201 protein-coding genes, 2 tRNA genes, 1 other RNA gene, 3 pseudogenes and 1 riboswitch (1 of these 208 cut by a window edge) are annotated in these 227809 nt (G+C 61.9%); of the genes and pseudogenes, 84 read left to right on the top strand and 123 right to left on the bottom strand.

Translation table 11 applies throughout. The features are described from left to right. Window positions 1-361, top strand: partial view of a sarcosine oxidase subunit gamma gene (locus K6N12_RS15040; protein ID WP_097628725.1) — the 3' portion only. 188 nt of this gene lie to the left of the window's left edge; 361 of the gene's 549 nt are visible here — the last part of the coding sequence; its start codon lies beyond the left edge, outside the window; it ends in the stop codon at window positions 359-361. Window positions 362-407: 46 nt separating this feature from the next. Further along, window positions 408-806, top strand: a complete 399-nt coding sequence (locus K6N12_RS15035) for a VOC family protein (RefSeq protein ID WP_097628726.1) — start codon at window positions 408-410, stop codon at window positions 804-806. A 15-nt stretch (window positions 807-821) separates the two neighbouring features. On the opposite strand, the gene K6N12_RS15030 is transcribed toward K6N12_RS15035, so the two are convergent. The 14 genes from K6N12_RS15030 to K6N12_RS14965 all read right to left on the bottom strand — a co-directional run bounded on the left by K6N12_RS15030 (window position 822) and on the right by K6N12_RS14965 (window position 24789). Beyond that, window positions 822-1307 carry a MaoC family dehydratase gene (locus K6N12_RS15030; RefSeq protein WP_097628795.1) on the bottom strand — a complete coding sequence of 162 codons (486 nt, stop codon included), beginning with the start codon at window positions 1305-1307 and terminating at the stop codon, window positions 822-824. A gap of 89 nt (window positions 1308-1396) precedes the next feature. Further along, complete coding sequence (glgX, locus tag K6N12_RS15025; protein WP_097628727.1) at window positions 1397-3376, bottom strand: glycogen debranching protein GlgX; 1980 nt, start codon at window positions 3374-3376, stop codon at window positions 1397-1399. A gap of 12 nt (window positions 3377-3388) precedes the next feature. Further along, a complete protein-coding gene (locus K6N12_RS15020) occupies window positions 3389-5020 on the bottom strand; it encodes an alpha-D-glucose phosphate-specific phosphoglucomutase (RefSeq protein WP_097628728.1) in 1632 nt (543 codons plus the stop codon). A gap of 6 nt (window positions 5021-5026) precedes the next feature. Next, window positions 5027-6469 (bottom strand): glycogen synthase GlgA, encoded by a 1443-nt coding sequence (glgA, locus tag K6N12_RS15015; protein WP_097628729.1) that lies wholly within the window; start codon window positions 6467-6469, stop codon window positions 5027-5029. 3 nt (window positions 6470-6472) lie between these two features. Beyond that, window positions 6473-7735, bottom strand: a complete 1263-nt coding sequence (gene glgC, locus K6N12_RS15010) for a glucose-1-phosphate adenylyltransferase (RefSeq protein ID WP_097628730.1) — start codon at window positions 7733-7735, stop codon at window positions 6473-6475. A gap of 19 nt (window positions 7736-7754) precedes the next feature. Next, a complete protein-coding gene (gene glgB / locus K6N12_RS15005; RefSeq protein ID WP_097628731.1) occupies window positions 7755-9962 on the bottom strand; it encodes a 1,4-alpha-glucan branching protein GlgB in 2208 nt (735 codons plus the stop codon). Further along, window positions 9959-12421 (bottom strand): glycogen/starch/alpha-glucan phosphorylase, encoded by a 2463-nt coding sequence (locus K6N12_RS15000; protein WP_097628732.1) that lies wholly within the window; start codon window positions 12419-12421, stop codon window positions 9959-9961. Before K6N12_RS15000 ends, glgB begins: the two co-directional genes overlap by 4 nt. 277 nt (window positions 12422-12698) lie before the next feature. Beyond that, window positions 12699-13898 (bottom strand): vWA domain-containing protein, encoded by a 1200-nt coding sequence (locus tag K6N12_RS14995; protein ID WP_222148840.1) that lies wholly within the window; start codon window positions 13896-13898, stop codon window positions 12699-12701. Between the two features lie 114 nt (window positions 13899-14012). Next, entirely contained in the window at window positions 14013-14891 is an 879-nt protein-coding gene (locus K6N12_RS14990) for a transglutaminase family protein (protein WP_097628796.1), read from the bottom strand. A 5-nt stretch (window positions 14892-14896) separates the two neighbouring features. Next, on the bottom strand, window positions 14897-17314 hold the full coding sequence (locus K6N12_RS14985) for a circularly permuted type 2 ATP-grasp protein (RefSeq protein WP_097628734.1): 2418 nt from the start codon (window positions 17312-17314) through the stop codon (window positions 14897-14899). Between the two features lie 30 nt (window positions 17315-17344). Further along, window positions 17345-20671, bottom strand: coding sequence for a transglutaminase family protein (locus tag K6N12_RS14980; protein WP_097628735.1), 3327 nt, complete (start codon window positions 20669-20671; stop codon window positions 17345-17347). Between the two features lie 98 nt (window positions 20672-20769). Continuing rightward, window positions 20770-22152 (bottom strand): sensor histidine kinase, encoded by a 1383-nt coding sequence (locus K6N12_RS14975; protein WP_222148837.1) that lies wholly within the window; start codon window positions 22150-22152, stop codon window positions 20770-20772. Then, entirely contained in the window at window positions 22149-22826 is a 678-nt protein-coding gene (locus K6N12_RS14970) for a response regulator (RefSeq protein ID WP_054184216.1), read from the bottom strand. Before K6N12_RS14970 ends, K6N12_RS14975 begins: the two co-directional genes overlap by 4 nt. A 94-nt stretch (window positions 22827-22920) precedes the next feature. Then, window positions 22921-24789: an adenylate/guanylate cyclase domain-containing protein gene (locus K6N12_RS14965; protein WP_222148836.1), complete on the bottom strand. Its 1869-nt coding sequence runs from the start codon at window positions 24787-24789 to the stop codon at window positions 22921-22923. A 418-nt stretch (window positions 24790-25207) separates the two neighbouring features. Between K6N12_RS14965 and K6N12_RS14960 the strand changes: the two genes are divergently transcribed. The 6 genes from K6N12_RS14960 to K6N12_RS14935 all read left to right on the top strand — a co-directional run bounded on the left by K6N12_RS14960 (window position 25208) and on the right by K6N12_RS14935 (window position 30833). Next, window positions 25208-26077 (top strand): ornithine carbamoyltransferase, encoded by an 870-nt coding sequence (locus tag K6N12_RS14960; protein WP_097628738.1) that lies wholly within the window; start codon window positions 25208-25210, stop codon window positions 26075-26077. Window positions 26078-26141: 64 nt separating this feature from the next. Next, the gene (locus tag K6N12_RS14955) at window positions 26142-27188 is read left to right on the top strand and encodes an ABC transporter substrate-binding protein (protein ID WP_097628739.1); all 1047 of its coding nucleotides are present in this window, start codon (window positions 26142-26144) and stop codon (window positions 27186-27188) included. Window positions 27189-27473: 285 nt separating this feature from the next. Further along, window positions 27474-28418 carry a Bug family tripartite tricarboxylate transporter substrate binding protein gene (locus K6N12_RS14950; protein ID WP_097628740.1) on the top strand — a complete coding sequence of 315 codons (945 nt, stop codon included), beginning with the start codon at window positions 27474-27476 and terminating at the stop codon, window positions 28416-28418. Further along, window positions 28415-28906, top strand: a complete 492-nt coding sequence (locus K6N12_RS14945) for a tripartite tricarboxylate transporter TctB family protein (protein ID WP_012558939.1) — start codon at window positions 28415-28417, stop codon at window positions 28904-28906. The genes K6N12_RS14950 and K6N12_RS14945 overlap by 4 nt, the downstream gene beginning before the upstream one ends. An 88-nt stretch (window positions 28907-28994) precedes the next feature. Further along, the gene (locus K6N12_RS14940) at window positions 28995-30512 is read left to right on the top strand and encodes a tripartite tricarboxylate transporter permease (protein ID WP_003585833.1); all 1518 of its coding nucleotides are present in this window, start codon (window positions 28995-28997) and stop codon (window positions 30510-30512) included. 150 nt (window positions 30513-30662) lie between these two features. Next, entirely contained in the window at window positions 30663-30833 is a 171-nt protein-coding gene (locus K6N12_RS14935) for a hypothetical protein (protein WP_097628741.1), read from the top strand. 123 nt (window positions 30834-30956) lie between these two features. Here K6N12_RS14935 and K6N12_RS14930 read toward each other — a convergent pair whose 3' ends face one another. Further along, window positions 30957-32048, bottom strand: a complete 1092-nt coding sequence (locus K6N12_RS14930; protein ID WP_097628742.1) for a DUF475 domain-containing protein — start codon at window positions 32046-32048, stop codon at window positions 30957-30959. 337 nt (window positions 32049-32385) lie between these two features. Here K6N12_RS14930 and K6N12_RS14925 point away from each other — a divergent pair, with 337 nt between their 5' ends. Together K6N12_RS14925 and K6N12_RS14920 are read left to right on the top strand one after the other, a co-directional pair. Continuing rightward, complete coding sequence (locus K6N12_RS14925) at window positions 32386-32616, top strand: hypothetical protein (protein WP_097628743.1); 231 nt, start codon at window positions 32386-32388, stop codon at window positions 32614-32616. A gap of 63 nt (window positions 32617-32679) precedes the next feature. Then, window positions 32680-32856: a hypothetical protein gene (locus tag K6N12_RS14920; protein WP_165503904.1), complete on the top strand. Its 177-nt coding sequence runs from the start codon at window positions 32680-32682 to the stop codon at window positions 32854-32856. 54 nt (window positions 32857-32910) lie between these two features. On the opposite strand, the gene K6N12_RS14915 is transcribed toward K6N12_RS14920, so the two are convergent. Beyond that, window positions 32911-33423 carry an MgtC/SapB family protein gene (locus K6N12_RS14915; protein WP_097628744.1) on the bottom strand — a complete coding sequence of 171 codons (513 nt, stop codon included), beginning with the start codon at window positions 33421-33423 and terminating at the stop codon, window positions 32911-32913. A gap of 218 nt (window positions 33424-33641) precedes the next feature. Here K6N12_RS14915 and K6N12_RS14910 point away from each other — a divergent pair, with 218 nt between their 5' ends. Then, complete coding sequence (locus K6N12_RS14910) at window positions 33642-34367, top strand: hypothetical protein (RefSeq protein WP_097628797.1); 726 nt, start codon at window positions 33642-33644, stop codon at window positions 34365-34367. Window positions 34368-34430: 63 nt separating this feature from the next. Here K6N12_RS14910 and K6N12_RS14905 read toward each other — a convergent pair whose 3' ends face one another. Then, window positions 34431-34943 carry a hypothetical protein gene (locus tag K6N12_RS14905; protein ID WP_097628745.1) on the bottom strand — a complete coding sequence of 171 codons (513 nt, stop codon included), beginning with the start codon at window positions 34941-34943 and terminating at the stop codon, window positions 34431-34433. Between the two features lie 359 nt (window positions 34944-35302). Beyond that, window positions 35303-36346 carry a porin gene (locus K6N12_RS14900; RefSeq protein WP_097628746.1) on the bottom strand — a complete coding sequence of 348 codons (1044 nt, stop codon included), beginning with the start codon at window positions 36344-36346 and terminating at the stop codon, window positions 35303-35305. Window positions 36347-36507: 161 nt separating this feature from the next. Between K6N12_RS14900 and K6N12_RS14895 the strand changes: the two genes are divergently transcribed. Continuing rightward, complete coding sequence (locus tag K6N12_RS14895; protein WP_131711052.1) at window positions 36508-36894, top strand: hypothetical protein; 387 nt, start codon at window positions 36508-36510, stop codon at window positions 36892-36894. On the opposite strand, the gene K6N12_RS14890 is transcribed toward K6N12_RS14895, so the two are convergent. Both K6N12_RS14890 and cpdR1 read right to left on the bottom strand, forming a co-directional pair. Continuing rightward, a tRNA-Val gene (locus K6N12_RS14890) sits at window positions 36883-36957 on the bottom strand. The genes K6N12_RS14895 and K6N12_RS14890 overlap by 12 nt on opposite strands. A gap of 84 nt (window positions 36958-37041) precedes the next feature. After that, complete coding sequence (gene cpdR1 / locus K6N12_RS14885; protein WP_003542883.1) at window positions 37042-37404, bottom strand: response regulator CpdR1; 363 nt, start codon at window positions 37402-37404, stop codon at window positions 37042-37044. 186 nt (window positions 37405-37590) lie between these two features. Between cpdR1 and K6N12_RS14880 the strand changes: the two genes are divergently transcribed. Continuing rightward, the gene (locus K6N12_RS14880) at window positions 37591-38472 is read left to right on the top strand and encodes an N-formylglutamate amidohydrolase (RefSeq protein WP_003585818.1); all 882 of its coding nucleotides are present in this window, start codon (window positions 37591-37593) and stop codon (window positions 38470-38472) included. Window positions 38473-38740: 268 nt separating this feature from the next. After that, window positions 38741-39514, top strand: a complete 774-nt coding sequence (gene hisN / locus K6N12_RS14875) for a histidinol-phosphatase (RefSeq protein WP_097628747.1) — start codon at window positions 38741-38743, stop codon at window positions 39512-39514. Between the two features lie 25 nt (window positions 39515-39539). On the opposite strand, the gene K6N12_RS14870 is transcribed toward hisN, so the two are convergent. Then, entirely contained in the window at window positions 39540-40514 is a 975-nt protein-coding gene (locus K6N12_RS14870; RefSeq protein WP_097628798.1) for an alpha/beta fold hydrolase, read from the bottom strand. A gap of 424 nt (window positions 40515-40938) precedes the next feature. Here K6N12_RS14870 and K6N12_RS14865 point away from each other — a divergent pair, with 424 nt between their 5' ends. Further along, window positions 40939-41409 (top strand): Hsp20 family protein, encoded by a 471-nt coding sequence (locus tag K6N12_RS14865; protein ID WP_037073833.1) that lies wholly within the window; start codon window positions 40939-40941, stop codon window positions 41407-41409. 64 nt (window positions 41410-41473) lie between these two features. Here K6N12_RS14865 and K6N12_RS14860 read toward each other — a convergent pair whose 3' ends face one another. Continuing rightward, complete coding sequence (locus tag K6N12_RS14860; RefSeq protein ID WP_131711051.1) at window positions 41474-42478, bottom strand: bile acid:sodium symporter family protein; 1005 nt, start codon at window positions 42476-42478, stop codon at window positions 41474-41476. A gap of 89 nt (window positions 42479-42567) precedes the next feature. Between K6N12_RS14860 and K6N12_RS14855 the strand changes: the two genes are divergently transcribed. Continuing rightward, window positions 42568-43422: a LysR substrate-binding domain-containing protein gene (locus K6N12_RS14855; RefSeq protein ID WP_097628749.1), complete on the top strand. Its 855-nt coding sequence runs from the start codon at window positions 42568-42570 to the stop codon at window positions 43420-43422. Between the two features lie 46 nt (window positions 43423-43468). Here K6N12_RS14855 and K6N12_RS14850 read toward each other — a convergent pair whose 3' ends face one another. Continuing rightward, window positions 43469-44521 (bottom strand): threonine aldolase family protein, encoded by a 1053-nt coding sequence (locus K6N12_RS14850; protein ID WP_003585809.1) that lies wholly within the window; start codon window positions 44519-44521, stop codon window positions 43469-43471. 537 nt (window positions 44522-45058) lie between these two features. Here K6N12_RS14850 and gltB point away from each other — a divergent pair. Together gltB and K6N12_RS14840 are read left to right on the top strand one after the other, a co-directional pair. Further along, the gene (gene gltB, locus K6N12_RS14845) at window positions 45059-49783 is read left to right on the top strand and encodes a glutamate synthase large subunit (protein ID WP_179867170.1); all 4725 of its coding nucleotides are present in this window, start codon (window positions 45059-45061) and stop codon (window positions 49781-49783) included. A gap of 226 nt (window positions 49784-50009) precedes the next feature. Then, window positions 50010-51464 (top strand): glutamate synthase subunit beta, encoded by a 1455-nt coding sequence (locus K6N12_RS14840; RefSeq protein ID WP_097628750.1) that lies wholly within the window; start codon window positions 50010-50012, stop codon window positions 51462-51464. 189 nt (window positions 51465-51653) lie between these two features. On the opposite strand, the gene K6N12_RS14835 is transcribed toward K6N12_RS14840, so the two are convergent. Both K6N12_RS14835 and K6N12_RS14830 read right to left on the bottom strand, forming a co-directional pair. Then, window positions 51654-52889 carry a DUF459 domain-containing protein gene (locus K6N12_RS14835; RefSeq protein ID WP_179867171.1) on the bottom strand — a complete coding sequence of 412 codons (1236 nt, stop codon included), beginning with the start codon at window positions 52887-52889 and terminating at the stop codon, window positions 51654-51656. 62 nt (window positions 52890-52951) lie between these two features. Then, window positions 52952-54175 carry a lytic murein transglycosylase gene (locus tag K6N12_RS14830; protein WP_097628752.1) on the bottom strand — a complete coding sequence of 408 codons (1224 nt, stop codon included), beginning with the start codon at window positions 54173-54175 and terminating at the stop codon, window positions 52952-52954. Window positions 54176-54379: 204 nt separating this feature from the next. Here K6N12_RS14830 and galU point away from each other — a divergent pair, with 204 nt between their 5' ends. Continuing rightward, window positions 54380-55267, top strand: a complete 888-nt coding sequence (gene galU / locus K6N12_RS14825; RefSeq protein WP_097628753.1) for a UTP--glucose-1-phosphate uridylyltransferase GalU — start codon at window positions 54380-54382, stop codon at window positions 55265-55267. A gap of 115 nt (window positions 55268-55382) precedes the next feature. Here galU and K6N12_RS14820 read toward each other — a convergent pair whose 3' ends face one another. Next, a complete protein-coding gene (locus tag K6N12_RS14820; RefSeq protein ID WP_097628754.1) occupies window positions 55383-56921 on the bottom strand; it encodes an outer membrane beta-barrel protein in 1539 nt (512 codons plus the stop codon). A 143-nt stretch (window positions 56922-57064) separates the two neighbouring features. Between K6N12_RS14820 and K6N12_RS14815 the strand changes: the two genes are divergently transcribed. After that, entirely contained in the window at window positions 57065-58060 is a 996-nt protein-coding gene (locus K6N12_RS14815; protein ID WP_097628755.1) for a KpsF/GutQ family sugar-phosphate isomerase, read from the top strand. A 28-nt stretch (window positions 58061-58088) separates the two neighbouring features. Here K6N12_RS14815 and K6N12_RS14810 read toward each other — a convergent pair whose 3' ends face one another. The 11 genes from K6N12_RS14810 to K6N12_RS14760 form a co-directional block, all read right to left on the bottom strand. Then, window positions 58089-58544 carry an NfeD family protein gene (locus tag K6N12_RS14810; RefSeq protein WP_097628756.1) on the bottom strand — a complete coding sequence of 152 codons (456 nt, stop codon included), beginning with the start codon at window positions 58542-58544 and terminating at the stop codon, window positions 58089-58091. A 3-nt stretch (window positions 58545-58547) separates the two neighbouring features. Then, complete coding sequence (locus K6N12_RS14805) at window positions 58548-59585, bottom strand: SPFH domain-containing protein (protein WP_097628757.1); 1038 nt, start codon at window positions 59583-59585, stop codon at window positions 58548-58550. A 147-nt stretch (window positions 59586-59732) separates the two neighbouring features. After that, window positions 59733-60767: a ferrochelatase gene (gene hemH / locus K6N12_RS14800; RefSeq protein WP_097628758.1), complete on the bottom strand. Its 1035-nt coding sequence runs from the start codon at window positions 60765-60767 to the stop codon at window positions 59733-59735. A gap of 123 nt (window positions 60768-60890) precedes the next feature. Further along, window positions 60891-62858 carry a bifunctional metallophosphatase/5'-nucleotidase gene (locus K6N12_RS14795; protein ID WP_222148835.1) on the bottom strand — a complete coding sequence of 656 codons (1968 nt, stop codon included), beginning with the start codon at window positions 62856-62858 and terminating at the stop codon, window positions 60891-60893. Window positions 62859-63031: 173 nt separating this feature from the next. After that, window positions 63032-63349 (bottom strand): hypothetical protein, encoded by a 318-nt coding sequence (locus K6N12_RS14790; RefSeq protein WP_097628760.1) that lies wholly within the window; start codon window positions 63347-63349, stop codon window positions 63032-63034. 26 nt (window positions 63350-63375) lie between these two features. Further along, the gene (omp10, locus tag K6N12_RS14785; protein WP_071090891.1) at window positions 63376-63744 is read right to left on the bottom strand and encodes an outer membrane lipoprotein Omp10; all 369 of its coding nucleotides are present in this window, start codon (window positions 63742-63744) and stop codon (window positions 63376-63378) included. 171 nt (window positions 63745-63915) lie between these two features. Beyond that, window positions 63916-65367: a homospermidine synthase gene (locus K6N12_RS14780; protein WP_097628761.1), complete on the bottom strand. Its 1452-nt coding sequence runs from the start codon at window positions 65365-65367 to the stop codon at window positions 63916-63918. A 186-nt stretch (window positions 65368-65553) separates the two neighbouring features. After that, window positions 65554-65838 (bottom strand): YciI family protein, encoded by a 285-nt coding sequence (locus K6N12_RS14775; RefSeq protein WP_097628762.1) that lies wholly within the window; start codon window positions 65836-65838, stop codon window positions 65554-65556. Between the two features lie 2 nt (window positions 65839-65840). After that, on the bottom strand, window positions 65841-66470 hold the full coding sequence (locus K6N12_RS14770; protein WP_097628763.1) for an aminotransferase class IV family protein: 630 nt from the start codon (window positions 66468-66470) through the stop codon (window positions 65841-65843). Then, complete coding sequence (locus K6N12_RS14765) at window positions 66467-67621, bottom strand: aminodeoxychorismate synthase component I (RefSeq protein ID WP_097628764.1); 1155 nt, start codon at window positions 67619-67621, stop codon at window positions 66467-66469. The genes K6N12_RS14770 and K6N12_RS14765 overlap by 4 nt, the downstream gene beginning before the upstream one ends. Before the next feature lie 325 nt (window positions 67622-67946). After that, a complete protein-coding gene (locus tag K6N12_RS14760) occupies window positions 67947-69800 on the bottom strand; it encodes a M3 family oligoendopeptidase (RefSeq protein ID WP_097628765.1) in 1854 nt (617 codons plus the stop codon). A gap of 207 nt (window positions 69801-70007) precedes the next feature. Between K6N12_RS14760 and K6N12_RS14755 the strand changes: the two genes are divergently transcribed. Both K6N12_RS14755 and K6N12_RS14750 read left to right on the top strand, forming a co-directional pair. Beyond that, the gene (locus K6N12_RS14755; RefSeq protein WP_097628766.1) at window positions 70008-71552 is read left to right on the top strand and encodes a sigma-54-dependent transcriptional regulator; all 1545 of its coding nucleotides are present in this window, start codon (window positions 70008-70010) and stop codon (window positions 71550-71552) included. A 178-nt stretch (window positions 71553-71730) separates the two neighbouring features. Beyond that, complete coding sequence (locus tag K6N12_RS14750) at window positions 71731-73578, top strand: peptidoglycan L,D-endopeptidase MepK (RefSeq protein ID WP_097628767.1); 1848 nt, start codon at window positions 71731-71733, stop codon at window positions 73576-73578. 268 nt (window positions 73579-73846) lie between these two features. On the opposite strand, the gene K6N12_RS14745 is transcribed toward K6N12_RS14750, so the two are convergent. The 3 genes from K6N12_RS14745 to K6N12_RS14735 form a co-directional block, all read right to left on the bottom strand. Next, window positions 73847-74110: a DUF2312 domain-containing protein gene (locus K6N12_RS14745; RefSeq protein WP_003585771.1), complete on the bottom strand. Its 264-nt coding sequence runs from the start codon at window positions 74108-74110 to the stop codon at window positions 73847-73849. 89 nt (window positions 74111-74199) lie between these two features. Next, complete coding sequence (locus K6N12_RS14740) at window positions 74200-74505, bottom strand: DUF1244 domain-containing protein (RefSeq protein WP_097628768.1); 306 nt, start codon at window positions 74503-74505, stop codon at window positions 74200-74202. A gap of 12 nt (window positions 74506-74517) precedes the next feature. Further along, window positions 74518-75306, bottom strand: a complete 789-nt coding sequence (locus K6N12_RS14735) for an N-formylglutamate amidohydrolase (protein ID WP_097628800.1) — start codon at window positions 75304-75306, stop codon at window positions 74518-74520. Between the two features lie 198 nt (window positions 75307-75504). On the opposite strand from K6N12_RS14735, the gene K6N12_RS14730 reads away from it, so the two are divergent. From K6N12_RS14730 to K6N12_RS14720, 3 genes are all read left to right on the top strand, one after another. Further along, the gene (locus K6N12_RS14730) at window positions 75505-75990 is read left to right on the top strand and encodes a DUF1036 domain-containing protein (protein ID WP_088930282.1); all 486 of its coding nucleotides are present in this window, start codon (window positions 75505-75507) and stop codon (window positions 75988-75990) included. Then, the gene (gene pyk / locus K6N12_RS14725; protein ID WP_003585763.1) at window positions 75990-77429 is read left to right on the top strand and encodes a pyruvate kinase; all 1440 of its coding nucleotides are present in this window, start codon (window positions 75990-75992) and stop codon (window positions 77427-77429) included. The genes K6N12_RS14730 and pyk overlap by 1 nt, the downstream gene beginning before the upstream one ends. A 237-nt stretch (window positions 77430-77666) precedes the next feature. Beyond that, window positions 77667-78302: a LysE family translocator gene (locus tag K6N12_RS14720; RefSeq protein ID WP_097628769.1), complete on the top strand. Its 636-nt coding sequence runs from the start codon at window positions 77667-77669 to the stop codon at window positions 78300-78302. 8 nt (window positions 78303-78310) lie between these two features. On the opposite strand, the gene K6N12_RS14715 is transcribed toward K6N12_RS14720, so the two are convergent. From K6N12_RS14715 to K6N12_RS14705, 3 genes are read right to left on the bottom strand one after another with little or no spacing between them, the layout of a single operon-like run. Continuing rightward, window positions 78311-78859 carry a DUF4865 family protein gene (locus K6N12_RS14715; RefSeq protein WP_097628801.1) on the bottom strand — a complete coding sequence of 183 codons (549 nt, stop codon included), beginning with the start codon at window positions 78857-78859 and terminating at the stop codon, window positions 78311-78313. Then, window positions 78856-79260 carry a cupin domain-containing protein gene (locus K6N12_RS14710; RefSeq protein WP_097628770.1) on the bottom strand — a complete coding sequence of 135 codons (405 nt, stop codon included), beginning with the start codon at window positions 79258-79260 and terminating at the stop codon, window positions 78856-78858. Before K6N12_RS14710 ends, K6N12_RS14715 begins: the two co-directional genes overlap by 4 nt. After that, a complete protein-coding gene (locus K6N12_RS14705; RefSeq protein ID WP_097628771.1) occupies window positions 79257-79676 on the bottom strand; it encodes a tautomerase family protein in 420 nt (139 codons plus the stop codon). Before K6N12_RS14705 ends, K6N12_RS14710 begins: the two co-directional genes overlap by 4 nt. Before the next feature lie 118 nt (window positions 79677-79794). Between K6N12_RS14705 and K6N12_RS14700 the strand changes: the two genes are divergently transcribed. Both K6N12_RS14700 and K6N12_RS14695 read left to right on the top strand, forming a co-directional pair. Beyond that, entirely contained in the window at window positions 79795-80691 is an 897-nt protein-coding gene (locus K6N12_RS14700) for a LysR substrate-binding domain-containing protein (protein ID WP_097628802.1), read from the top strand. 230 nt (window positions 80692-80921) lie between these two features. Further along, window positions 80922-81728: a phytanoyl-CoA dioxygenase family protein gene (locus K6N12_RS14695; protein ID WP_097628772.1), complete on the top strand. Its 807-nt coding sequence runs from the start codon at window positions 80922-80924 to the stop codon at window positions 81726-81728. Window positions 81729-81778: 50 nt separating this feature from the next. Here K6N12_RS14695 and K6N12_RS14690 read toward each other — a convergent pair whose 3' ends face one another. The 3 genes from K6N12_RS14690 to K6N12_RS14680 form a co-directional block, all read right to left on the bottom strand. Further along, window positions 81779-82753, bottom strand: coding sequence for a threonine ammonia-lyase (locus K6N12_RS14690; RefSeq protein ID WP_097628773.1), 975 nt, complete (start codon window positions 82751-82753; stop codon window positions 81779-81781). Window positions 82754-82875: 122 nt separating this feature from the next. After that, window positions 82876-84612 (bottom strand): gamma-glutamyltransferase, encoded by a 1737-nt coding sequence (gene ggt / locus K6N12_RS14685; protein WP_097628774.1) that lies wholly within the window; start codon window positions 84610-84612, stop codon window positions 82876-82878. Window positions 84613-84686: 74 nt separating this feature from the next. Then, entirely contained in the window at window positions 84687-85541 is an 855-nt protein-coding gene (locus K6N12_RS14680) for a helix-turn-helix transcriptional regulator (protein WP_222148834.1), read from the bottom strand. A 228-nt stretch (window positions 85542-85769) separates the two neighbouring features. On the opposite strand from K6N12_RS14680, the gene K6N12_RS14675 reads away from it, so the two are divergent. After that, window positions 85770-86486: an SDR family oxidoreductase gene (locus K6N12_RS14675; RefSeq protein ID WP_131711048.1), complete on the top strand. Its 717-nt coding sequence runs from the start codon at window positions 85770-85772 to the stop codon at window positions 86484-86486. Window positions 86487-86543: 57 nt separating this feature from the next. On the opposite strand, the gene K6N12_RS14670 is transcribed toward K6N12_RS14675, so the two are convergent. The 6 genes from K6N12_RS14670 to K6N12_RS14645 all read right to left on the bottom strand — a co-directional run bounded on the left by K6N12_RS14670 (window position 86544) and on the right by K6N12_RS14645 (window position 90544). After that, window positions 86544-87599 carry an alpha/beta fold hydrolase gene (locus K6N12_RS14670; protein ID WP_097628775.1) on the bottom strand — a complete coding sequence of 352 codons (1056 nt, stop codon included), beginning with the start codon at window positions 87597-87599 and terminating at the stop codon, window positions 86544-86546. 116 nt (window positions 87600-87715) lie between these two features. After that, window positions 87716-88351: a tetratricopeptide repeat protein gene (locus K6N12_RS14665; protein ID WP_097628776.1), complete on the bottom strand. Its 636-nt coding sequence runs from the start codon at window positions 88349-88351 to the stop codon at window positions 87716-87718. A gap of 112 nt (window positions 88352-88463) precedes the next feature. Continuing rightward, entirely contained in the window at window positions 88464-88589 is a 126-nt protein-coding gene (ykgO, locus tag K6N12_RS14660) for a type B 50S ribosomal protein L36 (RefSeq protein ID WP_003566454.1), read from the bottom strand. 165 nt (window positions 88590-88754) lie between these two features. Beyond that, the gene (locus K6N12_RS14655) at window positions 88755-89831 is read right to left on the bottom strand and encodes a 5-(carboxyamino)imidazole ribonucleotide synthase (RefSeq protein ID WP_097628777.1); all 1077 of its coding nucleotides are present in this window, start codon (window positions 89829-89831) and stop codon (window positions 88755-88757) included. After that, the gene (purE, locus tag K6N12_RS14650) at window positions 89828-90322 is read right to left on the bottom strand and encodes a 5-(carboxyamino)imidazole ribonucleotide mutase (RefSeq protein WP_097628778.1); all 495 of its coding nucleotides are present in this window, start codon (window positions 90320-90322) and stop codon (window positions 89828-89830) included. The genes K6N12_RS14655 and purE overlap by 4 nt, the downstream gene beginning before the upstream one ends. An 18-nt stretch (window positions 90323-90340) precedes the next feature. After that, window positions 90341-90544, bottom strand: a complete 204-nt coding sequence (locus K6N12_RS14645; protein ID WP_097628804.1) for a YdcH family protein — start codon at window positions 90542-90544, stop codon at window positions 90341-90343. A gap of 228 nt (window positions 90545-90772) precedes the next feature. Between K6N12_RS14645 and K6N12_RS14640 the strand changes: the two genes are divergently transcribed. Beyond that, on the top strand, window positions 90773-90946 hold the full coding sequence (locus K6N12_RS14640; RefSeq protein WP_003566443.1) for a YdcH family protein: 174 nt from the start codon (window positions 90773-90775) through the stop codon (window positions 90944-90946). 199 nt (window positions 90947-91145) lie between these two features. Here K6N12_RS14640 and K6N12_RS14635 read toward each other — a convergent pair whose 3' ends face one another. Next, a complete protein-coding gene (locus K6N12_RS14635) occupies window positions 91146-91406 on the bottom strand; it encodes an ArsR/SmtB family transcription factor (protein ID WP_097628779.1) in 261 nt (86 codons plus the stop codon). Window positions 91407-91569: 163 nt separating this feature from the next. Then, a complete protein-coding gene (locus K6N12_RS14630; protein ID WP_097628780.1) occupies window positions 91570-92334 on the bottom strand; it encodes a sulfite exporter TauE/SafE family protein in 765 nt (254 codons plus the stop codon). A gap of 108 nt (window positions 92335-92442) precedes the next feature. Here K6N12_RS14630 and K6N12_RS14625 point away from each other — a divergent pair, with 108 nt between their 5' ends. Then, window positions 92443-93096, top strand: a complete 654-nt coding sequence (locus tag K6N12_RS14625) for a thiamine phosphate synthase (RefSeq protein WP_097628781.1) — start codon at window positions 92443-92445, stop codon at window positions 93094-93096. A gap of 10 nt (window positions 93097-93106) precedes the next feature. Further along, window positions 93107-94189 carry a tetratricopeptide repeat protein gene (locus tag K6N12_RS14620; protein WP_097628782.1) on the top strand — a complete coding sequence of 361 codons (1083 nt, stop codon included), beginning with the start codon at window positions 93107-93109 and terminating at the stop codon, window positions 94187-94189. Window positions 94190-94227: 38 nt separating this feature from the next. On the opposite strand, the gene K6N12_RS14615 is transcribed toward K6N12_RS14620, so the two are convergent. Further along, window positions 94228-95970: a chemotaxis protein gene (locus tag K6N12_RS14615; protein WP_179867174.1), complete on the bottom strand. Its 1743-nt coding sequence runs from the start codon at window positions 95968-95970 to the stop codon at window positions 94228-94230. A 342-nt stretch (window positions 95971-96312) separates the two neighbouring features. Here K6N12_RS14615 and K6N12_RS14610 point away from each other — a divergent pair, with 342 nt between their 5' ends. The 10 genes from K6N12_RS14610 to K6N12_RS14565 all read left to right on the top strand — a co-directional run bounded on the left by K6N12_RS14610 (window position 96313) and on the right by K6N12_RS14565 (window position 107935). Beyond that, on the top strand, window positions 96313-96636 hold the full coding sequence (locus K6N12_RS14610) for an STAS domain-containing protein (protein WP_131711047.1): 324 nt from the start codon (window positions 96313-96315) through the stop codon (window positions 96634-96636). A gap of 4 nt (window positions 96637-96640) precedes the next feature. Further along, window positions 96641-97009 (top strand): response regulator, encoded by a 369-nt coding sequence (locus tag K6N12_RS14605; protein WP_003585726.1) that lies wholly within the window; start codon window positions 96641-96643, stop codon window positions 97007-97009. Then, entirely contained in the window at window positions 97006-99033 is a 2028-nt protein-coding gene (locus K6N12_RS14600; RefSeq protein ID WP_097628785.1) for a chemotaxis protein CheA, read from the top strand. The genes K6N12_RS14605 and K6N12_RS14600 overlap by 4 nt, the downstream gene beginning before the upstream one ends. Further along, window positions 99030-99539 (top strand): chemotaxis protein CheW, encoded by a 510-nt coding sequence (locus K6N12_RS14595; protein ID WP_097628786.1) that lies wholly within the window; start codon window positions 99030-99032, stop codon window positions 99537-99539. The genes K6N12_RS14600 and K6N12_RS14595 overlap by 4 nt, the downstream gene beginning before the upstream one ends. Before the next feature lie 31 nt (window positions 99540-99570). Then, window positions 99571-101280, top strand: coding sequence for a methyl-accepting chemotaxis protein (locus K6N12_RS14590; RefSeq protein WP_097628787.1), 1710 nt, complete (start codon window positions 99571-99573; stop codon window positions 101278-101280). 237 nt (window positions 101281-101517) lie between these two features. Beyond that, window positions 101518-103440, top strand: coding sequence for a HAMP domain-containing methyl-accepting chemotaxis protein (locus tag K6N12_RS14585; protein ID WP_131711045.1), 1923 nt, complete (start codon window positions 101518-101520; stop codon window positions 103438-103440). A 215-nt stretch (window positions 103441-103655) separates the two neighbouring features. After that, a complete protein-coding gene (locus tag K6N12_RS14580) occupies window positions 103656-105464 on the top strand; it encodes a methyl-accepting chemotaxis protein (RefSeq protein ID WP_131711044.1) in 1809 nt (602 codons plus the stop codon). 2 nt (window positions 105465-105466) lie between these two features. Then, a complete protein-coding gene (locus K6N12_RS14575) occupies window positions 105467-105943 on the top strand; it encodes a chemotaxis protein CheW (RefSeq protein ID WP_003590275.1) in 477 nt (158 codons plus the stop codon). 29 nt (window positions 105944-105972) lie between these two features. Next, complete coding sequence (locus K6N12_RS14570) at window positions 105973-106830, top strand: CheR family methyltransferase (protein WP_097629202.1); 858 nt, start codon at window positions 105973-105975, stop codon at window positions 106828-106830. A gap of 7 nt (window positions 106831-106837) precedes the next feature. Beyond that, window positions 106838-107935, top strand: coding sequence for a protein-glutamate methylesterase/protein-glutamine glutaminase (locus K6N12_RS14565; RefSeq protein WP_097629203.1), 1098 nt, complete (start codon window positions 106838-106840; stop codon window positions 107933-107935). 82 nt (window positions 107936-108017) lie between these two features. On the opposite strand, the gene K6N12_RS14560 is transcribed toward K6N12_RS14565, so the two are convergent. Both K6N12_RS14560 and K6N12_RS14555 read right to left on the bottom strand, forming a co-directional pair. Further along, window positions 108018-108758, bottom strand: coding sequence for a 3-oxoacyl-ACP reductase family protein (locus K6N12_RS14560; protein ID WP_097629204.1), 741 nt, complete (start codon window positions 108756-108758; stop codon window positions 108018-108020). Window positions 108759-108831: 73 nt separating this feature from the next. After that, on the bottom strand, window positions 108832-109410 hold the full coding sequence (locus K6N12_RS14555; RefSeq protein ID WP_097629205.1) for a TetR/AcrR family transcriptional regulator: 579 nt from the start codon (window positions 109408-109410) through the stop codon (window positions 108832-108834). Window positions 109411-109627: 217 nt separating this feature from the next. Here K6N12_RS14555 and K6N12_RS14550 point away from each other — a divergent pair, with 217 nt between their 5' ends. The 3 genes from K6N12_RS14550 to K6N12_RS14540 all read left to right on the top strand — a co-directional run bounded on the left by K6N12_RS14550 (window position 109628) and on the right by K6N12_RS14540 (window position 112679). Then, a complete protein-coding gene (locus K6N12_RS14550) occupies window positions 109628-110428 on the top strand; it encodes an inositol monophosphatase family protein (RefSeq protein ID WP_097629206.1) in 801 nt (266 codons plus the stop codon). 112 nt (window positions 110429-110540) lie between these two features. Next, a complete protein-coding gene (locus K6N12_RS14545; RefSeq protein ID WP_054185080.1) occupies window positions 110541-111644 on the top strand; it encodes a MotA/TolQ/ExbB proton channel family protein in 1104 nt (367 codons plus the stop codon). Window positions 111645-111647: 3 nt separating this feature from the next. After that, window positions 111648-112679 carry a peptidoglycan -binding protein gene (locus K6N12_RS14540; RefSeq protein WP_003590279.1) on the top strand — a complete coding sequence of 344 codons (1032 nt, stop codon included), beginning with the start codon at window positions 111648-111650 and terminating at the stop codon, window positions 112677-112679. On the opposite strand, the gene K6N12_RS14535 is transcribed toward K6N12_RS14540, so the two are convergent. The 5 genes from K6N12_RS14535 to K6N12_RS14515 form a co-directional block, all read right to left on the bottom strand. Beyond that, window positions 112680-113930 (bottom strand): RNA polymerase sigma factor, encoded by a 1251-nt coding sequence (locus tag K6N12_RS14535; RefSeq protein ID WP_097629207.1) that lies wholly within the window; start codon window positions 113928-113930, stop codon window positions 112680-112682. A 7-nt stretch (window positions 113931-113937) separates the two neighbouring features. Further along, a complete protein-coding gene (locus tag K6N12_RS14530) occupies window positions 113938-114276 on the bottom strand; it encodes a YciI family protein (RefSeq protein WP_097629208.1) in 339 nt (112 codons plus the stop codon). A gap of 266 nt (window positions 114277-114542) precedes the next feature. Then, window positions 114543-114731, bottom strand: a complete 189-nt coding sequence (locus K6N12_RS14525) for a YegP family protein (protein WP_003566419.1) — start codon at window positions 114729-114731, stop codon at window positions 114543-114545. A 155-nt stretch (window positions 114732-114886) separates the two neighbouring features. After that, window positions 114887-115879 carry a Bug family tripartite tricarboxylate transporter substrate binding protein gene (locus K6N12_RS14520; RefSeq protein ID WP_097629209.1) on the bottom strand — a complete coding sequence of 331 codons (993 nt, stop codon included), beginning with the start codon at window positions 115877-115879 and terminating at the stop codon, window positions 114887-114889. Between the two features lie 126 nt (window positions 115880-116005). Continuing rightward, window positions 116006-117808 (bottom strand): ABC transporter transmembrane domain-containing protein, encoded by a 1803-nt coding sequence (locus tag K6N12_RS14515; protein ID WP_097629210.1) that lies wholly within the window; start codon window positions 117806-117808, stop codon window positions 116006-116008. 193 nt (window positions 117809-118001) lie between these two features. Between K6N12_RS14515 and rpmE the strand changes: the two genes are divergently transcribed. Beyond that, window positions 118002-118223, top strand: coding sequence for a 50S ribosomal protein L31 (gene rpmE / locus K6N12_RS14510; RefSeq protein WP_003566413.1), 222 nt, complete (start codon window positions 118002-118004; stop codon window positions 118221-118223). Window positions 118224-118361: 138 nt separating this feature from the next. Here the strand turns inward: rpmE and rcdA are convergent, their stop codons facing one another. The 3 genes from rcdA to K6N12_RS14495 all read right to left on the bottom strand — a co-directional run bounded on the left by rcdA (window position 118362) and on the right by K6N12_RS14495 (window position 120904). After that, the gene (gene rcdA / locus K6N12_RS14505; protein ID WP_003542804.1) at window positions 118362-118877 is read right to left on the bottom strand and encodes a protease adaptor protein RcdA; all 516 of its coding nucleotides are present in this window, start codon (window positions 118875-118877) and stop codon (window positions 118362-118364) included. A gap of 389 nt (window positions 118878-119266) precedes the next feature. Then, entirely contained in the window at window positions 119267-119458 is a 192-nt protein-coding gene (locus K6N12_RS14500; protein ID WP_097629211.1) for a DUF1192 domain-containing protein, read from the bottom strand. 147 nt (window positions 119459-119605) lie between these two features. Continuing rightward, on the bottom strand, window positions 119606-120904 hold the full coding sequence (locus tag K6N12_RS14495; RefSeq protein WP_097629212.1) for an MFS transporter: 1299 nt from the start codon (window positions 120902-120904) through the stop codon (window positions 119606-119608). Window positions 120905-121077: 173 nt separating this feature from the next. On the opposite strand from K6N12_RS14495, the gene K6N12_RS14490 reads away from it, so the two are divergent. Further along, the gene (locus K6N12_RS14490; protein ID WP_097629213.1) at window positions 121078-121242 is read left to right on the top strand and encodes a hypothetical protein; all 165 of its coding nucleotides are present in this window, start codon (window positions 121078-121080) and stop codon (window positions 121240-121242) included. Between the two features lie 22 nt (window positions 121243-121264). On the opposite strand, the gene K6N12_RS14485 is transcribed toward K6N12_RS14490, so the two are convergent. From K6N12_RS14485 to tkt, 8 genes are all read right to left on the bottom strand, one after another. Further along, window positions 121265-122188, bottom strand: coding sequence for a PhzF family phenazine biosynthesis protein (locus K6N12_RS14485; protein WP_097629214.1), 924 nt, complete (start codon window positions 122186-122188; stop codon window positions 121265-121267). 144 nt (window positions 122189-122332) lie between these two features. Further along, on the bottom strand, window positions 122333-123355 hold the full coding sequence (locus K6N12_RS14480; RefSeq protein ID WP_097629215.1) for a class I fructose-bisphosphate aldolase: 1023 nt from the start codon (window positions 123353-123355) through the stop codon (window positions 122333-122335). A 314-nt stretch (window positions 123356-123669) separates the two neighbouring features. Continuing rightward, window positions 123670-124872, bottom strand: coding sequence for a phosphoglycerate kinase (locus K6N12_RS14475; protein ID WP_097629216.1), 1203 nt, complete (start codon window positions 124870-124872; stop codon window positions 123670-123672). 69 nt (window positions 124873-124941) lie between these two features. Beyond that, window positions 124942-126816, bottom strand: coding sequence for a potassium/proton antiporter (locus K6N12_RS14470; RefSeq protein ID WP_097629217.1), 1875 nt, complete (start codon window positions 126814-126816; stop codon window positions 124942-124944). Between the two features lie 299 nt (window positions 126817-127115). Continuing rightward, window positions 127116-127292 (bottom strand): hypothetical protein, encoded by a 177-nt coding sequence (locus K6N12_RS14465; RefSeq protein WP_165503903.1) that lies wholly within the window; start codon window positions 127290-127292, stop codon window positions 127116-127118. Between the two features lie 160 nt (window positions 127293-127452). Further along, on the bottom strand, window positions 127453-127767 hold the full coding sequence (locus tag K6N12_RS14460) for a hypothetical protein (protein ID WP_097629218.1): 315 nt from the start codon (window positions 127765-127767) through the stop codon (window positions 127453-127455). Between the two features lie 242 nt (window positions 127768-128009). Then, on the bottom strand, window positions 128010-129020 hold the full coding sequence (gene gap, locus K6N12_RS14455) for a type I glyceraldehyde-3-phosphate dehydrogenase (protein WP_097629294.1): 1011 nt from the start codon (window positions 129018-129020) through the stop codon (window positions 128010-128012). Window positions 129021-129101: 81 nt separating this feature from the next. Then, entirely contained in the window at window positions 129102-131075 is a 1974-nt protein-coding gene (gene tkt, locus K6N12_RS14450; RefSeq protein WP_097629219.1) for a transketolase, read from the bottom strand. A gap of 334 nt (window positions 131076-131409) precedes the next feature. Between tkt and K6N12_RS14445 the strand changes: the two genes are divergently transcribed. From K6N12_RS14445 to ssrS, 3 genes are all read left to right on the top strand, one after another. Beyond that, window positions 131410-131685 carry a DUF4164 domain-containing protein gene (locus tag K6N12_RS14445; protein ID WP_037091544.1) on the top strand — a complete coding sequence of 92 codons (276 nt, stop codon included), beginning with the start codon at window positions 131410-131412 and terminating at the stop codon, window positions 131683-131685. A gap of 128 nt (window positions 131686-131813) precedes the next feature. After that, window positions 131814-132191, top strand: a complete 378-nt coding sequence (locus K6N12_RS14440) for a cell division protein ZapA (protein ID WP_003590299.1) — start codon at window positions 131814-131816, stop codon at window positions 132189-132191. 70 nt (window positions 132192-132261) lie between these two features. Continuing rightward, a non-coding RNA gene (ssrS, locus tag K6N12_RS14435) (6S RNA) lies at window positions 132262-132420 on the top strand. Window positions 132421-132549: 129 nt separating this feature from the next. On the opposite strand, the gene K6N12_RS14430 is transcribed toward ssrS, so the two are convergent. The 3 genes from K6N12_RS14430 to K6N12_RS14420 form a co-directional block, all read right to left on the bottom strand. Continuing rightward, window positions 132550-134037, bottom strand: a complete 1488-nt coding sequence (locus K6N12_RS14430) for an esterase-like activity of phytase family protein (protein ID WP_097629220.1) — start codon at window positions 134035-134037, stop codon at window positions 132550-132552. 294 nt (window positions 134038-134331) lie between these two features. Next, on the bottom strand, window positions 134332-135327 hold the full coding sequence (locus tag K6N12_RS14425) for an NAD-dependent epimerase/dehydratase family protein (protein ID WP_097629221.1): 996 nt from the start codon (window positions 135325-135327) through the stop codon (window positions 134332-134334). A 102-nt stretch (window positions 135328-135429) separates the two neighbouring features. Further along, window positions 135430-135765 (bottom strand): ArsR/SmtB family transcription factor, encoded by a 336-nt coding sequence (locus tag K6N12_RS14420; protein ID WP_097629222.1) that lies wholly within the window; start codon window positions 135763-135765, stop codon window positions 135430-135432. Between the two features lie 70 nt (window positions 135766-135835). On the opposite strand from K6N12_RS14420, the gene K6N12_RS14415 reads away from it, so the two are divergent. From K6N12_RS14415 to K6N12_RS14405, 3 genes are all read left to right on the top strand, one after another. Beyond that, entirely contained in the window at window positions 135836-136318 is a 483-nt protein-coding gene (locus tag K6N12_RS14415) for an SRPBCC domain-containing protein (RefSeq protein ID WP_097629223.1), read from the top strand. Window positions 136319-136455: 137 nt separating this feature from the next. Then, window positions 136456-137487, top strand: coding sequence for a phosphogluconate dehydrogenase (NAD(+)-dependent, decarboxylating) (gnd, locus tag K6N12_RS14410; protein ID WP_097629224.1), 1032 nt, complete (start codon window positions 136456-136458; stop codon window positions 137485-137487). Between the two features lie 161 nt (window positions 137488-137648). Beyond that, window positions 137649-139763, top strand: coding sequence for a mechanosensitive ion channel family protein (locus K6N12_RS14405; RefSeq protein WP_097629225.1), 2115 nt, complete (start codon window positions 137649-137651; stop codon window positions 139761-139763). Between the two features lie 6 nt (window positions 139764-139769). Here K6N12_RS14405 and K6N12_RS14400 read toward each other — a convergent pair whose 3' ends face one another. Continuing rightward, window positions 139770-140147 (bottom strand): DoxX family protein, encoded by a 378-nt coding sequence (locus K6N12_RS14400; RefSeq protein WP_097629226.1) that lies wholly within the window; start codon window positions 140145-140147, stop codon window positions 139770-139772. Window positions 140148-140382: 235 nt separating this feature from the next. Here K6N12_RS14400 and mprF point away from each other — a divergent pair, with 235 nt between their 5' ends. Together mprF and K6N12_RS14390 are read left to right on the top strand one after the other, a co-directional pair. After that, window positions 140383-142986, top strand: coding sequence for a bifunctional lysylphosphatidylglycerol flippase/synthetase MprF (mprF, locus tag K6N12_RS14395; RefSeq protein WP_097629227.1), 2604 nt, complete (start codon window positions 140383-140385; stop codon window positions 142984-142986). Further along, the gene (locus K6N12_RS14390) at window positions 142983-144365 is read left to right on the top strand and encodes a virulence factor family protein (RefSeq protein WP_097629228.1); all 1383 of its coding nucleotides are present in this window, start codon (window positions 142983-142985) and stop codon (window positions 144363-144365) included. Before mprF ends, K6N12_RS14390 begins: the two co-directional genes overlap by 4 nt. 349 nt (window positions 144366-144714) lie before the next feature. On the opposite strand, the gene K6N12_RS14385 is transcribed toward K6N12_RS14390, so the two are convergent. The 8 genes from K6N12_RS14385 to ruvC form a co-directional block, all read right to left on the bottom strand. Beyond that, window positions 144715-145278, bottom strand: a complete 564-nt coding sequence (locus tag K6N12_RS14385) for a DinB family protein (protein WP_097629229.1) — start codon at window positions 145276-145278, stop codon at window positions 144715-144717. A 40-nt stretch (window positions 145279-145318) separates the two neighbouring features. Beyond that, a complete protein-coding gene (locus tag K6N12_RS14380; RefSeq protein ID WP_097629230.1) occupies window positions 145319-145831 on the bottom strand; it encodes an NUDIX hydrolase in 513 nt (170 codons plus the stop codon). Window positions 145832-145837: 6 nt separating this feature from the next. Further along, window positions 145838-146740, bottom strand: a complete 903-nt coding sequence (locus K6N12_RS14375) for a metallophosphoesterase (RefSeq protein WP_097629231.1) — start codon at window positions 146738-146740, stop codon at window positions 145838-145840. Continuing rightward, entirely contained in the window at window positions 146741-147781 is a 1041-nt protein-coding gene (gene ruvB, locus K6N12_RS14370; protein WP_064840622.1) for a Holliday junction branch migration DNA helicase RuvB, read from the bottom strand. A gap of 82 nt (window positions 147782-147863) precedes the next feature. Further along, window positions 147864-148478, bottom strand: a complete 615-nt coding sequence (gene ruvA / locus K6N12_RS14365; protein WP_097629232.1) for a Holliday junction branch migration protein RuvA — start codon at window positions 148476-148478, stop codon at window positions 147864-147866. 13 nt (window positions 148479-148491) lie between these two features. Beyond that, window positions 148492-148905, bottom strand: a complete 414-nt coding sequence (locus K6N12_RS14360; protein ID WP_097629233.1) for a type II toxin-antitoxin system VapC family toxin — start codon at window positions 148903-148905, stop codon at window positions 148492-148494. Further along, window positions 148905-149156 carry an AbrB/MazE/SpoVT family DNA-binding domain-containing protein gene (locus K6N12_RS14355; protein WP_097629234.1) on the bottom strand — a complete coding sequence of 84 codons (252 nt, stop codon included), beginning with the start codon at window positions 149154-149156 and terminating at the stop codon, window positions 148905-148907. The genes K6N12_RS14360 and K6N12_RS14355 overlap by 1 nt, the downstream gene beginning before the upstream one ends. A 57-nt stretch (window positions 149157-149213) precedes the next feature. After that, window positions 149214-149723 (bottom strand): crossover junction endodeoxyribonuclease RuvC, encoded by a 510-nt coding sequence (gene ruvC, locus K6N12_RS14350; protein ID WP_003590322.1) that lies wholly within the window; start codon window positions 149721-149723, stop codon window positions 149214-149216. Window positions 149724-149960: 237 nt separating this feature from the next. Here ruvC and K6N12_RS14345 point away from each other — a divergent pair, with 237 nt between their 5' ends. Further along, on the top strand, window positions 149961-152276 hold the full coding sequence (locus tag K6N12_RS14345; RefSeq protein ID WP_097629235.1) for a methyl-accepting chemotaxis protein: 2316 nt from the start codon (window positions 149961-149963) through the stop codon (window positions 152274-152276). A 144-nt stretch (window positions 152277-152420) separates the two neighbouring features. Beyond that, window positions 152421-153422: an LLM class flavin-dependent oxidoreductase gene (locus K6N12_RS14340; RefSeq protein ID WP_097629236.1), complete on the top strand. Its 1002-nt coding sequence runs from the start codon at window positions 152421-152423 to the stop codon at window positions 153420-153422. A 75-nt stretch (window positions 153423-153497) separates the two neighbouring features. Here the strand turns inward: K6N12_RS14340 and K6N12_RS14335 are convergent, their stop codons facing one another. Beyond that, the gene (locus tag K6N12_RS14335; protein ID WP_003590326.1) at window positions 153498-154244 is read right to left on the bottom strand and encodes a YebC/PmpR family DNA-binding transcriptional regulator; all 747 of its coding nucleotides are present in this window, start codon (window positions 154242-154244) and stop codon (window positions 153498-153500) included. Between the two features lie 139 nt (window positions 154245-154383). Between K6N12_RS14335 and K6N12_RS14330 the strand changes: the two genes are divergently transcribed. Further along, window positions 154384-154887 carry a pyridoxamine 5'-phosphate oxidase family protein gene (locus K6N12_RS14330; RefSeq protein WP_012558848.1) on the top strand — a complete coding sequence of 168 codons (504 nt, stop codon included), beginning with the start codon at window positions 154384-154386 and terminating at the stop codon, window positions 154885-154887. A 34-nt stretch (window positions 154888-154921) separates the two neighbouring features. On the opposite strand, the gene K6N12_RS14325 is transcribed toward K6N12_RS14330, so the two are convergent. The 7 genes from K6N12_RS14325 to K6N12_RS14295 form a co-directional block, all read right to left on the bottom strand. Continuing rightward, window positions 154922-155767 (bottom strand): MBL fold metallo-hydrolase, encoded by an 846-nt coding sequence (locus K6N12_RS14325; protein WP_097629237.1) that lies wholly within the window; start codon window positions 155765-155767, stop codon window positions 154922-154924. Between the two features lie 113 nt (window positions 155768-155880). Next, on the bottom strand, window positions 155881-156705 hold the full coding sequence (locus K6N12_RS14320; protein WP_097629238.1) for a TIGR00282 family metallophosphoesterase: 825 nt from the start codon (window positions 156703-156705) through the stop codon (window positions 155881-155883). A 3-nt stretch (window positions 156706-156708) separates the two neighbouring features. Beyond that, window positions 156709-157296, bottom strand: a complete 588-nt coding sequence (locus K6N12_RS14315) for a 5-formyltetrahydrofolate cyclo-ligase (protein WP_097629239.1) — start codon at window positions 157294-157296, stop codon at window positions 156709-156711. A gap of 118 nt (window positions 157297-157414) precedes the next feature. Further along, window positions 157415-158122: a hypothetical protein gene (locus K6N12_RS14310; protein WP_097629240.1), complete on the bottom strand. Its 708-nt coding sequence runs from the start codon at window positions 158120-158122 to the stop codon at window positions 157415-157417. Between the two features lie 54 nt (window positions 158123-158176). After that, window positions 158177-159094, bottom strand: a complete 918-nt coding sequence (locus K6N12_RS14305; RefSeq protein WP_097629241.1) for an NAD-dependent epimerase/dehydratase family protein — start codon at window positions 159092-159094, stop codon at window positions 158177-158179. Further along, complete coding sequence (locus tag K6N12_RS14300; RefSeq protein WP_097629242.1) at window positions 159091-159915, bottom strand: glycosyltransferase; 825 nt, start codon at window positions 159913-159915, stop codon at window positions 159091-159093. The genes K6N12_RS14305 and K6N12_RS14300 overlap by 4 nt, the downstream gene beginning before the upstream one ends. 184 nt (window positions 159916-160099) lie before the next feature. Further along, on the bottom strand, window positions 160100-161320 hold the full coding sequence (locus K6N12_RS14295) for an NAD-dependent epimerase/dehydratase family protein (RefSeq protein ID WP_097629243.1): 1221 nt from the start codon (window positions 161318-161320) through the stop codon (window positions 160100-160102). Window positions 161321-161483: 163 nt separating this feature from the next. On the opposite strand from K6N12_RS14295, the gene ybgC reads away from it, so the two are divergent. The 14 genes from ybgC (at window position 161484) to serA (ending at window position 177844) form a co-directional block, all read left to right on the top strand. Then, the gene (gene ybgC, locus K6N12_RS14290; protein ID WP_097629244.1) at window positions 161484-161939 is read left to right on the top strand and encodes a tol-pal system-associated acyl-CoA thioesterase; all 456 of its coding nucleotides are present in this window, start codon (window positions 161484-161486) and stop codon (window positions 161937-161939) included. 375 nt (window positions 161940-162314) lie between these two features. Further along, a complete protein-coding gene (gene tolQ / locus K6N12_RS14285) occupies window positions 162315-163034 on the top strand; it encodes a protein TolQ (RefSeq protein ID WP_003582115.1) in 720 nt (239 codons plus the stop codon). Between the two features lie 18 nt (window positions 163035-163052). Further along, window positions 163053-163508: a protein TolR gene (tolR, locus tag K6N12_RS14280; RefSeq protein ID WP_003542730.1), complete on the top strand. Its 456-nt coding sequence runs from the start codon at window positions 163053-163055 to the stop codon at window positions 163506-163508. 8 nt (window positions 163509-163516) lie between these two features. Next, a complete protein-coding gene (locus K6N12_RS14275) occupies window positions 163517-164656 on the top strand; it encodes a hypothetical protein (RefSeq protein ID WP_097629245.1) in 1140 nt (379 codons plus the stop codon). Next, window positions 164657-165070, top strand: coding sequence for an energy transducer TonB (locus tag K6N12_RS14270; RefSeq protein ID WP_097629246.1), 414 nt, complete (start codon window positions 164657-164659; stop codon window positions 165068-165070). Window positions 165071-165090: 20 nt separating this feature from the next. Continuing rightward, a complete protein-coding gene (gene tolB, locus K6N12_RS14265) occupies window positions 165091-166398 on the top strand; it encodes a Tol-Pal system beta propeller repeat protein TolB (RefSeq protein ID WP_097629247.1) in 1308 nt (435 codons plus the stop codon). Between the two features lie 153 nt (window positions 166399-166551). Next, the gene (gene pal / locus K6N12_RS14260; RefSeq protein ID WP_097629248.1) at window positions 166552-167085 is read left to right on the top strand and encodes a peptidoglycan-associated lipoprotein Pal; all 534 of its coding nucleotides are present in this window, start codon (window positions 166552-166554) and stop codon (window positions 167083-167085) included. A 159-nt stretch (window positions 167086-167244) separates the two neighbouring features. Beyond that, the gene (gene ybgF / locus K6N12_RS14255) at window positions 167245-168234 is read left to right on the top strand and encodes a tol-pal system protein YbgF (RefSeq protein ID WP_097629249.1); all 990 of its coding nucleotides are present in this window, start codon (window positions 167245-167247) and stop codon (window positions 168232-168234) included. 11 nt (window positions 168235-168245) lie between these two features. Further along, window positions 168246-169706, top strand: coding sequence for a tRNA lysidine(34) synthetase TilS (gene tilS / locus K6N12_RS14250; RefSeq protein ID WP_097629250.1), 1461 nt, complete (start codon window positions 168246-168248; stop codon window positions 169704-169706). Between the two features lie 97 nt (window positions 169707-169803). Next, complete coding sequence (gene ftsH, locus K6N12_RS14245) at window positions 169804-171735, top strand: ATP-dependent zinc metalloprotease FtsH (RefSeq protein ID WP_003590353.1); 1932 nt, start codon at window positions 169804-169806, stop codon at window positions 171733-171735. A gap of 244 nt (window positions 171736-171979) precedes the next feature. Next, window positions 171980-173332 carry a phosphoglucosamine mutase gene (gene glmM, locus K6N12_RS14240; RefSeq protein WP_097629251.1) on the top strand — a complete coding sequence of 451 codons (1353 nt, stop codon included), beginning with the start codon at window positions 171980-171982 and terminating at the stop codon, window positions 173330-173332. A 573-nt stretch (window positions 173333-173905) separates the two neighbouring features. Next, window positions 173906-174742 (top strand): outer membrane protein, encoded by an 837-nt coding sequence (locus tag K6N12_RS14235; protein ID WP_097629252.1) that lies wholly within the window; start codon window positions 173906-173908, stop codon window positions 174740-174742. Window positions 174743-174924: 182 nt separating this feature from the next. Beyond that, on the top strand, window positions 174925-176103 hold the full coding sequence (locus tag K6N12_RS14230) for a phosphoserine transaminase (RefSeq protein ID WP_097629254.1): 1179 nt from the start codon (window positions 174925-174927) through the stop codon (window positions 176101-176103). 145 nt (window positions 176104-176248) lie between these two features. Then, window positions 176249-177844: a phosphoglycerate dehydrogenase gene (serA, locus tag K6N12_RS14225; RefSeq protein WP_097629255.1), complete on the top strand. Its 1596-nt coding sequence runs from the start codon at window positions 176249-176251 to the stop codon at window positions 177842-177844. Window positions 177845-178022: 178 nt separating this feature from the next. Here serA and K6N12_RS14220 read toward each other — a convergent pair whose 3' ends face one another. After that, the gene (locus tag K6N12_RS14220; protein ID WP_097629256.1) at window positions 178023-178286 is read right to left on the bottom strand and encodes a hypothetical protein; all 264 of its coding nucleotides are present in this window, start codon (window positions 178284-178286) and stop codon (window positions 178023-178025) included. A gap of 510 nt (window positions 178287-178796) precedes the next feature. On the opposite strand from K6N12_RS14220, the gene mnmA reads away from it, so the two are divergent. Both mnmA and K6N12_RS14210 read left to right on the top strand, forming a co-directional pair. Then, entirely contained in the window at window positions 178797-179996 is a 1200-nt protein-coding gene (gene mnmA / locus K6N12_RS14215) for a tRNA 2-thiouridine(34) synthase MnmA (RefSeq protein ID WP_097629257.1), read from the top strand. 136 nt (window positions 179997-180132) lie between these two features. Beyond that, window positions 180133-180209, top strand: a tRNA-Met gene (locus K6N12_RS14210). Between the two features lie 624 nt (window positions 180210-180833). On the opposite strand, the gene K6N12_RS14205 is transcribed toward K6N12_RS14210, so the two are convergent. The 7 genes from K6N12_RS14205 to pobA all read right to left on the bottom strand — a co-directional run bounded on the left by K6N12_RS14205 (window position 180834) and on the right by pobA (window position 187848). Continuing rightward, entirely contained in the window at window positions 180834-181667 is an 834-nt protein-coding gene (locus K6N12_RS14205; RefSeq protein ID WP_097629258.1) for a VCBS domain-containing protein, read from the bottom strand. 374 nt (window positions 181668-182041) lie between these two features. Beyond that, on the bottom strand, window positions 182042-182758 hold the full coding sequence (locus K6N12_RS14200; RefSeq protein ID WP_097629259.1) for an ABC transporter ATP-binding protein: 717 nt from the start codon (window positions 182756-182758) through the stop codon (window positions 182042-182044). Further along, window positions 182739-183503, bottom strand: coding sequence for an ABC transporter ATP-binding protein (locus K6N12_RS14195; RefSeq protein WP_097629260.1), 765 nt, complete (start codon window positions 183501-183503; stop codon window positions 182739-182741). The genes K6N12_RS14200 and K6N12_RS14195 overlap by 20 nt, the downstream gene beginning before the upstream one ends. Continuing rightward, entirely contained in the window at window positions 183500-184504 is a 1005-nt protein-coding gene (locus tag K6N12_RS14190; RefSeq protein WP_097629261.1) for a branched-chain amino acid ABC transporter permease, read from the bottom strand. The genes K6N12_RS14195 and K6N12_RS14190 overlap by 4 nt, the downstream gene beginning before the upstream one ends. 1 nt (window position 184505) lies before the next feature. Continuing rightward, window positions 184506-185369, bottom strand: coding sequence for a branched-chain amino acid ABC transporter permease (locus K6N12_RS14185; protein ID WP_097629262.1), 864 nt, complete (start codon window positions 185367-185369; stop codon window positions 184506-184508). A 69-nt stretch (window positions 185370-185438) separates the two neighbouring features. After that, complete coding sequence (locus K6N12_RS14180; protein WP_097629263.1) at window positions 185439-186611, bottom strand: ABC transporter substrate-binding protein; 1173 nt, start codon at window positions 186609-186611, stop codon at window positions 185439-185441. Window positions 186612-186675: 64 nt separating this feature from the next. Next, window positions 186676-187848 carry a 4-hydroxybenzoate 3-monooxygenase gene (gene pobA / locus K6N12_RS14175; RefSeq protein ID WP_097629264.1) on the bottom strand — a complete coding sequence of 391 codons (1173 nt, stop codon included), beginning with the start codon at window positions 187846-187848 and terminating at the stop codon, window positions 186676-186678. A 113-nt stretch (window positions 187849-187961) separates the two neighbouring features. Between pobA and K6N12_RS14170 the strand changes: the two genes are divergently transcribed. Further along, complete coding sequence (locus K6N12_RS14170) at window positions 187962-188846, top strand: helix-turn-helix domain-containing protein (RefSeq protein ID WP_097629265.1); 885 nt, start codon at window positions 187962-187964, stop codon at window positions 188844-188846. A gap of 43 nt (window positions 188847-188889) precedes the next feature. On the opposite strand, the gene K6N12_RS14165 is transcribed toward K6N12_RS14170, so the two are convergent. Further along, window positions 188890-191274, bottom strand: coding sequence for a phosphoketolase family protein (locus K6N12_RS14165; protein WP_097629266.1), 2385 nt, complete (start codon window positions 191272-191274; stop codon window positions 188890-188892). 72 nt (window positions 191275-191346) lie between these two features. Then, entirely contained in the window at window positions 191347-192525 is a 1179-nt protein-coding gene (locus K6N12_RS14160; protein WP_097629267.1) for an acetate/propionate family kinase, read from the bottom strand. Window positions 192526-192818: 293 nt separating this feature from the next. Between K6N12_RS14160 and K6N12_RS14155 the strand changes: the two genes are divergently transcribed. After that, window positions 192819-194420, top strand: a complete 1602-nt coding sequence (locus K6N12_RS14155) for an inorganic phosphate transporter (RefSeq protein ID WP_097629268.1) — start codon at window positions 192819-192821, stop codon at window positions 194418-194420. A 9-nt stretch (window positions 194421-194429) separates the two neighbouring features. Here K6N12_RS14155 and K6N12_RS14150 read toward each other — a convergent pair whose 3' ends face one another. Beyond that, the gene (locus tag K6N12_RS14150; RefSeq protein WP_097629269.1) at window positions 194430-196001 is read right to left on the bottom strand and encodes a putative bifunctional diguanylate cyclase/phosphodiesterase; all 1572 of its coding nucleotides are present in this window, start codon (window positions 195999-196001) and stop codon (window positions 194430-194432) included. Between the two features lie 401 nt (window positions 196002-196402). Further along, window positions 196403-196957, bottom strand: a complete 555-nt coding sequence (locus K6N12_RS14145) for a histidine phosphatase family protein (protein WP_097629270.1) — start codon at window positions 196955-196957, stop codon at window positions 196403-196405. A gap of 76 nt (window positions 196958-197033) precedes the next feature. Next, window positions 197034-197176: riboswitch (adenosylcobalamin (AdoCbl) riboswitch) on the top strand. 12 nt (window positions 197177-197188) lie between these two features. On the opposite strand from K6N12_RS14145, the gene K6N12_RS14140 reads away from it, so the two are divergent. The 3 genes and pseudogenes from K6N12_RS14140 (at window position 197189) to K6N12_RS14130 (ending at window position 198836) form a co-directional block, all read left to right on the top strand. Further along, window positions 197189-197398 carry a CbtB domain-containing protein gene (locus K6N12_RS14140; protein ID WP_097629271.1) on the top strand — a complete coding sequence of 70 codons (210 nt, stop codon included), beginning with the start codon at window positions 197189-197191 and terminating at the stop codon, window positions 197396-197398. A 12-nt stretch (window positions 197399-197410) separates the two neighbouring features. Further along, window positions 197411-198157 (top strand): CbtA family protein, encoded by a 747-nt coding sequence (locus tag K6N12_RS14135; protein WP_097629272.1) that lies wholly within the window; start codon window positions 197411-197413, stop codon window positions 198155-198157. A 50-nt stretch (window positions 198158-198207) separates the two neighbouring features. Beyond that, window positions 198208-198836: pseudogene (locus K6N12_RS14130) on the top strand (hypothetical protein). On the opposite strand, the gene K6N12_RS14125 reads toward K6N12_RS14130, so the two are convergent. Beyond that, window positions 198821-199483 (bottom strand): sulfite oxidase-like oxidoreductase, encoded by a 663-nt coding sequence (locus K6N12_RS14125; protein ID WP_131711041.1) that lies wholly within the window; start codon window positions 199481-199483, stop codon window positions 198821-198823. The pseudogene K6N12_RS14130 and the gene K6N12_RS14125 sit on opposite strands and share 16 nt — an antisense overlap. Before the next feature lie 179 nt (window positions 199484-199662). Between K6N12_RS14125 and K6N12_RS14120 the strand changes: the two genes are divergently transcribed. The 6 genes from K6N12_RS14120 to K6N12_RS14095 all read left to right on the top strand — a co-directional run bounded on the left by K6N12_RS14120 (window position 199663) and on the right by K6N12_RS14095 (window position 207458). After that, a complete protein-coding gene (locus tag K6N12_RS14120; RefSeq protein WP_275593019.1) occupies window positions 199663-201459 on the top strand; it encodes a sensor histidine kinase in 1797 nt (598 codons plus the stop codon). Continuing rightward, window positions 201456-202790, top strand: a complete 1335-nt coding sequence (locus K6N12_RS14115) for a sigma-54-dependent transcriptional regulator (RefSeq protein WP_097629275.1) — start codon at window positions 201456-201458, stop codon at window positions 202788-202790. The genes K6N12_RS14120 and K6N12_RS14115 overlap by 4 nt, the downstream gene beginning before the upstream one ends. A gap of 214 nt (window positions 202791-203004) precedes the next feature. Then, a complete protein-coding gene (locus K6N12_RS14110) occupies window positions 203005-203988 on the top strand; it encodes a tripartite tricarboxylate transporter substrate-binding protein (protein WP_097629276.1) in 984 nt (327 codons plus the stop codon). A gap of 226 nt (window positions 203989-204214) precedes the next feature. Next, window positions 204215-204676, top strand: a complete 462-nt coding sequence (locus tag K6N12_RS14105) for a tripartite tricarboxylate transporter TctB family protein (RefSeq protein ID WP_088937727.1) — start codon at window positions 204215-204217, stop codon at window positions 204674-204676. A gap of 9 nt (window positions 204677-204685) precedes the next feature. Then, window positions 204686-206191: a tripartite tricarboxylate transporter permease gene (locus K6N12_RS14100; protein ID WP_097629277.1), complete on the top strand. Its 1506-nt coding sequence runs from the start codon at window positions 204686-204688 to the stop codon at window positions 206189-206191. A gap of 91 nt (window positions 206192-206282) precedes the next feature. Then, window positions 206283-207458: a M20 aminoacylase family protein gene (locus K6N12_RS14095; protein ID WP_097629278.1), complete on the top strand. Its 1176-nt coding sequence runs from the start codon at window positions 206283-206285 to the stop codon at window positions 207456-207458. 170 nt (window positions 207459-207628) lie between these two features. Here K6N12_RS14095 and K6N12_RS14090 read toward each other — a convergent pair whose 3' ends face one another. From K6N12_RS14090 to K6N12_RS14010, 17 genes and pseudogenes are all read right to left on the bottom strand, one after another. Further along, a complete protein-coding gene (locus K6N12_RS14090) occupies window positions 207629-209416 on the bottom strand; it encodes an adenine deaminase (protein ID WP_097629279.1) in 1788 nt (595 codons plus the stop codon). Then, the gene (locus K6N12_RS14085) at window positions 209413-210333 is read right to left on the bottom strand and encodes a nucleoside hydrolase (RefSeq protein ID WP_097629280.1); all 921 of its coding nucleotides are present in this window, start codon (window positions 210331-210333) and stop codon (window positions 209413-209415) included. Before K6N12_RS14085 ends, K6N12_RS14090 begins: the two co-directional genes overlap by 4 nt. A gap of 4 nt (window positions 210334-210337) precedes the next feature. Beyond that, the gene (locus tag K6N12_RS14080) at window positions 210338-211363 is read right to left on the bottom strand and encodes an ABC transporter ATP-binding protein (RefSeq protein ID WP_097629281.1); all 1026 of its coding nucleotides are present in this window, start codon (window positions 211361-211363) and stop codon (window positions 210338-210340) included. Continuing rightward, window positions 211356-212135 carry an ABC transporter permease gene (locus tag K6N12_RS14075; protein ID WP_097629282.1) on the bottom strand — a complete coding sequence of 260 codons (780 nt, stop codon included), beginning with the start codon at window positions 212133-212135 and terminating at the stop codon, window positions 211356-211358. Before K6N12_RS14075 ends, K6N12_RS14080 begins: the two co-directional genes overlap by 8 nt. Next, window positions 212132-212959 carry an ABC transporter permease gene (locus tag K6N12_RS14070; protein WP_097629283.1) on the bottom strand — a complete coding sequence of 276 codons (828 nt, stop codon included), beginning with the start codon at window positions 212957-212959 and terminating at the stop codon, window positions 212132-212134. The genes K6N12_RS14075 and K6N12_RS14070 overlap by 4 nt, the downstream gene beginning before the upstream one ends. Before the next feature lie 66 nt (window positions 212960-213025). Then, window positions 213026-214048, bottom strand: a complete 1023-nt coding sequence (locus K6N12_RS14065) for an ABC transporter substrate-binding protein (RefSeq protein WP_097629284.1) — start codon at window positions 214046-214048, stop codon at window positions 213026-213028. A gap of 1 nt (window position 214049) precedes the next feature. Next, a pseudogene (locus K6N12_RS14060) lies at window positions 214050-215094 on the bottom strand (LacI family DNA-binding transcriptional regulator). Between the two features lie 175 nt (window positions 215095-215269). Beyond that, window positions 215270-216712 (bottom strand): efflux transporter outer membrane subunit, encoded by a 1443-nt coding sequence (locus K6N12_RS14055; RefSeq protein ID WP_097629285.1) that lies wholly within the window; start codon window positions 216710-216712, stop codon window positions 215270-215272. 150 nt (window positions 216713-216862) lie between these two features. Next, window positions 216863-219973 (bottom strand): efflux RND transporter permease subunit, encoded by a 3111-nt coding sequence (locus K6N12_RS14050; RefSeq protein WP_097629286.1) that lies wholly within the window; start codon window positions 219971-219973, stop codon window positions 216863-216865. 47 nt (window positions 219974-220020) lie between these two features. Beyond that, window positions 220021-221226, bottom strand: coding sequence for an efflux RND transporter periplasmic adaptor subunit (locus K6N12_RS14045; protein ID WP_097629287.1), 1206 nt, complete (start codon window positions 221224-221226; stop codon window positions 220021-220023). A 157-nt stretch (window positions 221227-221383) separates the two neighbouring features. Next, complete coding sequence (locus K6N12_RS14040) at window positions 221384-221986, bottom strand: TetR family transcriptional regulator (protein ID WP_097629288.1); 603 nt, start codon at window positions 221984-221986, stop codon at window positions 221384-221386. A 104-nt stretch (window positions 221987-222090) separates the two neighbouring features. After that, window positions 222091-223035, bottom strand: coding sequence for a phosphoribosylaminoimidazolesuccinocarboxamide synthase (locus K6N12_RS14035; protein WP_097629289.1), 945 nt, complete (start codon window positions 223033-223035; stop codon window positions 222091-222093). Between the two features lie 179 nt (window positions 223036-223214). After that, window positions 223215-224957, bottom strand: coding sequence for an SLC13 family permease (locus K6N12_RS14030; protein ID WP_097629290.1), 1743 nt, complete (start codon window positions 224955-224957; stop codon window positions 223215-223217). 102 nt (window positions 224958-225059) lie between these two features. After that, window positions 225060-225742, bottom strand: a pseudogene (locus K6N12_RS14025) (phosphoribosyltransferase). Between the two features lie 14 nt (window positions 225743-225756). Further along, window positions 225757-226563, bottom strand: coding sequence for a pseudouridine synthase (locus tag K6N12_RS14020; RefSeq protein ID WP_097629292.1), 807 nt, complete (start codon window positions 226561-226563; stop codon window positions 225757-225759). A gap of 151 nt (window positions 226564-226714) precedes the next feature. After that, window positions 226715-226921 (bottom strand): hypothetical protein, encoded by a 207-nt coding sequence (locus K6N12_RS14015; protein ID WP_003590425.1) that lies wholly within the window; start codon window positions 226919-226921, stop codon window positions 226715-226717. 142 nt (window positions 226922-227063) lie between these two features. Further along, window positions 227064-227402 (bottom strand): hypothetical protein, encoded by a 339-nt coding sequence (locus K6N12_RS14010; RefSeq protein ID WP_097629293.1) that lies wholly within the window; start codon window positions 227400-227402, stop codon window positions 227064-227066. Window positions 227403-227809: the final 407 nt, after the last annotated feature.

The following is a 227809-nucleotide window of genomic DNA, read 5'->3' as shown; positions in this document are numbered from 1 at the left end:
CGCCCGGTCGGTGCTCTGGATCGGGCCGGACGAATGGCTTGCCATCGACGAGGACGGCGCCGATCTGATGACGGTGCTTTCGGGCGTGGGCGCCGTGCATTCGGCGACCGACGTTTCTCACCGCAATCTGGCGATCATCGTCTCGGGACCGGGTGCGGAAAAGACGCTTGCCGCCGGGTGCCCGCAGGATCTGTCCTTGTCTTCGTTTCCGGTTGGAGCCGCGTCGCGCACGATCCTCGGCAAGGCGGAAATCGTGCTTCTGCGCACCGATAAAGACACGTTCCGGGTGGAGTGCTGGCGGTCGTTTTCCGATTACGTCTTCGGGCTGCTCGACGAGGCGGCTCATGATGCCGGCCATTGAAGCCGGACCAATCCGGCTGCGTAAGTCTCATTCGAGGAATAGGTGAATGCTGCACCATGCCTCCCTCGGCGTTTCCGATATCGAACGATCGGCGGCATTTTACGATGCCGCCCTAGCCGCGCTCGGTTATGTCAGGGTCTGGGATGACATCCGGCCGGGGCAGACGGGACAAGCCGTCGGCTACGGTCTTCCCGGTGGCGGCGACAAGCTGGCGATCAAACATAGACCGGAGGGCCAGCGCCCGGCCGGCCCGGGTTTTCATCTGGCGTTCGCCGCTCCGAGCCGCCAGGCGGTCGATTGGTTTCATGCCGCGGCGATCGCCCACGGCGGCGGTGACAATGGTGGTCCAGGCTTACGCCCACACTATGGCGAACATTATTATGCGGCGTTCGTGATGGATCCGGACGGACACGCACTCGAAGCCGTCTGCAAGTCGGCCGCGTAGCAAGCGGCGTTTTGCTCAAACGTCCTCGGGACGGTCCTTCGGGTCGAATTGGATGATGGTGATCCATTTTGCCGTGAGGGCCGGCTTCTTCTCGTTCTCGATCTCGATCGATACATCATAGGTGGTCATCAGCATGCCGCCGCCGCGGAAGCGGGCGTCCGAGAGCAGGAAGCGGCCGCGGACGCGGGCGCCGCTCTTCACCGGCGTCATGAAGCGGACGCGATCGAAACCGTAATTGATGCCCATGGTCTGCTCGCGCACTTTCGGCAGGCAGTTGTAGTTCATCGTCGACAGCAGAGACAGTGTCAGGAAGCCATGGGCGATGGTGCCGCCGAAGGGGCTTTCGGCCGCGCGCTGGGGATCGACATGAATGAACTGATGGTCGTCGGTCGCCCCTGCAAAGGCGTCGATCATCGTCTGGTCGACGGTGATCCAGTCCGAAAGGCCTGTTTCCATGCCGATCAGTCCCCGCACGTCGGAGAGTGAAATTTCCGTGACCATGAATTCCTCGTGAAATAGGCCGCCGGCCAAAGCCTTATCGTGCATTTATGACGATTGCGACAAGGATTTGCGCAAGCGAGGGGAGGCGGTCACTTTTCTACGAAAAAGGCGACGGAGCGTGGCTCGACGGTGACGCGGGCGCCGGTTTTCTTGGCTCCTTCCGGTGTCAATTGACGCCAGCCCGGTTCGGTTCCGGACGGGAGCGTGAAAATTTGGCGGTCGCCCGAACGGTTGAAGAGCACGGCAAGCCGGGTCTGCCTGCCGCACGCCGAGCGGTCACCGGTGGAAAGCAGCATGCCGAGGGTGGAAAGCGACGGTGTCTCCCATTCGGAAACGGTCATCGGCTCGCCGGAGAGCGAAATCCATTCGACATCGCCGTTGCCTGCCAGGAAGCCGGTTTCGGAAAAGATCGTGAAGCGGCGGCGCAGCTCGGCGACGAAGGCGGTATGGGCGATGAGATCCTCGTTCAGCGCCTTCCAGTCCAGCCAGGTGATCTCATTGTCCTGGCAATAGGCGTTGTTGTTGCCATGCTGGCTACGGCCGCCCTCGTCGCCCGCCGTCAGCATGATGCTGCCGCGGGTGGCAAAGAGTGTCGATATCAACGCCATCACATCCTCACGGCGACGCTTGCGGATCGTCGGATAGACGGTCTCCCCCTCGACGCCGTTGTTCCAGGAGTGGTTCTCATTATGGCCGTCACGATTGTGCTCGCCATTGGCGTCGTTGTGCTTTCCCGCATAGGAGACGAGATCGGTCAGCGTGAAGCCGTCATGGGCGGCGAGGAAATTGACGCTGCGCGTCTCTTTGCCGTCGTTGCGGGAGAAGATGTCGGATGAGCCGGCGAGTGCGGTGGCGAGCGCCCCGGTCTTCCAATCGTCGCCGCGCCAGTAGCAGCGCAGATCGTCACGAAGCCGGTCGTTCCATTCGAGGAAAGGCGGCGGGAAATTGCCGAGCTGATAACCACCCGGGCCGATATCCCAGGGTTCGGCAATCATGATCCGGTCGGTGAGCACATTGTCGGCGAGGATCGCGGCTAGCGTTCCGCCATCGCGCTCGAAGCCTGTCGCGGTGCGGCCGAGCACCGGGGCGAGATCGAAGCGGAAACCGTCGACGCCTGAATTGAGCACGAAATGGCGCAGGCTGTCGATGACGAGACGCCGCACCTCGGGATGATCGCAGGCGAGCGTGTTGCCGGTGCCGGTGTCGTTGACGAGTTCGCCCGGCATATTCCGGGCGTGGCGATAATAATGCAGGTTGTCGAGGCCGCGCAGCGATAGAGTCGTGCCGTAACGGTCGCTCTCGCCGGTATGGTTGAAGACGAGATCGAGGATGACGGCGATGCCTTCGGCATGGAGGGCCGCGACCGTCTGGCGCAGTTCCGTCATGCCGCCCGGCGCCAGCCGCGGATCGAGGGCCATGAAGGCGACCGGATTGTAGCCCCAGCCGTTGGTGAGGCCGAGCGGCGGCAGGTGGCGTTCGTCGATCCAGGCGGTGATCGGCATCAGTTCGACGGCGTCGACACCGATGCGCTTCAGATGCGCGATAACGGAGGGATGGGCAAGGGCGGCGATCGTGCCGCGCTGAACGTCCGGCACGTCGGGATGGAGGATTGTGAAGGGACGGACAGCGACCTCGTAGATGAAGCCGCCCGGTTTGAAGAGCGGCTTGCCGATTTCGGCGCGCGTATCGGTGGTGACAATCGCCTTCGGCATCAGATCCTGGCTGTCCTCGCCATAGATGCCGAGGCGGGGATCGTAGCGGAACGGCCTATCGATCTGCTTGGCGTAGGGATCGATCAGCAGTTTGGAGGGATCGTACCAGAGGCCGCTGTCGGGAGCGTAGATGCCGTCGGCGCGATAACCGTAGCGGGCGCCCGCCTTCAGACCGTCGACAAACAGACGGTGGAAGTGATTGCTGTCGCGCGCCATGGGCAGGCGCGCGAATTCCCTGTTGCCGTCATCCTCGAAAAGGCAGAGTTCGATCTGTGCGGCGTGATGCGACCACACGGCAAATTCGACACCGGTTTCGAAGACGATCGCGCCGCTTTGCGCCGAACTCTCTCCCCGCATGTTCCCCCCGGATCAGGTGATCACGGTTGGCGCATCGCGTCCCGTGCGTTCACGAATGCTGGCAATGCTTTCGGCGGCCGCGATCAGATCGGCGAGCGCTTCCTGCGTTTCGATGTTGTGGCGAGTCGAATCCGGCTCGTAGCGCTCGATATAGACACGCAAGGTTGCGCCAGAAGTGCCGGTGCCGGACAGGCGGAAGACGACGCGGGAGCCGCCCGCAAAGAGCACGCGCACACCCTGATGCTCGCTCACCGATTTGTCGATCGGATCGTGATAGGCGAAGTCGTCGGCCTTTTCGACCTTCAGGCTTCCGAAGCTCTTGCCGAGCAGAGTGGATAGCTGGCTGCGGAGGTTGTCCACCAGGCCGTTCGCCGCATCGGTGTCGAGTCCTTCGTAGTCATGGCGCGAATAATAGTTACGGCCATAGGTCTGCCAGTGCTGGGTGACGATATCGGCGACGCTCTCGCCACGGACGGCAAGGATGTTCAGCCAGAGCAGCACGGCCCACAGGCCGTCCTTTTCGCGGACGTGACTAGAGCCGGTGCCGGAGCTTTCCTCACCGCAGATCGTCGCCATGCCGGCGTCGAGCAGATTGCCGAAGAATTTCCAGCCGGTCGGCGTTTCGTACATGCCGATGCCGCGCTTTTCGGCGACGCGGTCGGCGGCGCCCGATGTCGGCATCGAGCGGGCGATGCCGGCCAGGCCGCCGGAATAACCGGGAGCGAGATTGGCGTTGGCGGCAAGGATCGCCAGGCTGTCGGAAGGGGTGACGAAAATGCCGCGGCCGATGATCAGGTTGCGGTCGCCGTCGCCGTCGGAAGCAGCGCCGAAATCGGGCGCGTCATCGCCCATCATCTCATCGAAGAGTTCCTTGCAGTGAACCGGGTTCGGGTCCGGGTGATGACCGCCGAAATCCGGCAGCGGCATGAAATTGCGCACCGAACCCAGGGGAGCGCCGAGGCGATTTTCGAAAATTTCCTTGGCATAGGGGCCAGTGACGGCGCTCATCCCGTCGAAGGCAATGCGGAAGCCGAGGCTGATCAGATTGCGGATGGCGCCGAAATCAAACAGCTCTTCCATCAGCGCGGCATAGTCCTCGACCGGGTCGATGACCGAGAGGATCATGCCGCCCGGCAGCTCGTCCTTGCCGATGCGGTCGAGATTGACGTCGGCGAAATCGGCGATCTTGTAGCTGTCGATCGTCTTCGAGCGCGCATACATCGCGTCGGTGATCTTTTCCGGCGCCGGGCCGCCATTGTTGATGTTGTATTTGATGCCGAAGTCTTCGGTCGGGCCGCCGGGATTGTGGCTGGCTGAGAGAATGATGCCGCCGAAAGCCTTGTACTTGCGGATGATGTGGGAAGCGGCTGGCGTCGACAGGATGCCGCCCTTGCCGACCATGACCTTGCCGAAGCCGTTGGCGGCGGCCATCTTGATGGCCTTCTGAATGACTTCGCGATTGTAGTAGCGTCCGTCGCCGCCGATGACGAGGCACTTGCCCTGATAACCTTCCAGCGAATCGAAGATCGACTGGATGAAGTTCTCGGCGTAGTTCGGCTGCTGGAAGACCGGAACCTTCTTGCGCAGACCCGACGTGCCGGGTTTCTGGTCCAGATAGGGTGTGGTGGGTACGGACTTGTTCATTTTAGTTCACATGCCTTTCGAGACGAGGCTTGAATAGAGGGCAGCGTAGCGTTCGGCGCTCTTCTCCCAGGAGACATCCGATTTCATGCCCTGCTTTTGCAATTGGGTCCAGAGTTTTCGGTCCGCGTAAAAATGCATCGCACGGCGGATTGCCTGTAGCATGCCCGCTTCCGTCACGGGTGAGAATTGTATGCCGGTTGCCACTTTCGCCGCAAGTGCGGCGTGATTGGCGTCGATCACCGTGTCGTTCAGCCCGCCCGTGCGGGCGACGATCGGCACGCAGCCGTAACGTAGGCCGTAAAGCTGGGTGAGGCCGCAGGGTTCGAAACGCGACGGGATGATGATGGCATCGCAGCCGGCCTGCATCAGGTGCGACATCGGCTCGTTATAGCCGATCGAGACGCCGATGCGGCCGGGATGGCGGCTGGCAGAGGCAAGCAGTGCGCCTTCAAGTGCGGCTTCGCCGGAGCCGAGCACGACGAGCTTGCCGCCCATGGCGACGATTTCGTCGGCGACATTGGCGACGATATCCATGCCCTTCTGCCAGGTCAGGCGGCTGATGACGCAGAAAATCGGGGCGTCGTCATTGTCGAGATGGAAGAATTCGGCGATCGAACGGCGGTTCTCCTCGCGGTTCTTCAGCGTCGTCGGGCCATAATGGGTGTGGACGACGGGATCGGTCGCCGGGTTCCAGATATCCGTATCGATGCCGTTGACGATGCCGTGCAGATTGTCGATGTGGCTGGCGATGACGCCCTCGAGGCCCATGCCGAATTCCGGCGTCAGGATCTCGTCGGCATAGGTCGGGCTGACCGTGGTGATCGCGTGGGCGGTCTGCAGGCCGCCCTTGAGGTAGCCGATGGTGCCGTAATATTCGATGCTGTCGGTGGCGAAGGCATGGGCGGGCAGGCGCAGGCCGGGAAAGATCTCGGGACCGAACTGGCCTTGGAAAGCGATGTTGTGGATGGTCAGCACGCTCGGCAGTTCCGGCGTCGGATAGTAGCGCATATAGACCGAGGTCAGCGCCGCCTGCCAGTCGTGGGTGTGGACGAGATCCGGCCGCCAGCCGGGCAGGAGTCCGGCAGCGATCTCGGAGGCGGCGAGCGACAGCGCGGCGAAGCGCCGCCAATTATCGGGATAGTCCTTGCCGAGCGGATCGACATAGGGGCCGCCCGGCCTGTCGTAATAGGCCGGCGCATCGAGGACGAGCAGATCGAGGCCCTCATGCTGGACCTCAAGCACAGCAGCCGGCTCGCCGAGCAGGTCGGGGAATTCGAGCCTGACGATCGGGTCGCGAATGACCTTCATGACGGCGGGATAGCCAGGCAGAAGGGTCTTGGTCTCGACCCCGAAGGCTTTAAGAGCAATCGGCAGGGCGCCTGACACATCGGCCAGGCCCCCTGTCTTGATCAAAGGGAAGACTTCGGACGAAACCGAAAGAACTTTCATAAGTCAGATATCCAGCTTGTCGATCATCGGTTGGGTGATCAGGCAGATGCCGCTTTCCGTCCGCCGGAAGCGTTTGGCGTCGAGTTTGGGATCCTCTCCGACGACCAGGCCTTCCGGAATGACGACGCCATGGTCGATCACCACATTCTTGAGCTGCGCCCGCCGGCCGATCTTGACGTTCGGCAGGATGACCGCGCCTTCCAGTTTGGAGAAGGAGTTGGCCCTGACGCCGGTAAAGAGCAGGCTGTTGTTGAGGCTGGCGCCGGAGATGATGCAATCGCCGGAGACAACGGAGGAGGTGGCCGAGCCGCGGCGATCCTCGTCGTCATGGACGAATTTCGCCGGCGGGGTGATCTCGGCATAGGTCCAGATCGGCCAGGACTTGTCGTAGATGTCGAGTTCGGGAACGATCGCCGTCAGGTCGATATTGGCCTGCCAATAGGCATCGATCGTGCCGACGTCGCGCCAGTAGGGCTCGTGCTCGAAATCGGAGCGGACGCAGGATTTGGCGAAGCGGTGGGCGACCGCCTTACCATTCTTGACGATATAGGGGATGATGTCCTTGCCGAAGTCGCGGCTGGAGTTCGGATCGGCAGCGTCGCGGCGCAGCGCGTCGAGCAGGAACTTGGTGTGGAAGACGTAGATGCCCATCGAGGCGAGAGCGAAATCCGGCTTGTCGGGAATGGGCGGCGGATCGGCCGGCTTCTCGACGAAGGCGATGATCTCGTCCTTGTCGTTGACATGCATGACGCCGAAGCCCACCGCCTCCATGCGCGGCACTTCCAGGCAGCCGATGGTGACATCGGCGCCGGAATCGACATGCTGCTGCAGCATCCACTCATAGTCCATCTTGTAGACATGGTCGCCGGCGAGAATGACCATGTATTCGACACCGTAATCCTCGATGATGTCGATGTTCTGGTAGACGGCGTCGGCGGTGCCTTCATACCACTGCGTTTCCGAGACGCGCTGGCTGGCAGGCAGGATGTCGAAGCTCTCGTTACGCTCTGGGCGGAAGAAGTTCCAGCCGCGCTGCATATGGCGGATCAGCGAATGCGCCTTGTATTGCGTGGCAACGCCGATGCGTCGGATGCCTGAGTTCAGGGCGTTCGACAGGGCGAAATCGATAATGCGGGCCTTGCCGCCGAAATAGACGGCAGGCTTGGCACGCCGGTCGGTCAGTTCCTTGAGACGGCTCCCCCTGCCGCCGGCCAGAACATAAGCCATTGCATCGCGGGCAAGTGGCTGAACACGCTTTTCTACCATTTTCTCCTCCCACCAGTCACTAATTTTCAGGTTCAAGCATGATTGTCGCCAAGGGCGGCAAGGTGATCGAGCAGGTGATGTTGCCGCCGGCATCGACGGCCTGCACGCGCCCGCCATTGCCCTTGCCGCTGCCGCCGTAGATGTCGGCATCGGTGTTCAGGATTTCCCGCCAGCGGCCTGCGGACGGCAGGCGGATCGTATAGTTCTCGCGATAGACGGGGGTGAAATTGGTGATGACGGCGACCGGTTTCTGGCCCGGCGCCTTGCGCAGCCAGGCAAAGACGGAATTCTGGTGGTCGTCGGCGACCAGCCATTCAAATCCCTCGCCCTCGCAGTCACGCTCATGCAGCGCCGGCTTGCTGCGGTAGGTGAAGTTGAGGTCGCGCACCAGGCGCCGCATGCCCTCATGCATGCGGTATTGCAGCAGGTTCCAGTCGAGCGATTTCGCCTCGCTCCACTCGCTCCACTGGGCGAATTCCTGGCCCATGAACAGCAGCTTCTTGCCGGGATAGCCCCACATATAGGCGTAGTAGGCGCGCAGATTGGCGAATTTCTGCCAGTCGTCGCCCGGCATCTTGGCGATCAGCGAGCCCTTGCCATGGACAACCTCATCATGCGAGAGCGGCAGGACGAAATTTTCCGAATAGGCGTAGAGCAGGCCGAAGGTGAGTTCGTTGTGATGGTGTCCGCGGTATATCGGATCGCGGCTCATATAGCTCAGCGTGTCATGCATGAAGCCCATGTTCCACTTGAAGCCGAAGCCGAGACCGCCTTCATGCACGGGCTGGGAGACCTTCGGCCAGGAGGTCGATTCCTCGGCGATGGTCATAACATTGGAATGATTGCCGTAGATGCGGGTGTTGAGGTCCTGCAGGAAGCGGACCGCTTCGAGGTTCTCGTTGCCGCCATATTCGTTCGGGATCCATTCGCCGTGCTTGCGGGAGTAATCGAGGTAGAGCATCGAGGCGACGGCGTCGACGCGCAGACCGTCGAGATGGAATTTCTCGGCCCAGTAAAGCGCGTTGTTGACGAGATAGGAAACGACTTCGGTCCGGCCGAAATTGTAGATCGCCGTGCTCCAGTCCGGGTGGAAGCCCTTGCGCGGATCTTCGTGCTCGTAGAGCGCCGTGCCGTCGAACCAGCCGAGGCCGTGCTCGTCGGTCGGGAAATGCGCCGGCACCCAGTCGAGGATGACGCCGATGCCGACCTTGTGGCAGCCGTTGACGAAACGGGCGAAACCTTCCGGCTCGCCGAACCGGGCGGTCGGCGCGTAGAGGCCTGTCGTCTGATAACCCCAGGAGGGGTCATAGGGGTACTCGGTGATCGGCAGGAATTCGATATGGGTGAAGCCCATGTCGGCGCAATAGGGGATGAGGCTAGAGGCGAGCTCGTCCCAGGACAGCATCGTGCCATCGTCGCGGCGCCGCCATGAGCCGGCATGCACCTCGTAGATCGAGATCGGCTGGCGGCGTTTGTCGGTTTCGCGCCAGTGCTTCAGATGGGCTTCGTCTTCCCACTTCTGTTCCAGATCGGCGGCGGCGATCGAAGCGGTTTTTGGTCGGAGCTCGCTGCGGCGGGCGAAGGGATCGGCCTTCAGCGGCAGCAGCACGCCGTCCTGGCCACGGATCTCGAATTTGTAGGCAACGCCGATCGGCACGTCAGGGGCAAAGATTTCCCAGATGCCGCTGTCGGAGCGGAAGCGCATGACGTGGCGGCGGCCGTCCCAATTGTTGAAATCGCCGACGACGGAAACGCGCTGCGCATTCGGGGCCCAGACGGCGAAGTGGATGCCCTGGGCGCCGTCATGCTTGATGAGGTGGGCGCCCATCTTGTCGAACAGGCGCAGGTGCGAGCCCTGGCGGGCGAAATAATCGTCCATCGGCCCGAGCACCGGACCGAAGCTGTAGGGGTCCGTGACAGCCCATTCGGCATCGCCGCGCCGGGCGCGGTAACGCACCGGCTGGAGCTTGGTGAGGGAAACCGGGCCGGCGAAGAAGCCGTCGGCATGGAGCTGTTTCAATTCGCCGATGACGCTGCCGTCGAGCGTCATGGCGGTGACTTCCTCCGCGCCCGGGATGAAACAGCGAGCGACGAAGGCGTCGCCTGCCTGGTGCACTCCTAGGACGGCAAAGGGATTGGAATGCGAGCCGGCAAGGATCGCCGCGATTTCATCTGCCGAAATTTCCCAGGAAAGCTTTACTTCAGGGACGTTTTTCGGCGTTTTCATCCGGCTCTCCAGATTTCGTCTGCATATTGCCTGATCGTACGGTCGGACGAGAACCAGCCCATCCGCGCCGTGTTGTTGATCGTCTTGGTGTACCAGGCGGACTGGTTGGTCCAGATCTGATCGACCTCGCGCTGGGCCTGGGCGTAGGCGTCGAAATCGGCCGCGACCATGAACCAGTCGTGCGAATAGATGCCGTCGATCAGCGAGGTGTAACGGTTGCGGTCATCGGGCGAGAAAACGCCGGAGCCGATGGCGGCGAGCGCCTGGGCGAGTTCGCGCGAGCCCTCGATGATGGCGCGGGGATTGTGGCCGTCGCTGCGGACCTTGGCGACCTCGTCGGCCTTGAGGCCGAAGATGACGATGTTGTCCTCGCCGACATTGTCGCGCATCTCGACATTGGCGCCATCGAGCGTGCCGATGGTGAGCGCACCGTTGAGGCCGAACTTCATGTTGCCGGTACCGGATGCTTCCATGCCGGCGGTCGAGATCTGTTCGGAGAGGTCGGCGGCGGGCACCATGACTTCGGCGAGCGAGACATTGTAATTCGGCACGAAGACGACCTTCAGCAGGCCGCGCACCGACGGATCGTTGTTGATCGTGCGGGCGACGTCGTTGATCAGCTTGATGATCAGTTTGGCGTTGTAATAACTCGGCGCCGCCTTGCCGGCGAAGAGTTTCACGCGCGGCACCCAGTCGAGTTCGGGATGCGAGCGGATCTGGTCGTAGAGCGCGACGGCCTCGATGATGTTCAAAAGCTGGCGCTTGTATTCGTGGATGCGCTTGATCTGGATGTCGAACATCGCCGATGGATCCAGCTTGACGCCCATGCGGCTGGCGACGAGGTTGGACAGCGCCACCTTGTTGGCGCGCTTCACCGCTGCAAACTTCTGCTGGAAGCTCGGATCCGAAGCATGCGCCTCGAGCGGCCTTAGCTTCTCGGCATCGTCGAGGAATTCGTCGCCGATCGCCTCGCGGATCAGGCCGGTGAGACCTGGATTGCACTGCTGCAGCCAGCGACGCGGGGTGATGCCATTGGTCTTGTTGTTGATGCGGTCGGGATACAGCTTGTGCAGGTCGGCAAAGACCGTGACCTTCATCAGGTCGGTGTGAAGGGCGGAGACGCCGTTGATCGAATGCGAGCCGACGAAAGCAAGGTTGCCCATGCGCACGCGGCGGTCGCCACTTTCATCGATCAGCGAGATCGAGCGGATTTCCCCATCGGAGAAGTTCTTGCCCTTGCGCGCGTCGATCAGAATCTTGGCGTTGATTGCATAGATGATTTGCATGTGGCGAGGCAGTAGACGCTCGAACAGCGGTACCGCCCAGCTTTCCAGCGCTTCCGGCAGAAGCGTGTGGTTGGTGTAGGAGAAGGTATGGCGGGTGATTTCCCAGGCCTGGTCGAAATCCATGCCGTGCACGTCGCAGAGCAGACGTACGAGTTCGGCCACCGAGACGGCCGGATGGGTATCGTTCAGCTGGATCGCCACCTTGTCCGGCAGCGAGGTGAAATCGTCATATTGCTGCAGATGGCGGCGCAGGATGTCCTGCAGCGAGGCCGACGAGAAGAAGAACTCCTGGCGCAGGCGCAGTTCCTGGCCGGCCGGGGTCGCGTCGGCGGGATAGAGAACCCGGGTCAGGCTTTCGGCCTTGTTGCTTTCGCGCAGCGCTCCGATGTGGTCGCCGGCGTTGAAGGCATCGAGCAGGATCGGATCGATCGGCTGCGCCGACCAGAGACGCAGCGTGTTGACGCGCTTGCCGCGCCAGCCGACGGCCGGCGTGTCGAAGGCGGCGGCGATGACGCGCTCGGCCGGTTTCCAGACGTAGCGCGGCTGGTCGTCATGGGTAGTGATGAATTCGACGGCGCCGCCGAAACCAATTTCATAGGCGCTTTCGCGGCGCTCGAACTCCCAGGGATTGCCGTGGGCGAGCCAGTTTTCTGGCAGCTCCACCTGCCAGCCGTCGGCCAGCTGCTGGCGGAACAGCCCGTGCACATAGCGGATGCCGTAGCCGTAAGCGGGTACGTCGACCGTTGCCATGCTCTCCATGAAACAGGCAGCCAGGCGGCCGAGGCCGCCATTGCCGAGGGCGGCATCGGGTTCCAGGCCGGCAATGACGTTGACGTCGACGCCGAGCGAGGAAAGCGCATCGCGCACCTCCTCCATCAGGCCGAGGTTCGAGACGGCGTCTCGCATCAGGCGGCCGATCAGGAATTCCAGGGAAAGATAATAGACGCGCTTGGCGCCGGTCGCATACACCTCGCGGGTAGAGGCCATCCATCTGTCGATAATGCGGTCGCGCACCACCAGGATCGTCGCCGTCAGCCAGTCGTGCGGCTTTGCCACCTTGGCATCCTTGCCGATGCGATAGGTCAGGCGCTCGATGATTTCTTCGGCGAGAATTTCCGGCTTCGAGCTGCGCGGTGCGGGGGAGGGGATAATCGGCTTGGAAACGGTGTTCATTGTCAGGTCTCGCCAATTTTAATTTGCTTTCAGGATGTTATCCCTGATTCAATCAATTTGTCGCTTGTGCCGACGACAGTTTATGCATCGTTACTAAGCACTTGCAACAAGGGATTTGGACAAACGAAAAATTTGCGAAACCTTCATTTTCACGGGGCTTAAGGGGATTGATTTCAATGGGTTTTACCGATCAAATGGGTGAGACAGCGATAACGAAAAACCGCCCCGGTTTGTTCCGAGGCGGCTTTTTGCTGCGATGGGCTTTGGAACTGGGCGATCAGTTCGTCAGCAGTGTGAGAGCTTTGGTCGCCTCTTTTGCAATGCTGGTAAAGGAAGCGACTAGTTTCTCCATTGTTTCGGCTTCATAATAGTTGCCGCCTGGGGAGGCGCAGTATTGGAGCAACTGCTTACCTTTGTCCGGGGCCATGAAGGCAACGGTGAAGATTTTGATGCCGGCTGTTTTGGTTGCGTCGCATTGGTCGCGAACATTCTGGTCAAATGATTGTTGCCATACACCCGTGTTGCCCGTCATTTCGCCGTCGGTCATCAGGATGATATAGCGAGACACATTGTTGTTGCCTTTGGCCGCGTGTGCTTGGGTCTCAACATCCGAACCGTCCAATGCTTTCGTGACCGAAAGAGTCGCTTGTCTCATAGGTTCGGTAGCATCTGTGCCCCCATTTGCCGTAATTCCGCTCACATAAGTTGCAGTCGTCGCTGTGCCCCAGGACATACCGCTCATGCTCTTGATCTGGGTCTTCTGTGCATCCTTATAGATGAGACCGTTGTTGTAAGAATAGGCACCGGTGCGTACGAGGCTGTGATCCGGATCGGCGGTGTCCAATGCAGCAAAGAGGGCATTGGCCGCCTTCTTGAGCGCGTCGATTTTCGTGACGTAGGTTTTGCAATTTTTGCCGTTATAGGTTGCGCAGGTGGTCGTATTTTCGCCCATCGAACCGGATTGGTCGAGCACCAGTTCCATCGATAAGGCGGTTTTCGTATCACTCGTGCCGCTTGAAGTTGAAGTCGAGGCGCCGATATTAAGCGTCTTGTAGCCAAGAACGCTCAAGAATGGTGTAGTGGCGACGGGGTAAGAGGTGTCGATGGCAACCTTATAGCTCTTGCTTGTTGCCGTGGTGCTGACATTGACGGTGACGCTCGTTCCAACTTTGATGCTGTTCAAGGCGTCGGAGCCGACATAATTGGCCATTTGGCCGCTTACGAAATTTCTTGCGATCATCTCGGCGTCAGCCGTAGTCGAAGCCGTTCCATTCGCAAGCGCAGTCGCGGCGGCAAGAGCACCGGCATCCGTTGCTTCCTGCAACTGGCGCTTCGACAGCATCGCGTTCGAGTAGTCGAGCGCCATGCCGACAACGCCGAGAAGAACCGGCGCCATAATCGCCGTCGTGATTCCGAAGTTACCGCCTCGATCGCTGAACATGCGACGCAGGCAGGGATGCAAAAAGGAGGTGCTCATCATGTTCACCCAATTGGAAACCCTGTGAGGTGATTAACGCACACTGCTTCTTTACGCCTGACTTACCACCTCAATAAAATTCTAATAAATCGGCGGATTTTTCCAGTTTTGGGATTATTTCAGCGGGATGACGTCGACGGCCTGGACGGCGCGCTGGCCGCCATAACTCTTCAACACGCCGATGACGGGAACGACGTCGGAATAGTCGCGGCCATAGGCGACGACGATGTGGTCGGTGCCGGCGGGGATGTTGTTGGTCGGGTCGAGTTCGATCCAGCCGATCGTCTGGCCGCACCAGATCCTGACCCAGGCATGCATGGCATCCGCCCCTTCGAGGCGTTCCTTGCCGGGCGGCGGGATGGTGCGCAGGAAACCCGAGACATAGCCGGCCGGAATGCCGAGGCTTCGCAGCCCCAGGATCATGATGTGGGTGAAATCCTGGCAGACGCCGCGCTTCAACCTAAATGCCTCAAGCGGCGTCGTGTCGACTGTCGTCGCGTCGGCGTCGTAGGTGAAATCCTTGTGGATGCGGGCACAGATCGCGTAGGCGATTTGCATCGCCGTCAGATCGGGCATGGCGCAGCTTCGGGCAAAGTCGCTGATCTCGCGCGCCTGGGTCAGGCGCGGGCTTTCGCCGAGAAAGTGGTGCGGCGAATCCGCCGCCAGCGACCAGACGCCTGACAGTTCGTCCGGCAAGTCGGCCAGCAGCGGCGAAAAATCGGCGGCGATCGGCTGGCTTTCCACCTGCACGCGGGCCTGCATGCGAATGTCGAGCGTCTCGTGCGGCGCTCGCAGCATGAAGGCGGTGGCGGGATGATCGAAGAAATCGACGAAATGCGACTGCTCGTCCGGCGTCGGCGAAATTGTGATCGAGCCGGCGACCAGGCGCTGCCTGTTGGTCAGCGACAGCGGCATCAGGCGCATGATGTGGCGAGCGCCGGAGGCCGGCACGTCGTAGCTGTAACCCATGCGCAGCGAAAGATCGTAAAGCATCGCCGTCACCCGAGATAGGTTTGAGCGAGCAGATCGGAAAGCTGCTCCAATTCGCGTTCGAGCCGCTGATAGACCTCTGGCCCCATGCCCTCCGGCGTCATCACCGCCAGGCCCGAATGAAGCCGCATCGCCTCACGGTAGAAGGGCGACATCTGGCCGTTGATCAAGGCGTTCGGCAGTTGCTCGACCTCGTGGTGGATCTCGTTGACCTGGAAGAGGACCGAGCGGGGGTTGAGGGGATCGAGCGCCAGCAGGTCGGTGACGGTCAGCCGCGCCGTGTTGACGTTGTAGCGGCGGCGGTGGGTCATGACGCTGTCGCCGATTTCGAGCAGCATGTCGAGCGCGCCGTCGGGCGCTTCCGGGCCGGACATGTGGCCGAGCAGCCGGGTCATGTGCAGGCCGCGCTCGATATAGCGGCCGAGCGAGAGGAAGCGCCAGCCCATGAAACGGTACATGTTCTCGTGCACAAGGCCGGCAAAGCCCGCAAGCTTGCGCAGAAGGATCGTCATCGCGTGGCTGGCGTCGTCGCCGGCTGCGACGGTGACATGGAAGCGGCGGGCGGTCTTGGCGAGATCGTTGAGCGCCAGCCAGCCATCCGGCGAAAAACGGTCGCGAATATTGCTGGCCGAATAAACGGCGCTGTCGATGTTGCGCAGCAGCGTTTCCGGCACGGGTTCGGCGGTGTCGATATCGACGGCTGAGAGATAGGCGGAGACGTCGGCGAGCAGCGGCTGGCTCGGATCGGCAGCTTCGGCGTAACGCGCATGCCAGGCGCGCAGGATGCGCAGCGCCCCTTCGGCGCGCTCGATGTAGCGGCCGAGCCAGAACAGATTGTCGGCCGCCCGGCTCGGCAGGCTGCCCGGCATGTTGCGGGTGAAACTGCCTTCGGCCGGGAGCAGCGTGTGGCGCTCGACCGGCTTGTCGCTGACGATCCAGACGTCGGCGGCCGCTCCGCCCGACTGCATGGCGATCGCCGCGACATCGGCGCCGGAGCCGATCCGGGCAAAGCCGCCGGGCATGATCTGCCAGCCGTTCGCCGTGCGGGCGGCGAAGACGCGCAGCGACATCGGCCGCGGCACCAGCTTGCCGTCCACCCAGGCGGGCGTCGTCGAGAGCGTCACCACCTCCTGTCCCACCAGTTTCGGGCCGTCCGAACTCAGCCAGTCGGTGATGGAATCCTTGGCGGTCGCCCGCAGCGACGATCCGAGCACGGATTCGCCGTCATCGTCGAAGAAGGGGGCGCGGGAATAGGCCGGGCCGATCACCATCTTCTCGATATTCTTGGCGACGTGCTCGCGCTCTTCCTCCTGGCCGCACCACCAGGTGGCGATCGAGGGCAGCTGCAGATCCTGCCCCAGCAGACGGCGACAGATGGTCGGCATGAAGGCCAGCAGCGCCCTTGTCTCGAGAACGCCGGTACCGAGCGCATTGACGATGGTGACGCTTTCGGCGCGCAGCGCTTCGACGAGGCCGGGCGTGCCGATATGCGAATTCTGGTTCAGCTCGAGCGGGTCGGCAAAGGCCGAATCGAGACGGCGCCAGAGCACGCCGATCGGCTTCAGGCCGGCGACGGTGCGCACCATGACGCGGCCCTTGACGACGGTGAGATCCTCACCCTCGAGCAGCATGAAGCCGAGATAGCGGGCGATATAGGCGTGTTCGTAATAGGTCTCGTTGGCGGGGCCGGGCGTCAGCACGGCGATGCGGTCGTCGCCGGAATGTTTCATTCCCTGCAGCGCATCGCGGAAGGCGCCGAAGAACGAGGCGAGGCGGTGGACCGGGGTTTCGGCATAGATATCCGAGAAGGCACGGGTGGTCGCGACGCGGCTTTCCAGCGCGAAGCCGGCGCCTGATGGCGCCTGCGTCCTGTCGGCCAGCACCCACCAATTGCCATCCGGCCCGCGGCCGATCTCGAAGGCGCAGAAGTGCAGATAATGACCGGAGGCCGGCCGGATGCCGGCAAGCGGACGTTGGAATTCGGGATTGGCGGCCATCAGCGCCGGCGGCAGGACGCCTTCCTCCACCAGCCGGTTGTCGCCGTAGATGTCGGCGACGATCGCCTCCAGCAGGTCGGCGCGCTGGACGAGGCCGGCCGACAGCGTCTGCCATTCTCGCTCGTCGATCAGTACCGGGATATGGGAGATCGGCCAGGCGCGTTCGCCGGTGCCCTTGCTGCCATAGGCACGGTAGAAGACACCGGCGTCTCTGAGGTAGCGGTCGGCGCGAGCAAATCGCTCGGCAAGATCCTTTTCCGGCATTGCGCTCAGATGCGAGAGGAAATGCTGCCAGACCGGGCGGACCCTGCCTTTGTTGTCAACCATCTCGTCGGCGGTGCCGGGAAGCGGCGCATAGTCAAAGGCCGCACGTTTGCCGGTGCGGTCCTCTGTCTCTTCCCTGCGCTCTATTGCCGGCCTCTTACCCATCAAAACCCAAGCTATCCCCCAACCCCGGCATCAAATTCCAGCGGGCCGCCGCAGATCCAGCGTCAGCGGGAATTCCAGCGAGCCCGTCTCGGCGCGCGGGATATAACCGCCCGCCGTATGTCCCCACGGCTCGAAGCGGGCGAGCCGCCTTGCTTCCGCCTCGTTGCCGTTGACCGGGAAGGTGTCATAGGTCCGGCCGCCCGGATGGGCAACATGATAGATGCAGCCGCCGATCGAACGCTCCGACCATGTATCATAAATGTCAAAAGTCAAAGGCGTGTTGATCGGCAGCACAGGATGCAGACCGGAGGCCGGCTGCCAGGCCTTGTAACGGACGCCGGCGACCGACACGCCCGCCGTGCCGGTCGGCGTCAGCGGCAGCGTGCGGCCGTTGCAGGTGACGGTATAGCGCGCCGTATTGCTGGTTTCGAGCCGCACTTGAAGTCGCTCGACGGACGAGTCGACGTAGCGGACGGTGCCGCCCGGCGCGCCTTCTTCGCCCATGACGTGCCAAGGCTCCAGTGCCTGGCGCAGTTCCAGTTTCGAGCCCTCGTATTCGACTTCGCCGCAGAAGGGGAAGCGGAATTCGAGCTGGGCCTTGAACCATTCCGGGCTGACGTCGAAGCCGTTTTCGCGAAGGTCGGCAAGCACGTCGAGGAAATCGGCCCAGACGAAGTGCGGCAGCATGAAGCGGTCGTGCAGGGTCGTGCCCCAGCGGACGAACTTGCCGTCGACCGGGTTGATCCAGAAGCGGGCGATCAGCGCGCGCACCAGCAACTGCTGGGCAAGCGACATGCGAGCGTTCGGCGGCATCTCGAAGCCGCGGAACTCGATGAGGCCGAGCCTTCCGGTCGGGCCGTCGGGCGAAAACAGCTTGTCGATGCAGATCTCGGCGCGGTGGGTGTTGCCGGTGACATCGGTCAAAAGGTTGCGGAACAGCCGGTCGACCAGCCAGGGAAGCGGCTGCTGGCCGCGACCGGGGGCAGCGATCTGCGCCATGGCGATCTCCAGCTCGTACAAGCTGTCGTGACGGGCCTCGTCGATGCGCGGCGCCTGGCTGGTCGGGCCGATGAACATGCCGGAGAAGAGGTAGGACAGCGAAGGGTGGCGCTGCCAGTGGAGGACGACGCTCTTCAAGAGGTCGGGACGGCGGAGGAACGGGCTGTTGTTCGGATTGGCGCTGCCGACGACGACATGGTTGCCGCCGCCGGTGCCGGTATGACGGCCGTCGATCATGAACTTGTCAGCGCCGAGCCGGGTGGCCCGCGCCTCCTCATAGACCGCCGTGGTGATGTCGACGCATTCCTTCCAATTCGAGGCCGGATGAATGTTGACCTCGATGACGCCGGGATCCGGAGCGACGCGGATGACGTTGATACGCTCGTCCGGCGGCGGCGGGTAGCCTTCGATATGAACGGGAAGCTTAAGTTCGGCCGCGGCGTTTTCGGCCGCGGCGATCAACTCCAGATAATCCTCGATGCGCTCGACCGGTGGCATGAAGACGCAGAGCCTGCCGTCGCGCGGCTCGACCGACATGGCGGTGCGCACGGCGCCGCCGATCTCACCGAGCGTCTGTTCGATCCGGCCGCGATTGCTCTCGCCAGCCTGGAAGGAGGCTTCCGGCATGGCGCGGCCAGCCGGCACGAAGACATCGGGCAGCGGTCCGCGCGGGATCGTCGGATCGGCAGGGTGGATATAGGGATAACGTGCCGGGGGAACATAAGGCAGGGTGCCGAGCGGTAGGCGGTAACCGATCGGGCTGTCGCCCGGGACGAGGAAGATCCGGCCGCGGCGGCTGCGCCATTTCTCGCTGATCCAGACGCGGCTTTCGGCCGCCTTGGCGTTCCATGCCTGAACCGGGAGGACGTAACCTGTGGCGACGGTAAGGCCGCGGGCAAAGACCCGGGCGATGCGGTTACGCTCTTCGGGATCCTTCAGCTTCGAATTCGCCGGATCGACGTTTTCGGGAAGATTGCCTTCCTTGATGATCCAGTCGGCTGGATCCTCGTAGGCCGGCTGCACCATGTCGGGCTTGATCGCCAGTTCTCTTGCGATTGCCGTCAGCAGCTTCTCGGCATCCTCGGCGGTAACGCCGGTATCCTTGCCTTCGGCCGCGACCAGATCGAGGTTCTGCCAGACCGGCTTGCCGTCGCGACGCCAGTAGAGCGAGAATGTCCAGCGCGGCAGGCTTTCGCCCGGATACCATTTGCCCTGGCCGTAATGCAGGAAGCCGCCGGGGGCGAAGCGTTCCTGCAGCCTGCGGATCAGGCTGTCGGCCTTTTCGCGCTTGGTCGGGCCAACGGCGGCGGTGTTCCATTCTTCGGACTGGAAATCATCGATCGAAACAAAGGTCGGCTCGCCGCCCATCGTCAGGTGCACGTCCTCGGCCTCGAGGACACGGTCGACCGTCTCGCCGAGTTCGTTGAGCCCCTCCCAGCTTTCGTCGGAGAAAGGCTTGGTGATGCGCGGATGTTCGGCGACGCGCGACACCTTCATGTCGAAGGCGAATTCGGTTTCGGCCTCGCCGAAATAACCGCCGGAGATCGGAGCGGCATTGCGGTAATGCGGGGTGGCGGCAAGCGGGATGTGGCTTTCGCCGGTCAACAGGCCGGAGGTCGGATCGAGGCCGACCCAGCCGGCGCCGGGCAGATAGACCTCGGCCCAGGCATGCAGGTCGGTGAAATCGACTTCGGTGCCGGAGGGGCCGTCGAGCGCCTTCAGATCTGGCGTCAGCTGGATGAGATAGCCGGAGACGAAGCGGGCGGCCAGGCCGAGATGACGAAGGATCTGGACGAGCAGCCAGCTGGTGTCGCGGCAGGAGCCCTTGGCACTTTCCAGGGTTTCCTCTGGCGTCTGCACGCCGGTTTCCATGCGGATGACATAGCCGATCTGCCGCTGCAGGCGGGCATTCAACCCGACGATCATATCGACCGTCGGCTGTCCGGGCGACCAGTCGAGCGTCGGCAGCAGCGCCTTCAGCCGCGGGCCGGCCGGTTCCGGCGTCATATAGATCGACAGATCTTCTTGGATCGTTTCCGGATAGCCGAAGGGCCATTTGGTCGCCTCTTCCTCGACGAAGAAGTCGAAGGGATTATAGACCGTCATGTCGGCGACGAGATCGACCTCGATCTTGAACTCGGTCACCGGGTCCGGGAAAACGTAGCGGGCGAGGTAATTGCCGTAGGGGTCCTGCTGCAGGTTCACGAAGTGGTTTGAAGGCGTGACCTTCAGCGAGTGGCTGAGCACCCTCGTCTTCGAATGCGAGGCAGGTTTCAGCCGGATGATCTGGGGGCCGAGGCGGACCGGCTTGTCATAAGTGTAATGCGTCCGATGATAGATACTGGCTTTGATCGACATATTTCTCTTTTTATCCGGCTCGCATCGTCGTGCGGCGTGCTGTTCCCGAAATCAGTGTGTGCAATGCAGCGAAATAAAGCAAGGAGGGACGAAGGCTTTTAAGCCGCCTTGGCAAAGGTGACGACCGCCTTCAGACCCTTTCCGTTCAGGCCTGGCTCCAGCGTCAGGTCGGCGTTGAAAAGATTGGCGATTTCCTCAACGATCGGCAGGCCGAGGCCAGTGCCTTGCGCACCAGTTTGATTGCCGCGCGAAAAACGCCCGCGCACTGCCTCCAGTTTATTGCGGGGAATGCCGGGGCCGTTGTCCTCGACTTCGAGGCGGATCGTCTCCGTGGCTGCGATGATGCGGACGGTGACCTCCGCCCCTTTGCCGGCATAGGCGATGGCATTTCCGGCAAGGTTGCGGAGCATTTCGCCGATCAGCAGCGGCTCGGCGCGGATCATTGCCGGGCTTTCGCCCTCGAAGCCGAGATCAATGCCGGCGACGGCTGCCGTCGGGATCTGCTCGCCGGTGATTTCCTGGGCGATGGCGGCAAGATCGATGGCGGAGGCGGTCAGCGCCTCCTTGGCGGTAGCGGCGTCGATCTTTGCCATCAGCAGAAGCTGCGCGAGGATGCGTTCGGCATGCGCCACGGCCTGATCCCCCTTGAGCGCTGCCGCCTGGGCCTCCGTAAGCGAGCCGGCGCGGGCGGAAAGGGCGAGCTGAGTGCGGATGATCGCCAGGGGCGTGCGCAGCTGATGGCTGGCATTGCCGGTGAAATGGCGCAGCGCATCGAGCGCCGATTGCAGGCGGACCATGAAGCTGCTCACCGTATCGACCAGCGGCTCGACCTCGCTCGGCACGGTCTGCTCGATCGGGTGCAGGTCATCGGGGCTGCGTTCGCCGATGGCATCGCCGAGTTTGTAGAGCGGGCGCAGAGCCACAGTGACCGAGATCCAGACGATGACGGCGGCACCGGCGATCATGAAGGCGAGGCGCAGTGCCGAGCGCACGAGGATCGCTTGCGCCAGCTGCCGGCGAGCGATGGTGGTTTCGGCGACCGTCACCACGAAGGGCACGGAGCGGATGCCTGTCGAGGCGGAGCGTTCGAGCGTGGCGACGCGGATCGGCTCGCCGCGGAAGGTGTCGTCGGCGAAAGCGGCAGCATTGGCCGGCGTTTTCTTTAGGACCGGCAGCGACTGGTAGCCGGTGATGAATTTGCCCGGCGGACCGTCGACGCGGTAGAAGACGCGGTCCTGCGCGGCCGAGGTCAGCATTTCAAGCGCGACATAGGGGATATCGACCTGCAGCGAGCCGTCCTCGGCAACGACGACACGTTCGGCGATCGCCAGCGCCGAGCCGGCGAGAACACGGTCGGAGACGATGTTCGAGGTCTGCACAGCCTCGCGATAGGTATCGGCAAGCGCCAGCGTGCCGATGACGGCCGTGGAGACGAGCAGCCAGAAGAGCAGCCGGCGCCTGAGGGAATAGGCTGATCTCATGAGGCCTCAGGGAGCTTGTCGAGATAATAGCCGATGCCGCGGGCGGTCTTGACCGTCAGGCCGTGCGGCGAGAGACGTTTCCTCAGGCGGCTGACATATTGCTCGATGGCGTTCGAGGAAATGTCGTCGTCGAAGGCCGTCAACGACTGAATGATCGCCTCCTTGGCGACGACCTTGCCGGCCCGCATGAAAAGAATTTCGAGCAGCCCGAGCTCGCGGGCGGGAATATCGAGCGGTGTGGCGCCGGCCGAAAAAGCGCGGGAATTGAGATCGAAGGAGATGCCGCCAAAACTGACGGTCGCCGAGCGCAGGCCCGCCTGGCGGCGCAGAAGCACGCGCACGCGGGCCTCGAATTCAGCTATGTCGAAAGGTTTGATCAGATAGTCGTCGGCGCCGAGATCGAGGCCCTTCACCCGTTCTTCCGGCGTGCCGCGCGCGGTCAGGATAAGGACGGCCGCCTGGTTCTGCCGGGCGCGCATGGCACGCAACACGTCGAGCCCGTCCATCTCGGGCAGGTTGAGGTCGAGAATGACAAGATCGAAATTTTCCGCGGCGATGACCGCATTGGCGGATGCGCCGTCATGGACGACATCGACGGCATGGCCCGTGCCGCGCAAGATCGCCGACAGGCCGTCGGCCAGCGCGATATTGTCTTCGGTAAGCAGGATGCGCACGGATGTCCCCTGTTTTTCAAGGGAGATTACAGAGGTGAGGGAGCGATGTCACAGCGATTTTGAAGATTGGTGAACGGCCGTGGGAAAGCCGATTTCAGCTCCCGGTCCTTTCGATCCGTTCGCGCTGCATCATTGCGGCGGCCAGCAGTCTCCGGAAGCGGGGATCGTCGCGGATGTTGTCGAGATCGGAATCATTGTTGAACCATTTGATATGGTAGACGGAGCTGTGCGGCAGCAGCCTCTCAAGGAGATCGATCGCCTGGTCGACATCGCCGAGGACGGAATAGACGCAGGCGAGATTATACTGCGCGACGATGTCGTCGGGATCGATGGCGATGGCGCGGGCGGCCCAGTCGCGCGCTCTCTTGGTATCGCCCATATGCGCAAGCGCCAGCGCGCCGCGATGGGCCGGGCCGGAATTTTCCGGATTGAGGTTCAGCGCGCGTTCGGCGCGCAGCAGACCGAGACGCGCCCAGTTTTCCGTATCCAACACACGGCCGAGCGATCGGTAGGCCGACATCAGATGGATCGGCGAGACGTAGTCGTCAGGGCGGATCGCGGCGGCGCGGGTGAAATATTGAACCGATTCGGCAAAGTTGCCGTGCATGAAGAAGAACCGGGCATAATGGAAATTCGCCTCGAACAGGTTCGGGTCGAGCGCCAGGGCACGTTCGAAGGCCGCCGCCGCTCTGTCATCAAAGCCGCTCTGATGCAGGGCCAGACCGTGAGAGGCATGGGCCTCGGGAAGGTCGGGATCAAGTGCCAGCGCGCGGGCGCTCATCTCGAGGATGCGCCGCAGCGGCACGTCGTCAGGAGCCCAGTCGCGGATCGCCGCGTCACAATCGGCGATGCCGGCATAGGCGCGGGCATAATCCGGGTCGAGCTCGACCGCCTTGCAGAACATCCGCCTTGCGAGCTGGAGATAGGATTTGGTCCAGGTGTGGGAGAGCTGGCGGCCGCGGAGATAATAAGTATAGGCCTCGACATTGGCGGTCGGCTCATTGGCGATCGCCTTCTTCTCCTCCGGCAGCAGACGCACCTTCAACTGGCCGACGATCGCATGGGTGATCTCATCCTGGATGGCGAAGATGTCGGTCAGGTCGCGGTCGTAACGTTCGGCCCAGAGGTGATCGCCATTGGCGGTGTCGATCAGCTGGCCGGAAATGCGAACGCGATTGCCGAAAATGCGCACACTTCCCTCGAGCACGTAGCGCACGCCAAGTTCCTGGGCGAGCCGTTTCACCTTCACCGATATGCCCTTGTAGGTGAAGATGGTATTGCGCGGCACCACGTGCAGGCTGGAGATCTTGGAGAGATCGGTGATGATGTCTTCGGTGATGCCGTCGGAGAAATAGTCCTGGTCGGCATCGCCGCTCATATTGGTAAAGGGCAGCACGGCGATGAAGCAGGTATTGCGGTTCTGCGCGACCAATTTCGCCGAGGAGGGCGGCGCCAGGGTGACGGTATAGACCTGAACCGGCTGCCGGATGTTCTTGAGCATATGCTCGCCGATGAACTCGAAGCCGAGATTGAGGCGCGCGCCGACCTGATCGCGTACCGAGGCCGAGACGGCGATGCCGCCCGGCGCTGCGATACGCTCAAGCCTGGCGGCAAGATTGACGCCGTCTCCGAAGATATCGCCGTCCTCGACCACGACATCACCGAGATTGATGCCGATACGAAATTCGACGCGTTCGTCCTTGGGCACGTTCTCGTTGCGGGCCGCCATGCTGCGCTGGATTTCGGCAGCACAGGCGACGGCATTCACAACGCTCTGGAATTCGGCAAGGATGCCGTCGCCGGTAAGTTTGACGATCCGGCCCTTGTAGTCCGAAATCCGAATGTCGACCAGTTCGCAGCGGTGGCGGTTCAGCGCCTGCAGCGTGCCGGCCACATCAATGCCCATCAGTCGGCTATAGCCAACGACATCCGCAGCGAGAATAGCGCTCAGTCGTCGTTCCATGACCCCTCCCATGGATCTTCCCAGAATAGTCCTAGCTTTTTATAGAGTTTTTGTCGCGTAGAGTCGTCCCACGAATAACAAAATTCGGGCGGTTTCGACGGTTTGACACGGCAGCGCGACCATATAGCGTCGCCGATCTTCATCAATACTCTGAATGGGTGAAGGATGGCGTTCGACGCTAATCCTTTGTGGTGAAATGGCGATCATGATCGGAGAAAGCGGAGTGATGTGCTTTGGACGATGCTTCGGGGTCGGTATTCGATCGAGTGGCCCTTGATCGGTTTGGAGGCGTGAACCATGTGCACGGCCGGGAGGAAGATGGCCAGGGTATGCAACACCGTCGACAATGTGATTCGCGGTTGCTGCGAGACCGGCGCCGGCTATTGTGGGCGGCGTTTGTGCGCGACGGAGATTTTGAATGACAGGTTCGGCCCGGCATTTTCTGGAGTTTCATGATATTCCGGAGGCCGGGCTTCGATCGATTGTCGCTCGCGCGGGCAAGCTCGCCGAAGCCTGGGATGAGCGTGCAATGCCGCAGAGCCTTACGGGAAAACGCGTCGCGCTGATTGTCGACGACGGCGGCTGGCGCAATACGAGTGCCTTCGATCTCGGCGTCCAGGCGATGGGCGGTATCTGCGTGCATGTGCCGATCGGCTTCAATACCAGGGAGGAAACCGGCGATCTTGCGGGTTATCTCGGCAACTGGTTCGACATGCTGGTGATCCGCACGAAGGAGCTTAATACATTGAAGGCGGTGGCGATAGCCGCGCCGGTGCCTGTCATCAATGCACGCACACGCTCCAACCATCCTTGCGAGACGCTCGGTGATCTTGCCTATATTATGAGCCGGCGCGGCTCGATCGACGGGTTGAAGGTCGTTGGCGTGGCGGCGGACGCAAATATCCTCCGCTCCTGGGTCGAGGCGTCGATCGCATTGCCGATCAAGGTGGTGCAGGTCTATCCCGAACGCTGGCACATAAGTGATGCGGCCCTGCTCAACGAGCGGTTTCGCGCGAGCACCGATATGGGCGAGCTATCGGATGCAGGCGTCGTCATCACCGATTCATGGCCGGGGGATTCCGTCTCGGAGGCGCTCGCCGGCTACCGGATCGGGACCGATATTCTCGACCGCTTGCCAGAGGATGCGATCTTCCTGCCGTGTCCACCGGTGACACGCGGCCAGGAGGTGACGGCGGAGGCGATGGAGCATTCGCTTTGCCAAAGTCGCGCCGCCAAGGCCTTCCTGCTGCACGCACAAAATGCGCTGATGGAATGGGTCGTCGCCTAGCTCCACCGCCCTTGCTCCCCTCGGCATGCTGAGGCATTGTTGCGGCATGAGGAGAGTTTTCATCTTGCTGCTGGCGTTCTGGCCGGGCTTTGCGCTGGCCGATCAGGCTTTCTATGCGGCGAAATCCGGCAATGCGGATGCGCCGGTATTGACGGTTTATTCCTCGCTCGACGAGCCGTTGGCGCAGCCGATGATCCGGGGTTTCCAGGAAGCCAATCCCGACGTCGCGGTCAAATACGAGGACATGCTGACCGGCGATATCTACGACCGGATCGTCCGTGAGACGGATGCCGGCAAGAAGACGGCGGACTTTGCCTTTTCCTCGGCGATGGACTTGCAGGTGAAGCTGTCCAATGACGGATATGCGCAGGTCAGCAACCTGCCGATGAGTGCTGCATGGCCGAAATGGGCGAACTGGCGCAACACCGCCTATGCGCTGACCTTCGAGCCGGCGGTGTTCGTCTATCACAAGCCGAGTTTTGTGCATGAGCCGGTGCCGAGCTCGCGGGCGGAATTCGTCGGTTACCTGACCCGCAAGGGCAACGAGGTCTATGGGCGGATCGGCACCTACGATATCGAGCGCTCCGGCGTCGGTTTTCTGTTCATGGCGCGTGACCAGGAGCAGTTCGGCGATATCTGGTCGGTGATCGGAGCGATGGGGGCTGCCGGCGTCAAGCTCTATTCGACGAGTTCGGCGATCCTGGAGCGTGTTGCCGACGGGCGCTTCGTGCTCGGCTACAATATTCTCGGCTCCTACGCGGCCGACTGGGCCTCGCGCTATCCGGATGTCGGCATCGTACTGCCGAAGGACTATACCGTGGTAATGTCGCGGATCGGGCTGGTGCCGCAGGCGGCGGCCGAGCCGGAGCTCGGCCGGCGCTATCTCACCTTCTTCATGTCGAGGGAAGGGCAGACGATCATGGCGCGCGAGCTGCAGATCCCAGCCGTCAGCCCCGAGGTGGCTGGCGAAAATACCGCCAATACGCTGCAGGAACTGCTCGGCGCCCAACTGCGGCCGGTGCCGGTCAGCCCCGGGCTGATGGTCTATCTCGACCAGGTGAAACGGGCGCGGCTGATCGCACACTGGAACGAGGTGTTGCGGGCGCAGTGAAGCGTTTCAGGGGTCGGCCGCTCCACACAGAGGACCCCAGTTTAGACCGGCGCCCGGCAATTACGGCAAAAAAGTGGCCCCTTCTCCTGGATATCTCACCGATGTCAGCTAAATGACAGCTTGTTGTGGTGGCTTTGGCTACTTCTTCTCCGTGGAGGCGGAGAGCTGAAGCCTTGGGAGGTATTCTGCTCGTCATTCAGGACGCTTGCGTCCGCTGGCCAGCCGTTCCTCCCGATTCCTAAAGAATAACAGGCGGTTTGCTCAGCCGCCCACGGAGGACACATCGTGAAGCACACATTCATCGCAACCCTTCTTGCCGCGACCATCGCGCTGCCGGCCTATGCGGCCGACTACACCATCATCGCGCCGGCTGCGCCCGGCGGCGGCTGGGACCAGACGGCCCGTTCGCTGCAGACGGCGCTGCAGCAGGAGAAGATCGCCGGCAACGTGCAGGTCCAGAATGTTCCGGGCGCCGGTGGCACCATCGGTCTGGCACAGTTCAGCAGCCAGGCTGCCGGCAATCCGAATTCGCTGATCGTCGGCGGCTATGTCATGGTCGGCGCGATCCTCACCAACAAGTCGCCGGTGACGCTCAAGGACGTCACGCCGATCGCGCGTCTGACCGGTGAATATGAAGCCGTCGTCGTTCCTGCCTCTTCCGAGATCAAGACGATGGCCGATCTGGTTGCGGCGCTGAAGAAGGATCCGGGCGCGGTTTCCTGGGGCGGCGGTTCGGCCGGCGGCACCGACCACATCACGGTCGGCCTGATCGCCAAGGCTTCCGGCGTCGATCCGACGAAGATCAACTACGTTGCCTTCTCCGGCGGCGGTGAAGCGCTCGCCGCCATTCTCGGCGGCCAGGTCACAGCCGGCGTCTCGAGCTACAGCGAGTTCGAATCGCAGGTGAAATCCGGCACGCTCCGTCTTCTCGCCGTCTCCAGCGACAAGCGCATCGACGGCGTCGATGCCCCGACGCTGAAGGAAGCCGGCACCGACGTCACCATCCAGAACTGGCGCATGGTTGCCGCAGCCCCGGGCTTGTCGGCAGAGCAGGTGGCAGGCGTCACCGCCGATTTCGAGAAGCTGCATAGCTCGGCCACTTGGCAGGAAACTCTGAAGACCAAGGGCTGGGCCGACACCTATCTGTCAGGCGACGCCTTCAAGGCGCAGCTCGAAAAGGATGTCTCCGCCACCGAAGGCATTCTCAAAGATATCGGACTTGTTCAATGAGCGAGGATAACACCTCCTCGGCAACCACACGCCGCCCTGATTGGGCGGCGTTCATCATTGCCGTTTTCCTCTTCGTCGTCGCCGGCGTAATGGCCTGGGATGCCTCGCATCTGAAGACGATCGCGCAATACGACCGCATCGGCCCGGCGACGGTGCCTCAAGTGGTGGCGTTCGGCCTCTTCTGTCTCGGGGTCTGGACCGTCGCCGAAGCCTGGCGCGGCGAGTTTCCGGAGCGCGACCGGCAGGAAGTGGCGCCCGTCATCTGGATCGTCGCTGGTCTTGCCGGCCAGATGCTGCTGCTGCGTGTCGCCGGTTTCTCGATTGCCACCGGCATCCTCTTCGCACTGACGGCTCGCGGTTTCGGCAAACGCAAGCTCTGGTTCTCGCTGCCGCTTGGCATCGTCCTCAGCTTCGTCGTCTGGGCGATTTTCTCGCAGCTGCTGCAGTTGACGCTGCCGGCCGGCCCGCTCGAACATCTGTTCTTCTGATCGCGCGGACGCGCTGTCAGCTCTTTTGATTTTACGCGGCGCCTGACCTCGAAATTACATGGTCGGGAACGCTGCTTGGGACACCAAGATGAGCACATTCGAATTCCTATGGCAGGGTATCCTGGTTGCGATGCAGCCGATGAACCTGGTTTATGCGCTGGTCGGCGTGACGCTCGGCACCGCCGTCGGCGTGCTGCCCGGCATCGGCCCGGCACTCACCGTGGCGCTGCTGTTGCCCGTCACCTACAAGCTCGATCCCGGCGGCTCGCTGATCATGTTCGCCGGCATCTATTATGGTGGCATGTATGGCGGCTCGACGACCTCGATCCTGCTCAACACGCCGGGTGAAAGCGCCTCGATCGTCACGGCGCTCGAGGGCAACAAGATGGCGCGCGCCGGGCGCGGCGGACCGGCGCTGGCGACAGCGGCGATCGGCTCCTTCGTCGCCGGCCTGATTGCGACGCTGGGGCTCGCCTTCATTGCTCCTTATATTGTCAAGCTGGCGCTGGTCTTCGGGCCGCGCGAATATTTCGCGCTGATGGTGCTTGCCTTCGTCACCGTCTCCTCGGCCTTCGGCGATTCAGCCCTTAGGGGTTTGACGGCGCTGTTCATCGGCTTCGCGCTCGCCATGGTCGGCATCGACCAGCAGACGGGGCAGGCGCGGCTTTCCTTCGGCATTCCCGACCTGCTCGACGGTGTCGAGGTGACGACGCTTGCGGTGGCGATGTTTGCGATCGGCGAGACGCTTTATATCGCCGCGCAGGGCAACCGCATCGCCGAGAAGGTCGAGGCGGTCAAGGGTTCGTTGTGGATGACGGCTGAGGACTGGGCGCGGTCCTGGAAGCCCTGGCTGCGCGGCACCTTGATCGGCTTTCCGATCGGCGCGATGCCGGCGGGCGGCGCTGAAATCGGCACTTTCCTCTCCTATGCCACCGAAAAGCGGCTGGCGAAGAACCCGGAGGAGTTCGGCCATGGCGCGATCGAAGGCGTGGCCGGTCCAGAGGCTGCCAACAACGCGTCGGCCGCTGGCACGCTGGTGCCGCTTCTGACCCTCGGCCTGCCGACGACGGCAACCGCGGCCATCATGCTTGCCGGCTTCCAGCAATACGGCTTGCAGCCGGGGCCGCTGCTGTTTGCCACCAATCCGCAGCTCGTCTGGGGGCTGATTGCCAGCCTGCTCATCGCCAATGCGATGCTGCTGGTCTTGAACCTGCCGATGATCGGGCTCTGGGTAAAGCTGCTGACGATTCCGAAGCCTTGGCTTTACGCGGGCATCCTGCTGTTTGCGACACTTGGGACGATCGGCGCCAATCCGTCGGTGTTCGAACTCGGCATGCTGCTCGCCTTCGGCTTGCTCGGCTATCTCATGCGGCTCTTCGGCTATCCGATTGCGCCTGCCGTCGTCGGCCTGATCCTCGGGCCGCTGGCCGAGCAGCAGCTGCGCCGTGCGCTGGCGATCAGCCAAGGCGACGTCACGACGCTGGTGATGTCGCCGATCGCCGCCGGACTGCTGATCGTTGCGGCGGCCGCCTTTCTCATCCCGCTGATCCTGCGGATTCGCGGTCGCGGCCAGGTGCTGTCGCAGCTGGCTGCAAACGAAGACTAAAAAGACGACATTACCCCTCCCTCAAGGCTGGCCATGGAAACATGCGCCGGCCTTCTGTTTTTGCATGGCTGCGGTGATTTTCTGAGCATTGTGGGGCGACCTGCGCGATATCATCTATAAGGGGTCAATCAAAACAAGAGGAAATGGACAATGTCCGCCATCCGCAATTCAGTCCGCACAGGTTTCTTCGGTCGCGCATTTGCAGTGCTTGGCGCCGCAAATGCTGTCAGCGCCGCCGTTGAAGCCGGCCGCCGGCCGCGTGCCAGCGACCTGAGGGAACTCGGCATCAACCCGGTCTCCTTCGGTCATGTTTCCCGCTAACAAGCTGGAAGCGATGCATGAATGAATTAGCCCGCAACCGATTGGTCGCGGGCTTTATTTTTGTCCAAAGGGAAGGCCGCAACGCCAAGCGCTGCGACTCTGTTTCTAAATGCATTGCAATCGTCAGGCGTGAAGCTCTTTCTGCCGGTTGGCATGATCCTCCACCCGCTCGCGCCTGTTGTGGCGAATGGAAGACCAGAGCGACAGACCGATCAGCGTCGCGCCGCCGAGCCCGGTGATAACCTCGGGGATGTGCACCAGGGTCTGCGCATACATGATTACCGAGAGGATCAGGATGGCGTAGAAGGCGCCGTGCTCGAGATAGCGGTATTCGGCAAGTGTCCCCTTCTCCACCAGCATGATCGTCATCGAGCGCACATACATGGCGCCGATACCGAGGCCGATCGCAATGACGAAGAGGTTCTGCGTCAATGCAAAGGCGCCGATGACGCCGTCGAAGGAGAAGCTGGCATCCAGCACCTCGAGGTAGATGAAGGCGCCGAGGCCGCCCTTGGCGGCAGCACTCATCGTCTGTTGCGAGGCATCGAGCAGTTCACCCACCACCTCGACCGCCAGGAATGTGAGCAGCCCGTAGATGGCGCAATGGACAAAGACGCTCGCCTGCTCGCCGCCGATCAGCCAGGAGAAAACCAGCATCAGCGCCAGAACGAAAGCGATCTCGATGCCCCTGATGGTGGCTGAGCGCGCCATCACTTTTTCCAGGCCTCGGAACCAATGGATTTTCTTCTCGTGGTCGAAGAAGTAGCTGAGGCCGACCATCATCAGGAAGGTGCCGCCGAAGGCTGCGATCGGCAGATGCGCGTCATTCATGATGCGGGCATATTCTTCCGGCTCACGGGCCGCAAGCACAAGCGCATCCCAGGGGCCGATCCGTGCCGCGATCGCAACGATCGCCAGCGGAAAGACAATGCGCATGCCGAAGACGGCGATGATGATGCCCCAGGTGAGGAATCGCTTCTGCCAGGCCGGTGTCATCTCCTTCAGCTTGTTGGCGTTGACGATGGCATTGTCAAATGAGAGCGAGATCTCAAGGACCGCAAGCACGGTGCAGATGAAGAAGACGGTCGCCATGCCGCCGATCGTGCCTGTCGTCTGCCAGCCGAGCACGGCGCCGAGAAGTAGGCCGAGGGCAGTGACGATGAAGGCCCAGCGGAAATAGCTGAGCGAGGAGTGGTGGGTCGCGGGCTGGTTCATGGCCGCACCTCGCGGCCGCAAATCATGGTGGAGAGGGAGGAGCGCGGCATGCCACAACGGGCATGCGGATAAGGCATGGTGATCTTGTTCATCGATGAAAAATCCGCCGGCTAAGCTGCAGGCGGTACCGACATCACGAGAGCGCCGTAAAAACTCTCGCCAGAGGGGCCCGGCACCAAAATTACCCGCAGCCGATGTCTGGAAGGCTGGGGACAGGCCATAGGTAATCAACTTCGCGAGGCAGTCAAGGCCGGCGGCCGCACGGAGACGAAGTGTTTTTTTGGAACCATCCCGGTGCCTGCTCGTTAGACACTGGTTGAGCTTAAAAAGGAGGCCGATGATGCACACTTCGACCCATGTTCCCGACAAACGCACGGAGGCGTCCGACCGCATGAAGCGGGCGAAGCCGAACCGCATGCAGAAGGCGCAGGTGCTGCCGCCGCATCATGTCGACCTGACTCTGACCCCGGGCGTCTACCACGACATTCACGTGCCAGCCCACGTTACCGGTGCGGATCTTTCCAAGGGTGGTCCCGACATCAAGGGTAATGCAGAAAGCAAGAAATAACCGGCATTGCGCAAGCCTGCTTGGCGCGGCTTACCGCAGAATTGAAACAGGGTGAGAAACAATATGACGATCAACTTTGTGCCCCGCGAGATTTTTATCAGGCACGAAAACGAATGGCAGGCCGTGCGCGAGGCGGCGGAAGAGCGCATTGATATCGGCAAACGCCAGAAGCCGCTTACCGCCTCCGGCGGCCCGGCGCCGGTTGGGACAAGCGATGCTCCGGCCGCACGCTCCGAATGACGAAACAGACAGGCGCAATGATATACGCCCGGCATATGCCGGGCGTTTCGTTTTCTACTGCTCTTTGTCCCGATCGGCGCGCCGGGCGGAATTGTAGCCGAATCGGTGTTCGAGCTTGCCGAAGGCGAAGAGCACGCAAATGGCAGCCAACGTCGTGAAGAAGGCGATCGGCCAATATCCGAAACCCATGGCAAGGCCGATCGCGCCGGAAAGCCACATGCCGGCCCCCGTCGTCAGCCCGTGCACCCGGCCCCTGGCAAAGACGATCATGCCGGCGGCAAGGAAGGCGACGCCGGCGGTCACGGCTTCGATGACGCGCAGCGGGTCGATCCGCACCTGCTCGTCATCGGCAAACCCCGGCATGTGCACCGCCTCGATCGAAATGATGGCGAAGAGGGCAGCGGCAAGACTGATCAGAATATGGGTGCGGAAGCCTGCCGGGCGGTCGCGTGCCTCACGCTCGAAGCCTATCAACCCGCCGAAGACGATGGCACCGAGCAGGCGGGCAAAGATGATGGGATAGTGGATACGCGACGCCGGTATCATGTCGGCGATGATCAGATCCATGGATTTTCCTACAACGGATGAATTTTTCGCTGGCTAACGTCTGAGCGCTAGATTTGTTCGGCTTTTTTCACTCATTCGCGTGGATTCCACGCAGCGCTTCTCCCAAGCCGGCTGGTATTCGCATGAAAGATCGGCGAACCCGGCATCGTCGTGCCGCGGCGCCAACCTTTCAGAAAGGATTGGGCGGCGATAATCCCGGCCTCACGGGATTCGGACAGATGGCCAAGACAGCGACACGCGGCCGCCGCAAGGCGCCGGCGAGAGGAAAGAGCAAAGCGCGCAGCAGCGGTGGCGGATTGCTGCCCTGGGCGGTGATCGGCATTGCCGCGATCGGCGGCATCGTCGCCCATGACCATTGGAGGAGCATCCAGCCGATGTTTGCCCGGCAATCGGCGCCGGTGGCGCGCGAAACGGCGGAGCGTAGACCTGCCGCCAGGAAGGACGTGCCGCCGAAGCAGGTGGCGCTTGCCACACCCACGCCGAAAGCCGTACCGCCGGCGCCGCAATCGCAGCTGCTGCCGCCGGCGACCATCCCGACGCCAGCCGTCCAGCCGGGCAAGGCGGTGCCGTCTCCACTTACCCCCGCCAATCCGGAAACCGGGACAATCGCTTTTGGTTATTGCGGGCAAGGCGCCCATATCAACTGCGTCGGCGATGGCGGCGTCTTCTGGTACAAGGGGGAGAAGATCGTGATCGCCGATATGGCAAGCCCGGTCGTCTACCAGGCGCGATGTGACGGCGAACGTAGGGTGGCCTTTGCCGCAAAGTCTCGGCTGCTGGCCCTTCTGAACGCCGGTCCCTTCACCATAAATGCTGCGGGCAAGGCTGAGCCATCCGGAGCGCCGCGTGTTGTCTCGCGCGACGGGCGCTCGTTCGGCGCGCAGCTGATCAATGAAGGGCTGGCGCGCAAGCCAGGCGCTGCCGGCGGTGCGTGGTGCGCCTGACGGCTAGAACATTTTCACACAATCCCGGACGCTAAACCGCTGCGCCCTTTTGCCGGGATTGCTCTACTTTCCCTTTTTCACCAGCTTGCCGCCGGTGCGGAAGCTGCCGGTAAACGAGGAATCCTTGCTTTCGGCCGTACATTCGATCGCAATCGGCTTGCCGGCATAGGGATTGCCGAAGGTGCAGAAGCCAGCGACCTTAACCTCCCCGGTCATCTTATTGCCGACGCCTGTGGTGACGAGGCTGAGCGGCAGGCGGGCATTGCCGTTGGAAGCGGGCTTGATGCCGCTGCCATCGCCCTGAAAGCCGAGCGCCTTGCCGTCCGACGTGAAGATGAAGGTCACCAGGCCATTGACCAGCGTGACGCTGGCGAGTTCGTTCTTGCAGCCCTTGGTGGCGTCGAACTTGGCGACGACAAGCTTGGCGCATTTGCCGGAGAGCGTGATGACGCCGGGCGCGCCTGGAAACGTCTCGGCAGGAGACGCTGGCGCTGCAGCGGCCGGCAAGGCGAGGGCGGCGGAAAAAATTGCGGCGGCAACAGGCGCGGATAATTTCATTTCGATCTCAAACCCCATGTGCTGGCGAGGCGAATCACCACCTCATCCTCGGTTCGGCCATGGCACGGCTCTGTGTCCGAAATTTGGTTCTGTTGTTCCCCGAGGCGGAAAGTTTCCATCGGCGGCCGGGCTGGCTCGGGAAGCGGTCACAAGGGTCGGCGATGGGTTGGGATGCGGAGCATCGACAACGAACAGATGCGGCATGGCGGTGGCAAGGCGCTGATAGAGCGCCTGCCGTCTTGGACACATTCTGGTCAAGGGGAATGGGCCTAGGCAGGGAAGTCCAGGCCCATTCTTTCCCGATCGGAGGTCAGTCGGATCAGGAATTTGTAGCTGCCGGCACACAGCGCCGTAGCAAGTCGCCAGCAGCCCTTTTATTAGAACGCGCGCTGCAGGCGGAAGTAGCCCGAGGTTACGTCAGCAGCATTGTCCGGATCGAGGTACTGAACCGAGACCTTGGCTGCGAGGTTGTCGACGATCTGGTAGTCGATCGTTACGCCGGCCTTCCAGGCGCTGACGTCGTCGTTGAACTCGCCGGCAGTGACACCGTAGTTGTCGTAGTACTGAACAGCCGGGGTGATCTTCAGCTTGTCAGTCGCCTTGATGGCGTATTCGGCAGCGATTGCCCATTCAGCCTTGTTGTAATAGGCGTTCGGGTTCGTTGCGTAGACAACTGCGAGGCCGAGCGTGCCCGGGCCGACAGCAACCGTACCCATGGCCCGGATGGCGCCTTCTTCGTTGTCGGTGTCGTAACCGGCAGTGATCTGGTAGCTGAAGGCACCGGCCTTGCCGCCGAGACCGACGGCAACGCCGACGTTGTTTGCGGTTTCGCCGTTGTAGAACGGGCTGTCTTCCAGCTCGTCGACGCTGATGCCGGCGTAGAAGGCGTCGGTTTCGTACTGATAACGGATGGAGTTATGCAGCGTGACCGGCGAGCCGATGTCGTCGGTTTCGCCGGAGAGGCCGTCGTCCCACCAGCTGTAGAACAGACCAGCGCGGAAGCCGGCGATGTCGAGGTAAGCGGAGTCGAGCTGAGCCTTCTGGGCAGAGGCGTTGTCAGCATTGAACTGCATGACGATGACGCCGGTCAGCGGACCGTATTCGGTGTCGCTCTTGGCGGTGAACTGAACCTGGCCGCGCGTACGGGCGTCCCAATCCGAGTCGTTGGCGACAGAACCGCCGCCGCTGGCGCCGATCGAGCTGGCGTTCGGAGCGACGTCAACCTGGAAACGGATATAGCCGTTGATCTTGAGGCAGGTTTCGGTGCCCGGGATGTAGAAATAGCCGGTGCCGTAAGCGTCGCAGACGCGAACATATTCAACCGGTTCCGGCTCGGCAGCAACGATAGCGTCAGCAGCCTGGGCGCCGGATACTGCTGCGAGAGCAGCAGCGGAGCCGAGAAGAAGGCTCTTGATGTTCATGGAATAACCTCCAGTTCAGATGCAAGAGGATGAAGACCGTTGCCATCGGCAGTCCCTACGGATCTTCACCCCGTGTGAGCGAAGCGGCGCCTTTTGGCTTGGCGCCTGCCTCGCCGCGGAACTTACATAGGGGATGCTGCGCCGCAACAACGATATCAATCATGACAGCAGGCCGGCATGGTTATGTTGCTGAAATAACACGCGTTTTGTCACAAACTCGTCATCTGTCCGTCACAAACAACGAAGGGCTGAGGGCTCGTGAGTGGTATGCAATTGATGCTCGAATGAGCGCGTTCTCATATGCGAGCGCAGATAATCGCAATCTGCGTGAATCGGCTCAACCTGACCAGCGCGCTTTGTGCGGACGTGCGGATGTCGGGCTCAAAGTCTCACTGGCAGCGGACCAGCGATCGACGCTATGTCGCATGCGCCAGAAGCGACGAAGATCCGGCATCGGCAGTGGTAAAGAAGATAACCGGGAACAATTCACCAATCAGCGGTTTGGCGAAAACCCCTCGTGGGGCAAGGAGATCGGATGGTGGGCGTGACAGGGATTGAACCTGTGACCCCTACGATGTCAACGTAGTGCTCTCCCGCTGAGCTACACGCCCATCCGATGGCGGCGCATAGATCACAAAACCTTCGGAGCCGTCAATAGGCTTTTTTCAGTTTTGTGACACGCCACCCGGCAAGCCTTATGCGGCAAGCATTTTGTTGACCTCGTCGACGAGATCGCGCAGGTGGAAAGGCTTAGAAAGGACCTTGGCATCCTTCGGCGCCTTCGAATCAGGGTTCAGCGCCACGGCCGCAAAGCCGGTGATGAACATCACCTTCAGGTCGGGGTCGAGTTCGGTGGCGCGGCGCGCCAGCTCGATGCCGTCCATCTCGGGCATGACGATATCGGTCAGCAGCAGGGAAAACGGCTCCTCGCGCAGCCGGTCGTAGGCGCTGGCGCCATTGTCATAGGAAAGGACCTTGTAACCGGCCTTTTCGAGCGCTTTCACCAGGAAGCGGCGCATGTCGTTGTCGTCTTCTGCGAGAAGTATCTTCTGAGTCATCAATCCAGACCGCTGATCAATAAGTTTTGGTGGGCTGCCAAGCGTTTACACTAGTCTTGACCCGGTAAACAACCGGTGAATTGCCTGTGCGCGGCCGCATCCCTCCTACATAGTATGGACTTGGGGCCGGGCAACTGGCAACATGGGCACAGCAGCCAGTTCATGACATGGTAAAGAGGGCCGAAAGTGCCGGAGATACGCGAATACGAGCTTTTTGAGGTTCATGAGCCCGTGTCGCAGACCATTCCCTTCGTCTACAACTCCCCGCATAGCGGCCGTATTTATCCACCGGAATTTATCGCCCAGTCCAGGCTCGAGGGCATCGCCATCCGCCGTTCCGAGGATCATTATGTCGACGAGCTCTTCGGCTCGGCCGTGGCACTCGGCGCACCGCTTCTCGCCGCCAACTTTCCGCGCGCCTATCTCGACGTCAATCGCGAGCCCTACGAGCTCGACCCGCGGATGTTCGACGGGCTACTGCCGCCCTATGCCAATGTCAATTCGCTGCGGGTCGCCGGCGGGCTCGGCACCATTCCGCGTATCGTCGCCGAGAACATGGAGATCTATGCGCGGCGGCTGCCGGTGCAGGAGGGGCTCGACCGGGTCGAAGCGGTCTACAAGCCCTATCATGCGACGCTACGGCGGCTGATCGCGCGGACGCATGTGCAGTTCGGCTTCGGCGTGCTGATCGACTGCCACTCGATGCCCGGCAATGTGCGTGTCGCCGGCTATACCGCACGGCCCGATTTCATCATCGGCGATCGCTACGGCACCAGTGCATCGGCTGAACTTTCGCGCGCCGCCATCGCCATCCTCGAGGAAATGGGTTTCGCGGCAATCCGCAACAAGCCCTATGCCGGCGGCTTCATCACCGAACATTACGGCCGGCCCTCGCGCGGGCTGCATGCGCTGCAGATCGAAGTGAACCGGGCGATCTATGTCGACGAGGTGACGCTGGAAAAACGCGCTGACTTCGCCGCGGTGGCCGAGGCGGTCACGGGTTTCATGCAGCAGATGGCGGATTATGTCGAGAAATTCGCCGGCGATCGGGCGCTGGCCGCCGAATAGCTCAGTCGATTTCACCGACATTATCCGGCCGGTCTTCGCCGCCAAAAAAAACCGCGCTTGTAAGCGCGGCTAAGTCTAGGGAGGAAACACCCAAGGAGGGTATTTACAGTCATAAGACTGTACGAAGGAGGCTACTATTGCGTTGCACAAATGTCAAGCAATATATTGCGCTGCGATATCTTTGGGCAGTTCGGCCGAACGGCTCCCGTTTGCATTCCCGCTGCTTTTCGCTATGAAAGCACCACGCCCGCCAGCAAACGGATCGACCATGCTTCCTGACCGCTCGTTCTTCAACCGTCTGGCGGAGGCCGCCAAGGCCGAGACGCTGCCGCGTTTCCGCTCGGGCCTCGACGTCACCAACAAGCTTTCCTCCGGATTCGATCCGGTGACGGAGGGTGACCGGGCGGCCGAACTTGCCATCCGGGCCCTGATCGAAGAGAGTTTTCCCGACCATGGCATTCTCGGCGAGGAGCACGGTAATATCGGGCTCGACCGCGACTATGTCTGGGTGATCGATCCGATCGACGGCACGCGCGCCTTCATATCAGGCCTGCCGGTGTGGGGGACGCTGATCGGTCTGCAGAAAGAGGGCCGAGCGATCATGGGCATGATCGAACAGCCCTTTACCGGCGAGCGTTATTTCGCCGATCAGAATGGTTCGATCTATAGCGGGCCGGAGGGCGAACGGCGGCTGACGACGCGCCAGTGCGAGACGCTTTCGAACGCCATCCTGTTCACCACCTCGCCGCATCTCTTCGCCGGCACGGAGATGGAAAAATACCGGGAGATCGAGGGCCAGGTGCGGCTCTTCCGCTATGGATGCGACTGCTATGCCTATGCGCTGCTTGCCGCCGGCCATATCGATCTCGTCATCGAAAACAGTCTGAAGCCCTATGACGTCGGCGGTATCATTCCGGTCATCGAAGGGGCGGGCGGCATCATCACCACCTGGGACGGCGGGCGGCCTGAGAACGGCGGCTCGATCATCGCCGCCGGCAGCCGGGCCGTCTACGAGCAGGCGATCGCCATCCTGCAGCGTTGATCCGGATCCGCAGGGCTAAACCCATTCATGTGCCGAGGGCGGCGACATCCTGGTTTTCCTCGGCGTCACTGCCGGGAATGAAGGCGTGGAAGGCGGCAAGGGCGGCCGCGCGGTAGGTATCCCGTTCCTGGAGAATCTCGTGGCGGGCGCCGTTGATCGGGATCAGCTGGCCGGCGCGGAAATAACGCGAGAGCCGCTCCTGCGCTGTGTAGGGCACGACACCGTCACGCGTCGGAGCGATGACGATGGTCGGGATGGTGATGGAGAAGAGATGGTAGGGCGAGGTGACCCGGTCCATCGTGCGGAAAGCCTCGGTCAGCCAGCGGGCCGTCGGCGGCCCGAGCGTCAGCTCGGGATGCGCCTTCATCATCGCGACATTGCGCTCAAAGCGGGTTTCGTCCGAGGTCAGCGGGTTGTCGCGGAAATCCGGTTCCTTCAGCTTCGAGGTCAGCGGCAAGGAACCAAGACCGATTGCCGTCAACGCGCCGGCCAGGGCGCGGATGACGCGGGGCGAGGCCGACTGGCCGGTCAGGCCGATAAAGGGCGCCGACAGCACCATGCGATCGATACGGGTGTTGAGATAGGGCGCGGCCGAGAGCGCGATCAACCCGCCTGTGGAATGAGCGAGCAGGTAGAAGGGCAGGCGGGTATCCGGCAGCACCACCTTTTCGAGGAAGGTGTCGAGATCACGTTCGTAATCGCCGAAGCGGCGGATGTGGCCGTGGTTGCGCCGCTTCAGGAGCCGTCCAGAACCGCCCTGGCCGCGCATATCGAAGGTGGCGACCCAGAGACCTTTGGCCGTCAGGTCGCGGATCGTCTCGAAATATTTCTCAATATATTCGTTGCGGCCGTGCAGGATGACGACCGTGCCCTTGGCGACCTGGGCGCCGGAGCGAAAAACGGCATAACGCAGCCGGTGGCCGTCATGGGTTTCGAAGAACCCTTCCGTGCGGTTTTCCGGGGCGGGATTGTCGGGCGTCGAATAGAGAACCTGATCCATGACTTTGCCAATGCGCCGCTGCTGAGTGCTTCGCATCAGGGATAACGCATGGCACCCGGCTTGGAAAGCGGCGGCGTCCGCAAGTCTGCAAAGCGCGAAAAGGGCCGGCAGGAGCATGAGGGTGCTCACAGCCGGCCGAGTTTGAGGCTGAAGAAGAAGGGACGATGCACTTCAGCCATCGGGACCAGATTCACCCGACGCTGCGATCTCTAGGCGCCGGCGCCTGAATGCGCTCCGAACCGGCCGTTCATGCGGGGTTCACGGGCCGGCCGGGCAATTTCGGGAGGGTCTTGAACTCGTCAAATCCCATCACCATCTCCTTTTTGCGGGTGCCGAAGAGGGCCCGCGCAACCGTCCCGAGACCGCCAAAGATGGGGTTTCAGGGGCATTTTATCGCAACACGTCGCTTCCACAGGAGGACATCATGCGTCACGTAGACTTCTCTCCGCTCTATCGCTCGACCGTCGGTTTCGACCGGCTCTTCACCATGCTCGACAGCCTCGCCCAGCCGGAGCAGGCCCAGACCTATCCGCCCTATAATATCGAGCGCACCGGTGAAAACACCTATCGGATCACCATGGCGGTTGCCGGTTTCGACGAGACCGAACTTTCGATCGAAGCCCACGCCCATGTGCTGTCCGTGAAGGGTGAAAAGGCCGAGGAACCTGCCGAAAATGGCGAATTCCTCTATCGCGGCATCGCCAAGCGCGCCTTCGAGCGCCGCTTCCAGCTTGCCGACCATGTCGAGGTGACTGCCGCTTCGCTGAAGAACGGCCTGCTGCATATCGACCTTCTGCGCAACATTCCCGAGGCCATGAAGCCCCGCAAGATTGCGATTGCCGCAGAGCCGGTCGAGGCTCCGAAGGCCATCGAAGCGCAAGTCATCAACGGCTAATCACATCCGTTAAGAAAAAAACGGCGCTCCGATCGGGGCGCCGTTTTTTATTGCGGCAATAGGTTCAGGCCGGACTGGCGGCTTCGTCTATTTCCTTTTCCGTTGCGCGGCGGGCCGCGGCGGCGGCGTATTTCTGGGCGATGAGGGCGCAGACCATCAGTTGGATCTGATGGAAGAGCATCAGTGGCAGCACGATCGCGCCGATCGACTGGCCTGAAAAGATGACGTTTGCCATCGGCACACCGCTTGCAAGGCTCTTCTTCGAGCCGCAGAAGGTGATGGTGATCTCGTCGGCCTTGTTGAAGCCGAGCCGGCGGCTGCTGAACATTGTCAGCACCAGCACGATTCCGAGGAGAACCATATCGGCGATAATGACGACGGCGATGTCGGTGATCGAGAAGGTGTGCCACAGGCCCTCCACCACCGCCGTCGAGAAGGCGAGATAGACCACCATCAGGATCGAGCCGCGGTCGACGGGCATCAAAATCTTCTTCTTGGCGCGAATCCAGTCGCCGATCCAGGGCTGCAGGATTTGACCGACGATGAAGGGGGCAAGCAGCTGCAACAGGATCTGCTGCAATGCGTCGAAGGAAAAGCCGCCATGGCCGCCGACGGAAAAGAGCAGGCCGACCAGCAGCGGCGTCAGGAACATGCCGAAAATGTTGGAGGCCGAGGCGGAGCAGATGGCAGCAGGCACATTGCCGCCAGCCATCGAGGTGAAGGCGATCGACGACTGCACCGTCGACGGCAGCACGCAGAGGAAGAGAATGCCGAGGTAGAGCGGCTGCGGCAGGATCGTGTCGGGGATGAAGCCGAGGCCGAGACCAAGCAAGGGGAAGATGCCGAAGGTGGTCAGCAGGATGACGAGATGCAGGCGCCAGTGCAACAGGCCTGCTATGACGACATCACGCGAAAGGCGGGCGCCGTGCAGAAAGAACAGGGCGGCGATGGCAAGATCGGTGGCGATGCCGAAATAACCTGCGAATGTGCCGCTCGCCGGAAATAGCGAGGCGAGAATGACGGTGCAGACCAGCAGGGTCGTAAACGTATCAGGCAAAAAGCGGCGCATGGCGGTCTCGCGGCGTGACAGATAGTCATTGTTTTGTCGTCCATTATGATCCACGATGCAAGAAATAACAGTTATCAAGAAGCTGGATCATGCTGGACCTTTCGCAACTGCGCAGTTTCGTCGCCGTCGAACAGATGAGCAGCTTCACGCTGGCTGCGGAAAGGCTCGGTCTCGGCCAGTCTACGGTCAGCCAGCACATCCAGCGCCTGGAGGCGGCACTCGGCCGCAAGCTCCTGGCACGTGACACGCATAAGGTCATTTTAACAGGCGATGGCGAGGCACTGCTGTCGCATGCGCGCAGCATGCTTTCGATCGAAGGGCAGGTGCAGTCGCTGTTTCGGGGCAACAGCCTGCGCGGCCGCCTGCGGCTCGGCGTGTCGGAGGATTTCGTCACCAGCCAGCTGCCGGCCGTGCTGGAGGATTTCGTTCGGTCGCATCCCTCCGTCGATCTGGAACTGACGGTGGCGCTATCCGGCGTCCTCTACGAGATGCAGGACAATGGCGAAATCGATCTGGTGCTCGCCAAGCGCCGGCTCGGCGATGCCCGTGGAAAACTGGTCTATCGCGAACCGCTCGTCTGGCTGGCGCGCGATCCTGAACGTGTGCTGGCCTCCGGCCCTTTGCCGCTGATCGCCTTTCCGCCGCCGAGCGTCACACGGGCGATCGCGCTGGAAGCGCTGGCGCGAAACGGCGTGGCGTGGCGGATCGTCTGCACCTGTGGGAGCCTCAGCGGGCTGACGGCGGCGGCGCGGGCCGGGATGGGCGTGCTGGTGCAGCCGCGCAGCATGGCGCCTTCGGGGCTGAAAGAGATCGCTGCGGCAAAGCTTCCGCTGCTGGAGGGCGTGGAATTCGTGCTGGTGCCGCGCAAGGGGGCGGATCAGGCGCTGGTCGCCGCCCTTTCGGACGATATTCTGCAGAAAGTGAGAGGGCTGAGGTCGGCGTGAGCCACTGCGTCGCCGAAAGGCCTGCGGCAGGCAGGCTCGGAGGCGGTCAGGCGGCCAGGCACTTCAGAAAGCCATCCACGTCCGCTTCCGTCGTCGCGAAGCTGGTGACGAGGCGGATCAGGGTTTCGTTCTCGGAAACCAGTTCGGGCGTTGCCGCCGGGACCGGCCACTCGTAGAATTTTGCGCCCTTTTCCTCGGCGGTTTTTGCCGCATGTTTGCTGACGACGGCGAAGACTTCGTTGGAAGCGGTCGGCCAGGCAAGGCGGGCGGCGTTGCTGGCGCCGATACCGGCGCGCAGGCGGCTGGCCATGCCGTTCGAATGACGGGCGAGATCAAGCCAGAGGCCGTTTTCGAAATAGGCATCGAACTGGGCGGCGATGAAACGCGACTTGGAAAAGAGCTGGGCGGCGCGCTTGCGGATGAAGGGCATTTCCCGGGCGCGATCCGGATCGAAGAAGACGATCGCTTCCGCACACCAGCAGCCATTCTTGGTGCCGCCGAAGGACAGCATGTCGACGCCGCGCTTCCAGGTCATTTCGGCCGGCGTCGCGCCAAGGGCGATCAGCGCGTTGGCAAAACGGGCGCCGTCCATGTGGAGCGGCAGGTTACGTTTCCTTGCTATGGCGGCGATCTCGCCGATCTCGGGAAGGGAATAGACGGTGCCGATCTCGGTTGCCTGGGTGATGGTCACGGCGCTGGCGCGTCCTTGACGGAGGGCGTCCTCCGGAAAGTGTGCGATTTTTGCGGAAAGCTTGGCCGGATCGATCTTGCCGGCCTCGCCGTCGACGGCGGCGAGGCGGGCGGAGCCGGAGAAAAATTCCGGCGCGCCGCATTCATCCTCGATCACATGCGCCTCCGAATGGCAGAAGGTGATACCGCCGGGGCGCTGGACGCTTGCCAGCGACAGTGAGTTGGCGGCGGTGCCGGTGGCGACGAAGAATACCGAAACCTCGCGCTCGAAGACTTCGGAGAAACGAGCCTCGACCTTCTTGTCGAGATCGCCGGCGCCATAGGCGGCGGCAAAACCGGCCGATTCCGCCAGCAGACGTTCGGCAATGGATCTATGGGCGCCGGCCCAGTTATCGGAAGCAAAGAACATGAGGGGAACCGATGCAAAGGAAGGGTTTGACAGGGCCGAGGCGGAGATTACGCCAAAGCTTCACAGGATCAAGGCTGTTGCCCATGACACATCACAGAAATTGAACTACGCAATCAATAAACAAAATGATCATCTTTTTCGTAATTTTATTTCGCGGTGGCGACCGATCCGGTAATCTTCCGTCGCAAAATGACGTTTTTTGAGGACGCGCTCTTGCGGACCCGAATGCTTTCTGGCATAGAGCAGATGAATTAGGACAGTGTTGCTGTCCTATTTTGGCCCGAACGGCCGAAGAGGCGCCGAAAGCCCTGGAACGGACGGCTTTTCACGCTATAGTTCTTCCGAGCGTCAAGCCTCAAGGGCGTTGCGCGGAGGGCGAATGGCAGGCGCGGAACGCGACGGTTTGCTTTCCTTGATAAGCAGATGTCTGCGGCCGATCTTCACCATGCAACAGCGCTGTCATGCGCCGGACCTATTTTGGTTGCGGCACAGGACGAAAAGCCGCCCGCGGCTCCGCGGGCTTCGACAGGAGGAAAGATGATGACGAAGACGCCATCCATGGAATTTGACCGGTTCGCTGCTGCCAATGTGCGCGCCACGGCCAATATGTCCAAATCCGCCTCCGGCCTGCCGAAGAAACAAGGTCTTTACGACCCGCGCAACGAACATGATGCCTGCGGCGTCGGCTTCGTCGCCCATATGAAGGGCCAGAAGTCGCACCAGATCGTCAAGGACGGCTTGTTCATCCTCGAGAACCTGACGCATCGCGGCGCCGTCGGGGCCGATCCGCTGATGGGCGACGGCGCCGGCATCCTGGTGCAGATCCCCGACCGGTTCTTCCGCGAGGAAATGGCCGCGCAGGGCATCACCCTGCCGCCGGCCGGCGAATATGGCGTCGGCCACATCTTCATGCCGCGCGATGAAAAGCAGATCGAGCACTTCAAGAAGGTGATCAAGGATGTCGTCACCGAGGAAGGCCAGGTCCTTATCGGCTTTCGTGACGTGCCGGTCGACAATTCCTCGCTGTCCAAGGCGCCGGCGATTGCCGCCACCGAGCCGCATCACGTGCAGGTCTTCATCGGCGCCGGCGAGGATGCCGAAAACAACGACGAGTTCGAGCGTCGGCTGTTCACCCTGCGCAAGGTGATCTCCAATCGCATCTATGACGAGTTCGACGGCGAAGAGAGCAATTTCTATCCGGTGTCGCTGTCGTCGGGGACGGTGGTCTACAAGGGCATGTTCCTGGCCTATCAGGTCGGCGCCTATTACAAGGATCTGACGGACCCGCGTTTCGAAAGCGCGGTCGCCCTGGTGCACCAGCGTTTCTCGACCAACACCTTCCCGTCGTGGAAGCTCGCGCATCCCTACCGCATGGTCGCCCACAACGGCGAAATCAACACGCTGCGCGGCAACGTCAACTGGATGGCGGCGCGCCAGGCCTCGGTCTCCTCGCCGCTATTCGGCGAGGATATCTCCAAGCTCTGGCCGATCTCCTATGAAGGACAGTCCGACACGGCCTGTTTCGACAATGCGCTCGAATTCCTCGTGCGCGGCGGTTATTCGATGGCGCATGCCGTGATGATGCTGATCCCGGAGGCCTGGGCCGGCAATCAGTCGATGGCTCCAGAACGCAAGGCCTTCTACGAATATCACGCCGCGCTGATGGAGCCCTGGGACGGACCGGCTGCCGTTGCCTTCACCGACGGCAAGCAGATCGGCGCGACGCTCGACCGCAACGGCCTGCGGCCGGCGCGCTACCTCGTCACCGATGACGACCGTGTCATCATGGCGTCGGAAGCCGGGGTCTTGCCGGTTCCGGAGGAGAAGATCATCCAGAAGTGGCGTCTGCAGCCCGGCAAGATGCTGCTGATCGATATGGAAGAAGGCCGCATCATCTCCGACGACGAGGTGAAGTCGAAGCTTGCGACGGCGCATCCCTATCGCAGCTGGCTCGGCCGCACCCAGCTGATCCTCGAAGAACTGAAGCCGGTGGAGCCGCGGGCGCTGCGCCGCGACGTGTCGCTGCTCGACCGTCAGCAGGCCTTCGGCTACACGCTCGAAGATACCCGCATCCTGATGTCGCCAATGGCGACGACGGGCCAGGAGGCGATCGGCTCGATGGGCACGGACACGCCGATCTCGGCGATGTCGGAAAAGCCGAAGCTGCTCTACACCTATTTCAAGCAGAACTTCGCGCAGGTGACGAACCCGCCGATCGACCCGATCCGCGAGGAACTGGTCATGAGCCTCGTCTCCTTCATCGGCCCGCGGCCGAATATTCTCGACCACGAAGGCATGGCGAACGCCAAGCGGCTCGAAGTGCGTCAGCCGATTCTGACCAATGGCGACCTCGAAAAGATTCGCTCGATCGGCCATACCGAGGACCGTTTCGACACCAAGACGCTCGATTTCACCTATGACATCGAGCGCGGCGCGGCGGGCATGCCTGAGATGCTCGACCGGCTCTGCGAGCGCGCGGAAGCGGCCGTCAAGGGCGGCTACAACATCATCGTGCTCTCCGACCGCCAGATCGGGCCAGATCGGATTGCCATTCCGGCGCTGCTGGCAACGGCGGCCGTGCACCATCACCTGATCCGAAAGGGGCTTCGCACCTCGGTCGGTCTCGTCGTCGAGACCGGCGAACCGCGTGAAGTGCATCATTTCTGCCTGCTCGCCGGCTACGGCGCCGAAGCGATCAACCCCTATCTTGCCTTCGACACGCTGCTCGATATGCATGCCAAGGGTGAGTTCCCGAAGGAAGTGGATGCTTCCGAGGTCGTCTACCGCTACATCAAGGCGGTCGGCAAAGGCATCCTCAAGGTCATGTCGAAGATGGGCATTTCGACCTATCAGTCCTATTGCGGCGCGCAAATCTTCGATGCGATCGGCCTGTCGTCGGAACTTGTCGACAAGTATTTCTTCGGCACCGCGACGATGATCGAAGGCATCGGCCTTGAGGCGATCGCCGAAGAGACCGTCGCGCGCCATAACGCAGCCTTCGGCACCGATCCGCTGCTGGCGACGACGCTCGATATCGGCGGCGAATACGCCTACCGCATGCGCGGCGAAAGCCATGCCTGGACGCCGGATGCGGTTGCCGCCCTGCAGCATGCCGTGCGCGGCAATGCCGAGGACCGCTACCGCGAATTCTCCGAGATGGTCAACGATTCGGCGCTGCGGATGAACACGATCCGCGGGCTATTCAACATCAAGAGCGCCGAGGCGCTCGGCCGCAAGCCGGTGTCGATCGACGAGGTCGAGCCGGCGGCCGATATCGTCAAGCGCTTCTCGACCGGGGCGATGTCCTTCGGCTCGATCTCCCGCGAGGCGCATACGACGCTGGCGATTGCCATGAACCGGATCGGCGGCAAGTCGAACACCGGCGAGGGCGGCGAGGAATCCGACCGCTACATGCCGCTCTCCGATGGTTCGAGCAACCCGGAACGATCGGCAATCAAGCAGATCGCGTCGGGCCGCTTCGGCGTCACGACCGAATACCTGGTCAACGCCGACGTGCTGCAGATCAAGGTGGCGCAGGGCGCCAAGCCCGGCGAAGGCGGCCAGCTGCCCGGTCACAAGGTCGATGCGACGGTCGCCAAGACCCGTCACTCGACGCCGGGCGTCGGCCTGATCTCGCCGCCGCCGCACCACGATATCTATTCGATCGAGGATCTGGCGCAGCTGATCTACGATCTGAAGAACGTCAACCCGACCTCCGATGTCTCGGTCAAGCTGGTCTCCGAAGTCGGCGTCGGCACGGTTGCCGCCGGCGTCGCCAAGGCGCGCGCAGACCATATTACGGTCGCCGGCTTCGACGGCGGCACGGGTGCGTCGCCGCTGACCTCGCTCAAGCATGCCGGCAGCCCCTGGGAGATCGGCCTTGCCGAAACCCAGCAGACGCTGGTGCTGAACGGCCTGCGGTCGCGTATTGCACTGCAGGTGGACGGCGGCCTGAAGACCGGCCGCGATGTCATCATCGGGGCGCTGCTCGGCGCCGACGAATTCGGCTTCGCCACCGCGCCGCTGATCGCCGCCGGCTGCATCATGATGCGCAAGTGCCATCTCAACACCTGTCCGGTCGGCGTGGCGACCCAGGATCCGGTGCTGCGCAAGCGCTTCAAGGGCACGCCGGAGCATGTCATCAACTACTTCTTCTTCGTTGCCAACGAAGTGCGCGAAATTCTCGCCTCGCTCGGGGTCACCCGGCTCGACGAGATCATCGGTGCCTCGGAGCTGCTGGAGAAGGACGAGATGCTGGCGCATTGGAAGGCCAAGGGGCTAGACTTCAGCCGCATCTTCCACAAGGTCGATGCCGCCAAGGAAGAGACTTTCTGGACGAGCCGGCAGCAGCACCCGATCGACGATATTCTCGACCGCGCGCTGATTGCGCAGGCTGAGCCGGCGCTGACCGACAAGACGCCCGTCGCCTTCGAGGTCGGCATCAAGAACGTCGACCGTTCGGCAGGTGCGATGCTGTCCGGCGAGGTCGCCAAGCGTTACCGCCATCGCGGGCTGAAGGAAGACACGATCAATGTGACGCTGCGCGGCACGGCGGGTCAGAGCTTCGGCGCCTTCCTGGCGCGCGGCATCACCTTCAACCTGATCGGCGATGGCAACGACTATGTCGGCAAGGGGCTTTCGGGCGGCAAGATCATCATCCGGCCGCCGGAAAATTCGCGGATCGTCGCCGAGAACTCGATCATCGTCGGCAACACCGTGCTTTACGGCGCGACCGAGGGCGAATGCTACTTCCGCGGCGTGGCGGGCGAACGGTTCGCCGTCCGCAACTCGGGAGCGATCGCCATTGTCGAAGGTGTCGGCGACCATGGCTGCGAATACATGACCGGCGGCGTCGTCGTTGTGCTCGGCGCGACCGGCCGCAACTTCGCAGCCGGCATGTCCGGCGGTGTCGCCTATGTGCTCGACGAAACCGGCGATTTCGCCAGCCGCTGCAATATGGCGATGGTCGAACTCGAGCCGGTGCCGGAGGAGGACGACATGCTGGAGAAGCTGCATCATCACGGCGGCGATCTCATGCACAAGGGACGCGTCGACGTCTCGGGCGACATGACCCGCCATGACGAGGAGCGCCTTTACCAGCTGATCTCCAACCATCTGCACTATACGGGCTCCACCCGCGCCAAGCAGATCCTCGACAGCTGGGCCGACTACCGCCCGAAGTTCCGTAAGGTCATGCCGGTCGAATACCGTCGTGCGCTCGAGGAAATGGAGCGCAGCCGGATGGGCATCGCTGCCGAGTGAATTGCACCGGGATATTCGCCACGTGCTGATTGCAGGTGGCGAATATCGGAAACGTCTCGATGATCCGTGACGATCACGCCGATGGCCGATGGCCGTCGAGATCGCCCGGAAGTTTCAGGGGATATGTTCCAATGACGGTCAAGAGAAGCAACCCGCCCGGAATGCCGGGACTGACGACAGACAATTGGCCGCGGATGAGGCGGTCATGAGGGTAAGGGACGAAGATATGGGTAAGGTAACAGGGTTTCTGGAAATCGACCGGCAAGTGGCGAAGTACCAGCCGGCGTCGGATCGTATCCGCCATTTCCGTGAGTTCACGATCCCGATGTCGGACCCGGAAGTGCAGAAACAGGCCGCGCGCTGCATGGACTGTGGCATCCCCTATTGTCACGGCCCGACGGGCTGCCCTGTGCACAACCAGATCCCCGACTGGAACGACCTTGTCTACAACAACAACTGGGAAGCGGCGATCCAGAACCTGCATTCGACCAACAACTTCCCGGAGTTCACCGGCCGCGTCTGCCCGGCGCCCTGCGAGGAAGCCTGCACTTTGAACCTCGAAGATGCGCCTGTTGCCATCAAGACGGTCGAACAGGCGATCGCCGACAAGGCCTATGAGCTCGGCTTCATCCGGCCGCAGCCGGCCACGGTTCATACCGGCAAGAAGGTTGCGGTGATCGGCTCCGGCCCCGCCGGCATGGCGGCTGCCCAGCAACTCGGCCGCGCCGGCCACGAGGTGCATGTCTATGAGCGCGAGACCAAGCCGGGCGGCCTGCTGCGCTATGGCATTCCCGACTTCAAGATGGAGAAGAACTTCATCGACCGCCGCGTCGAGCAGATGAAGGGCGAGGGGGTCACCTTCCATTGCGGCGCCAATGTCGGCGTCGACGTCATGGTCGAGCAACTGCTCGCCGATCACGACGCCGTCCTTTATTGCGGCGGCTCCGAGACACCGCGCGAAGCGGGCATTCCGGGCACGGATCTTGCCGGTGTGCATGATGCCATGCCCTATCTGGTGCAGCAGAACCGCCGTGTCGGGCGCGAGAACATCGACAGCGTCGGCTGGCCGTCGGACCCGATCCTTGCAGGCGCCAAACATATCGTCGTCGTCGGCGGTGGCGACACGGCTTCGGACTGCGTCGGCACGGCGTTTCGCCAGGGCGCCGTCAAGGTCACCCAGCTCGACATCCGGCCGCAGCCGCCTGAGAAGGAAGACAAGCTCGCCGTCTGGCCCTTCTGGGCGACGAAGATGCGCACCTCTTCCTCGCAAGCCGAAGGCGCCGTGCGCGAGTTCCAAGTGGCAACACTCGAATTCGTCGGCGAAGACGGCGTGCTGACCGGGGTCAAGTGTTGCGAGGTCGACGAGCGCCGGCGGCCGGTTCCGGGCACGGAATTCATCATCCGCGCCGATCTGGCCTTCATCGCCATCGGTTTCCGCGGCCCGTTCACAACAAGCGTGCTGAAGGAACTCGCAGGAAAGCTGACGCTCAACACCGACAAACGCGGCTCGACCAATGTCGTCGCCAACGACCGCGACTACAAGACGTCGGTCGACAAGTTCTGGACGGCGGGCGACGTGCGCCGCGGCCAGTCGCTGGTGGTCTGGGCAATCCGCGAAGGCCGCCAGGCGGCGCGGGCCATCGACGAGGCCTTGATGGGCTCAACTGTTCTGCCGAACTGACTGCAGGCCGCATAGAGATCCCGAGAGAAAACTCCGCCCTTCCGGCGGAGTTTTTTATTGGGAAAAGGCTCTGGGTGCCACCGCTTGACGCGCCGGTATCCGACGCAAGCCTCTAAGCAATGCTGGGAAGCTGGCCGCAGGTGGCGGTGACGCAAACGGAACGGTGCGGAAGGCTGCCGCGCCGACTTTTCATTTCACCGAGACTTCAGCCGGCGTCTTTGCCGCAGGCAGGCGGTAATCGTCGACGCGGCCGGGCGGCGCGGGCGTCATTTCGCCCTGCTCGACCAGGAGGTCGCGGGGCGACCTGGTCAAAGTAATTGGCGGGGGCCTCGCGCCGAGAAGCTCGGCGCCGCCGTCGAGATTGGGATCCGAGAGGCTGATCGGCACGGTGTGTTCGACCGGATTGGTGGGAAGGCCGAGGCCCGGCAGATTGCTTTCGTCCAGGCGGACCAAATCCGGGCTTGCCTGGGTGCCGAGAATGCGGCGGGCAGGCTTTTCGACATAGAAGGCGAGCTTGCGCCGGCCGGCCTGCGTCAGGTTGATGCCATCGGAGGTGCGCAGGCGCACCTGCTGGCCGTTCACATCCGAGCCGGTGACGATGAAGTTGCTGTTTTCATCGACGAAACCATCCCAGATATCGACGAATTCGCCACCGATGCTTTCGACCTGGTTGCGGTAAAGCTGGTTCATCTGGACGGCATCGGCCGTCATCTGATCGGATTCGAAGGCGGGAAGACCGACCCAGAGCAGCGGGATCTTGCGGTCGGTAACTTCTTTGCCGAAGGAAAGGACGCGGCGGCGGTATTCGCTAAACCAGCCGTCGGTGCGGAACTTCTCCTTGGCGGTATCGGTCACCATCTGTTGGCGGTCGTTGGCGCCGATCATGACGACGACCATGGCTGGCTTCAGCTCGTCGATCATCGCCGGCAGCTGTTCCGGCCAGTCGTAATAATCGTCGCGGACAAGACCGGATGAGACGTTGCCGCGGGCTTCGACGACGACCCCCGGCGAAGTCTCGAAGGCCGCAGTCAGGCCGTCGCCGAGGCCGCTGGCCAGGAAATCGCCGACGATCAGGATCTTCTTGGCGTCGCTGAGCTTTTGCACGACCGGCTCCTCCTGCACGGGCGCGCGGATCGGCGGCGCGGTGCGGGTGTTGACGATGGCTTTCTGCGGCGGCGGGCGCTTGCGTTGCTGGCGCCTCGGCTGCGGGACATCAGGCGCCTGCGGCCCGTCGTCGAGGTAGCGCCGGCCGAGGAAGAAATCGAGGATCGAGCGGCGCTGGTAGCGCTGCTCCTGGGCTTCCGCCATATGCACTGGCGCAAGCGCGCCAAGGCATAGCGAAACCGCCGCCAGGGCGAGCGCGATCCAACGGATTGGGGTCCGGTCAGTTTTCTTCGTCATGGGCAGTTCCGCATCTGCCGGCATCTTGCACGCAGGACAGGCCAGCGTCCACACCCGCTCTTATCTAGGTCACGATTCCGCCGCTTCTAGCGACGAAGGGCGTTCAGAAGCGGCAATGAGGGCTCGCCGTCCGGCTGCATGCCGATGCGAGACTGCACCGCCGATATCGCCGCTTTCGAACCCGAGCCGAAATTGCCGTCGACCTCGCCATTGTAATAACCGAGCGTCTTCAGACGGGTCTGCAGCTCGAATTTCTCTGTGATGTCGAGGGCGCCGTCCGGGCGCGGCCAGCGCTGTTGCATGCCGCCGTAGCCGGCGATCTGATCGGCAAGCAGGCCGACGGCAAGTGCATAGCTGTCCGACGCATTGTAGTTCTTGATGGTGAAGAAGTTGGCGGTCATCAGGAAGCCCGGGCCACTGGGCCCAGCCGGCATTTTCAGCACCGCCTTGGTACCGCTCTCACGGAAGGCCTTGCCGTTCGGGCGGGTCAGGCCGAGGGCTGCCCATTGGGCGAGCGTATGGGTCTTGCCGATCTGCTTGGCGGCTGCAGCGGGAACGACAACCTCGTAGCCCCAGGTCTTACCGGTGTCCCAGCCGTTCTTCATCAGCAGATTGGCCGAGGTGGCCAGCGCATCGGGCACCGAGTTCCAGATGTCGCGATGGCCATTGCCGTCGGCATCGACGGCATACAGCAGGTAGCTTGTCGGAATGAACTGGGTGTGGCCCATGGCGCCGGCCCAGGAGCCGGTCATCTCGCGTGCCGGCACGTCGCCGTTCTGCAGGATTTTCAGCGCAGCGATCAGCTGCTTCTTGGCGAATTTGGCGCGGCTCGGATCGGCGTAACCGAGCGTTGCCAGAGCGCGCGGCACGTAATGCAGCCGGTCGTCCTTATCAAGGATGGCGCCGTAATTCGATTCCATCGACCAGATGGCAAGCAGAATGGTCTTGTCGACGCCGAATCGCTGTTCGATCGCAGCCAGCGTCCTGGCGTGCTTGGCGGCCATCTCGCGGCCGATCTTGACCGTATAGGGATTGACGCGGGAATCGACGTAGTCCCAGATTTTCGAAGTGAATTCCGGCTGGTAGGCCGCCTTCTCGAGCACGGTCGGATCGGGCTCGCTCACCCCGGAAAAGGCCTTTTGATAAGTTGCCTTACTGATGCCACTCTGAGCGGCTGTTTGGTAAAAATCCGCGATCCATTTCTGGAACCGGGAATCGGCTTTCGCGTTGTCGGGGACCAGCCCCACCTGGGCGGCGACAATGAAGGCGAGAGCAAGACCACGAAGGGAGTATTTGTGATTCTGGGTCATCGACAGTCGTATCCGTCATCTTCAGTTTCTGGCGCAACGGGGCATCATGTCCGCCCAGACCCGAGACTACAGGAACGGAGTCAACAAATTCTTTACCATGGCGATCCGCTGCGGTCACCATTTGCAAAACAGTAGCAATTCTATACTAGTTAAAGCTAAAAAGCTCCATTTCCAAAGCGATATGATCGAAGCAGGAGGCCGGGTGTGGCTCAACACAACAAAGTTCGTAAAGCAGTATTTCCGGTTGCCGGGTTGGGAACGCGATTCCTGCCTGCAACCAAGGCTGTTCCGAAGGAAATGTTGACCGTCGTCGACAAGCCAATCATTCAATATGTCGTCGATGAGGCGATCGAGGCCGGGATCGAACATCTGGTTTTCGTCACCGGGCGCAACAAGCACGTCATCGAAGATTATTTCGACATCCATTTCGAGCTGGAGCAGACGCTCAAGGAGCGTGCCAAGAAGGCCGAGATCACTCTTCTAGCCCAGCAATTGCCGAAGGCCGGCACGGTGAGCTTCACCCGCCAGCAGGAGCCGCTCGGCCTCGGCCACGCGGTCTGGTGCGCCCGCGAGATCGTCGGCGACGAGCCGTTCGCGCTGCTGCTGCCCGATATGATCATGAAGGGCGACAAGGGTTGCATGAAGGGCATGATCGACCTTTACGGCCAGAGCGGCGGCAATATCATCGCCGTCGAAGAATGTGCGCCCGACCAGGCCCATAAATATGGCATCGTCGGTGTCGGCGAAGCGATCGGCGAGGGCTTCCGAATCACCGGCATGGTGGAAAAGCCCGCCAAGGGAACGGCGCCTTCCAACTTCTTCATCAACGGCCGCTACATCCTGCAGCCGGAGATTTTTCGGATCCTCGAAACCCAGGAGCGCGGCGCCGGCAATGAGATCCAGCTCACCGACGGCATGCTGAAGCTGCTGAAGGAACAGGATTTCGCCGGTTATCACTTCCGCGGCACGACCTATGACTGCGGCGCCAAGGACGGCTTCATTCTGGCCAACGTCGCCTACGCTCTTGAACGCGCCGATATCCGCCCGACCGTCGAAGGCGGCTTCAAGGAATTGCTTGCCGGCCTGAGGTAAGTTTTCCGCACATTATATCAATGTTAGAGCGCCGCGCCTCCCATCGGATGCGCGGCGCTTTTTATCAAGTGTTGTACCCTGATGCCGAAACCGCTGACACTTTTCGGCGTCAGGCTTAGCGTTTCAGCTTGAGACCAACGCCGGCGCGCCATTGCTGCGAATCGGTGCCTTCCTTGCGCGCGGTCAGCTCGTAGCCGAGCGTGCTGGTCAAATCGAGATAGCGGTTGATGTTCCAGGTCAGCCCGGTCGCCGCGGTATAGACGAGTTCGTCGTTGATGGTGCTGTCGGTGGGATAGTCGCGCCACGTCACGCCGCCGATCATGGTGCCAACCAGATTGTCGCGCAGCTGGTGGGTGACCGTCGTCGTCAGCGCGTGCGAGACGTAGCCGCTTTCGCCCGCCGTGGTCGAGGGCTGGATGCTCGTCTGCAGGTCGAGATTGACATCGGTACCGCGGATCGGGGACCAGAGCAGGCTCGCATCGAGTGTCGCGGTATCGATCGACGACAGGCGGCTGTCTTCGAAATCAGCCATTTCGTAGCCGACGCCGACTTCACCTTTCAGCTTTTCGCCGAGGTCGACCTCGACGCCTGCCTTGGCGCCGTAGCTGTGGCCCGAACGCTCGTAACCGGCCGAATCGCGCGTCTCGTCATAGAGGGTCCGGCCGATCGTCGCCTCGATGAAGGGGATGAGTGCGGGGGACAGCTCGTAACCGACGCGGCCGCGCAGCGTGCCGGTCGTCTGATTGCGGTCGCTGAGCTCAACGGTCGTGCCATTGGCAAGCGTGGCGTCGGAATAGATCGAGCGGGTCAGTGCCAGCGCCGTCGTGCCGCGCAGGACGCCGAAATCGCGTTGGACGGAAGCGCCAGCCGAAAATTCCTGCACGTCTGACTGCTGCGTGGCGTCGGCGATCGCATCGGGGTCGTCCGTATCCTCGCGATAAAAATTGTAACCGGCGGTGAGATGCGCGACCGTATCGTCGGGAAGATCCAGCCGGAGGTCACCGTTGACCTTGAAGGACGGCTGCTCCTCACCCTCGCCGCTGATATTCCGCTGCCAGGCGCCCTCCGAGGTGACGCTCAGCTGATGCCGGCCCCAGCCGGAGGTGAGCGTCGCGGCTGCATCGGTTTCGAGGAAGGCGCGCCGTTGCGTGGTGCTGCCGTCCTTGGTGGTCTCGGTGTTGATGCTCTGGGTGACGCTCGGGCGGAGCACGAAGGTGCCGATCGGAATGCCCGGCGTTTCGGCCGTCGAGGCGCTTTCGGCAGCCCGCCGCCGCGGCAGTGTTTCGTCGATCGGTGCTTCGCGGGTGTTCAGCCGGCGGATATCCTCATCGAGGATGGAGCCGGTCACGTCGTCGCCGGCCTGCGCATCCGGTATGGCCGGCCTCTGGCCGGTATCATCCGGGTTTGCGGTCGTGCCGTTTGCCGCCGTCGTGGCGCTATCGTCGGTGCCGTCATCGAAAGCGGCGGCGGCGTTCGTGGTGCTGTCCTGAGAGACCGTAGAGCGGCTATTTGCCGTCGTTGACGGCTGTTGCGAAGCGGACTCCGCCAGGGCTGCCGTCTGGCTGAGAAGCAGGCCACTGAACGCAGCAAAAGAGACGGCACGGCTTATGGCGCGGAGCGGCGTCACTCTGCTCGTCTGTTTTGGCTGGCCCATGCAATTCGCGCCTGACATGCTTTCGGTTCTTACCCAAAGGTAAAGCCTCGTGGTTAATCATTCGTTGCCGACGGCGGGCGCCGTTCACATTTCGGAAAGAGTGCGGGGTGGACTTGGAAAGTGAAAAGGTCTAACGCAGCTTCATGAACAGAAGAGCGATAAACCTCGTTGAAAACAGCGTGCTCGAATCGGCAAAACGCACGATAGAGACCGAAAGACGCGGCCTTGAAGCGCTCGAACAGGCCTTCGACAATGGATTGGCCGGTCCTTTCACCCGCGCCGTCGAAACCATCGGAGATATCTCCGGGCGTGTCATCGTCACCGGCGTCGGCAAAAGCGGGCATATCGGCGCCAAGCTCGCGGCGACGTTCGCTTCAACGGGGACTCCTGCCTTTTTCGTGCATGCGGCGGAGGCCAATCATGGCGATCTGGGTATGATCGCGACCGACGACGTCGTGTTGGCGATTTCCAAAGGCGGCGAGAGCGCCGAGCTTAAGAGCATCATTTCCTTCACGCGGCGGTTCTCCATTCCGCTGATCGCGATCACTTGCAGCGACCGTTCCTCGCTTGCAACAGCCGCCGATATCGTCCTTCTCGTGCCGAACGAGCAGGAGGCCTGCCCGAATGGACTGGCGCCGACGACCTCGACACTGATGCAGCTTGCGATCGGTGATGCGCTGGCCGTGGCGCTGTTGGAGGCGCGCGGCTTTACCGCCACGGATTTCCACGTTTTCCATCCCGGCGGCAAGCTGGGTGCGAGCCTGATGCATGTCGCGGATATCATGCATACCGGCGAGCGGCTGCCGCTCGTGGCCAAGGGCACGGCGATGCCGGAGGCGATCACGGTGCTGTCGCGCAAGCATTTCGGCTGCGTCGGCGTGCTCGACGGGGATGGGCGGCTCTGTGGCATCGTCACCGAAGGCGACATGGCGCGCAACCTGACCCGCAATCTTTCAGAGCTTGCCGTCGACGACATCATGACGCGGACGCCGAAGACGGTGAAGCCGACGATGCTGGCGACCGCTGCGCTGGCGCTGCTCAACCAGCATCACATCGGCGCGCTGATCGTCATCGACGACGACCACAGGCCGGTCGGACTGGTGCATTTCCACGATCTGCTGCGGATCGGCGTCGCCTGATCAGGGTCATCTGATCAGAGCTGATCCATCAGACGGGCTCGACTGTCAGGTCGCGGCCGTTGCTCGACACCACCTTCACCTGCGTTCCCGCCGGCAGGTCGGGTCCCATCACCTGCCATAGCGTATCGTCGAGGCGGATGCGGCCGCGGCCCTCGCGGATCGGTTCGTGCAGCGTCGCCGTGCGGCCGACGAGGCTCGCGCCGCGCTGATTGAGGAAGGGCTCGTCGGTCGTCGAATTGCGCAGCGTCAGCCGGCGGCCGGCGAAGGTCGTGGCGACGGCAAGCAGCGCAAAAAGGATCGCCTGCAGTTCCCAGACCCAGAAAGCGCTGTCCCAGAAGATGAGCGACAGCGCGCCGACGATCAAGGCGGCAAGGCCGATCCAGACCAGGAAGAAGCCTGGCACGATCATTTCCGCGGCGAGCAGCACCAAGCCTGCGACCCACCAACTCCATGCACCAAGTTCGGCGACGATCTTCGCCAGCATGGCTTAGCGCTCCTGATCGGGATTGAAAGGATTGGGGGTCGACGGGTTGATCGGCGGCGTCGAGCGCACCGGCGCCGGGCGGGGACGCGGCACGGGTGGCGGCGTTGCCGGGCTGTTGCCGGCATCGCCGAACACTTCGCGGGCGATGGCGCCGATGCCGCCGAGCGAGCTCAGGATGGAAGAGGCTTCCATCGGCATCATCACGATCTTGGAATTGGATGCCGAACCGATCGAGGTGAGTGCCTCGGTGTATTTTTGCGCGACGAAATAGTTGATTGCCTGAATGTCGCCGGCGGCAATCGCTTCGGAAACCATCTTCGTCGCCTTGGCTTCGGCCTCGGCCAGGCGCTCCCGGGCCTCAGCATTGCGGAAGGCGGCCTCGCGCTGGCCTTCGGCCTGGAGAATGGCGGATTGCTTGGCGCCTTCGGCCCTGAGGATCTGTGCGTTGCGTGAGCCTTCGGCTTCCAGTACCTGCGCGCGTTTTTCGCGCTCGGCCTTCATCTGCCGGGCCATCGCATCGACGAGGTCTCGCGGCGGCTGGATGTCCTTGATTTCGACGCGGGTGACCTTGATGCCCCAGGGCTGCACGGCCTCGTCGACGACGCGCAGCAACCGGTCGTTGATCGCATCGCGGTTGGAAAGCAGTTCGTCGAGATCCATCGAGCCCATGACCGAGCGAATATTGGTCATGGTCAGATTGAGAATGGCGTTTTCAAGATTGGCGACCTGATAGGCGGATTGGGCAGCGTTCAACACTTGATAGAAGGCGACGGCATCGGCCGAAACCGAGGCATTGTCCTTGGTGATCACCTCCTGGGTCGGCACGTTCAGCACCTGCTCCATCACGTTCATCCGGGCGCCGACACGCTCGATGAAGGGGGTGATGAGGTTGAGGCCCGGCTCCAGTGTGCGGGTGTAGCGGCCGAAGCGCTCGATCGTATAGCGATAGCCCTGCGGCACGGTCTTGATCCCGGCAAAGAGTACCAGGATGACGAAGATGACCAGCACGATCACGACGATGTCGAAGCCGCCGAACAGCATGAATTCCTCCTATCGGCGCATGCATGCGCGCCTCACAACTGATGTGGTGAGGTAGCATGTTCTTTGCGAGGAAGAAATGACCCACGAAGGTCCCGTCTCCAAGGAAAAGAAGGATGAGTCAGGGCGGATTTTTCAGGGTGGGATCTCTCAGATCCAGCCCTGCAATTCGCGGCGGACGACCTTTTCCAGCACCTTCATGCCGTCCTCGCCGTCGTTGAGGCAGGGGATATGTGCGAACTTCTCGCCGCCATTCTCGTGGAAGGAATGGGCCGCCTGTTCGGCGATCTCTTCCAGCGTTTCCAGACAGTCGGAGACGAAGCCCGGATTGATGACGGCGATGCGCTTGACGCCGTCCTGGGCGAGCTTCTCTACCGTCTTGTCGGTATAGGGTTGCAGCCATTCCTCCGGCCCGAAGCGGGACTGGAAGGTAACCATGAAATTTTCCTTCGTCAGCCCCAGCCGCTCGCGCAGCAGCCGGCCGGTCTTCTGGCATTGACAGTAATAGGGATCGCCCTGCTTGAAATAGGACATCGGAATGCCGTGGAAGGAAGCAAGCAACATGTCCGGTTTCCAGTCGAGCGTCGCAAGATGCCTTTCGACGGAGTTTGCGAGCGCTTCGATATAGGTCTCGTCGTCATGATAGTCGGGCACGGTGCGCAATGCCGGCTGCCAGCGCATTGAAAGCAGCTTCTGGAACGCCTTGTCGTTGACGGTGGCGGTCGTTGCCGCCGCATATTGCGGATAAAGCGGGAAGAGCACGATACGGTCGCAGCCTTCCTGCTTCAGCGCCTCGATGCGCGAGGCGATCGACGGCGTGCCGTAGCGCATCGCCCAATCCACTTTGACCGTCGCCAGGTCCTTCAGGCGCTCGGCCATCAGCTCGGACTGGTTGCGCGTATAGGTGCGGAGATAACTTTCGTTCTTCTCCTTGTTCCAGATCAGCTCATAGGCCTTGCCGACCTTCTGCGGGCGGGTGTTGAGCACGATGCCGAATAGGATCGGATACCACTTCCAGGGCGACCATTCGATGACGCGGCGATCGGTCAGGAACTCCCGGAGATAGCGGCGCATCGACGTGTAATCGGTGCCATCGGGCGTGCCGAGATTCACCAGCAGGACGCCGACCTTGCCTGACTTGACGGCCGGATGGTCTGCCGGGCGGAGTGAAGTATCTGCTGTCATTCTGGTCCCAACGCTCTTTTGTCTCGTCGGCTCATACGCAGCCCCGAAATCGTGGTTCACCCTATAGAAAGAAAAACCGGCCCGGGAAAGCCCGGGCCGGCCGTGGAAATCGGGACAAATCGTCTACTTGGCGGGAACCTCGATCTCTTTGCCGACCGCCAAGTGACGCGGGTTCGGACTGCCGTTGGCCTCCGAAAGCTTCCGCCACAGCGTGCCGTCGCCATAGAAGGTCACGGCCAGACCCCAGAAGGTGTCGCCCGCGGCGATGACATGGGTCGAAGGCGTCGTTTCGGCAGGCGCGGAGGCTGCCGGTGCGGGTTCCGCAGCGGGCGCGGGTGTTGCTGGCGTTGCTGGGGCAGGCTCGGTGGCTGGTGCCGGTGCTGCAGGTGCAGCGGGGGCGGGAGCAGGTTCGGTGGTCGGTGCGGGGGCTGCCGGCGTTGCCGGTGCTGGAGCGGCCGGTTCGGCAGCCGGTGCCTGCGCAACAGCCGCACCGTTTTCGGTGACGCGGCCGTCGGTATAGGGCTTATACGGCGAGTGGGCTGCCAGATATTCGGCAGTCACGTCGGCAAGATCCGGACCGAAATCATAGGCGTTCTTGCCTTCCTTGAAGATCGAATAGCCGTCGCCGCCGGCCCGCATGAAGTTGTTGGTGGCGACTTTGTAAGTCTTGGCTTGGTCGATCGGAGCGAAGTTGTCGCCCTCCTTCACCTGGACATCGCTAACGCGGCTGCCGACAGGCTTGGACTGGTCGAAGGAGAATTTCAGGCCGGCGACCTGCGGGAAGCGGCCGGCGCCCTGATCGATTTGGCTGACGCCGTTTTCGAGCGCCTTGACGATATCCGCGCCGGTGGCCTCGAAAGTGGCGAGCGTATTCTGGAAGGGCAGGACGGTGATGACTTCACCCTGGGTGACCTCACCGCCGTCGATCGACGCGCGCAGGCCGCCACCGTTCTGGAAAGCGATAGCAACACCCTGGTTCTTCGTGCGGTCGAGCATGGCATCGGCCACCAGATTGCCCATCGAGCATTCCTTGACGCGGCAGACCTTGCGGTCGCCGTCGATCGGGGCTTCGGAGGAGCCGATGACCTTCTTGCGCAGTTCCTCGATCGGTTTGGCGAGTTCCGCGATGCGGGCAACGACGGCGGGATCGGGCGTGAAGCTGGAATCGATCAGGATCGGATCGCCCTTGGCATCCTTGACGACGCCGCTATCGTCGAAATTGACGACGAGATCGCCGAGATACTTGCTGTAGGAAGCTGCCTGGACGACCGGCACCTTGTAGCCGCCCGGATTGTCGACCATCGTCGGATAGGGGCCCTCGGCTTTGGGGTCGGTGTTCGAAAGCAGACTATGGGAGTGGCCGCCGACAACGACGTCGACATCCGGGATCTTGGCGATCAAGGCGAGATCGCGGGGGTAGCCGACATGGGTCAGCGCGATGATCTTGTTGACGCCCTGGCCCTTCAGATCCTGAACGGCCGAGGTGATCGCCTGGACGTCGTCGGCGATGGTGACGTTCGGGCCGGGGGATGACAGTTCGGCCGTGTCATTGGTGACGGCGCCGACGATGCCGATCTTCTGGCTGCCGACATCGAGCACCAGCGAGGGCTTGATGCGGTCGCCGAGCTTGGAGGCGGCGGCCGCCTTGACGTTCGCGGTGACGACAGGGAACTGCACCTTGTCGAGGAAGGTCGCAAGCCCGTCCTCGCTGTCGTCGAATTCATGGTTGCCGACGGTCATGGCGTCGAACTTCATCAGGTTGAGGAATTCGGCTTCGGCCGCGCCTTTATAGGTCGTGTAGAACAGCGAGCCCTGGAAATTGTCGCCGGCATTCAGCAGGAGGACATTCTTGCCGGAGAGCGCCTGGCGGCGCTGGTCGATCGCGGTCTTCAGGCGGGCAGCACCCCCGAAGCATTCCTTCTTGCCTTCTTCCTCGGCTGAGCAGGTGGAGTCGAACTTGTTGATCGATTCGATGCGCGAATGGAAATCGTTGATATGAAGAATATTGAGTTCGTAATCCGCAAAAGCGGCGCCCGTGCCAAGCGCCAGCATGGACGCGGTCAAAAGACCGAAGCTGAAAGACTTCGTCATCCCTGTTCTCCTGATTGAGGCGAGAGATCCCCCTGATCCTCGCCGATCCCTTCCTAATCCGCCGGGGCGGTTCCCGGCCTGCGGATGTTCCATCAGACGATGGACGACCGCAAGAGAAAGCTGGGCCAGGCCGGGCGCTTTCCAAGGGGGCGGGGCAAAAAAGCGGCTGGCTACTACAGGCATTCGCCGTCGGCGGCGTTTCGATAGAGTTCGTGCACGGCCTCCGCGATATTCAGAACGGTGGCGAGGGCGATGACCAGACAAAGAAGAAAAACGAGGCGGTGAAAGCGCCGACCAGCCCGATAGGCAAAGAGCGCGCCGGCGCCATAGATCAATATTGTCGGCACGGCCAACATCAGCACCTGGCCCGGTCCGTCGCAATCGAGAGCGGCGATGCCCTGGGCACGATAGACGTTGGCCGGAAAAAGGATGGCAAGCGTCGCAAGCGGCAGCGCGAGCAGCAGGGCGAGGTAAACGGCGAGGGCGCGCATGGTGTGCTTAGCCTATCGCCTTATCTTCAGCCTCGGCGGGAAAGTGTGAACTGCGCGCCGGAATCGGAGGTGCAATTGAGCTGGCTTGGGTTGACGAGGGCGCAATTGACCTTGGACTGGGTCTTGCGCACTAGCGAGGTCATGTTGATCTCGACCAAGGTCGGCGAGGTATTGATATAGGTGCCCGAGGCAAGAAGCTGGTTACTGTCGGTCGTGCGGGTGGTGAAGCTACCGCCCTGGAAGGTGGAGACGATGCCGTTCGGATCGCTCCAGTTGCCTTCGACGCCGGTGGCGGCCGGTGCTGTTGCAACCGGCAGGCTGCGCGGCTCTGGCGAAACGCAGGCGGCAAGCGCGGCGGCGGCACCGACAAGAACGAGACCAGTTCTGATTTTCATAAGGCTTCTCCCGGCGATTCGGCGTGGCGGTCACCCGCCAAGTTCGGGCAAAACATGGCGCGCGCCCGCCGCGAAGGCAAGCCTTGGCGGGGTGCTGGGCGGCATTTAGACAGCAGGCGTTACAAAAATGCCCGCCTTGCGGCGGGCATCTTCAAACTCGCGCGAGCGATCTCAGCGAACGAGAATGTTCCTGAACTGCCACGGATCCTTGGTGTCGATATCCTCAGGGAAGAGGCCCGGGCGGCCATCGAGCGGGGTCCAGTCGGTGTAATGCCCCTCGACCGGGCCGAGATAAGGCATCTGCACTTCGAGGCAGCGCTTGTAGTCGATCTCGTCGGCTTCGACGATGCCGGCCTTCGGGTTTTCCAGAGCCCAGACCATGCCGGCGAGAACGGCTGATGTGACCTGCAGGCCGGTGGCGTTCTGATAAGGTGCGATGCGGCGCGTTTCCTCAAGCGACAGACGCGAGCCAAACCAGTAGGCGTTCTTCTCGTGGCCGTAGAGCAGGACGCCGAGTTCGTCGATGCCGTCCTCCAGCTCGTCTTCATCGAGAACGTGATGGACCGGCTGCGGCGTGCCGCCATTGCCGAACATTTCATGCAGCGAGAGCACGGCGTCGTTGGCCGGATGGTAGGCATAATGGCAGGTCGGGCGGAAGGTCACTTCGCCGTCCTTGTCGCGAACCGTGAAGTAGTCGGCGATCGAGATCGACTCGTTATGGGTAACGAGGAAGCCATATTGCGGGCCGGGTGTCGGGCACCAGGTGCGCACGCGGGTGTTGGCGCCCGGCTGCTCCAGATAGATCGCCGCCTTGTTGCCCTTCTTGTGCTTCTTGGCGTTCTTCGGCATCCACTCTTCATGCGTGCCCCAGCCAAGTTCGGCCGGCTGCATGCCTTCGGAGATGAAGCCTTCGACCGACCAGGTGTTCCAGAAGACGTTGAGCGGCTTCGGGTGCTTGGTGCGCTGGGTGTCGCGCTCGGCGATGTGGACGCCCTTGACGCCGAGCTTCTTCATCAGCTTGGCCCAGCCTTCGCGATCGTGCTGGTCCGGTTCGTCGAACTTTAGGCCGGTGTCGTTGGCGAGGTTGACGAGCGCCTGCTTGACGAACCAGGAGACCATGCCCGGATTGGCGCCGCAGGTGGAAACGGCGGTGGCGCCGCCCGGGTTCTTTGCCTTTTCCTTGCGCACGGTTTCGCGCAGCGCATAGTTAGTGCGGTCGGCATTGCTCATGCCCTTATCGAAATAGAAGCCGAGCCAGGGTTCGACGACGGTGTCGACGTAGAGCACGTCATGCTTGCGGCAGAGCTTGATAAGGTCGAGCGAGGAGGTGTCGACCGAGAGGTTGACGCAGAAACCCTGGCCTTCGCCTTCGGTCAAGAGCGGCTTCAGCAGCTCCTTGTAATTGTCCTTGGTGACATATTCCTTGATATGACGAACGCCGTGCTTCTTGAGGATTTCCATGTCGGAGGGCTCTTCGCGCGGGTCGATGACGACCATCCGGCTCTTGTCGAATTTGAAGTGGCGCTCGATCAGGGGCAGGGTGCCGCGGCCGATGGAGCCAAAGCCGATCATCACGATCGGACCGGTAATTTCGGCATATACCGGATAGTTCTGTTCCGTCATTCTTTTCTCCTGTGGAAGAGGACGAAGGCGTTCAGCCTGAAGAATTCTTTTGAAATTGCCGCAGAAATTGCGAGGTGACCGGCTCTAACCACAAATCGGCGTCACAATAAAGAGTGTTGAGGGGGAAAGCTCAAATATCGGGCGGGCGAGAGGTCGGCGAGGTCATCTGACCGGCCTCCTGCAAAATCAGCGTTTGAGGATTTCCAGTCCTGCGACCGTCGTCGTCACGGCAAGCTCGGTGATGTCGTATTCGGCGACGCCGTGGAGGGTGAAGGGATCGGCGGCGACATAGGCCTCGATTGCGGCGCGGTCGCCGATTGCGAGGATCGCGCCGCCGGTGCGCGGCACCTTGCGGCCAGAGGCGAGGAACCAGCCCTTGGCATAACCCTCCTTCACCCAGGCCATATGCGGCTCCATGTGCTTGTCGGCTTCGTCGTTGGATTTGAGATAGGTGAGGGAGAGAATGAACATGGTCAGTTCCTCAGAAGGTCGGCGCGGATCAGGCCGCGCAGCGAGTTGCCGGTATAAAGCGTGCCTGCATCGAGATCGGCAAGGGTGAGGCGGCCGACACGAGCCTTGCGCGCGCAGATGAGTTCGGTGCGCAGCACGCCGGCGAGCAGGCCGCAAGAAGTCGGCGGGGTGCGCAGCATGCCGTTCCCGTCGTCGAGGAAGATGGAGGTGATGGTACCCTCGCAGACTTCGCCGCGTTCGTTCAAGAGGATGACGTCATCGGCCTCGGCAGAGGTATATTCGGCGCGCGCGGCCTCGTAGACGGCGCGTCGCGTCGTCTTGAAACGCAGCAGCTTGTCGGTGGAGTCGAGACGGGTCTCGGCGATGCGGACGGTCCAGTTGGTGTCGGGCGCCAGCGGGACGAAAGCCGCGCTTGTCACCTCGATGCGGCCTTGGGCGTCGAAGGTCAGGCGGACGCGCAGCGGACCCGCGGCATTTGCAACGGCTGCGTCAAGCCTGGCCACCGCATCGATCGGTTGCTGGAAGCCGAGGCGACGGGCGGAGCGGGAAAGCCGGGCGAGATGCAGCCGCAGGCGGATGAAGCCGTCGCCGGGCTGCCAGCGCAGCGTTTCGATCAGCGAAAAATCGATCATCGCGCAATCCACTGGTCGCCGACGGCGAAGCGGGCCTTGAGCAGGCATTCCTCATATTCGGCCTCGGCTGTGGAATCAAAGACGATGCCGCCGCCGACGTTGAAGACGGCCCTGCCGCCGTCAAAAAGCGTGATGGTGCGGATGGCGACGGAAAAGCGCATGACGCCGCTTGGCGAGATCATGCCGATCGCACCGCAATAGGCGTCGCGGGGAGCATTCTCGAGCGCGTGCAGGATTTCCATCGCCCGCATCTTCGGCGCGCCGGTGATCGAGCCGCAGGGAAAGAGGGCTGCAAAGATGTCGCGGATCGAAAGGCCGGGGCGCAGCCTTGCCTGCACATGGCTGACCATCTGGTGGACGGTCGGATAGGTCTCGATGTCGAAGAGCTTCGGCACATCGAGCGTGCCGACTTCGGTGATACGGGAGATATCGTTGCGCAAGAGATCGACGATCATGCGGTTTTCCGCCTGCGTCTTGATATCGCGGCGCATGGCTTCGACGATTTCGGCATCTTCGGCGGCAGTGGCGCCGCGTTTCGCCGTGCCCTTCATCGGATGGGTCTCGATCCAGCCCTCCTCATCTGTGCGGAAGAAGAGTTCCGGTGAACGCGACAGGATGAGCGGACCGCCGAGATCGACCAGCGCGCCGTATTTGACCGGCTGGCGTTCGATCAGCGACCAGAAGGCGGCACGGGGATCGCCGTTCCAGCGGGCCTCGACCGGCATGGTGAGGTTCGCTTGATAGGCGTCGCCGAGCCGCAGATGCTCATGCAGGCGGTCGAAGCGCTCTTTATATAGAGGGAAATCCCAGGCGGCCTTCGGGGCGGTGAGGAATTCCTCGTTCTCAAGGCGCTGTTTCGCTTGGGCAAGCGGGTGTGTGTCCGGCTTCGGAGCATCGAAGACGCCGAAGGAGAGGAGCGGGGTTTCGCGGTTCTCGTTGGCGAAGGAGGCGAGTTTCTCCTCGAACAGATATCCGGCCTCGTAGGCCATGTAGCCGGCAAGCCATTTGCCCTCGGCCTTGGCCTCTTCCATCCTGAGAAGGCCGGCAAAGAATTCGTCGCGCGTTCGCGCGACGATGATCTCTGCCGGTTCGGTGAAAAGCATCACCTGGCCTGATGTGTCGTCGCGGAAGAGAATATAGGGGTCAGACATGATTGCGCCGCATCTTGCTTGGTTATCCGATGCTTGCGACGGTTCTGGGCTTTGACATGGGTGGCGATGCGAAGACTGCAGCAACACCCACTTCCCTCATTCCTGTGCTTTTCACAGGAATCCAGCCACGGCGCGTCTGCGCCGTGAATGACTCACTTCCGACAGACAAAGAGCCTCCCGCGCCCAATGACTTGGGCGCGCTGGATTCCTGTGACAAGCACAGGAATGAGGCAGAGGGGGCTGCTGTCATGGTTCCTCGTGGACGTTGCAGAATGCGGCCTGATAACTCACAACGACACTCGTTCGTTTCAAGTCTGGCCGAGCCTTACGCCCTATCCAAAGCCTCCAACTCATCGATTAGCCCCTCGATCATCGACAGGCCCTGGCTCCAGAACGACGGATCGGTGGCGTCCAGGCCGAAGGGCTTCAAAAGTTCCGAATGATGCTTGGTGCCGCCGGCCCTCAGCAGTTCGAAATACTTCTCCTGGAAGCCGGTCTCGGCCTTCTGGTAGACGGCGTAGAGCGAATTCACCAGGCAATCGCCGAAGGCATAGGCATAGACATAGAAGGGCGAGTGGATGAAGTGGGGGATATAGGCCCAATAGGTCTCATAGCCTTCCGAAATGCTGATCGCCGGCCCGAGGCTTTCCGACTGGACGGAGATCCAGAGTTCGCCGATGTCGTCGGCTGTGAGTTCCCCTGCCTTGCGGGCGGTGTGCAGCTTGCGCTCGAACTCATAGAAGGCGATCTGGCGGACGACCGTATTGATCATGTCCTCGACCTTCTGGGCGAGCATCGCCTTGCGCTCGCGCTTGTCGCTGGTCTTTTCCAGAAGCGCGCGGAAGGTCAGCATCTCGCCGAAGACCGACGCCGTTTCGGCAAGTGTCAGCGGCGTCTGGCACATCAGCGCCCCTTGCGCGCCGGCGAGAACCTGGTGCACGCCGTGCCCGAGTTCATGGGCAAGCGTCATCACGTCGCGCGGCTTGCCCATATAGTTGACGAGCACATAGGGGTGGGCCGAGGGAACCGTCGGATGGGCGAAGGCGCCGGGCGCCTTGCCGGGGCGGACGGGTGCATCGATCCATTGTTCGTCGAAGAAGCGCCTGGCGATATCAGCCATCTCGGGGGCGAAATTGCCATAGGCCGAAAGCACCGTGTCCTTCGCCTCGGGCCAGGGAATAACGGCGCTGGAGGTTTCCGGCAGCGGCGCGTTGCGGTCCCAGAAATTCATCTGCTCCATGCCGAGCCATTTCGCCTTCATCTTGTAATAGCGGTGCGAAAGGCGGGGATAGGCTTCGCGGACGGCCGCGGCCAGCGCATCGACGACCTCGCGCTCGACACGGTTTGCGAGATGCCGGGCGTCGGCGATATCCTCGAAGCCGCGCCAGCGGTCGGAAATATCCTTGTCCTTGGCAAGCGTATTGGTGATCAGCGTGAAGATGCGGATATTGGCCTTGAAGGTTGCCGCAAGCGCCATGGCCGCCTTGCGGCGGACGTCCGGATCCTTCTCCTGCAGCATGTTCAGCGCCACTTCGAGCGGCACTTTTTCGCCATCGATCTCATAGCGCAGTTCGGCCATGGTTTCGTCGAAGAGGCGATTGAAGGCGGCGGCCGATGTCATCGACTTTTCGAGGAAGAGCTGTTCCAGCCGGTCGTCGAGCTGGTAAGGCTTGTCTTTCCTGAGGTCGACCAACCAGGGGCGATAGTGGCCGGCGGCGGGGTCGTTTGCCATGCTCGCATCGATCACCGCGTCATCGATGCGGTTGAGTTCGAGTGCGAAAAACAGCAGGTGCCCGGAAAATTCGGTGATCTTGGTCTGCACGTCGCCGTAGAGCTTGCCGTTTGCCGGATCGGTGGTGTCGGAGAAATAGGTAAGGCCGGCGAAGGAACCGAGGCGGCCCATGATATCGTCCAGCGCCTCATATTCCTTCAGCGCCGCGCCGATGCCCTCAGTGCCGGTCTTCGTCGCGGCCTCGGCGAGTTTGCCCTTCCACTTCTCCTCAAAGGCGATAGCAGCCTTGCCGGCCTTTTCCATGTCGGCGACAAAGGCGGTCGAGGTGGCGGAGGGATAAAGATCCTGCAGCTTCCAGACCGGCAGATCGCCGAGCGCCGGATTGGCTGCCCCGGCTGGCGCTGCTGCCGACAAAAGAAGGCGGGCGTGCGGGAGCTCGATTTTCATGGGGCAATTCCTCTCCACTTTCATAACAGGTCTGTTTGAATAAGCGTGAGAAGGCGCCGCATCAAGGGCCTTTCGGCGCATGAAAGGCCTCGCTTCGGTACGAAAACGACCCGTTCCAATCGTTAAAATGCAATTATTTCTCAAAACAGGATGTTCAAGCCTTTCTGTCAGAGTGCGCTTCATGGTTTCGCATGAAGTGAGGCGACAATGACCGGTTACAATGAGCTCAAGGGAGCAGGGCAAATTCTCGTGGTCGAGGACGACCCCGTGCAGCGCCGCCTGCTCAAGAACGCAATCGAGCGTCACGGCCATGTCGTGCACCAGGCGGAAAACGGCCGCATCGGCCTGGAAATGGTCAAACGCGACAGCGGCCTTTTCAACGTCATCGTGCTCGACCTGATGATGCCGGAGATGACCGGCCTCGAATTCCTCGACGCACTTCATGAATTCGGCACACAGATCCCGGTCATCGTTCAGACCGGCCAGGGCGGCATCGAGACCGTGGTGCAGGCGATGCGCGCCGGCGCCTTCGATTTCGTCGTCAAGCCGGTTTCTCCCGAACGCATCGCCACATCGATCTCGAATGCGATGAAGCTCGATCAGCGCGAGGTGAAGGCGCGGGCCGGACGCCGGTCGCGGTCGGGCTCGGTCGGCTTCGACGACATCGTCTCGGCAAGCCCGGCGATGATCCGCGTCATCGATCTCGCCCAGCGGGCGGCGCAGTCCAACATTCCGGTCGTGCTCGAAGGTGAATCCGGCGTCGGCAAGGAACTGGTGGCGCGTGCCATCCAGTCCGGCGGCGACCGCGCGAACAAACCCTTCGTCACGGTCAATTGCGGAGCGATCCCGCACAATCTCGTCGAGAGCATTCTGTTCGGCCACGAGAAGGGCGCGTTCACAGGCGCGACCGAGCGCCATATCGGCAAATTCATGGAAGCCGACGGCGGCACCATCTTCCTCGACGAGATCGGCGACCTGCCGCTCGAGGTGCAGGTGAAGCTGTTGCGCGCCGTGCAGCAGGGCGAGATCGAGACCGTCGGTGCGCGGACCGCGCATAAGGTCAATGTCCGGCTGATCTCCGCGACGAACAAGGATCTGATCGAGGAGGTCAAGAACGGCCATTTCCGCGAGGATCTCTACTATCGCCTCAACGTCTTCCCGATCACTATCCCGGCGCTGCGCAAGCGCAAGGAAGATATTCCGCATCTGGTGCGCGTCTTTGCCGAACGCTTCTCCAGCGAGCAGAAGAGTGGCCGCCGCATGACGGTCAACGCCGGCGCACTGGCGCTGCTGACCGCCTATGACTGGCCGGGCAACATCCGCCAGCTCGAAAATGCGATCTTCCGCGCAGTCGTTCTGGCCGAAGGGCCGGAGCTGACGGAAGGGGACTTCCCGCAGATCGCCGCCCAGCTTCCGGAATACGAAGTCGTGGATCACCTGGCGCTGGTCGCCGACAATACCGGCCTCGATCCCGACGACAGCTATGGGGAGGAGTTCAGGGCGTCGATCTCGGGAGAGGTGCACCACCGTCTGTCCGAAGTCTCCGAAAACGCGATCGCCAGCGTCAATCCGGCCGGCGATGTGCGCAGGCTTGCCGATGTCGAGGAGGAGCTCATCCGATTCGCGCTCAAATTCTATCGCGGGCAGATGAGTCAAGTGGCGCGCAAACTTGGCATCGGCCGGTCCACACTTTATCGCAAGCTCAAAGATTACGGCATAGACCCCGATAATCCCCAGAAAGATGCGGCTTAAGCGCTTTTTATTAAGACTAAGGCAACCACGATTTGTTACTGATCATAAACCACTTGTTAGTGGCTCGTTCACTATGTAAAGAAAAGGTTGATCATGTGTGGCATTTTTGCCATCGTGTGACCGCATTTGACAGTCATCTGAGACAGTACGGGACATTGTCTGTCTGACGGGGATCGAGTTGCCGAATCTGAATGGGAATTCCAAGCCTTCGCGCTTGAGCTGGCGTATGTTGTGCGCCGACATCTGCGGAAAGGCAGCAAGGACGGCAGCGGCCGCCCTTCTTGCGCTCGCGGTTTCCTCACCGGTATTCGTTAGTACACCTTCCGAGGCAGCGGGCGACACCCGCAGCCTCAAGCTTTATTTCATCCATACCGGCGAAAAAGCCGTCATCACGTACAAGCGCAACGGCAAGTTCGATCCCAAGGGTCTGGAGCAGCTGAACCGCTTCCTGCGCGACTGGCGCAAGAACCAGCCGACGAAGATGGACCCGCGCCTGTTCGACCTGATCTGGGAAGTTTATCGCCAGAGCGGTTCGCGGGATTATATTAACGTCGTCTGCGGTTTCCGTTCACCGGGTACCAACGAGATGCTCCGCGGCCGCTCGCGCAACTCGGGCGTTGCCGAAAAGAGCCAGCATATGCTCGGCAAGGCGATGGACTTCTTCATTCCGGACGTCAAGCTTGCGACATTGCGCGGGATCGGCATGAAAATGCAGGTCGGCGGCGTCGGCTTCTATCCGAAATCGGGCTCGCCCTTCGTGCATATGGATGTCGGCGGCGTCCGCGCTTGGCCGCGCATGAGCCGCGACGAACTGGTCCGGCTTTTCCCGAACGGCAACACCATTCATATCCCGGCTGACGGCAAGCCGCTGCCCGGCTATCAGCAGGCAATGGCCGACTATAAGCGCCGCGTCAGCGGTACGCAGATAGAAATCGCCAGCGCTTCCGAATCGGCGCCGAAGCATAAGACGCTGTTTGCTGCGCTGTTTGGCGGCGGAGCGGACGAGCAGGAAGACGATTCGGACGATTCGACGCCTGTTGCCGTCGCCAAGGCAACGCCGCCGAAGGCAGCGCCCGAGCCTGCTCCTGTCGAGCCGCAGCAGACCGAAGTCGCCGATCTGAACGCGCCGGTGCCGCAGGTTCGCCCGGCATTCAGCAATCAGCCGGCCGGCAGCGACGTGGCGAGTGCGCTCGTCGCACCGCCTTCGGGTAATGCCGCGCAACAGGCCCTTGTCGCGGCGCTTCCGGCCGATCAGGCCCAGCCGCAGCAATTCGCCGATCTCAGCGCCTATAGCATTCCGGTCCCCTCACTACTCGGCCAGCGCCGCGCGCCGGGCGATGCTGAGCTCGCATCGACCGATCCTGACATGCTGACCGGAATGCCGGTTCCGACGCCGGTCGAACGCCCTGCCGTCGCCGAGAACCTTCTGGCTGCGGCCAATGCCGATCCGGAAGCAGAGGCCGACGAGGCAGATCAGGACGGCGGACTATCTCCCGCCGTCGCCGATGCGCTCGACCAGCAGAACAAGGGTGGAGAAAACCAGGTCGCCGGGCATGCGCCTGAGATGACGGTGGAGCAGGCAATCAACGCCGCGATGACGCAAAAGGCGCCTGCCGCAAAACCGCCGCTTGAGCTCGCAGCCTTGGCGCCCATGACCAAATCGGCAAGCTTCGGCGACGGCTTTGATGAACCGGCCGCCGAAAACGCCGTGGCGCAGGGCCTGCCCACCAAGGGCGGCCGCCCGACGCACAAGGAAGCCGCCGCGGCGGACGCCAGCCGCGCGACGGTTCGCACCGAGCCGAAGCTGACGCAGAAGATGATTTCGCAGTGGGCGCTGACCAATGCCCGTCTGGAAATGGCCTCCAAGCAGGTGAAGGCGCCACGTTTCGTCAGCCAGACGATGCGCGCGCAGCCGACTACCGTTTATACCGAAGGTTTCAACGTCAAGACCGCTTCGGTCGACCCGGCCCGCTTCAGCGGCACGGCTGTTAACTTCATGGAAGTGCGCAAGTTCAACACGAACTGAGCCGGCCATCATGAAATATCGAAAACCGTCGGGGCGATCCGGCGGTTTTCCTTTTTGGCTGCTTCGACCAGCGGCGGACAGCCATTATGGCTGTGCAGCCTAAAGCGCGTCGCAGCAAACTTGATTCATGCGACGCGCTTCAGCTCTTTGTTTTGATGCATATCGTTATCCCGGAACCGCTGCACACTTCCGGGCGACGTGCATTGGGCAAAAGAAAAGCCGCCGGGCGGTCCGGCGGCTTGTCGACATATCAGCAATGAAGGGCGGATCAGCCTTCCGGCGGCGACTCGATCATGCCGAGTGCGTGCAGGTAGGTGTCGAGGATCGCTTCCTCTTCCATGCGCTCCTGCTCGTCCTTCTTGCGCAGCGCCACGACCTTCTTCAGAATCTTGGTATCGAAGCCCATTCCCTTGGCTTCGCCATAGACGTCCTTGATGTCGTCGGCGATGGTCTTCTTTTCTTCTTCCAGCCGTTCAATGCGCTCGATGAAAGCGCGAAGCTGGTCGCGGGCGACGCCATGAGCATCAGACATCGTGTTCTCCTGATTGGGGATGATCAATTCGAAGGCACGTGACTGCCGCGAAGCGGCGTCACGGTCAAGCCTGTTCGGGGTCGGCCAGGCTATTTGTTTGGGTTGTTCAGTTCAAAAGCAGCCTTTTGCACAGGTGAGGCCTCGTTCTGGTGGAGTTTTTTCCAGTCCTCGTAGGGCATGCCGTAGACCATCTCGCGCGATTCGTCTTTGGTGACGGGCGCGCCGTCGGCCTCGGCTGCCTCGCGATACCAGTTCGACAGGCAGTTGCGGCAAAAGCCGGCGAGGTTCATCAGGTCGATATTCTGCACGTCGCTGCGCTCGCGAAGATGCGCGACAAGGCGGCGGAATGCGGCGGCCTCGAATTCGGTCTGCTGTTGTTTGCTGAGCGCGGTCATCTCGCTCTCCTTTCAATAGGGGCCTGTGCGCGAGACGTGGACGTCGTATTCGTGCAAGGCGGGATCAGCGTTCATTGCCGCAAAGATCGGCGCGAGGCGCTCGGCCCATGCCGCTATGCCGGCCTCGTCTGCAATCAGGTCCTGACGGACTTCGAGCAGCGCATGCGGAATGCCGGTGATCATGCAGTGGCGGTACATGGTATCGCCCTTCAGTGCGCCATCATAGGGTTCGTTGTCGCCGACGATAAGATCGGGATCGGCGCGCAGCATGTCCAGTAGCGGGCCGACGGCGCGGTGATCGCTGTCCCAAAGCACGGCGGCGTGCCAGGGGCGGGGAATACCTTTCCAGGCGGGCGTGAAGGAGTGCAGCGACAGCACCAGCGGCGCCTTCCCGGTGGCGTTCGCCACCCTGTCGATCGTTGCGGCGACGGCGTGGTGATAGGGGCGATGGAAGGTTTCGATGCGGTTCTCCCACTCCTGCGGCGTGATCGGATGATTGCCGGATATGACGGCGCCGTCGGAGATTTTCATGATCAGGGTCGGATCGTCTTCGCCGCGGTTCGGGTCGATCAGCAGGCGCGAGAAGCCGCCGAGCACCGCGGGTACGCCGAGGCTTTCCGAAAGCTGCCGCGTCAGGCCCTCGATGCCGATGTCATAGGCGATGTGGCGGGTGAAGGCCGCCTCCGGCAGGCCGAGCCGGCCATAGTGTGCGGGAAGGCGGTTCACCGCGTGATCTGCGAGGATCACCATGCCTTTGTCATGTTTGCCGGATAGGATTTCGAAGGATTGGAAGTCGTCCATCAGGAATTGCCGTTCGTCATTGCGCAGTCGGGCAGTGATCGCATGCGTCCGCGCCAGGTTCAAGCGCCGCAGGCGGACAGAGGTTGAGCCGACCCTCGACGGGCGGTTTGTGAAAGGAAATATAATCGATTAGCATTGCGTTGACTTTCGCTTGACGGCGGCGCAAGAAGACAAGCATACGAATAACCGTGGAGCTATTTGGGAGCCGTGTTGATCCAAGCCGCGCCAAGTTTCCTCACGCGGTCCGGACCGCTGGTCCGTCTCGCTCTGTTTGCACTTGCAGCCTTTATGCCGTTCTTCATCGCAGATGCCGCGCGCGCCGATTTTCGCGTCTGCAACGGAACGCAAAATCTCGTCGGCGTGGCGATCGGCTATCGGGCCAAGGACGGCTGGATGACGGAAGGCTGGTGGCAGGTGCCGGCAACGACCTGCGCCGTGTTGATCGAGGGAGAATTGCAATCGCGTTATTATTACCTCTACGCAGAGGACGCCGCCCGGGGAGGACGATGGACGGGGGACGTGCAGATGTGCGTGGCGGAAAACGAGTTCAAGATCTCGGGTGTGCAGGATTGTTATGCCCGCGGTTACCAGAAGATGGGTTTCAAGGAATATGACACGGGCCGCCAGGGCAGCTGGATGGTTCAACTCTCCGACACCCCAGGGACGCAAGAAAGCCAGAATTGATGAAGCGTAATCGCAAAATTAAAATCCTCGCCACCCTCGGGCCCGCCTCCGCTGAGGAATCGATGATCGAGAAGCTGCATCAGGCCGGCGCCGATGTCTTCCGCATCAATATGAGCCATGCGAGCCACGACGTGATGCGTACGCTCATCCAGCGCATCCGCTCGGTCGAGGCGCGCTCCGGCCGGCCGATCGGCATTCTCGCCGACCTGCAGGGACCGAAACTGCGAGTCGGCAAGTTCGTCGACAGCAAGGTCGACCTGAAACCCGGCCAGACCTTCACGCTCGACAACAACGAAGCGCTCGGCGACCAGAACCGCGTCTATCTGCCGCATCCCGAGATCCTGGAATCGGTGCAGCCCGGCCACCGCCTGCTGATCGACGACGGCAAGCTCGCGCTGCGCGCCGAAAAATGCGATGGCAAAAGCATCGTTACCACCGTTATTTCGGGCACGCGCATCTCCGACCGCAAAGGCGTCAGCCTTCCCGACACGCTGCTCGGCGTCGGTGCGCTGACGGACAAGGACCGCGCCGATCTCGACGCCGTGCTTGCCACCGACGACGTCGACTGGGTGGCGCTTTCCTTCGTGCAGCGTCCTGACGACCTTGCCGAAGTGCGCAAGATCGCCCGCGGCCGTGTCGGCCTGATGTCGAAGATCGAAAAGCCGCAGGCTCTCGAGCGTATCGAGGAAATCATCGAGCTTTCCGATGCCTTGATGGTCGCTCGCGGCGATCTCGGCGTCGAAATGCCGCTCGAATCGGTTCCCGGCATCCAGAAGCAGTTGATCCGCGCCTGCCGCCGTTCGGGCAAGCCGGTGGTCGTCGCCACGCAGATGCTGGAATCGATGATCTCGGCGCCGGTGCCGACGCGCGCGGAAGTTTCCGACGTCGCAACCGCCGTCTTCGAAGGCGCCGATGCCGTCATGCTCTCGGCCGAGTCGGCCTCGGGGGACTATCCGGTCGAAGCCGTTTCGACCATGGCGTCGATTGCCACCGCCATCGAGCGCGAGCCGCATTATCCGGGCATCATCTATGCCCAGCGCGCCCAGCCGGAAGCGACCGGTGCCGATGCGATCTCGCTCGCTGCGCGCCAGATCGCCGAGACGCTGAAGCTGTCAGCGATCGTCTGCTACACCTCGTCGGGCACGACAGGCCTTCGCGCCTCACGTGAGCGTCCGCAGGTGCCGATCCTGGCGCTGTCGCCGATCATCAAGACGGCACGCCGTCTTGCCGTCGTCTGGGGCCTGCATTGCGTCGTCACGCATGACGCGACCGATCTCGACGACATGGTCAACCGCGCCTGCCGCATCGTCGCCGACGAAGGCTTCGGCAAGCCCGGCGACCGCATCATCATCTCGGCCGGCGTGCCGCTCGGCACACCCGGCGCCACGAATATGATCCGCATCGCCTATATCGGTTCCGACGGCCAGAGCGGCATCTGATCCGATCGCATCCCTTCGAAAGCCCGCCGCCTCAAAGAAGCGGCGGGCTTTTTCGTTGATGGCCGGGGCATTGCCAAGGGCGCCGGTGCATGCAAGTTTCCTCCCCTATAGCGCTAAAGCGCGTCGCGATCTTTCAGATTCGCTTGTCACGCTTTAGGTCTTTGTTTTTGCCCATGTCTTTATAGCAAAACCGCTGCACACTTTTGCGAGACATGCTCTAGGTTCGGAGGGATCATCATGGATATCGTTACGCTTATGGCTTTTGCAGCCGTTTCCTTTGTCGGTATCGCCACGCCGGGCCCGACAGTGCTGCTGGCGCTGACCAACGGTTCGCGGCATGGCCTGCGCCGGGCAATGGCCGGCATGATCGGTGCCGTCCTCTCCGATTTCGTGCTGATCGGTGCTGTGGCGGTCGGGCTCGGTGCGCTGCTGGCGGCATCGGAATTCTGGTTCTCGATGCTGAAATGGGCCGGTGCCGCCTATCTCGCCTTTCTCGGCATCATGCTGCTGCGCTCGAAGGGCGGGATCGATGCGGCGTTGAAAGCAGGTGCGCCGGCGGGGACGACGTCGACTTTCTCGATCGGGCTGAAGAGCTTCATGGTCGCGGCGACCAATCCGAAGGGCTATTTGTTCTTCTCGGCCTTCCTGCCGCAGTTCATCGATCCGGCGCTGCCGCAGGTAACGCAATATGGGCTGCTCGCGCTCACCTTTGCCGTGCTCGATTTCCTCATTATGTTCGGCTACGCCTTCTTCGGCTCGCAGGCGGTGCGTTTCCTGAAAACCTCGGGCGCCCTATGGCTGGAGCGCGCCTGCGGCGGCGCGCTGCTGGCGCTTGCCGGCTCGCTCGCCTTCTATCGCCGGGCCACCGTTTAAGGTCAGGCTTAAGGCAGGGATAGGTGGCCGACGCGATAGGCCTGCATGTGCTCAGCGCTCTCGGGGATCTCTCGCCATAGCCTGAAGCGCACCCGTGTCCATGTCGTCGGCTCGAAACCGCGGATGGAGGCGAGGGCGCCTGCCCGAACCTCTGCTTCAGCCTCAGCGCTTTCGGCGTCGCGAATATCAGCAAGCGGTGCGTGAGGGTCCATTTGTAGGACTTCGCGTGTGGCAAACCTGGCTGCGGCAATATCGGGCGAGATTTCCGCCTGCCAGACGATCCAGGTTTTTACCTGCGGCCAACCGAAGGCGCCGGCGAGCGTTTGGAAAGCGGGGCCGCAGAGGAAGTCGCTTGCCCCTTCCGGCTTTTGCCAGAGGTAGAAGGGCGCATAAAGATTGTCGGGGCTGGCGAATTCGCCATGGCGGGCGCTGAGATAGGCCTTGAAGCCGAGATTGGGAAAGCCGTCGAGCAGCGGTCCCTTGTCGCGGATTCGGCGGTCGATGATCGACATGTCGTAATCGGCGGGCAGGGTGAAGCTGTATTGCATGGCGATCATGATCGTGCCTCCACCGGCTGCAGCCATTCGACGATGCTGCCGTTTTCCGTTGCCTGAATGCTGAGATAGCCGAAGGGACTGTCATGGGCCGCGCCATGCCAGTGACGCTCGCCGGCCGCAAACCAGACGGCGTCGCCGGCGCGCAGTTCCGCGACGGGACCACCCTCGCTCTGCGCCAGCCCATGACCCGAAAGCACATAGAGCAACTGGCCTCGAGGGTGCGTATGCCAGCGGGTGATGGTCCCGGGATCGAGTGTGGCGCGCATGGCCGTGTTTTCGCCATCGGCGCTGCCTTCGAGCAGCATCTCGACCCAGAAAGGCGCCGTGGCGACACCCTCCGGCGAGCGCACCGCCCTTCCGGGGCGGCTGACCGTCATGGCCTTCGGGTTCAAAGCGCTCATCGTTGGCCTCCGGCCGCCCGCAGCCGCCAATCGGGGTCGGTCATCTGGGCGATGCCGTTGCCGAAGCACCAGTCCTCCGGGGCATTAGTGCTGATGACGATCATCACATCCTCGGGCCGGAGGCCCGGTGACTGCGCCAGCAGATCGGCGAGCCGCCGATAGAGCGCCGCCTTCATCTCGACCGTGCGAGGCCGGCCGATGGTGATCGAGATATAGACGAAATCGTTTGAGCGCGGCCCGGCAAGATAGCTGCTGTCGAAGATCAGCTCGTTTTCATCATGCTGATGGATGGCCTGAAAGCGGTCGTTTTCCGGCACGTCGAAGGTTTCGACCAGGGCGCGCTGGATGGTGTCGGCGAGTGCCGTAAGATACTCCGGCGACTTGCCTCTGCGGAGAGAAATGCGAACGAAGGGCATCGGGGGGCTCCATGGTTTGGGCCGTTCGTCGGCCTTGACAACAGCACCATCGCACGACACGATGGTACCGAAAATCAGAATTTTATGAACTGATAATCCTAAAAAATGGGATTGTATGATGCGACGGACGATCTTCGATCTCGATGTGCTTCGAGCCTTTTCGACCGGCATGGAACTCGGCAATTTCGCCAAGGCGGCCGAAAAGCTCGGACGTTCAACCTCGGCGGTGAGCGCGCAGCTGAAGAAGCTGGAGGAACAGGCGGGCACGCCGATCTTCCGCAAAGCGGGGCGCGGGCTGGCGCTCACCGATGCCGGCGAGACGATGCTCGGTTATGCCAGGCGGCTGCTGGAGTTGAATGACGAGGCGGCTGCGGCCGTGCACAGCATCGAGCTGGAAGGCTGGGTGCGGCTCGGCCTGCAGGAGGATTTTGGCGAGACCCTGCTGCCGGAGGTGCTCGGCCGCTTCGCGCGGGCGCATCCGAAGGTCCGCATCGAGGCGCGGGTGGTGCGCAATGTCGAACTGCTTGAGCGCGTCACCTCAGGCAAGCTTGATCTGGCGCTCGCCTGGAGCGACGGTACGGTGACGGCACATTGCGAACGGATCGGCGAGGTGTCGATGCGCTGGATCGGGCCTGCCGAGAGATCGCCCGGCTGGCATGCGGCAAGTGGCGAGCCGATACCGCTCGCCTCGCTGGAGGCGCCGTGCCTGATGCGCAGTGCGGCGACCCGGGCACTTGACGAGGCCGGCATTTCCTGGCGTCTCGCCTTCGTCAGCTCCAGCCTCGGCGGCCTCTGGGCAGCGGCGGCTGCAGGCCTCGGCATCACTATCCGCACACCGATCGGATTGCCGGCAAAGGTCCGGCCGCTGGCGCCGGAGACGATCGGCTTGCCTGATTTGCCGAAGCTCGGGCTGGTCCTGCATCGGGCCGAAGCCGAACCGCAGCCGGCGGCGGCCCGGCTTGCCGAGCTCGTGCTGCAGTCGGTGAATGGCGCGCTTCGCGGGACGGCGGCCTGACATTGCCGCATTGACCCTTCGATCGCGTGGCTATAGCTTCGGACTGCTATGAAGACGATCACTCTCAATATCGCTACGGCCTTCTTCTTGAGCCTTTAAAGCTCTGCCTTCGGGCATCGGAATATGCGGCCGCTTGCCAACCTTCGCGGCTGGCGCGTTGCCGTGGACTGCAACCACCCTGCATCTGGCCAAGGAAAGAGCCAGCAGGATTGGCGATAGAGAGATATTTCATGACATCGAATGTTTACCCACCGGCGCTGAGCGCCGCGCAGATCGAGCAATTCATCGAGGATGGCTTTATCCGGATCGACGAGGCTTTTCCCCGCGAATTGGCCCAGGAAGCTCGTGCCATCATGTGGTGCGATATTCCCTTCGGTGCGGATGATCCAAGAACATGGACGCAACCGGTCGTGCGGCTTGCCGGTTATGGTGGAGGCCCGTTCGAGAAAGCTGTCAACACACCGGTATTGCATTCGGCGTTCGACCAGCTTGTCGGCAGAGGGCGCTGGGAGCCACGCACCGGGCTTGGCAGTTTCCCGGTGCGCTTTCCCCATCCGGACGATCCCGGCGATGCCGGCTGGCATGTCGATCTGAGCTTTCCCGGTGGGGGTTCCGATCCGAACGAGCAGCGGGACTTTTCCGCCTGGCGGGTGAATATCACCTCGCGCGGACGGGCGCTGCTGATGCTTTTCCTGTTCTCGGATGTCGGGGAAGAGGATGCGCCGACCCGCATCCGTATCGGCTCGCACAAGGATGTCGCGCGCCTTCTGGCACCGGCGGGTGAGGCGGGTATGGCCCATCTCCGGCTGGAGCATGTCGGTGAAGCCCGGCCGCTGGCCTTGGCGACGGGGCAGGCCGGCACGGTCTATCTGTGCCATCCATTCCTGATCCATGCAGCACAAAAGCATGGCGGCAATGAACCGCGCTTCATGGGACAGCCCGGCCTTGCACCGTCCGAACCGCTTCGGCTTGAGCGGAAGGACGGCGTCTATTCGCCGGTCGAGATAGCAATCCGCCGGGCGCTTCACTCCATCTGACGGTTGAATGCGGCATTCGGCTCAAGAGAGCCGGATGCCTCACGATGCCCTCAGCCGAAGCGTTCCAACGCCATGGCGAAGATATCTGCATCGACATTGCCGCCGGAGGTGACGGCGACCACCGTGTCGCTTTCCAGCGCCTCGCCATGGAAGAGGGCGGCGGCGAGCGCCACCGCGCCGCCCGGCTCGACCACGATCTTCAGCCTGACGAAGGCGAGCGCCATGGCGCGCAGCGCCTCTTCGTCGGTGACGACGATGCCGGCGCCGGCGAGGCGCTTGAGGATCGGGAAGGTGATATTTCCCGGCTGCGGCGTGACGATCGCATCGCAGATAGAGCCTGATATCGCCACGTTGCGCTCGATCCTGCCGGAGGCGAGCGAGCGGGCGGTGTCGTCGAAATCCTTGGGCTCGCAGGGCCGGACGCGAAAGCCGGGGGCGCTGGCTTCAAGCGCGAGCGCGATGCCGGAGGTCAATCCGCCGCCCCCGCAGGGCACGAGGACTTCGGCTGATGTCACGCCTTCCTCTTCCGCCTGCTCGGAGATTTCGAGGCCGGTCGTGCCCTGGCCGGCGATGACAAGCGGTTCGTCGAAGGGCTTGATCAGCGTCAGGCCGCGCTCGGCCGACAGCCTCGCGCCGATCTCGTCGCGGTCCTCGTTGACGCGGTCGTAGAGCACCACCTCGGCGCCGAAGGCGCGGGTGTTGGCGATCTTCAGCTTCGGCGCGTCGCTCGGCATGATGATGACGGAGGGCACATTGTGCAGCTTGGCGGCAAGGGCGACACCCTGGGCATGGTTGCCGGAGGAAAACGCGATAACGCCCTTCGCGCGCACTGCCGGATCGAGGCCGGAGACGGCCGACCAGCCGCCGCGAAACTTGAACGAGCCGGAATGCTGCAGGCATTCGGCCTTCACGAACAGACGCCGGCCGGCGATCTCGTTCAGGAAGGGAGAGGAGAGAAGCGGCGTGCGCCTCGCGTGGCCGCGCAGACGGGCGCGGGCGGCGACAATCATTTCAATGCTGGCCATTCGGGAATCGTCCTGCTTGCGGGTTCGCTCATGCTTAGGGCGCGGCCAGCCATTTGTGAACGGCGACTTTGTCACCGTGACATGAATGGCCTGTCGCATTTGCCGCCCGCTGCTGGCGACCGTCAGTAGCCGTTCGCCGAGCCTTCCGCCGCGCGGCTGTCCATGGCGCCGTTATAGCGCGCACCACCGCCCTTTTCGATGGCGGCGAGGCTTTTGCCGCCGACGAGGATGCCGGCGGCCTGGCCCCAGAGCGGCGCATCATTGCCGCCGTCGAAGCTGTAGCCCATGGCGGCGAGGGTCTTTTCCGTATCGGGCGAAATTGCATAGGGTTCGAGATAGACCTTGTCGGGCTGCCATTGATGGTGGATACGCGGCGCATTCACCGCCTGGCTGATATCCATGCCGAAATCGACGACGTTCAGGATCGCCTCCAGCGTGATGGTGATGATGCGCGAGCCGCCGGGGCTGCCGATCACCATGAAGGGCTTGCCGTCCTTGGTGACGATCGTCGGGCTCATCGAGGAGAGCGGTGTCTTCTTCGGAGCGATGGCGTTCGCCTCGCCCTGGACGAGGCCATAAAGGTTCGGCACGCCGGGCTTGGAGGTGAAATCGTCCATCTCGTTGTTGAGCAGGACGCCGGTGCCGGGCGCGACGACCGCGGCGCCGAAAGACCCGTTCAGCGTATAGGTGACGGCGACCGCATTGCCCTCGTCGTCGATGATCGAATAATGCGTCGTCTCGGTGCTTTCCTTGCCGCCGAGCGGTTTAAGGTTGGCCGACGTGCCGGCCTTGTAGGGATCGATCTTGGCAGCGATCTCCTTGGCATAGGTCTTGTCGATGAGCTTTGCGACGGGGTTCTCGACGAAATCGGGATCGCCGAGCGCAGCGTTGCGGTCGACATAGGCGTAGCGCATGGCCTCGACCATCACATGCGCGGTGTCGGCCGAGCCGTAGCCCAGGTAGGAAAGCGGATAACCTTCCAGAACGTTGAGGATCTCGCAGATTATGACACCGCCGGAGGAAGGCGGCGGCGAGGAGATGATGTCGTAACCGCGATAATTACATTCGACCGGCTTCAACTCGCGCACGGCATATTGCTCGAAATCTTGCCTGGCGAGGATACCGCCCTTGGCCTGGCTTGCCTTGACGATCGCCTCGGCGGGCGCAGCCTTGTAGAAGGCGTCAGGACCTTTTTCGGAAATGGCCGCCAGGACCGCGGCAAGGTCGGGCTGCTGGAGCTTTTCACCCGATGCATAGGCTTTGCCATCGGGTTTCAGGAAAATCTTCGCCGCCGCCTCGTCCTTGGCGAGCCGTTTGGCGCTGCCGGCGAAACTTGCGGCATCGCCCTGTTCCAGCGTGTAGCCTTCCCTGGCGAAACGAAGTGCCGGTGCGATCAGATCCTGGCGCGGCTTTGTGCCGTATTTCTCGCGCGCGGTTTCGAAGCCCATGACGGAACCGGGAACGCCGACGGCAAGATAGCCGTCGAGGCTGGCGCGCGGCACGATATCGCCTTTGGCATCGAGATACATGGTCTTCGTGGCGGCAAGCGGCGCGCGTTCGCGGAAATCGAGGAAGGTCTTGGTGCCGTCCTTCAGGCGGATGGTCATGAAGCCGCCTCCGCCGAGATTGCCGGCCGAGGGATAGACGACCGCCAGCGCATAGCCGACGGCGACGGCTGCATCGACGGCATTGCCGCCGCCCTTCAGCACCTCGACGCCGACATCGGTCGCCAGATGCTGGGCGGTGACGACCATGCCGTGCTCGGCCTCGACAGGCGCGGGCGAGGCGGCGAAGGCCGACGTCAGGCTCAGCGACAGTGCCGAAATGACGGAGATCGTGCCGATATGCAGGCGGTCCATGATTTCCCCTCCTATGGACAATGATGGAAAACATATGGGGCTGCGACGGCCCGAGGCAATGCAAGGGATTAGCTTTAGGCAAGAAGCTCGGCGAGTTTCCGGTTGGTGTCTTCATCGTCCAGCGGCGTGTAGACAACGAGCTTCATCTCCGGCCGGCTCGTCAATGTCAGCCCTGTATGCTCGAAGGACATGCGGCCTTTAACCGGATGATCGATGCGCTTGATACCCGACAGCGGGCTGACGACCTCGTGGCGCTGCCACCAATCACGAAATTCAGAGCTTGCCTGTTTCAGCAGTGCGATTAGGAGCTCGAAATCCGGATCACCGGCATAACGCGCGCTGTCGGCGCGAAACATCGCCAGTGAGACGCGGGCAACCGCCTCCCAATCGACGAGCAGCCGGCGATGCGCCGGGTCGGCGAAGAGGCGATGCATAGTGTTGCGCTCGTCACGGTCGAGTGTGTCATAACCACCGAAGAGTACTTCGGCGGCGCGGTTCCAGGCGAGCACATCCCACCGGCGGCCAAGCACATAGGCCGGTTGGTGGGTGAGGTTGGCGAGCATGCGCTTCAGCGGTTCGTCGACGAATTCGGGCGCGCTGGATACTGTCTGCGCCGTCTGGCGGTCGTTGAGGGTGAAGAGATGTTGGCGCTCGGCCTCGTCGAGGTGCAGCGCATCGGCAAGGGCATTGAGCACCTGTGCCGAGGGTCTGATGTCACGGCCCTGTTCCAGCCATGTGTACCAGGTGGTGCCGACGCCGGCGAGCATGGCGAGTTCCTCACGCCTCAGACCTGGCGTGCGCCGGCGAAAACCCTCCGGCAAGCCGACTTCGGACGGCGCCAGCCGCTCGCGACGAGAACGCAGGAAGGCTGCGAATTCACGGCGGCGGGCTTCGAATGTATCGGCTCTCTGGTCCATGCCGGGGATCATATCAGTATTGATACCAGGATAAAAATGGAACTGTTTGACATTTCCAGGCGGCGCATGATGCAGGCGTCGCGGGTGATTGAAGCGCCTGCGGCTCGACTAGAACAGGATGATTTTAGGCCCGGTCGGCCTAAAGTCTGAATCCTGTTCCAAATTCAAGAGTTAGAGCATGATGTCGTCCGAAAACCGCTCATACTTTTCGGCATCATGCTCTAATCAAGGAGCAGCATCATGTCTTTACAGCATGTCGTCGTCATCGGCGGTTCTTCCGGCATCGGCCTTACTACGGCGAAACTACTTTTGAAACAGGGATATACGGTCACCATTGCGGGCCGTGATGGTGACAAACTTGCCGCGGCAAAAGCATCGCTCGACGGTGATCTGCGCAGCCTCGTGCTCGATGCGGCGAAGCTATCCGCACTCGGAAAGGCTTTTTCCGGGATCGGCGCGTTCGATCATCTGGTGCTGGCGATGGGCAGCGGTCACGGCGCCGGGCCTTTTGCTACACTCGACATGGCTGATCTGCTGGCCGGGTTCCAGACCAAGCTCATTCCGCATGCCGCGGCAGCCCAGGCGGCGCTGCCGCTGTTGCAGCCGGGCGGCAGCATCACCTTCGTTTCGGCGGTCAGTGCGCAGGCCGCGATGCCCGGTACGGCTGGGCTTGCTGCCGTCAATGCCGGCATCGAGGCAATGGTGCCGGTGCTGGCCGCCGAATTGAAGCCGTTGCGTGTCAACGGCGTTTCACCTGGGGTCATCGATACGCCGTGGTGGAGTTTCCTGCCCTCGGAGCAGCGTGACAACGTCTTTGCGGACTTCGCCAGCCGCACGCCGGTCGGTCGCGTCGGCAGGCCGGAGGATATCGCGGAGGCGATCGCCTTCCTGATCGGAAACGGCTTCATGAGTGGCCACGTGATCACCTGCGACGGCGGTGTGCGTCTCAGCGCCTGATGCGGGTTTCGGTGTTGCTGCCGATGGTTTCACCGGCGGAAACTCGAGCCGTAGAGGTTATGCGCCGTGAAGGGCGCCTGGCCGCAACGATGGCACGGCTGCAAGCGTTCGATCGCGTGATGCGGCGGCGAGCCTCTCTTCGGCCCGGCGCGCGATCGCCTGCAGGTCGCGCGGCATGCCGGCGATCTTCTCGATGGCGGCAATGGCGACATCGGTTGCGAGATAATCCGGCTTGTGGCCGACGCCGCGAACGGTGATGAGTTCGGAGCCTGCTATATCACGGGCCAGGCCGCGTGAATGCAGGTGCTCCCAGACGATCTCGTCACTGTCGCCTGTGATGATGACGGTCGGCGCGGTGATCTGAGAATAGCGCGGCGACTGTTCCTTCACATAGGCAAGCAGTCTCTTGAAATCGGCGGCATTGTTGTGGAAAGCGTCGGGCCGCAGCACCAGCGAGGGACCGGTCCTTTCGATGTAATCGGCGGGGCGCGGATTGGGGTGGAAGACGTTCCGCGTTCCGCGTTCCAGCCGGCTGAGACCGAGCGGCACGACGATCGCGTGGTTGAAGAGCCAGCCGAGGACCGGCACGGTTGCGACGTGATAATACCAGTCGATGCCGCCCGGCCAGGGGTGGGTGGCGGGGGCGAGGAAAAGCAGGCCCGAGGTCTTGTCGGGATGGCGCAGACCGAAAGCGGCGGTGATTGCGCCGCCGAAGGAATGGCCGACGATGACAGCTTTTTCGATGCCGCGCTTTTCCATCAGGCTGGCGATCGCATCGGCCTGACCGGAAGGGACAGCGTTGTCAGGGCCGCCGCGTTCGGAATAACCGTGGCCGGGACGATCGACGAAGAGCATCTCGGCCCGGCCTTCGAGTGCTGCGCGAAAGGCGACGACCTGGTCGAGCAGATTGCCGCTGGCGCCGTGAATGAAGACGAGGGCCGGCAGGTCGGCGCCTTCGGGACGCTCGATATGGACGGCATTCATGCGGTAGCCGCCGACATCCGTCAGTTCGCCGATATTCGGATAGGTCTGTTCGAATTGCCGCGCCTTGTAGGAGGAGTAACCGATAGCGGCGGCGAGCGGGGCGAGAAGAGCGGAAACTTCTGCAAGCATGATCTTAACGGGCGATAGTTGCGGCGGTTTTGCCGAGAGCGGACGCGCTGCGTCGTTTCCCGTCTAAAGTTCTAAATTGCGCGGCTTGGCCGGAGGTCAAGATCAACGCCCGAGGATCAGGTGCGGTTGCCGGCAAGTTTTTCAGCAAGCGTGTTGACCTGTTCCTGCGCGGTGCGTTCGGCGGGGTAGATGTCAAGAAAACGCTCCCAGGCCTTCAAGGTCAGCTGGTCGTTGCCGGAATTGCTGAGGATCGCCGCCATGCCGGAGAGCGCGCCGAAATGGCGCGGCTCGAGATCGAGCACCCGTTCGATATCGGACATCGACTTGCGATAATTGCCCATGACGAAGTTCAGCGTCGCGCGGCGGTTCCAGCTTTCGGCATAATCGGGTTTCAGCGCGATCGCCTCGTCAAGGAAATCGAGGGCGGCGGGATTGCGCTTTTCCTCGATCGCCTTGTCGGCCCACTGCATCAGCAGATTGATCGTGGCGCTGCCGGAATCGTTCCATTCGATGCGGATCTCATTGGCGATGCCGCTGGCTTTGTCGGGGTCGCGCTCGCGTTTCAGCTGGCTGAAGAGTTGGTCGAGGTGCTGTTTCGGCGAATTGTTGGCATCCGCCGGCTCGACGATAACCTCCTTTTTCGTGGCGGCGGCCGGCTTTTCCGCGGCGGCGGCCGGAAAGGAGGAGGTGAGCAGAATGAGGGCAAGCGGCAGCGCCGCTGATGTCAAAGCAAAAAAGCGCATGGCGGGCATATTAGCCCGCCAGCGCCGAAGATCAAACAAATTTGACGTGATCACCGCAGCGACCCACCGGATATATCTGCCAGCGCAAGCTCACGCGGCAGGGCGATCCGGACGCGCGAAATCAGCCCTGACGAGCCTTGAAGCGCGGGTTCAGCTTGTTGATGATGTAGATGCGGCCCTTGCGGCGAACCAGACGGTTGTCACGGTGACGAGCCTTGAGCGACTTGAGCGAATTCTTGATCTTCATTTTTCTGATCCGCGATCTCTATGGGGGAATTCACATTCGCCCGTATCTTTTAACAATCAAAAGCGCGCCATCGGGCGCGCTGTTTAGGTGGGGGAGCAGATACCCCGTCACCTTTTCCGTGTCAACCACATGAAGGTGTTTTTCCCAAGGCAACGGGGTGTTTTCTCAGGCCAAAACCGGCGATTTCGGCGTCAAGGTGGTGACATGGCCCATCTTGCGGCCGGGGCGCCACTCGGTCTTGCCATAGAGATGAACCAGTGTATCGGGGCGCCGCAGCCAGTCCGGAACGGCAAGAATATCGTCGCCGATCAGGTTCTGCATGACGCAGTCGGAATGGCGCTCGGCATTGCCGAGCGGCAGGCTGGCGACGGCGCGAATATGCTGCTCGAACTGGCTGACGACGCAGGCGGCTTCCGTCCAGTGACCGGAGTTGTGAACACGCGGCGCCATCTCGTTGGCGATCAGACCGCCATCGGCAAGCACGAAGAATTCGATGCCGATGACGCCGACATAATTCAATGCGGCAAGGATTTTCTCGGCCGATTGCCGCGCGGCGTCCGCCGCCGGCGCAGAGATCGCAGCGGGAACCGTCGAGGTGTGGAGGATGCCGTTGCGGTGGACATTCTCGGCGGGATCAAAGCAGACGACCGTTCCGTCGCTGGCGCGGGCGGCGATGATCGAGACCTCGCGCTCGAAGGCGACGAAGCTTTCGAGGATGAGCGGCACGCCGCCAAGGGCTGCATAGGCGCCATCCGGGCTGTCTGCCGCCGAGCGAAAAACCTTCTGGCCCTTGCCGTCATAACCGAGACGGCGGGTTTTCAGCACGCCTTGGCCGCCGAAATCCTTCAGTGCCGTCTCAAGATCGGCCTGGCTGTCGATCGTGTGGAAGCGGGCAGTGGTTATGCCGCAGCCATTGAGAAAGCGCTTCTCGACCAGGCGGTCTTGGGCGGCTTCCAGCGCCTTCGGCGGCGGATAGACGGACACGCTCGCCGAGAGCCTTTCGGCTGCTGCGACGGGCACGTTTTCGAATTCGTAGGTGACGACGTCGCATATGTCGGCGAGTTCGGCCAGCGCAGCCGGATCGTCATAGGCGGCAGTAATCTGCCGGTTGGCGAGCTGGGCGGCCGGGCAGTTGGCCTGCGGCTCGAGGATGACCGTGCGAAAATTCAACCTGGCGGCGGCAATGGCCAGCATGCGGCCGAGCTGGCCGCCGCCGATGATCCCGATCGTTCTTGCCGTCATAGATCGTCCATCGGGTATTCGGCGACGGCAGCACTCTGGCGCTCGCGCCATTCGTCTAGCCGGTCGGCGACTTCTTCGTCGGAAAGGGCAAGCACCGCGGCGGCGAGAAGGGCGGCGTTGACCGCGCCGGCCTTGCCGATGGCGAGCGTACCGACAGGAATGCCGGCCGGCATCTGCACGATGGAAAGCAGGCTGTCCTGGCCGGACATGGTTTTGGACTGGACCGGCACGCCGAAGACCGGCAGCGGCGTCATCGCGGCGGTCATACCCGGCAGGTGGGCGGCGCCGCCGGCGCCTGCGATGATGACCTTGAAGCCCTCCGCGCGCGCGCCCTTGGCGAAATTGACCAGCCGGTCGACTGTGCGGTGCGCCGAAATGATGCGCGCGTCATAGGGAATTTCCAGCGCCTCGAGCGTGTCGGCTGCGTTTTTCATGGTCTCCCAGTCGGACTGGCTTCCCATGATGATGGCGACGGGTGGTCTGTCTGTCATCGTTGCTGCTCTTCCCTCTCAGGCGATGATGTCAGGGATGATCTGATCTTCCAGCTTGGAGAGCTTGTCCTTGATAACGAGTTTTTTCTTTTTCATGCGCTGGATTCGCAGAGCATCGCATCCGGTTAGGATCATGGCGTTGATCGCGGCGTCGAAATCCTCGTGCTCCTGGCGCAGCCGCGCCACGGTGAGCCTGATTTCCGCCTGTTCCTGATCGGCCATATGCATTCCCCGTTATCGTCCCCGGACTTTGTCCGATCTGCCGATGATTTCCGCAAGCTCCTATCACCAAATACGGGTAACGGCTAGTTAGTCTTGATCATGAAATTGCCATCCAGTCTTCATCTTTTGGCCTTCGACAAGCCTTCAAAAATATGTCACAGTCCGCCGCGTTGACACCTTGATCCCCGACGATGTTGGCCGGGGAGGGTAAGAGGAAGGAAGGGTCAAATGACAGTTCAAGCTCATCTTGAATCACTCCAGAAAAAGCATGTCGCTCTCGAAGAGGAGCTGCACGCGCTCAGAACAGCTCCCTCTATCTCCGATACGGAAATTGCCGAATGCAAGCGCCGCAAGCTGCGCATCAAGGACGAGATTATGCGTCTCAAGTCATCCGTCCACTGATCTTCCCAAGGGTCGCCGGTCGATCATCTTGCGAAAGAAAAGGTAAATCCATCCATTCCGCCTGAAATCAGCAAGAACCGGTGAGTTCACACCAGAATTGCGCCAGCCCGATGCCAGCGGCATCGCGGCTGGCGCTTTTGCGAGCGCCGCGCTTCAAGTCACAGCCATACGAGGGGCGGGGCTGTCATGTGAGCCGGCTTCAAGCCCAGAACTGATCCAGCCATAAATTGAGCATGTCGAAACCGCGGTTGTTGACCGTGTAGATGCGTTTCGTGCCTTCCGAGGTCACCGAGACGAGGTTGCTGTCGAGCAGCGCCTTCAGATGTTGCGACACGGCGGGGCGGCTGATCGGCAGGCCCTCAGCCAGTTCGTTGACGGTCCGCGGCGCACGACGCAATTCCTCCAGCAGAAACCGCCGGTTCGGATCGGCAATCGCAGAGAAGGGGTCCGTGTTCGACATAGCGGGAAAGCTACGTCAAACCGGACGTTCCAGCAAGGAAATTGTGCATTGCAGCGTACTACGGCCTCGTAGTCTTTCAGACGCGCCAAGGATGGTTACACTTAGAATTGCTGCATAATTCTTCAGGTCGGTTCCGATTGAAGGAAGATGCAGCAGGGCTGCCCTACCAGCCAAGACCCTCGCGCACGATGAGGAAGGCGGCGATGAGGGCCATCGCATACATGAAGGGGTAGAAGATCGCCGGCTTCATGCGGCGCACACACCAGGCGCCTGCAAGGGTGGCGAGCGGGGCGAAGGGTAGAAGCGTTGCGGAGGTCGCGAGATTCTGGGTGTCGAGCTGACCGAGTGCGAAATAGGGAATGAGCTTGATGGCGTTGAGGATCGCGAAGAAGCGCACGCTGGTGCCCGTATATTCGCGTGGCTGCAGCTTGAGCGGCAGGGCATAGATTTGAAAGGGTGCGCCTCCCGCATGGGCGACGAAGCTGCCGTAGCCGGAAAATGTACCCCAAAGGCCGGCGGCCACCGGCCGCTGTCCGCGCGGCGGGACGATCTTGCCGGCGCCCGGGCCGTAATTGTTCCAGAAATAGCGCAGGCAGAAGAGGATGGTCACAGCGCCGATGACGATGCGCAGCATGTTGCCCGGAACGAGCGCCGAGGTCGCCCAGCCCATCGCGATGCCGAAGACTGCGCCTGGCAGCATGATCTTCAGCGTCGCCCAGTCGCCGTGCTGGCGCCAGATGACGAGCGAGATCATGTCCATGAAGACCAGGATCGGCAGCAGGATGGCCGCCGCCTCGACCGGCGAGACGACGAGGGCGAGGAAGGGCAGGCCGATCAGCGACAAAGCGTCGCCCATGCCGCCCTTCGCGAGGCCCACCAGCAGAACCGCGGGCACGGCGGCGTAGTAGAATGATAAATCCTGCGGCATGCTTTCGACGTCCTCCTCTTGCAAGCCTCGTCTAACGGAACTACTCACACAAAACGAGTGCGGATCCCTCATCTCAACGAGGAATTCGCGAGGAAACGGGAAGAACTGATGACCGAACCGGAAAACCGCTGCCGCCTTGTGCTCATCGTACCCGATATTGCCGATGCCGATGAGCAGGCAAGGATCGTTGCCGGCGCGCTGAAGGGCGGCGATGTCGCTTCGGTGATCGTGCCGCAGTACGGGCTCGACGACGGTACCTTCCAGAAACATGCGGAGAAACTGGTGCCGCTGATCCAGGATGCCGGGGCGGCCGCCCTGATTGCAGGCGACAGCCGCGTTGCGGGACGGGCCAAGGCCGACGGCCTGCACCTTTCCGGCAATGCCGAGGCACTTTCGGAAGCGATCGAAAAACATGCGCCGAAGCTGATCGTCGGCGGCGGTAACGCAGCCGACCGGCACAATGCGCTGGAGATCGGCGAAGCCAGGCCGGACTATATTTTCTTCGGCAAGCTCGACGGCGATATCAAGCCGGAGGCACATCCGAAGAACCTTGCGCTCGGCGAATGGTGGGCCTCGATGATCGAGATTCCCTGCATCGTCATGGGCGGCACCGATCCGGCCTCGGCGCTTGCCGTCGCCGAGACCGGAGCGGAATTCGTGGCGCTGCGGCTGGCTGTCTTCGGCGAGCCCAACCGGGCGCCGTCTATCGTCGCCGAAGTCAACGCGCTTCTCGACGAAAAAGCGCCACGGTTTGAGGATTGAAATCGCGCTCATGCCGATCCCCACCGCCCGCCTGTTGAATCTTATCCTTGCCAGCATGGCCGCCTTGGTTGCGGCCGGGCCGGGTGTCGTCTTGGCGCAGGCCACCGACAGCGTCATCAGCCAGCCGGGCTCGGCGCCAGCATCGACCTTCCGCACCGACCGCCCCTCTGTCCCGGGTGTGCGGCCCTCCGATGGTGTCGGCGTGTTCGACCGCATGGGTGCGAAGCTGCCGGACCTGCCGCCGGAGAAGGATTACAAGGGACCTGTCGACGAGGCTTACGGCGCCTTCCAGCGCGGTTATTACCTGACGGCAATGGACAAGGCGCTGCCACGCGCCCAGCTCGGCGATGCAGCGGCGCAGACGCTGATCGGCGAAATCCTCTCGCAGGGGCTTGGTGTCAAGAAGGACATCAAGAACGCCGCCTTCTGGTACGGCAAGGCGGCCGAAGGCGGCGATGCGGCGGCAATGTTCAAATATGCGCTGATCCTGATGGAAGGCCAGGGCGTGCCGCGCGACAAGGTCAAGGCCGACGACTACATGCGTAAGGCCGCCGAGGCCGGCAATCCTTCGGCGGAGTTCAACTGGGCGCAGCTTGTCATCGCCGATCATCCCGGCGAGACGGGACTGAAGCTCGCGCTGCCATTCTACGAGAAATCGGCCGAGCAGGGCATTGCCGATTCGCAATATGCCGTGGCGCAGATCTATGCGACGCTGAAGGACTTGCCTGTGGAAAAGAAGCAGCTCGCCCGCGAGTGGATGGCACGTGCGGCGCGCGCCGGTTTCGACACCGCTCAACTTGATCTCGGCATCTGGCTCGTCAACGGCGTCGGCGGGCCGAAGGATTACGTCAAGGGCTTCGAATGGCTGAAGCTTGCCGCCAATGGCGGCAATGTCGTTGCTCAGAACAAGCTCGCCCATCTTTATATCAACGCTATCGGCACGGCGCCGGATCCTGTCGAGGCGGCAAAGTGGTACGTCCTGTCGCGCCGGGCAGGGCTCGCCGATCCCTCGCTCGAGGATTTCTATCTCGGCATTGAGGATGATCAGCAGAAGGCGGCGATCGAGGCCGCCAACAAGTTCCGGCGGCGATAGATTACAGCATCTTTTGCGCGTCCCAAGCGGGAACGTTTTTAAAACAGCGCGTCGGCGAAAAGATCCTCGTCGCTTTCGGCTTTGACGGTCTCGGCGGGCGCCGGGGCGCTGTCTTCGCTCGCCGGGATGATGTCGCGGTGAATGCTGCGCTCCTGGACCATCGTATAGTGTTTGAAGATCTTGCGGTCGAGCGGAGCGATCGCATCGGTAAGATCGGAGATATCGGCGACCTCGGTGCCGGCAGCGCTTTCGAGCAGATCGGCACAGCTGGCAAAGACTTCGCCGAGATCGCGCTGAAAATCGAGCTTGCCGATCAGCAGGCTGATCTTGGTGGCGACCTCGCGGCCGTTCTCGGCGAGCACCTTCAGCTCATTTTCCATCATATTGGCTGCGGAGCGGATATTGCCGACAGCTGATGTCAGGCTTTCTCCGAGACCGCCGGTCCCGACATCGGCGGCGGGGGCGACGCGCCCGGCCGCGGCCTCGAGTGCCGGCAGGCCGGTGACGATAGCGTCGGCAGATTCGTCGAGCTTGCCGGCGAAGATGCGCAGCTCGGCGGTGACGACGTTGATGGACCTGCCTTCCTCGCCGAGGCGGCTGCAACGCAGGTTGGTATTCAAAGCCATATAGTGAATGTCGGTCTTGACGGCGCGGATGTTGGCGATCGCTTCGGAGAGCTTGGCTGCCGTGCCGATCGTCGACTGGCTCACCTGGTCGGCCTGGCGGCTTGTCGTGTCGACCTGCTTGACGATTTCGTGGGCGGCCGAAACGCTGGATTCCAGCGCGCGCATGAAATTGCCGCCGGCTTCGCCGCTCTCACCGCTCATCTGATCGCGCAGCTTGAGGATCTCCCGCATGTCGTGGTCGAAACTGGCGATCGTCTTGACGACATTCTCCGAATCCCGCTGGAAATTGGCGCACATGTCGCTCATCTGCGCTGCTGTGAGATGGTGGATGACGTTCTGCAGGCGCTTGCGCGCGCCGGCATCGAGCTTTGCGCCCTCCTCGCCGGCAAAGAATTCCTCAAGCAGCGAAAGGGTGGCCTGCACATGCTCGATGCGTTGACGGGTGATGTCGCCGATCTGCAGGGCAGAGAGCGTCGAGGCGACCTTGCTCTGGACGCCGCGGGCAATCGCGCCGACCTCGCGGGCGACGACGCCGAGATGCTTGCGGTGTTCGGCGATCTTGGCGGCATCGTCGCGCAGGGCGGCGGCGACGGCTGGAACGGTATCGGCATAACCCTTGGAGACACTGGCGCCGAAGGAGGCGGCGAGTTTGACCTCCTTGTCGAGGCTGTCGAGTTGGGTGGCGAAACGGTTGACTTCATCGGTGCCGGAATAGATTCGCTCCAGGATCTCCTGTGCGAAGCCGGAGAATTCCGCAAGACCGGCGCCGGTGATCTTCACGGTGACGGCGAAGGTTCTGAGATAACGCATCGTCTCCTGCATGTCGGAGACATGTTTGCGCAGTTCCCTGCCGGTCTGCGCCAGCGAGACGAGTGCCTCCTGGCGGTTTTCCTCGGTGACCGGCAGCGCCGTCAGGTTCTCCACCGTGACACGGAGATCGGCGCCGGTATCGCTCGACTCCCCATTGTCGAGCGCGGCGGTGACACTCTCAAGAGAATTCAACAGATGGTTGAGAACATCCATCACCGAGAGCAGTACCCTGCCGCCTTCGAGAAAACGTTCCTCGACCCGGCTGCGGGCGGATTCCAGGGTCCGGCCGATGTCCCGTCCGGATGTGCAGGCTGCAGCGGTCGGCGATACCAGAGCGTGTGCCAACATTTATCCCTTTTCTTAAACACAGGCATATTCGACTCTCGTTTTACGGGCAGGATGAAAACGTCCGGTAAACGCGCCGGACTCGTCACCGTTGTGATTAACGAAAGATGTGGATGGGCGTCGGTCCAAATCGAACATCTAGTTAATATTGCTTAACTTGTTGCTTTTATTTCATTTATCTCTAATTTTTGAGAAAAAAATACAACTTATTCCGGATGAGAAATTGGGAGTCCGAGGACTCGTTATACGACAGTTTCATACAACCGCTGTTTACCCTGCATTAACGCTACCGTGAGAGTCCTTTAAAGGTCGTCAAGTATTTCTCCGGCCAAGGGGGCTGCATTGGATACTCCTAAGCAATATTGCGAATCTATAAATTTGCCTGATGGGCTAAGTATTCGTACGACGTCCGAACTATATTCAAAGTTTACTGACGCAATTCGCGCCAACGATGCAATCACAGTTAGCATTCCCGAAAGTGCGGAAGCGGATCTGAGTTTCGTTCAACTCATCGAGTCCTCGCGCCGTCAAGCAAAAGCTGAGGGGAAGACATTCAAACTATCTACGCCTGCAAGCGGCTCGGTGCTGAAGGTACTTGAACGCGCAGGTTTCATCGAATCCTTCGATCAAGAAGATTCCAAGTTCTGGTTGCATAAAGAGGTGTAAGGTTATGAGTGCAAATATCCTGACTGTTGACGATTCCGCTAGCATCCGCCTGACCACCAAGGTCACGCTGAGCAATGCCGGTTACAGCGTCACCGAAGCCGCCGACGGGGCCGAGGGCCTGGCGACGGCCAAGGGTGGCCGCTTTGATCTGATCGTGACTGATCTCAACATGCCGGTCATGGACGGCCTGACGATGATCGAGGAACTGCGGAAACTGCCCGGGCAGGCCGGCGTCCCGATCATCTTCCTGACGACGGAATCGGATGCGGATCTCAAGGCTCGCGCCAAGGCCGCGGGTGCTACGGGTTGGCTGACCAAGCCGTTCGACCCCGAACATCTCGTGAAGATCGTGAAGAAGGTTCTCGGACGATGAGCACGCTCGATCCCGTTGCCGTGTTCCGCATGGAGGCTGCCGAATGCCTTGAAGCGATTGAGGCGGGTCTTCTCGACCTGACCCACCAGCTCGACAACAAGGATCTCGTCGACGCCGTGTTCCGCGGGCTTCACACGCTCAAGGGCTCCGGCGCGATGTTCGGTTTCGAGGCGCTCGCCGCCTTCACCCATCATTGCGAAACCGCCTTCGACCGCGTCCGCAAGGGCGAGGTCGCGGCGACCAGCGAACTCGTCGCCGCCGTTCTTGCCGCCGAGGACCATATGCGCGCCCTCGTCGACCAGCCAGACGCCGATCACGGCGATACTGGCAGCAAGCTTCTGGCGCAGCTGCAGGCGGCCGTCGGCGGCAGGCCGGCGGCGCCGGCCGCTGTTGCCACACCCGCAATCGTGCGTGAGGTGTCGACGAAGAAGAAAAGCAGCTGGCGCATCCGCTTCAGCCTGCCGGCCAACTCGATGGCCAACGGCACCAACCCGCTTGGCCTGCTGGACGAGCTGCGCGACCTCGGCGAATGCACCGTGCGCGCCAACACCTCGGCCATTCCGCCTCTTGGCGAGCTCACGCCGATGGAACTCCATATCTCCTGGGACGTGATGCTGACCAGCGAACAGGACCGCTCGGCGATCGACGACGTCTTCATCTTCGTGCTCGACGATATGGAACTCAGTGTCGAGGAGATCGACGGGCCGGCCACGGTAGATGTTGCTCCGATCGAGCAAAAGGCAGCACGTCTCCCCGTCGCCGCAGTCTCTGCGGCTGTTCCCGAGTTTCGTCCCGTCGAGGCGGTGCCGGCGAGGCGCGAGCCGCCCGCCGCCGTCAGCCAGGCGAAGGCGGCTGAGAATGTCCGGGTTCCCGCCGAGCGTCTCGACGAGCTGATGGACCGCGTCGGCGAGCTCGTCATCGCCCAATCGCGTCTCAGCCAGCTTGCCAGCGCCAGCGCCGATATCGCGCTACGCTCCGTCTCGGAAGAAATCGAACGCCTTTCCGGCGAGTTGCGCGACACGATGATGGTGCTGCGCATGGTGCCGGTCGCCACCCTGTTCTCCCGTTTCCGCCGCCTCGTCCACGATCTCGCCCGCGAAACCGGCAAGGTGATCGAGTTGGTGACGGAGGGCGAGAGCACCGAAGTCGACAAGACCGTCATCGAGCGGCTGGCCGATCCGCTGGTGCATCTGGTGCGCAACTCGATCGATCACGGTCTCGAAACGCCTGCCGACCGCCTTGCCGCCGGCAAGACCGAAGCCGGCACGGTGATCCTTTCGGCTCGCCAGGCCGGCGGCGAGGTGATCATCTCGATCAAGGACGACGGCCGCGGCATCAACCGCGAACGGGTTCGCGCCAAGGCGGAATCCTCGGGCCTTATTCATCCCGGCCAGCCACTCTCCGATTCCGAGCTGCTGCAGCTGATTTTCGCTCCCGGCTTCTCGACGGCGGCGGCGATCACCAATCTATCTGGTCGCGGCGTCGGCATGGACGTGGTCAAGAAGACGGTCGAAGCGCTTCGCGGCGCGATCGACATCGTCAGCGTGCCGGGACAGGGTTCGGAAGTGTCGCTGCGCATCCCGCTGACGCTTGCCATCATCGACGGCCTGCTGGTGCGTGTCGGTTCCGGCCGTTACGTCATCCCGCTCTCGGCGGTCGAGGAATGCCTAGAGCTGTCGCTCGAGGAAGATCTCCGCTCGCGGGGCCGCAGCTTCATCTCGCTGCGCGACAGCCTGGTGCCGTTCCTGCGCCTGCGCGACCTCTTCCGCACCGGCACCAAACCCGACGTGCACCAGAAGGTCGTCGTCATCTCGACCGGCACGGAACGTGTCGGCCTCGTCGTCGATCAGATCATCGGCGACCACCAGACGGTCATCAAGTCGATGTCGAAACTGCATAACGACGTCGCGACCTTCTCGGGCGCGACCATTCTCGGCGACGGCAGCGTCGCTCTCATTCTCGACGTCGGGCACCTGGTTGCCGCGGGTCAGCAACAGGAGGCGCAATTGCGTGTAGCAGGATGAGTGCAGCAGCAACAGCCGAACGATTCGACAATCACTGGAGCTATGCCGAGGAAGTCGAAGTCCTGACTTTTGATCTCAATGGCGAAACCTTCGCGCTGGAAGCGGTCATCGTCCAGGAAATCCTGGACCTGCTTCCTGAGACCGCGGTGCCGGGCAGCCAGCCCTTCGTCGCCAGCGTCATCAACTTCCGCGGCAAGGTCATTCCGCTCGCCGATCTGCGTCTCGCCTTCGGGATGGAAGCAGCAGAGGCAACGATCGACAGCCGCATCATCGTCATCGAGATCGACCTGCAGGGCGAGCAGACGCTCGTCGGCCTCAGAACCGACAAGGTGAACGAGGTGACGACACTTGCAAAATCCGCGAGCGAGGCGCCGCCGAGCATCGGCATGCGCTGGCGCGCCGACTACATCAACTGCCTGGTGAAGAGGGGCGGAGAGTTTATCATTCTCCCGAACCTGCAGGCCATTTTTTCATCGAGGCACAAGGCGGCGGGAGCCGCCAGTTGACCCGGATGAATTCAAACTTGGGGGTTTGACGATGCGAATGACAATTAAGACGAAACTGGTGACGGCGTTCACGTTCATCATTCTGATGCTGGTGGGTACCGCCGCCTACGGTGTCCTCAGCCTTGGATCGCTGAACGACACGATCGATAGACTTCTCTCCGGTCCGGCAGCTCGTCTCGATCTCGCGCAGCAGATCAACATTGCCCAGCTTGAGGCCATCCGCCAGCAGAAGAACCTGCTCACCGCCCGGACCGCTAATGAGACGGCCGGTTCGATTGCCAAGGGCGATCAGGCCCGCAAGGACTTCGCCGACGCTTTCGGCCAGGTGCTGGCGCTGGCAACGGAAGAGGGCAAGGCGCGCTGGGCGCGCATCGCCGAGCTTTCCAAGACCTTCAATGCAGCCGACGATCAGATCCGTGACTATGTGAAAGCCGGCAATGCCGAAAGCGCGAATACGATTTCCGTCACCACGGCGCGGGCCGCTGCCAACGACATCGACGCAACGCTCAGCGAAATCCTGACCCTTGAAAAGCAGCGCATGAAGGCTGCCGACGACGGTGCCGAAGCGCAATATATGACGACGCGCACGACGATGGTTGCGGTGGCCGCCGCAGCTCTGCTGATTGCCGCCGTCACCGCCTTCTGGATCGCCAACTCGATCAGCAAGGGCCTCAACCGCGCCAACATCGTGGTGCGCGAAGTGTCGGAAGGTGATCTGACGAAGATGGCCGATATCACCAGCCACGATGAAATCGGCGAGCTTCTGGGCAACGTCAACACGATGATCGAACGCCTGCGCGGTGTCGTCGCCGACGCCTTGTCGGCTGCCGACAACGTCTCTTCCGGCAGCCAGCAGCTTTCGGCAAGTTCGGAACAGGTGTCGCAGGGCGCCACCGAACAGGCCGCTTCGGCTGAAGAGGCTTCCGCTTCGATGGAGCAAATGGCCGCCAACATCAAGCAGAATGCCGACAATGCCGCTCAGACGGAAAAGATCGCCCGCCAGTCGGCCAAGGATGCCGAGATGAGCGGTGAGGCGGTGACGCGCGCTGTCGATGCCATGCGCACGATCGCCCAGAAAATCAGCATCGTCCAGGAAATCGCCCGCCAGACCGATCTGCTGGCGCTCAATGCTGCCGTCGAAGCGGCGCGTGCCGGCGAACACGGTAAGGGCTTTGCGGTCGTCGCTTCGGAAGTGCGCAAGCTTGCCGAACGCAGCCAGTCGGCCGCGGCCGAAATCAGCTCGATGTCGAGCGATACGGTCAAGGCCGCTGCCGATGCCGGCGACATGCTCGGCCGTCTGGTACCCGATATCCGTAAGACGGCCGAACTGGTCTCCGAGATCAGTGCGGCCTGCCGCGAACAGGACATCGGCGCCTCGCAGATCAACGAAGCGATCCAGCAGCTCGACAAGGTGACGCAGCAGAATGCCGGCGCTTCCGAGCAGATGTCGGCAACTTCAGAGGAACTCGCCTCCCAAGCCGAAGAACTGCAGACCTCGATTGCCTTCTTCAAGGTCGATACGGCGGGCAGCCCGCGGCCCGGCATCAACAAGGTGCAGCCAAAAGCGTCGCCCAAGGGTCTCCTTTCCTCTGCCTCTGTCCGCAAGTCCGCTCCGCAGGCCTACGGCCAGGGCCGCGGCCAGACGGTTTCGGCTCAGCAGCAGCGTCTCAAGGGCTTTGCTCTCGACATGTCGATGGGCGGTCCAGACGCTGGCGATGACGACTTCAGGGAGAGCGCATAGGCGCTCCCCCAAAGCGCATAAGTGCTTTCGCCAACGTGATCCTCGGGTTGCCCCAGCGACCCGAGGCGGGAATACCCCCCAACGCGTGTAGGCGTTGGTGCTGCGATCGATAGATGTCGGCCACCGGGAAGCGAATGAGTCGCTTGTCCCCTTTCAGACACATCCTTCCAAGCTCGACGTCCCGCCAGGGGGACATGTTTCTCTCCATTCGTTTTGACCGCAAATCGGGGGTATCACATGCGTTTCACCATCAAACTCAAACTAGGCCTTGCCTTCGGCATCATGACGTTGCTGCTGATCGGCATCGCCGTCTACGGAAGCATGAGTCTCGGAACTTTGAATGATGCAAGCGCCCAGATGATCAACGGCTCAGTCCGTCGTCTGGAGCTGGCACTGACCGCCAATGTTGCCGAAGTCAACGCCATTCGTTCCCAGAAGAACGCACTTCTCTCCACGGATCCCGAAACTGCTGCCGCTTTCTATAAGGACGCCGACCAATACCTGCAGGAGATGTTCGGAGCTGTCGATAGCGGCCTTGCCATCGCCTTGCCGGAGGGGAAGCCATATTGGGAGAAGTTGCAGACGATTGGCGCGAAGTTCCGCGAAAGATCCGCCGAACTGCAGCAACTTGACGCAAGAGGTGACCAAGCCGGCGCGCTGGCGCTTTCACTGGGTGAGCTGAGAACAATGACCGACGATATGGGCACCGCAATCGCGGCTCTCGTCGAAATCCAGCGCAAAGGAATGAAGGCGACCGCCGCGTCAAACACCGAGCTCTATGGCTCGACCAAGCTGATCCTCGGCAGTGCTTCCGGATTTGCAGTGCTCATCGCGCTCGGCGCCGCCTTGTGGATCACCCTTGGAATCAACCATGGTCTGCGAAAGATCACGATGGTCGCAAACGCTGTCGCAATCGGTGACCTCAACCAGAAAGTCGATGTCAAGACCAACGACGAGATCAAGGATCTTATCGATACGGTTAACGCCATGACCGCCAATCTGCGCGCCACGGCGGCCCTTGCCGACCAGATCGCCATGGGTGACCTCAGCACCGATGCAAAGCCGCTGTCGGACAAAGATGCGCTCGGCATCGCCATGCAGAGCATGATCTCCAACCTTAGAACCACCGCCGGCATCGCCGATCAGATCGCAAACGGCGACCTGACGGTGTCCCCGAAGCCGCTCTCCGACAAGGATGCGCTGGGCCTCGCCCTGGAGCAGATGGTCGAGCGCCTGCGCGGCGTCGTTGCCGATGCGATCTCAGCGGCGGAAAATGTCTCTTCCGGCAGCCAGGAGCTTTCAGCAAGCTCCGAGCAGGTATCGCAGGGCGCTACCGAACAGGCGGCTTCCGCCGAAGAAGCTTCTGCCTCGATGGAAGAGATGGCGTCGAACATCAAGCAGAATGCAGATAATGCGGCTCAGACGGAAAAGATCGCCCGCCAGTCGGCCAAGGATGCGGAAGCCAGCGGCGAGGCCGTTTCCCGCGCCGTCGATGCCATGCGCACGATCGCCCAGAAGATCGGTATCGTTCAGGAGATCGCCCGCCAGACCGATCTGCTGGCTCTCAATGCCGCCGTGGAAGCAGCGCGTGCCGGCGAACACGGCAAGGGTTTTGCCGTCGTCGCCTCCGAAGTGCGCAAGCTTGCCGAACGCAGCCAGTCGGCGGCCGCCGAAATCAGCTCGATGTCGAGCGATACGGTAACGGCCGCCCAGGAAGCGGGCGAAATGCTTGGCCGCCTGGTGCCGGACATCCGCAAGACGGCCGAGCTGGTTTCCGAGATCAGTGCGGCCTGCCGCGAACAGGATATCGGCGCGGCGCAGATCAACGAGGCGATCCAGCAGCTCGACAAGGTAACCCAGCAGAATGCCGGCGCCTCCGAGCAAATGTCTGCGACCTCGGAAGAGCTTGCGAGCCAGGCGGAAGAGCTGCAGACGTCGATCGCTTTCTTCAAGGTCGATATGGCGGGCGGACACCGTGAGCGCGCGCCGGTGGCAAAGGCTGTCGCCCGCAGCCGGCCTCAGGCCGCCCCGCGCAAGCCGGCCACCAAGACGCCGGCCAATACGGTCGCCGGCCAGCAGGCCCGCGTGAAGGGCTTTGCCCTCGACATGTCGATGGGCGGTCCGGACATGGCCGATGACGAGTTTCGGGAGAGCGCGTAGGTACTCTCTGGGGAAAGCGCATGAGCGCTATCCCCTTCGCAACTGTGATGGGCCAGCCAGAATGGCCCGTGACGCAGGCTTTCGGCGCTTGGGGAAGCGACACGGAAGTTTATTCATGTCCTCCGTCGGTTTCGCCGGATGGGAATTTCTTTGCTGCATGATGCCGCGCCAGTTGGACCATATTTATTGCTTCGCTCTCTGAGAGGAATATTGAGATGCGTATTACGATCAAACTCAAACTCGCGGCTGCATTCGGCTTTGTCATATTATTGCTGGTGGGCAGCGCGGTTTATGGGATCTTCAGCCTCAGCTCGCTGAACGATGCCGTCAGCGATCTCATTGCCGGTCCTGCAAAGAGGCTGGAACTGGCTCTGGAAGCGCAAACTGCCGAGCTCGACGCTGTTCGTTGGCAGAAGAACGCTCTTCTGGAAATGGACCCCGAAATCGCCAGGAAAGACTATCAGAATTCGGCAAAAAGCGTGGATGAAATGCTCACGCTGGTGACAAGCGGCCTACAGCTGGCAACCGCTGAGGGCAAGCCTAGCTGGGACAGGCTGGTCGAGCTTGCCAAACGTTTCGATGAAGGCTCCAACAAAGTCGCCTCCATACAGGAAAGTGGCGACAGAGCAGGCGCCGTGGCGCTTTCCTCAGGGGAGGTTCGCGCCCTCGTCGCGGAAATGGAAGAGGTTTTCGGAAGACTCGTCGGGCTACAGCAGAAGGCGATGGCGCAGGCCGATAACGACACCGATGTTCTTTATAGTTCCACGAAGAACATGTTGATCGGTCTCGCAATAGGCGCCTCCGTCATCGCTTTTGCCGCTGCGCTGTGGATCGCGTTCGGCATCAACAGCGGGCTGCGCAAGATCATCGACGTTGCCGGCGCCGTCGCAATCGGCGACCTGAATCAGAAGGTCGAGATTAAGAGCAACGACGAGATCAAAGATCTGGTCAAAATGATCAACACGATGACGGACAACCTTCGCGTCACCGCTGACATCGCCGCGCAGATCGCCGGCGGCGACCTGACGGTGTCCCCGAAGCCGCTGTCTGACAAGGATACGCTGGGCATTGCACTCGAACAGATGGTCGAGCGCCTGCGCGGTGTCGTCGCCGATGCGATCGTGGCTGCAGAAAATGTTTCGGCCGGCAGCCAGGAACTTTCGGCAAGCTCGGAGCAGGTATCGCAGGGCGCCAGCGAACAGGCGGCTTCGGCCGAAGAGGCCTCCGCTTCGATGGAGGAAATGGCCGCCAACATCAAGCAGAATGCCGACAATGCCGCGCAGACCGAGAAGATCGCCCGCCAGTCGGCCAAGGATGCTGAGATGAGCGGCGAAGCGGTGTCGCGCGCCGTGCAGGCGATGCGGACCATCGCCGAAAAGATCGGCATCGTCCAGGAAATCGCCCGCCAGACGGACTTGCTGGCGCTCAACGCCGCCGTGGAAGCCGCGCGTGCCGGCGAACACGGCAAGGGCTTTGCCGTCGTCGCTTCGGAAGTGCGCAAGCTTGCCGAACGCAGCCAATCGGCGGCCGCCGAAATCAGCTCGATGTCGAGCGATACGGTAACGGCCGCCCAGGAAGCGGGCGAAATGCTTGGCCGCCTGGTGCCGGACATCCGCAAGACGGCCGAGCTGGTTTCCGAGATCAGTGCGGCCTGCCGCGAACAGGATATCGGCGCGGCGCAGATCAACGAGGCGATCCAGCAGCTCGACAAGGTAACCCAGCAGAATGCCGGCGCCTCCGAGCAAATGTCTGCGACCTCGGAAGAGCTTGCGAGCCAGGCGGAAGAGCTGCAGACGTCGATCGCTTTCTTCAAGGTCGATACGGCAGGTGATCGCCAATCCCGCCTGCCGGCCGCCAGGGTAACGGTCCGCAACCCGGCGCCGGTCGCCGGCCGCAGCCTCGGCGGCAGGAAGCTCGCCGCCAACAGCATCGCCGGTCAGCAGGCGCGGGCAAAGGGCTTCGCACTCGATCTCTCCATGGGCGGTCCCGATGATGGGGACGTCGAATTCAAGGAAAGCGCCTGATCATGGCTCCAACATCTCTGGAAGCGCAATTCGTGACCTTCAGCCTCGGCGAGGAGATTTTCGCCGTGCCGGTTGAGGTCGTCCGGGAAATCCTCGACTATGCGGAAGCTTTCAAGATTCCGAATGGTCCCGACTATCTGCTCGGCCTGCGCGATGTGCGCGGGCAGGGCGTGCCGACGATTGATCTTCGATTGAAGCTCGGCATGACGAAGACCGAGCCGACCCCGCATACGCGGGTGCTGGTCCTCGACGTGCCGATGGAAAGCCGGCTTCTCACCCTCGGCCTTGTTGCCGACCGCGTCTTCGAGGTCACGCCGTTTCGGCGTGACCAGATCGAGGCGGCGCCCGATATCGGCGTGCGCTGGCGTTCGGACTATATCGCCGGCGTCGTTCGCCGTGAAAACGGCTTTGTCGTCATCATCGATCTGGCGCGGTTGCTGTCGCGCGAGGACGCCTCTGCACTGCAATCGGCGGCCTGACCGCTTCGTCACTCGGAGTACTACGTTTTATGAGTATGGCAACAGCGGTGGAAACCCAATTGCCGGGCGACCGGATCAGCAAGCGCAATTTCGACAAGCTTGCCCGGTTCATCTACGACTATAGCGGCATCAAGATGCCGCCGACCAAGCTGACGATGCTCGAGGGGCGGCTGAGGCGCCGCCTTCGGGCAACCAATCACGCGACCTTCGACGATTATTGCGACTTCCTGTTCAATCAGGACGGTCTTGCCCAGGAAACCGTCTACCTGATCGACGTAGTGACGACGAACAAGACCGACTTCTTCCGCGAAGCCAAACATTTCGACTATATGCAGAGCGTGGCGCTACCGGCGATTGCCGGCAGCGGCGTCCGCACCATTCGCACCTGGAGTTCGGCCTGCTCGACGGGAGCCGAACCCTATACGATGGCGATGGTGCTGGCGGAATTCACCGAAGGCCGCAACGACGTATCCTACAGCATACTGGCGACCGATCTTTCCACCGACGTTTTGCAGACGGCGCGCCGGGGCATCTACCCGGAAGATCTCATCGCGCCGGTGCCGTGCGACCTGCAGCGCAAATATGTGCTGACGGCCAAGCAACCGGATCGGCGGGAGGTGCGCATCACGCCGAAACTGCGCAGCAGGATCGGTTTTGCCCGCATGAACCTGATGGACGAGAAATATCCGATCGGCGAGCCGATGCACGTGATCTTCTGCCGCAATGTGCTGATCTACTTCGACAAGCAGACTCAGGCCGGCGTGCTCAACCGCCTCTGCGATTGCCTGGCGAAGGGAGGGTACATGTTCATCGGCCATTCCGAATCGATCACCGGCTTCGATCTGCCGTTGAAGCAGGTCTCGAACACGGTGTTTCAGCGCATTTAGAGGCTTCATGGCTAAGAAAATCCGCGTTCTCATCATCGACGATTCCGCCAGCATCCGTCAGACGCTGACGCATGTGCTGGAGCAGGATCCCGATATCGAGATCATGGCGGTGGCGTCCGACCCCTTCGTGGCCGCGCGCAAGCTGCTGGAGGAAATCCCCGACGTCATCACGCTCGATGTCGAGATGCCGCGCATGGACGGCATCACCTTCCTGCGCAAACTGATGGCGCAGCGGCCGATCCCTGTCGTGATGTGCTCGTCGCTGACGGAAGCCGGTTCGGAAACGCTGATCCAGGCGCTGGAGGCCGGCGCCGTCGACGTCATTTTGAAATCGAAGATCGGGGCCGCCGACAGTCTTTCCGATGATGCGATACGCATTCGCGAAATCGTCAAGAGCGCCTCGCATGCGCGGCTTACCACCGTCCGCCGCGCTGCCGGAACCATCCGCTCGGCTTCGGCCGACGGACCGACCAAAAAGCTGACGGCGGATGCGATGCTGCCGCCGCCGACGGGACGGGCGATGGCGAAGACGACCGAGATGGTGGTCTGCGTCGGCGCCTCCACCGGCGGCACCGAAGCGCTGCGCGAGTTACTGGAGGAACTGCCGGCCAATGCGCCCGGCATGGTGATCGTCCAGCATATGCCGGAGAAATTCACTGCCGCCTTCTCCAAGCGGCTAAACGGGCTCTGCGAGGTGGAGGTCAAGGAAGCCGTCGACGGCGATCCCGTGTTGCGCGGCCACGTGCTGATCGCGCCAGGCGACAAGCATATGCTGCTCGAACGCCAGGGTGCGCGCTATTATGTGAGCGTAAAGACCGGGCCGCTGGTGTCGCGGCACCGGCCTTCGGTCGACGTGCTCTTTCGCTCGGCGGCGCGCTCGGCCGGCTCGAACGCCATGGGGATCATCATGACCGGCATGGGTGACGATGGTGCGCGCGGCATGCTGGAAATGCATGAGGCAGGCGCCTACACGGTGGCGCAGGACGAGGCGAGTTCGGTCGTTTTCGGCATGCCGAAGGAGGCGATCGCCAAAGGCGGCGTCGACCGTATCCTGCCGCTCGATCAGATCGCTCGCGAAGTGCTGATAACGCAGCAGAAGTTTTAAGTCGGTTTCAACGGAAGCGGCTGAAGCCGGCGGTATCGCAAGATGCCGCCGGCTTTTGATTATCACCCTGCAGATTCTCTTTTCAGGCGAGATAACCGCCGTCGATCGTCAGGCTGGCGCCGGTGACGAAGGCGGCCTCGGCACTGGCGAGATAGGCGGCGAGGCCGGCAATCTCGCGGTCCTCACCCAGGCGGCCAAGCGCCATCAGTGGCTTGAGGCGTTCATGATCGTCTTCATTGGGGTTCATGTCGGTCGCCGTCGGGCCGGGCTGGATGTTGTTGACGGTGATGCCGCGTGGACCGAGATCGCGGGCGAGGCCGCGGGTCATCGAGGCGATCGCGCCCTTCGTCATGCTGTAGACTGCGGAGGTCGGAAAGCCGCTGCGATCGGCGGTGACGCTGCCGATGGTGATGATGCGGCCGCCTTCCTTCATATGTCTTGCCGCTGCCTGGATGCCGACGAAGGCGGCGCGGACATTAACGGCAAACATCCGGTCGAAATCTTCGAGCGAATAGTCGTCGAGCGGGTTGAGGATGAGAATCCCGGCATTGCTGACGAGAATGTCGAGACCGCCAAAGGTCTCGGCTGTCAGCGCAACGGCATCCTTTACGGCTTTCGCATCGGCACTGTCGGCTCGGATCGCCAGCGCCTTGCCGCCAGCAGTCTCCAGCTCGGCGACGATTGCCTTCGCCCTGTGCTCGGAACTGGAATAGGTGAAGGCGACGGCGGCGCCGTCAGCGGCGAGCCTTCGGACGATGGCGGCACCGATGCCGCGCGAACCGCCGGTGACGAGGGCGATCTTGGTGGAAAGGGATTGAGACATGCAGGTTTCCTTTGTTTTGGATTGATCAGTCTAGAATTGGCCGTGGAAAGGCCGGTTCGGAATTGCCCCGTCGTCAGCGAAGGCTTCTGATTGCCATGCGTGCGATAGCGCGGAGCGTCTCGGGTGGGGCGCCGTTTCGGGCGCTGACTTTCATGCCCGCCAGGGCAGCGCCGAGAAACGGAATGGCGTTGGCGATATCGATATCTGTTGCGAGGTCTCCGGTCCTGCGAGCCTCACCGAGAAGGCTCTCGATCGCCGCGTGAAGCGCGTGGCCGGCGCTGTCGGTAAGAGCTGCGACCTCGGCATCGGTGCGGCCGAATTCGCAGATGGCGCTGACACCGAGGCAGCCGCGCCGCGCCTCGGCAGCGGGACGCGAGGCGAAGGCGACGAGAGCACCTTCCAGCGCCTCGATCGGCCGGCCTTCGCGGCGAAGATCGGCGATGATCTTGTCGATGCTCTCCACATTGTAGCGCTTCAGCGCTTCCAGATAGAGGCCGCGCTTGTCGCCGAAGGTGTCGTACATGCTTTGCCGACTGATCTTCATCGCCGTCAGCAATTCCTCGGTCGAGGTGCCTTCATAGCCGTGCTCGGAAAATACGCCGATGGCGGCATGAAGGGCGGTGTTGCGATCGAATTCCTTGTGTCGTGCCATGACGAGGCTTCTACTCTTATTGGACTAATCTGTCCAGAATAAATTTATGGTTTCCGGCGCCGCAGGGCAGCCATGCGCGCCTCCCCTTGAAATTTCCCTGATTTTGTGGTCTTGAGGCCGCCAATCTTCGCAGCGCTGCCTGTCATGCATGTTCAGGGACACTTCCCGCCCCTGGCAGCGCGCGCGCCCCGTATCAGTCCCAAGGAAAAATGCGCCGATGGCCCGTTCAGCTCTTCTCAATGTCATGGTTCAGGCTGCCCTCAAGGCAGGAAAGTCGCTGGGACGTGATTTCGGCGAAGTGCAGAACCTGCAGGTTTCCGTGAAGGGGCCGGGCGATTTCGTTTCCACCGCCGACCGCAAGGCCGAAAAGATCGTCAGGGAAGAGCTGCTCAAGGCGCGTCCGACCTATGGCTTCCTCGGCGAAGAGAGCGAGGAAATCAAGGGCACCGACGGCGCGCATCGCTGGATCGTCGACCCGCTCGACGGCACGACGAACTTTTTGCACGGCATCCCGGCCTTCGCGGTCTCGATCGCGCTCGAACGCAATGGCGAGATCGTTGCCGCCGTCGTCTTCAATCCGGCGACCGACGAGCTCTATACCGCCGAGCGCGGCGGCGGCGCCTTCCTTAACGACCGGCGCCTGCGCGTCGCCGCGCGCCGGGCGCTGTCGGATTGCGTCATCGGCTGCGGTGTGCCGGCGCTCGGCAAGCGCAATCACGGCAAGTTCCTGGTCGAGCTTCGCCACGTGATGGGCGAAGTTGCGGGCATCCGCCGCCTGGGCTCGCCGACGCTCGATCTTGCCTATGTCGCTGCCGGGCGGTTCGACGGTTTCTGGGAAGCGGAGCTTGCGCCGTGGGACATGGCGGCCGGCATCCTGCTCATCCGCGAAGCCGGCGGTTTCGCCACCGACTGGGACGGTGGTGCAACGATGCTGGAGAGCGGCACGATCGTCGCCGGCAACGAGATCATCCATAAGGCGTTGATCGAAGTCGTCAAGCGGCCAATTCCCGCCAAGTGAGCGGACGAAAATCCGGCTGTTGTAAAGTCACGGTTTTCGCCTCGGCATACTTCAATTCGGCACAATGTTGCTCTAGTCTCCGCCAGCAATGACTCCGGAGGCAGCGGACCCTATGGAAAATGTGAATGTGGCGGAGATCGGCTCCACCGAAAAGACGGCCAGCGGTTATGCCTACAGGCTTTCGAGCCCCATGCCCTTCCTCTGGACTATGCTGCTTTTCCTCGTCATCGTCGGCTTTATCGCCGCCATCCTCTTCCGGCAGACGCAGACCGCTTTCATGCACAATCCGGGCCTCAACGGCCTGATCGTCGGTGTTCTCGCAGTCGGAATCATTCTTGTTTTCAACCATGTGCTGGCGCTTCGCCCCGAAGTGCGCTGGTTCAACTCCTTCCGCGCCGCCGGCAGCGCCGACAAGGTCAACCGCAATCCGCGGCTGCTCGCGCCGATGCGGGCGCTGATCGGCAGCCGCAAATCTTCGGTGGCGCTATCGACGACGGCGCTGCGCTCGATCCTCGATTCCATCGCCACCCGCCTCGACGAATCGCGGGATGTCTCGCGGTACCTGATCGGCCTTCTGGTTTTCCTCGGCCTGCTCGGCACCTTCTGGGGCCTGATCGGCACGATCGGTTCGATCAGCATGGTGATCCAGTCGCTCGATGCCGGCTCGAACGGCACGGGAGATGTGCTTGCGGCGCTGAAGGAAGGGCTTTCCACCCCGCTTTCGGGCATGGGCCAGGCCTTTTCCTCCTCGCTGCTCGGCCTTTCCGGCTCGCTCATTCTCGGCTTCCTCGACCTTCAGGCCGGCCGCGCGCAGAACCGCTTCTACATGGAGCTGGAAAACTGGCTCTCCTCGGTCACTGATGTCGGCTCCGACCTGGCGCCGGCCCTCGACGCCGTTGCCGGCGCTTCCTCGGACGATATGCGTGCGCTCTCCGATTATCTGCGCAAGGTCTCCGAGGAGGGGGGCGCCGGCAGCCAGCGCTCGGTCGCCGCCATGGCGAGCCTTGCCGAAGGCATTCAGGGTCTCGTCAAGAACATGCGCAACGAGCAGCAGATGCTGCGCGACTGGATCGAGGCGCAACAGGACGAGGCCAAAGCGATGCGCCGCACGCTCGACCGGCTGGCCGAACGCATCGGCGTTCAGGAGCGCGCCGGCGACCGAAGCGAGCGCGTGCGCGACCGCGCCAGTCAGGCAGAAAAGAGCGAGGGCAAGTAAGCCATGGCTCTTGCCCGCAACCGGCGCCGTGAACGCACGGTGGATTATTGGCCGGGCTTCGTTGACGCGCTGTCGACGCTGCTCATCTCAATCATGTTCCTGCTGACGGTCTTCGTCGTCGGGCAGTTCATCCTCAGCCGCGAGATCACCGGACGCGATGAGGTGCTCAGTCGCCTCAACAGCCAGATCAACGAGCTGACGCAGCTTCTTGCGCTCGAAAAGGGCAGCAATCAGGACCTCCAGGATTCGGTCGCCAATCTTCAGGCCTCGCTTGCCAGCGCCGAGGGCGATCGATCGCGGCTGCAGGCGCTGCTAAATGCCGGGTCCGGCGGGCAGGACGCGGCGCAGAAGCGAATTGGCGCGATGACGCAGGAGCTTGACGAGCAGAAGCAGGTCAGCGAGCGGGCGCTGAGCCAGGTGGAGCTGCTGAACCAGCAGATTGCAGCACTTCGCAGCCAGATCGCCGCCGTCGAAGCCGCTCTTCAGGCTTCGGAGGAGAAAGACCGGGTCTCGCAGACCAAGATCGCCGATCTCGGCAGCCGCCTCAACGTTGCGCTCGCCGCGCGCGTGCAGGAGTTGAACCGCTATCGTTCCGACTTTTTCGGGCGCCTGCGCGAGATCCTTTCCGACCGCGAGAATATCCGCATCGTCGGCGACCGCTTCGTCTTCCAGTCGGAAGTGCTGTTTCCCTCGGGCGGCGCCGATCTAAACCCGGAGGGACAGACCGAGATGGGCAAGCTCGCCGCCGCTCTTCTCGATCTCGCCAAGGAAATTCCGCCGGAGATCAACTGGGTGCTGCGTGTCGACGGCCACACCGACAATGTGCCGCTGGCCGGGACGGGCCGCTATCGCGACAATTGGGAGCTCTCCTCGGCGCGCGCGATTTCGGTTGTCAAGTTCCTGATTGCGCAGGGCGTGCCGGCCGACCGGCTGGTTGCCGCCGGCTTCGGCGAGTTCCAGCCGATTGCGCCCGGCGAAACACCGGATGCGCGCGCCACCAACCGCCGCATCGAGCTGAAGCTGACAGAGAAATAATCAGCGTGGCGTGGCTTGTCGCACCTCCTTCAGCCGGTCGGCGAGAAAATCGCGCACGGCGGGGCTGTCGCTGAGGCCGATCGCCGTTATGTAGGCATCGACTGCTGCGGCATCGTCGCCGGCGCGTGCGAGAAGAAAGGCACGCACGGCCCAATAGGGCTGATAGGCCGCGGCATCGCGCGGATCGAGCCTATTGAGCCGCTCCAGACCGGCGGTGGCGCTCAAGGCCCTGCCGATCACCGCTGCTTCGGCGACGCGTGCGCCGAGCGTGTGTTTTATCTTTACCAGCGCCGCGTAGAGCGTTGTCAGCGCCGGCCAGTCGGTCATTCCCGAAACCCGGCGCGTTGCATGCACGGACTGGATCGCAGCATGGCACTGAAAGGGACCGAAACGGTCGAAAGCTCCGGCCTTGCGCAGCAGCGCATCCGCCTCGGCGATCATGATCACGTTCCAGGCCGCCGTATCCTGCTCGTCGAGCGGCACGTATCGGCCATTACGGTCGCGCCGGGCGCTGCGGCGGGCCTCGCAGTGAAGCATCAGCGACAGCAAGCCGATCGCTTCCGGTTCATCAGGCAGCACCGCCAGAAGCGCGCGGCCGAGCCAGATCGCTTCGCCGGCAAGCGAATGGCGCTCCTCCTCGCCGTCGAGACCGTCCCATCCGAGGCCGTAGGCGGCATAGATCGCCGAAAGCACGGCAGCGAGCCGCTCCGGCAGAGCGGAGCGAGGGGGAATGGCGAAGGGAATGCCGGCATCGCGGATCTTCACCTTGGCCCGCACCAGCCGTTGGCTCATCGCCTCCGGTGAAACGACGAAGGCCCGTGCTATGGTTTTCGCCTCGATGCCGAGAACCGTCTGCAGCATCAGCGCCGTATGCACGGAGCTGTCGATGGCGGGATGGGTGCAGGCGAAGAGCAGCTTCAGCCGCTCATCGGGAAAGACGGCTTTGCCGGCCTCGTTCATGCGTTCCTCCGCCTCCTCGAAGGCGACGGTTATCGTCGTCTGCGCGTTGGCCGCGACGGTGCGGTGGCGGGCCGCCTGCATCAGGTTGCGGCGTGCGGCCACCAGCAGCCAGGCTTCCGGCTTGTCGGGAACGCCGCGCTCCGGCCAGACGCGAAGGGCCGACGCCAGCGCTTCCGACAATGCGTCTTCCGCCGCCGGCACGTCACGCGAGCGGGCGGCCAGAAAAGCGATTAGCTTGCCGTAGGACTGACGCGCCACCTGTTCGGCGGCGCGTCCCGCATCGGGCGGCATCGCCGTTTCACATTTGCAGGCGCGGACGCACCTCGACCGAACCCCTGTCGGAGATCGGAACGCGTGTTGCCCATTCGAGCGCGGTGTCCATGTTGGGGACTTCGATCAGATAGAAACCGCCGAGCTGTTCCTTGCCTTCCGGATATGGGCCGTCCTGAACGTCGTGATCCTCGCCTTTGCGGCGCACGATCGTACCGGTCTCCGGTGCCGTCAGCCCGGCTCCGCCGGTCATGATCCCTGCCTGGGCAAGCGCCTTGCTGTAGGCGACCCAGCCGTCGCGATAGGCGGGATCGCTGCGGTTGGCGAAATCCTCGGCGGCTTCGCGAATGATGAGAGCATATTGCATGGGAAACTCCTGATCTCTTTGTGGCGTTGATCCGGGCATCGCCATATCGGGAATATTCCGAAAGCCGTGACGCCCGGTGGAGCGGTTCAGCCGTTCCGAGACAATGAGGCGCGACCAGCGGTCATTTCGACATGGTTTTCAAGAAATCTGCAAAAAAGAAAAATGGCGCGGAGATCACAAGGAAACAGGCCGGGCGCGAGGTGCCGCATCGCTCATCGGCGCGCGGAGAGGCAGGGCGGCGCTTTACGCCGCCGCCGCCATTTTGCTCAGGCCTCGGCCTTCGTCTGGTCGACGACGTCAGCGCTTGGCGTGTTCTTCTTGATCGATTCGATGGCACTCATGGCGGACGCCTTCGCCTTGTAGCCTTCGGAAAGGAACATGGTTTCCCCGTTCGATGCCTTGAAGCGGAAGCGGAACTCGCCGGCCTTATCCTTATAAACTTCGAATTTATACATTGGATGTCTCCCGAAACGCTGAATTGCAACCATCAGCGTTAGGGAGGCTAGATCAAAATGGCGAGCTTTTCCACTGCCTTAATTAGAATTGGATGCTCGGCGTCCAATTGTCGCCGTTCCCAGGGACGCAACCGGAGGGGTCTGCGCCGCCGACGTCATTCCATCTGGATGTTCGCGCCCTTGACCACCGGTCCCCATTTGGCGAGCTCGGCCTTGACATGGGCGGCGAGTTCATCCGGCGTCGAGCCGACGATGGTGGCGCTGAATTCTTTCATCCGTTCGGCAACGGCCGGGTCTTTAAGCGCTTTGTTGGCCGAGGCGTTGAGACGCATCACCACCTCGTTCGGCGTCTTGGCCGGGGCGAAAAGCGCATTCCAGGTATAGGTCTCGTAACCCGGTATGCCTGACTCGGCGACCGTCGGCACATCGGGGAAGGAGGGCGCGCGCGCGGCCGTGGTCACCGCCAGCGCCCGCAAAGTGCCGGCCTTGATATGGCTCGATGACGAGGGCAGGTTGTCGAACATGATCGGCACCTGATTGCCGATGACGTCATTCAAGGCCGGGCCAGCGCCCTTATAGGGAATATGCTGCATGCTGACGCCGGCCATGGATTTGAAAAGTTCGCCGGACAGATGCAGCGGCGTGCCGTTGCCAGACGAGGCATAGCTGTATTTGTCGGGCTCGGCCTTCAGCAGCGCGATCAGCTCCGGCACGGTCTTTGCCGGCAATTCCGGATTGACGACCAGCACGTTCGGCACGACGACGAGCAGCGAGACCGGCGCGAAATCCTTCTCGGGATCATAGGGGGTCGATTTGAGGATCAGCGGATTGAGCGCGTGGGTCGCGACAGTGCCCATCAGAATCGTGTAGCCGTCGGGTTCGGCGCGGGCGACGTTACCGGCGCCGAGATTGCCGCCGGCACCGGCGACGTTCTGAACGATCACCTGCTGGCCCAGATCCTCCGACATCTTCTGCGCGACGATGCGCGCAACGACATCGGTCGAGCCACCGGCCGCAAACGGCACGACCATGGTGATCGCGCGATCGGGAAAATCGGCAGCAGCGGCGGATGCGCCTGATGCAAAGGCCGCAAGCATACCGAAGCCGAGCGCAAGGCTCGCACGTCGCGTCATATCGAAAGGCGCCATTCCTATCTCCTCCCAAGAATCTCAACAGCGATATCCCCACCCCGGGGCATGAAGAGGGTAGTGCGGAAGACGCGAATGACAACCGTGGAGGGGTCAGACTTTAGTCGCGGAGAAGCGGATGGCCGCCTATTTCGCGGCGGCGAGCACATCCTCGTTGGCGGCATCGAATTGCAGCCGCGCCAATCGTGCATAGATGCCGCCGTGGCGGATCAGGCTCTGATGGGTGCCTTCCTCGACGACGCGGCCCTGATCCATCACGAGGATGCGGTCGGCCTTCAATACGGTTGCCAGGCGATGGGCGATGATGAGCGTCGTGCGGCCGTCGACAAGGCCGTCGAGCGCCTTTTGCACCAGGGTCTCGCTTTCCGCATCCAGCGCCGACGTGGCCTCGTCGAGCAGCAGCACGGGCGCGTTCTTCAGGATGGCACGAGCGATGGCGATGCGTTGGCGCTGGCCGCCGGAGAGCGTAATGCCGCGTTCGCCGACCTCGGTCTCATAACCCTGATCCAGCCGCGTGATGAACTCGTCGGCCTGGGCGGCAAGGGCTGCGGCGCGGACCTCGTCTCGCGAGGCTCCGGGACGACCGAAGGCGATGTTGTCATAGATCGAGGCGGCAAAGATAGTGACATCCTGCGGCACGATGGCTATGCGCCGGCGCAGTTCTTCGGGGGTCGTCAGCTGCGCGTCGACACCATCGATCGTCACGCTGCCTTGTTGCGGATCGTAGAAACGCAGAAGCAGCGAAAAGACGGTGCTCTTGCCGGCGCCGGAAGGGCCGACAATGGCAACGGTCTCGCCCGGCGCAATGGTCAAGCTCAAGCCATGCAGCGCCGATTTGCCGGGGCGCGAGGGATAGGCAAAATGCACGTCGGAAAATTCGACGCGGCCAAGGCCGGGCGAAGGAAGAACCTGCGGATGGTCGGGGGCGGCGATCGGCGAGACTTCGTCGAGAAGCTCGGTCAGCCGGTCGGCGGCGCCGGCTGCCTGCGAGAGTTCGCCCCAGACCTCCGACAAGGCGCCTAGCGAACCGGCAGAGATGACGGCATAGAGCAGGAACTGGCCCAGCGTGCCGGCCGAAAGCGTGCCGGCAAGCACGTTGTGGGCGCCGACCCAGAGCACGGCGACGACGCTGCCGAAGATCAGCGTGATGGCGATCCCGGTCAGCAGCGCGCGCGAGCGGATGGCGGCACGGGCCGCTTCATAGGCGGATTCAACGGCGCTGCCGTAGCGTGTCGCTGCGGCATCCTCGCCGTTGAAGGCCTGGACGGTGCGGGTCGCGGCGATCGTCTCGTTGGCGAAGGCGGAGGCATTGGCGAGCGTATCCTGGGCGGCGCGGGAGCGCTTGCGCACCGAGCGGCCGAAAGCGACGAGCGGGAAGACGATCAGCGGGATCGCCCCGATGACGAGGCTCGAAAGCTTCGGCGAGGTGACGATCATCATACCCATCGCGCCGATACAGAGGATGAGGTTTCTGAGCGCCACCGAGGCCGTGGCGCCAACGGCGGATTTAATCTGCGTTGTATCGGCGGTCAGGCGCGAGACGATCTCGCCGGACTGGTTGACGTCGAAGAAGGATGGCGACAACCTTGTCACATGAGAAAAGACATCGCGGCGAAGATCGGCGACAATGCGCTCGCCGATGGTGATGACAAAATAATAGCGCAGTGCGCTTGCGACAGCGAGCACGACGGCCATGATCATCAGCATGGCGAAGTAGCTGTTGATGAAGCGGCCGTCGGACTGGGTGAAGCCGTGGTCAATCATGCGACGCACGGCGAGCGGCAGCGCCAGCGACGTGATGGCGGCAAGCGCCAGCGACGTCAGCGCACCGGCCACCAGGCCGCGATAACGCATGACGTAGGGCATCAGCCTACCGAGCGGCCGTAGCGACCGCCTTTTGTTTTCCTCAGCCCGTGCCTGCTCTGCCAAATTGTCTCCGATCGCCCTCAGGACCCGCGCAATGCGGCCTGTTGGCTCTTGTTATCTAGGCGCTCTTCATGTATAGGCACGCCATCCTAATGGGAAGCCGTAGCCATCACGACTGCGGCTTCATTTATTCAATCGGTTCGGTGGCCGCAACTGCATGCGGCAAATTGAACTCCGGTATCGCAGGAAGATTGTTATGAAGGCAGGCATCCATCCCGACTATCACATGATCAAGGTGGTCATGACCGATGGCACCGAATACGAAACCCGTTCGACCTGGGGTTCGGAAGGCGCTGTCATGAACCTCGAAATCGATTCCAAGTCGCACCCGGCCTGGACCGGCGGCAACCAGCAGCTCATGGACCGCGGCGGCCGCGTTTCCAAGTTTAACAAGCGTTTCGGCGGCCTCGGCCTCTAATCCCTTCTGCTCGATGGAATTCGAAAAGAGCCCGGTTTTGCCGGGCTTTTTTGCGTTGTCGGGAAGGGGCGTTTTCAGGCAAAGAAAAACCGGCCGCGTCGGACGCGGCCGGTTTGTATGGAATTCCCGCAGATCTGGTCAGTTGTTGCCGAAGGCGGTCTGCAGCAGGGAAAGCTGGGCCTGGACGCTGTTTTGATTGTCGTGAACGATCACGGCTTCGGACGGGCGGTAAATCTCGCGGTCGAGCAAAGCAATGCGGTTCTGCAGACGCAGCGAGCGCTCGACGAGGTCGCGGAAGGATTCCGGCAGGTCGCCCCAGCCGGGCGCGGCGCGGTCGACGTTGAAGCCGTCGAGGCGAACCTTGTTCTTTTCTGCCAGCACCTGGTCACGGGACATTTCGCCATTGTTGACGGCGCGCTGCAGCAGCAGCCAGGAGGCCATCTGCATGAGACGGGTGGTGAGGCGCATCGATTCTGCTGCATAGAGAACCGAGGCCATCCGCGGCAGAACCTTGGACGCGGCGCGGCCCTGGCCGTCGAGATAGGCGGCGGTCTCTTCGACCAGCGACATGCCTTCCGCATAAAGTGCCTTGAACTGCGAGGATGCAGCCGCGCGACCTGCAAAACTGATCGTGTTCAATCCAACTTCCGACATCGCAATAGTCCCTGTTGCACGCAGCTACATATGTTCAGGTAACGCGGGCACCGACGGAAAAGTTTCCGAGCCCGGTCTTTATGACTTTAAGATGGTATCATTAGCCCAAATGCGCAAGCCGTTTCTTAAGAAAGGGTTAATCTCCACAGTTTCGTGGAGAAGCGCCGGGCACAAGGAAAAAGAAGAGCCGCAAAAGCGGCTCTCAAGGTAAAACAGGGAGAAAAATCAGACCAATTCACCGCTTGGAAAACTGTCTGAGATCCAGAGAAAATCCGGATGAGTACAGTAATATCTTATAAAGCTTAATATTTTATTAACATTGTGCCGAACTAAGACTTGAGGCGGGTTCATTTATCCGCCTATAGCCTTGTTTTTTGGGGTTTATCGGATCACGAGCGGAAGAAACTTTCCGCTGCCTGCCGTCCGGAGGCCTTGCGGGTGGCCTCGGTTTCGAGACGGGCGATCTCCGCCTTCAGCAAATCCACCCGCGCCTTTAACTCATCCACCGAAAGCATGGAGAGATCGGAACCGATCTCGTGGGCGATCTTCTTCTGCGGCCGGTCGTCATCGATGAAGCTCATGGGTTCTCCTCCATTGCTGCCTGGAGCATCATGCCGAAAGGTAAGGAATCGGAATTTAGGCCAATCCGGGCTAAATTCATCCTTTAGTCCCTTGTTTTTATGCAGGTCGTTATCCCGGAACCGCTGCACAGCTCCGGGCGACATGCATTAGCCGAACTTTACAGCAGGATCGCCGCTTTCGGGAGATTTGCCAGTTTCAGCCGCTTTGCCTGCGCCGCGATCGGCAAGCGACATGCTCTGCGGCGTCAGCATCGGCGAGGTGCCGGTCGGGATCGTCGTGTAGGCGTCGCGGTCGCTGGCCGGGACGGCGGCGCGGATGCGGCTCCGGATGATGGCATAAACGGTGATCAGCACGTGGGCGATGGCAGTGACGAGGAAAAGCGCATGCGGGGTGATCACCGACATGACGGGGCCGCCGATCGTCGGGCCGATCACCGTGCCGATGCCGTAGAGCAGCAACAGGCCACCGGAGACCTTGACGAAATCCTCCGATGCCGCGAAGTCGTTCGCGTGGGCGACGGCGATCGGATAGAGCGTATTGGCGACCGCGCCGTAAAGGACAACGAGCCCGATCAGCAAGGCTGGTGACGTCGGGTGGAGTATGAAGATCAGCAAGCCGGCAAGGGCGGCCACGCTGGACATGGCGGCGAGCACATAGCGCCGATCGATACGATCGGAAAGCCGGCCGGCGGGCAGCTGCATCATGGCGCCGGCGAAGATGGTGGCGCTCATCATGATGGCGATGCTGGTGTCTGAGAGGCCGGCGCCGGCGCCGAAGACGGCGCCGAGCGTGCCATAGGCGCCATTGGCGATGCCGACGAGCAGGATGCCGAGGCAGGAGACCGGCGAATTGCGATAGAGCGCCGGCAGGTCGAGGCGGACTGCCTTCAGCGGCTGCGGCGAAGCGGCGGTCGAAAGCGTCGTCGGCAGCATGGCGATGCAATAGAAAATGCCGCAGATCATGAACAGCACCGGCGTGCGCACGTCCTCGAGCGGGATCATCATCTGGCCGCCGACGACGCCGAGCAGCGTGATGCCGATATAGAGCGAGAAGATCGCGCCGCGGCTCTCGTTGCTGGCGCGCTCGTTCAACCAGCTTTCGATGATCATCGAGGTGCCGGCGGTCGAGAAGCCGGTAACGGCGCGCAGAACCACCCACCAGACCGGATGGATGATGATGCCGCTCACCAGGGCGATGATGGCGATGATCGAGATGAAGCCGGAGAAGGCTCTGACATGGCCGACGCGGCGCACCAGTTTCGGCGCCACCAGGCAGCCGATGACGAAGCCCCCGGCCCATGAAGTGCCGAGCAGGCCAAGCGTCGTGGTGGCGTAGCCTTCGAGATTGCCGCGCACGGGAAGCAGGATGCCCTGCAGGCCGTTGCCCATGAAAAGGAAGAGCGTGCCAAACAGCAGCGCGGCGACGGACAGAAGGTTTCTCTTCATTTCCCCAGACTCGGTCTCAGTGATTTTGGAATGGACATAAGGCATGACCTGCGTCAGCCCAGCCTCAAGATGATTGATTGTGCCCCGGAATGTCTTTACGGCGTGCGAAGCACCTGTGTTGGCGCGGAAAAATGTCCGTCCTGTGACATTCCGAAAAATGGAAAAAATAAAGCATGACAAAGCTGATAGCCTTGCTGCTCATCCTTGCCATGGCGATACAGCTGATCAAGCCGCTCGGGCTCCCCGGCCTCAGGCGGCGGATGGATTTCTGGAAGATCGCGCTGATCGCTTTCGGGATCTGGGCACTTGACCTGCTTTTGCGCGATTTCCTGATGTAGGCCTGTCGTCGGCCTGCGATCGTCAGTCCTGCAGGATGATTTCTCCGCGCATGACGGGAACACAGCTGCCCGAGATAACCACATCGGTGACGGTGCCGCGGAATTTCGAGACATCGAGGGAGATGATACTGCGCCGGCCCATTTCGACGCCTTGTTCGACGGTAATGCGGACGTTCATGTCGGCGTCCAGCGCAAGCGAGACAAGATAGGCGCCAAGCGCAGCTGAAGCGCTGCCGGTTGCCGGGTCCTCGGGCACGTTGTCGAGCGGTGCGAACATCCGGGCGCGAATATGCCACGGATTTTCGGATGTTCTGGCATAGACGAAGAGCGAGAAGTCGTGGCCGCTCGTCGTCTGGCGGCCGGCGGCCGCCTGGAAGCCGGCAAGGTTGGGACGGGCGGCTGCCAACGCTTCAAGCCCGCCCACTTCGGCAATGGCGAAGTTCAGGCCGACCGAGGCAAAGACCGGAGCGTGGGTGGTTGTGACGACGGCGCGAGATTCGAGCGAGACGCAGCGGGCGATGGTTTCCTCGGCGATGGTATTGCCGACCGTCAGCGGCTGCGGCACGCGGATGGCTGTTGCCGCGACCCTTCCGCCGTTGCGTTTCAGGCTGACCTCGACGATGCCGGCCTTTTCCTCGAAGCGCAGTTTCTCGCCGACCGGCTTGCCGAAGATCTCCGCCTGCTGGCCGAGCACATAGGCTGTGCCTACATTCGGATGGCCGGCGAAGGGTACTTCCATCGTCGGGGTGAAGATGCGCACGCGGGCGGAATTTTCAGGATTTTCCGGCGGCAGGACGAAGGTGACTTCGGAGTAGTTGAACTCGGTGGCGATCCTCTGCATCGCCGCATCGCTCAGGCCCCGCGCATCGGAGATGACGGCAAGCGGATTGCCCTCGAAGCGGGTGGAGGTGAAGACATCGACGGTGACGTAGGAGAGGGTGTCCATGGCGGCTCCTGTTGCGGCTGCGGCTATGGATAATCACGATTTTCCGGCGAGGCGAGCCGGTTTCTTGTCGCCGTGACAATGCAAGAAGGGGCGGCAACGATGTGTTGCCGCCCCTTCTTCATCTGAGTTAAGGCTGCCGAAAAATCAGGCGGCCTTTTCCAGGTCCTTCTTCCAGCTGCCCTTGGCGGCGAGGCTGTTCATCTCGGCGCGGTGGGTGAACTCGCGCTGGCCGGCGGCGACGTTCTCAGGCTTGCCGTTCCAGGCCTTGAGCGCGCTGTCCTGCAGGGCGCGGCCATAGGAGAAGGTGACGAGCCAGGGCAGGTCAAAACCATTGATCGCGGAAAGATGCGCGGTCGCTTCTTCCGTGGTCTGGCCGCCGGAAAGGAAGGCGATGCCGGGAACAGCAGACGGAACCGTGCGCTTCAGCACTTGGACGGTGCGCGCGGCAACTTCATCGACCGAGGCCTTGCGGGCGTTCTTGCCGTCGATGACCATGTTCGGCTTCAGGATCATGCCTTCGAGGCTGACGCGGGCATCGGCCAGTTCTTCAAAAACGACGCGCAGCGTGGCTTCGGTGACTTCGGCGCAGCGGTCGATGTTGTGGTCGCCCGGCTTGCCGTCCATCAGGCATTCCGGCTCGACGATCGGTACGATCTTGGCCTCCTGGCAGAGGGCGGCATAGCGGGCAAGCGCCTGAGCGTTGGCGCGGACCGAGCCGCGGGTCGGCAGCGAAGAGGAGATGGCGATGACGCCGCGCCACTTGGCGAAACGGGCGCCGGCGTCATAATACTTGGCAAGGCGCTCGCCGAGACCATCGAGGCCCTCGGTGATTGTTTCGCCCGGATATTTGGCCATCGGCTTGGCGCCGGTGTCGACCTTGATACCGGGAATGGAACCGGCCGCGCGGATGATATCGACGAAAGGCGTGCCGTCGGCGGCCTTCTGGAAAAGCGTCTCTTCGAACAGGATGACGCCGGAGATATATTTCTTCATCGCCTCGTCGGAGCGGAAGAGCATCTCGCGGTAATCGCGGCGGCTGCTTTCGGTCGATTCCAGGTTGATTGTATCGAAACGCTTCTTGATGGTGGAGGTCGATTCATCTGCCGCAAGCAGTCCCCGGCCGCCTGCAACCATCTGCACTGCAATGTCTTCCAGTCGTTCGCTCATTCTCGTTCTCTCCACAGCATTAAACATCGGCGGTTTAAGAATATAGGACGGCGATAACAGAAGTTTATAGAGAGGAAAATGGAAGCCTAAGTCACTGAAACGATTGAAATCAATTCAATCGTTTGAAAAAATGGGAATTTTTCCAACGCGTGAGCAAAAGACCGCGAAAGGCTCTTCGCCGCCGCGGTCTATCCACATGTAAAACCTGTCAAATCGGGCTTGCCGCGCCGCGCGCCTTTTGCGAGCGCAAAGGACGCTGCCAACATTTTAAACGGACGCATCGGCCCGATTGTCGGGCCGATGCGTGGGGCAGGTTACCGAGCGGCGTTGAGGACGGCGACGCCGGGAAGCTCTTTGCCTTCCATCCATTCGAGGAAAGCGCCGCCGGCTGTGGAGACATAGGTGAAATCGTCGGCAACGCCGGCGTGGTTCAGCGCAGAAACCGTGTCGCCGCCGCCGGCAACGGAGGTGAGCTTGCCAGCCGCGGTGCGCTCGGCTGCGTATTTCGCGGCGCCGACGGTTGCGGCGTCGAAGGGCTCGATCTCGAAGGCGCCGAGCGGGCCGTTCCAGACAAGGGTCGAAGCGCGCTCGATCCAGGCGCTGATGGCTTGGACGGATTTCGGGCCGACATCGAGTACCATGGCATCGGCGGGAATGGCGTCGATATCGACCGTCTCGTTGGCGGCACCCGCCTTGAACTCGCGGGCAATCACGCCGTCTTCCGGCAGGATGATGGCGCAGCCTGATGTCGCCGCCTCGATCATGATCTGCCTGGCGGTTTCGGCGAGATCATGCTCGCAGAGCGATTTGCCGACATTGGTGCCCCGGGCCGCGATGAAGGTATTGGCCATGCCGCCGCCGATGACCAGCGCATCGACCTTTTTCACTAGGTTCATCAGCAGGTCGATCTTGGTCGAGACCTTGGCGCCGCCGACAATTGCGACCACCGGGCGGGCGGGATCACCCAGGCCCTTTTCCAGCGCCTCCAGCTCGGCCTGCATGGTGCGGCCGGCATAGGCCGGCAGATGGTGTGCAAGCCCCTCGGTGGAGGCATGGGCGCGGTGGGCGGCGGAGAAGGCGTCGTTGACATAGATGTCGCCGTTGGCGGCGAGCGCCTTGGTGAAGTCGGGATCGTTCTTTTCCTCGCCCTTGTGGAAACGGGTGTTTTCCAGCAGCAGGATATCGCCGTCATTCATCGCGGCGACGGCGGAGGCGGCGGCCTCGCCGATGCAGTCGGAGGCCGTCGACACGGCATGATCCAGTACTTCCTCGACGGAAGGGGCGATCAGCGACAGCGACAGTTCAGGCGACGGGCCGTCCTTCGGCCGGCCGAAATGGGCCAGCAGGATTACCTTGGCGCCCTTCTCGGACAGTTCGAGGATCGTCGGCGCCACACGCTCGATGCGCGTCGTATCGGTGACCTTGCCGTCCTTGACCGGGACGTTGAGATCGACGCGGACGAGAACGCGCTTGCCGCGGATGTCGGAAAGATCGTCGAGGGTCTTGAAGAAAGGCATGGGGAGATCCAGTCTTGGTTGGCGGAAATTGCGCCGACCATAGCAAGGATCATTCGAGACGCAAGGCGTTCAACGACCGTTTTCGTGTGTGCCTTCGTCGCGTCCGACCGCTGTTTTCGGAGCGGCTTCGGAGGCCGCCGCTTCTCGCCTCCGGCGCCCCTTCAACCGGTCGCGGATCCGCTCGATAATGTCCTTGAGATTAATGAAGATCGGCAGCGTGATGGCCGGTTCGACGGCTTCGAGTGACATGCCGACGGAGGCGACATGGTCGTGCTCATCGAGATCGCGGACGATCAGGATGATCGAGCCGAGACGGACGCGGTCGGCATAATCGGCCTTGCCGCCGAGGCGCTGCCGCATCAATTCGGCGATGGTCAGGCCTTTTTCGGATTCGTTTAGCAGGCCGGGACCGTAGGCGGCATCGAGATCGGCGGCGGGGCGGGCGGGCGAGAGCGCGAAGGCGCCGAAGAATTCGGCATCGTCTTCATCGACAGGCGCACGGCTGGCGAAGAGCCGGTCGAGAAGGCGGGAGTAGCTCGGCACGATGAAGAGATAGACGAGATCGTTCTCGCGCAGCCGCCCGGCATATTGATAGCGCATCGATTTTCCGTCGCGGATGACGAGCGAAGGTGTGGCCCAGCGCGGAATGCGCTCACCGCGCAGCACCGGACTATCCTTGATGACGCGGTAGGAGAGCAGTTCGTGATTGGCAGCACCCGGCAAGTCGACCTCGACCTTGTCGACCGCGCCGATGCGGGGCGGAATGATCAGGCCGAGCTTCTTGGCGACGGGTTTGATCGTCCAGCCCTGGACGAGCAGTGAGACCAGCACGATGATGAAGGCCGTGTTGAAATAGATCTGGCCGTTTTCCAATCCGCCGAGGATCGGCATGATGGCAAGCAGAATGGAGACGGCGCCGCGCAGGCCGACCCAGGCAACGAAGCCGATTTCCTGCTGCGTGTAATCGAAGGGGAGCAGCGACAGCCAGATCGCCAGCGGCCGGGCGACGAAGATCAGGAAGAGGGCAAGCAGAATGGCCGGCACGATGATCACCGGGAATTGCGACGGCGTGGCGAGCAGGCCGAGCACCAGGAACATGATGATCTGCGCCAGCCAGGTCATGCCGTCCTGGAAGCGCTTGATGGTGCCGATCGCCTGCATCTTGCGGTTTCCGGCGTAAATGCCGGCGACATAGACGGCGAGGAAGCCGCTGCCGCCGACGGCGCCGGTGAAGGAGAAGACGAGAAGAGCGAGCGCGAGCACGAAGATCGGCGTCAGACCGCGATCGGTGTCGAGCTTGCTGACGATCAGCACGATCATCATGCCGCCGAGCAGGCCGAGAATGACGCCGAGGCCCATCTGCTGGACGAACATGGCGAGCATGCCGATATTGATGCCGGCGTAGCGCTCGCCGCTTGCCAGCACCTCGACAAGGGCGATGGTCAGGAAAATCGCCATCGGGTCGTTGGTGCCGGATTCGACTTCCAGAGTCGAGCGCACCTTGTCGCGGATGTTGATGCCGCCGATGCGCAGCAGGAAGAAGACGGCGGCGGCGTCCGTCGAGGCGACGATCGAGCCGAGCAGCAGACCTTCCAGCCAGGTGAAGTTCAAGAGCCACATGGCGGCGAAGGCAAAGAGCGAGGCGGTAATCAGCACGCCGACCGAGGCGAGCGCCAGCGAGGGCACGGCCGCGAGCCGGAAGGCATGCATCGGCGTGCCGAAGCCGGAATCAAACAGGATGACGGCGAGCGCGATGGAGCCGAGAATATAGGCGAGGTAATTGTTGCTGAACTCGATGCCGAGGCCGTCGACGCCGGCGGCAAGCCCGATCATCAGGAAAAGCAGCAGCAGCGGGGCGCCGAACCGGAAGGCGAGCAGGCTTGAAAAAGCGGCAAGAAGCACGAGCGCCGTCGAGACCAGCACCACGATATAGAACGCTTCCATGCCCACCCCTTTCCATCGACTGCTTCACGAATACGGCCACCCGGCCGATCCGTCTTCATCCAACCCCTCCTCACGCGCGGCGGCCCATTAGTAAACGGCAAAACGCCAGAGAAGGGTAGGCCTTGCGGCTTAACCTCGTCGCGATGCTGCATCATGCTGCTGAACGGCTGCCGGACGGCCGACCGCCACGGAATGCCACGGGAGAAATTCTCTACAAAGAATGTATAAGAAAATCAGGCGAGAGCAGGGCAAAAAAGACAGGCACGGATTTTTCCTGCCGGTCGGCCGCTGCCCTGCGATCACAACACTGCCTGAAGGATGATGATGGCGAGAAATGTGAGGCCGATGAACGCTGCAACCCAGATGACCAGACGGTTGGCCTTTGCCAGCACGGCAGGTCTGACGTCCCGCTTGGGGTGAAACCGCTGCCGCCGCTTGAGGGTAGTGTGGGACGAGCGTTTTTGTGCCTCTGCCATGTATCGCCTCCACTTGGATCATTTCAGCATTGTGCAGCGCCAGTGCATATCCTCAATCTATCACGCTTGGTCAGCGGATTGCCAACCCGTCATCCAGCCTTGCCTGCGACGGCAACGCCACACCGAAGCCGTCGCTTCGATGTGGCTTTCGAAGCCGGAGTCAGTCTTCAGTGTCCTCGCCCTCGTCGGTCAGATCCGCGACCGGCACAAGGAAAACGACGAACTCGTCCTCGATTGTTCTTTCGGGGTCGTCGTCGAATTCATAGGCATGCTCAACTTCGCTTGCCTCTTCGGCGGTCGCCTTGCGCAGGCTCAGCGCGGCCTTGCGGTCCCACAGGGGTTTACCCTCGGACTCCAGGATGGTCAGGTCGTCGCGAAAGTCTTCCGCCTCGAAGAAATGCGTCGCATCCTCGCTATTTTCGGAGCGAAAGCTGGCAACGGCGCGGCCGGCGATTTCTACGGTAAAATAATCCATCCATCTCTCTCATATTGGCGACAGCGCTGCCGCACGGTATTGGCGTTCCGCGCCTGGCCGGTGGCCGATGCGGCGCGAGGAACTGGGCATTGTGGAATGTCCAGGTGAGTTATTCTAACAGATCTCGTCCCGGCCATGAGCGAAAAGATACCAGTCCGGGGTAGACTGGTTTCGTTTGCGACATGGCAACAAAAAACGGCCCGGTTTCCCGGGCCGCTTGTCTGTCGATGCTTTAACAGCGCTCAGATGAGCTTGGCGAAAGCAACGGCCGTGTCGGACATGCGGCTGGAGAAGCCCCACTCGTTGTCGTACCAGGACAGGACGCGCACGAAGTTGCCTTCCATGACCTTGGTCTGATCGCTTGCGAAGATCGAGGAGTGGTTGTCGTGGTTGAAGTCGCGCGAGACGAGCGGTTCGTCGGTGTAGCCGAGGATGCCCTTCAGCTTGCCGTTTGCAGCCGCCTGGATGGCTTCGTTGATTTCGCCGACGCTGGTCGCCTTCTTGGCGACGAACTTGAAGTCGACGACCGAAACGTTCGGGGTCGGAACGCGGATCGAGGTGCCGTCGAGCTTGCCCTTCAGATGCGGCAGAACGAGGCCGACGGCCTTGGCAGCGCCGGTCGAGGTCGGGATCATCGAGAGGGCGGCGGCGCGGGCGCGATACAGGTCCTTGTGCATCGTGTCGAGCGTCGGCTGGTCGCCGGTGTAGGAGTGAATGGTCGTCATGAAGCCATGGTCGATGCCGACGGCGTCATCGAGCACCTTCACGACCGGCACCAGGCAGTTGGTGGTGCAGGAGGCGTTGGAGATGACCATGTGCTCCTTGGTGAGCTGGTCATGGTTGACGCCGAAGACGACTGTCAGGTCGGCACCGTCTGCAGGCGCCGAAACGATGACGCGCTTGGCGCCGGCCGTCAGGTGAGCGGCGGCCTTGTCGCGCGCCGTGAAGATGCCGGTGCATTCCATCGCGATGTCGACGCCGAGTTCGCGGTGCGGAAGCGTTGCCGGATCCTTGATCGCGGTGACCTTGATCGGCTTGCCGTTGCCGACGATGATCGTGTCACCCTCGACCTTTACGGTTGCAGGGAAACGGCCGTGGATCGAGTCGTAGCGCAGCAGATGGGCGTTGGTCTCGACCGGACCGAGATCGTTGATGGCGACGACTTCGATGTCGGTGCGGCCGGATTCGACGATAGCGCGGAGAACGTTGCGGCCGATGCGGCCGAAACCGTTGATGGCAACCTTGACTGTCATGTTCATTCACTCCCGATAGAATAGAGCCCGATAGAAAGGGCCTGGAATTGAGGAGATGGAGAGCGCCTCAAGGCGCCCTCATTAAAGCTTTGCTTCCGCGGCCGCAACGACGGCGTCGGCAGTGATGCCGAAATGCTTGTAAACGTCCTTTACCGGGCCGGAAGCGCCGAAGCCCTTCATGCCGACGAAAGTGCCTTCCGGTCCGATGAAAGCATCCCAGCCTTCGCGGACGGCGGCTTCGACGGCGATCTTGATCGGCGAGTTGCCAAGGATTTCCTTGCGGTAGGCGTCCGGCTGCTCGAAGAACAGTTCCGTGCAGGGAACCGATACGACGCGCACCGTGACACCCTTGGCTTCAAGGGCTGCGCGGGCGGCAACGGCGATTTCGACTTCCGAGCCGGAGGCGAAGATCGTCACCTTGGCGTCGGCATTGCCGGCCAGCGTATAAGCGCCCTGTTCGCAGAGGTTCTTTTCGCTGTATTCGGTGCGGACCGGGCTAAGGTTCTGGCGTGTCAGCGCAAGGCCCGAAGGACGATTGTGCGTCTTGACGGCGATCTGCCAGCATTCCGCCGTTTCCGTGGCGTCGGCCGGACGGAAGACCATCAGGTTCGGGATGGCGCGCAGACCAGCGAGCTGTTCGACTGGCTGGTGCGTTGGACCGTCTTCGCCGACGCCGATCGAGTCATGCGTCAGGACGTGAATGACGCGGATGCCCATCAGCGCAGCGAGGCGGATCGGCGGGCGGCAATAATCCGAGAAGATCAGGAAGCCGCCGCTATAGGGAATGAGGCCGCCATGCAGCGCAATGCCGTTCATGGCAGAAGCCATGCCGTGCTCGCGGATGCCCCAATGCATGTAACGGCCGGCGAAATCCGTCGGCGTGATCGAATGCATCTGGCTGGTCTTGGTGTTGTTCGACGGCGTCAGGTCGGCCGAGCCGCCGAGCGTTTCCGGCAGGAAGCCGTTGATGACCTCGAGGGCGTCTTCCGAAGCCTTGCGGGTGGCAACCGTCGGCTTGGTCTCGGCGAGCTTCTTCTTGTAGGTGCTGATCGCGGCATCGAAGCCTTCCGGCAGTTCGCCTGCCATACGACGGGTGAACTCGGCCTTGGCCGGAGCCTTGGCCAGACCCTGTTCCCAGGCGTTGACGAGATCGACGGAGCGGGCGCCGGCTGCACGCCAGCTGTCCAGGACGTCCGACGGGATGACGAAAGCTTCGGATTCCCAGTTCAGCGCCTTGCGGGTTGCGGCGATTTCCTCGGCGCCGAGCGGGTTGCCGTGGACCTTATGGGTGCCCTGCTTGTTGGGCGCGCCGAAGCCGATGATCGTCTTGCAGGCGATGAAGGTCGGTCGGTCGGACTTGTGGGCGGCTTCGATCGCGGCGGCGATGGCGGCCTGATCGTGACCGTCGATCTCGATCGTGTTCCAGTGAACGGCCTTGAAACGGGCGATCTGATCGGTGGAATCCGACAGAGACACGGCGCCGTCGATGGTGATCGAGTTGTTGTCCCAGAACAGAACGAGCTTGTTGAGCTTCAGGTGGCCGGCGAGCGCGATGGCTTCGTGGCTGATGCCCTCCATCAGGCAGCCGTCGCCGCAGATCGCATAGGTATAGTGATCCTGAAGATCGGAGCCGAACTCCTCGCGAAGCTTGCGTTCGGCAATCGCCATGCCGACGGAATTGGCAATGCCCTGGCCGAGCGGGCCGGTCGTCGTTTCGATGCCGGTGGCGTGACCATATTCCGGATGGCCGGCGGTCTTCGAGCCGAGCTGGCGGAACTGCTTCAGATCCTCGATCGTCATGTCGGGATAGCCAGTCAGATACAGCAGCGAATAGAGCAGCATCGAGCCGTGGCCGGCCGAGAGCACGAAGCGATCGCGGTTCGGCCAATGCGGCTTCTTCGGATCGAACTTCAGATATTTGGTGAACAGGACCGTCGCCACATCGGCCATGCCCATCGGCATGCCCGGATGGCCGGAGTTTGCCTTTTCGACGGCGTCCATGGCGAGGAAACGGATCGCATTCGCCATCCGGTCATGTTGTTCGGGAGAGGTCATGGCTTTTCCGCAAGTTCCGGGTGTCGGGGGATGGCCTAGAGCCTCCAAGACCATCGAGTGAAAGCGGCAGACACATAGCAGTTGGCGCTAGCAAGTCAACAAATGGGACACCAAATCCGGGTGGGTCGCCGCGATTTTTGACATTTGATCGCGCGATTGTACAAAAGACAAATCTTGCTCGGCGAGGATCTCTAAAACGCTCATCCACAAGATAGGCCGGTGGGCAAGTGACAGGATTTATTGACGGGCCGTCGGCGAGCTGCATATCCTTTTTGAAATCGCAGGACCGGCGCGGCGTGCCGATTCGCGTATCCTGCGCGGGAATCGGGAAGGCATGATGCCCACAGGCAAAACCATGGAAGCAGCGCTCAACGAATTGAGACAGGCGATTTCGAGTCTCGAAAACGCCGTCGACGTGCGCGTCGAGCGGGAGCGCGAGCAGGGCGAGATCGAGGGCGAGGTGCGGCGCGTGCACGCCGATCGCTCCCGGTTGGCGCAGGAGCTTGATCAGGCCGAATTCCGCGCCAACCGGCTTGAGGAAGTCAACCGCGAGGTATCGCGGCGGCTGGTGACGGCCATGGAAACGATCCGGGCGGTTCTGGATCGCTAGAACAGGATGGTTTCAGGCCAGGTTGGCCCAAAATCTAGATCCTGTTCTCATTGAAAGAGTTAGAGCATGACGTCGTCCGAAAGCCGCTCACACTTTTCGGCATCATGCTCTTATAGAAAGAGTTTGGCATGGCGCAGGTGACGGTAACGATCGACGGCAAAGCCTATCGCATGGCCTGCGAGGAAGGGCAGGAGGATCACCTGACCGATCTCGCCACCCGTTTCGACCGCTATGTCGGCCATCTCAAGGGGCAGTTCGGGGAAATCGGCGATCTCAGGATTACGGTCATGGCCGGTATCATGATCATGGACGAGATTGCCGAGCTGACGCGCCGCGTCACAGGGCTGGAATCCGAACTCGAATCCTTGCGCGGCAACCGCGACACGGTGCTTGCCGCTACCGCCCGCACCGAGGAGAACCTCGCGGCGGCGCTCAGCGAGGTTTCATCCCGCATTCGCGGCATCACCGACAAGCTGAACGGCCGGCCAGCCCCCGAACTCAATTGATCTTCAATTAAATAAGGACGACTTGCAGCCGCCACTGGCGCGTCGGCGCAAACGACCTTATATATCGCGATGCGGTCTGCGCCTCTCGACAGGAACCACAATCCCTGGGGCCATACTCGATCCAAAGGGAGCTGTCCCTGGCCAGGCCCGTGGGCCTGGACACACGGCGCCCACCTACGTTTGTAGGCACCCAGGATCGTAAACATCCATCGGTTGCCGTGGATCGCACTTTCCCTTCCATCTTCAGCGAAGACGCCGGACCAAGCGGGCGAAGGCGGCTACAGCGCCGCGCGTCTTTCTAGACGCGCAAAGGACGCTGTAGCACTTTGAATGGCTGTCCGCCCTTCGTCGAGTACGGCTACTTCCTCAAGCCGGGAAGGGTGACCTGGAAGACCTGGAACATGGTGTCGACGTCGGCGCCGCCCTCCGCCTTGTAGGCTGCGCCCACCTGGAAACCATCCTGCGTCAGGAAGTCGTTGTCGTTGGCGACAAGCAGGAAATAGTCGTCCGGCAGGTTCGGATCGAGAACGCTCGCAAGACCCATGGCTTCCCATTTTTCCGACAGGTTGTTCTTGTCGTTCGGTGCGCCATTGTGCAGGCCGAAGCGGGTAAGCTCGGCCTTGTCGTTGATGTCGATGAAAGGCGTCAGCGTCGCCGGCGTCAGCGAAGGATCGACGACGCCCTTCGGCGCGATCGGCTTGCCGGCATCGAAATTGCTGCCGGCGATATCGGTCGCAGTGGAGAGATCGACGATGTTGATCTTGCGGTAGAGCGAGGTGTCGCCCTTCAGGCCCTGACCGTTGCCGCTGTCGCGGGCAAGCATCAGGAAGGTCTTGTCGGAAAGGGCGACGATTTCGCTTTCTGCCGCGATCACCGTCTTGTCCTTGGCATCTTTGAAGACCGGCAGCGGCACGACATATTCGTGCACCAGCTTCAGGTGATCGGGATCGGCGGCGTCATAGATCATGGCGCGGGTATTCTGGCGGGTCGAGCCGGAATCGCCGCCATCCTGGCGGGCTGCCGACTGCAGCACTGCTATGATGAACTTGCCGTCCGGCGTCATCGCCATGCCTTCAAGGCCCTGGTTGTTCTGGCGGCCGGTCTCCGGGTCCTTCGGATCCGGAGCGGATACGCCGGGGCCGGGATTGTTGGAGGCGAAGCTCAGCGCGCCCTTGCGCATCGGCAACAGCGCCTTCGGCGGCTGGGTAGCCGAGAGCAGGTGACCGTCGGCTGCGAAGCGATAGATATAGGGGCCGTATTCGTCGCTGACGAACATGCTTCCGTCGGTCATGTGGATGATGGCTTCATTGTCGAGCGCGATCTTGCCGTTTACAGCCTGCGGCAGCGGCGGAAAGTCGCCGGCGGCGGCGCGGACGCCGGATTCCGGGTCGAGGCCGGTCATGTCGCCGCCCTTGTCATCGACAAACAGGGTGGAATCGACAAGTTTCGCATCGACCCCGGATTGCTCCTTGCCGTTCTCTGGCGCCGCACCCGGAGCGGTCGGTGTCAGGCCGATCGCAATGGTGTTCAGGCGCGGCCGATAGTCGACGGTGCCGACGGCGTTGTAACCGCGGTCGGGCAACAGGTAGAGCGTGCCCTTGTAACCGGCGCCATCGCGGCTCCAGGCGGCGGAATCGATCGCCATGCCGGAGCCGGAGCCGAAGGTTTCGCCGAATTTGTCGCGCTGATTGGCCGGGATGCGGCCGATGCCGACCAGGCCCTTGTTGACGAAGGTAAGGCTGCCGACGGTGGCGGAATTCTCCGCGCTTGTTGCGGCCGGAATGGCGGCGGATGCCGCGAGAACCGCAGCAAACAGCCGCGATGCGTATGATTTGACGTTGTTCATGAAATACCCTCTCGGTCAAAGCGTTCCTGCAGCGGCTTCCGCCCGCAGGCTGGACACCGCTTCAAATGACACCCTCGGCCTTGGGATCGATCCGCAGAGAGAACACGTCCTGGATCTCGTCCCCCATATCCCCGGCTAACGGTCTAGGATGGGATCGTGATATCTGGATGACGCTCCTACAGCGCCGCGCGTCTGAAAGGACGCGCTAAGGACGTTGTAGCACTTTTGAAGTGCTGCATGATTTTATCTTTAAATCGGTTCCGATTGAAGGAATTATGCGGGAGAGCCTGCAATTCAGGCCGTTGCCTGATCGACCGGGTAAGGTCCTTCGGTGAAGACCTCGTCGTGGTAGCCCCTCGAGCCGACATCGAGCGCCAGCGGGCTGCGCCATTCCCTTTTGTCGCTGAGGCAATCGAGCACGAAACGAAAATCATAGCGCGGCTGCCAGCCGAGTTTCCGCCTCGCGCGGGCGTTGACATAGACGCGACCGAGGCTCGGGAACATCTTCCAGCCGCGCTCGGCATAGAGCGTACCCGCACCTGGAAACAACCGCTCGACGGCGGCAGGCGCGTCGCGCCTGATCTCGGCGAGATCGTCCGACGAAAATGGCGTCGTGGCCGAGATGATGTAGCGGCCGAAGCCGACTGCCGGTGCCTTATCGAGCGCCAGCAGATGGGCGCCGGCCACATCGGCGATGTCGACGCGGCGGTGAAGAAGCTCGTTGGCTTGTGCATTCTCTGCCGAATAGCCGCCGCGAATATCAGGATCATCGTCGCGTTCGGGGAAGAAACGCGAGGTCCTGAGAATGACGACCGGCAGGCGGGATTTGCGGGCGAAGAGTTCGCACAGGCCTTCGGCAGCGAGTTTCGTCACGCCGTAGATGTTTTTGGCAACCGGCAGTACCTCCTCGGTGATCCATGCGGCCGGCTGGCCCGCGGCCGGCGTCAATGCCGCACCGAAGGTGCTGGTGGTGCTGGTGAAGACGAAGCTTGCAACGTCCGCGGCGATCGCCTCTTCGAGCAGGTTCAGCGTGCCGCCGACATTGGTGTCTAGGAAATCGCAATTTCCATGGGTCGCCACATGCGGCTTGTGCAGGGTCGCGGCATGGACGACGTGGCGAATGTCCGACATCGCCTGTCTGACAAAAGCACGATCGCCGATCGAGCCGACCATGTCGGTGAAAGCCGACGGCTTGACATCGATGCCGCGCGCCGGCCGGCCTTCACCTCTCAGGCTACGCATCAGCGCCTCGCCGAGATGGCCAGCGCTTCCCGTCACCAGTATCGTCATCGCACCGCCTCTTCAGTGTTTCGGCGCCGGAGGCTATAAAGGCCGGGATTGCCAGGCAACGCATAAATTATGCATGGGGGTGCAGGAAAGCTGCAGGCCGGATCATTGTTCCGGCTGGCCTTCGAGATCGTTTTTCAACCGGTCGAGGATCGATAGAGCGTGTCCGGCATAGGCGCTGATCCAGCGGTCATGGATGTGCTTGATCGGCAGGCTGTTCAGGTGGTTCCAGCGTTCGCGGCCCTCCTTCCTGGCGATGACCAGATCGGCCTCTTCCAGCACTTTCAGATGCTGCATCACGGTGCAGCGGTCCATCTGCGGAAACATTTCGCAAAGCGCCCCCGTCGTGCGGGGGGCATCCTTGAGCAGGTCGAGAATTTCGCGCCGGCGATGATGCGCCAGCGCCTTGAAAACGGGGTCGTCGGTCGATTCGCTTGACATGTTATATTTTTATAACATAATGGCGCCGAGTACAATGGAAACTCACACAATGGAGAAGAGGAGAAGGACCATGTCTCTCGGAATCCGCGTTTCAGGCCGTATCGGCCGACCCGTCGCAGAGGTATTCGACGCTGTCGTCAACCCGAAGAAGCTCAGCAGCTATTTCACCACGATCGGCGGGGCGAGCGCGCCGCTGGTCAAGGGCACCACTGTGACCTGGTGGAAGGACGCCCAGGTGGAGGTGGTCGAACTCGTGCCGGAAAGTCGCATCGTGCTCAGCTGGGATGGCGGCACGGGCGACGACAAGAAGACCTATAAGACGTCGGTGGAGATGAACTTCAAGCCGCTCGAAGATGGCGGCACGCTGGTGACCATCGCCGAGAGCGGCTGGCGTGAGGACGATGCCGGCCGGCGCGGCACCTATCTCAACTGTGAAGGCTGGACGCAGATGCTCTGCTGCATGAAGGCTTTCGTCGAATACGGCATCAATCTGCGCGAGGGCATGTTCCTCAGCGAAATGAAGGGAGAGCCGGCCAGCGCGCCGGACGCCTGACCGGCAAGTCGGCTTCAAGGAGATCGGCGGCGTAATCGTCGCATTCGCCAAGAGTAGCGAGAGTTCGCTTGCCTGTCACACTGCGGGTGCTAGTTTCCGGAATCGACACTTCATCTCGATTTCCAGGAGATTTCATTATGCAGCTTGGCATGGTTGGTTTGGGCCGCATGGGCAATTACATGGTCCAGCGCCTGATGCGGGGCGGTCACGAATGCGTCGTCTACGACGCCAGGCCGGAAAGCGTTGCCGAACTCGCAGGCCTCGGTGCGACCGGCAGTGCTTCGCTCGAAGAGTTCGTCTCGAAGCTCTCGCATCCGCGGGCGATCTGGCTGATGCTGCCGGCGGCGATCGTCGACAAGGTGCTCGCGAACCTGGTGCCGCTGCTTGAGAATGGCGACATCGTCATCGACGGCGGCAATTCCTATTACCACGACGATATCCGCCGCGGCGCCGACCTTATCACCAAGGGCATCCACTATGTCGATGTCGGCACCAGTGGCGGCGTGTTCGGCCTGGAGCGCGGCTACTGCCTGATGATCGGCGGCGAGAAGGGCACCGTTCAGCACCTTTCGCCGATTTTCGCAACACTGGCGCCCGGCGCCGGCACAACGGAAGCCTCGCCGAACCGCACCGCCGAAGCGGCTGCGGCGAGCACCGCCGAACAGGGCTACCTGCATTGCGGCCCGCATGGCGCCGGCCATTTCGTCAAGATGGTGCACAACGGCATCGAATACGGTCTCATGGCCGCCTATGCCGAGGGCATCAACATCCTGAAACATGCCAATATCGGAGCAGCCTCGCATGAGGCTGACGCGGAAACCGCGCCGCTCGCCCATCCTGAACATTTTCAATACGACTTCAATCTGCAGGACGTCGCCGAAGTCTGGCGCCGCGGCAGCGTCATCACCTCCTGGCTGCTCGATCTGACGGCCGATGCACTGCATGCCGATCCGGCGCTGGCGAAATATGCCGGGCGTGTCTCCGATAGCGGCGAAGGGCGCTGGACGATCATGGCGGCAATCGACGAAAGCGTGCCGACGCCGGTGCTGAGTGCCGCACTCTACGGCCGCTTCTCCTCGCGCGACAACGACGAATTCGCCAATAAGGTTCTGTCGGCGATGCGGGCGGGCTTTGGCGGCCACGTGGAAAAGCCGGCTCCGAAATCCTGAAGGCCAGAGGCTTTCGGCGCCTTCCAGACCAGGAAAGGCTCTAGCCATCGGTATGGGGTTCCTACCGCTTGCTGGCGGCAGCGGTCGCGAGTATCCATTGCCGAACGGGAAATGTCGGGGCTGCTTCGTCCAAGCGGCCGACACTCCATTGGAGGGCGGTGATGGAGCGTGACGGGGCAGGGGTCTTGAAGGCCGCCATATCGGGAATATTGGCACTCATCGTACTTCTTGGGGTGATCTCGCCAAGCTTTGCCCAGACATCGCCGGCGCAAGTCCCGGCCGCGGCCGCTCCTCCGGCGCAGGTGCGTGAGATGATGCAGCTCATGCAGACGCCCGAAGTCAAGCAGTGGATGTCGACCCAGATGGCGACGGCACCTGCGGGCGGTTCGGCGGCTGCGGATCAGATGTCGGTGCTGTCAGGCCTGCTGCAGCATGCCCGCCGGCACGTCGCGATGGTCTCAGATGCGGCGATGACGCTGCCCTTTCAGATCGGCAATGCGTCCTCGCTGTTGCTAGGTGAAATCGCCGCGAACGGCTGGCCGCGCATGGTGGCGCAGTTCCTGGCCATCTTCCTGCTCGGCGCGATTGTCGAAAGCCTTGCCCGTTATGCCTTCCGCCGCCGCCGTCGTCGACTGGCCGAGATGGCCGGCATGCATCTGGCGCCGCGGGTCATACCGGCGCTGATCTTCGCGGCGTCAACGGTGCTTGCGCTTCTGAGCCTCGGCTGGCCGCCGCTCAGCCAGAGTATCGCGATCGTCTGCGTCGTCGCGCTCATCGTCCAACGCTTCACCATTTGCCTCGGCGGTGTGCTGGTCGATCTCATCGGGCTGGCGCGGACCGAGGAGGAGAGGCAGGGCATCACCGCTCCCACCATGCCAGGGCATGTCGTTGCACTCTTCTGGTACCGCCGCTGCGCGATCTTCGTCATCTATTTCATGCTTGGCTGGGCGGCGATCCAGTCGATGGAGCCGCTTGGCTATTCCCCGAGTGCGCGGCTCCTCGTCGGCTACATCCTCGGTATCGGCCTGCTGCTGATTGCGATCGAAGCGGTCTGGTCGCGGCCGCACAAGGACGAGAAGCGCGGTCACGGGACCTCCTGGGCGCTCACCGTTTATTTCCTATTGCTTTGGAGCCTTTGGGTCGCAGGCTTCAACTGGCTGCTCTGGCTCGGCATCTACGTACTGCTGCTGCCGCGCGTGCTTGCCGTTTCGACGATTGCGGTGAAATCGCTGCAGCAGACTGAAGCGAGCTTCCTGGCGACGCGCCGCATTGCGACCGTGCTTCTCGACCGGGGTGTGCGGGCGCTGATCATTGCCGTTGCTGCCATCTGGCTCGGGCATATGCTCGGCGTCGGCGCCGATACGATGGCCGCCGGCGAGACCATGGTGGACAAGATCGCCCGCGGTGTCATCGGCGGCATCGTCATCCTGCTGGCCGCCGATCTGCTCTGGCATGTCGTCAAAGCCTATATCGACGGCAAGCTACTCGATTCTTCCGTGGATGGCGGAGCAACGGATGAGGAGAGGGCCAGACGCGCACGGATACAGACGCTGTTGCCGATCTTCCGCAATATCCTGGCCGTCGTCATCGCCGTCATCGCCGTTTTGATGGTGCTCTCCGGCCTCGGCATCGAGATCGGGCCACTGATCGCCGGTGCCGGTGTCGTCGGCGTGGCGGTCGGTTTCGGCGCGCAGACGATAGTCAAGGACGTCATCAGCGGCATGTTCTATCTCTGGGATGATGCTTTCCGTATCGGCGAATATATCGAAAGCGGCAGCCACAAGGGCGTGGTCGAGGCTTTCAGCCTGCGCTCGGTGAAGCTCAGGCATCATCGCGGGCCGCTGACGACGGTGCCGTTCGGCGAACTCGGCGCGGTGAAGAACCTCAACCGCGACTGGACGATCGACAAGATCAGCCTCAACGTCAAATACGACACCGATCTCGTCAAGGCGAAGAAGGTGATCAAGCAAATCGGCCAGACGCTGCTCGAAAATCCAGAATTCGGCCCTCATATCATCGAGACGCTGAAGATGAAGGGTGTCGAGCAGTTCGGCGAATTCGCGATCGAAATCCGGCTGTCGATGATGACGAAGCCCGGCGAGCAATTCGTCATCCGCCGCAATGCGCTGGCGATGATCCGCAACGCCTTCAAGGAAAACGGCATCGAATTCGCCGTGCCGACAGTGCAGGTGGCGGGTGATCGCGATGCGGAGGTGGATGCCGCCGTGGCGCGCTACGCCGCCCATGCGCGGGCGAATGGCGAACCGGCGGCATAAGCCGCTTCACATCGGGCCGGCGGCGGCGATCAGCAGACCGCCGATGATCGCCATGTTGGTTTTCCAGGTATTGATCGCGCTTTCGCGGGCCGTTCCCTGCATGTCCCAGAAATTCAGCAGCATGATAGTGGCGGCAAGGGTGAAGAGGATAAGACCGAATGCCGCTGCGGTCACGAAGAGCCCTAACATCAGCTGCGTGCCGGCCAGGACCTGGAACATGCTGCCGGAAAGCAGTACCCATTTCGCAAAAGGGATGCCGCGGGCTTCGATCGCATCGGTCAGCGGCACGATGACGAAAAAATGATGAATGCCGCCAGCGACATAGAGGCCGCCCAGCAACAGGCGGCCGAGGACGATCATCATCAGAGCCGGACCATCCTGCATATCGAACCGTTCTCCTGTGTTTCAATTCGCCGTCGCGGGTAAAGCTCGTCCGAAGCTTACGAAAATGCAATGCGCCGTTACGCTCACCTGCGCAAATTCGCCCCAATTGAGAGTGATGGAGGCCCGAGCGGCGGGCTGGGGTTGCGGCGGCATGTCTTCATAGAGCTTGTATGCCTCTCATGTTACGTCTTTCAAAATGATTCCCGCCGAGCTGGCAATTGCAGCAGGATAAGAGATGTCGGGTCACGACAATTTGAAAGAGATCGAAGACGCGGAAGGATTTTCTTTTCGTGGTTTGTTCAGACGTTACAGGACACCGCTGACGGCAGCGGCGACACTCGTGGTCTTCTGCCTCGTCGGCTACGCGATCATGCAGCTCACCAACGAAGTGCGCTATGACGATGTCGTCGATGCGCTGGCGGCGACCAGGCCGAGCGCCATCCTGCTTGCCCTGTTCTTCACCGCACTCAGCTTCCTCTCGCTGGTTTTCTACGATCTCAACGCCATCGAATATATCGGCAAGAAGCTGCCCTTTCCGCATGTGGCGCTGACGGCGTTCAGTGCCTATGCGGTTGGCAATACCGCCGGCTTCGGTGCGCTTTCGGGTGGCGCGATCCGCTACCGCGCCTATACGCGTCTCGGGCTTTCGCCCGAAGATATCGGCCGCATCATCGCCTTCGTCACGCTTTCCTTCGGTCTCGGGCTTGCCGGAGTCGGCGCGATCGCCCTCATCATCATCGCCGACGAGATCGGCCCGCTAATCGGTGTCAGCCCCTTCCTGCTGCGGTTGATCGCCGGCTCGATCGTTGCCATTCTGAGTGCAGTGATGATCATCGGCCGTGATGGCCACGTACTCGATCTCGGCCCTGTGGCAATCCGCCTGCCGGATTCGCGCACCTGGTCACGGCAGTTCCTCGTCACCGCCTTCGATATCGCCGCCTCGGCGTCCGTGCTTTACGTGCTGCTGCCGCAGACGGCCATCGGCTGGCCGGTCTTCCTGGCCGTCTATGCGATCGCCGTCGGTCTCGGCGTACTCAGCCACGTTCCGGCCGGGCTCGGCGTGTTCGAAACCGTGATCATCGCCTCGCTCGGCAGCGCGGTGAACATTGATGCGGTGCTCGGATCGCTAGTGCTCTACCGGCTGATCTATCATGTGCTGCCGCTGCTGATCGCCGTGCTTGCGGTTTCGGCGACGGAGCTGCGCCGTTTCGTCGACCATCCGGCCGCCTCCAGCGTCCGGCGCATCGGCGGACGACTGATGCCGCAGCTGCTATCGGCGCTTGCGCTGCTGCTCGGCGTCATGCTGATCTTTTCGAGCGTCACGCCGACACCGGACCAGAACCTCGAATTCCTCTCCAACTATCTGCCACTGCCGATGGTGGAAGGGGCGCATTTCCTTTCCAGCCTGCTCGGGCTCGCGCTCGTCGTTGCTGCGCGCGGCCTCGGCCAGCGACTCGACGGCGCCTGGTGGGTGGCGGTATTTTCGGCCCTTGCGGCGCTGACTTTGTCGCTCTTGAAAGCGATCGCGCTCGTCGAAGCCGCCTTTCTTGCCTTCCTCATCTTCGGGCTCTTCGTCAGCCGGCGGCTCTTTACCCGCCATGCCTCGCTGCTCAACCAGGCGCTCACGGCGTCCTGGCTGATGGCGATCGCGGTCATCGTCGTCGGCGCCGTCGTCATCCTGCTCTTCGTCTATCGCGATGTCGAATACAGCAACCAGCTCTGGTGGCAGTTCGAGTTCACCGCCGAAGCGCCGCGGGGCCTACGCGCCGTCCTCGGCATCACCATCATCTCGTCGGCGATCGCCATCTTCAGCCTGCTCCGGCCGGCGACATTCCGGCCGGAACCGGCGACGGAGGAGGCGCTGGCGCGTGCCGTCGAGATCGTCGGCAAGCAGGGCAATGCCGACGCCAATCTGGTGCGCATGGGCGACAAGAGCATCATGTTCTCGGAAAAGGGCGACGCCTTCATCATGTACGGCCGGCAGGGCCGTTCCTGGATCGCGCTATTCGACCCGGTCGGCGAACATCGCGCCGGGCAGGAGCTTGTCTGGCGTTTCGTCGAAGCAGCGCGCGCCGCCGGCTGCCGGGCCGTGTTCTATCAGATCTCGCCGTCGCTGCTTTCCCATTGCGCCGATGCCGGCCTGCGCGCCTTCAAGCTCGGCGAACTGGCCGTGACCGATCTTCGAACCTTCGAGATGAAGGGGGGCAAATGGGCAAACCTTCGCCAGACGGCGAGCCGCGCCCAGCGCGACGGGCTGGAATTTGCCGTTGTCGAACCTGAGGACGTGCCCTCGGTCATCGATGATCTCTCCGCCGTTTCGACGGCCTGGCTCGAGCATCACAACGCAAAGGAAAAGGGTTTTTCGCTCGGCGCCTTCGATCCCAATTACGTCTGTTCCCAGCCGGTCGGCATTCTGAAAAAGGACGGCAGGATAGTCGCCTTCGCCAATATCCTCGTCACCGAATCCAGGCAGGAGGGCACGATCGATCTCATGCGCTTTTCGCCGGACGCGCCGAAGGGCTCGATGGACTTTCTCTTCGTGCAGATCATGGAATATCTGCGCGGCCAGGGTTTCACCCACTTCAATCTCGGCATGGCGCCTCTCTCCGGCATGTCGAAACGCGAGGCGGCGCCCGTCTGGGACCGCATCGGCAGCACCGTTTTCGAACACGGCGAGCGCTTCTACAACTTCAAAGGCCTTCGGGCATTCAAATCAAAATTTCATCCGCACTGGCAACCGCGCTATCTTGCGGTCTCCGGAGGGGGCAATCCGATGATCGCGTTGATGGACGCGACATTTCTGATCGGGGGCGGATTGAAAGGGGTAGTGAGAAAATGATCAGGACAATCCTACTTGCCACGGCATGCGTCTGCATGCTCGCGGCCGCATCGGCTGATGCCGCCGAGGAGACCACGCAGAGCTTCGAAACCGGGCTCATCCCGTCGCCGCACATCTTCCTGCCGGAAGGAGAGGTGAAGGGCACGGTGATGCTGATCTCGGATGCCGCCGGCTGGGGCGACTATGAGAAGGGGGAGGCCGACAGGCTGGTCGCTGAAGGCGCCGTCGTCATCGGCGTCGATTTTCCCTCCTATATCCAGGCGCTTGACCGCTACGATGTCGGCCTCAATGACGGCTGTCTCTACATGGTTTCGGATATCGAATCGCTGAGCCAGCAGGTGCAGCGTGCGACCGGCAACAACGCCTATCACTTGCCGATCGTTGCCGGCATCGGCGAGGGCGGAGCCCTGGCGCTGGCGATCGCCGCGCAGACGCCGGATGCGACGATCGGCCAAACGCTTGCCGTCGATCCGGCCGCCGGCATTCCGCTTGCCAAGGAGCTTTGCACGCCGGCTTCCAAGCAGGTGGTCGGCCAACGCACGGTGTATGGCCTCAGCGAGGGGCCTCTGCCGGATCCTGTTGTGTCAGTCTTCACGCCCAAGGCCGACAAGGACGGCCGGGCGCATGTCGAGGCACTGAAGAAGACCCATTCCGCAATCGAAATTCGCGATTCCACCGACGACGCGCAGACGGTGCTTGCCGATACGCTTGACGATCTCGTTACCGCCTCCGGCGCCTTCGGCAATCCGCTCGGACTGCCGCTGGCGATCCTGGAGGCGACGCCTGCCCTCGATACGATGGCGGTGATCTATTCCGGCGACGGCGGCTGGCGCGACATCGACAAGGAGGTCGGCGGCACGCTGCAGAAGGAAGGCATTCCGGTCGTCGGCGTCGATTCGCTTCATTATTTCTGGTCGGAGCGCAAGCCGGAGGAGACGGCCACCGATCTTTCGAAGATCATCGATTTCTACCGGAAGCAGTGGAAGGTGAAGCATGTGCTGCTCGTCGGTTATTCCTTCGGCGCGGACGTTGTGCCTGCCACCTATCAGCTCCTCAAGCCGGCCGAAAAGTCGGCGGTGGCGCAATTGTCGCTGCTGTCGCTCTCGCACCAGGTCGACTACGTCATCTCCGTTCTCGGCTGGCTTGGCCAGAAGACGGAAGGGGCTGGAGGCGATCCCGTCGCCGATCTGAAGAATATCGATCCGAAACTTGTGCAATGCATCTATGGCAAGGACGACGATGACGATGTCGCCTGTCCGGCGGTGAAAGATAGCGGCGCGGAGGTGGTCGAACTGCCCGGCGACCATCACTTCGACGAGAATTACGATCTTCTCACCAAGACGATCATCGACGGACTGAAAAAGCGGCTGCGGAATTAGAACCTTTCCTGGTCAGATTGAAGCATTCTGCCGGAGCCGGTTTTCGTCAGGGCAGAGGCGATTGGCGAAGGGCATACCCGTTGGTACGCTCGAGCCGATCGCCTCTGATCCTGGCGGAGAGATGCCCGGCCCACCGACCGCACCGATTCGCCGTGGCGAAGCGATAAGTGCGTCCGGCGATTCCCAAGTCTTGCAGATTTGCCTGGCAAATCTGCGGGAGGGTTGGCTGAAACGGGCCGGCTGATCGACCGGCCGGCTTGGCCGTGGAGCTTTGCTACGACGCGCCGGCCGGTCGACCATCCGACTCCGTTTGAGCCAACAGAATGCTTCAATCTGACCAGGAAAGGCTCTAACGCATCAGCATTTCTTCGCTCCATCCGAGCTCGGCGAGTTCCTCACCGCGGAACCGCGCGTCGCCGGCGACAATGAATTCGTCGAGCTGCGGCGGAGCCACGCTGGTGCCGGAGAGCATTGCATGCACCTGGCCGCGATGATGCGTCTGGTGCTGGAAGAGATGGGCGAGGACGTCGTCCATCCGCTCTTCCTGGATGCGGTCGCCGCGATGGAGGCGGACGGCCGACACTAGCCTTTCCGGCGTTAGAGCCTCGCAAAGTGCGACCAGGCGCTGATCGACCCTGGCCTGAGCTTGCGCCAGCGATGAAATATCATCGAACGGTTCGTCCATCTCGAAGGCTTGGTAGCCGAGCGTGCCGCCTTCCAGGCCGTCGACATAGAACCAGTCGACCGTGATGATGTGGTTCAAGGTTTCCTTGATCGAGGGGAAGAAGCTGGTGCGCGGCGCTTCGAATTCACCAGGCTTCAATGCCGTGCAGGCCTGAAGCAGACGGTGGTTGGCAAGGGCGTTGTTATAGGCGAGCTTGCGAAATGACCTGATGGGATCGAAGGTCGGCATCGGCGCATCTCCTCTTCGCGTGCTTTCGGACTGGCTTGCGTCAGTTTTTCTCATCGAGATTGCCGTCCCGCCAGACGAGATGACGGGGGGCGACAGGCAGATTCTCGATCTCATCGGCGATGAAATAGGGCGGGATGTCGAGGTCGGTCAGGGCCTGGCGCGTCGCAAGCACCCATTTGAATTCGAGGTGGTTGTCACCGTCTTCGACGCGGTGGATGATTTCACCCGGCTGAAAGGGGAATTCCGGGGGGATGTCCATCAGGTAATAGAGGCCGAGTTCGTGCCAGTCGCGTTGTTCATAGCGGAAAAAGTTCTCGACGACCCAGAGCAGGCGGGAGACGGTGACTTCGAGGCCGAGTTCTTCCACCATCTCCCGTTTCAGCGTTTCCTCCGACGTCTCGCCGATTTCCGCCCTGCCGCCCGGAAAGGTCCAGAAAGGCTCATGCACGGCGCGATGAACGAGCACGTGGCCATCGCGAAAGCCGAGGCCGGCGATACGGTAATTGAAACGCTCAGCGCCTGCCGTCAGGCGGATGAGAGTGCGCTTGCTCATGTCATTCTATCCGAGATCGATCACGACGATTTCCGGCGGCACGCCGAAGCGCACCGGTGCGATGGAGCAGCCGAGGCCGCCGGAGACGATGATATTGCGGCCCTCCTCGACAATATGGCCATAAGCATAGCGATTGCCGTAACGCGAGGGGACCATCGGCGAACGGCCGAGGAAGCGGATCTGGCCGCCATGGGTGTGGCCAGACAGCGTCAGGGACACCCGCTCGGGCACGCGCGGAAAGATGTCGGGCTCATGGGCGAGCAGGATGACGGGGGCATCGTCGGTCACTTGAGTCAGCGTTCCCTCGAGGTCATCGAGGCCGAGCATATGCGTGCGGCCCCATCTCCTTCCGGGCAATAGCGCCAGCTGATCTTCGAGGCCTGCGAGCCAGAAGCCGCGGCCATCCTTTTCGAGCCGGACGGCGCGGTTGCCGTAGACAGGGATACCGACATCGCCAAGCGCCCGGTGCCCGAATGTCTCCATTCCGCCGTTCTTCTGGGCGGTCCTGTCCTCCCACCAGTCGTGGTTGCCCATGATCGCATGGACGCCGAGGGGGGCCTGCAGGGTGGCGAGCGCCTTCGACCATTGGCTCGAATGCACATATTGCGTCACCATATTCATGCCGGCGGCGTAATCGCCGAGAAGGAGGGTGACGTCGCCTTCGAGCTCGTTGGCCCTGTGGCAGATCGCGGCAATGCGGCTTGCCGACATCCAGGGTTCGCAGGCATGGATATCGGCGAGCGCGACGACGCGGAGCTTCAGCCCTGGTGTCCACCCCGGCGGCGTCAACCGGTAACGGGCAATGCCGAGCCGCGCCAGCGGTTCATAAGCGAAGGCGTACCCACCAAGCGACATGACGCCTGCAATGCCGCCGCCAAGAACCTTGAAAAATCCGCGGCGGGTAATCACTCAGTTGTCCTCCTGGAACAGCCGGAACTGCGCAGCCTCCATTTCCTTGGGCGGTTGCATTCCGAGATGTTTCCACGCGATTGCGGTCAGAACACGGCCGCGCGGTGTACGCTGAATGAAACCCTGCTGGATCATGTAAGGCTCGATGATGTCCTCGATCGCGTCGCGCGGCTCGGAAAGGCCGGCGGCGATGGTCTCGATGCCGACCGGGCCGCCGCCGAAATTGACGGCGATCATGTTGAGGTAACGTTTGTCGAGCTGGTCGAAGCCGACATTGTCGACGAGCAAGCGAGTCAGTGCCTCGTCGGCGATCTCACGCGTCACCGCCTCGGCCCTTGCCACCTCGGCGAAGTCGCGCACGCGCCGCAGCAGCCGACCCGCGATGCGCGGCGTGCCGCGGGCGCGTCTTGCTATTTCGCGAGCGCCCTCTTCGGTCATCGGCAGGTTCATCAGCCGCGCGCCGCGGCGCACGATCAGTTCCAACTCCTCGACGGTGTAGAAGCTCAGGCGCACCGGGATGCCGAAGCGGTCACGCAGCGGCGTCGTCAACAGACCGAGACGGGTGGTAGCCGCCACCAGGGTGAATTTCGAGAGATCGATTTTTACCGAGCGGGCGGCAGGGCCTTCGCCGATTATCAGGTCGAGCTGGAAATCTTCCATGGCGGGATAGAGGATTTCCTCGACGGCCGGGTTGAGGCGATGGATCTCGTCGATGAAGAGCACGTCTCGCTCCTCGAGATTGGTGAGGAGGGCGGCGAGATCGCCGGCCTTGGCAATCACAGGGCCTGACGTCGAGCGGAAATTGACGCCGAGTTCCTTCGCCATGATCTGCGCCAACGTCGTCTTGCCGAGGCCGGGCGGACCGACGAAGAGCACATGGTCCAGTGCCTCGCCGCGGTTCTTCGCCGCCTCGATGAAGACCTTGAGATTGGCGCGGGCTTCGGCCTGGCCGGTGAATTCGTCCAGCGATTGCGGGCGCAGGGTGATGTCGAGATCTTCGCCCCGCTTTTCCGGCGATATCAGGCGGGCGGGTTCGCTCATGCTCTCATTCCGTTTTGAAACCTGTCACAGCAATACACCAAAAATCGGCCGCCTCGACATCCTATCATCGGTTTTCCTGGCTTCACCGCGCCAGTTCTTTCAAGCCCAACCTGATCAGCTTGGCGCTATCGGCGTTTTCGCCGGCCGTCTTCATCGCCGCGGCAACCGCATTTGCCGCCTGGTCTCTGCTGTAGCCGAGGTTGGTCAGGGCGGAAACCGCGTCGGCAACGGGTGCGGCCGCGACACCTTCGCCGAGCTCCTGCTTGAGGGCGATGTTGATCGCTTCTCCGGCAAAGGCCGGCGCCCGGTTCTTGAGTTCGGTGACGAGACGCATGGCCACTTTCGGGCCGACGCCCGGCGCGCGGGAGACGGCGGCGCGGTCCTGCAGGGCGATCGCATTGGCGAGTTCGCCCGGCGTCAGCGTCGAGAGCACCGCGAGCGCCACCTTGGCGCCGACGCCCTGGACGCTCTGGAGCAGATTGAACCATTCCCGCTCCAAGGCGGTCATGAAGCCGAACAGCTTCAACTGGTCCTCGCGCACATAGGTTTCGATGAACAGTACGCAGGCCTCACCGGCCGAGCCAAGCTTGGACAGGGTGCGGGCCGAGCAATGGGCGACGTAGCAAACGCCGTGCACATCGACGAGCACATAGTCTTCGCCGATCTCGTCTATTGTGCCTTTCAGCTTGCCGATCATAGGGCGCGGTCTCTCAAGGGTGGGTTTCGGGCGTGATAAGTTCAACGGAGGGAAAATAAGATCGGTATCCGCTGGGGTCGCGGGTCAAAATCTTGTAGCCCCTTATCGCCGCATGGGCGCCGATGAAGAAGTTAGGCAATATCTGTTCGCGTCCGCCGCCGGCGTGACGGTAAAGCCGGAAGACTTGCGCCGCGGCGAAGGCAGCCGGCCAAGGCAGGTTCTCGCGGCGAAATTCATCCTGCGGAAGCAGTTGGTCGACTTCATCCATATCGTCGTAGCGAACGCAAAACTCGGAATAGATGATCGGATTTATGAGGACCGGTCCATCTTTAAAGACGTCGAGCATTTTCCGACGCGACCAACCGTGCCAGTCCGAACCGGCCACAGCCAGGTCGACGAGTATGTTTGTATCGACAAGCGTCGCCATCAGCGATCACGGGTCATCGACATGAGGTCTTCGGCATCAATCGCCTGATCGCCAGTTCCCTCGAGCCGACGGATCGTCTGCAGGAAACGGTCCAGCCGGCCCCGATCCTCGATCTCCTGCTTGCCGTTCTTCGGCGAGAGAACGAGCTTGCCGTTCTCGATCGAGAAGATGACCTCGCTGTTGGCCTTGATGCCCGCAAGCTCTCTAAGATCGCGAGGAATGGTGACCTGGCCTTTGGACGTCACGCGCATCTTGCTGCTCCTTCGAAGTAAGAATTATCCTTACTGTTGGAACAAGTCAAGAACAGATTAGCCGGCCAGCGCTTCCCGCATCCGGTTGCTGCCGCGATTGTGGGCATGGCAAATGGCGATCGCCAGGGCGTCGGCAGCGTCATCGCCTTTGAATTCGACCTTCGGCATCAGGATCTTCAACATCATGTGGATCTGGTGCTTTTCGCCGTGGCCGACGCCGATGACGGCCTTCTTCACGGCGTTCGGAGCATATTCGGAGACCCGCAGACCGGCGCGGGCCGGCACCAGCATGGCAATGCCGCGGGCCTGGCCAAGCTTCAGGGTCGCCACCGCATCCTTGTTGACGAAGGTCTGTTCGACGGCGGCTTCATCCGGCTTGTAAGTGTGGACGACCTCCGCCAAGCCGTCATGCAGCTGGCAGAGGCGAGAGGCAAGGTCCATGTCACCGTCGGATGTCACGGTTCCGGAGGCGACAAAGCGCAGGGAATTGCCAAGTGTGTCGATGATTCCCCAGCCGGTGCGGCGAAGGCCGGGATCGATGCCGACGATGCGAATCGTATTTTGCATGCTTCAACCTATAGCGACTACGAAATAACTGCCACCGATATGTGAACAAAACAAAAACATTCTCGGTTTTAAGCCGGTCCATTTACCGCGAATTAAAACAGATGCTTGAATTCTAGTGTCAAATACGAAGGGGGTCTCGTGTCGCAAGGAGCCCCGATGTTCTGTTTAAAAGATCGGTCGATCAGGCATGCGCTGCGTGCCAACGCCGGCAGGCGTGTTCAGAGGGGTTCGTCGTACATGGCACAGAGATTTCAATCCCTGTCCTTCAAGGTCATCGCCACATTCATTCTGCTGACGGTGCTGTCGATCGCAGTAATCGACGTGCTTGCCTATTTCGCCAGCAGCCGGATCTCCGACGAGCAGGCGCTGAAAGCCAAGGAGAGCGTGCTGATCTTTCGCGGTGACATGCTGCAGGATCAACTGACGCAGCTTGAAAACCAGGCAACGTCGATTGCGCGCATCGAAGCGCTGCAGATGTCGATCACCAGCCTGAAAAGCGGTTGGAAGACGATCGAGAAGACCTCCGGCGATGCCCGCGCCGAGTTGAAGAAGATTTTCATCTCCAGCAATCCCAACCCGGCGGATCAGCGCGAGAAACTGATGAAGCCGGAAGGGCCGAGCGGCTTTTATTATTCGAACCACGAGAAGACGCAGGGCGAAGTCGCCCGCGACCTCGCAGATACCGCCTTCAGCGATCTGCTGATCGCCGATCTCGACGGCACCGTCCTCTATTCCTACAAGAAGCAAGACGACTTCGCCGAGAATCTGAAGACGGACGCGTGGAAGCCAACCGGCGCCGGTATCGCTTTCGCCAAGGCAATCGAGAATACCGCCAAAGCGACCGATGACGCCGCACCGACAGGTTTTTCCGGCCTTCGCGTCGATGCCGCCAGCGGCAATTCGGCGATCTTCTATGCCGTGCCGATCGTCAAGCTCGGGGCGGCCAAGGGCATCATCCTGTTCAAGGTGCGCGACGACATCGTCACCGGCATCCTTGCCAAAGGCATCGTCCAGGGCAGCACGGCGCGGGCGGCGATAGTTTCCGGCGATGGGTCGGCCATCGGGCTCGACGCGAACGGCAGGCTTGCGACGCTCGACGCGACACCCTTCACTTTCATCAAGGACGCGCTTGCCAGTTCGGCGATGACGGTTGCCGATTTCAGCCGAGCGGATGGGGCGGCCCGCGCCTATGTCCGCGGTATTGACTATCGCGGCGACCGTTTCCTTGTCGTCGAGAGCGTGCTGCTCAGTGAGCTCAATGCCGGTTCGATCGAGATCGCCACTTTGCTAACCATGATCGGCATCGGCGTGCTCGTCGTCATGGCAGTCGCCACCGGGCTGGTCACCAATTTCCTGTTCTCGCCGCTTGCGCGGCTTGCCGGTGTGACCCGCGACGTCGCCGACGGCAAGCTCGACAGCGAGATCGGCAGCCTGAACCGCAAGGACGAGATCGGCACGATGGCGAATGCGCTCGCCCGCTTCCGGCAGTCGCTGATCGAAAGCCGCGAACTGGAAGCCGCCAGCGAAGAGACGCGCCTGCAGGCCGAGCAGGATCGCCAGCAGAATCTGGCCGAGCGCGAGGCCGAGGCAAAGACGCTGCAGCAGGTGGTCGAAGCGATCGACGAAGGCCTGCATCATCTGGCCAGCGGCGATCTTGCCTATCAGATCGATACGCGCTTCCCGAACGAGCTCGAAAGCCTGCGCATCAATTTCAACGAGGCGCTCGCGACGCTCAGCGAAACCATGACGGCCATCGGTGGAAATTCGATGGCGGTGCGCGCCGGCTCCGAGGAAATGCGCACCGGCGCCGACGAGCTCGCGGGGCGCACCGAGCGCCAGGCCGGCTCGATCACCGAGACGGCGAATGCGATCAGCGCCATCACCCAGTCCGTCCGGCGGCAGATCGAGCGGGCCGAACAGGCCGAGCGCATCGCCCGCGACGCCAAGAAGGAGACGACCGGCTCCGGCCAGATCATGCGCGAGACGATTGCGGCGATGGAGGCGATCCAGGCCTCCTCGCGCCAGATCAACACGATCATCTCGGTGATCGACGACATCGCCTTCCAGACCAACCTCCTGGCGCTCAATGCCGGCGTCGAGGCAGCGCGCGCCGGTGAATCGGGCAAGGGCTTCGCTGTCGTCGCCATGGAAGTGCGCGAACTCGCCCAGCGCTCGTCGAGCGCGGCCAAGGAGATCTCCAGCCTGCTGCAGAAATCGACGCATGAGGTCGAAAGCGGTGTGGCGCTTGTGGAAAGGGCTGGAGTGGCGCTGACCGGAATCGGCGCCCATGTCGAGGCGATCAACGGGCAGATCCACGACATCATGGGTGCGACCCGCGAGGAGGCCGATACGCTGCGGGAGATCAACAGCGCTGTGGCCGAACTCGACGCGATGACGCAGCAGAATGCCTCGATGGTCGAGGAAACGACGGCGGCGATCCACAGGCTGGCGACGGAAGCCCTGGAAATGGACCGCCAGCTCGGCAATTTCACGCTGCCGTCTGGCCACCACCAGTCCAGCGCCGAGGTGCACGTGCTGCGGCGTCACCGGTAACCACTATCTGACCGGTAACCACTATCTGACGGTATGGCAAAAGGGTCGCGCTGGCGCGGCCCTTTTTCTTTGCACGCACGGTTTGGAATGGTGCGGGCGCGAACCTACATAGGCTGCATCCTTCAACTGGCCGGCAGGTTTCCCATGGTTCCCTTCTCCATACTCGACCTTTCCCCCGTTGCCGACGGCAGCACCGTTAGCCAGTCGCTCGAGAGTTCGGCGCGGATGGCTCGCAAGGCCGAGGAATTCGGTTACAAGCGCTTCTGGCTCGCCGAACATCACGGCATGCCGGGGATCGCCAGTGCGGCCACATCAGTCGTCATCGGCCATGTCGGCGCCGCCACCAAGCGCATTCGCATCGGTTCCGGCGGCATCATGCTGCCCAATCATTCGCCGCTCGTCATCGCCGAGCAGTTCGGCACGCTTGAGGCGCTCTTCCCCGGCCGCGTCGATCTCGGCCTCGGGCGCGCGCCGGGAACGGATATGCGCACGGCGCAGGCGCTGCGTCGCAACCTCGAGGCCGCCGCCAACAGCTTTCCGAACGATGTGGTGGAACTGCAGCAACTGCTCGGCACGCCGGTCGAGAACCAGGCGATCCTCGCGGTTCCCGGGAATTCATCGCATATCCCGATCTGGCTGCTCGGCTCCAGCCTCTACAGCGCCCAGCTTGCCGCGATGCTTGGGCTCCCCTATGCCTTCGCCTCGCATTTCGCGCCCGACATGCTGCTCGACGCGATCGCGATCTACCGCGACCGCTTCCAGCCTTCGGCGACGCTCGACAAGCCCTATGTGATGGTCGGCGTCATGGGCTCGGTGGCGGCGACGGATGAGGAGGCGCGCTATCATTTCACCTCCGCCGAGCAGCAATTCGTCAACTTGCGCCGCAATGTCCGCGGCCCGTTCCCGCGTCCGCTGGCCGATATGGAGGGCTTCTGGTCGCCGATGGAGAAGATGAATGTCGAACACACCCTGCGTTGTGCCGTGGTCGGCTCGCCGACGACGGCGGAGGCGAAACTGACGACGTTTCTCAAGGAAACACAGGCCGACGAGGTGATCATCTCCATGCCGATCCATGATATCGAGACGCGGCTGAGATCGGTGGAACTGTTCGCGGGCCTCGGCAACTTCATGCGGGTGGCCGCATAGGTTCGCAACGAGCGCCTTGGCACAAAAAACCCGGCGTCACCGCCGGGTTTTCCATACAAGATCGTTTTAAGAGAATCAGGCGGAGAGCTTGGCCAGCACTTCTTCCGAGACCTCGAAGTTGGAATAGACGTTCTGCACGTCGTCATCGTCTTCCAGGCTGTCGATGAGCTTCATCAGCGACTGGGCCTTTTCTTCGTCCACCGGCACATTGTTCTGAGCGCGCCAGACTGCCTTGACGGTTTCAGCTTCGCCGAGGCCGGATTCCAGCGCTTTCGAGACCTCACCAAGGGCTTCGAAGGCGCAGGTGATGTAGTGGCCCTCTTCGTCGGTCTCGACATCATCGGCGCCGGCTTCGATCGCGGCTTCCATCACCTTGTCGGCGTCGCCGACGGAAAGCTTGTAGGTGATTTCGCCGACATGGTCGAAGGAGAAGGAAACGGAACCGGTTTCGCCAAGAGCGCCGCCGGCCTTGGTGAAGATCGAGCGGACGTTGGAAGCGGTGCGGTTGCGATTGTCGGTCAGGGCCTCGACGATGATCGCCGTGCCGCCGGGGCCGTAACCCTCATAGCGGACTTCGTCATAGTTTTCGCCGTCGGCGCCAGCTGCCTTCTTGATGGCGCGGTCGATGTTGTCCTTCGGCATGGACTGGGCCTTGGCGTTCTGGATCGCCAGGCGAAGACGGGCGTTCATCATCGGGTCGGGCAGGCCGGCCTTGGCGGCTACGGTGATTTCGCGCGCAAGCTTGGAGAACATTTTCGACCGCACGGCATCCTGACGGCCCTTGCGGTGCATGATGTTTTTAAACTGTGAATGGCCAGCCATGGCACCCCTGTTCACGTCTCATTGTTCGGAATGGGCCGCCTTATAAGAGCGAAACCGCGCCCTTTCAAGGAAAAAGCAGTTTGGAACAAAGGTGAGGGGATGACGTTTCAAGAACTCCATCCAACGGAAAGGAACGGTCATGGCAAGTCTCAGCGATGCGCAGGAACAGCCAGCACGTCAGCTCTGGGATCAGGTCAACGATGTTCATGCCGGCATGCTCGGAATTTCCGGGCTCGACATGCACATGCAGCCGATGGCGCCGCATGCCGATCCCACCACCAATACGATTTGGTTCTACACCAAGACCGATGCCGATATCGTCCGCGCCATCAAGCCCGGCAGCCGCGCGCATTTCTGCGTCATCGGCAAGGATCACGATTATCACGCCTGCCTTGCCGGTGTGATCGATGTGCGTCCCGACCCTGCCAAGATTGAGGAATATTGGAGTTCGATCGTCGCTGCCTGGTATGATGGTGGCAAGAAGGATCCGAAGCTCACCATGCTTGCTTTGCATGTCGACGATGCCGAGATATGGGTCTCGACGGGCAACAAGCTGAAATTCGGTTGGGAGATTGCCAAGGCCAATCTCGATGACGACAAGGTGCCTGATGTCGGCATCAAGCGTCACCTGCAATTCGCCTAACGCGCCGAAGCCCGGAAGCAAACCGCCGGGCTTTTTACTGCACACCCTTCAGCACATAGATCAGCGGGCTTTTCGGTAGCGTCCGCATGGAGACGGTGACGCTGTCGTCAGGGGCATAGGCGACGTCGAAATCCTTGCCGAACATCGAGACGAATGCTTCGACCGGCGGGCCGCGCCGGTGCATCGGCAGGATAAGTGAAGAGCGCAGCCGCTTGATGACGCGGCTCATGCTGTCGGCGCCCATGGTCAGACCGCCATCGACAGGAACCATGACGACGTCGAGGCGGCCGATCTCCGTATATTGGACATCTGTCAGTTCGTAGTGCAGGTGGCCGAGATGGCCGATGCACAGACCTGCGATCTCGAAAATGAAGATCGAATTGCCATTCTCATGCGCTCCGCCGAGGCCGTAGCTGAAGCGGATATCCGTGGGGACATTGCGGATATAGGCATCGCCCACGACGAGATTGATGTTGGCCTTCTCGCCCGGAATATCGCTCCAGCCATGCAGTACATGTTTGATGCCTGGATCGGGCGCCAAGGTGAAGTGGGTCGTGTGCGCCTTGTTCATGGTCACGACATCCGGCATCGTCGCCGGCCTGTACCAGCCATTATAGTCTGTCGCGATGACGATGCCGCCAGGGGTGTCGATCTCGAAGGTGGAATGGCCGAGGAAGGTGAATTTGACCTCTTCTCCCTCGGAGACGGCAGGCGTCAGCGGCGCGGCGCCGGAAAAGCTGGCGAAGGTGACCTTGGGGATATTCTTAGCGATTGCCTGGCAGTGGCTGACGGGTGTTCGCTGTTCCTGCGCTCCGGCAGGATCTGCCGCAGCGAAGGCCGTAAGGCACGCGATAGCGAGGACGAGATATTGCGGCTTCATACCGGCCCTCCGGCGCTCTACCACTTTGAAAGTAGCGGCGGGAGGATGCGGCATGAGGTCGCAGCGGTCCAGACGAGGGATGCTCACGATTGCGTGTTGGCGGTGGGTAGAGGCTAGCGCCAGAACTCCGGCACTGTCTCGGCCAGCCGCGGTCCGAGCCTGAGCGGCGCGATCTTTTCGGCCAAGCCCGTGCTGTCGGAAATCTCCACGCCGACGCCGCAGATCGTCGCCGGCCCGCTGGCGGCTTCCATGCGGCCCTTCGGCATCTTGGAGATGAAGCGGTTGAGCGGCTCTTCCTTGTCCATGCCGAGGGAGGAGTCGTAGTCGCCGCACATGCCGGCATCCGACATATAGGCGGTGCCGCCGTTCAGGATCTGCGCGTCGGCCGTCGGCACATGCGTGTGGGTGCCGACGACGAAACTGGCGCGGCCATCAACGAAATGTCCGAAGCACTGCTTCTCGCTGGTCGCTTCCGCATGAAAATCGAAGATGATCGCATCGGCCTGCTCCTTCAGCGGGCAGGCGTCGAGGATCACTTCCGCCGATTTGAACGGATCGTCGAGTTCCGGATGCATGAAGACCCGGCCCATGACATTGGCGACGAGCACGCGCGCGCCGTTCCTGGCATAGAACAGCCCGGAGCCGCGACCGGGCGTGCCTTGCGGATAGTTGGCCGGCCGCAGGAATTGATCGTGGCGCCCAGCAAAAGCCACGGCTTCCTTCTGGTCCCAGACGTGATTGCCCGTCGTCACCACATCGGCGCCGGCATTGATCGTTTCCAGAAAGATGTCCTCGGTGATGCCGAACCCGCCGGCGGCATTCTCGCCGTTGACGATGACGAAATCGAGTTTGAGGTCGGAGATCAGGCCGGGAAGGCGGTCCCAGACCGCCGAGCGTCCCGTCTTGCCGACCATGTCACCCAGAAAAAGCAGCCGCATTCCCTATCCAATCCAAGAGGCAAAAAAGCGAAGGCCGCTTTCTGTCAGGATGGCATCCAGGCTTATGTCATGCGGCTCGTCGGGCACATGTGCCACTTCCTGGCAGTCGAATGCAATGCCGATCAGCTTCGGATGCAGGCCTTTTTGCCTCAGCCGGCTGATGGCGCGGTCATAATGGCCGGCGCCGTAGCCGATGCGGTGGCCGCGGTCATCGAAAGCTGAAAGCGGCACCAGCATGATTTCCGGATCGAGAATAGCGGCATCCGCCGAAGGGCCGACCGTGCCGAAACCGGTATCGACAAGCGGGGCGTCCTCCGCGAGCTCGCGAAAGACGATGGTCTGCCGGTCGAGGATCGCCGGCACGCAGAGCCGCGCACCGCGCACGGCAAAGCGCGCCATCAGCGGCCTGAGATCTGCTTCCGAACGGATCGGCAGGAAGCCGGAGACAATTGTGCCCAGCGCAAAGCCAACCGCCTCGCCGGCATGATCGGCCATCGCAAGGCTTTTGGAGGCGCGGTTCTCAGGAGACATGGCGTCGCGTGCCGACAGTCGTTCGTTGCGCAGCTGCGCTTTCAGGTCTTTCACGGTCATTCCATCCGCCGGATATGGAAAAGGTCGAGCGAGCATAGACGGCTGGGTGTCCGATGCAAATGCCGGATGCGACAGCACTGCGCCCGTTTCACGCCCTGTCGCGGGATGCGGCCGAAGGTCAGACGACGATGCTTGTCGGTATTGTCGTGGTGGCGATGGAGAAGGCTGCCATGTCAGGAACGGCGTTCGCCCCGGCCTGCCGGTTCTGCTGCCGCAGATCGTGCATTGCGTTTTCGAGCAACTGCTTGAGTTCGCGCACGACCGCCTTGAAATCCTCCATGGTTTCTCGATCATCGGCCGAGATGCCCGAGAATTGTGGGGTGTCCTCGGCAACACTCTGATAGGCCTTGCGGGCGTTGGCGGCGTCGTCCGGCTCTTGCGAGCCGGTCTCTTCGTCCGCGGTTTTTTCTGAGGCATCCGCCGGCGCAGCCTCGATCCCACTCGTCGCGGCGGCCGTTGTATCCGTGGTTGTATCCATTGAAGCGACTGCTGCCGGGCTGCCAGTCGCGACGGTCGATGCGAATTCGGAGGCGACGGTGCCGAGCTTGCGCGCGAGTTCAGCGGCCAGACGGGCGACCACCTCGGGCGGCATGTTGGAGCTGCGCAGCATTTCCAATTGCTGCTTCGCCTCTTCGAGCTTGCGTTCTGCCTTCGTCTTGGCTTCGTCCCCGGAATTCGCCAGAGTCTGCCGCATCTGCTGCAGCGTCTGGGTGCTACGTTGTAGTTTCAGCACACTCTGATCGCTCTCGTCTCCGGCAGCAGAGATGACCGTTGCTGAAGACGTGCCGCGCAAGATGTTGGAGGCAGAGGTGGTTGCGACCTGCATGGACAATTCCCGACAGTCCGGGTCCCCGATTGCAATTCGGCGCATTCTGCAACGTCAGACTTGCGTGGACCTGTGTTCCGGGGCCGCCGGCAGCGCCGCGGCGAGCCGTTGCATCGTTTCCTCGAACAGCGGGGCTCCGCCCGGCATCCAGCCGAGCGCGCGGATTTTCGCCGTGCTCATGGGATTGAGCGCCGCCCTGTCGGCGAGTGGCGGCAGCACGTGCCGACAGCCGGTCTCGCGTCGGATGGCTGAAAGGATGTCGCGCGTGTCGACTGATATGTCCGAGACGTTGAAGACCTCGCCGGAGATGCGGGTGCTTTCCGTCTCCAGCATCAGCCGTACCGCACGCCCGAGGTCGTGGCCGTGAACTTCCGTCCCCACACGCGAAACCACCGGCCGGCCGGCGAGGTAATCGGCGATGAGGCCGTCCCACTTGTTCGGCGAGAGATCTCCGTAGACGCCGGTCGCCCTCAGGCTTACGCCGGCAAAACCTGGAGTGGAGAGGTGGGCAAGCGCGCGTTCGGCATCCAGCTTGACCTGGCCGTAGAGCGTTTCCGGCTTGGCCAGCATCGTTTCCGCGAGCTCGGTTCCCTCAGAATGTTCGCCATAGGCGGCGCGGCTGGAGAGGAAGATGCAGCGGCGCGTGCCGGCGCGTTTGGCGGCGTCGAAAAGGCGGACGGTGCCGTCGAGGTTCAACCTGTGGAAACTCTTTGGATCGTCGCCTTCGCCGCCGCGATATTTGCCCGGAACATGGTTGAAGGCGGCGTGGACGAAGAAATAGGCGTCGTCGAAAATGTCGATCTGATCCTTATTGGGATCGAGCGAAAGTGCCGCGAACTCAACCGGGCGGGAGAAGAGACGAGGTGGCGGCGCACGGCGCCCGCCGACGATCACCTGATAACCGGCGCTCAAAAGTTCCTCGACGACATAGCGGCCGACGAGACCCGTTCCGCCGGATACCAGTACCTTCATGCTGCTCCTTCCGGATTGGCCAGCGCCGCGATCTCGGGCGGATCGCCGCCATCGTGGAAACGGTGCCACAAATCGATCAAAGGTTGTAGCCGCGCTGCCTTCGGATGATCCTTTTCCCACGGCTTTTCATATTGGTAGTGCAGGATCGAAACGCTCTTCCAGTCCCAAAGCTCCGGCATGGTGAACCATACATATTGCAGCATGTTGAAATAGACCGGCAGGCCGTGCCAATCCGGGAAGAACGTCTCGAGAAAGGTCTGGTCGGTGCGCCGCCAGAAGGCGCCCGGCCTGTCGAGGCTTTCGAGCATGTGCCGGAATGTGTCATGCGATGGGGTGGCGACGAAGACGCCGGAATTCATGCGGCGGAAGTCGGCAAGGCTTTCATAGACATTGGGCGCGGCTGAGAATTCCGGATAGAGGAAAAGCCTGTCGACGTTCTTCAGCACGAGGGCATCGGCGTCGATGAAGACGCAGCGTTCGTATTCGACGAGCTGCCACAGCCTGAGCTTGCAGAAATTGTCGAGCGGCGAATGGAAGTCCGGCTTGCGGCCCTTGGTGAAGGGGGCGGCGGAATGGAGTTGGCCGCGGGCGTGGCGTTCGTTGAAGGCATCGGAGAGCGGCAGGTGCTCGACCTCGATGAGGCGGCAGCCGAGAGTTTCAAGCGGGGCGAGGGCGGTTGCATCGACGCCGCCGGTGTGGAGGACGACGATGTCGGCGCTGGTATCGGTGCGACGGAGAGAATTCGCCAGGGCGGTGGCGCCCATGGCGTAGTCGGGATTGGTGACGAGGGTGACATAGGCGAGGTTTGAGGTAGAGGTCATCGGCGCCGGCGACTTCCTTGCACGCCCTCATTCCTGTGCTTGTCACAGGAATCCAGCCACGGCCCGTCCGCGCCGTGAATGATTCTCCAGCGCCCAAAGACTTGGGCGCGCTGGATTCCTGTGACAAGCACAGGAATGAGGGAGAGATCGTTGGACTGGTGGCGCCTCAATAGCAAACCATCACTCATGACACTGACTTCAGTCGCTTGCCTTCCGGATCGTGGTTGATCGTCGCGGCGATGTCCTTGGTCCAGGCGGAGACGGCCGGCACGCGCGAGCGGTCGACGCGATAGGCGAATTTCTTCGCCACGTCGACGATCTCGCCGAGAAGGCCTGCTTCCAGCGTGATCGGTTCGAGGCCGAGAATGCGGAATTTCTCGTTCTGAACGATCAGCTCGTTCTCGGCGGCTTCCTTGCGCGGGTTGGGCAGCCAGGCGATGTCGGCGCCGCTTATCCCCGCGATCATCTGGGCAAGGTCGCGCACCCGGTGGGTTTCCGTCATCTGGTTGAAGATTTCGACACGGGCGCCGCGGGCGGGCGGGTTTTTCAGCGCCAGTTCGATGCAGCGCACCGAATCCTGGATATGGATGAAGGCGCGGGTCTGGCCGCCGGTGCCATGTACCGTCAAGGGATAGCCGATCGCCGCCTGGATAAGGAAGCGGTTCAGCACCGTGCCGTAATCGCCGTCGTAATCGAAGCGGTTGATCAACTGCGCATGGCGGCGCGTCTGCTCGGTATGCGTGCCCCAGACGATGCCCTGGTGCAAGTCGGTGATCCTCAACCCGTCATTCTTGGCGTAGAACTGGAAGAGAAGCTGATCCAGGCACTTGGTCATGTGGTAGATCGAGCCGGGATTGGAGGGATAGAGGATCTCCTGGCTGACCGTCTCGCCGGCCGCGGTTTCGATGCCGACCGGCAGGTAGCCTTCGGGGATTGCTGCGCCCACCGTCGAATAGCCGTAGACGCCCATGGTGCCGAGGTGGATGAGATGGGCGTCGAGATTGAGCTCGGTCAGCGCATTTAAGAGGTTGTGGGTGGCGCTGACGTTGTTATTAACAGTGTAATTCTTGTGGCGGTCGCTTTTCATGGAATAGGGCGCGGCCCGCTGCTCGGCGAAATGGATGACAGCATCCGGGCGGTGTTCGGAAAGCCAGTTCTTCAGTAGTTCATAGTCCTTGGCGAGATCGATCAGGTTGAAGTGGATGCGGCGCCCGGTTTCGGCATGCCAGATGCGGGTGCGCTCCTGGATCGAATCCATCGGTGTCAGCGACTGAACGCCAAGTTCCGTGTCGATCCAGCGGCGTGAGAGATTGTCGAGGATATGAACGTCATGCCCGGCATCGGAGAGGTGCAGCGACGTTGGCCAGCCAATGAAACCGTCTCCGCCCATAACCGCAATCTTCATCACATCGTCTCCTGATCTGTCGCTCAATATCGGGAATAGTTAGGAATTATGACAATCATTCAATGCCTACCGGCGGGGCATTCAATGCCTGCCTACCGGTCATTCAGTGCTTGCCTGTCGGGAAGCGTTGCGCCAAAGAGGGCACCGCAGTTTGGAGAAAATTATGACGGAGCGCCCATTTTCCATTTCGGGGGAGCTGACCGAGGCCGGACACCGCCTCGTGCAACGGGTCTATTATGAAGATACCGACTTCTCCGGTCTGGTCTACCACGCCCGCTACCTGCATTTCCTCGAGCGCGGCCGCACCGATTATCTGCGTTGCCTCGGCGTGGAGCAGCGCGAACTCGTCAGCGCCGACGAGGAGGGCCTCGTCTTCGTCGTCCACCGCATGGAGATCGACTTCAAGAGCCCGGCGCGCATGGACGACGTGCTGACCATCCTGACCCACACGGAAAAAGCCGGCGGTGCCAAGATGGTGCTCAATCAGCAGATCCGCTCGGGCGAAACGCTGCTGATATCAGCCAAGGTGATCATCGCCGTCATCAACGCCAAGGGGCGGCCGCGGCGGCTGCCGGAAACGCTGGCGGCGAAATTCCTGGAAGGCAGCACGCCGCTATAGGCGCGAATCGCGCGGAATTCAGGCTTGTCAAAACTTGAGCTTTATGTGAAGGAATTCCCGCGCTGCAGGATGAGCGCTCTTTCGGCAGCCGGATCTTACTCCGGTCAAGTAAACCATGGAACGAAATCTTCCAAACACAGGCTTACTGTCACAGTCAGGCACTAACGATCTATTAACCATAATAGTGTCTTACTGGGAAAGTCGGAGTTTGTGCGGTGCACGCCTTCCTTTGACCAAATTTGACGGCAAGAAGGCGGAAGATGAGCTTGGAAGTTTGACCAGGGCTTTGGGCGGCGGCCGCCGGACACTTCTTGCGAGATCACTTTGTGCCGCCCGGTCCAGCACCGGGCGTTTGGATTCGGGGATTTTGGATCAATGGAACAAGTAGGATTGGCAGCAGCAACGACGGACGTCAGCCTCTGGTCGCTTTTCATGCAGGCCGGTATCGTCGTCAAGCTCGTCATGCTCGGGCTTATCGCCGCTTCGGTGTGGACCTGGGCGATCGTCATCGACAAATACCTGGCCTATGGCCGCGCACGGCGCCAGTTCGACAAGTTCGAGCAGGTGTTCTGGTCGGGCCAGTCGCTGGAAGAACTCTATCGCTCGCTGTCGGAACGCAACAATACGGGGCTGGCGGCGATTTTCGTGGCCGCGATGCGCGAGTGGAAGAAATCCTTCGAGCGCGGCGCCCGTTCGCCGATCGGCCTGCAGATGCGTATCGACCGGGCGATGGACGTGACGCTTTCACGCGAATCGGAATTTCTCGGCGCTCGCCTCGGATCGCTGGCGACGATCGGTTCGGCCGGTCCGTTCATCGGCCTCTTCGGCACGGTCGTCGGCATCATGACCTCGTTCCAGGCGATCGCTGGTTCGAAGTCGACCAATCTTGCGGTCGTTGCGCCCGGTATCGCCGAAGCGCTGCTTGCAACCGCCATCGGCCTCGTTGCCGCTATTCCGGCGGTTATCGCCTACAACAAGTTCTCTGCCGATGCCGGCAAGCTCTCGGGCCGCATGGAAGGTTTCGCGGATGAATTCTCCGCCATACTTTCGCGCCAGATCGACGAGAAGCTGCAGCCGCGCGCTGCAGCTCAGTAACCAGCGGAGTATACTGACATGGGTATGGCTGTTGGAGGCAATGGCGGCGGGGGCGGCGGACGCCGCCGTCGCGGCGGTCGGAACAGGGCCGTGATTTCCGAAATCAACGTGACGCCGCTCGTCGACGTCATGCTGGTGCTTTTGATCATCTTTATGGTCGCGGCACCGATGATGACCGTCGGCGTGCCGATCGACCTGCCGGAAACGCAGGCCAAGGCGCTGAATTCCGAGACGCAGCCGATCACCATCTCCGTCAAGAACGACGGCGAAGTGTTCCTGCAGGAAACGCCGATCCCGGCCGCCGAGATTGCCGCCAAGCTCGAGGCGATCGCCACCACAGGCTATAACGAACGGATCTTCGTGCGTGGTGACGCGACAGCGCCTTATGGCGTCATCGCCGACGTCATGGCCCGTATTCAGGGCGCAGGCTTCAAGAATATCGGCCTCGTGACGCAGCAGAAGAAGGACCAATAGCGTTCAAGATGAAGACCAGCGTCGTCACATCTGCTGTTCTGCACTGCCTGGTGCTTACCTGGGCGATGGTGTCGCTTAGCGCCCCGGAATCCTTCAAGGTGGAGGATTTCGAGGCGATGCCGGTCGATCTCGTGCCGGTGGAATCCATTACCCAGATGCAGCAGGGCGACAAGAAGGCTCCGAAGAAGGAGACGTCTGCGCCGGTACCGACGACACGTCCGCCGATCGCACAGCCGGCCGAGAATGCCGGCGACAACAATGTCGACCTGAAGACGCCGCCGGTGCCGAACGCCAAGCCGAGCAACAGCGAGGCCGCCGCGGCGAATTCGAGCGAAAAGCCGATGCCGAAGACCGATCCGAAGCCGAACGACGTCAAGGACATCGTCAAGGAGGAAACGGAAGTCGAGCAGCCGAAGGAGGTCGCTTCCATACCGCCGCCGAAGCCCGTCGAAGTGACGCCGCCGAAGCCGGAGGAAAAGCCGCCGGAAGAGCAGGCCAAGCCTGAGGAACCGCCGAAGCCGGAGGCCGAGGCACTGCCGGACAATGTGCCGACCCCCGTCGCCAAGCCGCAGGTGAAGCCGCCGGAACCGCAGAAGCCCGCCGAAAAGCCGCCGGAAAAGACCCCCGACCAGCCGAAGACCGCCGACATGCCGACCGACAAGAAGAAGGCGGACAAGAAGCAGGAAACGGCGAAATCCGCCTCGTCGATGAAGAGCGACTTCAATGCCGACGAGATTTCGATCTTGCTGAACAAGACCGATCCTTCCGCCGGTGGCGCCAAGCGCTCGACGCAGGAAGCGTCGCTTGGTGCGAAGAAGAGCAATGGTGGTTCCAAACTCAGCCAGAGCGAAGAAGATGCGGTGCGCGGCTTGATCGAGGGCAATTGGCTTGTCACGCCTGGGATGGAAGGCCTTTCCGGCATGGTCATCAAAGTGCATATGAAACTCGACAAGGATGGCAATATTATTGGTCAGCCAGAAGTCGAGTCATCGGGCGGCAGTAGCAGCGATGCCACACGCCGTGCGTTGGAAGGCGGGGCCTATAGAGCTGTCATGAAGTCCGCCCCCTTCTCGATGCTTCCGAAGGACAAGTATGAGGCTTGGAATGAGTTCGACCTGAATTTCGATCCGAGTTCTATGGGAATCTAGATGCTGACGGATCTGTCCCATGGCAACAAGCCTTTTGCAGCCGCTATCATGCTTGGAGCGATTCTGGCTTGTGCGCCTGAGGCGTTGGCACAGTCGGTGGACGCGGCGACCTCCAAGAAGTCAGCCTTGGATTTACAGCACGCAATTGCTTCCTCCTTCAATGTTCCTCCCGGGCAGGCGAGGGGCGGCAGAGTTGTGATCACCGTCCATCTGCGGCTCGACAAGAATGGGGCGATCGTTGGTTCACCCGAGGCAATAGCCTCGGGCGGCAACGAAGCTGCTCGAAAAAGCCTGTCGGCTCCGGCTCTCCGGGCGGTGAAGCGCTCATTGCCATTCCCGATGCTCCCGAAAGAAAAATACGAATCCTGGAACGAAGTCGTCCTGCGCTTTGAATCCGGCGATCCGACTCCATAGATGCTGAAAGGCTGTTTGGTATGACAAAGTGTTCCTTTTTTCGCGCCATTTTGGTTGCAGTCGGTCTGATAACCACTGCCGTCTTTGCAACGCCGGCCAACGCGCTGGTTACCCTCGACATCCGAAAAGGCAATGTCCAGCCGATGCCGATTGCGGTGACCGACTTCCAGGGTGATTTGGGCGCGCAGGTCTCGCAAGTCATCGCCGCAGACCTGCAGCGGTCCGGTCTCTTCGCACCGATCAACAAAACCGCCTTCATCGAAAAGATTTCCAATCCTGATGCCGCGCCGCGCTTCGAAGACTGGAAGGTCATCAATGCGCAGGCACTGGTTACCGGCCGGGTTACCAAGGAAGCGGATGGCCGTCTTCGCGCCGAATTCCGGCTCTGGGACCCGTTCGCCGGGCAGCAGATGACCGGTCAGCAATTCTATACGCAGCCGGAGAACTGGCGCCGGGTGGCTCACATCATCGCCGATGCGATCTACAAGCAGATCACCGGCGAAGAGGGTTATTTCGACACCCGCGTCGTCTTCGTCTCCGAATCCGGCACCAAGCAGCAGCGCAAGCGCCAGCTGGCGATCATGGATCAGGATGGCTTCAACGTGCGTATGCTGACGGATGGCAGCGATCTCGTGCTGACGCCGCGCTTCTCGCCGAGCCGGCAGGAAGTCACCTATATGTCCTTTGCCAACCAGCAGCCGCGGGTCTATCTGCTGCAGCTCGAAACCGGGCAACGTGAAGTCGTCGGCAATTTTCCCGGCATGACCTTCTCGCCGCGCTTTTCGCCCGATGGTCAGAAGGTGATCATGAGCCTGCAGCAGGAAGGCAACTCCAACATCTATACGATGGATCTGCGCTCGCGCACGACGACGCGCCTGACCTCGACGGCTGCGATCGACACTTCGCCTTCCTATTCGCCCGACGGTGCCCGCGTCAGCTTCGAGAGCGACCGGGGCGGCAAGCCGCAGATTTACGTGATGAACGCCGACGGTTCGGGCCAGACCCGTATCTCCTTCGGCGACGGCTCCTATTCGACGCCGGTCTGGTCGCCGCGCGGTGATCTCATCGCCTTCACCAAGCAGGCCGGCGGCAAGTTCTCGATCGGCGTGATGAAACCGGATGGTTCTGGCGAACGCATCCTGACGACCGGCTTCCACAACGAGGGCCCGACCTGGGCGCCGAACGGCCGCGTGCTGATGTTCTTCCGCCAGGCGGCAGGCGCTGGCGGGCCGCAGCTCTATTCGATCGATCTGACCGGCTATAATGAACAACTCGTCAAAACGCCGAGCTACGGTTCCGACCCGGCTTGGTCGCCGCTTCTGGAGTAGCAGGCGCGGGAATGCCTTCATGTCGCCTCAGAATCATGGGAACCCGGCGACTACGGGACAAATCAATAAATTGTTAACCATAATCTTTGAGGGGCGGTTAACCGAGTGCGGTTACTGTCCGGAAACCCTGATGAACCCGCAAGGAGACCGGCCATGAGCCGAATTCATACCCCGGCAATGAGCCGCATGCAGAATTTCGCCCGCAACCCCGTCATGATCGCGCTTGTCGCCGGTCTCGCTCTTGCGAGCTGCGCCAAGAAGAACGGCGGCATGCCGAATAACGCTGGCGATATCGGCCTCGGCGCCGGTGCCGCAACGCCGGGCTCTGCCCAGGACTTCACGGTCAATGTCGGCGATCGCATCTTCTTCGACACCGACTCCTCGTCGATCCGCGCCGATGCTTCGCAGACGCTCGACCGCCAGGCCCAGTGGCTCGCCCGCTACCCGAATTATCAGATCACCGTCGAAGGCCATGCCGACGAACGCGGCACGCGTGAATACAACCTCGCGCTCGGCGCCCGCCGTGCGGCTGCCGCCAAGGATTATCTCGCTTCGCGCGGCGTTCCGGCGCAGCGCCTGAAGACGATTTCCTACGGCAAGGAACGTCCGGTTGCCGTCTGCGACGATATTTCCTGCTGGTCGCAGAACCGCCGCGCGGTCACGGTTCTCGGCGGCGCCGGCATGTAATCTGCCGATTTCGGTCACTTTCGGAAGGCGGTCCTCTCGGGGACCGCCTTTCTTTTTGACCACACTTTGGCCAGACTCCGTTGCTTTTTGACAGCAATTGGAAAAATCTCCTGTTCGTGCCATCGAGGTGCGAAGAATCACTGGGACAGGACGATACATATGAAGAAACTTGTCGTGGCAGGCATGCTGTGCCTCGCGGCTGTGACCGGGAGCGAACGGGCGGCCTATTCCGCCTCGTTCTTTGGGCTGCATCTCGGCGGCCGGTCCGCGGAAAACCAAGCGGCGCCGCCTGTTGTCAAGGTGCAGAGCGGCGATGCCGAGATGCGCGTGCAGCAGCTCGAAGAGCAGCTTCGGCAGCTGAATGGCCGGATCGAGGAGATGAGCTTCCAGCTGCTGCAGATGCAGGAAACGATCCGCAAGCAGCAGGAAGACAATGAATTCCGCTTCCAACAGTTGGAAAAGACGGGTGCCAGCGGCGGCGGTGCCAAAGCTCCTGTGAAAAAGAGCGAGACCGATACCGCTCCCGCAGCGTCCGGCAGCGATGACGTTGCCAGGGTGATCCAAGCACCGCAGGGAGCCGAGACGGCTCCCTCCACCAACGTGCCCAGCAATACTGGCCTCGGCCAGCCGCCGAAGGAGCTCGGCTCGATCGATTTCGATCAGAACGGCAATCCGGTCGGCGGAACCGTTGATGCAAATGCGGGCGTGGGCTCCGGCCCGATACCCGATGCCAATCCCGGAGCGCCGCAGCAGACTGCCTCGCTCGGCGGTGAGGCGGACCAGTACAAGGCGGCCTATGGACATGTCTTGTCCGGCGATTACAGCACCGCCGAACAGGAATTCACCCAATACATTACCCGCTACCCGAGCAGCGCGCGGGCGGCGGACGCTAATTTCTGGCTCGGCGAAGCGCTCTATTCGCAGGGCAAGTACAATGAGGCGGCCAAGACATTCCTCAATGCGCACCAGAAATACGGCACATCCGAAAAGGCGCCCGAGATGCTGTTGAAACTCGGCATGTCGCTGGCCGCCCTCGACAATACCGAGACGGCCTGCGCGACGTTGCGCGAAGTCTCGAAGCGTTATCCGAAGGCTTCGCGTGCCGTCATAAGCAAGGTTGCGAGCGAACAGAAGCGCCTCGCCTGTTAAGGTCTTCCGGCATGTCTCCGGAAGCCCGATCGCCGCGAGAGGCGATCCTCCAGTTTCTCACGTCGCTTCAAAGCCCCGCACGTATTCTCGTCGCCATATCAGGCGGCAGCGATTCCACCGGCCTGCTTCTCCTTCTCGATGAAGCCGTGAAGGCCGCGCCCCATTTCAAAATTTCCCTATGCGCTGCGACCGTCGACCATGCGTTGCGCGCCGGCTCCGCAGACGAGGCGCGAGAAGTCGCATCCCTCTGCGCGTCGCTAGGCATTGCCCACACCAGCATGACCTGGCAGGGCGACAAGCCGAAAACCGGCATCATGGCCGCGGCCCGCGAGGCGCGTTACGGCTTGCTCGCCGAAGCGGCGGAAGCGTTTGGCGCCGATCTCATCGTCACCGGACACACATTCGACGACCAGCGCGAAACACTTGCCATGCGCGGCGTGCGAACGGAGCAGGTTTCATCAGGCATTGCCGACGCGGTGCTCTTCGATCGGCGTTTCTGGATCTTGCGGCCGCTTCTCTTTTCCAGCCGGGCGGACATCCGCGCTTTCCTCAACGAGCGGGGCGTGAAGTGGATCGACGATCCGAGCAATGAAGATGTGAAGCACGAGCGTGTGCGGGTGCGCCGGCAGCTTTTGGCCGATGCCGGTGCCGAGGCGAATGTCAGTGCCGTCTGGGACGAGCGACTGGCTGTTTCGGCCAAGGGAGCCGAATGGCTGGATCACCATTTCAAGCTTCACGGCGGCCTGCTCGGGCAGGTGGTGCCTGACGGATTGCGGCAGGATCGCGCCGTTCTCGACTATGTGCTCGGTCGTCTCACGGCCATTTTCGGTGGGCAACCGTTTGCGCCGGGGAGGGCGCAGATTGAGCGCCTTCTCTCATTTGCCGCCGGCGGGGAGCCGGGGCGGATGACGGTCGGCCGGGTGGTCTTCGATCTCAGACGGGACGGGCTTTACCTCACGCGCGAAAGCCGCGGGATCTTGCCGCTGGTCTTGCAGCCCGGGGAGGCGGGCGTGTGGGATGGGAGGTTTGTGGCGCGCAATGGGTCGGCGGCTCCGATTATAATAGAAACCACCGCTACACACTCCCCCTCATTCCTGTGCTTGTCACAGGAATCCAGTGCGAACAAGTCCTTGGCCGCGAAAGACAGTTTGCACTTTATGGGGTCAATCACCGCGCGGACGCGCGGTAGCTGGATTCCTGTGACAAGCACAGGAATAAGGGAGCATCATATCGGGCACCTTCCCAAGGCCGCATGGAAGCGTGCAATCGCCTCGGCGCCGGCCATATCGGCGCAAGAGGTCCCTCTATCTGCGGAAACCGCCGAAGCGATCCACCTCACGCCCTATTTCGCACCCTTCGACCGCTTTTTGACACGATTTGATTTCATCTTTGCCAACAGGCTTTCGGCGGTTTTCGCGACGGCGCCCTATGCGAGGCCGCCTTTAAGAAGTATTGACGGAAAAACCATCTGACCTGGGGTGTCGCCTTGGCAATCGCACGGCGCAACCCTATGTTAGAAACGAATAAGACGGTCGCCATGAGGCGGCTGTTCCAGTGCTGGGGAGTTCAATGAACCCTAACTTACGTAATTTCGCCTTGTGGGCGATCATAGCGCTTCTGCTGATCGCCCTATTCAGTATGTTCCAGACGGCGCCGGCGCAGACGGGCTCCCGCGAAATCCCTTATTCGCAGTTCCTGCGTGAGGTCGATGCGGGCCGCGTGAAGGACGTCGTGGTCACCGGCAACCGGCTGAGCGGAACATATCTGGAGAATAACAATAATTTCCAGACCTATTCGCCCGTTATCGACGACAGCTTGCTCGATCGCCTGCAGGCCAAAAACGTTGCTGTCACTGCGCGTCCGGAGACCGATGGTTCCTCCGGCTTTCTGAGCTACCTCGGAACGCTGCTGCCGATGCTGCTCATCCTCGGCGTATGGCTGTTCTTCATGCGGCAGATGCAGGGCGGCTCGCGTGGCGCGATGGGCTTCGGCAAGTCGAAGGCCAAGCTGCTGACAGAAGCACATGGCCGTGTCACCTTCGAAGACGTCGCCGGTGTCGACGAGGCCAAGCAGGATCTCGAAGAAATCGTCGAATTCCTGCGGGATCCGCAGAAGTTCCAGCGTCTCGGTGGCAAGATCCCGCGCGGCGTGCTGCTCGTCGGCCCTCCGGGCACCGGTAAGACGCTGCTCGCCCGCTCGGTCGCCGGCGAAGCCAACGTGCCCTTCTTTACCATTTCCGGTTCCGACTTCGTCGAAATGTTTGTCGGCGTCGGCGCTAGCCGTGTGCGCGATATGTTCGAGCAGGCGAAGAAGAATGCGCCCTGCATCATCTTCATCGACGAAATCGATGCCGTCGGCCGCCATCGCGGCGCCGGTCTCGGCGGCGGCAACGACGAACGCGAGCAGACGCTGAACCAGCTGTTGGTCGAGATGGATGGATTCGAGGCGAATGAAGGCGTGATCCTGATTGCCGCCACCAACCGCCCCGACGTGCTCGACCCGGCGCTTCTGCGTCCGGGCCGTTTCGACCGTCAGGTCGTGGTTCCGAACCCGGATATCGTCGGCCGCGAGCGCATCCTTAAGGTGCATGCCCGCAACGTTCCGCTGGCGCCGAATGTCGATCTCAAGGTTCTCGCCCGCGGCACGCCCGGTTTCTCCGGCGCCGATCTGATGAACCTCGTCAACGAAGCCGCCCTGATGGCGGCCCGCCGCAACAAGCGCGTCGTCACCATGCAGGAATTCGAAGACGCCAAGGACAAGATCATGATGGGCGCCGAGCGCCGATCCTCGGCCATGACCGAGGCGGAAAAGAAGCTCACTGCTTACCATGAGGCCGGCCACGCCATCACCGCGCTCAATGTCGCCGTCGCCGATCCTTTGCACAAGGCGACGATCATTCCGCGCGGCCGTGCGCTCGGCATGGTCATGCAGCTTCCCGAGGGCGACCGCTACTCGATGAGCTACAAGTGGATGGTGTCGCGCCTCTGCATCATGATGGGCGGCCGTGTCGCCGAAGAACTTACCTTCGGTAAGGAGAACATCACCTCGGGTGCCTCTTCCGACATCGAGCAGGCCACCAAGCTTGCCCGCGCCATGGTCACGCAATGGGGCTTCTCCGACCAGCTCGGTCAAGTCGCCTATGGCGAGAACCAGCAGGAGGTCTTCCTCGGCCACTCGGTTTCGCAATCGAAGAATGTTTCGGAAGCAACCGCGCAGAAGATCGACAATGAAGTGCGCCGCCTGATCGACGAAGCCTATACGCAGGCCCGCACGATCCTGACGGATAAGCACGACGAATTCGTCGCTCTTGCCGAAGGTCTGCTCGAATACGAGACGCTGACCGGTGAAGAGATCAAGGCGCTGATTCGCGGCGAGAAGCCGTCGCGCGATCTCGGCGATGATTCACCGCCAAGCCGCGGCTCGGCGGTTCCAAAAGCCGGCGCACGGCCTGCCGCCAAGGGTGATGAGCCCGAAGCCGGCCTTGAACCGCAGCCGCATTGAGCGGCTTGCACGATTGTGAACAAGGCCGGATTTCCCCAGCGGGGAGATCCGGCCTTTTCTATTTGGTAACGGGATATAATCATTTTTCTTGCTAATTTACGTGCCGATCGCCGCATTTTGTGGCATTCCGCTGAATTGAGGCAAGCGTGAATCACGCTCCTGGATTGACGACATTCCATGGAAGCCGGATTCGCTTGGAACGGTGCGCTGCCTTGAATGGCGCGCGGAAAGCGCAGGAGTGCAGATGAAGAGACGCTATTTCGGTACGGACGGTATTCGCGGCCAATCCAACGTCTTCCCGATGACGCCGGATCTCGCCATGCGGGTCGGCATTGCCGCCGGCACGATCTTCCGCCGCGGCAACCACCGCCACCGCGTCGTCATCGGCAAGGATACGCGCCTTTCCGGTTATATGCTTGAGAACGCCATGGTCGCTGGCTTTACGGCCGCCGGCCTCGACGCCTTCATTCTCGGGCCGATTCCGACGCCTGCCGTCGCCATGCTAACGCGCTCGCTGCGCTGCGATATCGGCGTGATGATCTCGGCGTCGCACAATCCTTACGAGGATAACGGCATCAAGCTCTTCGGCCCTGATGGTTACAAGCTTTCCGACGACCTCGAAGCCGAGATCGAGGATCTGCTCGAAAAGGACCTGAACGCCCAGCTTGCCAAATCCGACGATATCGGCCGCGCCAAACGCGTCGATGGCGTGCATGACCGCTATATCGAACATGCCAAGCGCACGCTGCCGCGCGACGTGACGCTGCAGGGTTTGAGGATCGCGATCGACTGCGCCAATGGTGCCGCCTACAAAGTGGCGCCGGCCGTGCTCTGGGAGCTCGGCGCCGAGGTCGTCACTATCGGCAACGAGCCGAACGGCACCAACATCAATCTCAATTGCGGCTCCACCAGCCCGGTCGCGCTGCAGAAGAAAGTCGACGAAGTGCGCGCCGATATCGGCATCGCGCTCGATGGCGATGCCGACCGCGTCATCATCGTCGATGAAAACGGCTCGATCGTCGACGGCGACCAGTTGATGGCCGTCATCGCCGAGAGCTGGGCCGAGAGCCAGCAGCTGCGCGGCAATGGCATCGTCGCCACCGTGATGTCCAATCTCGGCCTCGAGCGGTTCCTCGACGAGCGCGGCATGGCGCTTGCCCGCACGCGGGTCGGCGACCGCTATGTCGTCGAGCATATGCGCCAGCACAATTACAATGTCGGCGGTGAGCAGTCGGGCCACATCGTGCTCTCGGACTACGGCACGACTGGCGACGGTCTGGTCGCAGCGCTGCAGATCCTGGCCGCGGTCAAGCGGACCGGCCGGACCGTCAGCGAGGTCTGCCGCCGCTTCGAGCCGGTGCCGCAGCTGCTGCGCAATGTCCGCATCAGCGGCGGCAAGCCGCTGGAGGATATCCAGGTGCAGAAGGCGATCGCCGATGCCGAAGCCGAACTGGCCAAAAACGGCCGCCTCGTCATTCGCCCCTCGGGCACCGAGCCGCTGATCCGCGTCATGGCCGAGGGCGACGACCGCGCCCAGATCGAGCGAATCGTCAACGAGCTGATCGGCATGATCTCGAACGTGCGGACTGCCGCCTGATTCTTTGGAGATACATGAGGGCTGGTCGGCGTGCTTGCTCGCGCAGCGTCGTTCGGCGCTACGCTCTACGGCAGAAATCTAGCGCAAGTATAAACCCATCTGCCCTCATTCCTGTGGCCTCAGGCTTCGCCCCAGGGATGTCACAGGAATCCAGCCGCGGCGCGTCGGTGCCGTGAATGACTCCCATGCAAATTAAGGAAGTTTTCCGCGCCCAAGGACTTGGGCGCACTGGATTCCTGTGACGAGCACAGGAAAGAGGGTGGGTGGGGGTTAACGTTCTCGCCAACTTATCACCCGCCAGTGATGCTCACAGTCGTGCCACGGCAAGACAAAGATTGTGGGAGGTGTCGGCTCTTTTGTTAATTCCGTTAACCAGCCAAATCGCCTTCATAAGGGCGTCTCTTCAAAGATTTACCGCGGCAATTCATGTTTCCTCTACCGGAAGCTTCAGGATCTACGGTAAATAATCGTGGTTAAGCAGCTTTTAACGTTTCCCGTTCATTATCCATCCGAAGCGTATCAGTTTGGCAGCGACTTGAGCCTGCCGTCTCAACGAATTTTGGAGTGGGATCCATGAAAAGAAGCTTGTCCGGCATCTTCGCCGCATTGTTGATCGCGACAAACGCCTATTCCGCGGACCTCGCCCCTGCCGAACCGATCCCGGAGCAGCCGCCCGAAGTCACGGTCAGCGAAGCGACCGGCTGGTACCTGCGCGGCGATGTCGGTTATGCCTTCACCGATCTGCGCGGCGCCCGCTATTTCCAGGGCAGCAACGCTACCGAGGTCGATTTCGACGATGCTGACCTCGACGACGCATGGACGATCGGCGGCGGCGTTGGTTATCAGATCAATAGCTATCTGCGCACCGATCTGACCTTCGACTATCTGACGCAGGCTGATTTCAAGGGCTCGACTGTGGGGCAGTGCGGCTTCCCGCTGGTGGATTGCACGTCGACCGACCGCTCTTCGCTGACCGCCTACACGCTGCTTGCCAACGCCTATGTCGATCTCGGCACCTATGGCTATGTCACGCCTTATGTCGGCGCCGGTATCGGTGGTTCCTATGTGAAGTGGAAGAACCTGCGCAACGTCGCCTGCGCCGATGACGGCAGCTTCTGCGACGATCAGGTCACCCATGGCGGCAAGGGCAACTGGCGCTTTACTTACGCCCTCATGGCCGGCGCCTCGGTCGACGTGACCTGCAACTTCAAGGCCGATGTCGGCTACCGCTACCTGCATATCGATGGCGGCAACATGTTCGGCTATGCCGAAAATGGCGGTCCGGGCCGAGACAAGGGCCTCAGCGCCCATGAAGTCCGCGTCGGTGGCCGCTACCTCTTCGGCGGATGCGCCCAGGCGAGCTACGAACCGCCGCCGGAAATTCCGCTGCAGCCGGCGGTCTACAAGTAAGCTCAATTCGCGCCCATCAGAAAAGCCGCCCGCCCGGGCGGCTTTGCTGCGTCAAGCGTGCCTGCGTCAAAATATCCTCTCTCTGCGACACTTCGATCTTGACTAAGACGCCTGCTATCCATACACACGGCGGCGGGACACCCTTCCCCAACGAAGGGCTTTCTATCTGAGAGGATAGCATCATGGCGAAGACCGCAAAGCCGGACATCCGTCCGAATAATACTCATTTTTCTTCTGGCCCCTGCTCGAAGCGTCCCGGTTGGTCGCTAGACGCTCTTTCCGACGCGGCCCTTGGCCGTTCGCACCGCGCGAAAGTCGGCAAGACCAAGCTGAAACAGGCCATCGACCTTACCCGTGAAATTCTCGACGTGCCGGCGGATTACCGCATCGGCATCGTTCCGGCGTCCGATACCGGCGCCGTCGAAATGGCGCTCTGGTCGCTGCTCGGCGAACGCGGCGTCGACATGCTTGCCTGGGAAAGCTTCGGCGCCGGCTGGGTGACCGATGTCGTCAAGCAGCTGAAGCTCAAGGACGTGCGCAAGCTCGAAGCCGGTTACGGCGAGCTTCCCGATCTTTCGACCGTCGATTTCGACCGCGACGTCGTCTTCACCTGGAACGGCACTACCTCGGGTGTACGCGTGCCGAACGCCGATTTCATCCCTGCCGACCGCAAGGGTCTGACGATCTGCGATGCCACCTCGGCCGCTTTCGCGCAGGAACTCGATTTCGCCAAGCTCGATGTCGTCACCTTCTCCTGGCAGAAGGTTCTGGGCGGCGAGGGCGCGCACGGCGTCATCATTCTTTCGCCGCGCGCCGTCGAGCGTCTCACCACCTATACGCCCGACTGGCCGCTGCCGAAGATCTTCCGCATGACCTCGGGCGGCAAGCTGACGGAAGGCATCTTCCAGGGCGAGACGATCAACACGCCGTCGATGCTCTGCGTCGAGGACTATATCGATGCGCTTGTCTGGGCAAAGGGCCTCGGCGGCCTCAAGGCGCTGATTGCGCGCGCCGATGCCAACGCCAAAGTCATCCATGATTTCGTCTTGTCAAACGACTGGATCGCCAATCTCGCCGTCAAGGCGGAAACGGCCTCCAACACCTCCGTCTGCCTGAAGATCGTCGACAAGGACATCGCGGCGCTCGACGAAGACGGCCAGGCGGCTTTCGCCAAGGGCCTGGTCGGCCTGCTGGAAAAGGAAGGCGTTGCCTATGACGTCGGCCATTACCGCGACGCGCCGTCCGGCCTGCGCATCTGGGCCGGCGCCACGATCGAGGCATCCGACATGCAGAAGCTGATGCCCTGGCTTTCCTGGGCCTTCGAAACCCAGAAGGCGCAGCTCGCTCAGGCGGCCGCCTGACGTGATCGCGTCCGACTCCGCCACAGGGCGGAGTGGATCAAAGAATAAGAGCATGATGTCGTCCGAAAACCGCATACACTTTTCGGCATCATGCTCTGGCATCCCTGATTTCATCCATCGCTGAACACTTTTGAAGGAGGCCACAATGGCACCTCGCGTTCTCGTATCCGACGAATTGTCGGAAACCGCCGTCCAGATCTTCCGCGACCGCGGCGTCGAAGTCGATTTCGAACCGCAGCTCGGCAAGGACAAGGACCGTCTGCTCGACGTCATCGGCAAGTATGACGGTCTCGCCATCCGCTCCGCCACCAAGGTGACGGAAAAGATCATCCAGGGAGCGACGAACCTCAAGGTCGTCGGCCGCGCCGGTATCGGCGTCGATAATGTCGATATTCCGGCCGCTTCGCGCCGCGGCATCATCGTCATGAACACGCCGTTCGGCAATTCGATCACCACGGCCGAACACGCGATCGCGCTGATGTTCGCCGTCGCCCGCCAGCTTCCGGCAGCCGATACCTCGACGCAGGCCGGCAAATGGGAGAAGTCGAAATTCATGGGCGTCGAGATCACCGGCAAGACGCTCGGCGTCATCGGCGCCGGCAATATCGGCTCGATCGTCTGCGCCCGCGCCATCGGTCTGAAGATGCATGTCGTTGCCTATGACCCGTTCCTCTCCAAGGAGCGCGCCGAGGAGATGGGCGTCACCAAGGTCGAGCTGGACGAGCTATTCGCTCGGGCCGATTTCATCACGCTGCACGTGCCGATGACCGACAAGACACGCGGCATCCTCAACAAGGAAGCGCTGGCGAAGACCAAGCCGGGTGTGCGCATCATCAACTGCGCCCGCGGCGGCCTGGTCGATGAAGCAGCGCTGGCCGAAGCCATCAAGTCCGGCCACGTCGCGGGTGCCGCCTTCGACGTGTTCGAAGTCGAGCCCGCCAAGGAAAGCCCGCTCTTCGGGCTGCCGAACGTCGTCTGCACGCCGCATCTCGGCGCCTCGACGACCGAGGCGCAGGAAAACGTCGCTCTCCAGGTGGCCGAGCAGATGGCCGATTACCTCGTCAAGGGCGCGGTCTCCAACGCCATCAACATGCCGTCGATCACGGCTGAAGAAGCGCCGATCCTGAAGCCCTTCATCCGCCTTGCTGATGTTCTCGGCGCCTTCGTCGGCCAGGTCACTGAAGAGCCGATCAAGGAAATCGAGATCCTCTATGACGGCATCACTGCCAACATGAACACCCGGGCGCTGACGAGCGCGGTGCTTGCCGGCCTCATCCGCCCGCAGGTCGCCGACGTCAACATGGTTTCGGCGCCGATCATGGTCAAGGAAAAGGGCGTCGTGCTTTCCGAGGTCAAGCGCGACAAGACGGGTGTCTTCGACGGCTATATCAAGCTGACGGTGACGACCGAGAGCATGACGCGTTCGGTCGCCGGCACGGTGTTTTCGGATGGCAAGCCGCGCTTCATCCAGATCAAGGGCATCAACCTCGATGCCGATGTCGGCTCGCATATGATCTACATCACCAACACCGACGTTCCCGGCATGATCGGCTTCATCGGCACGACGCTTGGCGCTGCCGGCGTCAACATCGCCAACTTCCAGCTCGGCCGCGACAAGCAGGGCGGCGACGCCATCGCGCTGCTCTATGTCGACGGCGAGGTGGATGACGCCGTGCTTGGGCAGCTGACCGCCCACCAGGCGATCCGCCAGGCGAAGCTGCTCACCTTCAATATCGACTAATGCATCGGCGGGAAGTGCGCAGCGGTTCCCGGATAACGACATACATAAAACGAAGAGCTAAAAGCGCGTCGCATGAATCAAGTTAACTGCGACGCGCTTTAAGTTTCTTCCTCCCAAGGAAAACAGCAAAAACCCGGCGCTGGACGGCGCCGGGTTTTTGCTGCGTTAGGAATGGAATTCAGTGGTGCTTGCGTCGGCGGACGATCCGGCCGAGGCGGGCGGCATCGTCCTCTGCCTTGGTGCGATGTAGAAAAGCGAGCCGGCTGCCGTCAAAACCCTGGAAGAATTCGTCCCAGGAAATTTCTTCCATCGGCGCCGACGAGAAATCGATGCCGACGGTTTCGCTATCCCGGGCGTCCTTGACACGGGCGGGATGGCCGCCGCGTTCCTCAATCCAGTGTCTGATCCTGCTGTAATCCGCTGTCGTTCCGAACCTGGCCATGAAACCCTCCGCAGTAATTCGATTGCGACATTCACCACCTGCAACGCATGATCGAGCGAAACGTTCCACGGCGTGTAAATTATTCTATCGAATGATTTCCTGGCGAGCCGGCTCCCCCGCTCAAGCATTCGTCATTTTGAGAATGGCGGCCGAACCGTCATAATTCACCTGGGCTGGAAAGGAGGATGTCTATGAAACGCTATTCATTCTCGATAATCGGACTGGCGCTCTTGACCGCCATCATCGCCAATCCGAGCGTCGCATTCGCCTGCAACAAGCTGATCGGTACCTGAGCCGCACCCCCGCTTCCAAGGCGTGGCCAGGCTGCGCCTTGCTTTGCCGGGAATTCCAAAAATTCTCTATCCGAGGCCGCCCCTTGCGTCCCGGTACAATCCTTTCTATATCGATTGCTCATCGAGAAATGGCGGCCGATCCCGCCTGATATCGGCAAATCCGCCGCAATTGCAGCGCAAGGGCGGATCGTGACCCACGCAGAATTTGGCACCACCGTTGAACACACTGGATTTTGACAAGCAGCCGGAAGAGACCCGTGTCGTCGTCGCCATGTCGGGCGGCGTCGATTCATCCGTCGTCGCCGGCCTTCTCAAACAGCAGGGTTACGACGTGCTCGGCATTACCCTGCAGCTTTACGACCACGGCGCCGCCGTTCACCGCGCCGGCTCGTGCTGCGCCGGCCAGGATATCGACGATGCCCGCCGCGTCTGCGAAACGCTCGGCATCCCGCATTACGTGCTCGATTACGAGAAGCGCTTTCGCGAGACGGTGATCAATCCCTTCGCCGAAAGTTATGTTGCCGGCGAAACGCCGATCCCCTGTGTCTCCTGCAATCAGACCGTCAAGTTCGCCGACCTGCTGGCGACCGCCAAGGAACTCGGCGCCGATGCGCTGGCGACCGGCCACTATATCCGTTCACGGCCGAACCCGTCGCCGGAGCATCCCGGCCGCCGCGCGCTGTACCGCCCGGCCGATGCCGACCGCGACCAGAGCTATTTCCTGTTCGCCACGACGCAGGAACAGATCGACTATCTGCGCTTTCCGCTCGGCGGCCTGCCGAAAGCCGAGACCCGCAGGCTCGCCGAACAGATGGGCCTCGTCGTCGCCAAGAAGGCCGACAGCCAGGACATCTGCTTCGTGCCGCAGGGCAAGTATTCCGACATCATCACCAAGCTGAAGCCGAATGCGGCGCTCGCCGGCGAAATCGTCCATCTCGATGGCCGGATCCTTGGAACCCATGAGGGCATCCTGCACTTCACCATCGGCCAGCGCCGCGGCATCGGCATCGCCACCGGCGAGCCGCTCTACGTCGTCTTTCTCGACGCCCGCTCGCGCCGCGTCATCGTCGGACCGAAGGAGGCGCTGGAAACCCATCGCGTCTACCTGCGCGACGTCAACTGGCTGGGCGACGAGACGCTTGTGCAAGCTGCCTCCGGCAACGGTTTTGCCTGCTACGCCAAGGTCCGCTCGACACGGGCGCCGGCGCCCGCCGTGCTGCATGTCGATGCCACGGGCACCTATGTCGACCTGACGGTCGGAGAGGCGGGCATAGCCCCCGGCCAGGCCTGCGCGCTTTATTCCGCGCCCGGCGACAATGCCCGGGTCTTCGGCGGCGGCTTCATCGACCGCTCCGAGCGCGAACCCTCGGCCGAGGCCTCGCTGAAGGCCCTGCTGGCCAGCCCCGTCGCCGCCTGAAACCAATAGGAGAGGGCGGGCGGAAAAGCCCAGCGTTTTTCTCCATCATGCGCTTGACACAAAGCCGAAGCGCACCTTATAAGCCGCTCATCCCACGAGCCCGCAGCGCTTCGCGAGCAGGTATCGTTTGACCAGTGGCGGAGTAGCTCAGTAGGTCAGAGCAGAGGAATCATAATCCTTGTGTCGGGGGTTCAAATCCCTCCTCCGCTACCAACTCTCATTGCAGAATTGGCGATTTTTGCGGCTTGCTTCGAGCCGGTGCCGGCAGCCGCGGCAGTGCATCGGCAGCAGCGCAAACAGGCCTGCGGCCGGCAAAGCCGGTCAGCTTCCGATCAGCAGGATTTCCGCTAAGGCGCATCGCGTCAAACTTGATTCATGCGACGGCTTTAGCTCTTAGTTTTCACGCATGTCGTTGCCGCAAAACCGCGGCACACTTTTGCGCGACATGCTTTAGCGCCGAAGACAGGACTATTGCGTCAGAAGCAATATTGGCAGCTTCATCGTCCAAAGGTTGGATGCGGCAGCGATAATAATAGCCCATACGGCAAGCGAGAACGTCACCGCCGCTAACTTGACCCCGACTGGCTGCATCATTTCCTCCGTCCCAGCACCCGTGTCCTCCTCGGACATTCTCATGCTAGCAAACACGCAGGTCCGTCCGCTATCGCAAGAAATTGGTACTAGGCAGGCGGCTACAGTGTGAGGATGCTTCCCGCGGGTAACGCTCGTGGTTATTCTTCACCATGGCAAACCGCTTCGGCCCCCTGACCTCTGGAACATCACCTCGTTTGCGATGCGGGTCGGAAGGCCGCACCATTTGTTCATCCGGCACGACACTCAAACGATGAAATGAAAGTTGTCGTATTGTGCGCCATAATAATCCGGGCCGCTCGTTTCGGTAATGACCGGCTCGGTGTCGAGCACGAGAGAGTCGATTTCGCCGTAGGCGCTGAGATCGATCACTTGCGGGTCATGAATGCTGTCGGCGGTCACGTTGACCGTGACCAGGAATACGGTATCGCCATTCAGCTTGCCTTCGATCGTTAAAACGTTGTCGTAGTCCGATGTGCCGTTTGCCACGCTGAATTGCTCGATCTGGAAGGTGCCGCCATCAGCGGCTTGGATGGGTGTCCAGAACACGCCCCCTGCGAGGTAATGGTTGCCGTCGGCTTCCTTATGTACCGTTGCATCATCACCATCGTGCCAAGCGCCCCAATCGAAGCCTTTGTAACCCGTGGGGAAGTCGTGTTTGCCGACATCCTCGAAATTGACGAAGACGTCGCCGCGTTCCGGCAAGTCGACCGCGATATTGAGCAAGCCGAAGTCGGTGGCGCCTTTGCCATCCGATATCTTGAAATTGAATTGGTCCACGAGTTGATCGCCCGGGCCGAGCGCTGCAACCACCGGGTTGGAGTGATCGAGTTCATAGGTGTAGTTGCCGTTGGAATAGACGGTCAGCGTGCCGTATTTTCCCTCGATTGTCGTCGTCGTGGCGGGTCCATCCGGATCGGCCGGCTGCGGAATTCGCTGTCCGTTCACGAAGTTGAGACGCACCCGATCTCCGTCGGCATCTGTGGAACTGGTGCTGTCCAGGATGTTGCCGTCGATCGGGTTGTCGATGTTGAAAATAGACTGGTATACGTCACCTGCGACCGGCTTGTGATTTGCCATTTCTACCTCCCGTGTGATTTTAAATTCGACTATGCAACCCTGTCGGGTGTATGGCAACCCAAATTGCTGGGAGGGTCAGAGCAGTTCCGGTCAATCCCATGAATTTTCGGCCGGCTGTAGCTCAAACACCCAAGTAAAGAAGGTGCAGGAACCAGGGTTTTACGTCTTGTCCTGCGCTGCTGCGGCACGGTCGACCATCATGTTTCTCGCCTCTTCAGGCGATCCATCAATTCGGTCGGCAGGAAACTTTCGGTCAGGATAATATTGGCAGGTCGATGATGACGTCGTGATGACGATATACTGCATGAATGGCCAAGCTCAATCTGGAAGGCGGAGCGGGGTCACCGACGGCCCCGACTTCGGCCGGCTATCAATCAATGCAGACCGCCAACGCCCAGCAGGCTCTCGACAGCCTCATGATCCTTGGTGAGGTTCGCAGGCGTTCCCGCCCAGGCTAGTCTGCCCCGTTCGAGAACGACGACCTGATCAGCGAAATCAAGCGCGCTCTGGATGCGCTGTTCCACAAGCACGATGGTCATGTCGCCTGTCTTGGCGAGCACGGCGAAGGCGGCCATCAGTTCCTCGCAGATAACCGGCGCCAGGCCCTCCAGCGGCTCGTCGAGCAGCAGCACGGACGGGCGGCCGAGAATGGTGCGGGCGGTGGAGAGCATCTGCTGCTCGCCGCCGGAGAGCTGGCTGCCGAGGTTGCGGTGACGCTCCTTCAGGCGCGGGAACATGGCATAGGCTTCCTCAAGCGCCGTTTTCGGCCGCGCCTTCAGGCCGACGAAGAGGTTTTCCTCGACCGTCAACGTCGGGAAGACGCAGCGCGTCTGCGGAACGTATCCGAGACCCTTATGCGCCCGTGCGGCACTTGGCGCGGTGGTGACATCGGAATCGCCGAGGCGGATGTAGCCTTCATAGCGCCTGGTCTGGCCGGCAAGCGTCGCGAGCAGCGTGGTCTTGCCCATGCCGTTGCGGCCGAGCACGGCAAGCCGGGCGCCGGCCGGTATGGAGAAGGAAATGTCTTCGAGCACGCGCGTCGGCCCATACCCGGCCGACAGATTTTCGACCTCAAGCGACAGGGCTGGCATTGGCATAGCTCCCGAGATAGGCCTCGCGCACGCGCGCATCCTTAGTAACGTCTTCAGGCCGGCCATCGAAGATGATGGCGCCGGCCGCCAGCACGATGACGCGCCTGGCAAAACGGAAGACAAGGTCCATATCGTGTTCGATCATGAGGACGGCGAGATCGGCAGGCAGATCGGCAAGCGCCTGCTCGATGCGGCCGGTATCGCTTTGCGGCACGCCGGCTGCCGGCTCGTCGAGCAGCAGCACCTTCGGCTTCAGCGCCAGCGCCACGGCGATCTCGAGAAGCCGCTGCTGGCCATAGGCGATTTCGCTGACCTTGCGATGCATCAGCGGCGTCAGCCCGAGCTTTCCCAGGAGATCGTCGACCTCCGCCATGACCTCGGGCATATGCAGGAAATTGCCGAACATACGTCCGCTGCGTCCGTCCCGCTGAAGAACAGCGAGCCCGACATGTTCGGCCGGTGTCATATCCTGGAAAAGCCGTGTCACCTGGAAAGATCGCACCAGACCGCGTTTGACCCTGCCGATAGCATCGACCTTCGTCACCCTCTCGCCGCCGAGGCGGACCTCGCCGGAATCGGCGGCGAGGTTGCCGGTGACGAGATTGACGAAAGTGGTCTTGCCAGCGCCGTTCGGGCCAATCAGCGCGATGCGGTCGCCTGGAGACATCGCCAGCGACACATCATGGGTGACGGCAAGGCCGCCAAAGGCTTTCCTGAGATTGACAACTTCGAAGACCGGGCTCATGCGCGTGCCTCCTTGCGACGGCGGACGAAGGCGGCAGCCGTGCCGAACAGGCCTTTCGGCGCGAAAAGCACGACGGCGATCAGCAGCGCGCCGACCATGGTCAGCCAGTGGAAGGGATTGGCGGCCGAGACATAGTCCTCGAAGAGCATGAAGATGACCGTGCCGGAGAGCGCGCCGAAGAGAGAGCCGGTACCGCCGAGCACGAGCATGACCAACGCTTCGGCAGATTGGGTGAAAGACAGGCTGTCGAGGCCGACGACCTGCGTCGAGATCGCATTCAAGGCGCCGCCGACCCCAGCCACGGCGCCCGAAATGACGTACATCCTGATGAGCGCCGCCTTCGGCGAAGCACCCATGGCGCGGATGCGCAGCGGGTCCTGCTTTATGCCGCGGCAGAGCATGCCGAAGGGCGAGCGGACCAGGATTCTGAGCAGCACGAAGACAACAAGCAGCAGCGCCATGCCGAAGAAAAAGGTGGTTTGACCGTAAAGATCGAACTCGAAAATGCCGAAGATCGGATCCGGCGCGATGCCGGAAAGTCCATCGCTGCCTCCCGTCCATGACGACGCTTTGTTGGCGAATTCGTGGAAGAGGTTGATGAGTGCAATCGACAGCACAAGCTGCGGCAGCCCATGCGCCCGCAGAATGATTACGCCGCTGAGCAGCCCGGCAATGGCGCCGCCTGCAATGCCGGCTAGCATCATCAGCAGCGGATCATTGATGCCGTAATGCGCCGACAGGATCCCGGCGGCATAGGCGCCGGAGCCGAAGAGCGCGGCATGGCCGAGCGTTGCGACGCCGCAATAACCGGTCACCAGATCGAGCGACAGGACGAGCAGCGCGATCGTGATCATCCGGGTCAGAAGCGCCAGATTATCAGGGAAGGCGAAATAGCCGATTGCAGCGATGACCGTCATCACCGCTATTCCGATGAGATCGTGGCCGAGAGCCCCGCGCCGATGCCGAAGACGTCCGTTTTCGTTGTTCACCACGAGCACCATCTCACTTCGTCCTTCCGGCAAGGCCGCGCGGGAAAACACAAATGATCGCGATCACCGCGAGATAGAAGAAGAATTCGCCGAATTCAGGCATCAGATAACGTCCCGTCGTATCGATTGCCCCAAGCAGCAGGCAGGCGATCAGCGCGCCCGAAATGGAACCCGCGCCGCCGACGGAGACGACGACCAGGAAGGTGACCATGTAGCGCAACGCGTAGTAGGGCTCGACCGGCAGGAGTTCGGCGCCGACCACGCCGCCAAAAGCGGCAAGCCCGACGGCGACGGCAAAGCTCACTGCGTAGATGATCTCGGTGCGCACGCCGAGTGCCGCAGCCATTGCCGCATCGTCCACGGAGGCGCGCAGCTTGACGCCGAAGCTGGTCCTTTCGATCGCAAACCAGAGCCCCAGTGCAACAGCCAGGCCGCAAAGAATGACGAAAAGCCGGTGAACGGGAATGGTGCGGAAGCCGAGATCGGCTGATCCCTGCAGCGCGGCCGGAAGCGGTATGGTCTTCAGCGTCGGCCCCATCGCGTAATTGGCGATGCCGATGACGCAGAAGGTGATGCCGATCGTCATCAGCACCTGGGTCAGCTCCGGCGCGCCGTAGATCCGGCGGTAGAGAAAGCGCTCCAGCGGGATCGCGACGAGGATCGTGACGACGATGGCGGCGATGACCGCTACCGCATAAGCGAGGCCGAGATCGCGGGCGGCATAGGAGGCGATATAGCCTCCGATCATCGCGAAGGCGCCGTGCGCCAGGTTGACGACCCGCATCAGCCCCATGGTCACGGAAAGTCCGATCGATATGACGAAGAGCACCATGCCATAGGCAAAAGCGTCGACGGCTATGCTGAAGACTGTCTGCATGGAAATACCTTGCTACGATGCGACGGGCGCGGGTTGCCCCGCGTCCGCCGCCTATCACGATGCCGGACGTTACTTGGCGGCGGCCAGGCCCGGATCGCCTTGCTTCTCGAAGGTCTGGACCTCCTTGTTGATGTAGGTCCCGTCATCGGCCTTGGCGACTTCGCGAAGATAGATGTTCTGCGTGATGTGACGGCTTTCGGGGTCGATCGAAACCGGGCCGCGCGGGCTTACCCAGGCAAGACCCTTCACCGCATTGACCGCCTTTTCGGCATCCTGCTTGCCGCCCGTCGCCTCGATCATCTTGTAGATGACATACATGCCGTCATAGGCGCTGACCGCGGGGAAGGAGAGTTCGGCCTTGTTGCCGATCGCCTTGGCGGCGGCCTCGACGAAAGCCTTGTTCTCGGGCGAGTCGTGCGATACGGCATAATGGAAGGTCGTCTGGATGCCGAGTGCGGCGTCACCTAGCGCCGGCAGGTCGGATTCCTGCGTCAGATCTCCCGGCGCAAAGAACTTGATACCGGCGGCCTTCAGGCCGTTTTCATTGTAGGCCTTGACGAAGCCAAGCGTCGTCGGGCCGGAGGGCAGGAAGGCGAAGACGCCTTCCGCGCCGGAATCCTTGATGCGCTGCATGATCGGGCTGAAGTCGTTGGTTGCGAGCGGCATGCGGATCGCCTCGACCACTTGGCCGCCGGCCTTTTCGAAGCCGGTCTTGAAGGCATTCTCGGCGTCGATGCCCGGGCCGTAATCGCTGACGACCGAGATCACTTTCTTGACGCCCGCGTCGAAGGCGACCTTGGCGATTGGCGTCGAGGTCTGCCAGGTGGTAAACGAGGTGCGCACGACCAGCGGGCTCTTGGTGACGATCGCCGAGGTGGCGGCGTTCATGATGACCATCGGCACATTGCCCTGCTTTAGGATCGGCGTCACCGCCATGGCATCGGGGGTGAAATAGAAGCCGGCCAGATACTGGACCTTCTCCTTGACGATCAGTTCCTGCGCCAGAGCCTTGGATTGGGCAGGATCGGCCTGCGGCACGTCGCGATAGACGATCTCGACCGTGTCGTTGCCGACCTTGCTGCCGTTGACCGCCACATAGGCGTCGATGCCGGCCTTGAAGTTCTTGCCCTGAAGGGCGAACGGACCGGAGAACGGGCCGATGACGCCGACCTTGATGGTGTCGGCATGGGCAACGCTGCTGAGCACGATTGCCGCAAGCGCGGCGAGAACGAGCTTCTTCATGGTTTTGATTCCTCCCTTTCAATATGCGGACCTCGATGGTTCGCACCAGTCTCAAATCTTCCTGTCAGAATGGCAGTCCCACATAGTTTTCCGCGAGCGCCGTCGAGGCCGCACGGGAATGGGTGAGATAATCGAGCTCCGCCTCCTGGATCTTCTGGTCGAAATCGCCACTATCGGGAAAACGGTGCATCATCGTCGTCATCCACCAGGAAAACCGCACCGCCTTCCACACGCGGGCAAGCGCGGTCTGCGAATAGGTGTCGATGCCGTGGTCCGAGCCTTCGCGGTAATGCTCGATCAGTCCGGAGAAAAGATAATGGACGTCGCTGGCCGCAAGGTTCAGCCCCTTGGCGCCGGTCGGCGGCACGATATGCGCGGCGTCGCCGACGAGGAAGAGCCGGCCGAAACGCATGGGCTCGGCGACGAAGGAGCGCAATGGCGCGATCGATTTCTCGAAGGAGGGCGCCGTCATCAGCGCTTCGGCATGATGCGCCGGCAGACGCCTTCTGATTTCGTCCCAGAAGCGGTCATCACTCCAGTCCTCTACCTTCTCGTCGAGCCCGCATTGGATGTAATAGCGGCTGCGCGTGGCCGAGCGCATCGAACAGAGCGCAAAGCCCCTCGGATGGTTGGCGTAGATCAGCTCATGGCTGACAGGTGCTACGTCGGCAAGCAGGCCCAACCAGCCGAAGGGATAGATCTTTTCGAAGCGCCTGATCGCCCGTTCGGGAACGGCCTTGCGGCTCGCTCCGTGAAAGCCGTCGCAGCCGGCAATGAAGTCGCAATCGATACGCTGCGCGACGCTGTCCTTGGTGTAGGTGACGAAGGTGGAGCGGCCGTCGAAATCATGCGGCGCGACATCGGCGGCATCGTAGATCGACAGGGCGCCGCTTGCTTCGCGGCGCTCCATCAGGTCGCGCGTCACCTCGGTCTGTCCGTAAACGGTGACGCGCCTGCCGCCCGTCAGGTCGTGCAGGTCGATGTGATGGTCACGACCGTCGAAAACCAAGGAGAAGCCGTCATGCGGCAGGCCTTCGGCATGCAGCCTCGCTCCCGCCTTGGCCTGATCCAGCAGCCCGACCGTGCCTTCCTCCAGAACGCCGGCGCGCACCCGGCCGAGGATGTAATCCTTGTGAACGCGATCGAGAACGACATTGTCGATGCCGGCCTCGGTCAGAAGCTGACCGAGCAGCAGGCCGGATGGCCCCGAACCGATGATGGCGACCTGGGTTCGCAAATGCGTCCTCCCATTTTTGCGTTTTGTCAGATTCTGCCGCGCGGTCCCTGCCGCAGCAATGGACATCCCGGCCAAAAAATTGCACTAATCGAACATTGCGCGGGAGGAGCCCGATGAGCAGGCCTGTACCGACCTACGATCTCTATGGCGAAAATACCGCGCGAGGCCCGGATTTTTGGTTGCATTGCGAAACAATTCGCTCCCGCAGCAGCTTGCATCAATGGGAAATCTGCCTGCACCGCCATGAGAGCTTCTTTCAAATATTGTACATCGAAAGCGGCTCGGGCGATGCGATCTTCGGCGAAAAGAGTCATACCATCCGCCCGCCGGCAATCATCACCGTGCCGCCCGGGCTCAACCACGGCTTTCGCTTTTCGCGCGATATCGACGGTCTCGTCATCACCCTGTTGCGGTCCCATCACCCGCTCGGCGACCGAAGCCAGTTCGGCGAATGGCTGGCGACGCCGCATCTGACACCGCTCGATCCTGACAATGCCGAGGCTGCCTATGTCATGCAGACGTTGCGGCGGCTGGGCGACGAGTTCGAAAATCGCCGCAGCGGCCGCAACGAGACGCTCGGCGCTTACGTTGCTCTGGCGCTGCGGCTGACGGCGAGAATTTCCCATGAGGGAAACAGTTATGAGCTTGTGTCGAATGAGAATGAGCGGCGCATGGAGATACTCAACGAGCTTCTTCAACAACATTTTCGATCGCACAAGCCCGCTTCCTTCTACGCCAGCGAGCTTGGAATTTCGCCGACGCATCTCACCCGCATCGTTCGGTCGACGACCGGCAGTACCCCACACGAGTTGATCGCCGGCAAACTCATCGAGGAGGCAAAACGGCAGCTCGTTTTTACGCTCAGCAGCGTTCAGGAGATCTCCTTCCGGCTCGGCTTTGCCGACCCCGCCTATTTCTCGCGCTTCTTTCTCAAATATACGGGAGAAACGCCGCGGGTCTGGCGCGTGAAAGAGAAGGTTCGGCTCGAGCGCGCATAGGTTTCGGGCATTGACCTACGACGCATTCCCGAGCTCGGATCCGTTATGCCGCCGGCCACGTCCAGTTCTGCACCTCTGGCATGTCCTCGCCATACTCCCTGACATAGTCGTGATGCTTGGCAAGCTGGCCACGGAAGGCGGTGAGTGCATCCGACGCCTTCTCCTTGAGACCCGGGACGCGTTCGATCGCTTCGATGGCGAGGTGGAAGCGGTCGAGTTGGTTGAGGACGGTCATGTCGAAGGGTGTCGTCGTCGTGCCCTCCTCGATGAAGCCGCGGACATGAATGTTGCGGTGGTTGGTGCGTTTATAGGTCAGCCGGTGAATAAGATAGGGATAGCCGTGATAGGCGAAAATCACCGGCTTGTCTGATGTGAAGATCGCATCGAAGGCCTCATCGGTCAGGCCGTGCGGATGCTGATCTTTGGATTGCAGTGCCATCAGATCAACGATGTTGACGGTGCGAATCTTCAGTTCCGGAATGGCCTTGCGCAAAAGGTCGACGGCAGCGAGCGTTTCCAGGGTCGGCACGTCGCCGGCGCAGGCCATGACGAGGTCGGGAGAAATCGTGTCTTCCTCGTTGCTCGCCCAGCGCCAGATGCCGATGCCGGCCTCGCAGTGTTTCACCGCCTCGTCCATCGACAGCCATTGCGGTTCCGGCTGTTTGCCGGCGACGATGACGTTGATGCGATCGTAGGTGCGCAGGCAATGGTCGCCGACCCAGAGCAGGGTGTTGGCATCCGGCGGCAGATAAATGCGGACGATGTCGGCCTTCTTGTTGGCGACGAGATCGACGAAACCCGGATCCTGATGGCTGAAGCCGTTATGGTCCTGGCGCCAGACATGCGACGTCAGCAGATAGTTCAGCGATGAGATCGGCTTTCGCCATTCGAGCTCGCGCGTCACCTTCAGCCATTTGGCGTGCTGGTTGAACATGGAATCGATGATGTGGATGAAGGCCTCGTAGCAGGAGAAGAGGCCGTGCCGGCCGGTCAGCAGGTAGCCTTCCAGCCAGCCCTGGCAGAGATGTTCGGAGAGCACCTCCATGACGCGCCCATCCCGGGAGAGGTTGATATCGTAGGGTTCGATACCTTCCATCCAGATGCGGTCGGTGACTTCGAAGACGCTGCCGAGACGGTTCGATTCCGTCTCATCGGGGCCGAAGATACGGAAGTTGGCAGCCTCCGCGTTGCGCTTCATCGTGTCACGCAGGTAATGGCCGAGGATCTCCGTCGACTGCACCATGGCGCTGCCGCGCTTGCCGATATCGACCGCATAGTCGCTTATATCGGGAACATCGAGTTCTTTGCGAAGCAAGCCGCCATTGGTGTGGGGATTGGCGCCCATGCGACGTTTGCCGGCAGGGGCGAGTGCCCGCAACTCGGGCTTGAGCCGGCCGTCGGCGCCGAAAAGATCTTCCGGATCGTAGCTGCGCATCCAATCCTCGAGGATATTACGATGGCCATCGTTTCCGCGGCAGTTGGATACCGGCACTTGATGAGCGCGCCAGAAGCCTTCCACTTTCTTGCCGTCGACCTCCTTCGGGCCCGTCCAGCCCTTGGGGCTACGCAGCACGATCATCGGCCAGCGCGGGCAGCCCTTCGCGGCCTGACCGTTGCGGGCATGCTTCTGGATCTCGCGGATGCCGTCGAAGACCTGGTCCATTGTCGCCGCCATCTGCTGATGCATGTCGTGCGGCTCGTGTCCTTCGACGAAGAAGGGTTCGTAGCCGTAGCCTTCGAAGAGGCGCCGGAGGTCATCGTCACCCGCACGGCCGAGAATCGTCGGGTTGGCGATCTTGTAGCCGTTCAGATGCAGGATCGGCAGCACGGCGCCGTCGCGGGCAGGATTGAGGAATTTGTTGGAATGCCAGCTGGCGGCCAGCGGCCCGGTCTCGGCCTCGCCATCGCCGACGACGCAGGCGACGATCAGATCGGGGTTGTCAAAGGCTGCGCCATAGGCATGGACGAGGGCGTAGCCGAGTTCGCCGCCCTCGTGAATGGAACCGGGGGTTTCTGGCGCTGCATGGCTCGGGATGCCGCCCGGGAAGGAGAATTGCCGGAAAAGCTTGCGCATGCCTTCGGCGTCCTCGGATATGTCAGGGTATAGCTCGCTGTAGCTGCCTTCGAGATAGGTATTGGCGACCATACCAGGCCCGCCATGGCCGGGGCCGCATATGTATATGACGTCGAGATCGCGGGCGCGGATCAGACGGTTTAGATGCGCATAGACGAAGTTGAGGCCGGGTGTCGTGCCCCAGTGGCCGAGCAGGCGGGGCTTGATGTGCTCCGGTTTCAGCGGCTCGCGCAGCAGGGGATTGGCAAGCAGATAGATCTGCCCGACCGAGAGATAATTGGCGGCTCGCCAATAGCGGTCGGTCAGGGTGAGTTCGGCGTCGGTCAGGGCGGCGGTCGAGACATGCTTCTCCATGGGTTTCTCCCGTTCGAAAACGTCTTTAACGCTTGTTCTACCGGCTGGCGCCGGCATGTTGTTTGATCTCGATCAGCCAGTGCCAAGAATGGACAGCGCCTCGTCGGCGATAACCTGCTCCTCATCGGTGGCGATGACGTGGGCGGTGATACGACTTTCCCCGGTGCTGATCGTGAATTCATTGGCGATATTGGCCTTTTCGTCGACCGCAAGGCCGAGCCAGGAGAGCCGTTTCGCTACGCCGGCGCGGATCTCCGGCTGATGCTCGCCGATACCAGCAGTGAAGACGACTGCATCAAGGCCGCCGAGCGTTACAGCCATGCGGCCGATTTCGCCGGCAATGCGCAGCGTGAAGAGGTCGATTGCCTGGCGCGCCTCCGGCCGTGTGTCGTTCAAAAGGTCGCGGATATCGGCGCTGATGCCGGAGACCCCGAGCAGGCCGGAGCGGTGATAGAGCAGATCTTCGATCTCTTCGAAGGATTGTTTCCGCTGACCGGCTAGATGCAGAATGACGCCGGGATCGAGTGAGCCCGGGCGCGTCGCCATCGGGATGCCGTCGAGCGTCGAAAAGCCCATGCTGCAGTCGCGGCTGACGCCTTGATCGAGCGCACAGAGGCTGGCGCCGCTGCCGAGATGGGCGACCACTGCCTTTGCCGCTTGCGGCGCCTTGCGGGTTAGCTCGCCGGCGATGAATTTATAGGAAAGGCCATGAAAGCCGTAACGCTTGATGCCTTCCGCATGCAACGCACGAGGAATGGCGAAGCGGCGAACGAGATCGTCCTGCGTGGCATGGAAGGCGGTGTCGAAGGACGCCGTCTGGGCAAGATGCGGTTTCAGATGCGTGAGCGCTCGGATGAACCGCAGCGCCTGCGGCTGATGCAGGGGTGCCAGCGGCGTCAGCGCATCGACGCCATCGATTGCGGCTGCGTCGAGGGCGATTGCACCGGTGAAACGGTCGCCGCCATGGACGACGCGGTGGCCGGCGGCGCGGGTGGCGGCAATGTCGAAATGATCGGCGAGAAGTCCGAGGACCTCATCGATAACGCCGTGCAGGTCTTCCGTCACCTCGGCCTTCAACGGCATGTCGACCGTCTGCGCTCCCTGGCTCAGACCGAGCGAGCGCGGTTCGGCGCGGAAATCGATCACCCCCTTGCCGATTCGCCGCGCCTCGCCGCCATCCATGGCGAAGATGCCGATCTTGATCGTGGAGGAGCCGGCATTGAAGGTCAGGAGGAAGTCGGTCGATGACATGATCTTCGGGGCTCCGCGCAGTCGTCACGATGACCGAACTTAGGGTCGGGGCAGCGGACGGAAAGGCATCTGTTCGCCCGTCGCATGTTTTCTCCCTGCACATCCTATATCATCCTGTCCGGCTGGGAATGTGACGCGGCATCTCACAGGATGCGCCGGGCGGCAAGTCTGCGACGGCCAATATCGCCTGATGTCAGTGCGTTACGGAGCGGACCCGAACACGTCACGAGAGCTTCATGCTGCGGAACTATTAACAAAAGGCAAACTTGCAAAACGGAATAAGGAACTATGCCATGGCCGATATTGCCCCCAGCCAGGTTCATAGCGACACTTCCCACCCGCTCCACAGCTCAAATTCATCAGGCAAATGGTTCTTGCCGCTCTTCGCGCTCGTTCTGGTCTGCGGTCTTGGATATGTCGCCTATGCACTCGGACGCGACCTGACAACCGCAGTTGCCGTTCCCTGGATTCTGCTCGGCCTTGCGCTGCTGATCGCGCTCGGTTTCGAATTCGTCAACGGTTTCCACGATACGGCCAATGCCGTCGCCACCGTCATCTACACCCGTTCCATGCCGGCCGAATTCGCCGTCATCTGGTCGGGCTTCTTCAACTTCCTCGGGGTGCTGACCTCGAGCGGCGCCGTCGCTTTCGGCATTCTGGCGCTGCTGCCGGTGGAACTGATCCTGCAGGTCGGCTCCGGCTCCGGCCTTGCCATGGTCTTTGCGCTGCTGATCGCCGCGATCGTCTGGAACCTCGGCACCTGGTATCTCGGTCTGCCATCGTCGAGCTCGCATACGCTCGTGGGATCAATCATCGGCGTCGGCCTCGCCAATCAGTTCCTGGCGCCGGCAGGCACGGCGACGAGCGGTGTCGACGGGTCGCAGGCGACCAATATCGGCCTGTCGCTGCTGATCTCGCCGCTGATCGGCTTCGGTCTATCCGCGGTTCTGCTGCTGGTGATGAAGCTTCTGGTGCGCAACAATGCGCTCTATGCCGAACCGAAGGGCAACCAGCCGCCGCCGCTTTGGATCCGCGCGATCCTGATCTTCACCTGCACCGGCGTCAGCTTCGCCCACGGCTCCAACGACGGCCAGAAGGGCATGGGTCTGATCATGCTCATCCTGATCGGCCTGGTGCCGACGGCCTTCGCGCTGAACCGCACGCCTGATGTGAACTATCTCGAGGCCTACAAGTCGGCATCGGTCCAGGTCGAATCCGCGCTCGCCAAATATGTGAAGCCGGGCGTTACCGTCACGGACTACAAGGCGGAGGTCAGCAACGCGGTCAAGAACAAGATCTGGACGGACGCGACGACACCGGCCCTGCAGCAATATATCCATCGGACAAGCGCCGAAGTCGCGGCCTTCCCGACGCTCGAAGCGGTGCCGACCAATCTCGTCGGCAACGTCCGCAACGACATCTACCTGATCGGCGAGGCGCTGAAGCTGATCGACAAGCAGAAGCTGCTACCGATGGATGCCGGCGATCTCAGCGCGGTGACGAACTACCACAAGGCGGTCGACAACGCGACGAAGTTCATCCCGCTTTGGGTGAAGGTGGCGGTCGCGATCGCGCTTGGCCTCGGCACGATGGTGGGCTGGAAGCGCATCGTCGTCACCGTCGGCGAAAAGATCGGCAAGACGCACCTGACTTACGGCCAGGGCGCGGCAGCCGAAGTCGTGGCGATGGTCACCATCGCTTCGGCCGATCACCTCGGCCTGCCGGTCTCGACCACGCATGTCCTGTCGTCAGGCGTCGCCGGCACCATGGCGGCGAACGGTTCCGGCCTGCAATGGTCAACCGTGCGCAATATGCTAATGGCCTGGGTGCTGACCCTGCCGGCCTCGATCGCGATCGCCTTCGTGCTCTTCGTGATCCTGCGCCAAGTTTTTTAAGACATAGCGTCAGGCCGTGGAGGCCAGACTGGCATTGCGATCGCTGATGAAGATGCCCGCCTCGGCGGCGGGCATTGCCTTGCCGAAAAGATAGCCTTGGCCGATGTCGCAGCCAAGCTGCAGCAGGAAGGCAAGCTGGCCGTGCTCCTCGACGCCTTCGGCAGTCGTCTTGATGTTGAGGCTCCGGCCGAGGCCAAGCATAGCGCGGACGATCTTTTCCTGGCGTTCGTCGCCGCGATAGGTGGCGATGAAGCTTTTGTCGATCTTGATCTTGTCGAAATGATAACGGGCGAGCTGGGCCAGACTCGAATAGCCCGTGCCGAAATCGTCGAGCGCGATCTGGATGCCGGCCGCGTGCAGCTCGTCGAGGATGACGGCGGCGACGACGGGATCCTGGATCAGCGCGTTCTCGGTGATCTCCACCTCCAGGCGCTGCGGCGGCAGCCGGCTTGCCGCAAGGACTTTGAGAATACGCGACGTCAGAAGCCTGTCTTCCATCTGCACCGGCGAGACGTTGAAGGACAACATCACATGGTCCGGCCAGGTGAGTGCGTCGCTGCAGGCCTGGGCGAGAAGATCCTCGAACAATGCGGTGATCATCCCGTTTTCCTCGGCGATATCGATGAAAACAGGCGGCGGTATGTTGACGCCATCGTCACTGATCCAGCGCGCCAAGGCCTCGAAGCCGCAGAGCTGACCGGTCTTCAGGTCGATCAGCGGCTGATAAAAGGGTTTGATCGCCTTGCTGGAGATTGCGGCGCGCAATCTGGTTTCCAGCGCTGCGCGTTCCGTGACCTTGTCCTGCATGGCCGGTTCGAAAACGAAATAATGGTTGGGGCCGCGTGATTTCGCCTCGTACATGGCGAGGTCGGCCCGATGAGCGGCATCCTCCAGCGGTTCGGTTCCCTCGGCCCAGCGGTCGTAGCCGACGCTGGCGCCGACTTCGACGGCAAAACCATCGATATGGATCGGCCTGGTGACCGCCTGGATCAGCAGCTTGGCAAAGCGCTCCTCCCGCTGCGCTGTCAGGGCAAAGGCTACAATGATGAATTCGTCGCCGCCGAATCGATAGACGCAATCGGCATTGCCGAGCGCGCAGATCCGCCGGGCAACCTCGATCAGCAGAATGTCGCCCCCCTTGTGGCCGACGAGATCGTTGACTTTCTTGAAGCCGTCGAGATCGACGGAGAAAAGCGTGACGTTCTCGTCCCACTCCTCGATCTGGTCCTCGTCGTCCTTGATCGGCCGTGAGAGGATCTTGCGTTCGAAGGCGTAGCGGTTCGGCAGCTTGGTCAGATGGTCGTGGGTCGCGGTCCAATCGGCCTTCGCCTGGGCGGCGGCGCGCAGTTCCGTTTCCTTGCGCAGGTCGGCGATGCGCAGCACCGAATAGATGAAGCTCATGGCGCCGGCGATGCCAAGCGCCAGAACGAGTTTGTCGGCGCCGTATTCGCCGAAACCGGTCATGAAGAAGACAAGGCTGTCGTCAAGCTGCAAAAGCGCGCCGAGGAGCCAGAGAGTTATCCCAAGCCCGACGATCGATACGCATTGCCTTCCGGCCCTGCTCTGGAAAAACACCGGCATGTGGCCTTCTCCATCTCCACCATCTGCCGAACTATCATGAAAGTCTGAAATGTTCGTTGAAACCAGAAGGCGAATTTTTGGAGGCGGCAGCCTGTTGCTGCACCGTTGAGGGACTGAGGATGCTGAGCCGGGACGGGAAAGAACGAAGGCGAGCGTGCTGGTGCATCGCTCGCCTTTTCTCGTGCTTCAGGCGGTGACGATCAGCAGCGGAACGCTGACGATGAGACCGACCAGAACCGTGATTGTGGCGACACGCATCAAACGCAGACGACGCGTGCGCTCCCCACTCCAATCATATGTCATTCTTCCATCTCCTTGGGAAAGGAAGTAGTCCCGGTCAAACCCGGTTCAATAGAGATGACGCGATTTGCTTGTGTAAGGCTGGATAAAATGAGGAGCCGCTAATACGGAAAGCGCAGAGACCAGCGGCTGCCATTGCTGGTCATGCAAACGATGGCGAGCGGCTCGATATCGCTCCGCCAGAAGGAGGAGTGCGGCGCCTGAAGCACATGGGCGACCGCCGCCCGGATCACGGCCGCGTGGCTGATGGCAATCACATGGCCGCCGAGGGCGGATTCACCGTCCATCCAGCCGGCGACGCGTGTTCTGAGATCAAGAAGGCTTTCGCCACCATGCGGGGCCGCTTCCGGATCGCTCATCCAGGCCACGAGGTTCTCCGGCTCTTCGGCCTCGATCGTTGTGATCGACCTGCCGGCCCAGCGGCCATGGTCGCAGTCACGCAGCGCCTGATCTATCCGGGCTTCGAGGCGGAGCGCGTCAGCGGTCTGGCGGGCGCGCAAAGCGGGGCTGGTGGCGATACGGTCGGCGCGGGGTGGGGCAGCCATCCGGCCGGCGTCTTCCGCCGCCTTGCCTTCCAGCGGTTCGTCAAGTGGGAACAGCGTCTTGCGGCTCGCCGTCGTCGCGCCGTGGCAGATCCAGGTGAGGCGCGTATTCACAGTCTTCCGATCTCCCGGGGTGCAGTGGGACGGCCCTTTGCCGGCTCGTGAAGTTTCGTTGACAGTCTCTTCGGCGAGCAGATATAACCGTGTTGTTGCGGGTTTGGAAGCCGGTGGAAATCCGGCGCGGTCGCGCCACTGTGACCAGCGTGTTGAAGCTTTTTCACGCTGGAAGTCAGACCTTACCGCACAAACACTCTTTCGACTGAACGCGTCATTCCGGAGGAATACATGTCTGACACCACTTTCGCGCCCGCCGCGGCGCCGGCCCCGATCCCCGTCGGCGAAATCCTGCCCTGGGCGATCTTCGGCGGCCTGCTGATGCTTATCGCCATCTATTTCGTTGGCACCGAGGAAGGCGCGATGGCGCTGTTCAACGGCATGTATGTGCACGAATTCGTGCATGACGCCCGCCATCTCCTTGGCTTTCCCTGCCACTAGGGAGATATTGACATGGTTGGAAACCTTCTCCTTCGCGGCATGCTCGCGGGGCTGCTCGGTGGCATCCTCGTTTTCGCTTTCGCCCATGTCTTCGGCGAGCCGCTGGTCGATGCGGCGATCGCTTTCGAGGAGGCGAGCGCCCAGGCGGCCGGCGAAGCTGCCGAACCTGAAATCGTCAGCCGGGCCACCCAGGCCGGTCTCGGCCTTTTCACCGGCGTCATGGCTTACAGCATCGCCGTCGGCGGGCTTTTCGCGCTCGCTTTTGCTTTCGTGCACGGCCGCGTCAGCAATCTTTCGGCGCGCGGCACCTCGGCGGTCATCGCCATTTTCGCCTACGTGGCGATCGTGCTCGTTCCCGCTATCAAATATCCGGCCAACCCGCCGGCGGTCGGCAATGCCGATACGATCGGCGTCAGGACCGAGCTGTTCTTCCTGATGATTGTCGTCTCGCTCGCCGCGCTGATTGCCGCGGTGGCGCTGTCGCGCCGTCTTTCCGAGCGTTTCGGCCTCTGGAACGGCGCGATCATTGCCGGCATCGCCTATCTCGTCTTCATCGTGCTCGTGCTCTATCTGCTGCCGCCGATCAACGAGGTGCCGGAGAACTTCTCGGCCATGGTGCTCTGGCGTTTCCGGACGACAACGCTCGCCATGCATGCGATCCTCTGGGCAACACTTGGCCTTGGCTTCGGGGCGCTGGCGGAAAAGCGGCTTGCTGCGAAGGGCGGCCAGCGGAGCCGGCCGGCAACGGCACTCCGCTGAACGCAATGAAGGGCGCCGTTTTGCCGGCGCCCTTGGGTTTTCAAGCGACCATGAAAAGCAGCAGAGCCATATCAATCCTGTCGGCGGCCTTTGCCGCCGCCTTCTTTTGCATGCCTGCTGAAAACGCCCTTGCTCATAGTCGCAGCGCCGGCGGCAGCCAAGCGGGTCTCGATATCCCAGAAATTTCGCATGGCGAGATGGCGGTGATTTCGCACTATCGCGGCCGAATTATCGGCCTGTGTCCCGCGCAGTCGATACAAACGAGCCCTTCCGCCGCGTTCTGAACTATGCCGAAATCCAATATTCCTATTGTCTTTGGGGGCGGATGCCGGGCAGCGTGGCCGACGAGGAAAGTCCCTTCAACGAATGCGCCCACGCCTACCTCGCGGCGACGAAAGCTGTGTTGATGGCGATGCGCGAGATGCCAGGGGAGCGGGCTGTGGCGAGTGAAATCATTTCCGCGGTCGACGCCGACATGGTGCGGCGCGGGCTTGCGCTCATCACCTGCCGGTTCAGCGGCGAGGCCTTCAACACCGCCGGTCTCGTCAATCCACGCTGGAGCAAGGTGCCGCTTCATCCCGCCAGCATGGCGTCGCTGACGGCGCTCGCCTTGATGCTCGGGCTTGGTGTCCTTGCGCTGGGCCGCTTTCTGCGGCCGAAGACTCAATCGTCGGAATAGCGCTGCTCGCGCCACGGATCGCCATACATATGATAGCCGTTCTTTTCCCAGAAGCCGGCTTCGTCCTCCGGCATCAGTTCGATGCGGCGCAGCCATTTGGCGCTTTTCCAGAAGTAAAGATGCGGCACGACGAGGCGCATCGGGCCGCCGTGGTCCGGCGTCAGCGGCAGGCCTTCCCAGGATGTCACTAGGATCGCGTCCTCGGCGGCGAAGTCGGCAAGCGGCAGGTTGGTGGTATAGCCATCATAACTCGTCAGCATGACGTAAGCGGCTTCCGGCTTCGGCATGGCGAGATCGAGCAGATCGCGCGTGGAAACACCCTTCCATTTGTTGTCGTAGCGCGACCAGGTGGTGACGCAGTGGATATCGCTGACCTTGGTGCTCTGCTCAATCGCGTGGAAGTTGGCCCAGGTGAGGGTGAGCGGGGTTTCGACAAGGCCGCGCACTTCGAGACGCCAGGTTTCGGTGGATATGACGGGCTGCTGGCCGAGATCGAGCACCGGCCAGTTCTTGACGAGGTGCTGGCCGGGCGGCAGGCGCTCGGTTTCAGGGCGGGCTATGCGACCAGTCAGGAACTTGCCCTCAGCCGCCCAGCGCCGCTTGGAGCTGGTGAGCTTGCTATCGGCGGGCGTGTTGTCGTCACTCATGATAGGGTTCCCTTGCGATGCAGCAATAGGATATCGGCCTTTGCCGGGTGTCAAGTTCGACGGCCCTTGGAAATCGCTGCCGGTATTATTAGACTTGGGTATGCCTCACTGGGGAGTGGAGGCGGAAAGGGGAGGAGCCGGATCTGTCTTCGAGATATCGTGCGATAGCGGCGTTGCTGGTGGTGCCGGTGATCATCTTCGCCTTCTTCACCTATGGAAGCGCGATCGCGACGCGCGCCTATATGGGGGAAGCCTCGGCGCAGGCGGGAACGGCGTTGCGCCTTGCCGTCTCGGCCCTCAGCGGTCACCTCAACCGCTACGAGGCGCTGCCGGCACTGATCGCCGATCACGACGACATCAAGGAACTGGTGAGTGCACCCGAGGATGCGGTCTTGCGCGATGCGGCCAATCTCTATCTCAAGGAGATCAACGGCCTGCTGAAATCCTCCGACATTTATGTGGTCAAACCTGATGGAGAGACCATCGCGGCCAGCAATTACGATGGACCGGGAAGCTTCGTCGGGCAGAATTTCAGCTACCGGCCTTATTTCCAGGACGCGATCGAAGGCCGGCAGGCGCGGTTCTATGCACTCGGCACTACCTCGCTAAAGCGCGGCTATTATTTCTCGGCGCCTATCAGGGTGGAGGCGGATATTCGTGGCGTCATCGTCTTCAAGGTCGATATCGACATGATCGAAGCCTCCTGGGGCGGCGGCGAATACAAGATCTTCGTTTCCGATCCGGAGGGTATCATCTTCATGTCGGGCAGCCCGGAATGGCTGTACGGGGCGATCCTGCCGCTGACGGCTGACCGTATCGCACGGACGGAAGCGTCGCGGCGTTATGCCAATGCCAGGCTGACAGAGTTGCCGGTGTCGCGCCAGCGCTTTGAGCCGCATGAGCTGATGACGCTTAACGGCGAGCGCGGGTCTAGCGAATATCTGGTGCTCTCGCACTACATGCCGACCGAAGATTGGACGGTGAACGTGCTGATGGAAACGAGTTCCATTCGCGCCCAGGCGCGCACGGCGCTTGCGGCCGTCTTTCTCATCCTCTGCATCGCCGGGCTTGCGGTCGCAGTTCTGCGCCAACGGCGGGCGCGGCTTGCCGAGCGCATGCAGTTGCAGGCCGAGGCCCGCAACGAGCTGGAACGGCGCGTCGAGGAACGCACGGCCGACCTTGCTCGCGTCAACAGCCGCATCGAAGAGGAAATAGCCGAGCGGCGGTTGACCGAGCAGCAGCTGCGCCAGACCCAGGCCGACCTCATCCAGGCCGGAAAACTTGCCGGTCTCGGACAGATGTCGGCTGCCCTTTCCCACGAGTTCAACCAGCCGCTCGCCGCCGCCAAGACCTATACGGACAGCGCCTCGGTGCTCATTGATCGCGGTCGGACGGAGGAGGCGCGGGACAATATCCGGCGCATCGGCGGGCTGATCGACCGGATGGCATCGATCAGCCGTCACCTGCGCAACTTCGCCCGTAAGCCGAACGAGAAGCTCGGTCCTGTTTCGCTCGACGAGGCTATGCGCGATACGCTCGAGATCATCGCCTGGCGGCTGAAGGCGGCGGAAGCAGAGCTGTTGCTCGATCTCGGGCCGCGTCCGCCGGTGGTGCGTGCCGGCTCGGTGCGTTTGCAGCAGGTGCTGGTGAATGTGATTTCCAATGCGGCCGATGCCGTGGAAGGCCTGGACGACAGGCGCATCGAGATTTCGGCCTTCGAGGAAGCCGGCAAGGTGGTGTTGACGGTACGCGACCATGGGCCGGGCGTGCCACCGGCAATCGGCGAGCGCATCTTTGACCCGTTCTTCACGACCAAAGGCGTTGGCAAGGGTCTCGGCCTCGGGCTTTCGATCTCCTACAATATCGTCAAGGACTTCGGCGGCAGCCTTGCCGCCGTCAATCATCCTGACGGCGGTGCGGTGTTCCGCATCGAGCTGCAATCGGCGGCGGGGCTGATGCCGGAGGCGGCGGAATGAACGATGCGAAGATCCTTCTGGTCGATGACGAGGAGGAGTTGCGCCGTTCGACGGCGCAGGCGCTGGAACTATCAGGCTTCAGCGTCGAGACCTTTTCCAACGGCGACCATGTGCTGGAACTGATCGGCTACAGCTTTCCCGGCGTCGTCGTCAGCGATATCCGCATGCCCGGCATTGATGGCATGACGCTGATGCAGAAGATCCGCGAGATCGATCCGGAGGTGCCGGTCATTCTCGTCACCGGCCACGGCGACGTGCAGCTTGCGGTGAAGGCGATGCGCGAAGGCGCCTATGATTTCATCGAGAAGCCGTTCACGCCCGAAATGCTCGCCGGCGTCATCCGCCGGGCGATGGAGCGGCGCGGCCTCGTGCTTGAAAACCGGCTGCTGAAGGCGGTCGCCGGCAAACGCGACGATATCGAGGCGCGGCTGCCGGGGCGCACGCAGGTGATGGTGGACCTGCGCTATCGCATCCGTGCGATCGGGGCGAGCGATGCCGATACGCTCATTGTCGGCGAGACGGGAGCCGGCAAGGAGGTGGTGGCGCGGGCGCTCCACGATATCAGCGGCCGGGCAAGCCGGCCGTTCATCGCAATCAATTGCGCCGCCCTGCCGGCGAACCTGATCGAGAGCGAGCTTTTCGGCCATGAGGTCGGCGCCTTTCCGGGCGCGGTAAGGCCGCGTTACGGAAAATTCGAACACGGGCGCGGCGGCACCATTCTGCTTGATGAAATCGGCTCCATGCCCTTCGACCTGCAGGCAAAGTTCCTACGGGTGCTGCAGGAGCGGATGATTTCCCGGTTGGGATCGAATGAGACGGTGGCACTTGACGTGCGCTTTATCGCGACTAGCAAGGTGGATCTCGAGGCGGAGGTGGCGGCGGGGCGTTTCCGCGCCGACCTGTTCTACCGGCTGAACGTTGCGACGCTGCATGTGCCGTCGCTGTCGCAGCGGCGGGCGGACGTTCCACTGCTCTTTCTGCAGTTGGTGCGGGAAGCCGCCGCCCGCTACGGCCGCGACGAGGTGGCCGTGCCGCCCGAGGTGATCTCCGACATCGCCCAGCGCGACTGGCCGGGCAATGTGCGTGAACTGAGGAATGCGGCCGACCGTTTGGTTCTCGGTCTCGACGATGGCGGCCCACAGACCGGCGAGGCGACCGGGCTTGCGGAGCGCGTCGCCGAATTCGAGCGGGGTGTCATTGCCAGCGCGCTGGTGGCGCATGGCGGCAGCCTCAAGCCGGTCTATGAGACACTCGGCATTTCCCGGAAGACCCTCTACGAAAAGATGCAGAAATATGGCCTCGACAAGCGGATGCTGACCACCGAGGACTAATCTCGGCGGTTGCCTGTGTTCGTTATGGGTGGAAATCCACCCATCGCACAAGCCGTTTGTTTCCAAATCGACCCATGCTGCATCGCACTGACGCAAAATCGTCTGTCAAAAGTGGCCGCACTGATTGCGGGTCGGTTTTTCCCGGCGGCAAATAGGTCATGCCCGGCGCGGAGGATGTGTCGGCGGGCTTGCTTGTTTCATCAGGGAGGAAACGATGAAAATTCTGAAGGCCATGCTTGGCCTGACCGCGGCTGCCGCAGTCTCTCTTCTCGCCGGCGCCGCTTCGGCGCAGACCTATCCCGAACGCACCATCACCATGGTCGTGCCCTTTGCGGCCGGCGGCCCGACCGACACCGTCGCGCGCCTCGTCGCCGAATCCATGTCGAAGGATCTCGGTCAGCAGATCGTCGTCGAAAATGTCGGCGGCGCCGGCGGGACGCTCGGCGCCGGCCGCGTGGCGAGCGCCGATCCCGACGGCTACACGATCCTGCTTCACCATATCGGCATGGCGACCAGCGCCACGCTCTACCGCAAGCTCGCCTATGACACGCTCGGTGCCTTCGACTATGTCGGCCTCGTCACCGAGGTGCCGATGACGATCGTCGCGCGCAAGGATTTCGAGCCGACCGACCTCAAGGCCCTGATCGAATACGTCAAGGCCAACAAGGACAAGGTGACGGTCGCGAATGCCGGTATCGGTGCGGCCTCGCATCTGTGCGGCATGATGTTCATGAGCGCCATCCAGACACAGCTCACGACCGTTCCCTACAAGGGCACCGGCCCTGCCATGACCGACCTTCTCGGCGGCCAGGTCGACGTCATGTGCGACCAGACGACCAACACGACCAAGCAGATCCAGGGCGGCACGATCAAGGCCTATGCCGTGACCTCGCCGAAGCGCCTCGACGTGATGAAGGACATTCCGACCGCAGTTGAAGCCGGCCTGCCAGGCTTCGAAGTCGGCATCTGGCACGGCATCTACACGCCGAAGGGCACGCCGGCCGCCATCAACGAACGCCTGTCGAAGTCGCTGCAGGTTGCTCTGAAGGACCCGAATGTCGGTGCCCGTTTCGCCGAGCTCGGCACGACGCCATCCTCCGACGCCGATGCGACGCCGGCTGCGCTGAAGGCCAAGCTTGAAAGCGAGATAGCCCGCTGGAAGCCCGTGATCGAGGCTGCGGGGGAATATGCGGACTAGTGAGGGATGTGCCAGGAATAGCCCCTCACCCTAACCCGACCGGGGTCGAGCCACTGGTCTCGACCCGTCCTTTCGACCCTGAACGGGGAGAGGACCTGCCCGAAGAATAGTGGCAGAGGCCGGCGGCGGATCCTCTTCTCCCCGCTTGCGGGGCGAAGGTGCCGGCAGGCGGATGAGGGGAAATCGCTGCAGCAACGACGCTCCATCTCCAACTCCAGGAGACACCATGAAATCCATCAGTTTCGATACGACCAATGCGATCTGCGGCGGGCTTTTCGTCGCGACCGGCGCTTTCTTCGCCATCCAGTCGCTGGGGCTCGACCTCGGCACGGCGGTGCGCATGGGACCCGGTTATTTTCCGCTGGTGCTGGCCTGCGTGCTCGTGCTTCTCGGCGCGATCATCTTCATTCAGGCGTTGCGCGTCGAGGGAGAGCCGATCGGTCTCTTCGCCTGGCGCGGCATGTTCTTCATCCTGCCAGCGCCCGTCTTTTTCGGGCTGACGGTGCGCGGGCTCGGATTTGCGCCGGCGCTGTTTTTTACCGCGTTCATCGCCTGCTTCGCATCGCAAAAGATGAACGTGTTCTTCGCGATCATCCTTTCGCTGCTGCTGACGGTCTTTTCGGTTGCGGTTTTCAGCTATGGCCTCGGCCTGCCGTTCGAGCGTTTCGGCCCCTGGGTCCGGTTCTAGGAGGCGATGATGGACCTTTTCAGCAATCTCGCGCTCGGTTTTGCGACAGCCGGCACTCTTGACAATCTGCTTTTCTGCCTGATCGGCGTGCTGCTCGGCACGCTGATCGGGGTGCTGCCCGGTATCGGCGCCACGGCGACGATCGCCATGCTTTTGCCGATCACCTTCCAGCTCGAACCGGTCTCCTCGCTGATCATGCTGGCCGGTATCTATTACGGCGCCCAGTACGGCGGTTCGACGACGGCGATCCTCATCAACATGCCGGGCGAATCCTCCTCCGCCGTCACCGCGATCGACGGTTACCAGATGGCGCGCAAGGGCAGGGCGGGGGCAGCGCTTGCGATCGCAGCACTCGGTTCGTTCTTTGCCGGCACGGTCTCGACCTTCCTCGTTGCGATCTTCGCGCCGCCGCTCACCGCGATTGCGCTGCAATTCGGCTCGGCGGAATATTTCTCGCTGATGATCGTCGGCCTCGTTTCGTCGATCGCGCTTGCGCACGGCTCCGTCGTCAAGGCCTTAGCGATGGTGGCGCTCGGGTTGCTGCTCGGTCTGGTCGGCACCGACATCTATACCGGCACGCCGCGCTTCACGCTCGGCATCCGCGAATATGCCGACGGGCTGAATTTTGTGGCGCTCGCCGTCGGTGTCTTCGGCGTGGCGGAAATCCTCCGCAACCTCGAAGGCGAGTCGACACGTACCGTACTAATGGCCAAGGTGTCCGGCCTTTTACCGTCTCGTCAGGAATTCAAGGAAATGATTGCGCCGATCATTCGCGGCACGGCGATCGGTTCGGCGCTCGGCATTCTACCGGGTGGCGGCGCGATCCTTGCCTCCTTTGCCTCCTATACGGTGGAGAAACGCCTGTCGAAGACGCCGGAGGAATTCGGCAAGGGCGCCGTTGCCGGCGTGGCGGGGCCGGAATCGGCCAACAATGCAGGGGCGCAGACCTCGTTCATTCCGCTTTTGACGCTCGGCATTCCGGCCAATCCCGTCATGGCGCTGATGGTCGGCGCGATGATCATTCAGGGGATCGTCCCGGGACCGAATGTCGCCACCGAGCAGCCGGCGCTGTTCTGGGGCATCATCGCCTCGATGTGGATCGGCAACCTGATGCTGGTTATCCTCAACCTGCCGCTGATCGGGCTCTGGGTGAAACTCTTAACCGTGCCCTATTACGTGCTTTTCCCCGTCATCATGGCCTTCTGCTCGATCGGGGTCTACAGCGTCAACGCCAATGTCTACGACCTCTATGCCGTCGCCTTCTTCGGGTTGATCGGCTACGTGCTGGCAAAGCTTCGCTGCGAGCCGGCGCCGCTCCTGCTCGGCTTTGTGCTCGGGCCACTGCTTGAGGAGAACCTGCGGCGGGCGATGATCCTGTCGCGCGGCGATCCGATGACCTTCGTCACACGGCCGATCAGCGCCACGCTGCTGGCGATCGCGGTCGCCGTGCTGATCGTGGTCTTCCTGCCGAGCGTCAAGAAGAAGCGCGAAGAGGTGTTCGTCGAAGAGACTTGATGGTTGAACTTGCGGCCTGTTTGATGAACAAAGGATGATCTGACGCGGGCGCCGATGGGCGCCCGTTACGCTTGACAGGACATTCAGGCTCATGAGCATCCCCGCCCGGATCAAGGACGATCTGCCGTTCCTGATCTCTTTGCGCCGCGATCTGCATGCCTATCCCGAACTCGGCTTCGAGGAGGAGCGCACTGCCGGCATCGTCGCGAGGCTTCTCGAGGAGGCTAATATCACGGTGCATCGCGGGCTGGCCGGCACCGGCGTGGTCGGCACGCTCACAGTCGGCAACGGCACGCGCAGGATCGGGCTCAGGGCCGATATGGATGCGCTCGCCATGCCTGAAACGGCGGAGCGGGCTTATAAATCGACCGTACCCGGAAAGATGCATGCCTGCGGCCATGATGGCCACACCACGATGCTGCTGGGTGCCGCGCGTCATCTGGCGGCGACGCGGGGTTTTTCGGGCACGGTGCATTTCATCTTCCAGCCGGCCGAAGAGGGCCGTGGCGGCGCGAAGCGCATGGTGGAGGAGGGGCTGTTCAAGCTTTTCCCCTGCGACGCTGTCTACGGGCTGCACAATATGCCGGGACTGTCGGTCGACGAGATTGCCGTGGTCGAGGGGCCGCAGCTCGCCTCCTCCGACAGCTGGCGCATCACCTTTCGCGGCATCGGCACGCACGGCGCCAAGCCGCATCTCGGCCGCGATCCGATCACGGCCGCCGCCACCTTCCTGTCATCGCTGCAGACGATCGTCGGGCGGGTGGTCGATCCGCTGCAGCCGGCGGTTGTCAGCGCCTGTTTCCTGCAGGCGGGCGACCCGAAGGCTTTGAATGTCATTCCCGATATCGTAGAGATCGGCGGGACGGCGCGAGCTTATTCGCCCGATGTGCGCGATCAGTTGGAGAGCGAGATTGGTCGGCTGGCCAGCGGAACGGCCGCCATGTACGGCATATCGGCCGATTATCGTTTCGAGCGGCGCATTCCGCCCGTCGTCAATGATGGGGATGCGACCTCCCGAGCGCTTGCCGCCGCCGGCGCGGTGTTCGGCGGGAAGGTGCGGACAAGCTTTCCGCCGTCGACAGCAGGCGACGACTTTGCCTTCTTCGCGCAGAATTCGCCAGGCTGCTACGTCTGGCTCGGCAACGGCCCGGCAGTGGACGGGGCGCTGCATCACAACACCGCTTACGATTTCAATGATGAGGCGCTTGGGTATGGGGCGGCTTATTGGGTGGCGTTGGTGGAGCGGGAGTTGAAAAGGGAAACTTAAGCGTTTGCCGCACCCTCTCATCCGACCCTTCGGGCCACCTTCTCCCCGCTGGGGAGAAGAGGGTTGCTGCGACGTCTCGACTCCTCTTCTCCTCTCGGGGAGAAGGTGGCCCGTAGGGCGGATGAGGGACTGCACCGCAATCCCTTGGTTGCGGTCTGTGCGCCCCGACCCTACAAAACCTCCAGCACCGGGCTTTCCAGCACCTTGCCCGTCACCACATCGGCAATCCCCCGGTCCGTCTGGTGCGGGCCGGCATTGCAGGCAAGCGTGGCGCCGAAGCAGGCCTTGAAGACCCGGTAGGGCGGTTTCCAGTCGACGATTTTTTCCATGGCCTTGCGGATGCCGGCGAAGGCCGAAGCTGTGTCCTTCAGCGATGCGTCGGTCACCAGGCCGGAGAGCGGCAGCGGCAAGATTGCCTCGATCGCGCCGTCTTTGGCGACCGCCATGCCGCCGCCGGCTGATATGACGGCGTTGGCGGCGAGCGCCATGTCGCGCGCATTGCCGCCGAAGACGGTGAGGTTGTGGCTGTCATGCGAAACGGTGGTGCAGAAGGCGCCGCGCCAGTCGCCCCAGCCGGTGAGGAAGCCGAGGCGCGGGATGCGGTCGGCCTTGCCGTGGCGATGGGCGACGGCGATCATGGCGCTGCCGGCCGGCGGTACCACGAAGCCATTCGTGACCTCCGTCTCCGCCTCACCCCATTGCGTGAAACGCGGGCGGTCGATGGTGGCGACCCGGACGCGTTCGCCTCTCGACGGGATGCGGAAATCATCCTCGGTGAATTGCGGCAGCTTCACCGAATTTTCAAGCGGCGCCGTGTCGAGCTGCTGGATGTCGACCTGCATGCTGCCGTTGCGGGCGACGATGCGGCCGCTTGAGATGACCAGCCGCGCCCGGAATTCCTCAAGATCTTCGAAGAGCACGATGTCGGCGCGGCGGCCAGCGGCGACAAGGCCGAGATCGGAGCGCTTCAGGCGCTGAGCGGCGTTGAAGGTCGCAGCGCAGAGCGCCCATTCCGGCTTCATGCCGTAGCGCACGAGGCGGCGGATGACGTCGTCGAGGCCGCCGCTTTGATCGAGTTCATCGGGAAAGACGTCGTCGGTGCAGAGCGTCACGGTCGCGGGCAGGTGGCCGAGACCGTTCAGCACCTCGACGAATTCCTGCAGCAGATGGTCGTGGGAGCCGCGCAGCTCGATCGTCAGGCCGGCTGAAAGCTTGGCGGCGAGGTCGGCGCCGGAAGTAAGTTCGTGGTCGGAGGTGACGCCCGCTGCCATGAAGGCGTTGAGGTCGGCACCCCCAAGGCCGCGGGCATGGCCACAAACGAGCTTGCCAGTGGCAAGACCGGCATTGACGATGGCGTTCATGCGCGGATCGCCGTCGATGACGCCGCGCATGTTCATGACCTCGGCAACGCCGCCTACGGCCGGCGAGCGCAGCATCTCGGCGATGACGGCGGCATCGAAATCGGCGCCGGCCAATTCCAGGCCCGGTGCCGACGGCACGCAGGAGGGGGCGAGCAGGATCATGCGCAGCGGCAGTGAGCGTGCCGCCTCGATCGCCCAGCGCACCCCATCAAGGCCATGGACATTGCCGAATTCGTGCGGATCCCAGACGATGGTGGTGACGCCGCGCGGCAGCACGGCGCGCGCATATTCGGCCGGCGTCACCATCGAACTTTCGATATGCATATGGGTGTCGATCAGGCCGGGTGTTGCGATGCTGCCCGCCGCATCGATGATCTCGGCCGCATCCGTGCGGCTTGCCGGGGCATGGACGCTTGCGATCAGCGCGCCGACGAGTCCGATATCGGCCTCCCGGATCAGGCCTGTCACCGCGTCTAGCAGCCGGCCGCCGGTAATCAGCACATCGAAGGGGGCGTCGCCGCGTGCAGCCGCGACGGCGCGGGCGCGCAAGGCGGGATCGTTAAGATCGGCGGGTTCTTGGCGAGGGGTGGCGTTCATTTGCGGGCCTCGTTGACCAAGGCGGCGAGAATGATCCCGCGCGCCCTATCGGCATCGATTTCGGCGGCGAATTGCGCATTGAAAGCCGCGTGCGTGGCGCGGGTCTCGACGACGGTGCGGCCACGGGTCAAGCTGCCCTGAAGCTCGACGTCGATGCGCGCGGGGCGGAAGCCGACGATATCGGGAGCCACGAAGGCGACCGCGGCAGAAGGATCGTAGATCGCCATACCGGGACGGCCGCGGCTGGTGCCGATGCGAATGTAACCTGCAAATAGATCGGCGATCAGCTCGGCATTGGTGCCGCCGGCATTGCGCACCGGCTCGGTATCCTCCGGCTTTGCCAGCACCTTGCGGCAGAGGTCGAGGTCGACCATGCGCAGCGGCAGGCCATGGGCGATGACGATCGACAGAGCTTCGGGATCGGCGAGTGCGTTGAACTCAGCGGACGCCGTGTGGTTGCCCAATGTGACGCCGCCGCCCATCCAGACGAGGTCGTCGATGCGGGCGGCGAGGTCGGGGCGGGCGAGCGCCACGGCGGCGATATTGGTGAGCGGTCCGAGCGCCAGGATGCGGTGCTGGCCGTCACGTTCCAGCCAGCGGCAAAGCGCTGAGAAGGCATCGCTTTCGGCAAGGGCTGATGCCTCCGGCAGGCTCCTGCCGCTCGTCGGGATGCCGGTTGCGCCGAGGATCGCCTGGGCGGTTTCGAGCTTGCCGAGAACCGGCATGGCGCGGCCGGTGTGGATGGGGAACTTCCAGCCGAATGCAGTGGCTGCGCCGGCGGCGTTCCTTCTCACCTGGGGCAGCGGCGCATTGCCGAAGACCAGCGATATGCCGTCGATTTCGAATTCCGACTGTGCCACCACCAGAATGGCGGCGATGTCGTCGAAGCCCATGTCTGTATCGATCCAGACGCCCATGACTTCACCCGAACCGTTTGAGGTTGGCCGCACCGGCAACCGGCAGGTCGAAGGCGAGCGCGCTGCCGATCTCGTGCGGCGGCAGGCGTGCATCGATCTCGGCCTTGATGGGCCCAAGCGGCGTATCAAGGAGATATTCGCGGGTATTGCCGGCGAAAGAGGTGCCGCGCACGGTGCCCTGGAATGGACCGGAGCCAAGGTTCACCATGCGCGGACGCCAGGCGAGGCCCGCCCCGGCGTCTGCGACCGGAGCGGAAAGCGCGACTGGGCCGTTCGGCGTCGCAAGCTTTCCATCCTTCAGCGCAAAGACATTCTCGAAGCCGACGAAATCGGCGACGAAGGCGGAGGCGGGATGATTGTAGATCTCCTCAGGCGTACCGATCTGCTCAATGCCGCCGTTCAGCATGACGACGATGCGGTCGGCGAGCGCCAAAGCCTCCACCTGATCGTGAGTCACGAAGATCATGGTGACCCCGGTTTCCTTCTGGACGCGCTGCAATTCGGCGCGCATTTCGAGGCGTAGCCGGGCATCGAGATTGGAGAGCGGCTCGTCAAGCAGCAGCACTTTCGGCTCCATCACCATTGAGCGGGCGAGGGCCACACGCTGCTGCTGGCCGCCGGAGAGTTCGGCCGGCTTGCGGCTCGCGAAGGCGGCGAGGCCGACGGATTTGAGGCCAGCGCCGACGCGGGCGTCGAGATCGGCGCCCGAGATGCCTTTGAGACGCAGGCCGAAAGCGACATTCTCATGGACCGTCAGATGCGGGAAAAGCGCGTAGGACTGGAAGACGAGGCCGACGGCGCGTTTGTTGGCTGAGACGCGGGTGATATCGGCGCCGTCGAGGCGGATGCGGCCGGAGGCAGGCGTCAGCAGGCCGGCGATGGCGCGCATCGTTGTCGTCTTGCCGCAGCCCGAGGGGCCGAGCAGCGCCACCAGTTCGCCCTTGCCGATCGCGAGGTCGAGATTTCCGACCGCAACCGTATCGCCATAGGCAAGCGTCAGCTTGTCGAGTTGAAGATAGGCATCAGACATAACGCGAGAATCCCAGGAAACGTTCGGCGAGGAAGACGATGCCGATGGAGAGAAAGGCGAGAAGGGCGGAGAGCGCCGCAATGGACGGGTCGTAGGTGGTTTCCATGTAGCCGAGCATGTCGACCGGCAGCGTCCTGACGCCGGGACCGGAAAGGAAGAGGGAGACAGGCACCTGGTTGAAGCTGGTAACAAAGCCGAGGATGAAGGCTGCAAGAATGCCGCCGCGGATATTCGGTATCACCACGCGGAAGAAGGCGCCGAGCCTGGAGGAGCCGAGCAGGACGGCGGCCTCCTCGATATCCGAGCGCAGATTGTCGAGGCTCGCCGAGACGACGCGCACGGCATAGGGCAGTACAAGGGCGGTATGGGCAAAGAAGAGCGCCAGCGTGATGTTGAAGCCGAAGGGCACGACGAGATAACGCAGCAGCGCCAGGCCGACGATGATGCCGGGCACGATGATCGGCAGCGAGACGACGGTGCGGACGGTTTCGGCCGCCGGCAGCCGGTAGCGCGACAGGGCATAGGCGGCCGGGATGCCGAGGACGAGGGCTGCGAGCGTCCCGAAGACGGCAAGGAACATCGACATGGCGAAGCTGTCGCGGAAACTCTCGACGGTGAACACCTTCATCACCCAGCGCAGCGACAGTCCTTGCGGCGGGAAGGCCAGCGTATCGCCTGCCGACAGCGACGCGGCGATGATGATCAGGAAGGGACCGATCAGAAAGACCAACAGCAGGAAAAGCACAATGGGCGAAAACAGGCGCAGGGTCATCGGCGGCTCCTTGCCGTCGCAAGCCGTTTCAGCAGGATGTTGGCCGCAAAGCTCATGATGATCAGGATGAAGGCGATGACGCTGGCCGAGACGAAATCATTGGCGACGGAAACCTGCTGATACAGCAGCGTTTCCAACATCAGCACCTTGGAGCCGCCGAGCACGGCAGGGGTGATATAGGCGGTCAGCGATCCGGTGAAGACAAGCGTGCCGCCGACGACGAGGCCTTCCCTGGTCAGCGGCAGGATGACTTTCCAAAAGACCTGGAACCAGTTGGCGCCGAGCACGCGGGCAGCGGGAATCGCATCCTTCGGCATGTTCTCGAGCGCACTGATCAAGGAGAGGATCATCAGCGGCAGAAAGAGCTGCAGGAGGCCGATGAACACGGCGGTCTCGGTGAACAGCAGCCGCAGCGGCTCGCCGCTGAGGCCGAGGCCCGTTATCGCCTGGTTGACGATGCCGGTGCGGCCGAGAATGACGATCCAGGCATAGGTGCGCGCCACCGGCGAGATCATCAGCGGCAGGGTGATGAGGCCGATCATGCGACCCTTGCCAGTCGGCGGCAGGTTCACAATAGCAAAGGCTGCGGCATAACCGATGACCGCCGAGACGGCGGTGACTTCGAGGCCGAGCCGGAAGCTGCGCAGGAAAACGGTGCGGTTCAGCGTCTCGGAGAAGAAACCGGCATAGGCCGACAGTGTCCAGGCGCCGCCGGCACGGAAGCCCTCCGACAGCAAGACTGCGACGGGCAGCAGGAAGACCACGGTCGCGAAGACGGCTGCCGGCAAGGCCAGCGCCATGGCTTCTGCGCGGTTCTGGAACATGAGGCGCCTTTCGAGCGGACAGAGGATGGTCCCGGCAGGGCGCCGGGACCGGTTCTCACGCAGGCCTTACTGGCCGACCTTGTCGTTCCATGACTTCAGCCAGCCGGCGCGGTTGTCGAGTGCGACGGCCGAAGGGATCAGCTTGAGGCTCTTGGCCGTTTCTTCGCCATAGGTGAGGTTGTTGGCGGCGGCTTCGGAAAGCTTGACCTCGCTGTTTGCTGGACTGTCGACCAGCTTTTCGGCGAGTTTGGTCTGGATGTCGGTCGAAAGCCAGAAATCCATGAACTGCAAGGCGAGATCCTGGTTCTTCGAACCTTTCGTCAGCACCAGCACATTCATGCCGCCGGTCTGACCCTCTTTCGGCGTTGCCCAGGCGACTGGAACGTCGAGCTTGGTAAAGCCTGCCCAGGAGAAACGGCCGATCGGCGCTGCCCAAATCTCCTCCTGCTGCATCAGCTGTACGAGCTGCGAGGATTTTTCGTAGAAGGTGACGATGTCGTCCTTCTTCTCGCCCAGCGCCTCGATCGGACCCTTCAGATCGGGCGTGTCCTTTCCGAGCGCCTGGCCCAGCATGTAGAGCGCCGGCGGCCCCTGGTTGGTCGTCACGTTCGGAAAGGCGACGTGGCCGACATATTCCGGCTTCAGGAGATCGGCCCAGGAGTCGATCTTCATCTTGTCGGAACGATAGGCGATCGAGGTGGCATAGAAAGTGTAACCGACGCTCATGCCGTCGCCGTTCGGATCCTTGGCGACGTCGTAGAGCTTGGCGAAATTGGCGAGCTTAGCGGTGTCGACCTTGTCGATCAGGCTTGCACGGGAGGCAGCCAGTGCATCGGCCATGGAAACGGCGGCGAGGTCGACGACGGGATTGGCCTTGTTCGCTTCCATCTTGGCCAGACGCTCGACGCTATTGCCTGTCTCGACCACGAGCTTGCAGCCGCATTTGGCTTCGAAGGGATCATAGACCAGAGTTTTGAAATCGTCTTGTGCAAAAGCATAGACCGAGATGGTCAATGTGCGGTCCGCTGCTGTTGCTCCGAACGGAGATAGGGCGGCGAGTGCTGCCGAGGCAATGAGCGCTTTTTTCATCTTACATGTTCTCCATCTCTGAGGTTTTTTGTGCCGGGTCCGCAAGGCCCGGATGATTGGCGGACGATCAGCTGCATGGGGACACGGTCGACCTCGGCGGTCACGAGCATGCCCTGCCGGATGCTGCTCGCCCTTATGGTATCCACCAGTGCCGACACGGCAATCCCGGCAATAGCGTCCATGTCCATACGAACCGTCGTCAACGACGGCGTAACGACCGGCGACCAGATGAGATCGTCGAAGCCGGTGACGCTGACATCGGCGGGAATGTTGACGCCGGCCTGCTGCAACTCTGTCAGCGCCCGTAGCGCCTGCAGGTCGGAGAGGGCTGCGAAGGCGGTGAAACCCTGCCTGACTTTTTCGGCGAGACCGAGCGGGCAGCCGCTGCCGCTATCCCGCTCGAGCCTGTCGATCCACAGTGTTTCCGCATGCATGTCCGGGCGCATGCTGGAGCGGATGCCATCGGCGCGGTCGTTCTGGACGCTGGATTCCTGATTGTTGCCGATGATGAGGATGCGGCGATGGCCAAGGCCGGCGAGATGGCTGGCGATTTCGCTGCCCCCCTGCCAATGGTCGGCAGCAACTGTGTTGCCTGACGTCGATGGGGTATCGATGACGGCGACAGGACAGACGGCCGAAGAGATGCGGGTGGCGCGGCGGGGAATGACGACCATGCCGTCGACGCCGCGCTCGACCAGCCGATTGATCGCCTCGGTCTGGGTGGCGACCTCGCCGCGGGAATCGGCGATCAGCACGCCGTAACCGGCGGCAGAGGCGGCGAATTCGATCGCCTGGGCGATCTTTGGGAACAGCGGATTGGCGATATCGGGCAGCACCAGGCCGAGAACGCCGCTGCGGCCGGTCCGGAGCGCCCGCCCGGCCTGGCTCGGGACATAACCGAGCTCGGCGGCATGCTCGCGAATCCTTTCGACCAGTTGGCCGGAGACGCGGCCCTTGCCTGATAGCGCATTGGAGACGGTGGCGACGGAGACGCCGAGAGACGTCGCTATCCTGCTGAGGTTCGGTCCCGAACGCGATGAAGCCATGATCGACGGCGCTCTGATTAATCGTTTAATCAGAGCTTTACCTCAGCTCTTTTCGCTTGTCGATTCCCAATTCATCTTATTGCGCATTATCCGCGATACAAACTCGGCCGATATGAAAAAAGCCCCGCGAGACGATCGCGGGGCTGTGTATGTCCAGACGGCACAAGGCAGCCGATCAGGTCTTGGCCGGCTTTACCACGACAGTGGTGTTGGCTACGGTCGTCTTGCCGCCGGGGGCATAGCCGCCGCCGACCGCGATGTTGAGGGAGACATAGTCCTTGGCCATCTGCTGAACTGCCTGGGCAAGGCTTGCCTGGGCGAGCGAAACCTGGCGCTGCGCGTCGAGAACGTCGAGCAACGAAGAGGCGCCGTCCTTGTAAGATGCAGTCGACAGTTCGAGGGTTTCCTGCGTGGTCTTCACCTGGGCCTGGAGTGCCGAGACCGTGCGGGCGTCACGCCGGACAGCGGCTAGCGCGTTCTCAACCTGCTCGACGGAGGTCAGCACCGTCGATTTCCAGTTGAGGTAGGCGGTCGCGGCGTCGGACTGTGCAGACTTGACGTTGGCGCGCAGGCGGCCGCCATCGAAGATCGGCAGGTTGAGGGTCGGACCGAAGGACCAAGGCGTCAGGCCGCCATGGATGCCGCGCTGGTTGATGTAGGACGGCGAGATCGAACCGCTGAGCGAGATGCTCGGATAAAGCTGTGCCTGGGCAACACCGATATTGGCCGTTGCCGCGGCGAGATCGCGCTCCGCGACGCGAACGTCGGGACGGTTGCGGATCAGGTCTGCCGGGATGCCGGAGTTGATGCCGCCCCGGAATACGGGCTGTCCATGACCCTTCAGCAATTCGTCGACGAGGGCCGAGGCCGGCAGGCCGAGCAACGTGGCAATGTGATGGGCTGATATGCGGATGTTGGTTTCGAGGCCGGGAATTTCGGCGAGCGTCGATTGTACCAGGCCTTCGGCCTGGACGACGTCAAGACGCGAGGCGGCGCCGGCTTCAAGCTGGAATTTGGTGAGCTCGTAGGTTTCCTGACGCGACTTCAGGTTGGCTCTCGAGAGCGCCAGGCGCTGTTGATAGTAGCGAACGTCGATATAGCTCGAGACGAGATCCTGCACCAGGGTCAGCTTGGCGACATCGGCGGATGCGTAGGCGGAATCGAGCGAAGCAAGCGCGCTCTCGGTGCTGCGCTTGTAGAGGCCGAAGAGATCGAGCAACCAGCTCAGCTGGACGTCGCCGGCACTGGTGTTGCGCGTGTCGAACTGCGTGCGCAGCTCGCCCTTCTGGCCGCTGATCGTGTGCGAGCCGCCGACCGTCAGGTTCGGCAGGGCGCCGGCACCGGCGGTGGTGACGTTGGCGGAGGCCGCATTGATGCGCTCGATCGCCTGCTGGACAGTTAGGTTCTGATCGAGGCCGGCCTTGACATAGCCATTCAGTTTGGGGTCGTTGAAGGCGGTCCACCAGGCGGCAGTAGCAACATCGCCTACACTCTTCGTTCCGCCCTCTCCGAATTTAGCGGGCAGCGGCATCTCAGGAGGAACATGATCCGGGCCAACAACGCAGCCCGACAACAATAACAATAATGCCGGTGTAGCGGCAAAACGAAGAGATACCATTCATTTCATCCTGTACTCGAGCAAGTCAATTCTTGTCCGAAGCTTCATGCTTCACTATCGGCCGCCGCGCCTCGTTTTACCAAAAACACCATTCCGAAGCAGTCGGGCGCAATGTAGCAACGCCGACAGCATTATCACAGTGCATTTATATCACACTCCTGCCGCATTTTTGCCGCCTGTGGCAAAGATGCGTCGGATGACGACGAAAAACGACGGCACGAAGAAAATTCCGAGCATCGTCGCCGCCAGCATGCCGCCGAGAACGCCGATACCGATGGCGTTCTGTGCCGCCGAACCCGCGCCTGTCGCGATCGCCAGCGGCACAACGCCGAGAATGAAAGCAAGCGAGGTCATGATGATCGGCCGCAGGCGCAATCTCGCCGCTTCCAATGTCGCCTCGTAGAGCCCCATGCCGCTTTCCATGCGGTCCTTGGCGAACTCGACGATCAGGATCGCGTTCTTCGCCGCCAGCCCGATGGTCGTCAGCAGGCCGACTTTGAAATAGACATCGTTCGCCTGACCGAAGAGCGTTGCTGCCGTCAGCGCTCCGAGAATGCCGACGGGCACCGCCATGATCACCGAGAAGGGAATCGACCAGCTTTCGTAAAGTGCTGCCAGGCAAAGGAAGACGACCAAAACGGAGATCGCATAGAGCATCGGCGCCTGTGACCCGGAAAGGCGCTCCTGATAGGAAATGCCCTGCCATGCGACCGTATACCCGCCGCCGAGCTGTTCGGTCAGCGCTTCCATCTGGTTCATCGCATCGCCGGACGACACTCCGGGAGCCGAAGCCCCGTCGAGCGGGATGGCGCTGACGGCGTTGAAGCGGGCAAGCGAGGGCGCACCCTTCACCCATTCCGTCTTGGTAAAGGCGGAGAAGGGCACCATTTCGCCGTCGTTGTTGCGCGCATACCAGTGGTTGAGGTCATCGGGCTGCATGCGGAAGGGGGCATCGCCCTCGACGTAGACCGGTTTGATTTCGCCGTTCAGGGTGAAGTCGTTGACGTCGCGGCCGGTGAAGATGATCGACAGCATCGAATTGACCGAGGCGATGTCGACGCCCATGGCGCCGATCTTCTCCTGATCGAGCACGATTCGCATCTGCGGCTCGACTTCCTTGTTGCTGGTGCGCAGCGCCACGATCTTGCCCGAGGTGTTGCCCATCTGAATCAGCCGCTTGGAGGCGGCTGTCAAGGCGTCATTGCCGTGGCCACCGGTATCGACGAGATACATGGAGAAGCCGCTCGATACGCCAAGACCCTGGATCGCCGGCGGCAGGAGGGCGAAAACCTGCGCCTCGCGGATCGCAAAGAAATTGCCGAGCGCACGGTTGACGACCGATTGGGCGCTGAGCTTGGGATCGGTGCGTTTTGCGAAATCCTTGAGCTTGGTGAAGACGATGGCGCTGTTCTGGCCGGATCCGTTGAAGCCGAAGCCGAGCGCGCCGAACACGGATTCGACCGCGTCCTTCTCGTTTTCACGGTAATATTTCTCGACCTTCTCGACCACTGCCTGGGTCTGCTGGGTGGTCGAGCCCGGCGGCGTGGTGACGATCGTCAGCAGCACGCCCTGGTCTTCCTGCGGCAGGAAGGAGCTCGGCAGGCGGGTGAAGAGATAGGCGCAGCCGGCGCCGACGAGCAGGAAGACCACCATGACGCGGATCGGCCGTTTCAACAGATAGCCGATGGCGCCGATATAACCGTTGGTCGAGCGCGTGAAGTTGCGGTTGAACCAGTCGCCGACACGGTGCTTCCTGTGTTCGCCGACCGGTTTCAGCATCGTGGCGCAAAGGGCCGGCGTCAGCACGAGCGCGACGAGCGCCGACAGCAGCATGGCCGAGACGATGGTGATCGAGAACTGGCGATAGATAATGCCGGTCGAACCGCCGAAGAAGGCCATCGGAATGAATACGGCGGTCAATACGAGCGCGATGCCGACAATGGCGCCGGTGATCTCGCCCATCGATTTTTCCGTCGCCTCGATCGGCGAGAGCTTCTCTTCGGACATGATGCGTTCGACGTTTTCGACGACGACGATAGCGTCGTCGACGAGAAGGCCGATCGCCAGCACCATGGCGAACATTGTCAAGGTATTGATCGAGTAGCCGGTGACCGCCAGCACCCCGAAGGTGCCGAGCAGCACCACAGGAACGGCAATCGTCGGGATCAGCGTCGCCCGCAGGTTCTGCAGGAAGATGAGAAGGACGACGAAAACGAGCACTATCGCTTCGATCAGCGTGTGCACGACCTTTTCGATCGACAGCTCGACGAAGGGCGTCGTGTCGTAGGGATAGGTGATCTCCACACCTGGCGGCAGGCCGCGGCCGATAACATCGAGCGCCGAGCGCACGCGGGCGGCGGTATCGATGGCGTTGGCGCCAATCGCGAGATTGACGGCAAAACCGGTCGAGGGCTGGCCGTTGTAACGCGAATTGCCGCCATAGCTTTCCTGGCCGATCTCGATGCGCGAGACGTCGCTCAAGCGGACCGTCGCGCCATCCTTCTCGACCTTCAGGATGATGTGCTCAAAATCGGCGACGGTGGTCAGCTGGCTTTGCGCGGTGATGGTGACGTTTATCTGCTGGCCGGGAATGGCCGGCTGGGCGCCGAGCGAACCGACGGAAACCTGGGTGTTCTGCGCCTGGATGGCCGCGGTGACGTCGCTGGGCGTCAACTGATATTTCAGCAGCTTGAAGGGATCGAGCCAGACGCGCATGGCATATCCCGAACCGAAAACGTTGATGCTGCCGACGCCTTCCAGGCGCTGGATCTGATCCTCGATCGAGGTCGACAGAATGTTGCCGAGGTCGACCGAGTTGCGCTTGCCGTCGGTGGAAACCAGCGAGCCGACCAGAAGGATGCTCGAGGTCGAGCGGGTGACGCTGATGCCGGCATCGATGACGTCGCTCGGAAGCTGCGACTGAACCAGCTGCAGCTTGTTCTGCACCTGCACCTGGGCGATATCCGGGTCGGCGCTCGTTCCGAAGGTCAGCTGGATGCTGGCCGAACCTGTCGACGAGGTCGAGGTCATGTAGGTCAGGTCGTCGAGGCCGGTCATGCCATCCTCGATGATCGTCGTCACCGATTTCTCGACGGTCTCGGCACTCGCACCCCGATAGGTGGCGTTGATGCGGACCGTCGTCGGAGCGATGTCGGGATATTGCGAGATCGACAGCGTGAAGATCGCCAGCAGGCCGGCGAGCATGATGGTGATCGCAATGACCCAGGCGAAAATCGGACGTCGGATGAAAAACTTGGCCATCGGTTGTTCCTGTGCGGCTGAACGGTGACGTCGGGGGCTCGAAGCGATTAATTCGCTGCGGGCTTCTGCGCGTCACCGGCCGCGGGCTGATCGGCAGCCACGACCACGCCGTTGTCGGTGATCTTCATCGGGACCGGTTTCACCGGCATGCCTGACGTGATCGATTGCAGACCGCTGACGATCAGCTGATCACCGTCCTTGATGCCTTCGGTCACGAGCCAGGAATTGTTGGAGGGCGAGCTGTTTTCGAAAGCACGGGTCTCGACCTTGCCCTCGGCCGAAACGAACTGCGCCGTCAGCCGGCCGTTGGCGTCGCGGCTCGTTGCCAACTGCGGCAGCGCATAACCGTTCTCCGCGCCGAGTTCGACGGTCGCCCGGACATACATGCCGGGCAGCACGACCCGGTCGGGATTGGGAAAGAGCACGCGGATGATGAAGGTGCCCGTGGTCTCACTGACCACCTGCTTCGACATGTCGAGCTTGCCCTGCTGGTTGTATTCCTTGCCGTCTTCGAGGATCAGGTGGAAGACGACATTGGCTGCACCCTTGATGTCGCCGGCGGCCATCGCATCGCGCAGCTTCAAGAGGTTGGTGCTCGATTCCGTCAGCGAAATATAGATCGGATCGAGCTGGCGGATCGTCGTCAGCGCCGTCGTCTGATTGGCCGAGACGACGTTGCCGACATTATAGGCGGTCTGGTCGATGATGCCGTCGAAGGGCGCGATGATCCTGGTGTGGTCGAGATCAATCTGCGCGGCGGACAGTGCGGCCTTCGCCGACTCGACTTCGGCCTTGGCCTGAAGCAGCGTCGTCTTGGCGGTTTCGAATTCGATCTGAGTGGCGCCGCTGCCGACGAGGCGCTGGTAGCGGTCGAGATTGCTTTCAGCGCTCGGCACACTCGCCTCGGCCTTGGAGATCGCCGCCTTGGCCTGCTCAACGGCAGCAATATAGGGCGCATCCTCGATCTGGTAGAGAAGGTCGCCCTTCTTGATCTCGCCACCTTCCTTGAAGGCGATCTCGCGGATGAGGCCGCTCACCTGCGGCCGGATATCGGCCGTCTGGAAGGTCTCGGCGCGGCCGGGAAGGATAGTGGTGACCGGAAAACTACCCTTATTCAGCGTGATCACGCCGACCGGCGAGGCCGGCTGGGCCGCGCCTGCGTTGCCGGCAGGCTTGCTGGCGTTGTCGCTGCAGGCTGCGAGCAACACGCCGAGCGCCAGCGCCGAGGAGATGAGAAGGGCACGCCGTATCATTCTGAATTTCCTGTGCGGTGGCAATTGCGGTTCGATCCACGGGCTCGGCACGGGCCGAGCGCAGGCTTGTAAAAGCGTCAGGATTGATCTGGCTGCAAATGCCTTTATCCGAATTTAACAAAAGCTTTACGAAGTGACGTAAGTCAGCAATCATCACTTAGCAAGCGTTATTTTGCAGTGCGGCATCGACAAAGCCGACGATGTCCTCGGCGCGATGCACCAGAGTTTCCTTGTCGTCGCGGGCAATCAGGATCGGGTGCAGGACGCAGGCCAGGAGGTCTGCGACCGTGCGTGCCGCGCGCTCGGGATCGCGGCACTGATAGCGTCCCTCCGCGATACCCTCTCGGATGATTTCGTCCAGCTTCAACTCGATTCGGGCGCGATAACGGTTGCCGGCCTCGAGTTTTGCCTCGATCGTCGAAAGCACCATTTCGAAGATGTAGGGATTTTTGTGGATGTCCTGCAGATGGCCTTCCAGCAGGCGCAGGACGAAGCGGAGCAATTGCTCCTTCGGGGGCAGGTTCTGGTCGAAGGCTGCGAAACGCTCGGTAGCATTGTCGAGATGGCGTCCGGCGATCGCATCGACCAGGGCGACTTTGGTATGGAAATGCTTGAAGACATTGGCGGGCGACATGTGCAGCGCGCCGGCGATATCGGCGATCGACACCGCGAGATAGCCGCGCTGACGAAACAGCATCTCCGCCATCGAGAGAATGTCCTCCCGCGTTTCCTCGGCCTTGCGTCTCGGCCTTCTTGCCATCCGTCCCCCGCCGGGCCAGGCCCGATCCTTCTGGCTGATGTTAGCGCGATTGCACGAAATGCCGCAAGCCGATGATCGGCCGGAGGCTTTCGCGCGCTGCCATCTCAGGGGAAGTGGGGGGCGAGGTTCTGCCGGATGCGGGCAAGCGGTGTCTCGCCGCTATCGTCGGGAACAAAGTGCTCGCCGGTGATCGCCTCATAGGCCCTGATATAAACAGCCGAGGTCTGTTCGATCAGTCCGGTGGGAATCTCGGGGATCTCATCCTTATATGGGTCGCAGCGCTCCGCCACCCAGGCGCGGACGAAATCCTTGTCGAAACTTTCCGGACGTTTTCCGGCGGCAAAACTGGCCGGATAGCTTTCGGCAAGCCAGTAGCGGCTGCTGTCAGGCGTGTGGATCTCGTCGGCGAGGATGATGTTGTCGTCGCCGTCGGTGCCGAATTCATACTTGGTGTCGACGAGGATCAGGCCGCGTTTGGCCGCCATCTCCTGGCCGCGGGCGAAGAGCGCGAGCGCGTATCGCGACAGTGTCTCCCACTGCTCCTTGGTCAGAAGGCCGCGGCTGACGATTTCGGCAGGCGTCAGCGGCTCGTCATGGCCGCCGTCGAATTCCTTGCTGGTCGGGGTGATGACCGGTTCGGGCAGGATCTGGTTGTCGCGCATGCCGTCCGGCAGGCGCATGCCGTACATCTCGCGCTCACCCTTCTTATAGAGCGTCAGGATCGACGTGCCGGTGGTGCCGGCGAGATAACCGCGCACGACAATTTCGACCGGCAGAATGTCTAGCCGCTTGCCGATGACGACATTGGCATCGGGATAGTCGAGGACATGGTTCGGGCAGATGTCCTTCGTCGCCTCGAACCAGTAGCGTGCCGTCTGCGTCAGCACCTGGCCCTTATAAGGAATACAGGTGAGGATGCGGTCGAAAGCGCTCAGCCGGTCGGTGCTGATGATGATGCGGCGTCCGTCCGGCAGATCGTAATTCTCGCGCACCTTGCCGCGATAGTAGTTCGGCAGTTCCGGGAAATGGGCTTCGGAGAGAATTCGCACGGCGCTCGACTGTCCTTGTGATTGGGGGGAAGGCTTCCTGCTCTACTGCAAAATTCCTCAAATCGGAATCGATTTAAGAAATTATGCAGCACTCAAAGTGCTACAGCGTTCTTTGCTTGTCTGAAAGACACTCGGCGCTGTAGTCATTGCCGGGAAGTCAAGGTGGCCCAACTATCGCATCAGAGCCAGAACAGGGCCAGGAGAAACAAAGCGAGGCCGTAGCTTGTGACGGCAAGCGGCCAGCCGGCGCGCAGGAAGTCACTGAAGCGGTAGCCGCCGATGCCCATTGCCAGTGTGTTGTTGTGATGGCCGAAGGGTGTCAGAAAATCCAGTGAGGCGCCGACGGCGACGGCAATCAGATAGGCGTCCGGCGCATGGCTGCCGGCTTTGGCGAATTCCAGTGCGATCGGGGCCAGGACGATCGCAACCGTCGCGTTGTTGACGAAGGGCGTCAGCGCCATGGCGAGGAAGAGGATGAGGGCGATGCCGAAGAGCGGCCGGCTGACCGGCACGACGAGACTCAGCCAGCCGGCGATCGTTTCGGCCGCCCCGGTCGTTGCCACCGCCTGGCCGATTGGGATCATCGCTGCCAGCATGATGATGATCGGCCAGTTGAGATCGGCCATCGCCTGGCGGATGTTCAGGTGATTGAGCAAGGCGAGCACGAGCACGACAGCGGCAAAGGCGATGTCGGGAGGCAACCCGGCCGCAGAGGCGGCTACGCCGCAGACAAAGAGCGCGAAGGGCCGCCAGGAGAGGACGGCCGGTTCGGCCGGGGCTGTCGGGGCGAGCGGCAGGCACTCGCTTTCTTCCAGCGCTTCGGCGATTGCCGTTCGCGGCCCTTCCAGTGTCAATATATCGCCGATCGATAGTTGCAGGTCGATGAAACGGCCTTCGATGCGCGGCGCGCGCATGGAAAGAGCGGTGACTGCGACGCCGCGGCTTTGGAACACTTCAAGCGAGCGGACGCGCGAACCGACCAGCGTGCTTTCCGGCATGACGACGGCTTCGACACGGGAAAAATCCGGCTGGAGGCCATGCGGATGGGCATCGGCGATCAGCGCCTGGGTGGCGGCTAGCCCGGCAAAAACCGCATCGGCGCCTTCGGCAAGCAGCACGTCGCCGGCTGAAATGACTGACTGATCGAGCGGACCGAAGACGAAATTGTCGCCGCGGATGAGCGCGTGCGGTTTAATGCCGAAACCCGCCGGACAATCGGAAAGCCGGATGCCGATCAGCGGCGAAATGTCGGGAATGCGGCGCTCGACGACGATGCGGCGCGTGCCTAGGGAGATCGCTGCCGGCGTTTCGTCAGGTTCAGGAAAGAGACGCTGGATGCGAAAGGCGATAAGCAGAATGCCGGCGATTGCAACCGGCAGGCCGACATAGGCGAAATCGAAGAAGTGAAAGCCTGCTCCGGTCGCCTTGGCGAGCGCGTCGCTGACGAGCAGGTTGGCCGGCGTGCCGATCAGCGAAACGAGACCGCCGAGCAACGCCGCAAACGAGAGCGGCATGACGAGCTGGCGGCGAGGGATCGTCAGCGCCATGCCGAGCCGCAGCGCCACCGGCAGGCTGATTGCAAAGGCGCCGATATTGTTCATGAAGATAGAAATGAAGCCGGCAAGCGAGGAAGCGCCGGCGATGACCTTGAAGCTCGAAGGCCTGGCGGCGGCGAAACGGGCGGCGAGATTGTCGAAGAGCCCGGCGCGCGCCAGCACCTGGACGATCAGCAGGATCTCGACGACGGTGATGACAACGGGACTGGCAAAGCCGGTGAAGATGTGGTCGGCGGGATAAAGTCCGAGCGAATAGCCGGCGAGCAGGCCAGCGATCGAAATCACCTCGATGCGGATGCGATCGAAAGAGAAGAGAACGAGCATCGCCAGCAGGAGGATCAGCAGGGATGCTTGCTCGAACGTCATGCGTGGATCCGGTGTTTCATCGATTGGGCAGACTGTAATCGTTCCTCCTGCGCTGTACAGAGGTGCCCTCGGGCAAAGATTGACCAATCCTCATGTATCGCCTCAGGCGGGTGTCTGCCACCGGCCTGCGGCGTTCCGCTCCAATATGGGCGTTGTGAAGACGCCGACGGTGCGTGCGATCCATCGCGGGCCGGCGGCAGCAAGGCTTTCGCGCCAGCGCTGCGACTGCAGCATGGCCGCGCCGATGACGACCGGTTCGATGCCGCAGACCTCGAGCAGATCAAGAGCCGCGACGATCGAGGCGCCGCTGGAAATGACGTCGTCGATCAGAGCGACGCGCCGTCCGGCAAGCAGCGGCAGCATGCGCGGATCGATATAAAGGCGCTTCTGCTGTGTCGGCGTGGTGATCGAGGACAGGGGGACGGAAAGCTCGTCGCGGTACCAGAATTTGCGCGAGGTGCCGAGCGGAACATAACGGCTGTGGCCGAGCTTCTGCGCAACGGCGGCGGCAAGCGTCAGGCCGAGCGTTGGCAGGCCGGCGACGACGTCGATGCGCATGGGCCGGATCTTTTCGGCGAGGCTTTCGGTGAGCACATCGAGCACGGCGAAGCTCGCCTGGTTGATGATCAGCGAGGCGAGAGCGTGATCGCCGTCCGCAGCACGCGGATCGGCAGGCGAACCTGACGGCCGTCTTCCAGGACGGCGACGTAGAAGGAGGCGAATTCGCCGTCGACGGCAAAGGTCTCGGGCGGATGAACCTCCTGCCAGAAATCGTGCGGCGCCATATCCCTTTGATTAGTCAATTGCGTCTCGCCTTCTCGATCCCGGTTTTCCGGCGCAACGACTGTAACTCCGCCTCGGTCAGCGCGCGCACGGCGCCTTTCGGCAGTTCGCCGAGCTCGAGCCTGCCGATCGCAACGCGCACGAGGCGCAGGCATTCGGTCCCGAGCGCCTCCAGCATGCGGCGGATCTGGCGGTTGCGGCCCTCGTCGAGCTCGACCTCGATCCATGAATTCCGGTCGCCCTGGCGGAGGCGCCGCGCGGCGGTTGCCGTCAGCAGTTCGCCGTCGTGGCGGATGCCCGATGTCATGGCGGCAATGCCCTCATCGTCCATGATCCGGTCTATCTGGACATGATAGGTCTTCGTCACGTGGGTGACCGGATCGAGAAGGATCTGGGCGAATTCCGTGTCATTGGTGAACAGCAGCAGCCCCTCGCTCGCCTTGTCGAGCCGGCCGACCGGAGAGAGATGCGGGATGTCGAAATCCCTCAGGCAATCATAGACCGTCGGCCTGCCTTCGGGATCGTCGCGGGTGGTGACGAGCCCGCGGGGCTTGTTAAGCATCAGATAGATTTTCGCTTCGGCGGCAATGACGAGGCCGTCGACACTGATCTTGGCGGTAGCAAGGTCGACCCAGGCGGAGATATCGCTGACGGTGCGGCCGTCGACGGCAACGCGGCTCTCGGCAATCAGCCGTTCGGCCTGGGTGCGGGAGCAATAACCAAGTTTGGAAAGGGCGCGGGGGAGGGTGACACGCTTGGCCGCGGCGCCGACGGCGGGCTTTGTCCGCTCACGCGTCTTATGCGATGGGCGCCGTTCCCTCATCTGCTGTCCTTATACTGCCTCGATGCCTTCTCTTGGCATGAACGGCGCAAGGATGCCAGCAAGGCAAAGAAAAAGTGGGCAGAAGAGACGCGTTAAAAAACGCCAGCGCTTTGGTGGAAGCGCTGTTACGGCATGGCAGACTTGCGCTGGTTCAGCGGCAGGCCATAAAGCCGGCAAGTTCCTTGCGGCTGACAACGATACCCGCGGCGGCCTTGACCGGGTCCGGATGCGTATACGACAGACTTGGCATTTCGGGCAGGTCGAGTGCCTGGCGCATGTTCATGATGCCGACCGCGTAACGGCCGTTAACGCCATCGACGCTGACTTCAATGATGCAATTGGCCCTCTTGTTTTCCATGTTGTCCTCCCTGTCGTTTTTTATGTTCCCATCAATCGCATTAAAAATTGGTTTTTCTAAGACATAAGCATTTACGCACCCTGCCGAAAAACGGATCGGCGGGTGCGTAAAAATATGATTTTTCAGCGGATGCGGCGGAGCCTTACCGCCACCAATGGCGAGGCTCCGGCTGCGAACTGCCGGACAGCAGATAGCCGGCGAGGAATCCAATAGCGCCTGCAAGCACCAGCGCAGTGGTCGCTGCGGTCGGGTGTTCGCGGGCGGCGCCGGCAGCAGCTGACCCTTCGGCTCTGATCTGGGCGACGGCTTTCTTAGCGCGGGGCAGGGCCTCGTCATAAGCCTTGCCGGCGCGGCCGCGCACTTCGTAATAGGCTTCGGCGCCTTGAGCGGAAATCATCTTCTGCAGGCGCGAGACTTCCTGCTGGAGTGCGGTAATGTCCTTGCTGACAGATGCTCTGATATCATCGGTGTTGGCAGCCATATCGGTCTCCTTCCTTCAATGGGAAAGACAACACCTAAGACGGCGATAGGTTCCGAAATGTCTGCCGTTGATTTGTGACGGAAATTTAAAGCTCGCGGCGGGAAGCAGTTTAATCCTCCATTAACCATAAATCCGCTCAAGCCGCTGTTTTCTCGTTATCTTTCGGTGGCCGGGGGCGCCTTTTCGAGGGATTTTTGACCAACTGATAAAGGAATTTTCGGGAATCCGTCCCGAAAGGGTGCCCTGTGGATAATATCGACCGACAAAAACGCCAGCTGAATCAACCTGTTACAAAAATGTCAAAAAACTTTGGGTATGTGTGTTGACTGTTTGGGAGGGTTAGTTCTATAAGCCCACTCACTGAACGAGGGCGGCGGCGCTGCTGGCGACGAAGTCTTTCGTTCTAA

The organism is Rhizobium redzepovicii, assembly GCF_019793435.1.
In the GTDB taxonomy this organism is placed as follows: Bacteria; Pseudomonadota; Alphaproteobacteria; order Rhizobiales; family Rhizobiaceae; genus Rhizobium; species Rhizobium redzepovicii.
The sequence above is the reverse complement of the archived record's forward strand: the minus strand, read 5'-3'. Positions and strand labels throughout refer to the sequence as shown.

Excerpts from the sequence above, each read along its gene's own strand:
- K6N12_RS14070 (WP_097629283.1), bottom strand. The coding sequence starts at position 212,959 with ATGTTCCAGAACCGCGCAGAAGCCATGGCGCTGGCCTTGCCGGCAGCC.
- K6N12_RS14910 (WP_097628797.1), top strand. The coding sequence starts at position 33,642 with ATGGCCAAGACAGCGACACGCGGCCGCCGCAAGGCGCCGGCGAGAGGA.
- K6N12_RS14525 (WP_003566419.1), bottom strand. The coding sequence starts at position 114,731 with ATGTATAAATTCGAAGTTTATAAGGATAAGGCCGGCGAGTTCCGCTTC.
- K6N12_RS14720 (WP_097628769.1), top strand. The coding sequence starts at position 77,667 with ATGGATATCGTTACGCTTATGGCTTTTGCAGCCGTTTCCTTTGTCGGT.
- K6N12_RS14075 (WP_097629282.1), bottom strand. The coding sequence starts at position 212,135 with ATGACCCTGCGCCTGTTTTCGCCCATTGTGCTTTTCCTGCTGTTGGTC.
- K6N12_RS14940 (WP_003585833.1), top strand. The coding sequence starts at position 28,995 with ATGAGCACATTCGAATTCCTATGGCAGGGTATCCTGGTTGCGATGCAG.
- K6N12_RS15035 (WP_097628726.1), top strand. The coding sequence starts at position 408 with ATGCTGCACCATGCCTCCCTCGGCGTTTCCGATATCGAACGATCGGCG.
- ruvA (WP_097629232.1), bottom strand. The coding sequence starts at position 148,478 with ATGATCGGCAAGCTGAAAGGCACAATAGACGAGATCGGCGAAGACTAT.
- glgC (WP_097628730.1), bottom strand. The coding sequence starts at position 7,735 with ATGGTAGAAAAGCGTGTTCAGCCACTTGCCCGCGATGCAATGGCTTAT.
- K6N12_RS14230 (WP_097629254.1), top strand. The coding sequence starts at position 174,925 with ATGGCGAAGACCGCAAAGCCGGACATCCGTCCGAATAATACTCATTTT.
- K6N12_RS14990 (WP_097628796.1), bottom strand. The coding sequence starts at position 14,891 with ATGCTTTACGATCTTTCGCTGCGCATGGGTTACAGCTACGACGTGCCG.
- K6N12_RS14340 (WP_097629236.1), top strand. The coding sequence starts at position 152,421 with ATGGTTCCCTTCTCCATACTCGACCTTTCCCCCGTTGCCGACGGCAGC.
- tilS (WP_097629250.1), top strand. The coding sequence starts at position 168,246 with ATGTCTCCGGAAGCCCGATCGCCGCGAGAGGCGATCCTCCAGTTTCTC.
- K6N12_RS14315 (WP_097629239.1), bottom strand. The coding sequence starts at position 157,296 with ATGACCGTGAAAGACCTGAAAGCGCAGCTGCGCAACGAACGACTGTCG.
- glgX (WP_097628727.1), bottom strand. The coding sequence starts at position 3,376 with ATGCGGGGAGAGAGTTCGGCGCAAAGCGGCGCGATCGTCTTCGAAACC.
- tolR (WP_003542730.1), top strand. The coding sequence starts at position 163,053 with ATGGGTATGGCTGTTGGAGGCAATGGCGGCGGGGGCGGCGGACGCCGC.
- K6N12_RS14835 (WP_179867171.1), bottom strand. The coding sequence starts at position 52,889 with ATGCCGGCAGATGCGGAACTGCCCATGACGAAGAAAACTGACCGGACC.
- K6N12_RS14640 (WP_003566443.1), top strand. The coding sequence starts at position 90,773 with ATGACAGTTCAAGCTCATCTTGAATCACTCCAGAAAAAGCATGTCGCT.
- K6N12_RS14465 (WP_165503903.1), bottom strand. The coding sequence starts at position 127,292 with ATGGCAGAGGCACAAAAACGCTCGTCCCACACTACCCTCAAGCGGCGG.
- K6N12_RS14700 (WP_097628802.1), top strand. The coding sequence starts at position 79,795 with ATGCGACGGACGATCTTCGATCTCGATGTGCTTCGAGCCTTTTCGACC.
- K6N12_RS14645 (WP_097628804.1), bottom strand. The coding sequence starts at position 90,544 with ATGGCCGATCAGGAACAGGCGGAAATCAGGCTCACCGTGGCGCGGCTG.
- K6N12_RS14870 (WP_097628798.1), bottom strand. The coding sequence starts at position 40,514 with ATGGATCAGGTTCTCTATTCGACGCCCGACAATCCCGCCCCGGAAAAC.
- K6N12_RS14980 (WP_097628735.1), bottom strand. The coding sequence starts at position 20,671 with ATGTCGATCAAAGCCAGTATCTATCATCGGACGCATTACACTTATGAC.
- K6N12_RS14195 (WP_097629260.1), bottom strand. The coding sequence starts at position 183,503 with ATGAGCCCGGTCTTCGAAGTTGTCAATCTCAGGAAAGCCTTTGGCGGC.
- K6N12_RS14335 (WP_003590326.1), bottom strand. The coding sequence starts at position 154,244 with ATGGCTGGCCATTCACAGTTTAAAAACATCATGCACCGCAAGGGCCGT.
- K6N12_RS14695 (WP_097628772.1), top strand. The coding sequence starts at position 80,922 with ATGACATCGAATGTTTACCCACCGGCGCTGAGCGCCGCGCAGATCGAG.
- K6N12_RS14585 (WP_131711045.1), top strand. The coding sequence starts at position 101,518 with ATGCGTTTCACCATCAAACTCAAACTAGGCCTTGCCTTCGGCATCATG.
- K6N12_RS14065 (WP_097629284.1), bottom strand. The coding sequence starts at position 214,048 with ATGAAAAAAGCGCTCATTGCCTCGGCAGCACTCGCCGCCCTATCTCCG.
- ruvB (WP_064840622.1), bottom strand. The coding sequence starts at position 147,781 with ATGAGCGAACCCGCCCGCCTGATATCGCCGGAAAAGCGGGGCGAAGAT.
- K6N12_RS14840 (WP_097628750.1), top strand. The coding sequence starts at position 50,010 with ATGGGTAAGGTAACAGGGTTTCTGGAAATCGACCGGCAAGTGGCGAAG.
- K6N12_RS14030 (WP_097629290.1), bottom strand. The coding sequence starts at position 224,957 with ATGACGTTCGAGCAAGCATCCCTGCTGATCCTCCTGCTGGCGATGCTC.
- rcdA (WP_003542804.1), bottom strand. The coding sequence starts at position 118,877 with ATGTCGGAAGTTGGATTGAACACGATCAGTTTTGCAGGTCGCGCGGCT.
- glmM (WP_097629251.1), top strand. The coding sequence starts at position 171,980 with ATGAAGAGACGCTATTTCGGTACGGACGGTATTCGCGGCCAATCCAAC.
- K6N12_RS14085 (WP_097629280.1), bottom strand. The coding sequence starts at position 210,333 with ATGGGCGTCTGGATCGATACAGACATGGGCTTCGACGACATCGCCGCC.
- K6N12_RS14390 (WP_097629228.1), top strand. The coding sequence starts at position 142,983 with ATGATCAGGACAATCCTACTTGCCACGGCATGCGTCTGCATGCTCGCG.
- K6N12_RS14665 (WP_097628776.1), bottom strand. The coding sequence starts at position 88,351 with ATGCCCGCCATGCGCTTTTTTGCTTTGACATCAGCGGCGCTGCCGCTT.
- K6N12_RS14015 (WP_003590425.1), bottom strand. The coding sequence starts at position 226,921 with ATGGAAAACAAGAGGGCCAATTGCATCATTGAAGTCAGCGTCGATGGC.
- K6N12_RS14765 (WP_097628764.1), bottom strand. The coding sequence starts at position 67,621 with ATGTCTGACCCCTATATTCTCTTCCGCGACGACACATCAGGCCAGGTG.
- K6N12_RS14760 (WP_097628765.1), bottom strand. The coding sequence starts at position 69,800 with ATGAAAATCGAGCTCCCGCACGCCCGCCTTCTTTTGTCGGCAGCAGCG.
- K6N12_RS14740 (WP_097628768.1), bottom strand. The coding sequence starts at position 74,505 with ATGACCGCGCTCAGCAAACAACAGCAGACCGAATTCGAGGCCGCCGCA.
- K6N12_RS14815 (WP_097628755.1), top strand. The coding sequence starts at position 57,065 with ATGAACAGAAGAGCGATAAACCTCGTTGAAAACAGCGTGCTCGAATCG.
- pal (WP_097629248.1), top strand. The coding sequence starts at position 166,552 with ATGAGCCGAATTCATACCCCGGCAATGAGCCGCATGCAGAATTTCGCC.
- K6N12_RS14205 (WP_097629258.1), bottom strand. The coding sequence starts at position 181,667 with ATGGCAAATCACAAGCCGGTCGCAGGTGACGTATACCAGTCTATTTTC.
- K6N12_RS15000 (WP_097628732.1), bottom strand. The coding sequence starts at position 12,421 with ATGAACACCGTTTCCAAGCCGATTATCCCCTCCCCCGCACCGCGCAGC.
- K6N12_RS14405 (WP_097629225.1), top strand. The coding sequence starts at position 137,649 with ATGGAGCGTGACGGGGCAGGGGTCTTGAAGGCCGCCATATCGGGAATA.
- hisN (WP_097628747.1), top strand. The coding sequence starts at position 38,741 with ATGCTTCCTGACCGCTCGTTCTTCAACCGTCTGGCGGAGGCCGCCAAG.
- glgB (WP_097628731.1), bottom strand. The coding sequence starts at position 9,962 with ATGAAAACGCCGAAAAACGTCCCTGAAGTAAAGCTTTCCTGGGAAATT.
- K6N12_RS14605 (WP_003585726.1), top strand. The coding sequence starts at position 96,641 with ATGAGTGCAAATATCCTGACTGTTGACGATTCCGCTAGCATCCGCCTG.
- K6N12_RS14330 (WP_012558848.1), top strand. The coding sequence starts at position 154,384 with ATGGCAAGTCTCAGCGATGCGCAGGAACAGCCAGCACGTCAGCTCTGG.
- K6N12_RS14830 (WP_097628752.1), bottom strand. The coding sequence starts at position 54,175 with ATGACCCAGAATCACAAATACTCCCTTCGTGGTCTTGCTCTCGCCTTC.
- K6N12_RS14490 (WP_097629213.1), top strand. The coding sequence starts at position 121,078 with ATGACAAAGCTGATAGCCTTGCTGCTCATCCTTGCCATGGCGATACAG.
- K6N12_RS14655 (WP_097628777.1), bottom strand. The coding sequence starts at position 89,831 with ATGACGGCAAGAACGATCGGGATCATCGGCGGCGGCCAGCTCGGCCGC.
- K6N12_RS14110 (WP_097629276.1), top strand. The coding sequence starts at position 203,005 with ATGAAAATTCTGAAGGCCATGCTTGGCCTGACCGCGGCTGCCGCAGTC.
- K6N12_RS14625 (WP_097628781.1), top strand. The coding sequence starts at position 92,443 with ATGACCGAACCGGAAAACCGCTGCCGCCTTGTGCTCATCGTACCCGAT.
- K6N12_RS14420 (WP_097629222.1), bottom strand. The coding sequence starts at position 135,765 with ATGTCAAGCGAATCGACCGACGACCCCGTTTTCAAGGCGCTGGCGCAT.
- K6N12_RS14080 (WP_097629281.1), bottom strand. The coding sequence starts at position 211,363 with ATGTCTGATGCCTATCTTCAACTCGACAAGCTGACGCTTGCCTATGGC.
- K6N12_RS14935 (WP_097628741.1), top strand. The coding sequence starts at position 30,663 with ATGTCCGCCATCCGCAATTCAGTCCGCACAGGTTTCTTCGGTCGCGCA.
- ybgC (WP_097629244.1), top strand. The coding sequence starts at position 161,484 with ATGACGGAGCGCCCATTTTCCATTTCGGGGGAGCTGACCGAGGCCGGA.
- K6N12_RS14125 (WP_131711041.1), bottom strand. The coding sequence starts at position 199,483 with ATGAGTGACGACAACACGCCCGCCGATAGCAAGCTCACCAGCTCCAAG.
- gnd (WP_097629224.1), top strand. The coding sequence starts at position 136,456 with ATGCAGCTTGGCATGGTTGGTTTGGGCCGCATGGGCAATTACATGGTC.
- K6N12_RS14770 (WP_097628763.1), bottom strand. The coding sequence starts at position 66,470 with ATGATCGATTTTTCGCTGATCGAAACGCTGCGCTGGCAGCCCGGCGAC.
- hemH (WP_097628758.1), bottom strand. The coding sequence starts at position 60,767 with ATGACAGCAGATACTTCACTCCGCCCGGCAGACCATCCGGCCGTCAAG.
- K6N12_RS14425 (WP_097629221.1), bottom strand. The coding sequence starts at position 135,327 with ATGACGATACTGGTGACGGGAAGCGCTGGCCATCTCGGCGAGGCGCTG.
- K6N12_RS14535 (WP_097629207.1), bottom strand. The coding sequence starts at position 113,930 with ATGCCGCCCGATGCGGGACGCGCCGCCGAACAGGTGGCGCGTCAGTCC.
- K6N12_RS14160 (WP_097629267.1), bottom strand. The coding sequence starts at position 192,525 with ATGTCATCGACCGACTTCCTCCTGACCTTCAATGCCGGCTCCTCCACG.
- K6N12_RS14575 (WP_003590275.1), top strand. The coding sequence starts at position 105,467 with ATGGCTCCAACATCTCTGGAAGCGCAATTCGTGACCTTCAGCCTCGGC.
- K6N12_RS14140 (WP_097629271.1), top strand. The coding sequence starts at position 197,189 with ATGTCTGACACCACTTTCGCGCCCGCCGCGGCGCCGGCCCCGATCCCC.
- K6N12_RS14305 (WP_097629241.1), bottom strand. The coding sequence starts at position 159,094 with ATGAAGGTACTGGTATCCGGCGGAACGGGTCTCGTCGGCCGCTATGTC.
- K6N12_RS14810 (WP_097628756.1), bottom strand. The coding sequence starts at position 58,544 with ATGCTGGCGAAGATCGTCGCCGAACTTGGTGCATGGAGTTGGTGGGTC.
- K6N12_RS14580 (WP_131711044.1), top strand. The coding sequence starts at position 103,656 with ATGCGTATTACGATCAAACTCAAACTCGCGGCTGCATTCGGCTTTGTC.
- K6N12_RS14985 (WP_097628734.1), bottom strand. The coding sequence starts at position 17,314 with ATGGGTAAGAGGCCGGCAATAGAGCGCAGGGAAGAGACAGAGGACCGC.
- K6N12_RS14430 (WP_097629220.1), bottom strand. The coding sequence starts at position 134,037 with ATGAACAACGTCAAATCATACGCATCGCGGCTGTTTGCTGCGGTTCTC.
- K6N12_RS14440 (WP_003590299.1), top strand. The coding sequence starts at position 131,814 with ATGGCGCAGGTGACGGTAACGATCGACGGCAAAGCCTATCGCATGGCC.
- K6N12_RS14895 (WP_131711052.1), top strand. The coding sequence starts at position 36,508 with ATGACAGCAGGCCGGCATGGTTATGTTGCTGAAATAACACGCGTTTTG.
- serA (WP_097629255.1), top strand. The coding sequence starts at position 176,249 with ATGGCACCTCGCGTTCTCGTATCCGACGAATTGTCGGAAACCGCCGTC.
- K6N12_RS14710 (WP_097628770.1), bottom strand. The coding sequence starts at position 79,260 with ATGAGCGCTTTGAACCCGAAGGCCATGACGGTCAGCCGCCCCGGAAGG.
- K6N12_RS14675 (WP_131711048.1), top strand. The coding sequence starts at position 85,770 with ATGTCTTTACAGCATGTCGTCGTCATCGGCGGTTCTTCCGGCATCGGC.
- K6N12_RS14270 (WP_097629246.1), top strand. The coding sequence starts at position 164,657 with ATGCTGACGGATCTGTCCCATGGCAACAAGCCTTTTGCAGCCGCTATC.
- K6N12_RS14680 (WP_222148834.1), bottom strand. The coding sequence starts at position 85,541 with ATGATCCCCGGCATGGACCAGAGAGCCGATACATTCGAAGCCCGCCGC.
- ykgO (WP_003566454.1), bottom strand. The coding sequence starts at position 88,589 with ATGAAGATCAAGAATTCGCTCAAGTCGCTCAAGGCTCGTCACCGTGAC.
- mprF (WP_097629227.1), top strand. The coding sequence starts at position 140,383 with ATGTCGGGTCACGACAATTTGAAAGAGATCGAAGACGCGGAAGGATTT.
- K6N12_RS14050 (WP_097629286.1), bottom strand. The coding sequence starts at position 219,973 with ATGGCCAAGTTTTTCATCCGACGTCCGATTTTCGCCTGGGTCATTGCG.
- tolQ (WP_003582115.1), top strand. The coding sequence starts at position 162,315 with ATGGAACAAGTAGGATTGGCAGCAGCAACGACGGACGTCAGCCTCTGG.
- K6N12_RS14670 (WP_097628775.1), bottom strand. The coding sequence starts at position 87,599 with ATGCTTGCAGAAGTTTCCGCTCTTCTCGCCCCGCTCGCCGCCGCTATC.
- K6N12_RS14115 (WP_097629275.1), top strand. The coding sequence starts at position 201,456 with ATGAACGATGCGAAGATCCTTCTGGTCGATGACGAGGAGGAGTTGCGC.
- ybgF (WP_097629249.1), top strand. The coding sequence starts at position 167,245 with ATGAAGAAACTTGTCGTGGCAGGCATGCTGTGCCTCGCGGCTGTGACC.
- K6N12_RS15020 (WP_097628728.1), bottom strand. The coding sequence starts at position 5,020 with ATGAACAAGTCCGTACCCACCACACCCTATCTGGACCAGAAACCCGGC.
- ftsH (WP_003590353.1), top strand. The coding sequence starts at position 169,804 with ATGAACCCTAACTTACGTAATTTCGCCTTGTGGGCGATCATAGCGCTT.
- K6N12_RS14010 (WP_097629293.1), bottom strand. The coding sequence starts at position 227,402 with ATGGCTGCCAACACCGATGATATCAGAGCATCTGTCAGCAAGGACATT.
- K6N12_RS14965 (WP_222148836.1), bottom strand. The coding sequence starts at position 24,789 with ATGGAACGACGACTGAGCGCTATTCTCGCTGCGGATGTCGTTGGCTAT.
- K6N12_RS14170 (WP_097629265.1), top strand. The coding sequence starts at position 187,962 with ATGAGCAGGCCTGTACCGACCTACGATCTCTATGGCGAAAATACCGCG.
- K6N12_RS14150 (WP_097629269.1), bottom strand. The coding sequence starts at position 196,001 with ATGCCGGTGTTTTTCCAGAGCAGGGCCGGAAGGCAATGCGTATCGATC.
- K6N12_RS14930 (WP_097628742.1), bottom strand. The coding sequence starts at position 32,048 with ATGAACCAGCCCGCGACCCACCACTCCTCGCTCAGCTATTTCCGCTGG.
- K6N12_RS14745 (WP_003585771.1), bottom strand. The coding sequence starts at position 74,110 with ATGTCTGATGCTCATGGCGTCGCCCGCGACCAGCTTCGCGCTTTCATC.
- K6N12_RS14550 (WP_097629206.1), top strand. The coding sequence starts at position 109,628 with ATGGCCCGTTCAGCTCTTCTCAATGTCATGGTTCAGGCTGCCCTCAAG.
- K6N12_RS14400 (WP_097629226.1), bottom strand. The coding sequence starts at position 140,147 with ATGCAGGATGGTCCGGCTCTGATGATGATCGTCCTCGGCCGCCTGTTG.
- K6N12_RS14155 (WP_097629268.1), top strand. The coding sequence starts at position 192,819 with ATGGCCGATATTGCCCCCAGCCAGGTTCATAGCGACACTTCCCACCCG.
- K6N12_RS14100 (WP_097629277.1), top strand. The coding sequence starts at position 204,686 with ATGGACCTTTTCAGCAATCTCGCGCTCGGTTTTGCGACAGCCGGCACT.
- K6N12_RS14600 (WP_097628785.1), top strand. The coding sequence starts at position 97,006 with ATGAGCACGCTCGATCCCGTTGCCGTGTTCCGCATGGAGGCTGCCGAA.
- K6N12_RS14445 (WP_037091544.1), top strand. The coding sequence starts at position 131,410 with ATGATGCCCACAGGCAAAACCATGGAAGCAGCGCTCAACGAATTGAGA.
- K6N12_RS14480 (WP_097629215.1), bottom strand. The coding sequence starts at position 123,355 with ATGAGCGAACGACTGGAAGACATTGCAGTGCAGATGGTTGCAGGCGGC.
- K6N12_RS14310 (WP_097629240.1), bottom strand. The coding sequence starts at position 158,122 with ATGCAGGTCGCAACCACCTCTGCCTCCAACATCTTGCGCGGCACGTCT.
- purE (WP_097628778.1), bottom strand. The coding sequence starts at position 90,322 with ATGACAGACAGACCACCCGTCGCCATCATCATGGGAAGCCAGTCCGAC.
- K6N12_RS14355 (WP_097629234.1), bottom strand. The coding sequence starts at position 149,156 with ATGCGCGTGACGTCCAAAGGCCAGGTCACCATTCCTCGCGATCTTAGA.
- K6N12_RS14045 (WP_097629287.1), bottom strand. The coding sequence starts at position 221,226 with ATGATACGGCGTGCCCTTCTCATCTCCTCGGCGCTGGCGCTCGGCGTG.
- K6N12_RS14595 (WP_097628786.1), top strand. The coding sequence starts at position 99,030 with ATGAGTGCAGCAGCAACAGCCGAACGATTCGACAATCACTGGAGCTAT.
- K6N12_RS14630 (WP_097628780.1), bottom strand. The coding sequence starts at position 92,334 with ATGCCGCAGGATTTATCATTCTACTACGCCGCCGTGCCCGCGGTTCTG.
- K6N12_RS14995 (WP_222148840.1), bottom strand. The coding sequence starts at position 13,898 with ATGAGCACCTCCTTTTTGCATCCCTGCCTGCGTCGCATGTTCAGCGAT.
- K6N12_RS14545 (WP_054185080.1), top strand. The coding sequence starts at position 110,541 with ATGGAAAATGTGAATGTGGCGGAGATCGGCTCCACCGAAAAGACGGCC.
- K6N12_RS14850 (WP_003585809.1), bottom strand. The coding sequence starts at position 44,521 with ATGTTCTTTGCTTCCGATAACTGGGCCGGCGCCCATAGATCCATTGCC.
- K6N12_RS14860 (WP_131711051.1), bottom strand. The coding sequence starts at position 42,478 with ATGCGCCGCTTTTTGCCTGATACGTTTACGACCCTGCTGGTCTGCACC.
- K6N12_RS14385 (WP_097629229.1), bottom strand. The coding sequence starts at position 145,278 with ATGCCGACCTTCGATCCCATCAGGTCATTTCGCAAGCTCGCCTATAAC.
- K6N12_RS14470 (WP_097629217.1), bottom strand. The coding sequence starts at position 126,816 with ATGGAAGCGTTCTATATCGTGGTGCTGGTCTCGACGGCGCTCGTGCTT.
- K6N12_RS14300 (WP_097629242.1), bottom strand. The coding sequence starts at position 159,915 with ATGACCTCTACCTCAAACCTCGCCTATGTCACCCTCGTCACCAATCCC.
- K6N12_RS14570 (WP_097629202.1), top strand. The coding sequence starts at position 105,973 with ATGAGTATGGCAACAGCGGTGGAAACCCAATTGCCGGGCGACCGGATC.
- K6N12_RS14945 (WP_012558939.1), top strand. The coding sequence starts at position 28,415 with ATGAGCGAGGATAACACCTCCTCGGCAACCACACGCCGCCCTGATTGG.
- K6N12_RS14915 (WP_097628744.1), bottom strand. The coding sequence starts at position 33,423 with ATGGATCTGATCATCGCCGACATGATACCGGCGTCGCGTATCCACTAT.
- K6N12_RS14690 (WP_097628773.1), bottom strand. The coding sequence starts at position 82,753 with ATGGCCAGCATTGAAATGATTGTCGCCGCCCGCGCCCGTCTGCGCGGC.
- glgA (WP_097628729.1), bottom strand. The coding sequence starts at position 6,469 with ATGAAAGTTCTTTCGGTTTCGTCCGAAGTCTTCCCTTTGATCAAGACA.
- K6N12_RS14220 (WP_097629256.1), bottom strand. The coding sequence starts at position 178,286 with ATGGCCAGGTTCGGAACGACAGCGGATTACAGCAGGATCAGACACTGG.
- K6N12_RS14925 (WP_097628743.1), top strand. The coding sequence starts at position 32,386 with ATGATGCACACTTCGACCCATGTTCCCGACAAACGCACGGAGGCGTCC.
- pyk (WP_003585763.1), top strand. The coding sequence starts at position 75,990 with ATGAAGCGTAATCGCAAAATTAAAATCCTCGCCACCCTCGGGCCCGCC.
- K6N12_RS14555 (WP_097629205.1), bottom strand. The coding sequence starts at position 109,410 with ATGGCACGACACAAGGAATTCGATCGCAACACCGCCCTTCATGCCGCC.
- K6N12_RS14200 (WP_097629259.1), bottom strand. The coding sequence starts at position 182,758 with ATGCCAGCCCTGTCGCTTGAGGTCGAAAATCTGTCGGCCGGGTATGGG.
- K6N12_RS14090 (WP_097629279.1), bottom strand. The coding sequence starts at position 209,416 with ATGAACGCCACCCCTCGCCAAGAACCCGCCGATCTTAACGATCCCGCC.
- K6N12_RS14900 (WP_097628746.1), bottom strand. The coding sequence starts at position 36,346 with ATGAACATCAAGAGCCTTCTTCTCGGCTCCGCTGCTGCTCTCGCAGCA.
- ruvC (WP_003590322.1), bottom strand. The coding sequence starts at position 149,723 with ATGCAAAATACGATTCGCATCGTCGGCATCGATCCCGGCCTTCGCCGC.
- K6N12_RS14180 (WP_097629263.1), bottom strand. The coding sequence starts at position 186,611 with ATGAAGAAGCTCGTTCTCGCCGCGCTTGCGGCAATCGTGCTCAGCAGC.
- K6N12_RS14235 (WP_097629252.1), top strand. The coding sequence starts at position 173,906 with ATGAAAAGAAGCTTGTCCGGCATCTTCGCCGCATTGTTGATCGCGACA.
- K6N12_RS14560 (WP_097629204.1), bottom strand. The coding sequence starts at position 108,758 with ATGTCTCAATCCCTTTCCACCAAGATCGCCCTCGTCACCGGCGGTTCG.
- K6N12_RS14790 (WP_097628760.1), bottom strand. The coding sequence starts at position 63,349 with ATGCGCGCCCTCGCCGTTTACCTCGCCCTGCTGCTCGCGCTGCCGCTT.
- ggt (WP_097628774.1), bottom strand. The coding sequence starts at position 84,612 with ATGGACCGCCTGCATATCGGCACGATCTCCGTCATTTCGGCACTGTCG.
- K6N12_RS14460 (WP_097629218.1), bottom strand. The coding sequence starts at position 127,767 with ATGGATTATTTTACCGTAGAAATCGCCGGCCGCGCCGTTGCCAGCTTT.
- gap (WP_097629294.1), bottom strand. The coding sequence starts at position 129,020 with ATGACAGTCAAGGTTGCCATCAACGGTTTCGGCCGCATCGGCCGCAAC.
- K6N12_RS14905 (WP_097628745.1), bottom strand. The coding sequence starts at position 34,943 with ATGGGGTTTGAGATCGAAATGAAATTATCCGCGCCTGTTGCCGCCGCA.
- K6N12_RS14360 (WP_097629233.1), bottom strand. The coding sequence starts at position 148,905 with ATGGCGACGCTTGTCGATACAAACATACTCGTCGACCTGGCTGTGGCC.
- K6N12_RS14715 (WP_097628801.1), bottom strand. The coding sequence starts at position 78,859 with ATGATCGCCATGCAATACAGCTTCACCCTGCCCGCCGATTACGACATG.
- K6N12_RS14635 (WP_097628779.1), bottom strand. The coding sequence starts at position 91,406 with ATGTCGAACACGGACCCCTTCTCTGCGATTGCCGATCCGAACCGGCGG.
- K6N12_RS14185 (WP_097629262.1), bottom strand. The coding sequence starts at position 185,369 with ATGCAGACAGTCTTCAGCATAGCCGTCGACGCTTTTGCCTATGGCATG.
- K6N12_RS14775 (WP_097628762.1), bottom strand. The coding sequence starts at position 65,838 with ATGTTCATTCTCTCCCTCACCTATCTCAAATCCAACGACGAAGCCGAC.
- K6N12_RS14520 (WP_097629209.1), bottom strand. The coding sequence starts at position 115,879 with ATGGCGCCTTTCGATATGACGCGACGTGCGAGCCTTGCGCTCGGCTTC.
- K6N12_RS14805 (WP_097628757.1), bottom strand. The coding sequence starts at position 59,585 with ATGCTGTTCGGCGGCTTCGACATCGTCGTGATCGTGCTGGTCATCTTC.
- K6N12_RS14620 (WP_097628782.1), top strand. The coding sequence starts at position 93,107 with ATGCCGATCCCCACCGCCCGCCTGTTGAATCTTATCCTTGCCAGCATG.
- K6N12_RS14855 (WP_097628749.1), top strand. The coding sequence starts at position 42,568 with ATGCTGGACCTTTCGCAACTGCGCAGTTTCGTCGCCGTCGAACAGATG.
- K6N12_RS14105 (WP_088937727.1), top strand. The coding sequence starts at position 204,215 with ATGAAATCCATCAGTTTCGATACGACCAATGCGATCTGCGGCGGGCTT.
- K6N12_RS14415 (WP_097629223.1), top strand. The coding sequence starts at position 135,836 with ATGTCTCTCGGAATCCGCGTTTCAGGCCGTATCGGCCGACCCGTCGCA.
- rpmE (WP_003566413.1), top strand. The coding sequence starts at position 118,002 with ATGAAGGCAGGCATCCATCCCGACTATCACATGATCAAGGTGGTCATG.
- K6N12_RS14540 (WP_003590279.1), top strand. The coding sequence starts at position 111,648 with ATGGCTCTTGCCCGCAACCGGCGCCGTGAACGCACGGTGGATTATTGG.
- K6N12_RS14325 (WP_097629237.1), bottom strand. The coding sequence starts at position 155,767 with ATGAAGCCGCAATATCTCGTCCTCGCTATCGCGTGCCTTACGGCCTTC.
- K6N12_RS14755 (WP_097628766.1), top strand. The coding sequence starts at position 70,008 with ATGACCGGTTACAATGAGCTCAAGGGAGCAGGGCAAATTCTCGTGGTC.
- K6N12_RS14735 (WP_097628800.1), bottom strand. The coding sequence starts at position 75,306 with ATGGACGACTTCCAATCCTTCGAAATCCTATCCGGCAAACATGACAAA.
- K6N12_RS14485 (WP_097629214.1), bottom strand. The coding sequence starts at position 122,188 with ATGGACACCCTCTCCTACGTCACCGTCGATGTCTTCACCTCCACCCGC.
- K6N12_RS14295 (WP_097629243.1), bottom strand. The coding sequence starts at position 161,320 with ATGAAGATTGCGGTTATGGGCGGAGACGGTTTCATTGGCTGGCCAACG.
- tolB (WP_097629247.1), top strand. The coding sequence starts at position 165,091 with ATGACAAAGTGTTCCTTTTTTCGCGCCATTTTGGTTGCAGTCGGTCTG.
- K6N12_RS14565 (WP_097629203.1), top strand. The coding sequence starts at position 106,838 with ATGGCTAAGAAAATCCGCGTTCTCATCATCGACGATTCCGCCAGCATC.
- gltB (WP_179867170.1), top strand. The coding sequence starts at position 45,059 with ATGATGACGAAGACGCCATCCATGGAATTTGACCGGTTCGCTGCTGCC.
- K6N12_RS14320 (WP_097629238.1), bottom strand. The coding sequence starts at position 156,705 with ATGCGGCTGCTTTTTCTGGGTGACATGGTCGGCAAGACGGGACGCTCG.
- K6N12_RS14190 (WP_097629261.1), bottom strand. The coding sequence starts at position 184,504 with ATGGTGCTCGTGGTGAACAACGAAAACGGACGTCTTCGGCATCGGCGC.
- K6N12_RS14020 (WP_097629292.1), bottom strand. The coding sequence starts at position 226,563 with ATGAGGGAACGGCGCCCATCGCATAAGACGCGTGAGCGGACAAAGCCC.
- omp10 (WP_071090891.1), bottom strand. The coding sequence starts at position 63,744 with ATGAAAATCAGAACTGGTCTCGTTCTTGTCGGTGCCGCCGCCGCGCTT.
- K6N12_RS14590 (WP_097628787.1), top strand. The coding sequence starts at position 99,571 with ATGCGAATGACAATTAAGACGAAACTGGTGACGGCGTTCACGTTCATC.
- K6N12_RS14135 (WP_097629272.1), top strand. The coding sequence starts at position 197,411 with ATGGTTGGAAACCTTCTCCTTCGCGGCATGCTCGCGGGGCTGCTCGGT.
- K6N12_RS14820 (WP_097628754.1), bottom strand. The coding sequence starts at position 56,921 with ATGGGCCAGCCAAAACAGACGAGCAGAGTGACGCCGCTCCGCGCCATA.
- K6N12_RS14345 (WP_097629235.1), top strand. The coding sequence starts at position 149,961 with ATGGCACAGAGATTTCAATCCCTGTCCTTCAAGGTCATCGCCACATTC.
- K6N12_RS14795 (WP_222148835.1), bottom strand. The coding sequence starts at position 62,858 with ATGACGAAGTCTTTCAGCTTCGGTCTTTTGACCGCGTCCATGCTGGCG.
- K6N12_RS14495 (WP_097629212.1), bottom strand. The coding sequence starts at position 120,904 with ATGAAGAGAAACCTTCTGTCCGTCGCCGCGCTGCTGTTTGGCACGCTC.
- K6N12_RS14275 (WP_097629245.1), top strand. The coding sequence starts at position 163,517 with ATGAAGACCAGCGTCGTCACATCTGCTGTTCTGCACTGCCTGGTGCTT.
- K6N12_RS14500 (WP_097629211.1), bottom strand. The coding sequence starts at position 119,458 with ATGAGCTTCATCGATGACGACCGGCCGCAGAAGAAGATCGCCCACGAG.
- K6N12_RS14975 (WP_222148837.1), bottom strand. The coding sequence starts at position 22,152 with ATGAGATCAGCCTATTCCCTCAGGCGCCGGCTGCTCTTCTGGCTGCTC.
- K6N12_RS14380 (WP_097629230.1), bottom strand. The coding sequence starts at position 145,831 with ATGAGCAAGCGCACTCTCATCCGCCTGACGGCAGGCGCTGAGCGTTTC.
- K6N12_RS14780 (WP_097628761.1), bottom strand. The coding sequence starts at position 65,367 with ATGACGGAACAGAACTATCCGGTATATGCCGAAATTACCGGTCCGATC.
- K6N12_RS14705 (WP_097628771.1), bottom strand. The coding sequence starts at position 79,676 with ATGCCCTTCGTTCGCATTTCTCTCCGCAGAGGCAAGTCGCCGGAGTAT.
- tkt (WP_097629219.1), bottom strand. The coding sequence starts at position 131,075 with ATGACCTCTCCCGAACAACATGACCGGATGGCGAATGCGATCCGTTTC.
- K6N12_RS14040 (WP_097629288.1), bottom strand. The coding sequence starts at position 221,986 with ATGGCAAGAAGGCCGAGACGCAAGGCCGAGGAAACGCGGGAGGACATT.
- K6N12_RS14475 (WP_097629216.1), bottom strand. The coding sequence starts at position 124,872 with ATGCCTTTCTTCAAGACCCTCGACGATCTTTCCGACATCCGCGGCAAG.
- K6N12_RS14095 (WP_097629278.1), top strand. The coding sequence starts at position 206,283 with ATGAGCATCCCCGCCCGGATCAAGGACGATCTGCCGTTCCTGATCTCT.
- K6N12_RS14920 (WP_165503904.1), top strand. The coding sequence starts at position 32,680 with ATGACGATCAACTTTGTGCCCCGCGAGATTTTTATCAGGCACGAAAAC.
- K6N12_RS14530 (WP_097629208.1), bottom strand. The coding sequence starts at position 114,276 with ATGCAATATGCTCTCATCATTCGCGAAGCCGCCGAGGATTTCGCCAAC.
- K6N12_RS14055 (WP_097629285.1), bottom strand. The coding sequence starts at position 216,712 with ATGGTATCTCTTCGTTTTGCCGCTACACCGGCATTATTGTTATTGTTG.
- cpdR1 (WP_003542883.1), bottom strand. The coding sequence starts at position 37,404 with ATGACTCAGAAGATACTTCTCGCAGAAGACGACAACGACATGCGCCGC.
- K6N12_RS14865 (WP_037073833.1), top strand. The coding sequence starts at position 40,939 with ATGCGTCACGTAGACTTCTCTCCGCTCTATCGCTCGACCGTCGGTTTC.
- K6N12_RS14165 (WP_097629266.1), bottom strand. The coding sequence starts at position 191,274 with ATGGAGAAGCATGTCTCGACCGCCGCCCTGACCGACGCCGAACTCACC.
- K6N12_RS15030 (WP_097628795.1), bottom strand. The coding sequence starts at position 1,307 with ATGGTCACGGAAATTTCACTCTCCGACGTGCGGGGACTGATCGGCATG.
- K6N12_RS14960 (WP_097628738.1), top strand. The coding sequence starts at position 25,208 with ATGACAGGTTCGGCCCGGCATTTTCTGGAGTTTCATGATATTCCGGAG.